At 44.9% G+C, this 230,686-nt stretch carries 227 protein-coding genes, 4 tRNA genes, 3 pseudogenes and 1 riboswitch (1 of these 235 cut by a window edge); of the genes and pseudogenes, 62 read left to right on the top strand and 172 right to left on the bottom strand.

What is annotated here, in order from left to right:
• The 18 genes from AR335_RS17720 to AR335_RS17640 all read right to left on the bottom strand — a co-directional run.
• Positions 1-647 carry the 5' portion of a M23 family metallopeptidase gene (locus AR335_RS17720; RefSeq protein WP_062238355.1) on the bottom strand. The gene continues 205 nt to the left of window position 1, outside the view, so 647 of the gene's 852 nt are visible here — the first part of the coding sequence; it begins with the start codon at positions 645-647; its stop codon lies off the left edge, out of view.
• A gap of 193 nt (positions 648-840) precedes the next feature.
• Positions 841-1,863, bottom strand: a complete 1,023-nt coding sequence (spoIID, locus tag AR335_RS17715) for a stage II sporulation protein D (protein ID WP_062238353.1) — start codon at positions 1,861-1,863, stop codon at positions 841-843.
• A gap of 144 nt (positions 1,864-2,007) precedes the next feature.
• On the bottom strand, positions 2,008-3,669 hold the full coding sequence (locus AR335_RS17710) for a M4 family metallopeptidase (protein WP_062238351.1): 1,662 nt from the start codon (positions 3,667-3,669) through the stop codon (positions 2,008-2,010).
• Positions 3,670-3,914: 245 nt separating this feature from the next.
• Positions 3,915-5,234, bottom strand: coding sequence for a UDP-N-acetylglucosamine 1-carboxyvinyltransferase (murA, locus tag AR335_RS17705; RefSeq protein ID WP_062238349.1), 1,320 nt, complete (start codon positions 5,232-5,234; stop codon positions 3,915-3,917).
• A gap of 30 nt (positions 5,235-5,264) precedes the next feature.
• On the bottom strand, positions 5,265-6,008 hold the full coding sequence (locus AR335_RS17700) for a YwmB family TATA-box binding protein (RefSeq protein WP_062238347.1): 744 nt from the start codon (positions 6,006-6,008) through the stop codon (positions 5,265-5,267).
• A 168-nt stretch (positions 6,009-6,176) separates the two neighbouring features.
• Positions 6,177-6,410: a DUF1146 family protein gene (locus AR335_RS17695; protein WP_062238345.1), complete on the bottom strand. Its 234-nt coding sequence runs from the start codon at positions 6,408-6,410 to the stop codon at positions 6,177-6,179.
• Between the two features lie 156 nt (positions 6,411-6,566).
• On the bottom strand, positions 6,567-6,815 hold the full coding sequence (locus AR335_RS24360; RefSeq protein WP_156419072.1) for a hypothetical protein: 249 nt from the start codon (positions 6,813-6,815) through the stop codon (positions 6,567-6,569).
• A 28-nt stretch (positions 6,816-6,843) separates the two neighbouring features.
• On the bottom strand, positions 6,844-8,361 hold the full coding sequence (nuoN, locus tag AR335_RS17690) for an NADH-quinone oxidoreductase subunit NuoN (RefSeq protein ID WP_062238343.1): 1,518 nt from the start codon (positions 8,359-8,361) through the stop codon (positions 6,844-6,846).
• A gap of 4 nt (positions 8,362-8,365) precedes the next feature.
• Positions 8,366-9,871 (bottom strand): complex I subunit 4 family protein, encoded by a 1,506-nt coding sequence (locus AR335_RS17685; RefSeq protein WP_062238341.1) that lies wholly within the window; start codon positions 9,869-9,871, stop codon positions 8,366-8,368.
• Complete coding sequence (nuoL, locus tag AR335_RS17680) at positions 9,868-11,736, bottom strand: NADH-quinone oxidoreductase subunit L (protein ID WP_062238339.1); 1,869 nt, start codon at positions 11,734-11,736, stop codon at positions 9,868-9,870. The genes AR335_RS17685 and nuoL overlap by 4 nt, the downstream gene beginning before the upstream one ends.
• 16 nt (positions 11,737-11,752) lie before the next feature.
• Positions 11,753-12,067 carry an NADH-quinone oxidoreductase subunit NuoK gene (gene nuoK, locus AR335_RS17675; protein ID WP_053356491.1) on the bottom strand — a complete coding sequence of 105 codons (315 nt, stop codon included), beginning with the start codon at positions 12,065-12,067 and terminating at the stop codon, positions 11,753-11,755.
• Entirely contained in the window at positions 12,064-12,576 is a 513-nt protein-coding gene (locus AR335_RS17670; RefSeq protein ID WP_062238337.1) for an NADH-quinone oxidoreductase subunit J, read from the bottom strand. Before AR335_RS17670 ends, nuoK begins: the two co-directional genes overlap by 4 nt.
• Positions 12,573-12,992, bottom strand: coding sequence for an NADH-quinone oxidoreductase subunit NuoI (gene nuoI, locus AR335_RS17665; RefSeq protein ID WP_062238335.1), 420 nt, complete (start codon positions 12,990-12,992; stop codon positions 12,573-12,575). Before nuoI ends, AR335_RS17670 begins: the two co-directional genes overlap by 4 nt.
• A gap of 71 nt (positions 12,993-13,063) precedes the next feature.
• Entirely contained in the window at positions 13,064-14,068 is a 1,005-nt protein-coding gene (gene nuoH, locus AR335_RS17660; RefSeq protein ID WP_053356488.1) for an NADH-quinone oxidoreductase subunit NuoH, read from the bottom strand.
• On the bottom strand, positions 14,068-15,168 hold the full coding sequence (locus AR335_RS17655; RefSeq protein WP_053356487.1) for an NADH-quinone oxidoreductase subunit D: 1,101 nt from the start codon (positions 15,166-15,168) through the stop codon (positions 14,068-14,070). The genes nuoH and AR335_RS17655 overlap by 1 nt, the downstream gene beginning before the upstream one ends.
• Before the next feature lie 3 nt (positions 15,169-15,171).
• On the bottom strand, positions 15,172-16,296 hold the full coding sequence (locus tag AR335_RS17650) for an NADH-quinone oxidoreductase subunit C (protein ID WP_062238332.1): 1,125 nt from the start codon (positions 16,294-16,296) through the stop codon (positions 15,172-15,174).
• Between the two features lie 3 nt (positions 16,297-16,299).
• The gene (locus tag AR335_RS17645) at positions 16,300-16,812 is read right to left on the bottom strand and encodes a NuoB/complex I 20 kDa subunit family protein (RefSeq protein WP_053356485.1); all 513 of its coding nucleotides are present in this window, start codon (positions 16,810-16,812) and stop codon (positions 16,300-16,302) included.
• Positions 16,803-17,177, bottom strand: a complete 375-nt coding sequence (locus tag AR335_RS17640; RefSeq protein WP_053356484.1) for an NADH-quinone oxidoreductase subunit A — start codon at positions 17,175-17,177, stop codon at positions 16,803-16,805. The genes AR335_RS17645 and AR335_RS17640 overlap by 10 nt, the downstream gene beginning before the upstream one ends.
• Before the next feature lie 319 nt (positions 17,178-17,496).
• Here AR335_RS17640 and AR335_RS17635 point away from each other — a divergent pair, with 319 nt between their 5' ends.
• On the top strand, positions 17,497-17,718 hold the full coding sequence (locus AR335_RS17635; protein WP_062238330.1) for a hypothetical protein: 222 nt from the start codon (positions 17,497-17,499) through the stop codon (positions 17,716-17,718).
• A 245-nt stretch (positions 17,719-17,963) separates the two neighbouring features.
• Here AR335_RS17635 and AR335_RS17630 read toward each other — a convergent pair whose 3' ends face one another.
• The 14 genes from AR335_RS17630 to AR335_RS17560 form a co-directional block, all read right to left on the bottom strand.
• Positions 17,964-19,628 carry a glycerol-3-phosphate dehydrogenase/oxidase gene (locus AR335_RS17630; protein WP_082683590.1) on the bottom strand — a complete coding sequence of 555 codons (1,665 nt, stop codon included), beginning with the start codon at positions 19,626-19,628 and terminating at the stop codon, positions 17,964-17,966.
• 461 nt (positions 19,629-20,089) lie between these two features.
• Entirely contained in the window at positions 20,090-21,583 is a 1,494-nt protein-coding gene (gene glpK, locus AR335_RS17620) for a glycerol kinase GlpK (RefSeq protein ID WP_062238326.1), read from the bottom strand.
• A gap of 61 nt (positions 21,584-21,644) precedes the next feature.
• Positions 21,645-22,472: an MIP/aquaporin family protein gene (locus tag AR335_RS17615; RefSeq protein ID WP_062238325.1), complete on the bottom strand. Its 828-nt coding sequence runs from the start codon at positions 22,470-22,472 to the stop codon at positions 21,645-21,647.
• Between the two features lie 227 nt (positions 22,473-22,699).
• Positions 22,700-23,242, bottom strand: coding sequence for a glycerol-3-phosphate responsive antiterminator (locus tag AR335_RS17610; protein ID WP_062238323.1), 543 nt, complete (start codon positions 23,240-23,242; stop codon positions 22,700-22,702).
• Positions 23,243-23,429: 187 nt separating this feature from the next.
• The gene (locus AR335_RS17605; protein WP_053356478.1) at positions 23,430-23,834 is read right to left on the bottom strand and encodes a F0F1 ATP synthase subunit epsilon; all 405 of its coding nucleotides are present in this window, start codon (positions 23,832-23,834) and stop codon (positions 23,430-23,432) included.
• 22 nt (positions 23,835-23,856) lie between these two features.
• Positions 23,857-25,245, bottom strand: a complete 1,389-nt coding sequence (gene atpD / locus AR335_RS17600) for a F0F1 ATP synthase subunit beta (protein WP_053356477.1) — start codon at positions 25,243-25,245, stop codon at positions 23,857-23,859.
• A 64-nt stretch (positions 25,246-25,309) separates the two neighbouring features.
• Entirely contained in the window at positions 25,310-26,173 is an 864-nt protein-coding gene (gene atpG / locus AR335_RS17595; RefSeq protein WP_156419071.1) for an ATP synthase F1 subunit gamma, read from the bottom strand.
• Positions 26,174-26,369: 196 nt separating this feature from the next.
• Positions 26,370-27,869 carry a F0F1 ATP synthase subunit alpha gene (atpA, locus tag AR335_RS17590; protein ID WP_062238321.1) on the bottom strand — a complete coding sequence of 500 codons (1,500 nt, stop codon included), beginning with the start codon at positions 27,867-27,869 and terminating at the stop codon, positions 26,370-26,372.
• 19 nt (positions 27,870-27,888) lie between these two features.
• Positions 27,889-28,440 (bottom strand): F0F1 ATP synthase subunit delta, encoded by a 552-nt coding sequence (locus tag AR335_RS17585; RefSeq protein ID WP_062238319.1) that lies wholly within the window; start codon positions 28,438-28,440, stop codon positions 27,889-27,891.
• The gene (atpF, locus tag AR335_RS17580; protein ID WP_062238493.1) at positions 28,437-28,982 is read right to left on the bottom strand and encodes a F0F1 ATP synthase subunit B; all 546 of its coding nucleotides are present in this window, start codon (positions 28,980-28,982) and stop codon (positions 28,437-28,439) included. Before atpF ends, AR335_RS17585 begins: the two co-directional genes overlap by 4 nt.
• A gap of 75 nt (positions 28,983-29,057) precedes the next feature.
• Positions 29,058-29,270 carry a F0F1 ATP synthase subunit C gene (gene atpE / locus AR335_RS17575; protein WP_061973519.1) on the bottom strand — a complete coding sequence of 71 codons (213 nt, stop codon included), beginning with the start codon at positions 29,268-29,270 and terminating at the stop codon, positions 29,058-29,060.
• A gap of 82 nt (positions 29,271-29,352) precedes the next feature.
• Entirely contained in the window at positions 29,353-30,063 is a 711-nt protein-coding gene (atpB, locus tag AR335_RS17570; protein ID WP_062238317.1) for a F0F1 ATP synthase subunit A, read from the bottom strand.
• A gap of 6 nt (positions 30,064-30,069) precedes the next feature.
• Positions 30,070-30,453, bottom strand: coding sequence for an ATP synthase subunit I (locus AR335_RS17565; protein WP_062238316.1), 384 nt, complete (start codon positions 30,451-30,453; stop codon positions 30,070-30,072).
• Positions 30,450-30,674, bottom strand: a complete 225-nt coding sequence (locus AR335_RS17560; protein WP_053356471.1) for an AtpZ/AtpI family protein — start codon at positions 30,672-30,674, stop codon at positions 30,450-30,452. The genes AR335_RS17565 and AR335_RS17560 overlap by 4 nt, the downstream gene beginning before the upstream one ends.
• A gap of 320 nt (positions 30,675-30,994) precedes the next feature.
• On the opposite strand from AR335_RS17560, the gene AR335_RS17555 reads away from it, so the two are divergent.
• Entirely contained in the window at positions 30,995-31,399 is a 405-nt protein-coding gene (locus AR335_RS17555) for a DUF3889 domain-containing protein (protein WP_062238314.1), read from the top strand.
• A gap of 455 nt (positions 31,400-31,854) precedes the next feature.
• Here the strand turns inward: AR335_RS17555 and upp are convergent, their stop codons facing one another.
• Entirely contained in the window at positions 31,855-32,484 is a 630-nt protein-coding gene (upp, locus tag AR335_RS17550) for a uracil phosphoribosyltransferase (protein ID WP_053356468.1), read from the bottom strand.
• 142 nt (positions 32,485-32,626) lie between these two features.
• On the opposite strand from upp, the gene AR335_RS24355 reads away from it, so the two are divergent.
• The gene (locus AR335_RS24355) at positions 32,627-32,872 is read left to right on the top strand and encodes a hypothetical protein (protein WP_156419070.1); all 246 of its coding nucleotides are present in this window, start codon (positions 32,627-32,629) and stop codon (positions 32,870-32,872) included.
• A gap of 28 nt (positions 32,873-32,900) precedes the next feature.
• Here AR335_RS24355 and AR335_RS17545 read toward each other — a convergent pair whose 3' ends face one another.
• From AR335_RS17545 to glyA, 3 genes are all read right to left on the bottom strand, one after another.
• Entirely contained in the window at positions 32,901-33,302 is a 402-nt protein-coding gene (locus AR335_RS17545) for a disulfide oxidoreductase (protein WP_062238312.1), read from the bottom strand.
• A gap of 1 nt (position 33,303) precedes the next feature.
• Positions 33,304-34,050, bottom strand: a complete 747-nt coding sequence (locus AR335_RS17540; RefSeq protein WP_062238309.1) for a DsbA family protein — start codon at positions 34,048-34,050, stop codon at positions 33,304-33,306.
• Positions 34,051-34,560: 510 nt separating this feature from the next.
• Positions 34,561-35,796 carry a serine hydroxymethyltransferase gene (gene glyA / locus AR335_RS17535; RefSeq protein WP_062238307.1) on the bottom strand — a complete coding sequence of 412 codons (1,236 nt, stop codon included), beginning with the start codon at positions 35,794-35,796 and terminating at the stop codon, positions 34,561-34,563.
• Between the two features lie 163 nt (positions 35,797-35,959).
• On the opposite strand from glyA, the gene AR335_RS24350 reads away from it, so the two are divergent.
• Positions 35,960-36,160, top strand: coding sequence for a hypothetical protein (locus AR335_RS24350; protein ID WP_156419069.1), 201 nt, complete (start codon positions 35,960-35,962; stop codon positions 36,158-36,160).
• Between the two features lie 25 nt (positions 36,161-36,185).
• On the opposite strand, the gene gntK is transcribed toward AR335_RS24350, so the two are convergent.
• Entirely contained in the window at positions 36,186-37,733 is a 1,548-nt protein-coding gene (gene gntK / locus AR335_RS17530; RefSeq protein WP_062238305.1) for a gluconokinase, read from the bottom strand.
• Between the two features lie 315 nt (positions 37,734-38,048).
• On the bottom strand, positions 38,049-38,945 hold the full coding sequence (gnd, locus tag AR335_RS17525) for a phosphogluconate dehydrogenase (NAD(+)-dependent, decarboxylating) (RefSeq protein ID WP_062238303.1): 897 nt from the start codon (positions 38,943-38,945) through the stop codon (positions 38,049-38,051).
• Between the two features lie 155 nt (positions 38,946-39,100).
• Between gnd and AR335_RS17520 the strand changes: the two genes are divergently transcribed.
• Positions 39,101-39,949 carry a MurR/RpiR family transcriptional regulator gene (locus AR335_RS17520; protein ID WP_062238301.1) on the top strand — a complete coding sequence of 283 codons (849 nt, stop codon included), beginning with the start codon at positions 39,101-39,103 and terminating at the stop codon, positions 39,947-39,949.
• Positions 39,950-40,167: 218 nt separating this feature from the next.
• Here the strand turns inward: AR335_RS17520 and AR335_RS17515 are convergent, their stop codons facing one another.
• The 4 genes from AR335_RS17515 to AR335_RS17500 form a co-directional block, all read right to left on the bottom strand.
• The gene (locus tag AR335_RS17515) at positions 40,168-40,740 is read right to left on the bottom strand and encodes a TIGR01440 family protein (RefSeq protein ID WP_053356460.1); all 573 of its coding nucleotides are present in this window, start codon (positions 40,738-40,740) and stop codon (positions 40,168-40,170) included.
• Positions 40,741-40,818: 78 nt separating this feature from the next.
• Positions 40,819-41,268, bottom strand: coding sequence for a ribose 5-phosphate isomerase B (gene rpiB / locus AR335_RS17510; protein WP_053356459.1), 450 nt, complete (start codon positions 41,266-41,268; stop codon positions 40,819-40,821).
• A 108-nt stretch (positions 41,269-41,376) separates the two neighbouring features.
• Positions 41,377-41,994 carry a low molecular weight protein arginine phosphatase gene (locus tag AR335_RS17505; RefSeq protein WP_062238300.1) on the bottom strand — a complete coding sequence of 206 codons (618 nt, stop codon included), beginning with the start codon at positions 41,992-41,994 and terminating at the stop codon, positions 41,377-41,379.
• An 87-nt stretch (positions 41,995-42,081) separates the two neighbouring features.
• Entirely contained in the window at positions 42,082-42,639 is a 558-nt protein-coding gene (locus tag AR335_RS17500) for a manganese efflux pump MntP family protein (RefSeq protein WP_062238298.1), read from the bottom strand.
• 180 nt (positions 42,640-42,819) lie between these two features.
• Between AR335_RS17500 and AR335_RS17495 the strand changes: the two genes are divergently transcribed.
• Entirely contained in the window at positions 42,820-45,057 is a 2,238-nt protein-coding gene (locus tag AR335_RS17495; RefSeq protein ID WP_062238295.1) for a PAS domain S-box protein, read from the top strand.
• 33 nt (positions 45,058-45,090) lie between these two features.
• Here the strand turns inward: AR335_RS17495 and AR335_RS17490 are convergent, their stop codons facing one another.
• From AR335_RS17490 to AR335_RS17450, 9 genes are all read right to left on the bottom strand, one after another.
• Positions 45,091-46,140, bottom strand: coding sequence for an L-threonylcarbamoyladenylate synthase (locus AR335_RS17490; RefSeq protein ID WP_062238491.1), 1,050 nt, complete (start codon positions 46,138-46,140; stop codon positions 45,091-45,093).
• Positions 46,141-46,246: 106 nt separating this feature from the next.
• Positions 46,247-46,690 (bottom strand): GNAT family N-acetyltransferase, encoded by a 444-nt coding sequence (locus AR335_RS17485; RefSeq protein WP_062238293.1) that lies wholly within the window; start codon positions 46,688-46,690, stop codon positions 46,247-46,249.
• A 66-nt stretch (positions 46,691-46,756) separates the two neighbouring features.
• Positions 46,757-47,431: a stage II sporulation protein R gene (gene spoIIR / locus AR335_RS17480; RefSeq protein WP_062238291.1), complete on the bottom strand. Its 675-nt coding sequence runs from the start codon at positions 47,429-47,431 to the stop codon at positions 46,757-46,759.
• Positions 47,432-47,708: 277 nt separating this feature from the next.
• A complete protein-coding gene (locus AR335_RS17475; protein ID WP_062238289.1) occupies positions 47,709-48,662 on the bottom strand; it encodes an ATP-grasp domain-containing protein in 954 nt (317 codons plus the stop codon).
• Positions 48,663-48,673: 11 nt separating this feature from the next.
• A complete protein-coding gene (locus AR335_RS17470; protein ID WP_062238287.1) occupies positions 48,674-49,723 on the bottom strand; it encodes an LLM class flavin-dependent oxidoreductase in 1,050 nt (349 codons plus the stop codon).
• Positions 49,724-49,885: 162 nt separating this feature from the next.
• Positions 49,886-49,984, bottom strand: a riboswitch (SAM riboswitch).
• 266 nt (positions 49,985-50,250) lie between these two features.
• Complete coding sequence (gene prmC, locus AR335_RS17465) at positions 50,251-51,111, bottom strand: peptide chain release factor N(5)-glutamine methyltransferase (protein WP_062238488.1); 861 nt, start codon at positions 51,109-51,111, stop codon at positions 50,251-50,253.
• A 10-nt stretch (positions 51,112-51,121) separates the two neighbouring features.
• Positions 51,122-52,195, bottom strand: a complete 1,074-nt coding sequence (gene prfA / locus AR335_RS17460) for a peptide chain release factor 1 (protein WP_053356451.1) — start codon at positions 52,193-52,195, stop codon at positions 51,122-51,124.
• A 115-nt stretch (positions 52,196-52,310) separates the two neighbouring features.
• Positions 52,311-52,970 (bottom strand): MOSC domain-containing protein, encoded by a 660-nt coding sequence (locus tag AR335_RS17455; protein ID WP_062238284.1) that lies wholly within the window; start codon positions 52,968-52,970, stop codon positions 52,311-52,313.
• A 59-nt stretch (positions 52,971-53,029) separates the two neighbouring features.
• Positions 53,030-53,359: a hypothetical protein gene (locus AR335_RS17450; RefSeq protein ID WP_053356449.1), complete on the bottom strand. Its 330-nt coding sequence runs from the start codon at positions 53,357-53,359 to the stop codon at positions 53,030-53,032.
• Between the two features lie 169 nt (positions 53,360-53,528).
• Here AR335_RS17450 and AR335_RS17445 point away from each other — a divergent pair, with 169 nt between their 5' ends.
• Entirely contained in the window at positions 53,529-54,863 is a 1,335-nt protein-coding gene (locus AR335_RS17445; protein WP_062238282.1) for an FAD-dependent oxidoreductase, read from the top strand.
• A gap of 44 nt (positions 54,864-54,907) precedes the next feature.
• On the opposite strand, the gene AR335_RS17440 is transcribed toward AR335_RS17445, so the two are convergent.
• The 6 genes from AR335_RS17440 to AR335_RS17415 form a co-directional block, all read right to left on the bottom strand.
• A complete protein-coding gene (locus AR335_RS17440) occupies positions 54,908-55,366 on the bottom strand; it encodes a hypothetical protein (protein WP_062238280.1) in 459 nt (152 codons plus the stop codon).
• Between the two features lie 111 nt (positions 55,367-55,477).
• A complete protein-coding gene (locus AR335_RS17435; protein ID WP_053356446.1) occupies positions 55,478-56,095 on the bottom strand; it encodes a thymidine kinase in 618 nt (205 codons plus the stop codon).
• A gap of 148 nt (positions 56,096-56,243) precedes the next feature.
• Positions 56,244-56,489: a type B 50S ribosomal protein L31 gene (locus AR335_RS17430; RefSeq protein ID WP_053356445.1), complete on the bottom strand. Its 246-nt coding sequence runs from the start codon at positions 56,487-56,489 to the stop codon at positions 56,244-56,246.
• A 113-nt stretch (positions 56,490-56,602) separates the two neighbouring features.
• Positions 56,603-57,892, bottom strand: coding sequence for a transcription termination factor Rho (gene rho, locus AR335_RS17425; RefSeq protein ID WP_053356444.1), 1,290 nt, complete (start codon positions 57,890-57,892; stop codon positions 56,603-56,605).
• Between the two features lie 289 nt (positions 57,893-58,181).
• Positions 58,182-59,150, bottom strand: coding sequence for a class II fructose-bisphosphatase (gene glpX / locus AR335_RS17420; protein WP_053356443.1), 969 nt, complete (start codon positions 59,148-59,150; stop codon positions 58,182-58,184).
• A gap of 224 nt (positions 59,151-59,374) precedes the next feature.
• Complete coding sequence (locus AR335_RS17415) at positions 59,375-60,667, bottom strand: UDP-N-acetylglucosamine 1-carboxyvinyltransferase (protein WP_053356442.1); 1,293 nt, start codon at positions 60,665-60,667, stop codon at positions 59,375-59,377.
• A gap of 136 nt (positions 60,668-60,803) precedes the next feature.
• On the opposite strand from AR335_RS17415, the gene AR335_RS24345 reads away from it, so the two are divergent.
• Positions 60,804-60,998 (top strand): hypothetical protein, encoded by a 195-nt coding sequence (locus AR335_RS24345; protein WP_156419068.1) that lies wholly within the window; start codon positions 60,804-60,806, stop codon positions 60,996-60,998.
• Positions 60,999-61,132: 134 nt separating this feature from the next.
• Here the strand turns inward: AR335_RS24345 and fsa are convergent, their stop codons facing one another.
• The 3 genes from fsa to AR335_RS17400 all read right to left on the bottom strand — a co-directional run bounded on the left by fsa (position 61,133) and on the right by AR335_RS17400 (position 63,430).
• The gene (fsa, locus tag AR335_RS17410) at positions 61,133-61,783 is read right to left on the bottom strand and encodes a fructose-6-phosphate aldolase (RefSeq protein WP_053356441.1); all 651 of its coding nucleotides are present in this window, start codon (positions 61,781-61,783) and stop codon (positions 61,133-61,135) included.
• Between the two features lie 204 nt (positions 61,784-61,987).
• Positions 61,988-62,851 carry a class II fructose-1,6-bisphosphate aldolase gene (gene fba / locus AR335_RS17405; protein WP_062238278.1) on the bottom strand — a complete coding sequence of 288 codons (864 nt, stop codon included), beginning with the start codon at positions 62,849-62,851 and terminating at the stop codon, positions 61,988-61,990.
• A 210-nt stretch (positions 62,852-63,061) separates the two neighbouring features.
• Positions 63,062-63,430, bottom strand: a complete 369-nt coding sequence (locus tag AR335_RS17400; RefSeq protein ID WP_369795851.1) for a response regulator — start codon at positions 63,428-63,430, stop codon at positions 63,062-63,064.
• Between the two features lie 145 nt (positions 63,431-63,575).
• Between AR335_RS17400 and AR335_RS17395 the strand changes: the two genes are divergently transcribed.
• Complete coding sequence (locus tag AR335_RS17395; protein ID WP_062238276.1) at positions 63,576-64,106, top strand: DUF2529 family protein; 531 nt, start codon at positions 63,576-63,578, stop codon at positions 64,104-64,106.
• Between the two features lie 521 nt (positions 64,107-64,627).
• Here the strand turns inward: AR335_RS17395 and AR335_RS17390 are convergent.
• The 9 genes from AR335_RS17390 to AR335_RS17350 form a co-directional block, all read right to left on the bottom strand.
• Positions 64,628-66,229, bottom strand: coding sequence for a CTP synthase (locus AR335_RS17390; protein WP_062238274.1), 1,602 nt, complete (start codon positions 66,227-66,229; stop codon positions 64,628-64,630).
• Positions 66,230-66,722: 493 nt separating this feature from the next.
• A complete protein-coding gene (gene rpoE, locus AR335_RS17385; RefSeq protein ID WP_062238271.1) occupies positions 66,723-67,298 on the bottom strand; it encodes a DNA-directed RNA polymerase subunit delta in 576 nt (191 codons plus the stop codon).
• Between the two features lie 430 nt (positions 67,299-67,728).
• Positions 67,729-70,989 carry a fused isobutyryl-CoA mutase/GTPase IcmF gene (gene icmF, locus AR335_RS17380; protein WP_062238269.1) on the bottom strand — a complete coding sequence of 1,087 codons (3,261 nt, stop codon included), beginning with the start codon at positions 70,987-70,989 and terminating at the stop codon, positions 67,729-67,731.
• 27 nt (positions 70,990-71,016) lie between these two features.
• A complete protein-coding gene (locus AR335_RS17375) occupies positions 71,017-71,661 on the bottom strand; it encodes a TetR/AcrR family transcriptional regulator (protein ID WP_062238486.1) in 645 nt (214 codons plus the stop codon).
• A 5-nt stretch (positions 71,662-71,666) separates the two neighbouring features.
• Positions 71,667-72,620 (bottom strand): methylmalonyl Co-A mutase-associated GTPase MeaB, encoded by a 954-nt coding sequence (gene meaB, locus AR335_RS17370; protein WP_062238268.1) that lies wholly within the window; start codon positions 72,618-72,620, stop codon positions 71,667-71,669.
• Positions 72,621-72,630: 10 nt separating this feature from the next.
• Positions 72,631-73,773, bottom strand: a complete 1,143-nt coding sequence (locus AR335_RS17365; protein WP_062238266.1) for an acyl-CoA dehydrogenase — start codon at positions 73,771-73,773, stop codon at positions 72,631-72,633.
• A gap of 18 nt (positions 73,774-73,791) precedes the next feature.
• Positions 73,792-74,934 carry an acyl-CoA dehydrogenase gene (locus AR335_RS17360; protein WP_062238264.1) on the bottom strand — a complete coding sequence of 381 codons (1,143 nt, stop codon included), beginning with the start codon at positions 74,932-74,934 and terminating at the stop codon, positions 73,792-73,794.
• Positions 74,935-74,965: 31 nt separating this feature from the next.
• Entirely contained in the window at positions 74,966-75,817 is an 852-nt protein-coding gene (locus AR335_RS17355; RefSeq protein ID WP_062238262.1) for a 3-hydroxybutyryl-CoA dehydrogenase, read from the bottom strand.
• Positions 75,818-75,834: 17 nt separating this feature from the next.
• Positions 75,835-77,016, bottom strand: a complete 1,182-nt coding sequence (locus tag AR335_RS17350; RefSeq protein WP_062238260.1) for an acetyl-CoA C-acetyltransferase — start codon at positions 77,014-77,016, stop codon at positions 75,835-75,837.
• Between the two features lie 146 nt (positions 77,017-77,162).
• Between AR335_RS17350 and AR335_RS24340 the strand changes: the two genes are divergently transcribed.
• Positions 77,163-77,423 carry a hypothetical protein gene (locus AR335_RS24340; protein ID WP_156419067.1) on the top strand — a complete coding sequence of 87 codons (261 nt, stop codon included), beginning with the start codon at positions 77,163-77,165 and terminating at the stop codon, positions 77,421-77,423.
• Here the strand turns inward: AR335_RS24340 and AR335_RS17345 are convergent.
• On the bottom strand, positions 77,400-79,544 hold the full coding sequence (locus AR335_RS17345; RefSeq protein ID WP_062238258.1) for a heterodisulfide reductase-related iron-sulfur binding cluster: 2,145 nt from the start codon (positions 79,542-79,544) through the stop codon (positions 77,400-77,402). The genes AR335_RS24340 and AR335_RS17345 overlap by 24 nt on opposite strands.
• Before the next feature lie 232 nt (positions 79,545-79,776).
• On the opposite strand from AR335_RS17345, the gene cls reads away from it, so the two are divergent.
• Complete coding sequence (gene cls, locus AR335_RS17340) at positions 79,777-80,979, top strand: cardiolipin synthase (protein ID WP_062238256.1); 1,203 nt, start codon at positions 79,777-79,779, stop codon at positions 80,977-80,979.
• 67 nt (positions 80,980-81,046) lie between these two features.
• Positions 81,047-82,000 carry a UV DNA damage repair endonuclease UvsE gene (gene uvsE / locus AR335_RS17335; protein ID WP_062238254.1) on the top strand — a complete coding sequence of 318 codons (954 nt, stop codon included), beginning with the start codon at positions 81,047-81,049 and terminating at the stop codon, positions 81,998-82,000.
• Here the strand turns inward: uvsE and AR335_RS17330 are convergent.
• The 10 genes from AR335_RS17330 to AR335_RS24335 all read right to left on the bottom strand — a co-directional run bounded on the left by AR335_RS17330 (position 81,993) and on the right by AR335_RS24335 (position 92,647).
• Positions 81,993-82,751, bottom strand: a complete 759-nt coding sequence (locus tag AR335_RS17330) for an alpha/beta fold hydrolase (RefSeq protein ID WP_062238252.1) — start codon at positions 82,749-82,751, stop codon at positions 81,993-81,995. The two genes, uvsE and AR335_RS17330, sit on opposite strands and share 8 nt — an antisense overlap.
• Before the next feature lie 19 nt (positions 82,752-82,770).
• Positions 82,771-82,944 (bottom strand): XapX domain-containing protein, encoded by a 174-nt coding sequence (locus AR335_RS17325; protein WP_062238484.1) that lies wholly within the window; start codon positions 82,942-82,944, stop codon positions 82,771-82,773.
• A 407-nt stretch (positions 82,945-83,351) separates the two neighbouring features.
• Entirely contained in the window at positions 83,352-85,022 is a 1,671-nt protein-coding gene (argS, locus tag AR335_RS17320) for an arginine--tRNA ligase (RefSeq protein WP_062238250.1), read from the bottom strand.
• The gene (locus AR335_RS17315) at positions 85,019-85,462 is read right to left on the bottom strand and encodes a DUF1934 domain-containing protein (protein WP_053356423.1); all 444 of its coding nucleotides are present in this window, start codon (positions 85,460-85,462) and stop codon (positions 85,019-85,021) included. Before AR335_RS17315 ends, argS begins: the two co-directional genes overlap by 4 nt.
• A gap of 172 nt (positions 85,463-85,634) precedes the next feature.
• Positions 85,635-87,407: a PAS domain S-box protein gene (locus AR335_RS17310; RefSeq protein WP_062238247.1), complete on the bottom strand. Its 1,773-nt coding sequence runs from the start codon at positions 87,405-87,407 to the stop codon at positions 85,635-85,637.
• 130 nt (positions 87,408-87,537) lie between these two features.
• Complete coding sequence (gene speB / locus AR335_RS17305) at positions 87,538-88,416, bottom strand: agmatinase (RefSeq protein ID WP_062238245.1); 879 nt, start codon at positions 88,414-88,416, stop codon at positions 87,538-87,540.
• Positions 88,417-88,638: 222 nt separating this feature from the next.
• Positions 88,639-89,466, bottom strand: a complete 828-nt coding sequence (speE, locus tag AR335_RS17300) for a polyamine aminopropyltransferase (RefSeq protein WP_053356421.1) — start codon at positions 89,464-89,466, stop codon at positions 88,639-88,641.
• 128 nt (positions 89,467-89,594) lie between these two features.
• Complete coding sequence (locus tag AR335_RS17295; protein WP_369795850.1) at positions 89,595-90,626, bottom strand: ketopantoate reductase family protein; 1,032 nt, start codon at positions 90,624-90,626, stop codon at positions 89,595-89,597.
• A 423-nt stretch (positions 90,627-91,049) separates the two neighbouring features.
• On the bottom strand, positions 91,050-92,345 hold the full coding sequence (locus AR335_RS17290; RefSeq protein WP_062238481.1) for an amidohydrolase: 1,296 nt from the start codon (positions 92,343-92,345) through the stop codon (positions 91,050-91,052).
• Between the two features lie 128 nt (positions 92,346-92,473).
• Positions 92,474-92,647: a hypothetical protein gene (locus tag AR335_RS24335; protein ID WP_156419066.1), complete on the bottom strand. Its 174-nt coding sequence runs from the start codon at positions 92,645-92,647 to the stop codon at positions 92,474-92,476.
• Positions 92,648-92,710: 63 nt separating this feature from the next.
• Here AR335_RS24335 and AR335_RS17285 point away from each other — a divergent pair, with 63 nt between their 5' ends.
• Positions 92,711-94,777, top strand: a complete 2,067-nt coding sequence (locus AR335_RS17285; protein ID WP_062238243.1) for a transglycosylase domain-containing protein — start codon at positions 92,711-92,713, stop codon at positions 94,775-94,777.
• 195 nt (positions 94,778-94,972) lie between these two features.
• Here AR335_RS17285 and AR335_RS24330 read toward each other — a convergent pair whose 3' ends face one another.
• Both AR335_RS24330 and AR335_RS17280 read right to left on the bottom strand, forming a co-directional pair.
• Complete coding sequence (locus AR335_RS24330) at positions 94,973-95,269, bottom strand: hypothetical protein (protein ID WP_156419065.1); 297 nt, start codon at positions 95,267-95,269, stop codon at positions 94,973-94,975.
• Between the two features lie 202 nt (positions 95,270-95,471).
• Complete coding sequence (locus AR335_RS17280; RefSeq protein ID WP_053356420.1) at positions 95,472-95,999, bottom strand: YwhD family protein; 528 nt, start codon at positions 95,997-95,999, stop codon at positions 95,472-95,474.
• A gap of 212 nt (positions 96,000-96,211) precedes the next feature.
• On the opposite strand from AR335_RS17280, the gene AR335_RS17275 reads away from it, so the two are divergent.
• Positions 96,212-97,525, top strand: coding sequence for an NCS2 family permease (locus AR335_RS17275; RefSeq protein WP_062238241.1), 1,314 nt, complete (start codon positions 96,212-96,214; stop codon positions 97,523-97,525).
• Positions 97,526-97,643: 118 nt separating this feature from the next.
• On the opposite strand, the gene AR335_RS17270 is transcribed toward AR335_RS17275, so the two are convergent.
• From AR335_RS17270 to AR335_RS17250, 5 genes are all read right to left on the bottom strand, one after another.
• A complete protein-coding gene (locus AR335_RS17270) occupies positions 97,644-102,008 on the bottom strand; it encodes a S8 family peptidase (RefSeq protein ID WP_062238238.1) in 4,365 nt (1,454 codons plus the stop codon).
• 495 nt (positions 102,009-102,503) lie between these two features.
• Positions 102,504-103,397, bottom strand: a complete 894-nt coding sequence (locus tag AR335_RS17265) for an STAS domain-containing protein (RefSeq protein ID WP_062238236.1) — start codon at positions 103,395-103,397, stop codon at positions 102,504-102,506.
• 118 nt (positions 103,398-103,515) lie between these two features.
• Complete coding sequence (locus tag AR335_RS17260; RefSeq protein WP_053356416.1) at positions 103,516-104,022, bottom strand: YwgA family protein; 507 nt, start codon at positions 104,020-104,022, stop codon at positions 103,516-103,518.
• A 27-nt stretch (positions 104,023-104,049) separates the two neighbouring features.
• On the bottom strand, positions 104,050-105,336 hold the full coding sequence (locus tag AR335_RS17255; protein WP_062238234.1) for an HD domain-containing protein: 1,287 nt from the start codon (positions 105,334-105,336) through the stop codon (positions 104,050-104,052).
• Between the two features lie 279 nt (positions 105,337-105,615).
• The gene (locus tag AR335_RS17250; protein WP_234293340.1) at positions 105,616-105,942 is read right to left on the bottom strand and encodes a hypothetical protein; all 327 of its coding nucleotides are present in this window, start codon (positions 105,940-105,942) and stop codon (positions 105,616-105,618) included.
• 153 nt (positions 105,943-106,095) lie between these two features.
• On the opposite strand from AR335_RS17250, the gene AR335_RS17245 reads away from it, so the two are divergent.
• Both AR335_RS17245 and AR335_RS17240 read left to right on the top strand, forming a co-directional pair.
• Entirely contained in the window at positions 106,096-106,899 is an 804-nt protein-coding gene (locus tag AR335_RS17245; protein WP_062238230.1) for a class I SAM-dependent methyltransferase, read from the top strand.
• Positions 106,895-107,734, top strand: a complete 840-nt coding sequence (locus AR335_RS17240) for a lipoate--protein ligase family protein (RefSeq protein ID WP_062238479.1) — start codon at positions 106,895-106,897, stop codon at positions 107,732-107,734. The genes AR335_RS17245 and AR335_RS17240 overlap by 5 nt, the downstream gene beginning before the upstream one ends.
• A gap of 46 nt (positions 107,735-107,780) precedes the next feature.
• Here the strand turns inward: AR335_RS17240 and pta are convergent, their stop codons facing one another.
• Positions 107,781-108,752 (bottom strand): phosphate acetyltransferase, encoded by a 972-nt coding sequence (gene pta / locus AR335_RS17235; protein WP_062238229.1) that lies wholly within the window; start codon positions 108,750-108,752, stop codon positions 107,781-107,783.
• A gap of 211 nt (positions 108,753-108,963) precedes the next feature.
• Between pta and AR335_RS17230 the strand changes: the two genes are divergently transcribed.
• The 3 genes and pseudogenes from AR335_RS17230 to gerQ all read left to right on the top strand — a co-directional run.
• On the top strand, positions 108,964-109,737 hold the full coding sequence (locus AR335_RS17230; RefSeq protein WP_062238226.1) for a sporulation protein: 774 nt from the start codon (positions 108,964-108,966) through the stop codon (positions 109,735-109,737).
• Positions 109,738-109,854: 117 nt separating this feature from the next.
• Positions 109,855-110,601: a hydrogen peroxide-dependent heme synthase gene (gene hemQ, locus AR335_RS17225; RefSeq protein WP_062238225.1), complete on the top strand. Its 747-nt coding sequence runs from the start codon at positions 109,855-109,857 to the stop codon at positions 110,599-110,601.
• Positions 110,602-110,796: 195 nt separating this feature from the next.
• Positions 110,797-111,279, top strand: a pseudogene (gene gerQ / locus AR335_RS17220) (spore coat protein GerQ); the annotation flags it as partial.
• Between the two features lie 365 nt (positions 111,280-111,644).
• Here the strand turns inward: gerQ and AR335_RS17215 are convergent.
• Both AR335_RS17215 and AR335_RS17210 read right to left on the bottom strand, forming a co-directional pair.
• Positions 111,645-112,016: a DUF423 domain-containing protein gene (locus AR335_RS17215; protein WP_062238223.1), complete on the bottom strand. Its 372-nt coding sequence runs from the start codon at positions 112,014-112,016 to the stop codon at positions 111,645-111,647.
• A gap of 51 nt (positions 112,017-112,067) precedes the next feature.
• On the bottom strand, positions 112,068-112,304 hold the full coding sequence (locus AR335_RS17210) for a YvrJ family protein (RefSeq protein ID WP_062238221.1): 237 nt from the start codon (positions 112,302-112,304) through the stop codon (positions 112,068-112,070).
• A gap of 252 nt (positions 112,305-112,556) precedes the next feature.
• Between AR335_RS17210 and AR335_RS17205 the strand changes: the two genes are divergently transcribed.
• Together AR335_RS17205 and AR335_RS17200 are read left to right on the top strand one after the other, a co-directional pair.
• Positions 112,557-112,931, top strand: coding sequence for a hypothetical protein (locus AR335_RS17205; RefSeq protein ID WP_156419064.1), 375 nt, complete (start codon positions 112,557-112,559; stop codon positions 112,929-112,931).
• A 5-nt stretch (positions 112,932-112,936) separates the two neighbouring features.
• Positions 112,937-114,556: a glycoside hydrolase family 13 protein gene (locus AR335_RS17200; RefSeq protein WP_062238477.1), complete on the top strand. Its 1,620-nt coding sequence runs from the start codon at positions 112,937-112,939 to the stop codon at positions 114,554-114,556.
• A 46-nt stretch (positions 114,557-114,602) separates the two neighbouring features.
• Here the strand turns inward: AR335_RS17200 and AR335_RS17195 are convergent, their stop codons facing one another.
• Both AR335_RS17195 and AR335_RS17190 read right to left on the bottom strand, forming a co-directional pair.
• Positions 114,603-114,881, bottom strand: coding sequence for a YwdI family protein (locus AR335_RS17195; RefSeq protein ID WP_156419063.1), 279 nt, complete (start codon positions 114,879-114,881; stop codon positions 114,603-114,605).
• A gap of 311 nt (positions 114,882-115,192) precedes the next feature.
• Entirely contained in the window at positions 115,193-115,429 is a 237-nt protein-coding gene (locus tag AR335_RS17190; RefSeq protein ID WP_062238214.1) for a hypothetical protein, read from the bottom strand.
• Positions 115,430-115,804: 375 nt separating this feature from the next.
• Between AR335_RS17190 and AR335_RS17185 the strand changes: the two genes are divergently transcribed.
• Complete coding sequence (locus AR335_RS17185; RefSeq protein WP_062238213.1) at positions 115,805-116,368, top strand: beta-class carbonic anhydrase; 564 nt, start codon at positions 115,805-115,807, stop codon at positions 116,366-116,368.
• A 73-nt stretch (positions 116,369-116,441) separates the two neighbouring features.
• On the opposite strand, the gene AR335_RS17180 is transcribed toward AR335_RS17185, so the two are convergent.
• The 4 genes from AR335_RS17180 to AR335_RS24325 all read right to left on the bottom strand — a co-directional run bounded on the left by AR335_RS17180 (position 116,442) and on the right by AR335_RS24325 (position 122,947).
• The gene (locus AR335_RS17180; protein ID WP_062238211.1) at positions 116,442-118,034 is read right to left on the bottom strand and encodes an ATP-binding protein; all 1,593 of its coding nucleotides are present in this window, start codon (positions 118,032-118,034) and stop codon (positions 116,442-116,444) included.
• A 134-nt stretch (positions 118,035-118,168) separates the two neighbouring features.
• Complete coding sequence (locus AR335_RS17175) at positions 118,169-121,666, bottom strand: bifunctional 2',3'-cyclic-nucleotide 2'-phosphodiesterase/3'-nucleotidase (RefSeq protein ID WP_062238209.1); 3,498 nt, start codon at positions 121,664-121,666, stop codon at positions 118,169-118,171.
• Positions 121,667-121,904: 238 nt separating this feature from the next.
• Entirely contained in the window at positions 121,905-122,609 is a 705-nt protein-coding gene (locus AR335_RS17170; protein WP_062238207.1) for a polysaccharide deacetylase family protein, read from the bottom strand.
• Between the two features lie 191 nt (positions 122,610-122,800).
• Positions 122,801-122,947: a lmo0937 family membrane protein gene (locus AR335_RS24325; RefSeq protein ID WP_139223432.1), complete on the bottom strand. Its 147-nt coding sequence runs from the start codon at positions 122,945-122,947 to the stop codon at positions 122,801-122,803.
• Positions 122,948-123,095: 148 nt separating this feature from the next.
• Between AR335_RS24325 and AR335_RS17160 the strand changes: the two genes are divergently transcribed.
• The gene (locus AR335_RS17160) at positions 123,096-123,449 is read left to right on the top strand and encodes a general stress protein (protein WP_062238203.1); all 354 of its coding nucleotides are present in this window, start codon (positions 123,096-123,098) and stop codon (positions 123,447-123,449) included.
• Positions 123,450-123,671: 222 nt separating this feature from the next.
• A complete protein-coding gene (locus tag AR335_RS24320; RefSeq protein ID WP_156419062.1) occupies positions 123,672-123,866 on the top strand; it encodes a hypothetical protein in 195 nt (64 codons plus the stop codon).
• A gap of 76 nt (positions 123,867-123,942) precedes the next feature.
• On the opposite strand, the gene AR335_RS17155 is transcribed toward AR335_RS24320, so the two are convergent.
• Positions 123,943-124,740 (bottom strand): alpha/beta fold hydrolase, encoded by a 798-nt coding sequence (locus tag AR335_RS17155; protein ID WP_062238201.1) that lies wholly within the window; start codon positions 124,738-124,740, stop codon positions 123,943-123,945.
• A 166-nt stretch (positions 124,741-124,906) separates the two neighbouring features.
• Between AR335_RS17155 and AR335_RS17150 the strand changes: the two genes are divergently transcribed.
• On the top strand, positions 124,907-125,404 hold the full coding sequence (locus AR335_RS17150; protein WP_053356398.1) for a YajQ family cyclic di-GMP-binding protein: 498 nt from the start codon (positions 124,907-124,909) through the stop codon (positions 125,402-125,404).
• A gap of 505 nt (positions 125,405-125,909) precedes the next feature.
• On the opposite strand, the gene AR335_RS17145 is transcribed toward AR335_RS17150, so the two are convergent.
• The 3 genes from AR335_RS17145 to AR335_RS17135 all read right to left on the bottom strand — a co-directional run bounded on the left by AR335_RS17145 (position 125,910) and on the right by AR335_RS17135 (position 127,692).
• The gene (locus AR335_RS17145; RefSeq protein WP_062238199.1) at positions 125,910-126,284 is read right to left on the bottom strand and encodes an SLAP domain-containing protein; all 375 of its coding nucleotides are present in this window, start codon (positions 126,282-126,284) and stop codon (positions 125,910-125,912) included.
• Positions 126,285-126,388: 104 nt separating this feature from the next.
• On the bottom strand, positions 126,389-126,754 hold the full coding sequence (locus AR335_RS17140; RefSeq protein ID WP_062238198.1) for a cytochrome-c oxidase: 366 nt from the start codon (positions 126,752-126,754) through the stop codon (positions 126,389-126,391).
• Between the two features lie 65 nt (positions 126,755-126,819).
• Entirely contained in the window at positions 126,820-127,692 is an 873-nt protein-coding gene (locus AR335_RS17135) for an NAD(P)-dependent oxidoreductase (protein ID WP_062238195.1), read from the bottom strand.
• 137 nt (positions 127,693-127,829) lie between these two features.
• Here AR335_RS17135 and AR335_RS17130 point away from each other — a divergent pair, with 137 nt between their 5' ends.
• On the top strand, positions 127,830-128,450 hold the full coding sequence (locus AR335_RS17130; protein WP_062238193.1) for an NAD(P)-dependent oxidoreductase: 621 nt from the start codon (positions 127,830-127,832) through the stop codon (positions 128,448-128,450).
• A gap of 438 nt (positions 128,451-128,888) precedes the next feature.
• On the opposite strand, the gene AR335_RS17125 is transcribed toward AR335_RS17130, so the two are convergent.
• The 3 genes from AR335_RS17125 to AR335_RS17115 form a co-directional block, all read right to left on the bottom strand.
• Positions 128,889-129,128, bottom strand: a complete 240-nt coding sequence (locus AR335_RS17125) for a hypothetical protein (protein WP_062238191.1) — start codon at positions 129,126-129,128, stop codon at positions 128,889-128,891.
• Positions 129,129-129,230: 102 nt separating this feature from the next.
• Entirely contained in the window at positions 129,231-129,776 is a 546-nt protein-coding gene (locus tag AR335_RS17120) for a DUF420 domain-containing protein (RefSeq protein ID WP_062238189.1), read from the bottom strand.
• Between the two features lie 176 nt (positions 129,777-129,952).
• Positions 129,953-131,659, bottom strand: coding sequence for a M3 family oligoendopeptidase (locus tag AR335_RS17115; protein WP_062238187.1), 1,707 nt, complete (start codon positions 131,657-131,659; stop codon positions 129,953-129,955).
• A gap of 134 nt (positions 131,660-131,793) precedes the next feature.
• On the opposite strand from AR335_RS17115, the gene AR335_RS17110 reads away from it, so the two are divergent.
• The 3 genes from AR335_RS17110 (at position 131,794) to AR335_RS17100 (ending at position 135,212) form a co-directional block, all read left to right on the top strand.
• Positions 131,794-133,035 (top strand): PucR family transcriptional regulator, encoded by a 1,242-nt coding sequence (locus AR335_RS17110; RefSeq protein WP_062238185.1) that lies wholly within the window; start codon positions 131,794-131,796, stop codon positions 133,033-133,035.
• A 138-nt stretch (positions 133,036-133,173) separates the two neighbouring features.
• Positions 133,174-134,307, top strand: coding sequence for an alanine dehydrogenase (gene ald / locus AR335_RS17105; RefSeq protein WP_062238183.1), 1,134 nt, complete (start codon positions 133,174-133,176; stop codon positions 134,305-134,307).
• A gap of 236 nt (positions 134,308-134,543) precedes the next feature.
• Positions 134,544-135,212, top strand: coding sequence for a queuosine precursor transporter (locus AR335_RS17100; protein WP_062238181.1), 669 nt, complete (start codon positions 134,544-134,546; stop codon positions 135,210-135,212).
• A gap of 338 nt (positions 135,213-135,550) precedes the next feature.
• Here the strand turns inward: AR335_RS17100 and AR335_RS17095 are convergent, their stop codons facing one another.
• The 5 genes from AR335_RS17095 to AR335_RS17075 form a co-directional block, all read right to left on the bottom strand.
• Positions 135,551-136,054 carry a hypothetical protein gene (locus AR335_RS17095; protein ID WP_062238179.1) on the bottom strand — a complete coding sequence of 168 codons (504 nt, stop codon included), beginning with the start codon at positions 136,052-136,054 and terminating at the stop codon, positions 135,551-135,553.
• 101 nt (positions 136,055-136,155) lie between these two features.
• On the bottom strand, positions 136,156-136,650 hold the full coding sequence (locus AR335_RS17090; protein ID WP_062238176.1) for a Crp/Fnr family transcriptional regulator: 495 nt from the start codon (positions 136,648-136,650) through the stop codon (positions 136,156-136,158).
• 78 nt (positions 136,651-136,728) lie between these two features.
• Positions 136,729-137,691 carry a YbgA family protein gene (locus tag AR335_RS17085; protein ID WP_062238174.1) on the bottom strand — a complete coding sequence of 321 codons (963 nt, stop codon included), beginning with the start codon at positions 137,689-137,691 and terminating at the stop codon, positions 136,729-136,731.
• Positions 137,692-137,783: 92 nt separating this feature from the next.
• Positions 137,784-138,227: a GNAT family N-acetyltransferase gene (locus tag AR335_RS17080; protein WP_053356384.1), complete on the bottom strand. Its 444-nt coding sequence runs from the start codon at positions 138,225-138,227 to the stop codon at positions 137,784-137,786.
• 14 nt (positions 138,228-138,241) lie between these two features.
• The gene (locus AR335_RS17075; RefSeq protein ID WP_062238172.1) at positions 138,242-139,099 is read right to left on the bottom strand and encodes a GNAT family N-acetyltransferase; all 858 of its coding nucleotides are present in this window, start codon (positions 139,097-139,099) and stop codon (positions 138,242-138,244) included.
• Between the two features lie 184 nt (positions 139,100-139,283).
• Here AR335_RS17075 and AR335_RS17070 point away from each other — a divergent pair, with 184 nt between their 5' ends.
• From AR335_RS17070 to AR335_RS17060, 3 genes are all read left to right on the top strand, one after another.
• Positions 139,284-140,306, top strand: a complete 1,023-nt coding sequence (locus tag AR335_RS17070; protein ID WP_062238170.1) for an NADP-dependent oxidoreductase — start codon at positions 139,284-139,286, stop codon at positions 140,304-140,306.
• Positions 140,307-140,563: 257 nt separating this feature from the next.
• The gene (locus tag AR335_RS17065; RefSeq protein ID WP_062238168.1) at positions 140,564-141,013 is read left to right on the top strand and encodes a staygreen family protein; all 450 of its coding nucleotides are present in this window, start codon (positions 140,564-140,566) and stop codon (positions 141,011-141,013) included.
• An 18-nt stretch (positions 141,014-141,031) separates the two neighbouring features.
• Positions 141,032-141,634: a DUF3298 and DUF4163 domain-containing protein gene (locus AR335_RS17060; RefSeq protein WP_062238166.1), complete on the top strand. Its 603-nt coding sequence runs from the start codon at positions 141,032-141,034 to the stop codon at positions 141,632-141,634.
• Here the strand turns inward: AR335_RS17060 and fni are convergent.
• Both fni and msrB read right to left on the bottom strand, forming a co-directional pair.
• Entirely contained in the window at positions 141,624-142,667 is a 1,044-nt protein-coding gene (fni, locus tag AR335_RS17055) for a type 2 isopentenyl-diphosphate Delta-isomerase (protein WP_156419060.1), read from the bottom strand. The two genes, AR335_RS17060 and fni, sit on opposite strands and share 11 nt — an antisense overlap.
• Before the next feature lie 124 nt (positions 142,668-142,791).
• Positions 142,792-143,760: a peptide-methionine (R)-S-oxide reductase MsrB gene (msrB, locus tag AR335_RS17050; RefSeq protein ID WP_255357596.1), complete on the bottom strand. Its 969-nt coding sequence runs from the start codon at positions 143,758-143,760 to the stop codon at positions 142,792-142,794.
• 380 nt (positions 143,761-144,140) lie between these two features.
• On the opposite strand from msrB, the gene AR335_RS17045 reads away from it, so the two are divergent.
• Positions 144,141-144,419 (top strand): alpha/beta-type small acid-soluble spore protein, encoded by a 279-nt coding sequence (locus tag AR335_RS17045; protein ID WP_062238162.1) that lies wholly within the window; start codon positions 144,141-144,143, stop codon positions 144,417-144,419.
• Positions 144,420-144,473: 54 nt separating this feature from the next.
• On the opposite strand, the gene AR335_RS17040 is transcribed toward AR335_RS17045, so the two are convergent.
• Positions 144,474-146,018: a phosphodiester glycosidase family protein gene (locus AR335_RS17040; RefSeq protein WP_062238160.1), complete on the bottom strand. Its 1,545-nt coding sequence runs from the start codon at positions 146,016-146,018 to the stop codon at positions 144,474-144,476.
• Between the two features lie 277 nt (positions 146,019-146,295).
• Here AR335_RS17040 and AR335_RS17035 point away from each other — a divergent pair, with 277 nt between their 5' ends.
• From AR335_RS17035 to AR335_RS17015, 5 genes are all read left to right on the top strand, one after another.
• Complete coding sequence (locus AR335_RS17035) at positions 146,296-146,745, top strand: MarR family winged helix-turn-helix transcriptional regulator (RefSeq protein ID WP_062238158.1); 450 nt, start codon at positions 146,296-146,298, stop codon at positions 146,743-146,745.
• A complete protein-coding gene (locus AR335_RS17030; protein ID WP_062238156.1) occupies positions 146,742-147,419 on the top strand; it encodes an HlyD family secretion protein in 678 nt (225 codons plus the stop codon). The genes AR335_RS17035 and AR335_RS17030 overlap by 4 nt, the downstream gene beginning before the upstream one ends.
• 8 nt (positions 147,420-147,427) lie before the next feature.
• Entirely contained in the window at positions 147,428-149,221 is a 1,794-nt protein-coding gene (locus AR335_RS17025) for a DHA2 family efflux MFS transporter permease subunit (protein ID WP_062238155.1), read from the top strand.
• Positions 149,222-149,559: 338 nt separating this feature from the next.
• The gene (proB, locus tag AR335_RS17020) at positions 149,560-150,705 is read left to right on the top strand and encodes a glutamate 5-kinase (RefSeq protein ID WP_053356373.1); all 1,146 of its coding nucleotides are present in this window, start codon (positions 149,560-149,562) and stop codon (positions 150,703-150,705) included.
• A gap of 11 nt (positions 150,706-150,716) precedes the next feature.
• On the top strand, positions 150,717-151,991 hold the full coding sequence (locus AR335_RS17015) for a glutamate-5-semialdehyde dehydrogenase (protein ID WP_062238153.1): 1,275 nt from the start codon (positions 150,717-150,719) through the stop codon (positions 151,989-151,991).
• An 89-nt stretch (positions 151,992-152,080) separates the two neighbouring features.
• Here the strand turns inward: AR335_RS17015 and AR335_RS24310 are convergent, their stop codons facing one another.
• Positions 152,081-152,308: a hypothetical protein gene (locus AR335_RS24310; RefSeq protein WP_156419059.1), complete on the bottom strand. Its 228-nt coding sequence runs from the start codon at positions 152,306-152,308 to the stop codon at positions 152,081-152,083.
• Between the two features lie 391 nt (positions 152,309-152,699).
• Here AR335_RS24310 and AR335_RS17010 point away from each other — a divergent pair, with 391 nt between their 5' ends.
• Entirely contained in the window at positions 152,700-152,984 is a 285-nt protein-coding gene (locus AR335_RS17010; protein ID WP_053356371.1) for a spore morphogenesis/germination protein YwcE, read from the top strand.
• A gap of 66 nt (positions 152,985-153,050) precedes the next feature.
• Here AR335_RS17010 and qoxD read toward each other — a convergent pair whose 3' ends face one another.
• The 18 genes from qoxD to AR335_RS16925 all read right to left on the bottom strand — a co-directional run bounded on the left by qoxD (position 153,051) and on the right by AR335_RS16925 (position 169,527).
• Positions 153,051-153,479 (bottom strand): cytochrome aa3 quinol oxidase subunit IV, encoded by a 429-nt coding sequence (gene qoxD, locus AR335_RS17005; RefSeq protein ID WP_082316082.1) that lies wholly within the window; start codon positions 153,477-153,479, stop codon positions 153,051-153,053.
• Positions 153,472-154,092 (bottom strand): cytochrome aa3 quinol oxidase subunit III, encoded by a 621-nt coding sequence (gene qoxC / locus AR335_RS17000; protein ID WP_053356370.1) that lies wholly within the window; start codon positions 154,090-154,092, stop codon positions 153,472-153,474. The genes qoxD and qoxC overlap by 8 nt, the downstream gene beginning before the upstream one ends.
• A gap of 14 nt (positions 154,093-154,106) precedes the next feature.
• The gene (gene qoxB, locus AR335_RS16995) at positions 154,107-156,050 is read right to left on the bottom strand and encodes a cytochrome aa3 quinol oxidase subunit I (RefSeq protein ID WP_062238151.1); all 1,944 of its coding nucleotides are present in this window, start codon (positions 156,048-156,050) and stop codon (positions 154,107-154,109) included.
• A gap of 18 nt (positions 156,051-156,068) precedes the next feature.
• Positions 156,069-157,019, bottom strand: coding sequence for a cytochrome aa3 quinol oxidase subunit II (gene qoxA / locus AR335_RS16990; RefSeq protein ID WP_062238149.1), 951 nt, complete (start codon positions 157,017-157,019; stop codon positions 156,069-156,071).
• Positions 157,020-157,377: 358 nt separating this feature from the next.
• On the bottom strand, positions 157,378-157,824 hold the full coding sequence (locus tag AR335_RS16985; protein ID WP_062238147.1) for a DUF2231 domain-containing protein: 447 nt from the start codon (positions 157,822-157,824) through the stop codon (positions 157,378-157,380).
• Between the two features lie 87 nt (positions 157,825-157,911).
• The gene (locus AR335_RS16980; protein ID WP_062238145.1) at positions 157,912-159,159 is read right to left on the bottom strand and encodes a sensor histidine kinase; all 1,248 of its coding nucleotides are present in this window, start codon (positions 159,157-159,159) and stop codon (positions 157,912-157,914) included.
• Positions 159,159-159,833: a response regulator transcription factor gene (locus tag AR335_RS16975; protein ID WP_062238143.1), complete on the bottom strand. Its 675-nt coding sequence runs from the start codon at positions 159,831-159,833 to the stop codon at positions 159,159-159,161. The genes AR335_RS16980 and AR335_RS16975 overlap by 1 nt, the downstream gene beginning before the upstream one ends.
• Before the next feature lie 23 nt (positions 159,834-159,856).
• Complete coding sequence (locus AR335_RS16970; RefSeq protein ID WP_053356364.1) at positions 159,857-161,083, bottom strand: DEAD/DEAH box helicase; 1,227 nt, start codon at positions 161,081-161,083, stop codon at positions 159,857-159,859.
• A gap of 172 nt (positions 161,084-161,255) precedes the next feature.
• On the bottom strand, positions 161,256-162,218 hold the full coding sequence (locus AR335_RS16965) for an L-threonine 3-dehydrogenase (RefSeq protein ID WP_062238141.1): 963 nt from the start codon (positions 162,216-162,218) through the stop codon (positions 161,256-161,258).
• 34 nt (positions 162,219-162,252) lie between these two features.
• Positions 162,253-163,446, bottom strand: coding sequence for a glycine C-acetyltransferase (locus AR335_RS16960; RefSeq protein WP_062238139.1), 1,194 nt, complete (start codon positions 163,444-163,446; stop codon positions 162,253-162,255).
• A gap of 140 nt (positions 163,447-163,586) precedes the next feature.
• The gene (locus AR335_RS24305) at positions 163,587-163,850 is read right to left on the bottom strand and encodes a hypothetical protein (protein ID WP_156419058.1); all 264 of its coding nucleotides are present in this window, start codon (positions 163,848-163,850) and stop codon (positions 163,587-163,589) included.
• A 91-nt stretch (positions 163,851-163,941) separates the two neighbouring features.
• Positions 163,942-164,574, bottom strand: coding sequence for a response regulator transcription factor (locus AR335_RS16955; RefSeq protein WP_062238137.1), 633 nt, complete (start codon positions 164,572-164,574; stop codon positions 163,942-163,944).
• Positions 164,567-165,613 carry a sensor histidine kinase gene (locus AR335_RS16950; RefSeq protein ID WP_062238135.1) on the bottom strand — a complete coding sequence of 349 codons (1,047 nt, stop codon included), beginning with the start codon at positions 165,611-165,613 and terminating at the stop codon, positions 164,567-164,569. The genes AR335_RS16955 and AR335_RS16950 overlap by 8 nt, the downstream gene beginning before the upstream one ends.
• Positions 165,610-166,344, bottom strand: a complete 735-nt coding sequence (liaF, locus tag AR335_RS16945) for a cell wall-active antibiotics response protein LiaF (protein WP_062238133.1) — start codon at positions 166,342-166,344, stop codon at positions 165,610-165,612. The genes AR335_RS16950 and liaF overlap by 4 nt, the downstream gene beginning before the upstream one ends.
• A 100-nt stretch (positions 166,345-166,444) precedes the next feature.
• Positions 166,445-167,089, bottom strand: coding sequence for a PspA/IM30 family protein (locus tag AR335_RS16940; RefSeq protein ID WP_062238130.1), 645 nt, complete (start codon positions 167,087-167,089; stop codon positions 166,445-166,447).
• Between the two features lie 18 nt (positions 167,090-167,107).
• A complete protein-coding gene (locus tag AR335_RS16935; protein WP_062238128.1) occupies positions 167,108-167,452 on the bottom strand; it encodes a hypothetical protein in 345 nt (114 codons plus the stop codon).
• Positions 167,453-167,983: 531 nt separating this feature from the next.
• Positions 167,984-168,298 (bottom strand): hypothetical protein, encoded by a 315-nt coding sequence (locus tag AR335_RS16930; protein WP_062238126.1) that lies wholly within the window; start codon positions 168,296-168,298, stop codon positions 167,984-167,986.
• A 32-nt stretch (positions 168,299-168,330) separates the two neighbouring features.
• Entirely contained in the window at positions 168,331-169,527 is a 1,197-nt protein-coding gene (locus tag AR335_RS16925) for a ParM/StbA family protein (protein ID WP_062238125.1), read from the bottom strand.
• A 699-nt stretch (positions 169,528-170,226) separates the two neighbouring features.
• On the opposite strand from AR335_RS16925, the gene AR335_RS16920 reads away from it, so the two are divergent.
• The 3 genes from AR335_RS16920 (at position 170,227) to AR335_RS16910 (ending at position 174,220) form a co-directional block, all read left to right on the top strand.
• Positions 170,227-170,406, top strand: a complete 180-nt coding sequence (locus AR335_RS16920; RefSeq protein ID WP_062238123.1) for a small acid-soluble spore protein H — start codon at positions 170,227-170,229, stop codon at positions 170,404-170,406.
• Positions 170,407-170,525: 119 nt separating this feature from the next.
• On the top strand, positions 170,526-172,178 hold the full coding sequence (locus AR335_RS16915; protein ID WP_062238120.1) for a glycosyl hydrolase family 28-related protein: 1,653 nt from the start codon (positions 170,526-170,528) through the stop codon (positions 172,176-172,178).
• Positions 172,179-172,324: 146 nt separating this feature from the next.
• Positions 172,325-174,220: a PhoX family protein gene (locus AR335_RS16910; RefSeq protein ID WP_062238118.1), complete on the top strand. Its 1,896-nt coding sequence runs from the start codon at positions 172,325-172,327 to the stop codon at positions 174,218-174,220.
• A gap of 50 nt (positions 174,221-174,270) precedes the next feature.
• On the opposite strand, the gene AR335_RS16905 is transcribed toward AR335_RS16910, so the two are convergent.
• The gene (locus tag AR335_RS16905; RefSeq protein ID WP_062238116.1) at positions 174,271-174,753 is read right to left on the bottom strand and encodes a hypothetical protein; all 483 of its coding nucleotides are present in this window, start codon (positions 174,751-174,753) and stop codon (positions 174,271-174,273) included.
• 165 nt (positions 174,754-174,918) lie between these two features.
• Positions 174,919-175,986 carry a 23S rRNA (adenine(2503)-C(2))-methyltransferase RlmN gene (rlmN, locus tag AR335_RS16900; protein WP_062238114.1) on the bottom strand — a complete coding sequence of 356 codons (1,068 nt, stop codon included), beginning with the start codon at positions 175,984-175,986 and terminating at the stop codon, positions 174,919-174,921.
• A 229-nt stretch (positions 175,987-176,215) separates the two neighbouring features.
• Here rlmN and AR335_RS16895 point away from each other — a divergent pair, with 229 nt between their 5' ends.
• The 4 genes from AR335_RS16895 (at position 176,216) to AR335_RS24300 (ending at position 178,651) form a co-directional block, all read left to right on the top strand.
• On the top strand, positions 176,216-177,064 hold the full coding sequence (locus AR335_RS16895; protein WP_156419057.1) for a helix-turn-helix domain-containing protein: 849 nt from the start codon (positions 176,216-176,218) through the stop codon (positions 177,062-177,064).
• Positions 177,065-177,117: 53 nt separating this feature from the next.
• Positions 177,118-177,495 carry a VOC family protein gene (locus tag AR335_RS16890; protein WP_062238110.1) on the top strand — a complete coding sequence of 126 codons (378 nt, stop codon included), beginning with the start codon at positions 177,118-177,120 and terminating at the stop codon, positions 177,493-177,495.
• Positions 177,496-177,556: 61 nt separating this feature from the next.
• Positions 177,557-178,465, top strand: a complete 909-nt coding sequence (locus tag AR335_RS16885; protein WP_062238108.1) for a Gfo/Idh/MocA family protein — start codon at positions 177,557-177,559, stop codon at positions 178,463-178,465.
• A gap of 39 nt (positions 178,466-178,504) precedes the next feature.
• A complete protein-coding gene (locus tag AR335_RS24300) occupies positions 178,505-178,651 on the top strand; it encodes a hypothetical protein (protein WP_156418804.1) in 147 nt (48 codons plus the stop codon).
• Positions 178,652-178,735: 84 nt separating this feature from the next.
• On the opposite strand, the pseudogene AR335_RS16880 reads toward AR335_RS24300, so the two are convergent.
• The 3 genes and pseudogenes from AR335_RS16880 to AR335_RS16875 all read right to left on the bottom strand — a co-directional run.
• A pseudogene (locus tag AR335_RS16880) lies at positions 178,736-179,268 on the bottom strand (3-hydroxybutyrate dehydrogenase); the annotation flags it as partial.
• 32 nt (positions 179,269-179,300) lie between these two features.
• Positions 179,301-179,442 (bottom strand): annotated as a pseudogene (locus tag AR335_RS24295) (PhnA domain-containing protein).
• Between the two features lie 61 nt (positions 179,443-179,503).
• The gene (locus AR335_RS16875; protein WP_062238105.1) at positions 179,504-181,210 is read right to left on the bottom strand and encodes a sigma 54-interacting transcriptional regulator; all 1,707 of its coding nucleotides are present in this window, start codon (positions 181,208-181,210) and stop codon (positions 179,504-179,506) included.
• Between the two features lie 211 nt (positions 181,211-181,421).
• Between AR335_RS16875 and AR335_RS16870 the strand changes: the two genes are divergently transcribed.
• From AR335_RS16870 to AR335_RS16855, 4 genes are all read left to right on the top strand, one after another.
• Positions 181,422-182,849, top strand: a complete 1,428-nt coding sequence (locus AR335_RS16870) for an aldehyde dehydrogenase family protein (protein ID WP_062238103.1) — start codon at positions 181,422-181,424, stop codon at positions 182,847-182,849.
• 14 nt (positions 182,850-182,863) lie between these two features.
• Positions 182,864-183,712, top strand: coding sequence for an AhlS family quorum-quenching N-acyl homoserine lactonase (gene ahlS / locus AR335_RS16865; protein WP_062238101.1), 849 nt, complete (start codon positions 182,864-182,866; stop codon positions 183,710-183,712).
• An 18-nt stretch (positions 183,713-183,730) separates the two neighbouring features.
• The gene (locus tag AR335_RS16860) at positions 183,731-184,912 is read left to right on the top strand and encodes an iron-containing alcohol dehydrogenase (protein ID WP_062238099.1); all 1,182 of its coding nucleotides are present in this window, start codon (positions 183,731-183,733) and stop codon (positions 184,910-184,912) included.
• A gap of 614 nt (positions 184,913-185,526) precedes the next feature.
• The gene (locus AR335_RS16855) at positions 185,527-186,720 is read left to right on the top strand and encodes an MFS transporter (protein WP_062238097.1); all 1,194 of its coding nucleotides are present in this window, start codon (positions 185,527-185,529) and stop codon (positions 186,718-186,720) included.
• Positions 186,721-186,843: 123 nt separating this feature from the next.
• Here the strand turns inward: AR335_RS16855 and rlmH are convergent, their stop codons facing one another.
• From rlmH to AR335_RS16765, 19 genes are all read right to left on the bottom strand, one after another.
• On the bottom strand, positions 186,844-187,323 hold the full coding sequence (gene rlmH, locus AR335_RS16850) for a 23S rRNA (pseudouridine(1915)-N(3))-methyltransferase RlmH (RefSeq protein WP_062238094.1): 480 nt from the start codon (positions 187,321-187,323) through the stop codon (positions 186,844-186,846).
• Positions 187,324-187,404: 81 nt separating this feature from the next.
• On the bottom strand, positions 187,405-187,569 hold the full coding sequence (locus AR335_RS23275; RefSeq protein ID WP_082316078.1) for a CxxH/CxxC protein: 165 nt from the start codon (positions 187,567-187,569) through the stop codon (positions 187,405-187,407).
• 3 nt (positions 187,570-187,572) lie between these two features.
• Complete coding sequence (locus AR335_RS16845; protein ID WP_156419055.1) at positions 187,573-187,884, bottom strand: hypothetical protein; 312 nt, start codon at positions 187,882-187,884, stop codon at positions 187,573-187,575.
• Positions 187,885-187,923: 39 nt separating this feature from the next.
• Entirely contained in the window at positions 187,924-189,132 is a 1,209-nt protein-coding gene (locus AR335_RS16840; RefSeq protein WP_062238090.1) for a S1C family serine protease, read from the bottom strand.
• Between the two features lie 161 nt (positions 189,133-189,293).
• Entirely contained in the window at positions 189,294-190,091 is a 798-nt protein-coding gene (locus AR335_RS16835; protein WP_053356340.1) for an MBL fold metallo-hydrolase, read from the bottom strand.
• 13 nt (positions 190,092-190,104) lie between these two features.
• A complete protein-coding gene (locus AR335_RS16830) occupies positions 190,105-190,905 on the bottom strand; it encodes a two-component system regulatory protein YycI (protein WP_062238088.1) in 801 nt (266 codons plus the stop codon).
• Complete coding sequence (locus tag AR335_RS16825) at positions 190,905-192,299, bottom strand: YycH family regulatory protein (protein WP_062238086.1); 1,395 nt, start codon at positions 192,297-192,299, stop codon at positions 190,905-190,907. Before AR335_RS16825 ends, AR335_RS16830 begins: the two co-directional genes overlap by 1 nt.
• Before the next feature lie 3 nt (positions 192,300-192,302).
• Positions 192,303-194,147, bottom strand: coding sequence for a cell wall metabolism sensor histidine kinase WalK (gene walK / locus AR335_RS16820; RefSeq protein WP_062238085.1), 1,845 nt, complete (start codon positions 194,145-194,147; stop codon positions 192,303-192,305).
• A gap of 4 nt (positions 194,148-194,151) precedes the next feature.
• Positions 194,152-194,856 carry a response regulator YycF gene (yycF, locus tag AR335_RS16815; RefSeq protein WP_053356336.1) on the bottom strand — a complete coding sequence of 235 codons (705 nt, stop codon included), beginning with the start codon at positions 194,854-194,856 and terminating at the stop codon, positions 194,152-194,154.
• Between the two features lie 246 nt (positions 194,857-195,102).
• Positions 195,103-195,684 (bottom strand): glycerol-3-phosphate acyltransferase, encoded by a 582-nt coding sequence (locus tag AR335_RS16810; protein WP_062238083.1) that lies wholly within the window; start codon positions 195,682-195,684, stop codon positions 195,103-195,105.
• 160 nt (positions 195,685-195,844) lie between these two features.
• Positions 195,845-195,920 (bottom strand) — tRNA-Phe (locus AR335_RS16805).
• A 161-nt stretch (positions 195,921-196,081) separates the two neighbouring features.
• A tRNA-Asp gene (locus AR335_RS16800) sits at positions 196,082-196,157 on the bottom strand.
• A gap of 49 nt (positions 196,158-196,206) precedes the next feature.
• Positions 196,207-196,281: transfer RNA gene (locus AR335_RS16795), tRNA-Glu, on the bottom strand.
• A gap of 16 nt (positions 196,282-196,297) precedes the next feature.
• Positions 196,298-196,373, bottom strand: a tRNA-Lys gene (locus tag AR335_RS16790).
• Between the two features lie 292 nt (positions 196,374-196,665).
• Positions 196,666-197,952, bottom strand: coding sequence for an adenylosuccinate synthase (locus AR335_RS16785; RefSeq protein WP_062238081.1), 1,287 nt, complete (start codon positions 197,950-197,952; stop codon positions 196,666-196,668).
• 347 nt (positions 197,953-198,299) lie between these two features.
• Positions 198,300-199,664: a replicative DNA helicase gene (dnaB, locus tag AR335_RS16780; RefSeq protein ID WP_053356333.1), complete on the bottom strand. Its 1,365-nt coding sequence runs from the start codon at positions 199,662-199,664 to the stop codon at positions 198,300-198,302.
• 96 nt (positions 199,665-199,760) lie between these two features.
• The gene (gene rplI, locus AR335_RS16775; RefSeq protein ID WP_062238079.1) at positions 199,761-200,204 is read right to left on the bottom strand and encodes a 50S ribosomal protein L9; all 444 of its coding nucleotides are present in this window, start codon (positions 200,202-200,204) and stop codon (positions 199,761-199,763) included.
• Positions 200,201-202,174 carry a DHH family phosphoesterase gene (locus AR335_RS16770; protein WP_062238076.1) on the bottom strand — a complete coding sequence of 658 codons (1,974 nt, stop codon included), beginning with the start codon at positions 202,172-202,174 and terminating at the stop codon, positions 200,201-200,203. The genes rplI and AR335_RS16770 overlap by 4 nt, the downstream gene beginning before the upstream one ends.
• Positions 202,175-202,191: 17 nt before the next feature.
• Positions 202,192-203,130, bottom strand: a complete 939-nt coding sequence (locus AR335_RS16765; RefSeq protein ID WP_053356330.1) for a YybS family protein — start codon at positions 203,128-203,130, stop codon at positions 202,192-202,194.
• Positions 203,131-203,338: 208 nt separating this feature from the next.
• Here AR335_RS16765 and AR335_RS16760 point away from each other — a divergent pair, with 208 nt between their 5' ends.
• Together AR335_RS16760 and AR335_RS16755 are read left to right on the top strand one after the other, a co-directional pair.
• Positions 203,339-203,782 carry a YtoQ family protein gene (locus AR335_RS16760; RefSeq protein WP_053356329.1) on the top strand — a complete coding sequence of 148 codons (444 nt, stop codon included), beginning with the start codon at positions 203,339-203,341 and terminating at the stop codon, positions 203,780-203,782.
• The gene (locus AR335_RS16755) at positions 203,772-204,083 is read left to right on the top strand and encodes a hypothetical protein (protein ID WP_062238074.1); all 312 of its coding nucleotides are present in this window, start codon (positions 203,772-203,774) and stop codon (positions 204,081-204,083) included. The genes AR335_RS16760 and AR335_RS16755 overlap by 11 nt, the downstream gene beginning before the upstream one ends.
• A gap of 26 nt (positions 204,084-204,109) precedes the next feature.
• On the opposite strand, the gene rpsR is transcribed toward AR335_RS16755, so the two are convergent.
• From rpsR to AR335_RS16725, 6 genes are all read right to left on the bottom strand, one after another.
• Positions 204,110-204,343, bottom strand: a complete 234-nt coding sequence (gene rpsR / locus AR335_RS16750) for a 30S ribosomal protein S18 (RefSeq protein WP_053356327.1) — start codon at positions 204,341-204,343, stop codon at positions 204,110-204,112.
• Between the two features lie 57 nt (positions 204,344-204,400).
• Complete coding sequence (ssb, locus tag AR335_RS16745; protein ID WP_053356326.1) at positions 204,401-204,910, bottom strand: single-stranded DNA-binding protein; 510 nt, start codon at positions 204,908-204,910, stop codon at positions 204,401-204,403.
• A gap of 25 nt (positions 204,911-204,935) precedes the next feature.
• Positions 204,936-205,223 (bottom strand): 30S ribosomal protein S6, encoded by a 288-nt coding sequence (gene rpsF / locus AR335_RS16740; RefSeq protein ID WP_062238071.1) that lies wholly within the window; start codon positions 205,221-205,223, stop codon positions 204,936-204,938.
• Between the two features lie 183 nt (positions 205,224-205,406).
• On the bottom strand, positions 205,407-206,504 hold the full coding sequence (ychF, locus tag AR335_RS16735) for a redox-regulated ATPase YchF (RefSeq protein ID WP_062238068.1): 1,098 nt from the start codon (positions 206,502-206,504) through the stop codon (positions 205,407-205,409).
• A gap of 245 nt (positions 206,505-206,749) precedes the next feature.
• Positions 206,750-206,947: a DUF951 domain-containing protein gene (locus AR335_RS16730; RefSeq protein WP_053356323.1), complete on the bottom strand. Its 198-nt coding sequence runs from the start codon at positions 206,945-206,947 to the stop codon at positions 206,750-206,752.
• Between the two features lie 75 nt (positions 206,948-207,022).
• Positions 207,023-207,820, bottom strand: a complete 798-nt coding sequence (locus AR335_RS16725) for a mechanosensitive ion channel family protein (protein ID WP_082316278.1) — start codon at positions 207,818-207,820, stop codon at positions 207,023-207,025.
• A 403-nt stretch (positions 207,821-208,223) separates the two neighbouring features.
• On the opposite strand from AR335_RS16725, the gene yyaC reads away from it, so the two are divergent.
• Positions 208,224-208,847, top strand: coding sequence for a spore protease YyaC (gene yyaC, locus AR335_RS16720; protein ID WP_053356322.1), 624 nt, complete (start codon positions 208,224-208,226; stop codon positions 208,845-208,847).
• Between the two features lie 33 nt (positions 208,848-208,880).
• On the opposite strand, the gene AR335_RS16715 is transcribed toward yyaC, so the two are convergent.
• On the bottom strand, positions 208,881-209,615 hold the full coding sequence (locus AR335_RS16715) for a DUF554 domain-containing protein (protein WP_053356321.1): 735 nt from the start codon (positions 209,613-209,615) through the stop codon (positions 208,881-208,883).
• Positions 209,616-209,703: 88 nt separating this feature from the next.
• Here AR335_RS16715 and AR335_RS24280 point away from each other — a divergent pair, with 88 nt between their 5' ends.
• Complete coding sequence (locus AR335_RS24280; RefSeq protein WP_156419053.1) at positions 209,704-209,907, top strand: hypothetical protein; 204 nt, start codon at positions 209,704-209,706, stop codon at positions 209,905-209,907.
• Between the two features lie 86 nt (positions 209,908-209,993).
• Here the strand turns inward: AR335_RS24280 and AR335_RS16710 are convergent, their stop codons facing one another.
• The 11 genes from AR335_RS16710 to rpmH all read right to left on the bottom strand — a co-directional run bounded on the left by AR335_RS16710 (position 209,994) and on the right by rpmH (position 219,349).
• Entirely contained in the window at positions 209,994-210,839 is an 846-nt protein-coding gene (locus tag AR335_RS16710) for a ParB/RepB/Spo0J family partition protein (RefSeq protein WP_062238066.1), read from the bottom strand.
• Entirely contained in the window at positions 210,820-211,593 is a 774-nt protein-coding gene (locus AR335_RS16705) for a ParA family protein (RefSeq protein ID WP_053356319.1), read from the bottom strand. Before AR335_RS16705 ends, AR335_RS16710 begins: the two co-directional genes overlap by 20 nt.
• 163 nt (positions 211,594-211,756) lie before the next feature.
• Positions 211,757-212,611, bottom strand: a complete 855-nt coding sequence (gene noc, locus AR335_RS16700; protein WP_062238064.1) for a nucleoid occlusion protein — start codon at positions 212,609-212,611, stop codon at positions 211,757-211,759.
• 136 nt (positions 212,612-212,747) lie between these two features.
• Positions 212,748-213,464, bottom strand: a complete 717-nt coding sequence (gene rsmG, locus AR335_RS16695) for a 16S rRNA (guanine(527)-N(7))-methyltransferase RsmG (protein WP_062238062.1) — start codon at positions 213,462-213,464, stop codon at positions 212,748-212,750.
• A gap of 16 nt (positions 213,465-213,480) precedes the next feature.
• Positions 213,481-215,367, bottom strand: a complete 1,887-nt coding sequence (gene mnmG, locus AR335_RS16690) for a tRNA uridine-5-carboxymethylaminomethyl(34) synthesis enzyme MnmG (protein ID WP_062238060.1) — start codon at positions 215,365-215,367, stop codon at positions 213,481-213,483.
• A gap of 13 nt (positions 215,368-215,380) precedes the next feature.
• On the bottom strand, positions 215,381-216,757 hold the full coding sequence (gene mnmE, locus AR335_RS16685; RefSeq protein ID WP_062238058.1) for a tRNA uridine-5-carboxymethylaminomethyl(34) synthesis GTPase MnmE: 1,377 nt from the start codon (positions 216,755-216,757) through the stop codon (positions 215,381-215,383).
• 316 nt (positions 216,758-217,073) lie between these two features.
• A complete protein-coding gene (gene jag, locus AR335_RS16680) occupies positions 217,074-217,694 on the bottom strand; it encodes an RNA-binding cell elongation regulator Jag/EloR (protein ID WP_053356314.1) in 621 nt (206 codons plus the stop codon).
• Positions 217,691-218,464, bottom strand: a complete 774-nt coding sequence (gene spoIIIJ / locus AR335_RS16675) for a YidC family membrane integrase SpoIIIJ (protein ID WP_053356313.1) — start codon at positions 218,462-218,464, stop codon at positions 217,691-217,693. Before spoIIIJ ends, jag begins: the two co-directional genes overlap by 4 nt.
• Before the next feature lie 28 nt (positions 218,465-218,492).
• On the bottom strand, positions 218,493-218,723 hold the full coding sequence (gene yidD, locus AR335_RS16670; RefSeq protein ID WP_062238056.1) for a membrane protein insertion efficiency factor YidD: 231 nt from the start codon (positions 218,721-218,723) through the stop codon (positions 218,493-218,495).
• Positions 218,720-219,079: a ribonuclease P protein component gene (rnpA, locus tag AR335_RS16665; RefSeq protein ID WP_062238055.1), complete on the bottom strand. Its 360-nt coding sequence runs from the start codon at positions 219,077-219,079 to the stop codon at positions 218,720-218,722. Before rnpA ends, yidD begins: the two co-directional genes overlap by 4 nt.
• 135 nt (positions 219,080-219,214) lie before the next feature.
• Entirely contained in the window at positions 219,215-219,349 is a 135-nt protein-coding gene (rpmH, locus tag AR335_RS16660; protein WP_007201576.1) for a 50S ribosomal protein L34, read from the bottom strand.
• A gap of 761 nt (positions 219,350-220,110) precedes the next feature.
• On the opposite strand from rpmH, the gene dnaA reads away from it, so the two are divergent.
• The 8 genes from dnaA (at position 220,111) to AR335_RS16620 (ending at position 230,357) form a co-directional block, all read left to right on the top strand.
• Positions 220,111-221,463, top strand: coding sequence for a chromosomal replication initiator protein DnaA (gene dnaA / locus AR335_RS16655; RefSeq protein ID WP_062238053.1), 1,353 nt, complete (start codon positions 220,111-220,113; stop codon positions 221,461-221,463).
• 214 nt (positions 221,464-221,677) lie between these two features.
• Complete coding sequence (gene dnaN, locus AR335_RS16650) at positions 221,678-222,820, top strand: DNA polymerase III subunit beta (protein ID WP_062238051.1); 1,143 nt, start codon at positions 221,678-221,680, stop codon at positions 222,818-222,820.
• A 105-nt stretch (positions 222,821-222,925) separates the two neighbouring features.
• A complete protein-coding gene (gene yaaA, locus AR335_RS16645; RefSeq protein ID WP_053356308.1) occupies positions 222,926-223,138 on the top strand; it encodes a S4 domain-containing protein YaaA in 213 nt (70 codons plus the stop codon).
• Between the two features lie 14 nt (positions 223,139-223,152).
• On the top strand, positions 223,153-224,274 hold the full coding sequence (gene recF, locus AR335_RS16640; protein ID WP_062238049.1) for a DNA replication/repair protein RecF: 1,122 nt from the start codon (positions 223,153-223,155) through the stop codon (positions 224,272-224,274).
• Positions 224,275-224,282: 8 nt separating this feature from the next.
• On the top strand, positions 224,283-224,552 hold the full coding sequence (remB, locus tag AR335_RS16635) for an extracellular matrix regulator RemB (protein ID WP_053356306.1): 270 nt from the start codon (positions 224,283-224,285) through the stop codon (positions 224,550-224,552).
• Between the two features lie 51 nt (positions 224,553-224,603).
• Entirely contained in the window at positions 224,604-226,526 is a 1,923-nt protein-coding gene (gene gyrB, locus AR335_RS16630) for a DNA topoisomerase (ATP-hydrolyzing) subunit B (RefSeq protein WP_062238047.1), read from the top strand.
• A gap of 124 nt (positions 226,527-226,650) precedes the next feature.
• Positions 226,651-229,176, top strand: a complete 2,526-nt coding sequence (gene gyrA / locus AR335_RS16625) for a DNA gyrase subunit A (RefSeq protein ID WP_062238045.1) — start codon at positions 226,651-226,653, stop codon at positions 229,174-229,176.
• 92 nt (positions 229,177-229,268) lie between these two features.
• On the top strand, positions 229,269-230,357 hold the full coding sequence (locus AR335_RS16620; protein ID WP_062238043.1) for an HD-GYP domain-containing protein: 1,089 nt from the start codon (positions 229,269-229,271) through the stop codon (positions 230,355-230,357).
• Positions 230,358-230,686: the final 329 nt, after the last annotated feature.

The raw sequence follows: 230,686 nt of genomic DNA, 5'->3' as shown, positions 1-230,686 counted from the left end.
ACAGGATCTACAGCGATTCCATCTTTGCGGATTTCAAAGTGAGCATGAATTTTTGCGTCCTTGTCATACAGGTTTTGGCCGGCTGTACCGACAACTTCACCTTGGTTTACTCTGTCGCCTTCTTTCACTTTTACAGAGGCTAAAGAAGAGTAGTGTGTAACAAGGCCGTTCGTATGCTCAACTTCAACAACGTAGCCAAGCTCTGGATCTTTTACTGATTTTGTAACATTACCACTCATGGCAGCAGTGACATCAAATGTTTTTCCGCTCTCAGCAGCAAGGTCAATTCCTTTATTTTGGTAGTAGATATTATTATAAAATACGAGAGCAGCTTCTTGTTCTTTAGCAGATGCATCAGGATCAAAGAATTCTTTTTTAATCGCTACGCTGTTTGGATCCTTTGCCGGCATCTTGAATACTTCTTTAGAAACACTTACCGGAACGGCTTTATTATGGTTGTCAAAAGCACTGTTCGGTGTATCCTTAGAGTTAGAAGCATCGTTTTGATACCACAAGACGGAAGCTAGTACTACTGCGGCAAAAGCGAGATAGACTGCCGGATATACCCAGCGTTTTTTCATAAACCTGCCCACTTTCCTGCTTTTTAGCGGAACTGTTTTTTGGGATTGTTTTTCTTCATCTTTCATTTTTATCATCACCTCAGCAATCATTCTGAACAGGATTCAGAAAATATATACTTTGGTATGAAAAAAATTAGGATATTATTTTTCGACAAAGACTTGAATACTATGCATGATTCCCAAAACTTTATTTTTCTCCGCAGGATTAGGAAGGGTGTTAAACACAAAAGACCCGGCTTTTTCGCCGGGTCTGGAAGGGTTACCGCTTTGCGGTGGAACGGCCAGGATCAGGCTTGTATTCTGAAATGGCCACTCCTTTGTAATAGTATTTTACAATTTGCTTGTAGTTCTTGCCGGCCTTCGCCATGCCGTTTGCTCCATACTGGCTCATCCCCACTCCATGGCCGAAGCCTTTCGTCACTGCAATCACTTCTTGTTTCTTTTTCGTCAGCGTAAAATCGGCTGAGCGAAGACCCAGTTTCTCACGGATCTCTTTGCCCTTAAAGCTTTTTCCGTCAATGGTCATACGAGCGATCCGGTTTCCTGCGGTTTTCTTTGTTACCGTGCCCACTTCTCCGTCCTTTTGAATTACGACCCCCAGCCTTCTCTCAACATCCAGCAAAGAGATCTCCTGTTTCTGGACGAATTTAGGAGTGTTTTGATCCCACGGGCTTTTTACGCTTTTTAGATAAGGATATTTCGTTCCCCAATAGTCCTCGCTGTTTTCGGTATAACCATTGCTTGTTGAAAAGAAACTCGCAAAGATCGGTTTCCCGTCGTACGTTAAAATCTTTCCTTTCGTCTCTGCTACCGCTTTGGTGATCTTCTTCATCTTTTCTGGATATTCGTCTCCCCACAGCTTCTTCAATTCATCATCACTTTTGTAGACCTGATGAAGAATGGAATCCGTCACAGCCGCCCCGCCTGGAAGGTTTCCCCCTTGAGCGCTGTCCAAAAGCCTGGCGATGTACGTTCTGGCTGTTAACGCTTGAGCCTTTAACGCCTCAAGTTTAAAGTCAGCGGGCATTTCAGAAGCGACCACTCCTTTGACGTACTCCTCGAGCGCGACCTTTTCCACCTTTTTCTCAGCTGTCCGGTAGACGGGTACAGCAAGTGTCGATGCTAGACTCGGTATGGCAGCTCGTTTGATTTCCTTCGGCTTTGTCTCTAGCAAAAAGGATGATTTGGAAGAGTAGGGAAGCACGAGCAAAGCCGGAAGAAGGACGGTGACCACAACAAAGACAGAGACGAAGAAGGTAATCGGCTTCATTTTCATGAACATTCGGCCTGGCCTCCACTGAATTGATTAGTCTTTACAATTTATGGAGGGAGACAAACTATTAGAACTTGTTTTTCCTTTCAATCTCAGTTCTACTTTTCAATCTCATAGAAAAAACCCTGCTATCACTAGCAGGGTTTTGCTTTTTTAATAGATGCCAACTGCATCAAACGACTTGTTGACCGAGTTGACTTCCGCAGAGCCTGATCCATACAGATCAGCTGCCGCTTGAACGAGCGCAGCTCTCGCTTGGCTGAACGTGGCGTTCGACGTGAGATAAACCGTGTTGGCGCGGTAATAAATCGCTCCAAGCTTGCTGTTGCCGATGCCAGTAACCGTTACGCCGTAATGGGTTCCTCCAACTGCAAGCAGATAAGCCTGCTTATTGATGATGCCGCTGTTCGTATGGACACCCCCATTGTCACTCGTTCCAGTATAACGTTTGGAATAGTGGTCTGGATCGCCATATTTCGCAGGATCGCTCATCGAACGAAGAGCATCATTCGGTGTATTCGGTGTGTAGATGTCTTCTCCGATTTCATAATCCGGATTACGGTTGTCATAATACTCGACAAGCGTTCCAAAGATATCAGAAATAGCTTCGTTTAATGCACCTGATTCATTTTGGTACACCAGATTGGAGCTGCGTTCCGTAACCGCGTGGGTTAATTCATGCCCTATTACATCCAGCCCGCCGGATAACGGAATAAAAGTAGTTCCGTCACCATCTCCGTAAACCATTTGCGTCCCGTTCCAGAAGGCGTTGTTATAGCTGCGGCTGTAATGGACAGTCGATTTTAGTGCTCCGCCTTTATTATCAAAGGAGTTGCGTCCAAATACGTTTTTGTAGTAATCATACGTCACTCCGGCATAGTAATGAGCGTCTACCGCTGCACCGTCGTATGCGGCATTATATGTGTTATCAGCATCAGCCCATAATGAACCTGGAAGGAATTGGCGGTTCTTTCCGTCATATGTAAAGATCCCGCTTCCTCTCGTATTATCCTGTAAGTAGTAGGTTGAACCGGATAACAAGGTTCTCAACGTTTTTGAGTCACCAAGCACACCTTTTCCTGTCCCGGTTGCATTGGTTCCGGTTAAGGTTCCTCCTGGTTTGGAAGCAGCCTGCCCACCATTTGCTTCGTCAAGGTTATTATACTTGTTCACAATCTTTCCTGTAGCTGCTTCAACAAAATAGTTATAATTCCCCGGCTTTGGAGACAGGAAATTTAAATTTACAAGATAGGCATAAACAGCTTTTTCACCTGATGTGTAGACAACAAGATCGGCTGTCGGTGCCTTTTCATAATCGGGGGTATATCCAAGATCTTTAACTGCCTTGGCGATTGCCTTCTTAGCAGAGATTTTCTTAGTATTTTTCAAGCTGCTCTTTTGATCAAGGTTCGGTACAGTTGAACCTGAAACCACTGTCAAAACTCCGTCTTTGTCAACATGAGCTACCTGAGTAGAACCCCAGACAGGAACCCCCTTATATACTTGCTGCAAGCGCAAAACAGTGGAACCTAGCTTGTCCTTTTGCTGAGATTGAACAGCAAAAGAATCTTCCGCTTTTTGTGACCCAAAATTATATGCACTCTTATGCTGGTTTAAGTAACCAAGAACAACAGCTTCGGCATTATGTCCAGAGGCTTTCGTCAACTTTCCAGAAACAAATTCAGGCGTACCTTTTTGTTCGCTTATCTTGTAATTGGACAGCACATTTTTTGGTGCTGCTAAAGAACTTGCCGGTGTAAGAGCCGATGCCGCCAAACCAAATGATAATCCCAATGCCAGAGCCTTTTTCTTCATCGATCATATCCCCTTTGTCATGTATAGAATGGCCTTGCTTGATTTAATAGTACACGAATTATATTTAATTTCAAACTATTCTCAAAATTTTGAATATATACTCCCAGTCTTTCTTCACTTTCTATATCAACTAGGTCATTTCCATTACTTTTTAATAGCGGAATTCTTATGCTCTTCTTACTATCCTTTCAACCCGCAATAAAAAAAGCTCCCTGCAATCTGCAGGAAGCTTTCTAAACTATAAATTAAGCAAGATTAGATTTTAATGATACCGATGATTTCTCTTCTGCTGGAGCGGCTGTTGATTCTTCGTTAACACGCTCGATGTCAGCTCCAAGATCATGAAGTTTTTCAGTAAATTTCACATAGCCGCGGTCGATATGTTTAAGCTCAGTTACACGCGTATAACCGTCAGCTACAAGGCCGGCAAGGACCAGTGCTGCTCCCGCTCGCAAATCAGTTGCTGCAACCTCGGCTCCCTGTAATGATACAGGTCCGTTGATTACGGCAGAGCGGCCTTCGATTTTAATATCTCCGTTCATGCGGCGGAATTCCTCAACATGCATAAAACGGTTTTCAAACACAGTTTCTGTAATGACACTTGTACCGTTTGCCCGAAGAAGCAATGCCATCATCTGAGACTGCAAATCTGTTGGGAAGCCCGGATGCGGCATAGTTTTAATATCAACTGGTTTTAATTCTTTCGGACCAATGACACGAAGACCAGTTTCCTCATCTTTAACGGTAACACCCATTTCTTCCATTTTTGCGATTAATGGGCGAAGGTGCTCGGCAATCGCGCCTTCAACAAAAACGTCTCCGCCAGTAATAGCTGCAGCAACCATGTACGTACCTGCTTCAATGCGGTCAGGAACCACAGCGTGCTCCGAACCTGAAAGCTCTTCAACACCTTCGATACGGATTGTACCTGTACCTGCGCCTACTACTTTTCCTCCCATGGAGTTGATGTAGTTTGCAAGGCAAACAATCTCAGGCTCTTTAGCTGCATTTTCAATAATGGTTGTTCCTTCAGCAAGGGCAGCAGCCGTAATAATGTTTTCTGTTGCTCCTACACTTGGGAAGTCCAAATAAATTTTTGCACCTTTTAGGCGGCCATCTATGCTGGCTTCAATAAATCCATTCCCGATTTTAACAGTGGCACCCATGGCTTCAAAGCCTTTTAAGTGCTGATCGATCGGACGTGATCCAATTGCACAACCGCCAGGAAGTGCGATTCTCGCTAATCCTACGCGTGCAAGCAAAGGTCCCATTACCAAGAAGGATGCACGCATTTTACGAACATATTCAAATGGCGCTTCTGTTTTTAAAGCTCCTGAAGCATCCACTTGGATCTCGCCATTCTCAAATTTAACTTCAATATTTAAATAACGCAGTACCTCGTTAATCGTATATACATCAGCAAGGGTCGGCACATCTTTAATCGTGCTTGTGCCTTTACTGGCTAAAATGGATGCTGCGATGACAGGCAGTACAGCATTCTTTGCTCCTTCAACTTTAACAGAGCCTTCTAACCGCCTACCACCACGGACAATGATTTTTTCCAACGAAATTCCCCTCCGCGTCCAATTTCTATATTAATATTCAGACGTAATTATTGGTGTTCCAATTGTGACGGCTGTTTGGCCGCCCATTCCTTGATTTCTAATTGCAATCTGCAGATTCATAGCTTTGTGAGCTGTATTAATTTTCTCATCCCAATGCTTAGTATATGCCGAGATTGATACAAACGTCTCTTCCTTCAGTTCTTCGACAGGAACAGCGGAGAACGTTGTCATGAGCTCAAGTGCTTGTTTATACAAACCGACGTCCATTGTACCACTATGTACCCCTGTGATACAAGGGAAAGTTGAAGTTTTTCCTTCAAAATAGGTAGCGACCCTACTCTGGAACGATCGTGCAAAATGCTGAAATTGATTTTTATTCCAGCCCTTTCCTTCGACCGCATAAACAAGATACGTTGCAAGCTTTTCTTTTTGGGGGTATCCCACCAGCGTAAGGCGCTCTTTTATGCTCCCTGCTTGAGAATATCGCACCCCAGTAATCTTTAAATGTTCTTGCATATTCATATTGTTCCATTTATAACCTTTAGCTGCATTCTTTAATAATGCCGCTTTTTGTCGATACCCATTTAGATCGGAAGTAAAACCTACACTTCCTTTAGTATAAAGCGACCATTTTTTCACAATAATACCGTGCTCGTCCATCGCTTGCTTCATATCCGAAATTTTGCTTATATTTGCTGCTTCTCTTGCCAGCACACTCTCATAAGAATGAACCAATAATATAATAGCAAAAAATAAAACAATACTCTTTTTCATTTTATTCCACCCGTCCTCTCCTCTATTCTCATTCTTGCCAGAGGACGGTCCATTATTCATGGAAGTTGCAGTCATATTCCGACAGAAACTTCACCCTATTTACTTTGTTCAACAGTGAACAATCTTTTGCTGCATTTTGAGCTGAGACGGTTAGTAGGTTTGTGTTAATTAAAATAAATATTTAAGCTGTGTGGAATAATTCAAATACGTGAGAAAGAAGCTGCTTACGAGGCTGGCAACAGCGATCGTTACTAAGACGAATAAAACGCGTGCTTGGATCACTTTGCCCTTTTTGATGTACGAGTCAAATTTTATTGCCTGCATGGCCCACCATGTGATGACGAGAAAAAGCAGGTGAACGAGGATATGAAGCAGCGCTTGCTGCCCGGCTTGTTCAAACAACTGGGTTCCTCCTTGCCGCAAGGCCTTATCGGCCAAGTGCTTACTTAACACCATCATGATAACATACACCAATAGAAAGTAGCATAAACTGAATTTTACCATAAAGGAACAGACAAAAGGCCTATTTTCAATCATGTTCCCAATTTTGACATATCTTTAAAATCCAAGGGATTTCCCAAATAAAAAAAGGGGCTGTCCTGAAAGTCGAAAATTGACCTTCAGGCAGCTCCTTTGACGTGAAAAATCTTCAATGAAAAGTTGATTGGAGTGCAAGGTGCGAGACTCCTGCGGGACTAGCGTGACAGGTGAGACTCCCGCAGGCGCTTGCGCCAAAAAGTAGGCGTTCACGCCGGTAAGGCTCACCGCACGCCCCGCGGAAAGCGAGCAGCCTGGAGCGGAGATCAACAGCTACCAGACTTCTTGGACAGCCCCCTTATTTTTGTCCTAATGTCTGGAAAAAATCTGTGAGATGAAATTCATTATAAAAGAAATGGAGGGCGGTTCCCGGGAAGATACCGAAGAACACGGTTGCCGCTGCACATAAAGCGGTTACAAACAGGAGGCCCTTCTTATGCTGGATCGCCCGCTCTTCCTGCCCTGAGCGAAAAAACATCTGGCCAATAATGTTGAAATAATAGAAGTAAGAGACAACCGTGGCGGCCATTAGAATCCCTGCCAATATGTAATGTCCAGGGTTGGTTCCAAGGGCATTCATAAAGATTCCGAATTTCCCCGCAAAGCCTGCTGTAGCCGGAATGCCCGCCAATGACAGAATAAAGATGGTCATGGCGAAAGCTAGCCAGGGAGAACGCTTATATAAGCCGGCAAAGCCCGATATATCATTCGTCCCGCTCGCTGCTGTTACTTCCTGAATGACAGCAAAAGCACCAATATTCATAAACAGATAGGCAAGAAGATAAAACCATGTTGTTTCAAACAGCAAAGCCGAGACGGAAACGAACGGAACGAGAATATAACCAGCCTGCGCAACCGACGAATAGGCGAAAAGCCGTTTAATGTTCCGCTGCCGGAGGGCGATCACATTGCCGGCAATCATGGTCGCTCCAGCGAGAACAGCGAGATACGGCTGAACTTGAAGAAGCAGCGGATCTCCTTTAATGCCGGGCGCTGAACTAAAGCACATGAGAAAAAACCGCAGGATGATGGCAAATCCGGCTGTTTTCGAGACCACGCTTAAAAAGGCGGTAACAGGAAGCGGTGAGCCTTGATACACATCGGGTGCCCACATATGAAACGGAGCAGAGGCGATTTTGAAAGTTAACCCTGCAAATGTGATAAAAAAAGCAAATACGAGTAAAAACTGATTCTGAAGGATGCTCGTATCTCTCAATGCTGCACCTACTGCATACAGGTTTGTTTCCCCAGTCAACCCAAATACATAGCTCATCCCAAACATTGTGATGGCTGTTGAAATCCCGCCTGTTACTACATATTTAAAAGCAGCCTCATTCGACTCCAACTTTCTTTTTCTCATACCTGCCATAACATAGGAGGAAAGAGAAAGGAGCTCCAGGCCTATAAACAGGGTGATCATGTCCCCGCTCGAAGCCATAAACATGGCCCCAAGGAGAGCAGTGAGCAGCAGATAGTAGAATTCCCCACGGTACTCTTCTTCTTCACCCATCCGGTAGTCATAAGCTAAAACTAAAATCAGCCCTGTTCCCAAAAGAAGGATCAGCTTAAACGCCTTCGAGAAGGAGTCAAGCCGGTACATATCATGAAAAAGTGATGCTCCTTCATGTCCAAATTGCAGATATAAAAAAATGAAAGCCGCTGCTATTCCTGCAATGGCCAATATCCCCAGAGGACGGCGGCTTTGCGTTCGTGGCATAAACAAGTCCAGCAAAGACAGGATAATAGCTGTTCCCAAGATGGCAAATTCAGGCGCCATGATTCCCCAGTTCATTGAAGTTAACGTGTGAAGATCCATCTGGCTACCCCCTTAAGCCTAACAAGATTGTGTCTAAAACCGTGCGTAATGATTCACTCAGCATTCCTGGATAGATTCCAATAAAGAGCACCAAAGCCAAAAGAACAAAAGCCGGCACCCTCTCTCGGAGCGTCAAATCATAAAAGCCGCTATGGGCGTCCTTTGGGGGCCCGAAGGTTACAGAAAGAACAGCCCGCAAAATATAAACCGCAGTTAATACGATACCGAGAGCCCCCACTGCAGCGATAACCGGCATGACCTTGAAGAGTCCGAGAAAGGCCAGAAACTCACTGATAAATCCGGACATGCCAGGAAGTCCCAGCGACGCAAGCCCTCCGGCAAGCAGGATGCCTGCAGTGACCGGCATGGCGCCTGCAAGACCACTGTAGTCCTTAAGGTGTGAAGAACCGGTCCGTTCATACAGCACCCCGATCAAGAAGAACAGCAGGGCAGAGATCAATCCGTGGGAAATTAGCTGAAAGACCGCTCCCTTTACTCCTGCTTCATTCAGTGCCGAAAAACCGATCAATACGATCCCCATGTGGGAGACGGAAGAATAGGCCAGTACTTTTTTCAAATCCGTCTGTACGATGGCAAGAAAGGCACCATACAGAAGGTTGATGACACCCAATACTGCTATCCATACTGCCATCCGTTTGAATTCAGACGGGAAAAATCCGATACCGAACGTGAAGAGTCCGTATGCTCCGATCTTTAAAAGAATTCCCGAGTGGATCATAACAACGGAAGGCGGTGCCTGTACGTGCACACGCAGCATCCACGTGTGAAGAGGAACAATCGGCAGTTTGATTCCAAAAGCCACAAACAGAGCAATCAGGATGGACATACGGAACGTGCCGCCGAGAGCAGGATCGGTATGTCCGCCGAGTATTTTCGCCAGTTCTCCATAGTTTAGCGTTCCTGTTCTCATAAAGAGTGCAACGAATACAATGAGCAGAATGGCAGAACCGATTCCGTTATAGATCAAGAAACTGTAAGCAGCCTTTTCCCTGTCTGCATAACCCCAGCGGCCGATCAGGAAAAACATCGGGATAAGCGTCAACTCAAAGAAAATAAAGAAGAGAAAGAGATTTTGAGAAGCGAATACCCCAAGCATACCGAGCTCTAATATCAAAAAGAAGATGAAATAGCTTTTCCAGTCCTTCTTGATCGTCCAGGAACCAATAGCAGCCAGTACAGAAATAACAGCGGTTAACAGCAGGAGAACAAGAGACAGGCCGTTGACGCCTACTTCATAGTCGATAGCAAAAGATAAGCCTGCTCCAACCTGATCCATTTTATAAGAGATCCAGTTACCTTGTTCAGCAAGCTGGATCCCTGAAGCTGAGCGATCAAAGGTAACTGCAGCAATGATGGCAAGAAGCAGGGGCAGCAGCGTGCCCAACAGGCCTGCAAGTTTTAAGGCCTTTTCATTTTTGGATGGCATTACACTCAAAACAGCAATACCGGCCAGCGGTGAAAACAATAGGATGGATATCAGATGGCTCATGAGAAATACCCCCCTGCAACAGCAAAGAATAATAGGATGATAACGAGTCCCGCAACAGCGACGGCACCAAATCTCTGAACCTGGCCATCGTGCATGGAGGAACCTCTTTTACCGAGCCATTGAACGAGGCCTGCCGTTCCGTTCACAGCTGTTTCAACGAGATACCGGTCAACATAGCTCCAAAAATAACTGAACAGCGTTGTGCCTTTAACGACTGTAGCATCATAAGCTTCATCCACGTAATACTTGCGGTAAATAAGCGTGCTGAGAGACGGAAGAGAACGAGACAGCCAGTTTCTTGACAGTGTTTTTTTACCGTACATAAGGTATGCCAGAAAGATTCCCGCCAAGGATACGATCGTGGCAAGGATCGGAATCCATACCGGTCCATGTTCTCCTTCTGCAGCAATGCGGACAGGGCCGTTGCTTAAATAATGAGCTAAAAACGCACCAAACCAGGGGGTATTTAAATAGCCTGCCACGACAGCCAGAAAACCTAGAACCAGCATGGGAAAAAGCATGGATACATCGGATTCTTTCACCTTTTCATGCGCTTGGCCTGAATTCCCTGCGAACACCATAAAAAACAGGCGGAACATATAAAAAGCGGTAAAAAAAGCAGCGAGGAGAGCGAGGATAAACAATCCGTAGCGGCCGTCCCCGTAAGTGGCCATTAAAATCTCATCTTTACTGAAGAAACCGGATAAGAGCGGAAATCCGGAAATGGACAGTGCTCCTATTAAAAATAAAGGAGCCGTAAATTTCAGCTTCCTCCAAAGGCCGCCCATCTCTTCAATATTTTGAGTATGTACGGCATGAATAACACTGCCTGCGGCCAGGAACAGCAGTGCTTTAAAGAAAGCATGTGTCATCAGATGGAAAATCCCTGCTGTATAGCCGCCTGAGCCAAGGGCTAGCATCATGTAGCCAAGCTGGCTCACGGTGGAATACGCCAATACCCGTTTGATATCTTTCTGCATCAGGCCGACGGATGCGGCGAATATTGCAGTAATTCCGCCGACAACGGCTACAGTTGTCATGGCTGCGGACGATGCTTCAAAGAGCGGGTACATGGAAGCCACAAGATAAACACCTGCTGCGACCATCGTTGCCGCATGGATAAGGGCGGAGACTGGCGTCGGGCCCTCCATAGCATCTGGGAGCCACGTATGAAGCGGGAGCTGCCCGGATTTCCCGACGGCACCCGCAAAGATCAGAATGGCCGTCAGTGTTATCATTTCTGAGGAAATATGGTGACTGGCAGCTGCTTTGAAGATTTCATCGTATTCAAAGCTCCCCGTCTGCCAGTATAAAAGAATAATCCCGATGAAGAGCCCAACGTCCCCGATACGCGTCATGATGAAGGCCTTCTTCGCAGCCGCCTTGGCTTCGGGTTTAAAATAATAGTATCCGATGAGGAGAAACGATCCTAAGCCGACCAGTTCCCAGAAGATATACACCTGAAGCAGGTTAGGAGACAAGACGAGCCCCAGCATCGCAAACGTAAACAAACCAAGATAGGCATAAAAGACAGGAAAACGGCCATCCCCATGCATATAGCTCTTCGAATACACATGCACGAGAAAGCTTACAAGCGTTACGATGACGAGCATCAACGCATTCAGCGGATTGATTTCATATCCCATCGTTACAGCATGTTTGCCGATATACAGCCATACTCCTTCTGCCTTGTATGACTCCCCTCCCCATTGGCTGGCCATGACAATCACTGCCATGATCAATGAAATGAAGGTGCATCCAATACCGGCGTAGGCAGAAGCTTCTTTTAGTTTTTTTCCAAAAAGTAAAAGAAGGATGAAGGATAGCAGCGGTAACAGTGGTATCAGCCAGGCATTCTGCATCATCTTTTCCAACCCCTTTTTAGCGCTTCATAATATCCATTTCATCCACATTGACGGTCTTGCGGTTTCGGTATAGTGCCATAAGAATGGCGAGCCCAACCGCCGCTTCAGCAGCCGCAACGGTGATGGTAAAGAGAGAGAAGATCTGTCCGGTCAGGCCGGGCTTCGCTCCGTATTTCGCAAATGCAACAAGGTTAATATTCACTGCGTTCAGCATCAGTTCGATGGAAATAAGAACAATAACAGCGTTTCTTTTTGTCAGCGCTCCAAACAGCCCGATGCAAAACAGGATGAGGGCCAGTACGAGATAAACAGACAAAGGAATGCTGCTCATTTTTTAGCCTCCTCTTCTCCGTCCCTTTTTGCCAGCACGATCGCCCCGATTAATGCCACCAATAGAAGGACAGAAGTCAGCTCAAACGGAATGATGTATTTCGAGTAAAGTTCTACACCAATTTTTTTCGTATTTTCAATGTGAAGGCCAGCAGCCGGTGCCCCCAGGCTCAGGCGGTTGATTCCAAAAAACATGATCAGGAAAAAGACAGCAACCCCTGCTCCTGACAATAGAACGGTCAATTTCGGCATTTTTGTTTCCGTGTCCTTTTCGTGGCGTGTCAGCATGATTCCGAACAGCATGATGATTGTGATGGCGCCCGAGTAGATAAGTACCTGAACAGCAGCCACAAACTCAGCAGACAGCGTGATGTAGATTCCTGCTATAGCAAGGAATGTAAAGACAAGCGCAACGACCATATGAACGACATTCGGCAGGTTGATCATCAGCACCCCGCCCCCAATGGCCGTTAAGGCAAGGACAAAAAAAGCAATCATCTCTCCCGTCATGCTTTATTCTCCTTCCTCACATTGTTGTCGTTCTCATCGAGCCAAGCCAGATCCTTAAACAGTTCATCACGGCTGTACTCCGCCAGTTCGAAATTGCTGGTCATGACGATCGCTTCTGTCGGGCAGACCTCTGTACACAGGTCACATAGAATACAGATTTCAAAATTAATGTCGTACGTGTCAATGATCTTTCCCTTTTTCCCCGGATCGGGATGGGGCTTTCCTGTCAGCTGAATGCAGTCTGTCGGGCAGATGTTCGCACACTGGTTGCAGACAATGCACTTTTCAGGGTAGAATTTCTGGATTCCGCGAAAACGGTCAGGCATCTGAAGGGGAACGTCCGGATATTGGGTCGTAACATTCTGCTTCGTCAAATTGCTGAGCGTATATTTCAAGCCTTTCGCAAGACCTTTCACCTCACACCACTCCTTTTTTGCAGTCTAGTAAACTCGCATTGCGGGCAAGAGCGAAAACAAGTCCGCTGCACTTATCTTAAAAATATTTCTTTTACGACGGCACTGACAAAAATGTTGAGTAAAGCAACCGGCAAAAGAACCTTCCAGGCAAACTCCATGAGCTGATCAGCCCTTAAGCGCGGCATTGTTCCCCGGATCCAGATCATAAAGAAGACGATCAGGCTGAACTTCAAAGCAAACCAGATGATGCCCGGAATGAAGCCTAAAAACGGAATGGGTTTCCATCCGCCAAGGAACAGCACAGTCGTTAGTGACGCCATTGCAAATAGATACACATATTCCGTAAGCATGAAGAAGGCCCAGCGAAATCCTGAATACTCTACGTGATAGCCGGCAACCAATTCGGATTCTGCTTCCGGCAAGTCAAACGGTGTACGGTTCAGTTCCGCTATAGAGGAAATCAAAAATACAATAAAGCCAAGCGGCGATAAAAAAATATAAGCTACTTTTTCCTGGCCTTCTACAATGTCTGTCAGGTTAAGGCTTCCGCTGAATAAGATGACACCGATCACGGAGATGACTAGCGGAATCTCATACGATATCATCTGTGCCGCAGATCTCATCCCCCCAAGGAGCGAGTATTTATTGTTGGAAGCCCAGCCGGCCATCAAGATCCCAACCGTAGTAATACCTGATATTGCTATGTAATACAATAGGCCGATGCTAAGGTCGGAAAACTTCAGATGATCAGAAAAAGGGATGGCCGCTAACACCATGAAAGCTGGAGCAAAAGCGAGAACCGGCGCCAAAATAAAAAGCGGTTTATCGGCCAGCTTTGGAATGGTGTCTTCCTTGAGCAATAGCTTCAGTACGTCGGCAACGGTCTGCAGAAGGCCAAAGCGTCCACCGACCCGGTTCGGCCCTGGACGGAGCTGCATGAATCCGAGCACTTTTCGTTCCGCCAATATGGCATACGTTACAAATCCGAGAACAATAACCAGCAGGCAGGCTCCTAAACCAAAAAAGACAGCCGCGTGGATCCAGCCTGGAGGCGAGGATAACAAATGATTGATCATCAGCCGTCCACCTCCCCTAAGACAATGTCGATTCCGCCGAGTATGGTAATCAGGTTTGAGATGTTTTCACCGACAAGAAGTTTGGGCAAGATCTGCAGATTGTAAAAGGAAGGTCTTCTGAATTTTAAACGGTAAGGCTCCTTTTTCCCCTCCGAAGCGATGTAGCAGCCGATCTCCCCGCGCGGCGACTCAATCCGAACGAAGGCTTCTCCTTTTGGCGGCTTGATGATCTTCGGCACCTTCGCCATGATCTCTCCGTTTTCAGGAAACTGTTCCACCGCCTGCTCGACGATCTTTAAGGATTCTTCGATTTCCGCCATCCGGCACTGATAGCGGGCCCAGGCATCTCCGCTGTCGTATGCGGGGACATCAAACGTGAACCGGTCATAGATGGAGTAAGGTTCATCTTTTCTCAAATCCCAGCTGATCCCCGTACAGCGCAGGTTGGCGCCGCTTAACGAGTAATCAAGAGCCTCCTCCTTCGTATAAAAACCAACGCCTTTTACACGATTCAAAAAGATTTCATTTCCGGTTACAAGATCGTGATATCCTGAAAGCTGCTCCCGCATGTAAGGAACAAACTCTCTAATCTTCTGGATCCAGCCTTCTGGAGCATCCCACTTCACTCCTCCGATCCTCATATAATTGAAAGTCAGGCGTGCCCCTGATATTTCGTTTAACATTCCGATAATAGCTTCTCTCTCCCTGAAGGCATAGAGAAACGGGCTCATTGCTCCTATATCCAGGAGGTACGTTCCAAACCAGACTAAATGGCTCGCGATCCGTCCAAGCTCCATCACGAGAATACGGAGATATTCCGCCCGTTCAGGAATTTCAATGTTCATCATCGTTTCAACTGCATGGCAGATGACATAATTGTTCGTCATTGCAGCAAGATAATCCATACGGTCTGTGTACGGAATGATCTGTGTGTATTGAAGGTTTTCAGCGAGCTTTTCAGTCCCGCGATGCAGATATCCAATGACCGGCTGGGCTTCGATAATGGTTTCTCCGTCAATTTTCAGCACGATCCGGAACACCCCATGTGTACTCGGATGCTGAGGACCGACATTCAGCAGCATTTCTTCGGTGCGGATCACCGGCTACACCTCCACATCATACGGTTCATAATCTTTGCGGAGCGGATGGCCCACCCAATCATCAGGCATCATAATCCTCGTTAAGTTCGGATGCCCGGTAAAGGTGATTCCCAGCAGGTCGAAGGCTTCTCTTTCCGGCCAGTCAGCCCCCGCCCAAAGGGGAGCTAATGAGTCAATGACTGCTTCTTCTCTATTGATTCTTACTTTTAATGCAACTGGACTGCGATGTGTGTAGGAATAAAAATGATTGTAGACCTCTAGGTGAGTTTCAAAATCTGTGGCGTGAAGTTCTGACAAATAATCAAAACGAAGTTCATCGTGGTGTTTAAGAAGTTCGGCAATTTTAAAATATGTATCCGGTTTGGCAACAAGGGTCGGAGCATCCTTGGAAAGCGGATTGATGTAGCTGTCTTCAAGCACATCTTCCCCCAATGTCTTCTTGATCACGCTGACATAACGGTCAAGAAGCGGTTGTAACGGAGATGGCTTTTGTTCTTCAGCTGGCACCTCTGTCTTGGCTGTGGCAGCTTTGGCTCTTGCAGCGGCGGCAGCGGCGGCTTTCGCTTTAGCAGCAGCAATAGCCTTTGCTTTTTCGTCGGAAGGATGGGATGTGTCTGCTGCTCCCTCTCTGGCTGCTCTTGCTTTGGCAGCAGCGGCTGCTTTGGCCTTTGCGGCTGCAGCGGCTTTTGCTTTAGCAGCTGCCTTTGCTTTTTCGTCGTCCGCTCGGTTAGATGAGTCTGCTGTTCCATCTCTGGCTGCTCTTGCTTTGGCGGCTGCGGCAGCTTTTGCCTTTGCGGCTGCAGCGGCTTTTGCTTTAGCAGCTGCCTTTGCTTTTTCATCAGCCAAAGGATCCTCCGGAGTGCTTGATGTTTCTTCTTTTTGTCTTAAAGCTTTTTGCTTTGCTAGTTCAGCAGCTTTCGCTTTAGCTTCTGCGACAGCTTTTTTCTTTTGTTCCTCAATGCTTAGTTCCTGGGCGGGACCACCGCTCTCCTCTTTTTTCTCGAGAGCTCTTTGTCTGGCAAGCTCCAGGGCTTTCGCTTTTGCTTCAGCAGCTGCCTGTTTTTTTAGTTCTTCCTTTGATAACGGCTCGCTGGATTCAGGGGATTTTCCATCATTTTCGTTTGGCATGTCTTACATCACCTTCTTCCCAGTCTTCGCTTCGTAACGGATCTTCTCCTGCAATTTATTGATTCCATAAATGAGTGCTGCAGGATTTGGCGGACATCCGGGAATATAAACATCAACGGGAACGATCTGATCCACTCCCTTAACGACGGCATAAGACTTGATATAGGGTCCACCGGCTGTTGCGCAGGAACCCATGGCAATGACCCATTTGGGCTCAGGCATTTGTTCGTACAGCCGTTTAAGGACTGGAGCCATCTTTTTCGTCACCGTCCCGGATACGATCATGACATCGGATTGCCGTGGCGAGGTCCGAAATATACTGCCAAAACGGTCAAGGTCATAGTGGGATGACCCTGTTCCCATCATTTCGATGGCACAGCAGGCAAGGCCGAATGTAAGCGGCCAGAGCGAATTGCTCCTTGCCCACGCTTTAATCTGTTCTAAAGTGGTTAAAAAGATATTGCGTTCAAGCTCTGCTTTTTCTTCAGGTGAAATATCCGACAGCTTCAGATCCATTTCAGCACCTTCTTCTTCCAAGCGTATAAGAGGCCAAGAGCGAGCATTACAATAAATATCCCCATCTCAATGAGGGCAAAGGCCCCAAGATGGTCATAGGCGACAGCCCATGGATATAAAAACACAGTTTCAACATCAAAGATGACAAACATGAGGGCGAACAAATAGTATCTTACGTTAAATTGGATCCAGCTTTGATGAAAGGGTTCAATTCCGCTCTCATATGTGGTCGATTTCTCTTTAGTCGGTTTATATGGGCGGAGCAGGCGTCCTGCCGTTAATGCCCCAACCGGCAAAAGAATTCCCAATGCGAGAAAGACGGTTACAACAAGGTAATTGTTTTGGTAAACATGTGTTAAATCCATCCATTACCTCCCTAATCATCAGAATTTTTTAAACATTATGTAATCGTATTCATTATAGCAAATTCCAAAATTTGTGTCGACATTCGGGGGGAGGAGCTGCGGGCTCATTGCTATACTCCTATTATATGAGCTTGTTCGGGGGATAGAAGGAGGATGTTTGTTAGAAAAGAGACTTGGAATGGGCTTTGCCCATTCCAAGTCTCTGCGCTGATGGGATTGACTTTAGAGGGACTCTTTTAGCAGCAGTATGCATTTGAATCAGCAGGCTTTGCCTGGCTGACTTATTTCTTTACAATTAGTAAAAAAGAGGAGGGTGTTTATGAGTGCCCGAAAGGAAGCTGAGCTGGAGTGGGCGAAACAAAAATATGATGTGATGGCGAAGGGCTACCAGCATTACAGCAGGATTAGAGATTCGTTTCGCGAGGCAAAAGGGGAAGAAGATTATACTGCCATTCTCGATGAATTGGGAGAGATGGAGAAGCTTGCTTATTCCAGGAAGGCTTTTCTGAATACGGCCGAGCACGTTTGGGGGCTATTTTAAAAAAGCAGCGATACAGGATGAAAAGCAGCAATTCTTTGAACTGCTTGAGAATTGCAGTTCACTGCCGGATGAATTCTTGCTTTCTCGGTCTGAATCGGCAAAGCTATTGAGCTATATTAAACAAACCTTGCTTGTTTCTTGTCCTAACCCTTATTCAGAGCAATCCTCGTTATTGAAAAAGGTGCCAGGCACCGCTCTTTGACATATGTCAAAAGAGGGTGCCTGGCACCTAAGATATAAAGTAGTTAGATCGCTTCTGTGCTGTAGCTCATTTGGCGTTCGAGTTCTTCAGTGTGCTGCTGAGTTTGTTCTGGTGTCCAGTTTAAGTGTTTCGCCATCAAGGCAATTCCTTTTTCTTTCCATTGGCGTACGTAAGCAATGTCAAAGTACATCGCGCTTGTACGGCGGATAAAGTAGTCAGCTGGTGTTGTTGCCATCTCTTCGTCCATAGCGTAGATCAATGTTGCATAGACTTGGATCGGCAGTTTATTAAGGTCGGCTTCTTTCTGGCCGTCCCGGATGATTTCAAACAGACGGTCCACGTTGGAACCGTATTTTTTCACAAGCTGTTCTGCATCGTCCTTGCTTAATCCAAGGTTGAGGCCCTCAGAAACTTTTTGACGGATATATTCAGGGTAGTGGCTGCTTCCGCCTACGTTACCGCCAGATAATACAAGGTGTTTCGTATTGCTGGTGTCGTACTTGATTCCCACTTCTTTCTCAAGCTGGCCAGCAACGATGTCCGCCACTTTTTCCGCCATTTTACGATATCCGGTTAATTTACCGCCGGCAATCGTAATCAATCCTGAAGGCGAGAAGAACACTTCGTCTTTTCTGGAAATCTCAGAAGGATCTTTTCCATCTTCATGAATCAATGGACGCAATCCGGCCCAGGAAGATTCAATGTCTTTTTCTGTGATCTTCACATCAGGGAACATGAAATTGATCGCTTTTACTACATAATCAACATCATCATGTGTAATTCTTGGGTTCTTCAAATCACCTTTGTAATCGGTGTCTGTTGTACCGACATACGCTTTTCCTTCACGCGGAATCGCAAACACCATTCTTCCGTCCGGTGTGTCAAAATAAACCGCTTGGCGGAGCGGGAAACGTTCCCCATCGATTACAAGGTGGATCCCTTTTGTATGGTGAATTCTTTTTCCTTTTTTGGACTTATCAATATCGCGCAGTTCATCAACCCAAGGTCCGGCTGCGTTAACAATTTTCTTGGCAAAGATTTCATGCACTTTTCCAGAAAGTGTGTCTTCCGCTTTTACACCAAGAAGTTTGCCGTCCTTATCGTAGATGAAGTCTATCACTTTAATATAATTGACAGCCTTGCCTCCGCGATAGACCGCTTCTTTCATAATTTCAAGAGTTAGACGAGCATCATCTGTTTTATATTCCACATAATAACCGCCGCCTAGAATGTCTTTCTTTTTCAATAATGGCTCACGGTTCAATGTTTCTTCTTTGCTTAGCATGGATCGGCGTTCTTTTCGTTTTACACCTGCCAAAAAGTCATAAACCTTAAGACCGATGGAAGTAGAAAATTTGCCGAATGTCCCTTTTTTGTACATTGGAAGAAGCATCCACTCCGGTGTCGTTACATGGGGTGCATTCTCATAAACGATTGCACGCTCTTTACCTACTTCTGCAACCAGGCCGACTTCGAACTGTTTTAAGTAGCGAAGTCCGCCATGGACAAGCTTAGTAGAACGGCTGGATGTACCTCCTGCGAAGTCCTGCATTTCCAAAACGCCTGCTTTCATCCCGCGAGTCGTGGCATCAAGTAGAATTCCTGCTCCTGTCACTCCGCCCCCGATCACTAATAAATCCAGGGAAGCAGTTTTCATATCCTCTATATATTGTTCTCTTTTATTGCTTGAAAATTGATTATTATCCATATCACGCCGCTCCTTCTTTTATCCCTCAATGTTATTCTTTTCCTAAAGCACTCAAATTAAAGCGTATATTTTTGTCGAGAGAACAAAAAAGAGACCACAATACCCCTGAACCTATCTCAGGGTATTGTGGTCTCTCCGTAGCTCCGACCGTTATTAACTTAATGCTATCATAACAAGTTATGATGAAGTTTGCAAATGGTGCGCTCGAATTTTTTTTAGGCTGTATTCGTAACTTTTGTTGCTCTTGATAGTAGTTGATTTCCGTTCCAGGATGCTCGCTTTTACCGGCGTAAACGCCTACTTTCGCGGGGCGTGCGCTGAACCCCTCGGCGCAAGCGCCTGCGGGTTTCACCTGTCACGCTTGTCCCGCAGGAGTCTCGCACCTTGCACTACAATCAACTTGTCAAAGAAGGCACTTTACAAAAATGTTCCCAAAGCAACAATCTTTTAGAAACCACCCCTTATTTAAAAACTCTTGCAGCTTCAACGGCTTTTTTCCAGCCTTTGTATAGATCTTCGCGTTCTTTTTCTTCCATGGCGTTGTCAAAATCTTTTTCTACTTTCCATTTATCTGCAATGGCTTCACGGCCGCTCCAGAATCCTGTAGCAAGGCCCGCGAGATAAGCCGCACCTAAAGCCGTAGTTTCATTGATTTCCGGACGCTCCACCGGAACTCCAAGAATATCGGACTGGAATTGCATGAGGAAGTTGTTTTTCACCGCGCCGCCGTCCACGCGAAGCTTTTTCAGTTCAATGCCAGAATCAGCTTCCATGGCTGTCAAAACATCACGAGTCTGGTAAGCAAGGGACTCCAGCGTAGCACGCACAAAGTGTTCTTTTTTCGTTCCTCGCGTCAAGCCGAACACAGCTCCTCGTGCTTCACTGTCCCAATATGGCGTTCCGAGCCCAACGAAAGCCGGTACAACATACACTCCATCAGATGACGTAACACGCTCTGCAAGTTCTTCACTTTCAGGAGAAGTACGGATTAGCTGCAGGCCGTCTCGAAGCCATTGAACTGCTGAACCCGCTACAAAAATACTGCCTTCAAGCGCGTACTGTACTTTTCCGTCAATTCCCCAAGCAAGTGTAGTTAATAGCCCATGCTCAGATCTGACGGCCTTTTCTCCAGTATTCATGAGCATAAAGCAGCCGGTGCCGTACGTATTCTTCGCCATGCCTGTTTCAAAGCATGCTTGGCCGAAAAGTGCAGCCTGCTGGTCGCCGGCAATCCCTGCGATTGGAATGCTTTCACCGAAGAAGTGATAATCGATCGTTTGGCCGTAGACTTCTGAAGATGATTTTACTTCAGGAAGCATGGATCCCGGAACGTCAAGGATATCAAGCAGTTCTTCATCCCATTTCAAATCGTAGATGTTATACATCAAGGTTCTTGAAGCGTTCGAGTAATCGGTAACGTGTGCTTGTCCGCCAGTCATTTTCCACAATAACCACGTATCAATCGTTCCGAAAAGAAGGTCGCCCTTTTCTGCCTTTTCACGTGCACCTTCCACGTTATCCAAGATCCATTTTACTTTTGTACCTGAAAAATACGCATCGATCAGCAGGCCTGTCCTGTCTCTGAATAGATCGTTGTGTCCCTGCGCCTTTAGTTCTTCACAGATATCTGCCGTCTGTCTTGATTGCCAAACAATCGCATTGTAAACAGGCTTCCCGGTATTTTTGTCCCATACTACAGCTGTTTCACGCTGATTTGTAATCCCGATCGCCGCTATTTCTTTTGGAGAAGTGTTCGTTCCTTCCAGTACTTGGGCAACAACAGCAAGTATGCTTCCCCAGATTTCCTGGGCGTTATGTTCAACCCAGCCCGGCTTGGGGAAATGCTGTGTGAATTCCTTTTGTGCAACAGATACAACTTCGCCTTCTTTGTTAAAAAGAATAGCGCGTGAACTTGTTGTTCCTTGATCAAGTGCTAAAACATATTTCTTATCCATAGAAATAGCTCTCCTTTACAAATGAACTGGTTTTTATGCATTCTAATTTGTTTTTTGTGTGTTAATTCTTTATTCTCTCACCGTGTCTGAGTCCTTGTGTACCGCTCTTGCCGGCAAGATGAGCCGCTGCAAATATCATTGCCGATAATACGGTCCAGCTCCAAAAGAAAGCGGTTACCTTGCCTTCAAACAATGCTTGATAAAGAAGTGCGCCAAATACTCCGCCTAAAATCGGGCCGACAACAGGAATCCAGGCATACTTCCAGTTAGATCCTCCCTTGCCGCTGATCGGCAAAAAGAAATGTGCCAGTCTCGGCCCAAGGTCACGTGCCGGGTTAATCGCATATCCGGTAGGTCCTCCGAGAGATAATCCAATCGCTACAATCAGGAAACCGACGATCAAAGGATTTAATCCTTCTGTAAATTTATTCGCTCCAATAGACAAAAGTCCTACCAGTAAAACAGCTGTTCCAATAAACTCACTTAAAAGATTCGATAATGTATGTGGAATTGCAGGGTCCGTAGAAAAAACGCCAAGTTTCACAGCTGGATCCTCTGTCTGTTCCCAGTGAGGCAGAAATTGAAAATAAACAATAATTCCGCCCAGGAAACCACCAAGCATCTGTGCAGCAATATACCCTGGAACCTGTGACCAGCTAAAGTCTCCAATTGCAGCCAATCCTAACGTAACCGCTGGATTTAAATGTGCACCGCTGAACTTACCGACAGCGTATACAGCCATCGATACAGCAAGACCCCAGCCAAGGGCCACAACAATCCACCCTCCGCCTTCTGCCTTGGATTTCTTTAAGCTAACATTGGCAACAACGCCGCCACCAAAAATAATTAAGATCATCGTTCCGATAATTTCTCCGAGTATCGGTGACATCCTTCTACACTCCTTTCCAAATTAGACAAGAGAATGGAAAATTTCTCTTAGCCTGCCCCATTAATGACATTTGGTGAAAAAAAAGACCAGCAAAAATATCCCTTAAGTTATTGTAAGGGCTTTCGCTGATCTCCGATTCTCCATCAAATTATTAACTTGTCTAATATTTAATCACATCCTGAAAACGCTGTCAATGGGTAAGGATATGGAAAATTCATGCATCAGCTTTACCAGAGTTCCTTATCGGAAGTGGTCACCGCCACTGCCCCTCCTTGGATCGCCAGATCGATCTCTTCTTTTGTCCGGATCAATCCGCCTGCAAACACAGGAATACACGTTTTTTCATGAACTTCTTTGATGATGTTCGGCATCAATCCAGGCAAGACTTCGATAAAATCAGGCTGTGTCTTCCCGATAATTTTATAGCTTGTTTCCAGTGCGATGGAATCAAGCAAAAATAACCGCTGTATGGCGGTTACACCTTTCTTTTTTGCCGTCGCAATGACATTTGAACGTGTTGAAATGATGCCAGCCGGCTTGATTTCCTGGCAGATAAATTCCGCAGCATATTCATCTGCTTTTAAACCATTGATCAAATCCGCATGGACAAATAGCTTTTTATTGGCCTGGCCGGCAATTTTCACCATACTTTTCAACTGAGCAATGTGGCTGTCGAGAATGACGATGTATGTATACTCGCTGTTCAGTAACTGCTCAAGTTCCTTCCATTTGCGAACAGCCGGTAATATGGTTTGGTTTCTAAAGCTCATTTGTTTTTCCTCCAACATGCGGGTTTCCCTTATTATATACTTTTTCGTAAAAAAAAAGAAAAAGACTTGGTAAGTCGCCCGGAAACTTCACGATGCTGCCAGGATTCTTCCTATAGTCACCCGAAATATCCCTTCTTGTGCAAAAAAAAGCCTCCCTGGCCAAAGCCAGGGAGGCTTCTTACTTTATTTATCTGCGGCTGGCGAGCTCAATACGGTTGACCGCACGCCGAAGAGCAAGCTCTGCTCTTTTATGGTCGATATCATCTTGATTTGTTGCTGCCAGACGGCGCTCAGCACGCTCTTTAGCCGCTTGAGCACGTTCCATTTCAATCTCGCTTGCTAGTTCTGCAGATTGAGCAAGAACCGTTACTTTTTCAGGCCGGACTTCGATAAATCCACCGCTAACGGCCACATAAAGTGTTTTTCCATCCTGGTGCACACGAACTGCACTGATGGTTAAAGGAGCAACCAACGGAATATGTCCAGGCAAGACACCAAGCTCTCCGCTTTTTGCTTTTGCACTGACCATTTCTGCCGTTCCTTCAAACACGGGACCATCAGGGGTGACTACACTTACTTCTAACGTTTTCATTTCGTCTTACCCCCTTATAGGTTTAGACCATTGTCTTTGCTTTTTCAATAACATCTTCAATAGAACCTACAAGACGGAATGCATCTTCCGGAAGGTCGTCGTGCTTGCCTTCAAGGATCTCTTTGAATCCTTTGATGGTTTCTTTAACAGGAACATAAGATCCTTTTTGTCCGGTAAACTGCTCAGCAACGTGGAAGTTTTGAGATAAGAAGAATTGGATACGGCGTGCACGCTGTACAATCAATTTATCTTCTTCAGATAACTCGTCCATACCAAGGATCGCGATAATATCTTGTAATTCTTTATAGCGCTGCAATGTTTGCTGAACTTGGCGTGCTACATTGTAGTGTTCTTCTCCAACAACTTCAGGAGTAAGCCCGCGTGAAGTAGAGGCCAATGGATCTACCGCAGGGTAGATACCCATGGCAGTCAATTTACGCTCAAGGTTAGTTGTTGCATCCAAGTGGGCAAACGCGGTTGCCGGAGCCGGGTCAGTATAGTCATCCGCAGGTACGTAGATCGCCTGGATGGATGTTACGGAACCTTTTTTCGTGGATGTAATACGCTCTTGCAATTGGCCCATTTCTGTTGCAAGTGTAGGCTGGTAACCTACCGCTGATGGCATACGGCCAAGAAGGGCAGATACTTCAGAACCTGCTTGCGTGAAACGGAAAATGTTGTCAACGAAGAACAGTACATCCTGGCCTTCTTCGTCACGGAAATATTCAGCCATAGTCAACCCGGAAAGTGCTACACGCGCACGTGCTCCAGGAGGCTCATTCATCTGGCCGAATACCATTGCTGTTTTCTTGATAACACCAGAATCGGTCATTTCGTGGAAAAGGTCATTTCCTTCACGAGTACGTTCACCAACACCAGCAAATACGGAAAGACCGCCATGCTCTTGAGCGATGTTGTTGATCAATTCCTGGATAAGTACGGTTTTACCTACACCCGCACCTCCGAAAAGACCGATCTTACCACCCTTAACATAAGGGGCGATAAGGTCAACGACTTTAATACCAGTTTCAAGGATTTCAGTGCGTGTTGTAAGGTTTTCGAAAGTAGGTGCTCCGCGGTGAATCGGATCACGGCGAACATCAGCAGGAACCGGCTCTCCAAGGTCAATGTGGTCGCCAAGCACGTTAAATACGCGGCCAAGTGTCACGTTTCCTACAGGAACGGAGATCGGTTTGCCTGTATCATTGATTGCCATTCCACGTACAAGACCGTCAGTAGAATCCATCGCGATTGTACGGACGGTGTTGTCGCCAAGATGAAGGGCTACTTCTAGAGTTAATTGAACGCCTTCAGCGTCAACAGTTAATGCATTCAAAAGTTCCGGAAGACTGCTGTCGAACTTTACATCAACAACAGGTCCGAGAATCTGAGTTATATAACCTTTATTCATCGTTTCCCCTCCTAACTTCTAGCACAAGTTTGTGCCGTGCATGCCTGAATGAGGCATAAAAAATCTATTCGAGTGCCGCAACCCCGCCGACAATCTCGGTAATTTCCTGAGTGATGGCCGCCTGGCGCTCACGGTTGTACGTAAGCGTAAACTGGCCGATCAATTCGTTCGCATTGTCAGTTGCATTTCTCATTGCTGTCATACGAGAAGCATGCTCTGCTGCTTTAGCGTCCAATAACGCTCCGTAGATCAAGCTTTCAGCATACTGTGGAAGCAAGACTTCAAGAATTTCTTCTTCAGAAGGCTCGTACTCGTAGGAAGCAGTTGATGTGCTCGCTCCATCAAAGTCAGTCAGCGGAAGGACTTTCTTTTCCGTTAGTTCTGACTGGATGGCACTGACGAAATGATTATAGTACATGTAAAGCTCGTCGAATGTTTCGTTAGCATACAGATTGACTGCTTTGCTCGCGATCGCTTTAATGTCTGCAAAAGATGGCTGGTCAGCCAGACCGGTAATGCTGTCCAAGACCGGCATGCTGCGGCTCTTAAAGAAGTTAAGGCCTACTTTACCCACAACAATGATCGCATATTCATCAGGAGACTGATGGCGCTCTTTAATCGTACGGAAAACGTGACGAAGAACGTTGGAGTTATAGGCACCTGCCAAACCGCGGTCTGCTGTGATGACAAAATATCCCGTCTTTTTCACAGGGCGGCTCAAAAGCATAGGATGGCGTGCACTCTTGCTTCCTGAAGCAATGCTGGAAACGACCTCCTGGATTTTATCCATATAAGGAACAAATCGTTTGGCGTTTTGCTCAGCACGGTTCAAGGCAGCAGCGGATACCATCTCCATTGCTTTTGTAATCTGCATTGTCTTTTTTGTTGCATCGATTCTAGCTTTAATATCTCGTAATGCCACTCGTATTCACCACCTTTTATTTAAGCTGGTTGCAGGATGCATGGGTGCATCCTGCGCAGTTATCTATTGAAAAACATATCGTTACTGTTAGCACTGGATCTAGCTTCAGTGCTCAGGCCCTCGAGGTCGCTTCACTCTCACACAGCAACACTGTGTGAGAGTTCCAGCGCTTGTCGGGCCTAAGCGAGCACTTCAGCTTTTCTTATGCAAATACTTTTTTAAACGCTTTGATCGCGTTGTCCAGATCGTCGCCTTCTGGAAGTTTTCCAGTCGTTTTGATTTGGTCAAGAACGTCTTTAGTGTTTGTTTCCATGTATGCATGAAGCTCTTCTTCAAAGCGAGTTACATCCTCAACAGCTACATCGTCAAGATATCCTCTTGTTAATGCAAAAAGGCTGGCAACTTGAAGTTCTACGCGAAGCGGTTTGTGAAGTCCTTGTTTAAGTACTTCTACTGTACGCGCACCACGGTTAAGTTTCGCTTGAGTCGCTTTGTCCAGATCCGAACCGAACTGAGCAAATGCTTCAAGCTCACGGAAAGATGCAAGGTCAAGACGAAGGGTACCGGATACTTTGCTCATCGCTTTAATTTGAGCTGATCCCCCTACACGGGATACAGAGATACCTGCGTTAATCGCCGGGCGTACACCAGAGAAGAACAGGTCAGACTGCAAGAAGATCTGTCCGTCTGTAATGGAGATAACGTTTGTCGGGATATAAGCAGATACGTCACTCGCTTGTGTTTCGATGAAAGGAAGTGCGGTAATAGAACCTCCGCCTAATTCATCGTTTAATTTCGCAGCACGCTCTAAAAGGCGTGAGTGAAGGTAGAAAACATCCCCTGGATAAGCTTCGCGGCCTGGAGGACGGCGAAGAAGCAAGGAAAGCTCACGGTATGCTGCTGCCTGTTTTGAAAGGTCATCATAAACGATCAATACGTGTTTTCCTTCCCACATGAACTCTTCAGCCATGGATACACCGGCATACGGCGCCAAGAAAAGAAGAGGTGCAGGCTGGGAAGCACCAGCAGAAACAACGATCGTGTAATCGAGAGCACCATGTTCGCGAAGAGTTTCAACAACACCAGCAACGGTGGACTCCTTTTGTCCGATCGCAACATAGATACAAATCATGTCCTGATCTTTTTGGTTGATGATCGTATCGATGGCTACAGCTGTTTTACCCGTTTGGCGGTCACCGATGATCAGCTCACGCTGTCCGCGTCCGATTGGAACGAGGGCATCGATCGCTTTGATTCCTGTTTGAAGCGGCTCATGTACAGACTTACGAGCCATTACTCCAGGAGCTTTTTGCTCGATCGGGCGTGTTTTCACTGTTTCTACCGGCCCTTTACCATCAATAGGAAGGCCAAGCGGGTTAACAACACGTCCTAAAAGCTCCGGTCCTACAGGAACTTCCATGATGCGTCCTGTACGTTTAACCTCGTCTCCTTCACGGATCTCCTGGTAAGGCCCAAGGATGATGATACCGACGTTGTTTTCTTCAAGGTTCTGGGCCATACCCATAACACCGTTAGAAAATTCAACAAGCTCACCAGCCATAACATTATCCAATCCATGCGCACGGGCAATACCGTCACCGACTTGAATAACTGTACCGACATCGTTAACTTCGATTTCAGACTGATAGTTTTCAATCTGTTTTTTTATTAAAGCACTGATTTCTTCAGCTTTAATGCTCATGAATTTCACCCCTATCTTTTTAGCCTTGCGTAGCGGCTAATTGACGTTCAATACGCTCTAGTTTCCCGCGGACACTTCCGTCAAAAATACGGTTGCCGATGCGGATTCTTACGCCCCCCACGAGGCTTTGGTCAATAATATTTTCAATGCGCAGCCGCTGCTTGCCTACTCGTTTCGCGAACGTTTCCTCAAGCTGGCGTTTTTCATCTTCAGATAACAAGCGGACAGAGTAAACAGTTGCATCAGCAATGCCGCGCGATTCATTTGCTAATCCAATGAATTGGCTGGCCATCTCAGTGATCAAACCTTGGCGGTTACGGTCGATGAGCAAGAATACTGTGTTCAGGACCGGTGCTGAAATGTCCGTGCCAATGCTGTCTTTTACGATTTGTTTTTTCTGATGTACAGAAATTTTCGGGTGGTTTAAAATCTTTTCGATATCATGGTTTTGTTCCATGATGCTTTTTACGAGCCGAAGCTCAGCTTCTGCCTTATCAAGATTTTCTTGCCCTACTACTTCAAAAAGCGCTGATGCGTAACGTTTTGCAATTACAGTAAGATCTTTGCTCATCTAGCTTCGCCTGCCTCTTGAAGATAATCCTGGATTAACTTCTCCTGGCTGCGCTCATCTAGTTCTTTCGCAATGACTTTAGAAGCAATCATAACGGATAGAGAAGCGACTTCATTACGGAGAGTAGCCACAGCTTTTTCTCTTTCACTGGCAATGTCAGCAAGTGCTTCTTCTTTCACACGGTTGGCTTCGCCGCGGGCAGCCTGAATGATGGCTTCTCCTTGGACTTCACCTTGTTTTTTCGAATTTTCAATGATAGCTCTTGCTTCCTCACGCGCTTGTTTTAATTCTTGAATTTGTGCAGCGAGATGCTGTTCCGCTTCTTTGCGGTTTGTTTCTGCTGCTTCGATTTCATTTGTTATATAAGATTGACGCTCTTTCATGATGCCCATTAACGGACCCCATGCATACTTGCGTAACAAGAGCATTAAGATTATGAATGCTAGTAACTGGAAGAGAATATCTCCGCCGTTAACACCACCGGTTGCAGCACCTAAAATTAAGGATTGCACGGTATTTCCTCCCTTCAATAGGTCATACATAAGGAATGGCGAAGAAAAGTTCCAGTTTTGAAACATGCTTCGCCATTATTGAGATCTTTTTAAATCTTGCTGTTATTACTTCCCAAGAACGATAAATGCAATAACAACACCGATGATAGGAAGTGCTTCAACTAACGCAACCCCGATAAACATTGTTGTTTGAAGCGTACCGCGTAGTTCTGGTTGACGAGCAACCCCCTCAACTGTACGTCCTACGATAAGACCGTTACCAATACCTGCACCTAGTGCTGCTAGACCGATTGCAATTGCTGCTGCAATAAGATTCATTTTTGTATTACTCCCTTCTATTCCCCTGTAAATTTTATTTTTTTGTTCCCGGCTATTTGGCCGGAAACGGAAATTATATTAATTAATGGTCATCAGCCACTTTATGGGCTAAATAAACCATTGTTAACATGGTAAAGATAAATGCCTGGATAGCACCTACGAATACCGAGAACCCTTGCCATACAATCAATGGGAAGATTCCCAGAATACCAGCAAAGATACCTTGGTGTGAGAGACCCACGAGAAGGCCGAGAAGAATTTCACCGGCATAGATGTTACCGTAAAGCCGAAGACCCAGCGTAAGTGTGTTTGCGAATTCTTCAATCAGCTTTAATGGGAAGAAAAGCTTGAATGGTTTGAAGAACTCTGAACCATATGCTTTAGCACCCTTTAACTTCACTCCATAATAATGGCTTAAAACCACTACCATAACAGCGAGTGTCAATGTGATCGTCGGGTCTGCTGTCGGGGACTTCCACCATAATTCATGGCCAAAGGCTACCGCAAACGGCAGTCCCAGCATATTGGAGACAAAAATATACATAAGCAGCGTGAGCCCTAAAGTAAGAAAGCGTCCGCCGGTATGCCAATCCATAGTGCTATTAATGATTCCTTTTACAAAGTCCACTACCCATTCGAGGAAGTTTTGCATTCCGCCCGGTCTCATGGACAAGGCACGGGTAGCCAGTACAGCAATCAGGAAAACAATAAGTGATGAAACTGTAATCATCAATACGTTAGAGAGGTTAAATTGCAAACCCATAAACGTATGTATCGGAGCTTCGTGTTCCACCTGTGTTCACCTCTTTTCCTTTGGAGTACGTATGGTTTTAGTTAGTGAATCTATTAACATGATAATATAGACCGTCATCAATCCAATTACCACACTTAACAAATTGAAGAATTGCGGGAATCTAATGGCAATTAGCGCCGCGAGACCTCCCATGAGAAGTCTTGATAATGAGCCCATTGTCCTGACTTTCTGCTGGTTAATGACTGCTTGTCCGAGCCGCTCGATACTGGAGTACATACTCCAGAGATTAAATAGACTGAACAGGGTGCCGAATGATAAACCGAGGAAGATGGATTTGCAGGACGTTACTCCGTATCCGAGGACAAAAAAAGAGAGCATAAAGAGTGTATACTTTATGTATCTTCTGTAGGTCATGGTGTACTCGGTCATTTGCGTTCTTCTCCTGATTGGTTGGATAATAAACGGATCATGCCATAAACGCCGGCTCCAAGCCCTAGAAACAAGCCAATGATGAGGAACAAAGGACCTGTTCCCGTGAAGCGATCCAGCCACATACCGCCGAAAAGTCCAAGCAATATACCTCCAACTAGTGTTGACAATATACCTGACATTAATGCCATTGCTTTATAAGGCCGTTTCCCGGTGCTCATCGCATGGACTCCTTCCGAAATATAAGCAAGAGTTCAAAATATTAGGAAACGCGCTAGTCTCCTAGTATGAAAACCTTACCATATTCCCTTTGTAAGGATACAATAGCGGTCCCCCGGTGTCAACGCAATTAGGGGTTAAATATCATATAAATTGTGGAAAATCTGTCACAATTCCTATATGTTTATTCAAATGCTCTATAATATTGCTTTTCCCTAGGAAAACCCCCGTATATTACACAATATTAAATGTTCATTTATGTATAAAATTCAGGTTTTTGCAGACACTTTTGAGTGATATCGAATCACGAGGAGGCTATCACTTGAAACTTACTAAAACAGGATTTTTATTTGCTTTCTTTTTGATGATTTTAGGGGCATGCATGAACAATGCAAACGACCGGAAAAATAATGTGGAACCCCATCAGACCGGTTACTACGAAGACCAGAACCGGAACAACAGGGTCAACATATCAACCGAGCCCATGCGGCAGGATTACGCAAAGTGGGGGAAAATCGCTCTTGAACGGACAAAAGAGAAGTATCCGAACAGCGCGATCAGCGACTATCAGTACGATACTCGCCGCGTCAATGCTGACGGAACCGTCATTGATTTCTTTGACTTCATCGTAACCGAGAACAATGTTGAAAAAGACATTAAAGTAAAAGTTCTCCATAACCCGGACAACGGAAAGCTTATTTCCGTAGCGTTTGAGGAGATTAGTTGATTGGATTTTAGTAAGGAACGCTCCGTTTCTGTTCATTCCGGGATGCCCGGGGTGAGCGGAGGGGCGTTTTTAATTTTTGCGGGCAAGTTGATGGACTTATTAGGGGATTTTCTTTAAAAAGCAGGCAAAAGGAGTTTAGTTGCTGTATTTTTAGCTCGAATTGCATGAAGGAACTCTATAAGGGGGGAGAAATCCAGCTTCAAATAAAAAAATCAGTCAAAATAGAGGAAAGCTAGGGTGACCTGGATTTTTATTATCGAATTCCTGATTTTATTATCGAAAATCTCTTTTTATTATTGAAAACGTTGATATATTATCGAAACGTCCACATTTTTTATCGAACCGTTTATCCACGACACATTCGACGCGATTCGCTACATTTATACCCCCTTCCATCATTTCGCCCACAAAAAAAGAAGCATCGGAGACTTCCGCCGGTGCTTCTTCAACTTCGCTTATTTTGTTCCGAAAAGACGATCCCCTGCATCACCAAGACCAGGAACGATATAGCCGTGGTCATTGAGTTTCTCATCAAGGGCTGCCAAATAGATGTCCACTTCAGGATGGTCCTTGTGGATCAATTCGATTCCTTCAGGAGCAGCAACGAGACACATCAACTTAATGTTTTTCGCACCGCGGTTCTTCAGGGAAGTAATAGCTGCAGCAGCTGAACCGCCAGTTGCCAGCATCGGATCGATCACAATAAAGTCGCGCTCTTCCACATCGGATGGAAGCTTAACGTAGTATTCAACTGGCAAAAGTGTTTCCGGGTCGCGATATAGACCTACATGTCCAACTTTCGCTGCTGGAATCAATTTTAAGATGCCATCTACCATTCCAAGACCAGCACGGAGAATCGGTACAAGTCCCAGCTTTTTCCCTGCAATTACTTTCATTTGCGCTTCAGCTACAGGAGTTTGAATGGTTACCTCCTCAAGCGGAAGATCCCGCGTGATTTCAAAAGCCATCAATCCCGCTACTTCATCCACAAGCTCACGAAATTCCTTTGTTCCTGTTTCAACGTCACGAATATGTGTTAATTTATGCTGTATCAATGGATGATCCAGAACAAAAACATTACCCATCCTGCTACCTCTCCTTTTTCACAACGGGCTTGTCCACCCGAGCTTTTTCTTTGCACATAACCTCTTCCGCATTTTACAGAAAAAAAGGAGCCACTTCAAGGTCTAAAAAGCTTCCAATTCGAAAAACATGAGGCTGTCCAATATGGCTATAACACTAAAAGGTGCTGTCTATCTGGAAGTAGTGGATCTCCGTTCCAGGCTGCTCGTTTTCCGCGGGGCGTGCGCTGAACCCCTCGTCGCAAGCGCCTGCGGGTTTCACCTGTCACGCGCATCCCGCTGGAGTCTCACACCTTACACTCCAATCAACTTGTCAATGGAGATTGTTTTGCAAGTAATGACTCCACAATCAAAATTTTTTAAAAGGAGCTGCCAGAAGGTCAGTTTATGACTTTCTGGCAGCTCCTGCGGCAAGACGGTTATCCTTTTCTGCTCAATATGATCATGCTCACTGTAATGATCACAAAGGCTGTGAAGGCGAGCATCGGGATCGTAATAAAGCCCAGCCAGTTGATATAATCCTGCGAACAAGGCACACCTGATGTGCATACTTCAAATTCCTGCAATGCCGGAATCTTTTGCAGTGCGATGTGATAGCCTGACACAAATATACCTAAAACAGAGAGAGGCAGCACATAACGGGCAATTCTGCTGTCCTGATGGTAGAAAGCCACACCGAGAAATACGGCGAGCGGGTACATCAGGATCCTCTGGTACCAGCAAAACGTACACGGAACGTAATGCATGACCTCACTGAAGTAAAGTGAGCCGATGACCGCGATGATGGCCGTCAGCCAGCTCAGCAACAAAGGCTTGTTCATCTTACTTCTTCCCTTTCGCTGCTTCTTCTACTTGTTTCTTAAAGTCTCCGTACGTGCTTCCTGTAAACCTTTTGCCGTTTACAAAGAGTGTCGGAGTAGAGTCCACGTTTAGCTTGCTTACGAGTGCCTCATCCTTCTTTACGTCCTCATCATGATTCGAGCTGCTGAAAGCCTTTTTCACTTTGGCCGCATCTTTTTCAGACGTCGCTTCTGCCAGCGTCTTCACCAGGAAGTCCTCTTTAAAGATATCCCGGTGTTCGTCTTTTGGGTCTGCGGGCTGCTTTTTATATAAGAGCTCGTGGAACTTCCAAAAGCTGTCGTTGCCTAGTTCCGCATACACGGTTTCCGCAAACTGTGCCGATCGCCTTGAATCTACGTTGATGAACGGGTAGTTGATAAAATAAAACTTTATTTTTCCTGTTTTAATCAGGTCTTTATCAACTTCAGGGAAAAATGACATGTTGAAATTTTTGCAGATCGGGCATTTATAATCCCCAAATTCAATAACCTTCACATCAGCAGATTGATCACCTAAGTAAGGCTGCCCTTTATAATCAATCGAGACATTTTGATTCGAGTCTTTCCCCTTGTCCCCAGGATTGCCCACAAACAAGACGACAATGATACCTAACGCAATAATACCGATCATCCAGAAAATCCAGCTTGATGATTTCTGGTTCTTGTTTCGAACATAGTTCTTCGTCTGAGACTTTGCCTTGCTCTTTCCTTTTGGTTTTTGTTTAGCCATCTTTTCACCTCTACTACCTTAAATTTATATACTAACTATTCAATCACAGATCAATTCTCCTTAAGAGTATACAAGTTTTCTGCAATTTACAAATGAACATTCTCTTAACTTTACGGAATTTAAGCGAGGTGTGATTGAACCGCCAGCTATCACCTCCCGCCTTTGAGGTAAAAGACTTGGGGGCTATTCTAAAAGATTGTTGCTTTGGGAACATTTAGTTGATTCGAGTGCAAGGTGCGAGACTCCTCGAAAATGAATTTCACATTTTCTTCGTGCGATATAACGCTGCCGAAGCCTTCCTTGTCCTGCGGGGGTAGCGTGACAGGTAAGACCCAAAGGCGCTTGCGCCGTGGGGCTTAACGCACGCCCCGCGAAAGTAGGCGTTTACGCCGGTAAAAGCGAGCATCCTGAAACGGAAATCAACCACTCCTAAGGAGCAACAAAGGTTACGAAACAGCCAGCTACAAAAAAAGACGCCTTTAAGGGCGCCTTTTTCTTTCATCTCTTTTCTTACTCGTACAGCTTATACTTCCCGGCAAGAGCAGCTACACGCTCGCTTGCTTCCTTCAATGCTTCTTCACCTTCAGGATTTTTAACAACAAGCGCGATCAGGGATGCAATTTCATCCATGTCTTCAAGTCCGAAGCCACGGGATGTAACAGCAGCAGTACCGATACGGATTCCGCTTGTTACAAACGGGCTTTCAGTATCGAATGGAATCGTGTTTTTGTTTACGGTAATACCGACATCATCCAATGCTTTTTCAGCAATCTTGCCCGTAATGCCGAGCTTGCTTACGTCAATCAGGATCAAATGATTGTCTGTGCCATCGGACACAAGCGTGATTCCTTCTTTTTTAAGAGAATCAGCCAGCCTTTTTGCGTTATCAATGATTTGTCCGGCATACGTTTTAAAGTCTTCGCTTAATGCTTCGCCAAATGCGACAGCTTTAGCTGCAATGACATGCATAAGGGGTCCACCCTGGATTCCAGGGAAAATGGATTTATCAATTTTCTTGGCAAACTCTTCTTTACAGAAAATCATTCCGCCGCGAGGGCCGCGCAATGTTTTATGCGTAGTTGTTGTTACAAAATCAGCGTAAGGAACCGGATTCTCATGAAGCCCCGCTGCCACAAGCCCAGCGATATGCGCCATGTCTACCATGAGATACGCTCCTGCTTCATCGGCAATCTCACGGAACTTTTTGAAATCAATAGCTCTTGGATAGGCACTCGCACCAGCCACAATCACTTTCGGCTTATGCTCAAGTGCCTTTTGGCGGACATCCTCATAGTTGATGAGATGAGTTTCTTTGTCCACCCCGTACTCAACAAAATTGTACAAAACGCCGGAAAAGTTAACTGGGCTTCCGTGAGTCAAATGCCCTCCGTGTGATAGATTCATTCCGAGGACAGTGTCACCTGGCTCCAATACGGTAAAATACACAGCCATATTCGCCTGTGCACCGGAATGAGGCTGAACGTTGACATGTTCCGCTCCAAAGATTTTCTTGGCACGGTCTCTTGCTAAATCCTCAGCTACGTCAACATATTCGCATCCTCCGTAATAACGGCGTCCAGGATATCCTTCCGCGTACTTGTTGGTCAGTACGGATCCTTGAGCCTCCATTACCGCCTGACTTACAAAGTTTTCTGATGCAATAAGCTCAATCTTATTCCGCTGACGGCCTAGTTCGTCCTGTATAGCAGCAAAAACTTCTTGATCTTGAACAGCTAGCTTTTCCAAGTGTGCGCATCCCCTTCGTGTAAAAGTCCTTAATTCAAACCCATTGTAACATAGCCTTCCGGGGATTTGTTACGTCTCTTTTAATTTAAAAAAGAGTAGCCGCTTCCATTTTTTCAGGTAAGTAGGAGCTGTCCAATAAGCCGTTAGCAAGCATAGAAACAGGATGTCTATCTGGCAGCAGTTAATTTCCGTTCCAGGCAGCTCGCTTTCCGCGGGGCGTGCGCTGAACCCCTCGGCGCTTGCGCCTGCGGGTTTCACCTGTCACGCTCATCCCGCGGGAGTCTCGCACCTTCCACTCCAATCAACTAATCAAAGAAGATGCCTTTCTAAACAAAGGAGCTGCCAGAAGGTCAGTTTACTATGACTTTCTGAACAGCTCCTCCTTACGGTTATTGTTCCAGCCTTTTTCTTTGGAAATCGGCAATCTGTTTATACTCATCCTCCAGGCTCCGTGAGACGGATAGGAAGATGGACATCAGCTCCTGATACGTATCGACGTTTTCAGGGTTTGGCTTGTGCTGATACGTGCTGCCGACCATCTCGGATACGATGGAGAAATCATCAATTTCTTCTAATGCATACAATCCAAGGATGACCGCCCCGAGACAAGAGCTTTCGAAACTCTCAGGAATCGTCACATCTTGATTGAAGATGTCAGCCATCATCTGCCGCCAAAGAGCAGAACGGGCAAACCCGCCAGTCGCCTGCACCCCTTTTGGAATCCCGATTAATTCCTGAAGAGCGAGCAAGACACTGTAAAGGTTGAAAATAACTCCTTCGAGCACCGCCCGGATCATATGCTCTTTTTTATGGTAGAGAGCAAGCCCAAAGAATGAGCCGCGCGCATTGGCGTTCCAGAGCGGCGCTCGTTCTCCTGCCATGTACGGGTGAAATAAAAGCCCGTCGGCTCCGGGAGAGACCTTTTTTGCGATCTCAGTCAGCATCTCGTAAGGATCGACTCCAAGGCGCTTTGCTGTTTCTGCTTCAGCGGCACCGAACTGGTCTCTGACCCACCGGAACGTCATGCCGCCGTTGTTTACAGGTCCCCCGATCACCCAATGTTTATCTGTCAGCGCATAACAGAACGTCCGGCCTTTCTGGTCGGTGATCGGCCTGTCACTGACCGTACGGATGGCACCGCTTGTCCCGATCGTAACCGCAACAACACCCGGTTCAATCGCGTTAACACCAAGGTTGGAAAGCACGCCGTCACTGGCTCCAATAATAAACGGAGTTTCCGTGCGTAAGCCCAGTTTCTCGGCAAGTTCAGGCGCAAGCCCTTTTACAACTTGGGTAGTCGGAACAAGCGTGGAAAGTTTTTCACTCGTAATGCCGGCAATGCTCAATGCTTCCTCATCCCATTCCAGCTTTTCAAGGTTCATCATTCCTGTTGATGATGCGATGGAGTAGTCGATAAGAAACTCTCCGAAAAGCTTGTAAAACACATACTCTTTGATCCCGATGAACTTATGTGCAAGCGTATAGGCTTCATTCAGTTCATGCTTCATCCAGAGAAGCTTTGACAGCGGCGACATCGGGTGGATCGGTGTACCTGTTCTTAAGTAAACTTCATGGCCGTTCAGTTCTTCCTTAATTTTTTCGGCATAGGAAGCACTTCTGTTATCCGCCCACGTGATACTCTTCGTCAGTGCATTCCCCTTGGCATCCACTGCAATGACACTATGCATCGCTGAACTGAATGAGATCAGCTCCAGATCATCCGGAGAAACGAGACTCTCTGCCATATTTTGTTTAATACAGGTAAATACGGCTCTCAAAATTTCTTCCGGCTCCTGCTCTGCTGTAGACGGCGTTGGACTTAACAGCGGATAGCCCACTGTATGCTGAGAAATGACAGCTCCTTTTCGGTCAAATATCACTGCTTTCGTACTCGTTGTCCCGATGTCCACACCCATCAAGTACTTTTTTGAATCCATACCTACCATCCTTTCCGATCTTACACTTGCCTGTCTATAGCTTAGTATGTAACGAAGTCCGTTTGAAATTACATGATAAAAAGAAAAGCGCAAGCGCCCTGCTAAGGTTCGACAAGCGCTGGAACTCTTATACAGCAACACGCTTTTTGTGTTGAGGGGTAAGAGTGAAGCGACCAATGATGAAAAGAAGATCATACTTTTCATCTATCGAGAACCTATGCTGAAAACAAGAACATGTTTTCATCCTGGGCGCTGAGCTAGACATCAAAAAGAGAGGGTGACACTATTACAATAAGTCACCCCCTTTGCTTGAAATTATTTTTTTACCACTGCGTGCCCGCCGAATTCATTGCGAAGAGCAGCTACTACCTTGCCTGTGAACGTATCGTCCTCAAGTGAACGGTAGCGCATCATGAGGGAAAGAGCGATAACCGGTGCTGGAACTTGAAGGTCCAGGGCAGCTTCCACTGTCCATTTTCCTTCTCCAGAAGAGTTCATCACACCTTTAATGCCTTCAAGCTTAGGATCTTTGGAGAATGCGCTCTGAGTCAGCTCCATGAGCCAAGAGCGGACAACTGAACCGTGGTTCCACATTTTCGCAACCGCTTCATAGTCATAATCAAACTGGCTTTTCTCAAGAACTTCGAATCCTTCAGCGATCGCCTGCATCATACCGTACTCGATGCCGTTATGAACCATTTTCAAGAAATGTCCGCTTCCGACTTTTCCTGTATAGAGGTAGCCGTTTTCCACGGAAAGATCTTTGAAAATCGGTTCGATGATTTCAAATACTTCAGGCTCTGCACCGATCATTGTACAAGCACCGTTTCGTGCTCCGTCAGTGCCTCCGCTTGTCCCTACATCGACAAAGTGAAGCTCTTTTTCTTTTAACTCTTCTGCACGCCGCAGTGTATCTTTATAGTTGGAGTTTCCGCCGTCGATCACAATATCTCCAGGCTCCAATACGTTTTTCAGTTCAGCAAGAACATCTTCCGTTATGTTTCCCGCAGGTACCATCATCCAAACCACACGCGGTGTGCTTAGTCCGCTGACTAGTTCTTTGATCGATTCAACGCCTGTTGCTCCATCGTTCGTAATATTTTTCACCTGTTCTTTGTTCACGTCTGTCGCTACTACCTCATGGTTGTGGTCGAGCAGATTAAGAACAAGATTGTAACCCATTTTACCTAGGCCGATCATTCCGATTTGCATTTATAAATGCCCCTTTCAAACAAACCATGATTACGGTTTGTGAAAATTTTTTTCTTCCATCGCTATTATATACTAAAATTTTTTCCGTTTACAAGAAAATAAATTTCATATTATGATAGAGCCAAACGTCACGGTACAAGAAAGGAAGAACGAACATGGCAGCTTCAAACTGTTTATCCAAAATTCGCTCTTCTTATGGCATATTAAGCGAAAAAGAAAAAAAGATTGCTGACTTTATATTGGAGGATCCTCAAAATATCATCCACTCGAGCATTAATGAAGTGGCTGATCACTTGGAGGTAGCGGATGCGACGGTCTTCCGGTTTTGTAAAAGGCTGGGCTTCAAGGGATTTCAAGCATTAAAAATTGCACTTGCCTCTGATATTGTCGGCCCGCTTCAGGATATCCATGAGACCATATTAGAAAGCGACACACCTGCCCAGATCGCCGAAAAAGTATTTCAATCTAACATCGGCACACTCGAAGATACCCGGCAGATGCTGGATGAAAAAAGTTTTCAGGCGGCTGTCGATTGCCTGCTCGCCGCTCAAAAGATCGAATTCTACGGAAACGGCGGATCAGGCATCATCGCTATGGACGCTCATCATAAATTTATCCGTACCGGCAAACCAAGCATCGCTTATACCGATACGCACTTTCAGCTGATGTCTGCCTCCCAGCTGACGAAGCGGGATGTGGCTCTCTTTATCTCCCATTCCGGAACAAATAAGGATTTGCTGCACGTCATGAGGGTGGCGAAAGAGAACGGCTGCCGCACCATCTCGCTTACCGATTATGCAAAGTCTCCGCTCAGTGAGAAGGCTGATATCTCCCTGCATACGATCTCGAGGGAGACTGAATTCCGGTCTGAAGCACTCTCTTCCCGGATTGCACAGCTCAGTATTATCGATGCACTCTATGTGAATGTGATGATGGCTGGCAAGGAAGAAGCAAAAAAATCGCTGCAGCGCATGCGGTCGGCGATTTCGGAGAAGAAGTTCTAACAAGAAACTGCAGATGGGAAGAATTACTTGCGGAATTGATACTTTTACTTGCGGTTCGACATGGTTTACTTGCGGAAACTCTGCGTTTACTTGCGAAAACCGCCCACTTACTTGCAAAAATGCTTCAAATACTTGCAAAACCCATCATTTTCATAAAAAACCACCCGCTCCAGTACAAAAAAAACCGCCCTTCTACAGGCGGTTTTTTTCTTTATCTATTAAAAGCAGCGGATGTCTTCCTTGGATGGATATACAGCACGCTCTCCGCCAATCAGCTTTGGCCTTGTTTTGGCGAGGGTAACGTGGGCTTCCCCGATGCTTTTTACTTCCGTTCTTACGGGTACAGCAACATGCTTCAGATGCATGCCGATAAAGGTATCCCCGATATCAATTCCGGCATCTGCTTTAATGTATTCGACGACGACTGGATCATTTAGATGATGGAAGGCATAGGTGGCGAGTGCGCCGCCTGCCGAACGCGCAGGCACAACCCGGACTTCTTCATATCGAAGCCTGTCAGCGATCTCACGCTCCATCACAAGTGCTCTGTTCAAATGCTCACAGCATTGAAAGGCAAGAGCGACCTGACTTTCTTCCTGAAAGGTTTTTACCCCGTTATAAAGAGCTTGAGCCGCTTCCATCGTTCCGGAAGTGCCAATTTTCCCTCCGGTTACTTCACTCGTACTGGCCCCTACGACCAGCAGCTGTCCCGGCTTTAACTGGGCTTGTTTTTGCAAATCAGATAGTGCATGAAAGACCTGCTTCTCAACAGTTTGCAGCTGGTCACTCATTGGTTGAATCGTCCCTTCTTTTGAGGTGAGAATCAGCGTCCAGCCTCTTCTGTCACCCTTTCGTTGCGGTACTTCCGCCTATTTTGCACCCTGCGCTTCATAATCAGAAATTTTTCCGACTCGTTTGCTGTGGCGGCCGCCTTCATATTCTGTCGTCAGCCATACCTTTGCAATTTCCAAAGCCAGTCCAGGTCCGATGACCCGTTCACCCATCGCCAGCACGTTGCTGTCATTGTGCAGGCGTGTCGCTTTGGCGCTGAACAAATCGTGCACAAGGGCACAGCGGATTCCTTTTACTTTGTTTGCCGCTATACTCATACCTATTCCCGTACCGCAGATTAATATGCCCCGATCAGCCTCTCCGCTTGCCACCATTTCCGCTACGGGAATGGCGTAATCCGGATAATCTACCGAGGTGCTGCATTCACAGCCCATATCTTTTACATCCATGCCCATCTCCTGCATCATGCTCACAATTTCCTGACGAAGCTCTACTCCTGCATGGTCTGAACCAATCGCTACTCTCATCTGATCCTCCTGTATATTTCCGTATTCTACTTCAATTTTAAATTGAATTTTACATTGTTTCAACCGATTAAACCGGTGATAACGGAAATATGAAGAGGCCATCTCTGTTTAAATCTTTTTTATGAGTTTTTCAATGAGGCTTTCAAGCTCGGCTCTCGTCTCGCGATAAAGATCGATACTTCCGCCAAACGGGTCAATGATGTCCAGGGAAGGCAAGCTGTTTTCCAGCGAGATAATTTTTTTTTTGAAAGGCTGAATATCAGCTTCAAATTTCTCCTGAACCGCTTGCTTGTCATTAGTATCGGCCTGATCCCATTTATTTTTATAGAAAGCTCTTATTGTTTCAATTTCAGCATACGCCTGATGAAGCTCTGAAAGCTGCTTTTCATAGTCATCGTTTTGATAGATGTATTCTTTAAGTGTGTATGCTTTCTCCACAGCCTCCGGATATTGATGGCAAACCGTATGTTTATGGCTTTCTGTCATCGTCAGGACAAGGTCGGCCCAACGGACAAGTGTTTCAGTTAAGGGTTTGGATTCATGTTTGAATGGGATGCCTTTTTCCGACATCGCCGTCACCGCATGGGTGCTCGCCCCTGCCCCCTCTGCGGCAAAGACGCCAGCTGACCTTACTTCAACTTTTCCTTTTCCCAGGTATTTAAGCAATGCAGCCGCCATCGGACTTCGGCACGTATTTCCTGTACAGACAAATAAGATCTTTTTCATGATTTCCCACCCTCAGCTTCAATGTCTTTATTTACAAGTATAAAAAAAGATTGGCTCAATGCCAATCGTTCATTTATTGTTTCAGCATTATAAGGGAAGCAGGAGCTTGATCCCAAAAGCAAGCAGAATCAATCCGCCGAGCGCTTCACTGTAGGATCCGAGCCACTTTTGAACTTTTCTACCCATCATCAGACCTCCCCATGTCAGCAGCATGCTCATGATTCCGAACATGAATATGGTGAGAAACGTACGGGCTCCGTAAATTCCCAGACTTAGTCCAACAGAGAAACTATCCAGGCTGGCGCTCACAGCAAAAAGCAGCAGACCAAACCCGACAGGATTCACAAACGGCTCATTCTCAGGCTTGAATGAAGAATGGATCATCTGCAAACCAAGAAGGAGCAGCAAACAACCGCCGATGATGACTGCAATGCCCCCAAAGTGAGAAGAAATCTGCTTGCCAAGCAATAGTCCTGCAAGAGGCATCCCAATATGAAACAGTCCGATGACTACTCCTATTTTCACAATCTGCCTCAGCCTTAATTGCAGCATTCCCATGCCGATCCCAATAGAAAAAGCATCCATACCAAGAGCAAAAGACATGAGCCACAGCGTCAGCCATTCACCGATTGTTACGACGTCCATTTACTTTCCCCCTAACTCCGCTAGTACAACCTTATGCACGTCCGCCATTGATTAGAATCGACGTTTCCGTTCTTCGAAAAAACCAAATATAAAGCAATTTTCGACATTAGCAGGGATATAGTTTTTTTTACCGTAAATAAAGGTTATAGAAAAACGGGAAGAATCGGAGGGGAAATTTTCATGGCTGAAAACGGGAAATCGATTCATCCGGCAGTTGCTGAATCAAAAAAGAAAGCACACCGAATGGAGATTACAAAACAGCAGAGCATGACGTTCAAGTTTATTAAATCAGGCGAAACTTTCGTGATGACCGAGTGCAGCGGTGAACTCTCTGACTCATTGGGCTATACAGAAGAATGGGTGATCGGAAAGACGCCTGAAGAAATTTTTCCGAAAGAGCTCGCCGCCTTTAAAATGGATTGTTACGAACAGGCCTGGAAGGGAGAGCATATTACATATGAAGCCCAACTGAACAATGTCCCATTCCTCGTATCGTTAAATCCAGTCTTTGAAAATGGAAAAGTCGTCGAGGTACGGGGCTTAAGCATCGATCTGATCCATAGGGTTATGATGGAGAGGCAGCTGGAAGAAAGTGAGCAAAGGTTCCGCTCGCTGATCGAGCATAACATCGATGCACTATTTTCCCTTGATTCCCAAGGGAAGTTTACGACCGTCAATCCGGCTGCAGAACTTCTTACCGGCTACACGGGGAAAGAACTGCTCAGCATGACCTTTCATCCCCTGCTGATGGAAGAACATCTGGAAAAATCAGTCCAAGATTTTGAGGAGGCCCTTAAAGGCACTCCCAAAACATACGATATGAAGATGAAAAGAAAAGACGGAGAAATTCGGTTTGTAAATCTGACCATCACACCGATTATCGTAAGCGATGACGTACTGGGACTGTATTGTATCGGAAAGGATATTACGGAAAAGAAGAAGCAGGAAGCCGAACTGAGGGAAACAAAAGAAAAACTGGAGTCGCTGTTTACTCATTCCGCAGACATGATCGCCATCTATGATTTCGATAAACAAACGATCAAGCTGAACCCCGCTTTTGAAAAAACGTTCGGGTGGACAGAGGAAGAATTAAGGGACTGCAGAAGCCCGATTTTCCCTATTGTCCTTGATCAATATTTACAGGAATCACTGCAGATGATCCAGACGGTGAAAAAGGGAATTCCCATTATAGGCCACGAGATGGTTTGTCAGCGCAAAGATGGATCCCTGCTAAACTCGAGTGTCACGCTGTTTCCCATATTTGATCAAAACGGCCGAGTACACGCATACTCGGGTATTTCGCGTGATATCACTGAAAAAAAACGACAGGAAAAAGCCTTGCGTGAGAGCGAAGAAAAATACCGCATCATTGCCGAAAATACGATGGATTTAATCGCAACATCCGACAGGCAGGGGAAGGTCACATACTCCTCACCTTCCAACAAGATGATTTTAGGTGTGGATCCTGCAGATCATCTAGGAAAAAATGCCATTGATTTCCTGCATGAAGATGACAAAAAACGGGTAACTCTCCTCATGCGCCGCATGGTCCAATCGAGACAGCCTGTAAAATATGAAGCTCGCTGGAAACATAACGATGGTTCCTATGTTGTATTGGAAACAAACGCAACACCAGTCATCAATGAAAAAGGCCATGTGGAAAGCGTCGTGGTTGTATCCAGAGATCTCACCGAGCGGAAAAAAACAGAAGAAATGCTTAGAAAATCCGATAAGCTTTCTGTTCTGGGCCAGCTGGCTGCTGGTGTCGCCCATGAGATCCGCAACCCTTTAACCTCTATAAAAGGGTTCTTGCAGCTGCTTGAATCGAAAGCAGAGAATGACTATGAGTACTATGAAATCATGCTCTCTGAAATTGACAGGATCAATTCCATTGTCAGCGAATTTATGGTCTTGGCCAAGCCGCAGGTTATGAATCTCGTGCCGACCAACATCACTGAACTGATGCGCCATGTCATCTCACTGATTGAAACACAGGCCATATTGATGAACGTGCAGATTTATTTTAAAGCAGAGGATGATCTGCCTGTAATCTCCAGTGTGGACAACCAGCTTAAACAGGTATTTATCAATCTGCTGAAAAATGCGATAGAAGCGATGCCGGATGGCGGAAACGTGTTTATTTCCATTGAACGGAAAGAGAACGATCTGGTGGTGTCGTTTGCGGATGAAGGGTGCGGAATTCCTTCTGATAAGCTCCCTTCACTCGGTGAACCCTTTTATACAACAAAAGAGAAAGGGACAGGGCTCGGCCTTATGGTCTGCTATAAGATTATTGAGGACCATGGCGGGAGGATCCACGTGAAGAGCGAGCTGGGACAAGGCAGCACCTTTAAAGTGGTGCTTCCCATGCTCTCGATCGATCAGGAGGGCGCCTCTTTATTGTCTGACCATAAATAAACAGGACAGTCAGCTGTCCTGTTCTTCTTTGCTCTATTCTTTAATGATCTGTCCGCCTGCCGATTTCTCAAGCCTGTTCATAATGGCTGCACCTACGCCCTTTTTCGGGAACACTTCTCCATAAATGATATCCACATCACTCTCGTTAAACGCCCGCAAAGCGTCGTACAGATGATGTGCGACACTTTCCAGCTTTTCACGTGACCCGCACGGAATAATCGTATCTGCCTGATAAAAGGATGCATTTTCTTCTGAAGTGAGAACTCCGATTTTTCGCCCTGCTTCTTTTTGCTTGTCCACAAGCTCCTGCAAAAACGCAGGAGAGCCATCCACAAGATAAAGTGGAGCATCCGGCGCATAATGCGTGTATTTCATGCCCGGAGATTTGGGTGCTTCCTTCTCATTGAGGAGTCCAGGATCCATGGATGTTTCACCCGCCGCCTCTTCAAGCTGCTCTTTTGTGACTCCTCCCGGGCGAAGGATGACAAGTGTTTCGGCCGTGCAGTCGACCACTGTGGATTCCACACCGACCCCTGTTGCCCCTCCGTCCAGAATACCAGGGATTCTACCTTTTAAATCCTCATAAACATGCTGGGCAGTCGTTGGAGAAGGCCTTCCAGAGACATTGGCGCTGGGAGCCGCCAGCGGAAGGCCGCATTCCTTGATCAGTTTCATGGCAACGGGATGATCAGGCATACGAACACCCACTGTGGATAACCCCGCTGTCACCCGGCCGGCCACATCCTCTCCCTTGGGCAGAACCAGTGTCAGGGGACCCGGCCAGAACGCATCCATCAGTTTTTTTGCACGTTCCGGGATGGAAGCAACAATCCCCTCAAGCTGTTCAGTACTTGCGATATGAACAATCAGCGGATTATCACTCGGTCTTCCCTTTGCCCGGAAAATTTTCTCGATGGCTTCATCACTGAGCGCGTTTCCTCCAAGTCCATATACTGTTTCTGTAGGGAACGCCACCACTTCATTTTTCTTTATCCACAAGGAAGCTTGCGTAATTTGTGGATATTCTTTTTCTTCATCCATTTTTTTATCCACAGACCATACTTCGGTTTTATACTCTATCATGTGAAAAATCCTTTCAAACCGCCCAATCTGTGTTCTGACGCTCATTTCGAACATCATCCACAAGTTATACACAAACGCTCCAGAAATGTGCATAACTTGTGGATAATCATTTGTCATTCAAGGTGCAGTACAGGAGTACAACATCTTTTTCAGCTGTTTTCTTGTAGTGGGCGGTATTCTCAATATGGGAAGGAGTTCCTTTTTCGGCTACCGGCTGAAACGATAAAGGCTCAAAAAGGTGAACAGCTTTCGTAAGCAGATACAGGGTTTCCACTCCTTTTTCCTTACAGTATAGCAAAATTCTTTGAATCAATCGCAGAAATAGTTGTTCATTCGAATATTCTTTCTTGATGACGAAGGAACGCAGCAGCCCGTCCTGGCCAACTCTTTCCAGGCCCACTGTTCCGATCGTATCTCCTTCATCATTTTCCACAACCAGATAGTTCTCGATTCCCTCTCTGATCCCGTCCGTTCCGAGACCTGCCTGCTTTACCAGGTCACCGAGACTTCCTGCTTCATGCGGCATAGCCGCCCGTAAACGAATTGTCATGGTGTTCACCCCTCTAGCATTTTTTATAAAAGTCTATGAAACAACCATGAAAGTTATGCAGGGCTTTTAAGAGAAAAGACTCCCGATCTTATCTGCGATGGTGGTAAAGAAGTCTGCCAGAAAGAATTTAACTTCTATTTTTTCTTCCTCAGGCTTTTGAACAACGGGTACGTCCTGAGCAGTTCCTGAGGCTACTTCCTTTACACCCTTCTGATCTGCTTTAACCGCGTCTCCGTTTTCAAAATCAAGGAAACATAGAGGCGGAAACAATACACACCACCAATTGGCTCCTTTACCTTTACCAAGTGTAATGAGGACCGCTTCATACTTTCCGGCAGGGTAGATATTATTTCCGTACATTTTTGTCGGGAAGGCGACATGATTGTTGAATTGAACTTTGTAGGGAATGTTGAGCCCGGCATCTTTCAAGTAGGACTTTACCACGTTTTCAACTTCAGGCAAATGTTTTCGGATCACTTTTTCAGCCTGATCATGTGAATCCAGGCCACCCACCCAGGTTGTGATCTGTTCGTTCACTTTATCCCGGATTCTCCTTTTCAGTGCCTGATCTTTTTCCGCGTCACTGTTTGCCAGAATCCGTAGCCTGATGGCATCACTTGGAATTTTAGCAGAGGCATTCATGGTGGCATCGGCCACCTTCGTTTGGGTTTCAAAAAACAGCAGCATCGCGATCAGCGATAGGAATAGTATAGTCATTAGCGATTTTTTTGATCTTTTCATGTTTAAAACTCCCCTTTCCTTTTCTATCCTCATTGTGGCCACGGAAAGGAGAAATCATACTATGAATCTAGTAAACAAATACCGGAAAAATATGACAGAAACCGGCTGTGAAACAACGGACTTTGTCACAAATTTATTAAACATATCAAAAAGGTCACATATTTCCTCTGTAGTGTAGGAGGTCTGCTATAGTAAGGACATCCCTATCACCCCCTTTTTCATGTAGATAATGAAAAAACAAAGAGCCTCCCGCTACTGGCGGGAGGCTCTTTTTGTCTTATTGCACGGTTGCTGCATTCAATGAATCAAGCTGCTGCTGCAAAAATTTCGCAAGCTCCAGCATGCCATATTTTCCGGCAGCCGCTTCAGCATCAGAGTTGTAATTGGTGTTCGTATTGATATCATACGTATAGATCGTGCCGTCTTTATCTTTTATAAATTCGATCCCGGCAACATGAATCTTGTTGTCTGCCAGAACCCTCATATAGTTTTCAATGATTGACTCATTGAAGTTCTCCTGAATTTGAAACTTCGGCTTGGCTGGCGTTTCCTCTCCTGCAGGACAAAACAGGTCACCGATCTGGCAGGCGTCTGCCGGACAGAGTTCAAAGCCTTCTGAGGTATCCACCCGAACCGCATAAACAAACTTGCCGCCGACAAATTCGCATCGTGTAATATAAGATTCCGGCGATTCAATATATTCCTGTATCAATGTGATGCCATCCACCGGCTCTTCGAAATCAGGTCCGAGCACATACTCTTTCAATCCATGATATGAATGGAAAAGCTGAACACCAAGGCCTTTTCCCGCACGGTTATGCTTTGTAATAAACGGTTTGCCGCTGAACTGCTCAGCTGCCTGCAGAATTTGGTCCTTGCCAACAGCCGCAATGGTTTTGGGCGTCTTCACCCCATGCGCCTCAAGCTCTAAATATTGAACGACCTTGCTCACCTCAAGCTGAAGGGCGCGGCTGCCATTCAGCACTTTTCGGCCATGTGCTTCCAGCCAGGCAATGACACCGGCAGCAAGTTCCGGTGCATAACGGTGTCCTCTTGTATGTGAGGAAGCACTCATGCGGCTGTAAAAAATGCCCTCGGGCGGGGCTTCTGCCAGATTAACTGTTCCCTGATCGAGATGCCATGCCTCATAAGGCACTTGCAGCTCATCCAGTCTCTTTGTGAGATGATCTGTCCATTCATCGTTCTCATGTATGATATATACTTTTTTCATGGTCATCCTCCTTATTTCGCATGTTCTTTCCGATAGCTCTTTACCAAAGGCATCACCTGTTTTGAGAAACGTTCCATCTCTTCTAACTGAGGGGAGAATTGCAGTAAAAGGAGTCCAAGGCCGGCTTCTTCATATGCTGCAATCCGCTCCGCAATCTGTTCAGGTGTGCCGATCAGATTCGGCCTCAGCCCCCGGTTGGAAACAGAGTAGTCGTACAGCTGAATCTGCTGTTCAAGCTGCGACTTGCTCGTAAAATCTTTAAACCCAGCATATGCGCTGGACTCTTTTACATCTGTAATCCTCTGCAGTTCCGCTTGGGCTTCTTCTTCAGTATCCCGGCAGATCACATAGGCCGCCATGCCGAACGAAGATAAAGGTTCTTTCCCTGTTAGCCCGCGGCGGTTCTTCATGTCATTAATCTTAACGGCGATCTCTTCGACAGTGCCGCCATGCATGACGTAAGCGTCACAGGAGGAAGAGATAACCTGTTTACCCCTTTCACTTTCTCCGCCAGCATACAAAATGGGATTTGGCCGCTGAACAGGTTTAGGGAAAAGTTTCGTATCGCTAAACTGATAAAACTTGCCGGAATAATTGAAGGTTTCTTCTGTCCACAGCCCCTTTAGAACATCAAGAAACTCTTGCGTACGCTCATATCTTTCGTCGTGGGCAGTAAAAATGCCGCCATACTGCTTCGCTTCCTCTTCCCACCAGGCGGAGACGACATTAAGTGTAAACCTCCCGCCGCTCATTTGGTCTATGTTCGCCGTCATTTTCGCCGTTACAGCAGGATTATGGAATCCCGGCCTTACCGCTGTCATAATTTCTATTTTCTCCGTTACGGCCGCGAGACCCGCTGCCGTTGTCCAAGCCTCAAGAGAGTCCTGCTCCGGCCCTTTTATATCATTCAAATACAGTTCCGCGATCAGCGTCGTGTCAAACCCCCATTTTTCCGCGGACTGAATAACCTTCTTCGCATAATCAAACGTCGGCGGCATGTTCTCATCTTCCACATTTCTCAGCCATCCACCAAAGATCGGCAACCAAAATCCAAATCTCATCTACCTTTTTCTCCCCTCTGCCTTTTAAAAACATTCTGCCACTAAAAGAGACCCTGAAAGTCCATCCCTTCAGTGCGGAGGAGCGGTCAGGACAACGGCCTGACCCTCCGACTATCTAAAAAAAACTTCCCCTTTAGATAAGGGGAAGTTTTTGACCGCTCCATCTTATCTTCCAGGATCTACTCCTGCTGGATTTAGCACCTTCTAAAAATAGGTTGCCGGGTTTCATAGGGCCAGTCCCTCCACCGCTCTGGATAAGATTTATTTAATTAATAGTAATCCTACAATAGAAGTAGGTATTTCGTCAATTTTTAGGATGTGAGAATAGATGATATTGAGTTGCGTTTGACTGGAGAATAAGTCTGAAGATTCAGTTCGGATCAATTATTGCTTGTTTCGCTCAATTATTTTAAATTGCGCTCAATTATTCTCCGTTCGGCTCAATTCAGCGCCAGTTTCGTTCAATTCCGTTCTTCCGGCCACAAAAAAGAAGCCCCCAGCACAGCTGAGAGCCCTCTCCACTCTTCTTAAAAGCCAATCTCCGCGATAACCATCCGTTCTTTTTGGCTGATATCCTTTACTACCGAAACAACCGACCCAGGGAACGTGACCCTGAGCATTTCAGCCACCGTCTGGCCCTGATCATGGCCGACTTCAAAGGCAACAATGCTTTGTGCGTTCAGAACGAGGGGCAGCTCTTCCATAAACCTTCTGTAAAATACGTAGCCGTCCTCACCGCCGCTAAGTGCACGGAAAGGCTCTTGATCCTTAACGATCGTCTCAAGCTCCATTATTTCACGATCAGGAATGTAAGGAGGATTCGACACAACGATATCTGCTTTTTCTCCGCCCTCGATCAGAGGCTGAAGGAGGTCTCCATGAATAAAACGAACAGATGCCTCAAGGTCTTCAGCATTTTTCTTTGCGACTTCCAGGGATCCCTCAGCAATATCGATCGTGGTTACCGAAAAACGAGAATTTTCCAGTGCCAGTGTAATGGCAATGGCACCGCTCCCCGTCCCGACATCGACTGTCTGGATCTTTTCTATGCCAGGGAACCTCATCATGGAGCGCTGAAGCACTTCATATACGAGCTCTTCTGTTTCCGGCCGAGGAATGAGCACCTCTTTATTCACCGAAAAGCGTCTTCCGTAAAACTCTTCAAAACCAATAATGTATTGGACAGGCACTCCATCGCCATGCTTTTGTACAGCTGCTTCAAATGCCTCTTGCTGCTTTGGAAGAAGCTCTTCATCCAAACCAAGAAGCAGCTCCGTCCGGCTCAGATCGCCAAGTACATGACGAAGCAGAAGCTCCCCAGCTTGAGGTTCCCGTCTCTTTTTCGTTAAAAAAGATGAAGCCCAGTTCAGGGCTTCATGCCGTTTCATCGCTTTCATCTTATGCTTCCGTCTGGGCCTTCATTTTGCTTGTCTGGTCTTCTGTAATTAATGCTTCAATGAATTCGTCCAGCTTGCCGAGCAAAATTTGATCCAGTTTTTGAAGAGTCAGGCCTATGCGATGGTCCGTTACACGGTTTTGCGGGAAGTTGTACGTACGGATCCGTTCTGAACGGTCACCGGTACCCACTGCAGATTTACGGTTTTCATCGTATTCTTTTTGTTTTTCCTGCTGAATTTTATCATAAACACGTGCGCGAAGAACCTTCATCGCTTTTTCCTTGTTTTTGATCTGTGATTTTTCATCCTGACAGGAAACAACTGTTCCAGTTGGAATATGCGTCAGACGAACAGCGGATTGAGTCGTGTTAACCGATTGTCCGCCCGGTCCGCTTGACGTAAACGTGTCTACACGGACGTCCTTATCATGAATTTCAACTTCCACTTCTTCTGCTTCAGGAAGGATCGCTACTGTCGCTGTAGACGTATGGATACGGCCGCCGGACTCTGTAGCAGGAACACGCTGTACGCGGTGTGCTCCGTTTTCATACTTCAGCTTGGAGTATGCCCCGTTGCCGTTGATCAAGAAGATGATCTCTTTGTAGCCGCCAAGCTCGGTGTAGCTTGCTTCGATTACTTCTGTTTTCCAGCCTTGCACCTCGGCATAGCGGCTGTACATTTTGTAAAGGTCGCCTGCAAATAGGGCGGCTTCGTCACCGCCTGCTGCTCCGCGTACCTCGACGATTACGTTCTTATCATCGTTCGGGTCTTTTGGAAGAAGCAAGATTTTCAGCTGCTGAATGTACTCTTCAATCTTATCTTCAAGCTCGGAAACTTCCTCTTTCACCATGGCGGTCATCTCGGCATCAAGCTTTTCTTCGAGCATTGCTTTTGCTTCGTCGAGCCCTTCTTTTGCTTCTTTATACTCGCGGTAAACCGCTACTGTATCTTGAAGAGAAGACTGTTCTTTGGAGTATTCCCTTAATTTATTCGTATCGCTAATGACTTCTGGGTCACTTAATAGATCATTTAATTTATTGTATCGGGCTTCTATCGTTTCTAAACGTTCTAACACGCTTTTCACCTCATTTTAATGGCATAACATTCTAATTATAATACAGGGGAGGTCACCCGTCAAAAGCCTTCAGACTGTGTTTTGACGGTTTGAAGGCAAAAAGAAATCCCCGGAGCTACAGGTACTGCCCGAGGAGAGAGTCTAATCTCTTTTTCATAGCTGAGCGCCAGCCTTCTGCCAGTTCATTCAGACCGGCAAGCATGGTAAGCCCTTCTCTGTTTTCCTTGTCTATGTATGTCATTCTGTTAACAAATTCGACAGAGATCCCGGCTCGATGTTTTTCTTCAATAACAAGCTTATCTCCCGGGCTGACAGTGCCTTCTTCCAGTACGCGCAAGTAATAGCCGGAGAAACTGGTATCCTGAATATATTTGACCATCAACGGCTGTTTGAGTTTGGCAGCCACCTTAAAACAAGGCTGGCGCGGCTGGCTCACTTGGACCAGTGCCTCCCCAAGCCGGAAGATGTCACCGATAAAGACCTCTTTTTCGGTAAGGCCTTCAACGGTAAGATTCTCACCGAAAGATGGTACGTCCAGAGAGATTCCCAGCCCTTTCTCCCAATACGCATAATGATCATGAGAATAGACACAGACTGCTTTATCCGGACCGCCATGGTGCACGGTGTCCGCCTGTATATCTCCTTCAAATTGAAGATTTGACAAGAATAATGGACCACGGGACGGCTTTTTATTGATCGCCGAGCTTATGTCTTTTCCCTGCCACGAAAGAACATCTGCCTTTCCAGTATTCAAAGCTATAATGGATCCTTCCACAACTGCACCCCCGCTCTTTCTTTTATCGTACTCTATAGGGATGCGCTGGGCAAAGGTTTTTAATACATGGATGTATGGTTTTTCAGCGCTTCGTAATCCAGTCGCTGCTGATTCATGCGGATGGCCTTTGTCAGTTCTTCAATCACGACTTTTTCATCGGTTATAATATTGAAAACAAAGGGAATGGTTGCAAAGTGGCCAAAAAATTGGGTACACCCTTTGTGCCGTATGTCGTGCTGCGTATCAGTAACCGGATTGACTTTCACAATAAAATTTCCCATGGATTCATAGATAGGATCCAGCGGCTTCTCTTTCAACTTTTTGATAAGTGTGGTGATCGGAACAGGATGGTCGTTCCAGTCCGTTCCGTTCGATAAGATATCCAGCATTTTCTACACCTCTCTATTATGATTGTTCGACAGCGCCGGCAGGTTCTTGTTGGTACAGATAGTGTTGAAAGAAAAAAAGGATACGGTGCAAGAATAGCGAACACCCATTTAACGATGACTAAAAGAAAACGAAGGGGAATACTATAGAAGAACAGAAAGGGGATAGATTATGAACTATTGTATTATCGGCGGAGATGCGGCCGGGATGAGTGCTGCGATGCAAATCGTCCGCAACGATCCGGAGGCCAGCATCACCATTTTTGAAAAAGGGGGCATCTATTCTTACGGCCAATGCGGACTCCCCTATGTAGTGAGCGGACTCATTCCATCTTCTGAAGAACTTATTGCCCGCGATGTAACTTCCTTCAGGGAGAAGTATGGAATGGACGCCAGAACCTATCATGAAGTGACCCGGGTTGATCCAGGGGAAAAGACCATTTACGGCATACATACAAAAACGAATGAGGAATTTGTTTTTTCATATGACAAGCTTCTGATTGCAACGGGGGTCAGCCCTGTCATGCCGCAATGGGAAGGAAGGCACCTGCCAGGCATCCATGTTGTGAAAACGATTCCTGACGTTGAGAAAATCAAGAAGGACCTTGATCCTTCCATCCAGGACGTCACCATTATCGGCGGAGGCTATATCGGGCTTGAGATGGCAGAAAATCTTAGGCTTTTAGGGAAAAGGGTAAGGATTATCCAAAGAGGGCCCCAGCTAGGCGCCATCTTTGATTCCGATATGGCAGAACTGATCCATGAAGAAGCCCAAAAACATGACATAGAGGTTTGTTTGAATGAAGAAGTTCAGCGGTTTAAGGGAGATGACCGGGTTCAATTCGTAAAGACGAACAAACGGGACTATCCAACGGACATGGTCATCGTGTCTGTTGGTGTAAAGCCAAATACATCATTGATCGAAGATACGGAGATCCGGCTTCACGAGAGCGGAGCCATCCTTGTCAACCGGTACATGGGGACCAATGTGAAAGATGTCTATGCTGCTGGAGATTGCGCGAGCCATTACCACCTGATCAAAGAAATGGATGATCATATTCCTCTTGGCACAACAGCGAACAAGCAAGGCCGGATTGCAGGCCTGAACATGTCAGGAAAGAGGCAGACGTTCAAAGGAATTGTCGGCTCCTCAATCATTAAGTTCATGGACCTTTCTCTTGGAAAAACAGGAATATCCGAGAAAGAAGCGGAAAGGCTCCATTTCCCGGTTGAAACAGTAATGACGCGTGCAAAAGACATTGCCGGCTATTTTCCTGGAGTTGAACCGCTGCACGTCAAAATCATATTTGACGCCAACAACCAGCGCATTCTGGGCGGGCAGTTTATCGGCAAGCATGGGGTGGACAAAAGAGTGGATGTTTTGGCCACAGCCATGTTTCACAAAATGGACCTGCACGAACTCGAGGATTTGGATCTTTGCTATGCTCCTCCATATAACGGGGTATGGGATCCGATTCAGCAGGCTGCGAGAAGAGCCAAAAAATAAAACGGCATTTGTCTGTGCGGGAAGCACGGACATTTGCCGTTTTTTCACCTTCTGCTGTCCACTTTAACTGAAAACTTATAGCGTGGAACGGCCTGCTCTGCTGCTGATTTAATATCTCGGCGCATCTTCTCTTTTTTACGGTCAGATACACTTGAAGGCACGTTTAAATGAATATGTGCATAGTTTCCATTGATGGTCACCATCTGAGGGTTGATGCCCGTCTGGCTGACGACCGCCTCACGAATTTTGTCCTGATCATCAGAGATATCAAATCGGGCTGTATTCAATTTCTGATAGTCATTGGGATTCTTATTCGTTTCAGAACTATAGTTGAACTTTGGGTTATTTTTTGTCACATGGTAATTAATAATCCCATGTCCCAACATGTTGTCTTTCATATTCTTGGCTGATTCATTCGCCGTCGGTTCAAAATGATCTTTAGACGTCGGAGAACATGCCGTCAGCAGTAAAGCAAGGATAAGGAAAACTCCTGTATTTTTCACAGAAAACACCTCCCGTAATCTTAGGGTTTGTGTTAAGCCTAAAAAAATACAGACAAAAAAAGGATGAATCTCCATGAGGTGCCTGGCACCTTAAAGAGAATCATCCTTCATTTATTCTGATTGTTCTGCTAAGCTTGCGAGCAGATTATTCGGCTTTCCCGGCACTTCATGACAATGGCGGCAGCGTGGTTCATATGATTCTGATGCACCTACCAAAATAATGGGATCATCATAAGAAGCCGGTTTTCCGTTGATCAGCCTTTGTGTACGGCTGGCCGGTGATCCGCATACCATGCAGATCGCGTGCAGCTTCGTTACACTTTCAGCAAGCGCCATAAGCTTTGGCATCGGGCCAAATGGTTCGCCTCTGAAATCCTGGTCAAGTCCTGCAACTATTACCCGAATTCCATGGTCGGCTAATTCCTGAACGACAGAAATGACATCCTCATCAAAGAACTGAATTTCATCTATGGCTACCACTTCAGTGTCAGGAGAAACACTTTTCAGGATATCAACTGATTTTTCGACCGGTCGGGCAATGACTGCGGTACCGTTATGAGAAACCACTGACTCTTCACTGTAACGGTTGTCGATCAGTGGTTTAAAGACTTGAACTTCAAGCTTTCCATATTTCGCCCGGCGCACCCTGCGTATCAATTCTTCTGATTTTCCTGAAAACATGCTTCCACAAATGACTTCTACCCAGCCATTCTGCTTCATTACGTACATGTTTCTGTTCCCCTTCCCATGCATGGTATTTACATATATTATGTACTCATCTATTTAGCTGAACGCCTTATAACGAGGCGGCAAATTTCTCTTTATTTACAAAAAAAAGGAGCAAGAAGTTCTCTTGCCCCTTACAACTTGCAGCATATTACTTAAGATTGTATTTCTTTTTGAAACGGTCAACACGTCCGCCGACATCTGTAAACTTCTGACGCCCAGTATAGAAAGGGTGTGTATCGGAACTAACATCCACTTTGATGACAGGATAAGTATTTCCATCTTCCCATTCAATGGTTTCGCTAGAAGACATTGTAGAGCCGGATAAGAACTTATAACCGCTGCTCGCATCAACAAATACAACTTTATTATAAGTCGGATGTAAATTTGGTTTCATTTCGTTCTCAACTCCTTCTGCCCTGAATCCTGAGGACCCAGAGTTAAAATAAGCACATAGCAGTAGTATAACAGGGTGCTGTTCATTTTGCAACAGCATTCCCTTTATATTCCTCAGGAATTCGACAATGATTTTACGCGCTTGTTCGTGCCTGACTTCTCAGCCTCAAACATCGCGAAGAAATCCTCATTGTTGGTTGTTTTTCGTAAACGCTTCATGAACGTATCTACGAAATCGTACGAATCATCCATTGTTTTTCGGATCGCCCATAACGATTCAAGGTGATCCTTCTGGATAAGCATTTCTTCTTTTCTCGTACCTGATCGGCGAATATCGATTGCAGGGAAGATTCGTCGTTCAGCAAGCTTACGGTCAAGGTGCAGCTCCATGTTGCCTGTCCCTTTAAACTCTTCATAGATCACATCATCCATCCGAGAGCCCGTCTCAACCAAAGCCGTTGCCAAAATCGTTAAGCTCCCGCCTTCTTCAATGTTTCGGGCAGCCCCGAAAAAGCGCTTCGGACGATGGAAAGCAGCCGGGTCAATCCCCCCGGATAATGTACGTCCGCTTGGAGGAATGACAAGGTTGTACGCACGGGCAAGACGTGTAATGCTATCCAACAGGATAACAACATCTTTTTTATGTTCCACAAGGCGCATTGCACGTTCTAATACGAGCTCTGCAACTTTAATGTGGTTTTCCGGTACCTCGTCAAACGTAGAGCTGACGACATCGCCTTTAACGGACCGCTCAATATCTGTTACTTCTTCCGGACGCTCGTCGATCAGCAGGACAATCAGTTCAGTATCAGGATGGTTAGTCGAAATGCTGTGTGCGACCTCTTTTAAAAGACTGGTCTTACCAGCTTTAGGAGGCGCGACAATCAATCCGCGCTGACCGAAGCCAACCGGTGCAATCATGTCCATGATACGGGTTGAAAGGTTCGTGCGCTCGGTTTCAAGCACCATTTTCTTTTCAGGATAAAGAGCCGTTAATGCAGGGAAGTGAACACGTTCTTTTGCTGTGTCTGGATCCTCGCCGTTTACCGCTTCAACCTGAAGCAATCCATAATAACGTTCATTTTCCTTTGGAGGACGGACTTTACCGGAAACCTTGTCCCCGTTTCTTAGATCAAACCTGCGGATCTGCGAGGCTGAAATATAAATATCCTGGGAACTTGGAGAGTAGTTGATCGGACGCAAAAATCCAAAGCCTTCATTCGGAATAACTTCGAGAATCCCTTCCATAAATGAATATCCATCCTGTTCAGCCTGTGCTTTAAGAATGGAAAACATCAATTCTCTTTTCGTTAATTTCCCATAATAAGGAACTCTATATTGTCTTGCAAGTTCATATAATTCTTTTAATTTTTTTGTTTCTAATTCAGATAATACTAAGCCCATAATGACACCACACTTTATTCTATTTTCTAAACACTGTGTTTTCTGTTTTAATCGTTTTTTATGAAAGAACAGGGCAACAGAAATGAAGGGTTGGAAGGATACTATTGAAGTAAGTAAACCAGAAGTGGACATTTCATATTATAAATAAACAGTACTTCATATTTTAACCACAAATGGTGGGTTTAATCAAGTCATAGATAAAGACAGGATGAAAAAAGTAAAAATCCGGACACTTCCTCTTCCGAACAAATGATGCAGAAGAGATAGGCGCCGGACTATATAAAAAGAACTATGGTCTAATGACAAGATCAGGTTTCTTTTTCAGACTGTGGCGCCCATCGATAAATCGAACGGTACCTGACTTTGCACGCATGACGACAGAGTGCGTCGTACCGATCGTCCCTTTAAACTGGACACCTTTTAAGAGTTCTCCGTCTGTTACACCTGTTGCAGCAAAAATCGCATCATCGCCTTTGACGAGATCTTCCATACGGAGGACTTTATTAATGTCGGTGATCCCCATTCTGCGGCAGCGTTCTAATTCTGAGTCATTTTGAGGAAGCAACTTACCTTGTATTTCTCCACCAAGGCACTTTAAAGCTACTGCGGCAATGACACCTTCAGGAGCTCCTCCTGATCCAAATAAGATATCCACGCCTGTTCCTTCAAATGCTGTATTAATGGCTGCAGCCACATCACCATCTGAAATCAGCTTAATTCTTGCACCAGCTTCTCTGATCTCCTGGATGACTTTCTCATGTCTTGGGCGGTTAAGGACGATGGCAACAAGGTCCTCAATGTCCTTATTACGTGCTTTGGCAACGGCTCTTAGGTTGTCGATGGTTGGTGCATCGATGTCGATCTGGCCTACCGCTTCTGGACCTACGGCAATTTTATCCATATACATATCCGGTGCATGCAGAAGGTTTCCGTGGTCCGCCACAGCCAAAACAGCTAAAGCATTCCAAGTTCCGGAAGCCACAATGTTCGTTCCTTCGAGAGGATCTACCGCTACATCTACACGCGGGCCATAGCCTGTTCCCAGCTTTTCACCAATATAAAGCATAGGAGCCTCATCCATTTCTCCCTCGCCAATGACGACCGTTCCCTTCATCGGGACAGTATCAAAAACATCGCGCATGGCAGTTGTTGCTGCATCATCTGCTTCATCCTTTACGCCCCGGCCCATCCAACGGGCTGAAGCAAGTGCTGCGGCTTCTGTAACACGTACTAGTTCCATTGATAAACTACGTTCCATTGAAATAACTTCCCCCTTCTAGAAAAACGCTTACAAAAATTAGAAATGCTGAAGTGGCCGTTATGGTCCGACTAGCACTGGAGGTCTTGAGCATAAAACGTTCTTTGTTTTCTGCTCAAGAACGAAGTGGCCAAGGATGAAAAGAGATGTTCCTTTTCATCCATCGAGGACCAGGACACTGAAGCTGAATCATATTGAAAAGCTGAGACGCCTGTCGAAAGCGCCTATTTCTCGATCTCTTCCATTTCCTCGACATCAAGGTTTTCACGCCAGATTTTCGCGCCAAGCCCCAACAGTTTATCAACAAGTGATTCGTAGCCGCGATCAATATGTTCAAGACCTGAAACTTCTGTGATACCTTCTGACATAAGACCGGCAACCACAAGAGCCGCTCCTGCACGGAGATCACTGGCTTTTACTTTGGCACCCTCAAGGCGGGCCTGTCCATTAATTATGGCAGATCGGCCTTCTACCTTCACGTTGGCACCCATTCTTCTCAACTCATCAATATGCTTAAATCGTGCAGAATAAATGGTATCCGTTACGATACTCGTTCCTTCCGCTTTCGTGAGCAATGAAGTGAACGGCTGCTGAAGATCCGTAGGAAAACCAGGATAAACCAGAGTCTTAATATCTACACTTTTTAACGGATTTCCGCTGTTATGAATAAGGACTTGATCATCTTTTGTTTCTATATGAACGCCCATTTCCCGGAGCTTGGCAATCAATGACTCTAAATGAAGCGGAATAACATTATCTATTAATACTTGCTGGCCAACCGCTGCTGCCAATATCATGTAGGTACCTGCTTCGATTCGGTCCGGAATGATAGAGTGCCGGCATCCGTGAAGATGGTCAACTCCATCGATTCGGATCACATCTGTACCTGCACCTTTAATTTTTGCTCCCATACTCGTAAGAAGAGTGGCAACATCAATAATTTCAGGCTCTTTTGCCGCGTTTTCAATGATGGTTTGGCCCTTGGCTCTAACCGCAGCAAGCATAATGTTAATTGTCGCGCCGACACTCACTACGTCTAAATAGATTCGTGCGCCGATGAGCTCATCTGCACGTAGGTAGATGGCTCCTTGCTCATTGGTAACTTTTGCACCTAATGCCTCAAATCCTTTAATATGCTGATCAATAGGCCTTGGGCCAAGATTACAGCCTCCCGGAAGACCGATGACAGCTTTTTTGAAACGGCCAAGCATAGCACCCATGAGGTAATAAGAGGCTCTAAGTTTCTTAACCTTTCCGTTGGGAAGCGGCATAGCAATCATTTTTTCCGGATTAACAGTCAATGAATTATTTTCATCCAATTCGGCTTCTCCGCCGATTTCTTCCAACAAATCTCTTAACAAACGTACATCTGATATATTAGGCAGCTGATCTATGATGACTTGGGATTCTGCAAGAATGGTAGCAGGGATTAATGCAACCGCACTGTTCTTGGCTCCGCTAATATGAACGGTTCCTTCAAGGGGATAACCCCCTTCAATCATAAGCTTCTGTTCCATGGTTTGCTCCCTTCTGCATCAAGCGGTTAACTCCAGTCGTTGTTGCTTGTAGTATTCTCAACAACTGGAATATCATGCTAATATTTTGGTTTTTTATGGTAATCTATTTCGTAACCTTTGTTGCTCTTGAGAGTGGTTGATTTCCGCTTCAGGATGCTCGCTTTCCGCGGGGCGTGCGCTGAGCCCCTCGGCGCAAGCGTCTGCGTGTCTCACCTGTCACGCTTCCCCCGCAGGACAAGGAAGGCTTCGGCAGCGTTATATCGCACGAAGAAAATGTGAAATTCATTTTCGAGGAGTCTCGCACCTTGCACTCCAATCAACTTGTCATTGAAGCCTCTTTGCAAGAAGGTTCCAAAGCAACAATCTTTTAGAAAAGAACCTTTGATAAGAAAACTGTGTTTGTTATGGTAAAAAACCAAAAACAAGCACCACGGGAGGTGGTGCTTGGATAGGTTATAGTATCTTCTAGCCGCGGTTTTTAACAGCTTCCCAATCGCTTAAGAAACGCTCAATCCCTTGGTCAGTTAATGGGTGGCTCACGAGGCCCTTGATGACCTTGAGCGGAATCGTTGCAATGTGTGCTCCACGAAGGGCTGCTTCTGTTACGTGCACCGGATGGCGGACAGAAGCTGCGATGATTTGGGCAGGAAGTTCGTGGATCGCAAAGATTTCAGCGATTTGTGAAATCAATCCTAAACCATCTTGTCCGATGTCATCGAGTCTTCCAAGGAATGGTGATACATAAGTAGCACCCGCTCTTGCAGCCAATAACGCCTGGTTGGCATTAAAGATCAATGTAACATTGGTTTTAATGTTCATTTCACTAAACGCCTTTACTGCTTTCAAGCCTTCTGTAGTCATCGGAACTTTAACCGTAATGTTCGGTGCGATAGCAGCAAGCACTTTTCCTTCTTCAATCATTTCTTCCGCTTTTAATGAAATAACTTCGGCACTAACAGAGCCAGGAACAAGAGCAGCGATCTCACGAATGCGGTCATGAAAATCAACGCCTTCTTTCGCCACTAAAGTTGGGTTTGTTGTAACCCCTGATAAGATGCCAAGCTCATGTGCTTCGCGGATTTCGTCAATATTTGCAGTATCAATAAAAAATTTCATTATTCATTCACTCCTATATTAAAGTGGTTGTACAGACACGATGTCTAAATTCCCTTTTAGTCTTTTCCACACAACAACTTTCATACCCGAAATTAGTAACCCTTTTTTTACATCTTCATTGTAAATGAAACCGCCTATAATGTATAGGCGGTTTCATGCAGAGAAATAAAAACGGCACGAGCCGTTTTTATTTTCATATCATTCTTACGCCTTGTTTGAAGAACCGAACTCGCGCATTTTACCTTGAACTGTTTCCTGGATTGCATCACGGGCAGCAGTAAGGTATTTACGTGGATCGTATTTATCTGGGTTGGCAGCAATAAATTCTTTTACTGCATTGAAAGACGCAATTTGGTTTTCAGTGTTTACGTTGATTTTAGCTGTACCTAGAGAGATTGCTTTTTGGATATCGTGTGTAGGGATTCCTGTTCCGCCATGAAGTACAAGAGGAACACCAGTTAATTCATTTACTTCTTTCATGCGGCCGAAGCCAAGGTTCGGCTCACCTTTGTAAGGTCCGTGCACGCTTCCTAATGCAGGAGCAAAGCAATCTACACCTGTTTCGCGTACAAGCTGATCACATTCAGAAGGAATAGCGTATGCTGCTTCAGCATCATCAACTACAAGATCATCTTCCTGTCCGCCGATACGGCCTAGTTCAGCTTCAACTGACACACCGTGGAAGTGAGCAAGTTCTACAACTTTTTTCGTTAATGCAATGTTTTCCTCAAGCGGGAAATGAGATCCGTCAATCATAACGGAAGTGAAACCGGCATGGATTGCTTCAGCACATTTTTGGTAGCTGGAGCCATGATCCAAGTGGATCGCAACCGGTACAGTTACTTTATATTCTTCGATTAGTTCTTTAACCATGCTGACGACAAGTTTAAAACCACCCATGTAACGAGCAGCGCCTTCTGAAACGCCAAGAATTACCGGAGATTTTTCTTCCTGAGCAGCTTTGAGAATCGCTTGGGTAAATTCAAGGTTATTAATGTTGAATTGACCGACAGCATATCCTTCCGCTTTTCCTTTTTCGAGCATTTCTTTCATTGACACTAAAGGCATGTTTCATGTCCTCCCTTTACTATTGGCACAAAAAAACGAAAAAAGAATCATCTTCAATCTTTTTCCGAAAATGCCATATGTTAAACATTAGTTAGTCTTTTTTCAAACCTATTATAGCATACCAATAGCGCTTGAAAACCGCAATAAATCAGGCTTTTTGCGTGCAAGCGCTACCAATGCCGATATGTCAATGATTTGTAGAATTTTTTCTTATCCTGCGCTAATTGGTAATTCTTTCCTCACCGCTGCGCGAATTTCGTCAATGTCGAACGGTTTCGCAAAATGGGTGATGGCCCCGAGCTTTATCGCTTCATGGATCATATCCAATTCGCCATAAGCGGTCATGATGATGACTTGAATGGAGGAATTCATTTTTTTGACATGGCGTAAAATTTCCAGTCCGTCCATCCCTGGAATTTTCATATCCAAAATCACAAGATCCGGTGTTTCCTCTTCAACGATCGAAAGAGCCTGCACGCCGTTTGCAGCCTGAAACGTCTGATACCCCTCTTTTTGAAAAATCTCATTTAAAAGAATCCGAATTCCGTATTGGTCATCCACAATCAATATTTTACTCAACCTGCTCACCTCTGACATAATTTTTTCGATCAATTCCATATTCTAACTAATTCTGTGAATCCTGTCGTTTTCCTGCTGCTTCGAGTGAAATAAAAAAAACAATGCGTTATACTAAACCAAACTACCGAAATGAAGAGGAGATCTTATGTTAAAGATATTTTCCACCCAGCTTAATGGGATTTTTTCTAAAATCCAGCAGGATAATGAATTTGCCTTTGAAGACGCAGCCAGGCTCTTAGCGCAGACTGTTCTATCGCATGGCACTGTCTATTTTACAGGAAAAGATGAGATGGAGGCAGTAAATGCGGAAGGGCTGTATGGCCAAGAGGCTTTTTCAAATGCGAAGCCGCTGAACACAAAAGAGATCAGCCAGTTAACGAGGGTAGATACCGTGCTTGCCTCCGCCCGTTTTCATGACGATGAGCCTGTCCTCAGCCTGCTTCAGGAAATCAAACAAAACACAGATGCGAGCATCATTTTTCTTGCCTCACGCAAGGAAAAAGGGGAAGAAGCGGCTCCACATTGCGATGCATTTATTGATTTAATGGTGAAAAAAGGCCTTGTTCCGGCTGAAAATGGAGAACGAATCGGCATTCCTTCGGCCATGGCAGGGTTATTCGCCTATTATGCCTTGTTTTTAACGGCAAAAGAGATCCTGGAAGAGTACGAAGATTGATTTACTGGCGGGGATGCAGGATTTACTGTCCAAAAAGCGTAAAATACGAGCCAAAATTTAAATTTACTGTCCAAAATCGCATATTTACTGTCCAAACCGCCATTATGTAAACTAATTACCTTACCAAAAAAATTTAAAAACAATGAAGGAATATGTCAATATTTGCCGAATTCTCTGTAATAAGGAGGGAGGAACGTCCTAATCCTTATCCAGCCCCTTAATAACCTCAACCTTCCTTCGAGCAAGCAAAAGCCTCCTTCATAAGCCCCTTCTTACAAAGTGCTTACAGCCAAGGTCAGCAGCAAGTCAGAGCGCATTCAGCAAAGCATGGCCCTATATTCGTCCACTGTCCTGCGGTCGCCCCCCTCTCAAACCGTACGCGGAGAACTAATTAGGGCCGGTAATGCTGAGTTTCAACCGGCAAAATTAATCTTAAAATCATAAAAAACCCGGCTGAAATCAGCCGGGTTTTCTGTTTGCTATGTCCAGTTTCAGCGCAAAGTGCGCTTACGCTTTTCTTATTAGTTTTTCATTTGCAGAGCAGCTCCGATAAATTCACGGAATAGAGGCTGCGGACGGGTCGGGCGCGAGATAAACTCTGGATGGAATTGAGAAGCGACAAACCAAGGGTGATCTTTAAGTTCGATAATTTCGACTAAACGGCCATCAGGGCTGGTTCCCGAAAATAGAAAACCTTCCTTCTCCATTTGCTCACGATATTCGTTATTGAACTCATAACGGTGGCGGTGGCGCTCATAAACCACTTCATCCTGATAAGCATCATATGCTTTGGATCCTTCGTTAAGCTTACATGGATAAAGCCCTAGACGAAGTGTACCGCCAAGGTCTTCCACATCTTTTTGCTCAGGAAGCAAATCGATAATCGGATACTCGGTGGACGGAAGAAGTTCTGTGGAATGTGCACCATCCATGCCCAGCACATTTCGCGCAAATTCAACAGACGCCAGCTGCATGCCAAGGCAGATTCCGAGGTAAGGAACTTTGTTCTCGCGGGCATACTGGATCGTGAGGATTTTCCCTTCCACACCACGGTCTCCGAAACCGCCGGGAACAAGGATTCCATCTACATCCTTCAGTGTTTCAGCCACATTTTCTTTTGTTACATCTTCAGAGTTGATCCATTGGATATCAATATCCGCATCATGGTGATATCCTGCATGGCGCAAGGATTCAACCACTGAAATGTAGGCATCCTGAAGTGCTACGTATTTTCCGACCAATGCGATTTTTGCTTTTCCTGACAAGTTCAGTACGCGGTCGATCAAGCCTTTCCATTCACCCATGTCAGCTTCCTTGCAGTCCAATTTTAAGTGGTCGCAAACGATCTGATCCATATTTTGTTCTTGAAGGTCGATCGGAACACGGTACAGAGTATCTGCGTCACGTGCTTCAATGACCGCTTTTGGATCAATATCACAGAAGAGGCCGATTTTTTCTTTCATATCGTCAGAGACTGGCATTTCCGTTCGAACGACGATGATGTTTGGCTGAATTCCAAGGCTTCGAAGTTCTTTTACGCTGTGCTGTGTCGGTTTTGTTTTCAACTCACCGGCAGCTTTAATGTAAGGAATAAGAGTACAGTGGATATACATCACATTTTCCGAACCAACATCACTCTTGATCTGGCGAATGGCTTCAAGAAATGGCAAACTTTCAATATCCCCTACCGTTCCCCCGATTTCAGTGATGACTACATCAGCGTTAGTCTCACGGCCTGCGCGGAATACACGCTCTTTAATTTCATTGGTGACGTGAGGAATAACCTGTACTGTGCCACCCAAATACTCTCCTCTTCTTTCTTTGCGGAGAACAGTAGAGTAGATCTTACCCGTTGTAACAGAACTGAATTTATTTAGGTTAATATCAATGAAACGCTCATAGTGTCCAAGGTCAAGGTCTGTTTCAGCGCCGTCATCTGTTACGAAAACTTCGCCGTGCTGATAAGGACTCATCGTTCCCGGATCCACGTTAATATAAGGATCGAACTTTTGGGTAGTTACCTTAACGCCTCTGTTTTTTAACAATCGGCCCAAGGAAGCTGCAGTAATCCCTTTTCCAAGAGACGAAACCACTCCCCCTGTTACAAAAATATACTTTGCCATTCTTTATTCCCCCTCTGGATTTCACAATTAAGTATACCCCTCTGCTTCTGTTTCAAGCAGAAAGGACAATATAGTATAAGAAGCTTAAAATAAAAAAAAACAAAAGTGACTCCTCCCCAATAAAGGGGGCACTTTTGTTTTTATCCGCAAAAAATTATTTATATATACGTTTAGCCCAAAAATGATTTTATCGGCTTTCCAATCGAATGTCAAGGACTAGAAAGAAATTTGCAAAAGTAAGAAATAACAGGAAAAGCGGATGCGTCCTGCTAAAGTCCGACAAGTGCTGGAACTTTTACACAACAACACGCTCTTTGTGTTAAGGAGTAAGAGTGAAGCGACCAAAGACGAAATTATATTTTAAATTTCGTCCTGCGAGGACTTATGACGAAATGGTGTTTCATATTTCGTCCTGGACGCTGAGCTAGACATTATAAAAAAAACCCGGCGGGCGCTGTTTTCAGGCTCCACCGGGCAGAATATCTCATATGTGTTACTTGTCTTCTTTATCTTCGTTTTCAACCTCGTATAATTCCTCTTCAGCTGCCTCGTCTTCTTCGTCTTCGATATCTTCATCCAGCTCTTCTTCGCTGTCTTCAAATTCGTCGAAGTCCTCGTCCAATTCCTCTTCGTCCTCTTCGTCATCCTCGTCGTCACTGCTGCTCGCTTTCGCAAACTCATCTTCAACGTCGAGAGCATCGAAGTCTTCTTCATCAAAGTCTTCTTCGAACTCGTCAAATTCTTCATCTTCAGCGACAACCTTTTTGCGTTTCGTTGGCTTGTTCGTGTTCCCAAGCTCTTCTTCACTGCTCTCAATCGGATACCAAGCTTTAAGACCCCACTTGTTGTCACCGAGAGAAACAAAACGGCCGTCGATGTTCATGTCTGTATAAAAATGTGATAGACGGCGTTCGACTGCAGCATCAGATAATCCCTTCATATCTTTAATACGCTGAACTAGCTCATAAAAAGGAACTGTTTGTTTTTCTTCTTTTAAAATTTCAAAAGCGATCTCAACCATGGCCATTTCCACGATGTCATCTTTTGAATAAGATTTGACTAAACTCAAGTTGGCACTTCCTTTCAAATCAATAAATCTATTTATGTCATAGATGCACAAGTTTTGTTCTAGAAGAATTATACTCTTCATTATAAACAAATCTTCCAAGGATATGCTAGATGAATGACATCTTTTTTTTAAAATCACATCACTGCACGGGTGCCTGGCACCATCAATTAACTCAAAAGGTGCCTGGCACCCCCTAAATAGACTAATTGCTACGTAGCATGAAACTTTGGTTCTCTAGCCAAATTCGGCTGGAATCGCAATGTTTTTATTCATCGAAGCAATTAGTTTTGTTTATTTGGGTGTCAGGCACCTTTGGGTTAACTTCGGGTGCCTGACACCCGTTCGATGATGCCTTTAGTGATGTTTTTGCAACATTGAGTAAGCTAAAAATAGAAAAAGAGGGTTAACCCTCTTTTTCTATTTTTTGTTTTTACATATTTCTACGGTATTTGCCGCCCACTTCATATAAAGCAGATGTGATTTGGCCAAGGCTTGCTACTCTGACGGTCTTCATCAGTTCTTCAAAAATGTTCCCGCCGTTCAAGGCTGTTTCCTGAAGTTTGCGCAGTGCTTGAACCGATTGTTCAACATGCCTGTTTTTGAAATCATTGAGGCTGGCGATCTGCTGTTCCTTCTCTTCCTTCGTTGCCCGTGCCAGCTGCATGTTAAATTCTTCATCTTTTGGAGGGTTGGGATTCAGGTACGTATTGACACCGATGATCGGCAGCTCTCCATTATGCTTTTTCATCTCATAATACATGGACTCTTCCTGTATCTTTCCTCGCTGATACTGTGTTTCCATCGAGCCTAAGACACCGCCCCTTGCATTCAGCCTTTCAAATTCCTGAAGGACTGCTTCTTCTACAAGGTCAGTCAGCTCCTCAATAATAAAGGATCCTTGAAGTGAATTTTCATTGCGGGCGAGACCCATTTCCTTCGTAATAATAAGCTGGATGGCCATCGCTCGGCGAACAGATTCCTCTGTCGGTGTCGTGATTGCTTCATCATAGGAATTGGTATGCAAAGAATTACAGTTATCATAAAGTGCCATCAACGCTTGCAGGGTCGTACGGATGTCGTTAAAATCGATCTCTTGCGCATGAAGCGATCTTCCAGACGTTTGAACATGATACTTCAGCTTCTGGCTTCGCTCATTTGCACCATATTTATTTTTCATTACTGTTGCCCAGATTCTTCGTGCGACCCGGCCTATCACCGCGTATTCCGGATCTAAACCGTTACTGAAAAAGAACGATAGATTTGGTGCGAAATCGTCAATGTTCATACCTCGGCTTAAGTAATATTCCACATAGGTGAACCCATTCGCCAACGTAAACGCCAGCTGTGTGATCGGGTTAGCGCCGGCTTCTGCAATGTGATAGCCGGAGATCGAAACAGAATAGTAGTTACGTACATTATGGTCGATAAAGTATTGCTGGATATCGCCCATCATGCGAAGAGCGAATTCAGTTGAGAAGATACATGTATTCTGCCCTTGATCTTCCTTCAATATGTCTGCCTGAACCGTTCCGCGTACACTAGCCAGTGTCTTGGCGGCAATTTCCTTGTACTCGTCTTCATTCGGACGGCGGCCATTTTCCTGCTCAAATTGTTGAAGCTGCTGATCAATCGCTGTGTTCATGAACATGGCGAGAATGATTGGCGCTGGACCGTTAATCGTCATTGAAACAGAGGTGCTTGGCGCAATCAGATCGAAGCCGTCATAAAGCTTTTTCATATCTTCCAGCGTACAGATGCTGACTCCGCTTTCTCCGACTTTTCCATAAATATCCGGACGATAATCAGGATCCTCGCCGTACAGGGTAACGGAGTCAAAGGCTGTGCTTAAGCGCTTGGCATCATCGTCTTTTGAAAGATAGTGGAAGCGTCGGTTCGTTCGTTCCGGCGTTCCTTCTCCTGCAAACTGGCGCTTCGGATCTTCACCCTTTCGCTTAAACGGGAAAACTCCCGCCGTATAAGGGAAAGCGCCCGGCACATTTTCCTTCATCACCCATTTTAGGATCTCTCCCCAGTCTTCAAACTTCGGAAGTGACACTTTGGGTATGTTTAAACCTGAAAGACTTTTGGTTGTAAGCTCTGTGACAATCTCTTTGTCTCTGATTTTTGTCACAAACTCCATGCCGCTGTACTGCTCTCTCAGCTTCGGCCAGTTGTCGAGTGTTTTCTTGGAGTACGGAAGAAGCTTCTCCTCTACTAGATCCCTTGCTTCTTCTAAGGTGGAAACAACTTCACCATTGGCGTTGATCTCTTGGATGGTTTCGATCGAACCTTTGAGCTGATAGCTTTTTCTTGCGTACTTCACTTGTTCATTCATGGTCTTGTAGTAATCTCTCATTGTATAGACAAGGTCATTCAAATACTGGCTTCGCTCGCCCGGGATGATCACATTCTTTTTTGCAACTGTTTCTTCAGCCAGAGGCTTGAGCTGCCAGACTAATGAACATTTATCATTTAAGGTATGGATCAATGCGCGGAACAGGGTATTCGTTCCTTCGTCATTAAACTGGCTTGCAATGGTTCCATATACGGGCATACCATCCAATTCTTTTTCAAACCATTGGCGTGAGCGCTGATATTGCTTCCTTACGTCCCTTAGAGCATCTTCTGAACCTTTACGCTCGTATTTATTGATCGCGATAAGGTCAGCATAGTCGATCATGTCAATCTTCTCCAGCTGTGAAGGTGCGCCAAACTCGCTCGTCATGACATACATGGAGACATCAGAAATATCTACAATTCCAGCATCTCCCTGGCCAATCCCGCTCGTCTCGACGATGACCAGATCATATCCTGCTGCCTTTACAACTGAAAGAGCATCACGAATAGCCGCAGAAAGCTCTGACCGTGAACCGCGTGTTGCGAGACTGCGCATGTATACGCGAGGATTGTAAATGGAATTCATACGGATGCGGTCGCCAAGCAAGGCTCCGCCTGTTTTTTGCTTTGTAGGGTCGATGGAAAGGATGGCTACCGTCTTATCTTCAAATTCATTCACGTAACGGCGCACAAGCTCATCGGTTAAGGAGCTTTTCCCTGCTCCGCCCGTTCCCGTAATACCCAGTACAGGCACGTTTTGCTGCGAGCTTTTCACCTGTTGAAGCACCTGCTCAGCAGTGGCTGCCGTTTCCTTTGGAGCGAACTCCCCGTTCTCGGCTACAGTGATCAGGCGGGCGACCGCACGGCTTTCCTTTTCAGGAAGCTTCTCAAGTTCGTCTGTCAGTTCTGTAACGGTCTGAAAATCGCACTCCTGCAGCATAAAATTGATCATACCCTGCAGTCCGTTGATCCTGCCGTCTTCAGGAGAGAAGAGGCGGGTTACGCCGTAGCTGTGCAGTTCTTTTATTTCCGGCGGAATAATAACGCCTCCGCCTCCGCCAAATACTTTAATATGGCTTGCTCCCCGTTCCTTTAACAAGTCGATCATGTACTTGAAGTATTCAACATGGCCGCCTTGATAGGAAGATATAGCGATCCCCTGAGCATCTTCCTGAATGGCTGCACTCACAACCTCGTCTACTGAACGGTTATGCCCAAGATGGATGACCTCAGCGCCGCTTGACTGCAAAATACGCCTCATAATGTTAATAGACGCATCATGTCCGTCAAATAGACTGGAAGCGGTTACAAAACGAATATGGTTCTTCGGCTGGTACACTTTCGGATTACTCATTTTCCCTTCTCCTCTCAAACAACATAATTACCTGGCTCCGCCTGTAAGGCTGCGGTTCAAGACTCCATATAAAAGCAGATAGGTCTGCATGTTCGTATACTCTTCTAATGTATATTCTTTTCTGAGGCTCCAGCGGCGGAAGGTCCACATTTGGCCGTGAACTAAAATGTTATGGGCCAGAAGCTTAACTTCTTCCTCATTCAGATCCAGTTCACCCTGTTCCACCGTCCGTTTCAGGAGCTCCTCAAAAATGGCTGTCATCTCCAGCTCTTTTTTCAGCACATACGGCAAGGCTTCCCGTGACAGTGATTTGGCTTCCTGATACATGACAAGCACTTCATCCTGCATTTCATCGACTACATTAAAATAAACCGCAATCGCTTTTTTTACATGGTCAATGCTGCCCTCTGTCAGGGAGATCTGTTCATGGAGCTTTTCTTTTACCCCTTCATAAATACTGTCACAGACCAGGTATAAGATGTCTTCCTTTGAACGGATATACTCGTACAGCGTTCCGATGCTGAACCCGGAGGCCTTTGCGATTTCCCGGGTTGTTGTTCGGTGAAAGCCGTTTTCCTTAAACAGGTTAACCGCTGCCTTTACCATTTCTCCGCGCCTTTTCTGGATAAGCTTTTCATCTTTTACAAGCGAGGGTACTTCCTTTCTTCCCAAAGCAATCACTCTTTTCTGTCCTGGTTTTTCTCCCAATCCTCGAGGATTTTCCCTGCAGCCGAATACGGATCAAGCTGCCCTTTCTGCACATCGGGAAGCCATGAATACCCGTTGCTTTCCTCTCTCATAAGAAGGGTTCTCATCAGCTCGTAGTGCACGACTTCTATGACTTCCTGTTTCAGGCTGCGGACCCGCCGCTCTTCTCCCTCACCACTTTCATCAAGGTATTGGCGGTGGGCACTCAGCTGATCCCATACCTCCTGGAGCCCTTTGTTCTGAACAGAGATCGTCTGAACGATCGGCGGACGGTATGGTGCATCATGTTTCACAAGATCAAGCATTGCTTCAATTTCAGACAAAAGCTTTGGCACACCGGGAAGATCGGCTTTATTGACGATGAACAAGTCGGCAATCTCCATGATCCCTGCTTTGAAAACTTGAACCACATCACCGCTTCCCGGATTTAGTACAACGGCAATGCTGTCGGCAATTTTCATAATATCAAGCTCCGACTGGCCAACCCCCACCGTTTCGATGAGGATCACGTCAAAACCATAAGCATCCATCAGCCGAACGGTTTCCTTTGTTGTCCTGGCAAGACCGCCAAGGCTTCCCCTTGTTCCCATGCTGCGGATGAAAACATCTGGATCTGTAAAGTGTTCACTCATTCTCACCCGGTCACCAAGAATAGCGCCGCCGCTAAACGGGCTGGTCGGATCAACCGCCACCACACCAATCGTCATGCCCTTGCTGCGCAAAAAGGTGATCAGCCGGTTGACGAGGGAGCTCTTGCCTGCACCAGGGGAACCGGTAAGGCCCACATAATGAGCCTTTTTCTGAAGAGAATGAATGTCCTTTAACAGTTCAAGCTTTTCGGGGTGATCGTTCTCAACATAGGAAATGGCTCTCGCAAGCGCTCGTTCATCTTTGTTTTTGATGCGTTCGGCCAAAGGGTGCATTTTGTCCTCCTTAATCTTTCAGAAGCATTTTGGAAATGACCAGTCGCTGTATTTCCTGTGTTCCTTCATAGATTTGAGTGATTTTCGCATCGCGCATATACCGTTCAACAGGATACTCTTTTGTATACCCGTATCCGCCGAATACCTGCACGGCATCCGTCGTTACTTCCATGGCGATGTCACCGGCAAACAGTTTGGACATCGCGGATTCTTTTCCATATGGGAGGCCTTCGCTTTCACGCCACGCTGCTTGATAGGTTAGCAGTCTTGCAGCCTCTACTTTTGTGGCCATATCGGCTAATTTAAACCCGATTCCCTGATTTTGTCCGATGGATTTTCCAAACTGTTTTCTTTCTTTGGCATAGGTTACAGCAGCATCCAACGCACCTTGCGCGATTCCGACAGCCTGCGCCGCGATTCCGTTCCGTCCGCCGTCAAGTGTCATCATGGCGATCTTAAAGCCTTCTCCCTCTTTGCCGAGCATGTTCTCTGCAGGAACCCTGCAGTCTTCCATAATGAGCTCCAATGTCGGTGATGAACGGATCCCGAGTTTTTTCTCTTTCTTACCGAAGGAGAAGCCCGGTGTTCCTTTTTCGATGATGAATGCGGAAATGCCGCGGTGTGCTGCAGATTGGTCTGTCATCGCAAACACCACATAAATTTCAGCTTCGCCAGCATTTGTGATAAAGATTTTAGAACCATTGATAATGTAATCATCGCCGTCTTTTCTGGCTGTTGTTTTCATATTGGAGGCGTCAGATCCTGAGCCTGGTTCTGTCAGGCCATAGGCTCCCATTTTTTGCCCTTCTGCCATCGGACGAAGGAACTTCTGTTTTTGCTCTTCTGAACCAAATTTAAAGATCGGCCAGCCGGCAAGTGAAGTATGCGCTGATAGTGTTACCCCAGTTGAAGCACAGACACGGGAAAGCTCTTCAACCGCAATGACATACCCAAGATAGTCCCCGCCGATTCCGCCGTATTCTTCCGGCCAAGGAATCCCTGCCAGGCCAAGCTCTGCCATCTTGTCGAAAAGGGCACGGTCAAACCGCTCTTCTTCATCCCTCTCTGCAGCTGTCGGCTCTACTTCCTTTTTTGCAAAATCACGCACCATTTTGCGGATCATTTCGTGTTCTTCAGATAGTTGAAATTGCATGTTCTTTTGCCTCCCAGTTTAATCTTGTAATAAGTGCTTGCTCAGCACGATACGTTGAATTTCACTCGTTCCTTCATAGATCTCACAAACTTTGGCATCCCTGAACAGACGCTCTACCGGGTACTCTTTCGTATAGCCGTATCCCCCGTGTACCTGAATAGCGTCGATCGCCACCTTCATGGCCGTCTGTGAAGCGATCAGCTTTGCCATCGAAGCCTCTTTTTTGCACGGAATGCCCAGGGTACGAAGATTAGCAGCACGGTAGGTCAGAAGTTTGGCCGCCTCTACTTTTGTTGCCATGTCCGCAAGCATGAACGCAAGTCCTTGCTGGGCACCGATCGGCTTTCCGAATTGCTTGCGGCCTTTAGCGTATTCCAGGGAATGCTGAAGACCTGCTTCGGCAATCCCGAGTGATTGTGCTGCAATGCCAATTCTGCCGGCTTCAAGGTTGCTTAATGCGATTTTGAAGCCTTCTCCTTCAGTCCCGAGCAGGTTTTCTTCTGGAATTTCCGCCTGGTCGAAGATAATCTCGCACGTATTCGAACCGTTCAGCCCCATCTTCTTCTCTTTTTTTCCGATCGAAAAGCCTGGTGAGCCTTTCTCTACGATAAAAGCTGAAATTCCCTTTGTTCCCGCTTCAGGGTTTGTCGAAGCAAAAACGATATACGTATCTGCCGCACCCGCATTGGTGATAAAGATTTTAGATCCGTTCAGAATGTACTTATCGCCCTTTTTTACGGCTTTTGTTTTGAGGGCTGCTGCATCAGAACCCGCGCCCGGTTCCGTTAAAGCGAAAGCACCTAAATATTCACCGCTTGCGAGCTTTGGAATAAACCGCTGCTTTTGCTCTTCATTTCCAAAATGATAAATCGGATTGGTTCCAACGCTTGTATGAACAGAAAGAATGACACCAACCGTTGCACTCACCTTTGACAATTCATGAATGGCAATAATATACGAGGTGTAGTCCATCCCTGCACCGCCGTATTCCTCGGGTATGGGAATCCCCATAAGGCCCAGTCCAGCCATCTTTTTTACAACTTCTGTTGGAAACTGATCATTTTCATCCATCATATCCACGATGGGTTCAATTTCTTTCTGTGCAAAATCGCGCACCATTTTTTGCATCATGAGCTGTTCTTCTGTAAACGTGAGATTCACGTTTTATTCCCCCTGTCCAAGCATTCCTGCATCAGCTGTAGGTGTAGAACCCTTTACCTGATTTCTTTCCGAGCCAGCCAGCTTTCACATATTTGCGAAGAAGCGGGCAAGGCCGGTATTTGTCATCTCCAAAGCCTTCCTGGAGTGTTTCCATAATGTATAGACATGTATCAAGACCGATAAAATCTGCCAAGGTCAGCGGCCCCATCGGATGATTCATTCCCAGTTTCATAATTTCATCGATAGCTTCCGGTTCAGCCACTCCTTCATAGAGTGCAAAAATAGCCTCATTGATCATCGGCATCAGGATCCTGTTGGAAATAAAGCCAGGAAAATCATTAACCTCAACAGGCACCTTGCCTACCTGTTTCGTCACGGTCTCAATGACGTTATATACCTCGTCACTTGTTTGCAGTCCGCGGATGATTTCAACGAGTTTCATCACCGGGACAGGATTCATAAAATGCATGCCGATCACACGTTCCGGCCTTTTCGTTACAGCTGCAATCTCAGTAATAGGAAGGGAAGAGGTGTTACTCGCCAAAATGGCATGTTCCGGTGCCATCTCATCAAGCATCTTAAACATCTGGGTTTTGACATCCATATTTTCTACCACTGCTTCAATGACCAGGTCTGCATCTGCTGCGTTTTGAATGCTCCTTGAAGGGTGGAGGCGTTCTAAAACAGCCTCTCTTTCTTCGGCTGCCATTCTTCCCTTTTCCACCTGGCGAGAGAGTTGCCGTGAAATAGAATCCAGCCCTTTTTGTACAAATTCTTCTTTGAGATCGTGGAGAAAAACCTTGTAATTTGCCATTGCACATACTTGAGCGATACCTGAGCCCATTTGTCCGGCTCCAATTACCATGATGGTCTTGACGTTCATTCTGATTCCCCCTTTGTTTATTTCACTTCAATAAGAACTGCATCACCCTGGCCGCCGCCTGAGCAGATGGATGCGATTCCCAGTCCTCCGCCGCGTCTTTTCAGTTCATGAATCAATGAAACAATGATTCTCGCTCCGCTTGCTCCGATCGGATGCCCTAAGGCTACCGCTCCGCCGTTTACGTTTACTTTTTCCAGATCAAGGTTCGCAAGCTCTGCACTTGCCAGCGCCACTGCTGCAAAAGCTTCGTTAATTTCAAAAAGGTCGATTTCTTCGAGCGTTTTTCCTGTTTTTTTCAACAGTTCGTTAATGACAAGGCCCGGTGTTTTTGGGAAATCCTTTGCGTCAAGAGCGATTGCCGCAGCCCCGAGAATGGCAGCCATCACTTCTTTTCCTTCTTTTTGCGCCCGTTCTTCTGACATAAGAACAAGAGCTGCTGCACCGTCGTTAACTCCAGGAGCGTTCCCGGCTGTAATGGTTCCTTCCTGAGAAAAGACCAGCCCAAGTTTAGCCAAACGCTCAGCAGTCGTATCTTTTCTTGGTGCTTCATCTGCTGTTACAGAAACAGGCTCTCCTTTTCGCTGTGGCACCTCTACAGAGACAATCTCTTCAGCAAATGTTCCATTCTCGGTTGCAGAAACGGCTCTTTGATGGCTCCTGAATGCCCACTCATCCTGTTTCTCACGCGAAATTTCAAGCTCTTGCGCCACTTGGTTTCCGTACGTCCCCATGTGAACGCCAGTAAAAGAACACGTAAGCCCGTCATGTGTCATCAAGTCCTTCACCTGGCCGTCTCCCATACGGTAGCCCCAGCGAGCTTTTGGAAGAATGTAAGGTGTATTGCTCATTGATTCCATACCGCCAGCTACAATGACCTCTTCATCACCAGCACGGATAATCTGATCCGCCAAGGTTACGCTCCTCATTCCGGAAGCACACACTTTATTGATGGTCTCGGTCTTAACTTCCCAAGGCAATCCCGCTTTCTTGGCAGCCTGGCGAGAAGGGATCTGTCCCTGTCCGCCCTGCAGCACACAGCCCATGATCAGTTCATCTACTTGGTCTGCTCTGACATCCGCTCTTTGCAGCGCTTCCTTAATCGCTGCTGCACCTAGATCAGATGCAGATAATGTGCTTAATGATCCGCCAAACTTACCGATCGGTGTACGTACACCGCTGACAATGACTGTTTTACCCATGAGAATCCTCTCCTTTTGTAAAATTAAAACGCTTTCAAGATGTACCGAGCGAACGCTCGGTCAACGAAGATCCATGGGTTAACCTGCTGCCAGTGGACAGCAGGTTAACCTTGGCTGCTCTTAGGAGTAGTTGATTTCCGTTTCAGATGCTCGCTTTCCGCGGGGCGGGCGGTGAGTCTTACCGGCGCAAGCGCCTACCTCCTCGGCGCAGGCGCCTGTGGGTCTCACCTGTCCCGCATTTCCCGCAGGAGAAGGAAGGTTTCGGCAGCGTTATATCGCACGAAGAAAATGTGAAATTCATTTTCGAGGAGTCTCGCACCTTGCACTCCAATCAACTTGTCAATGAAGTATCTTTACAAAAAGGTTCCTATAGCAGCCATCTTTTAGGAAAGAGCCTTTTCTTTTGATGAACCAAACAACGATCTTTCAAGAATTTCGACTACGTCCAATGTCTGGACTTGGTCTTCTACTTCCTTCGCTTTTGTTCCATCGCTCAGCATCGTTAAGCAATATGGACATCCGCTTCCGATCATCGTTGGATTCACTTCAAGCGCCTGCTCCGTTCTCGCAACGTTGACGCGCTGACCGGCTTTTTCTTCCATCCACATCATCCCGCCGCCGGCACCGCAGCACATGCCGTTTTGGCGATTGCGGTTCATCTCAACAAGCTTCACCCCAGGGATCGCTTTTAAAATCTCACGAGGCGGTTCATAAACCTCGTTATAACGTCCCAGATAGCAAGAATCGTGGTAAGTGATGACTTCATCCACTTCAAATTTCGGTGTGATGCGTCCTTCCTTGATCCAATCTGCCAGCAGCTCTGTATGGTGATAGACCTCACCTTCATAGCCAAACTCCGGATACTCGTTTTTAAAGGAATTATAGGCATGCGGGTCAATCGTAATAATCTTCTTCACATTATGTTTTTCAAATAACGCGATATTGCTGTTGCAAATTTCCTGGAACAGGAACTCGTTTCCGATTCGTCGAGGCGTATCTCCGGAGTTCTTTTCCTTGTTTCCAAGGATGGCAAACTTGACGCCAGCCTCATTCATGATTTTTGCAAAAGCAAGTGCGATTTTCTGGCTTCGGTTGTCATAAGCGCCCATCGAGCTGACCCAGAACAAGTATTCAAATTCTTCTCCGGCTTTCTCCATTTCTTTTACTGTAGGAACCGAAACGTCTTCGCGAAGCTCTCGCCAGTTTTCTCTTTCTTTCTTGGAAATTCCCCAAGGGTTTCCTTGCTTCTCGATATTTTGGATGGCCCGTTTGGAATCTGCGTCCATCTTTCCTTCTGTAAGGACAAGATAGCGGCGCATGTCGATGATTTTATCCACGTGCTCATTCATGACCGGACATTGATCCTCACAGTTTCGGCAAGTGGTACATGCCCAGATCTCTTCTTCCGTCATGACTTCGCCGATCAGTTCAATATTATATTCAAACTTTAACGCGGAGCTTCCGTCTGTCGCAGCAGCCATTTCTTTGGCGCCCTGTCCTTTTCCTGCGGCTTCAAAAGCAATCTGGTTGCCTTTTGTATTCGCGAAAGCAAAGGAAGGCATCCAAGGCGTGCGTGAAGTAACCGCCGCTCCTTTTTCAGTGAGGTGATCCCTTATTTTAATTATCATATCCATCGGTGAAAGCATTTTGCCTGTACCTGTGGCCGGACAAACATTTGTACAGCGTCCGCATTCTACACAAGCATACAGATCGACAAGCTGCTTTTGGTTGAAGTCTTCCACTTTACCGACGCCGAAAACTTCTTGTGTCTCATCTTCAAAATTGATGGAAGAAAGTTTTCCTACTTTATCCTTCCTTCCCAGCCAAACATTCAGCGGGCCCGCGATCAAATGAGCATGCTTGGACTGCGGCACATAGACAAGGAACGTGAGAAGGAACAGCAGATGAAGCCACCATGCGATAAAGAATATGGTGACGACCGCAGCTTCCGGCAGCCCGCCCAGGATATAAGCGAGGCCTGAAGCAATCGGTGCCGTCCATTCAAGTTCCTGGTTATGCCAAAGGATTTCCATGGCGTTGCCAAGAAGGACGGAAAGCATTAATCCGCCAATGAACAGTAATACAAGTCCTGCTTTAAATCCCCGTTTAAGGCGTACCAACTTTTCGACATATCTGCGGTAAAACGCCCAAACGACAGCCACAAGTATGAGGAAAGTTACGATTTCCTGAAAAAATGTGAACCCGGGATAAAGCGGCCCGAGCGGGAGGTGAGACCCAGGGGCAAGCCCTTTCCATATAAAATCAATCGCACCAAATTGGACAAGAAGGAATCCATAGAAAAACAACACATGAATGATCCCGCTCTTTTTATCTTTTAAAAGCTTCTTCTGACCGAATACATTGACAAGCACAGCTTTAATCCGTTCCTGCACGGTATGGTCAAATTCGACTTTTTTACCCATTTTGATGAATTCATACCGCGTTTTTACCACATATGCAAACAAATAGATGGCGTAAGCGGTTACAAGAATAAAGGCAATCCAGTTCAAAATCAGTAAACCGTTCATCAATTATGCTCCCTTCATCTTTGTCTGTTGCTTTCCCTTTTCCTATATATACCTTAAATAACTATTCAAAAAGGGGAGAATTTTCTGAAACCATTATAACATAAAAAATATAACTGAATGAGCATTCAGTCAATATTATTCAAAAAATTTTTTTCGGGTGCCTGACACCGATGATTCTCTTGATTCTTGGAGATACTAATCAGACCTATTTCCACAAGAAAGGAGTACCGCCATGGCCATCGTATACAGTATTTTGATCCTCCTGCTTGCAGCCGTTATAATAGCAGTGTTTATTTGGCTCGATTTTCAATTAGGCAAGAAAAATGTTGCGAAAAAGGAGCTGGAAGATCCTGCTGTCTGTACGGGGGAAGCGGTTCTCATCACGACCGGTACGGATTTTTTCGATACGTTGTTTGAGGAAATAGAACAAGCCAAACATCATTTACATATTCAATTTTATATTTTCAATGAGGACTGCATCGGCAAGGAGATGACATCTCTTCTGAAAAGAAAGGCGAGAGAAGGAGTAGCTGTCCGTTTGCTCGTCGATTATATGGGCAGTTTTTTCCTAAAAAAGAAAGCCATACATGAAATGAAGCTGGCAGGGGTTCAATTTGCCTATAGCTTTAAGCCCGAATTTCCTTACTTCTTTTATAAACTGAACCGTAGAAACCATCGGAAAATAACGATTATTGACGGAAAAAAAGGATTTACCGGGGGATTCAATGTAGGAGACGAATATTTAGGAAGGGATCCGAAGCTTGGGGATTGGCGCGATTATCATTTACAGCTGGATGGCCCTGTAATCCATTCCCTGCAGCACCAATTTCTTCTCGATTGGGAGGAGGCTTCGTGTGAAAAGTTAAGCGGGAATTCTTATTTTCCGGAACTTGAAGAGGGGCCTCAGACTTTTACGGCCCTTTTCTCATCCAAACAGATCTATTCGTTCTTCTTGCAGCAAATTGAACAGGCCAAAACCCGAATCTTTATCGGCTCACCCTATTTTATACCGGATGCCAGCCTGCAGAGAGCTCTCCTTCATGCACTGAAACGCGGTGTGGAGGTAATCTTGCTTGTCCCGATGAAGTCCGATCATCCGCTGGTAAAAGAAGCTTCCTATCCGTACCTGAGGGAACTGTTAAAAGCCGGATGCCGTGTCGACCAGTATTATGAAGGTTTTTTCCATGCGAAAGTTTTTATGGTCGATGAAAAAATCTGCGATATTGGCACAACAAATTTCGATCTGCGAAGCATGTTTACCAATTCAGAAGTAAACTGCATTTTCCATGATCCGGAATTGATTAAAGTGACGCTGAAGGCCCTTGAAGTAGACTTAGCCCGTTCCGAAACCCTGCAAGTCACGGCTTTGGACAGGCTGTCGCTCTGGACAAAAACAAAAATTCAGATCTCACGGGTTCTTTTACCTTTTTTATAAGTTTTGTTTAAGTTATGCTTAAACGGTGAATGTACGAGTATGACTTGACTTCAAAGGGGCTGCTGCAATGATTGTATCTTTTGGTTTTGTTTCCACCGCTCTTACCCTTTTCGATTCATCACCGTCAAAAACGATGACTTTTGCCACTTGGTCAAAGCTTGAAAAAGAGGAACGGGAACAGCGACTAATTTCCATTACAAAATCAAATTTAAAAAATGCACTGCGAATCATTCACTACAACATCGCTTCTCAATTTCCTTTATATCGGATGTCTTCCTCGATCGTTCCGCTGGCGACTCACCCTGACGTCGAATGGGAGTATTTAAAGCATACTGCTGAGGAGTTTCGTGCGGTTGGGGACCTTGTGAAAGCCCACGGCCTCCGTGTGAGTCTGCACCCAAACCAGTTTACCCTGTTTACAAGCGCCAAGGAGCATATTACGGATAATGCTGTGAAAGACATGGAATACCATTACGCCATGCTCCAGGCGATGGGTCTTGAAAAGGAAGCACGGATCAACATCCATGTTGGCGGAACTTATGGGGATAAAGAATCTTCCGTAGCACGATTCCATGAAAATATAAAAAAACTGCCTGCTCCCGTTAAACAGGCCATGACACTTGAAAATGACGATAAAACCTATACGACTGAAGAAACGCTGGACATATGTGAAGCTGAAGGGATACCCATGATGTTTGATTACCATCATCACCTGGCCAACCCCAGTTCCGTTCCGCTGGAAGTACTTCTTCCCCGTTTTATTGCGACATGGCAAGGCACCGGGCGGCCGCCTAAAGTCCATCTATCTTCACCAAAAACAGAAAAGGCCTACCGAAGCCATCATGACTTCGTAAGCCTCGACTATGTGATGCCTTTCTTTAAAATGATCAAGCCATTTACGGATGAGCTGGATGTGATGATCGAAGCAAAACAGAAGGATATCGCCCTCATTCGATTGATTGGTGAACTCGCCAAGGTAAGGGGAATCAAACGGATGAGCGGAGGCACCTTGATCATCTGACGGACTCGGCCCAATGGGTCAGTGCGTGGTTAAAGAATCTGTACTGTTTAACCGGGATCTGATGGAATGCTCCCGGAACGATGATGGTATCGGTATGCGGTACGAGTCTTTGATAAATCTCCTGATAGGGTAAAAAATAAAAGGACCGGGAACCGTAGAACAATAACAGCGGTACTTGGATCTCAGGCAAGGATTCCGTGCAGCTATACTTCATACTTTCCTCATAAAAACGGCGCCAGATCATCTGGCTGCCTTTTTTGCATTCCTCTGCAATTTCTTGCCTGTCTTCTCCATCCACTTTATGGGACCAAGCCAAACCGTTTATTAAAAAGAGAGGATAATGTGCTGCAAGATGGATCCCGAGCCTGAATTCTTTTTCTAAAAACCAGGACGCCACTTGCGGAAAACCTCCGCTTAACACGAGAGCCCGCACCCTCTCAGGGTAGCGCAGAACAAAATCCTGAGCCACCGTACCTCCCGCAGAATAACCGCATAGGATAGCCTTCTCGATTTCCAGTTTATCCAGCAAAGCAAGCAGGTCATCACTCAGTGTTCCAATCGTGAACGAGTCCTCCCTGCACAGCGTGTTGCCATGTCCCCGCATATCGTATGTAATCACTTTGAAATTCTGGTTTAGCCCTTCATGCTGATACTTAAAAATACGGGAAGTCAGTGCTGGAGGGTGGATAAAAACAAGAGGAAGACCTGACCCCGATTCTCTGTAAGATGTATGCACATCTCTTGCTGCCATACAAACCACCCCTCTTTATTCATGGCTTCATAAAAAGCGAAAATGCCCAAAGATAGATCTTGTATCCCAGGTAAATCCCAACGATTCCGGCAATGCCCGATAAGGCTGGCGGAGCAGGAATCGGCAGCTTAAGCATGGCAAAAACAATGCCTACAGCTGCACCTGTAATCAGTGCCAAAATAACCAGCTTCATTCTGCATTCCTCCCTCCGTTTATGGTCTCCAGTGATACGCTGTTTATCCCCCAGAAAAGCGCAAGCGCCTGTCCGCTTGCGCTGGACATAAAAAAAAGGGGCTGTCCAGAAAGTCGAAAATTGACCTTCAGGCAGCCCCTTTTTGGCTTGAAAAATCTTCAATGAAAAGTTAATTGAAGTGAAAGATGCGAGACTCCTCGAAAATGAACTTCACATTTTCTTCGTGCGATAAAAAGCTGCCGGAGCCTTCCTTGTCCTGCGGGACTAGCGTGACAGGTGAGACTNNNCTTGCACCAAAAAGTAGGCGTTCACGCCGGTAAGGCTCACCGCACGCCCCGTGGAAAGCGAGCAGCCTGGAACGGAAATCAACAGCTTACAGACTTCTTGGACAGCCCCTTTTCCTCTATTTACATTCGTTCAGGTGCGGAAACACCCACAACCTTCAATGCGTTTTCAATCGTGATTTGAGTGGCCTTCATCAACGCGTAGCGAGCGGTTGATTTTTCTTTATTTTCAGCATCGAGCACTCGCTCAGCATTGTAGAAGCTGTGCAGTGCAGATGCCAGTTCAAATACATAGTTCGTGATGCGGTGAGTGAGCATCTTATCAGCAGCTTCATCAATCGCAGCCGGGAATTCGCCGAGCTTTTTCAGCAGCTCAACCTCTTTTTCAGAGGAGACGTGAGAAAGGTCAAGCTCTCCGTCGCAGGACAAGCCCATCTCCGCACCCTGGCGCAGCATGCTGCATACACGGGCATGTGCGTACTGCACATAGAATACCGGATTCTCGTTTGATTTTGAAACCGCTAAGTCCATATCAAAATCAAGATGGGTGTCAGAGCTTCTCATCGCGAAGAAGTAGCGAGTTGCATCTATGCCTACTTCTTCCATTAGATCTTTCAGGGTTACAGCTTTTCCCGTACGTTTGCTCATCTTTACTTTTTCCCCGTTTTGGAACAAGGAAACAAGCTGGATAATTAAAACATCGAGCTGTTCACGGTCATAGCCAAGCGCCTGGATGGCCGCCTTCATTCGGGGAATATAACCATGGTGATCTGCTCCCCAAATGTTGATCAGCTTCTCAAATCCTCGGTCAAGCTTATCCTGGTGATAAGAGATATCCGGTGTCAGATACGTATACGACCCGTCATTCTTAATCAGAACACGGTCTTTATCATCGCCAAAGTCCGTTGTCCGGAACCAAGTCGCGCCTTCTTCTTCATAGACAACCCCTGCATCTTTCAGTTTCGAGAGGGCCTTGTCGATCTTTCCGGATTCGTAAAGGGACGTTTCAGAATACCATACATCAAAATTAACCCGGAATTCAGCCAGATCGATTTTGATTTTCTCAAGTTCCTTCCCAAGGCCGTATTGTCGGAAGAAGTTGAAACGCTCTTTTTCATCAGCTGCAGCCCATTTGTCTCCGTACTCTTCAGCGAGGTCTTTTCCGAATTCAATAATATCTTTACCGAAGTATCCGTCCTGCGGCATTTCCTTTTCTTGCCCAAGTGCCTGAAAATATCGTGCTTCAATGGAATAAGCAAGGTTATTAATCTGGTTTCCCGCATCATTAATATAATATTCACGGGAGACTTCATATCCTGCACGATCAAGGATGTTGCAAAGAGAATCACCAACAGCTGCTCCGCGCGCATGTCCAAGGTGAAGATTTCCTGTCGGGTTCGCTGATACAAACTCAACCTGAACCTTCTTTCCACCGCCAAATTCTGTTCTTCCGTAATCTTCTCCTGCTTTAAGAATAGCTGGAATTAAGTCTGTTAAATACGCATTATCCATGTAAAAGTTTATGAATCCCGGACCTGCAATTTCAAGCTTGCTGATGGATGCCTTACTTTTATCAAAATGATTCAGAATTTCTTCTGCAATCACTTTTGGTGCTTTCTTGGCAATACGAGCGAGCTGCATCGCCATATTGGTCGCGTAGTCCCCGTGCGACTTATCCTTTGGAATTTCAAGAACCACTTCTGGAAGCTGTTCTCTTTCTGCCAATCCTGCCTTAATTACCGCTTCTTCAACCTCTTGTTTTAAATGTAGCTTTACCTGGTCTACAACGTTCATGACTTTGCCTCCTGAAAATTGATCTTTATCGAATAATTGCCTGTGTCTTCTCCCTGCAGTACAAGTCCATACTTCAAGAGCAAATCGCCTTCTTTGCTCTGCTGGTTCCAGCGGAAATTCATTTGATGTGTAGTTGTTTCCATCCATAGCTGGCCATATGGGGTATCGTACATCCCCTGTGTTGTCTGCCCGATCAAAAACTTCTGGCGCATGGCCACACTGCCGCTCCTTAAGATGACTATGCCCTCATGGTTCATTTTAATTACATTGTTGACTGAACCGGCGCCCTCTATAACTTCCGTATATTTGAGAAACGTACTATCCCCTTTGCGGTAAAGAGTTCCTTCCGCTTCGCCTTTATGTACATCTTTTTCCTTTGCATGCTGAATGACGGTTTCCATTATTAAATTGACCGAAATTACAGCGTCTTGTCCTTCCATGTCGGATCCGTCCTTTTTATCATTTCTATTAAAATACAGAAGCACTGATCTGTTCTGTATGCCAATCTCATATGATTATTGATTATAACTCAACTATTATAAAGGATTCTTCCCTATTTCTTCAACCTTACCCTCAAACAAAGAAAAACGCACTTCTCCTTCTGGAAGTGCGTCATGCGATTGGAAGGATGATTTTAACAGCTGTACCTCTGCCGGAATCGCTTTCTATATTGATTTGACCGAAATGCTCCTGGATGATTTTATAGCTCGTCATTAATCCGAGCCCCGTTCCCTTCTCTTTTGTCGAATAGAACGGTTCACCCAGTTTCATTAGGCTTTCAGGTGGGATTCCGCATCCCTGATCCTGAATTATAATTTCAATGTTTCTGCCTTTGCGCTCACTGTCGATGTGGATGATTCCTCCATCCGGCATCGCTTCAATCGCATTTTTCACTAAGTTAATAAACACCTGCTTCAGTTCATTTTCCACACAGTTAATAAGAGGAAGGTTTTCCTCCAAATCACAAACGATATGGACATTGTGAACAAGAGCCTGGCGGTCAAGCAGGTCCACGACGTAATGAATGAGCTCTTTGATGCCCTTCTTTTCGACCATCTTGGATTGAGGTTTGGCAAGAATCAGCAGTTCCGTGATGATTTGCTCAATCCGGTTCAGCTCATCCAGTATAATGCCATAATATTTCTCGCAGTCCACGATTCCTTTAGATTGAAAAAGCTGAATAAAACCCTTCAGTGCGGTAAGCGGATTCCGGATTTCGTGAGCTACCGAAGCCGCAAGCTGGCCTACAATCGAAAGTTTTTCAGACTTGCGAAGCAGTTCTTCCGCCTCCAGCCGTTCGGATATATCCCGTGTAACAGCGATAATTTCAATGACTTCACCGGTTAATTCATCCTTAATTCCCCGGCAGGTCGCTTCAACACAGTGGTATTCGCCTTTTTTGCTCTTCAGCCTGAATTGGAAGTTGCTGATTTCGCTTCCCTTTAACAGTTGTTCATGTACCTTCAGCGATCGCCTAATATCACTTGGATGAAAGAGATCAAAGGCTTTTTTGGACAGCAATTCCTGAGGTGTATATCCGAGCAGCTGTTCGCATGCAGGTGAAACGTAGAGCATTTCTCCCTCCACATTATGAGTGGAGATTATATCTGTAGAGTTTTCGGCCAATAGCCTGTATCTCGATTCGCTTTCCTGCAGTTTTTCATGGGACAAAACCTGGTCTGTGATTTCCCGCCCGAAAACGAGCAAGTTTTTCCGAACGCCTTCCTCATCAAAGACTGGAATCTTGTATACATCAAAAATCCTGGCGCCTGAGGACGTCGGAATCTTTTCTACACAACGCTGAAGTTTGCCTTCTTGCCAAACCCCTTCATCGGTTTCAATACAATAATCAAAAACCGGTTTGAAATAAGGAACTAACTGAGCAAGATCAGCATCGGTTTTTCCGATAAAACCTGTATGCGGGTAACCAAATATATCACCCGAAAATTTATTGGCGTAAACAAATTTCCCATATCCGTCCTTAATCCCGATAAAGTCAGGCACAATATTAGTTAGGGTAACCAATAGATCTTCCTGAAAATTTTCAATAGCTCCTGAGTTAACTTCCTCAACATCTGTGTTTACAGGCTTGAGAATACAGACTTGATATGCTTCATCTGTTCCCAGATCATCTATACTCACATCCACAATCATCGAATCATGCATATCTCCAGACAATACAGCCTGCTGTTTGTTTCGTTTTATATTCAAGTCTGGAAGGAGGCTTGAGATGGGTAGGCCTTTCAGCTCCGCCTGTGCCCGGCCTGTCATTTTTTCTGCGGCTGAATTGATCTCCTGTATAGAAAAATCCTTGGTTAGAAGTATGATGGCATCCGACAGCTGATGCATAAAAGGCATCGTAGACCTTGTAAGCTTATTTCCCATTCCCCTCGCTCCTTTCTGCTTTTGCATTCATTTACCTTAATAACTATATCAAAATAGACACAATTTTGTAACTTTTTTCGACACAAAAAGACTAAAACCTACAAAAGGCTTTAGTCCTTTGTTTACACTATTATTTTTTGTTGACCCAGCCGAGGAGAATTTCCCGAAGGAATTTACTCGCAGCGATCTGCGTCTGTTCAGAAGGGTCATAGATCGGAGCTACTTCAACCAGGTCAGCACCAATCACGTTGATGTCAGACTCGGAGATTAAGTGAATCGCTTCCAGCAATTCTTTGGATGTGATTCCACCTGCTTCCGCTGTTCCCGTACCCGGTGCATGAGCAGGATCAAGAACGTCAATGTCAATCGTTACGTAGACATTGCGGCCGGCAAGCGCAGGAAGTACCTTTTTCAAAGGCTCAGCCACATCGAACTTATGCATATGCATGCCGGATTCTTTGGCAAATTGGAATTCCTCTCTCATTCCGGAACGAATACCGAAAGAGTAGACGTTTTCCGCTCCGATCAAACCGCACGCCTTGCGAATAGGAGTGGAGTGGGAAAGCGGCTCTCCCTCATACTGCTCCCGAAGATCAGCATGGGCATCGATATGGATGATGGCAAAATCATCATACTTGTTCTTCAATGCCTTAAAAATCGGCCAAGATACGAGATGCTCTCCGCCCATGCCAAGTGGAAACTTGCCGGCGTCAAGCAATGTTGCAACATATTCTTCGATAAGATCAAGGCTGCGCTGCGGATTTCCGAACGGAAGCGGAATGTCACCTGCGTCAAAATAATTTACTTCTTCAAGATGCTTGTCCGCGTATGGGCTGTATTCCTCAAGCCCCAAAGACACTTCACGGATTCTTGCAGGGCCGAATCGTGAACCCGGGCGGAACGATACCGTCCAGTCCATCGGCATTCCGTAGAGGACCGCATCTGCATTATCATAATCCTGTTTGCTTAAAATAAATACATTTCCAGAATAGGCTTCGTCAAATCGCATGACTTTTGTTGCCCCTTTCTCTTTCTGTGTGGCTTCAGCTCCGGCTTTCAGACCATTTTGGCAATTTACTTGCGAGAATGATGGGTTTACTTGCGAAACTGCCGGCTTTACTTGCAAAACTGGTAAGTTTACTTGCAGAAATCGGTCTTTTACTTGCGAAAAAATGAGACTTTACTTGCGAAACGCCTCATTTTTCATAATCGCTGAAGCTCGGCTTCAGCCTTACTTGATCAGATCTCCTACAAACTTCGGCAATGCGAAGGCTGCTTTTTGAAGATCTTTTGTCCAGTATTTCGTTTCGATGTCATGGAAACGCTCTTCGTTCACTTCCAATGGATCGTATTGTTTTGAACCGATCGTGAATGTCCAGAGCCCGCTTGGGTACGTCGGGATGTTCGCCGTATAAAGTCGGGTGATCGGGAAGATTTCGCTCACGTCTTTAAATACTTTTGAGATCAATTCAGGTGTAAACCAAGGGTTGTCTGTTTGAGCAACGAAAATACCGTCCTCTTTCAGCGCTTTTGAGATACCTTCATAGAAACCTTTTTCAAATAATTTCGCAGCAGGCCCTACAGGCTCAGTAGAGTCAACCATGATCACATCATACTTGTTCTCGCTTGTTGCGATGTGCATGAAGCCGTCATCCACTTTTACTTCCACGCGCGGGTTATCAAGCTCACCTGCGATTTCAGGAAGGTATTGCTTTGAATACTCGATAACCTTGCCATCGATTTCAACCAATGTTGCTTTTTCTACGGAAGGGTGCTTCAGTACTTCACGGATGACACCGCCGTCTCCTCCGCCGACAACAAGAACTTGCGTTGGGTTCGGGTGAGTAAACAAAGGCACGTGTGCTACCATTTCATGATAAACAAACTCGTCCTTTTGCGTGGTCATGACCATACCGTCAAGCACAAGCATGTTTCCGAATTCTTCTGTTTCTACCATATCAAGCTTTTGGAATTCTGTTTGCTCCGTCACATATGTGCGTTTAATTTTCGCAGTAATCCCAAAGTTTTTCGTCTGTTTTTCCGTGAACCATAATTCCACGTTCATCACTCCTCTATTTGAAATGCCAGGCATCGTTGTTCTTTTAACAAACATAACGATTATAGCATTTACCCTTTTGTTATTCCACACGCAATTTCGGTTAAACCTTACACCAGAGAGCTGACGATCTACGGTTTTGCTGAAACTGAGACAACACCGCTTTCAAACGGCTTGATTAAAGCGTACAAAGTTGCGGTATACGGCAGCTCCAGCATGCTTTGTTCCGCCAGCCTTAGTGCGCCTCCCTGCAAATGATCGACCTCAAGAAACAGGCTCTTGCGTCTGTCCTGATGCATGGAAGAAGTAGCTTCGTAAGGAAGGCCTTCAATTCGTTCCATTGTCTCCTCAATGTCCTGTTCTTCCAGTCCGACTTGAAAAGTATTGGCAAGGTTCTTCATTTCCGTCAGCACGGAACGGAACAGCTGAAGTGTCTCCTCTTGTTCTCGTATTCTTCCGATTGGCAGGTTGGCTGCCGTTGTTACTCCTGAGAAAGCCGTAATGAACATATATTTTTGCCAGAGACTTTTAATAATGTCAGGACTCAGTGCAGCATTCATCCTGCTTTTTTCCATCATTTGATAAAGGGATTCACACATTTCCTGCTGTGAAGAAACTAGCGCACCAAAAACAATGTCATGCTGCCCGCTCGTATGTATCACATGCCCTTTCTCGTCCAGGGTGGCAATGATAAAAGCCAAGCCGCCGAGCACAGCATCCTCTCCAAGCTCGTCCTGAAGCTTATAAATATGTTCGATCCCATTCAGCAGAGGAAGGACTCGAGCTCCCTGTCCAACAAGAAGTTTCAGGAAAGGAAGCGCCTGTTCAAGATGATAGCCTTTTAAAGATAGCAAAACAAGATCACAGGAGCCCGCCTCATCCGGATGAAGAATCAGCTTTGGTTCATCCAGCTCGTAATCTCCTGCCACACTATGGATAAACAGGCCCTGCTCCTCGATCTCTCTCTTTCTTCTTTCCCGTACTAAAAAGGAGACCTCGTGGCCCGCCTCAAGCCACCTTCCCCCAAAATAGACTCCTAAGGCGCCTGCACCAAACACAACAACCTTCATCTTCTCACCTTGCCTTCTATTATATTCGGAAATTTCTCTCTTTTTATAGTACCGCAAAGTAAATGGATACCCAAATGAAAAAACGGTTTCCATAGCCGCCTTTTTTCCTATCTTTTTTAACATTGAATGTTATCTCGCGGCAGATGGTATAATGAGAAGACAATAGTATAGGTTCCTTAGGGTGGTCGGCGCACTCCTATAAGCTAAAAGCTCAACCAATCGTGTAAAGGCTTTACGCGAAAGGGGGTGATGCCTCTGACGATATTTGAAGCGCTTATGTTTGCGGTCGCTTTTGCGTCCCTTATCGTTTCTGTTTTATCGCATAAAAAATAGACCGCCCTTCAGCCCCAACTCAAGGAAACGGTCTATTTTTCTGACTTTGCTTTGAATCATAGCCGATCCCCCTGGGGAGAGCCGACTATTGACAGCCGCTGGCCAGCATGCCAGCGGTCTTATTTTATTACGTTTCTGCCTTTATCATACCATCATTATAAAAATTTGTCAGTGAAAGCCTCATTAAAGCCGCTTCAAAAGATTTTCTGCACTTTGCTTCGCTTCAAACATCACTTTTTCTTCATCCATCGTCAGCAGTTCCCGATTTTTCATAACAATCTTCCCATCGATCATAACGGAATCTACATCCTGTCCGGCAGCGGCATACACAAGCAGAGAGGCATCATGATGTGCCGGCAGCAGATGCGGCTGGTTCATGTTAAGAAACAGCAGATCCGCTTTTTTGCCAGGTTCAATACTTCCTGTTTCCTGGCCGATCCCAAGAATTTCAGCACCGTTCTGCGTTGCCATGGTCAATACTTCATGAGCGGATAGGGAAGAAGCATCCTCATGAAGCAATTTTTGCATCCAGGCTGCTGCCTTCATTTCCATAAACATGTCCAGCGTGCTCGCACTTCCCGGACCGTCTGTTCCCAGCCCAACCTTCATGCCTCTCTTGGCAAGCTCGACCACATTGCTTGTTCCGCACCCGAGCTTGGCGTTGCTCACCGGATTGTGAATAATGCCGCCCTTAACCGATTCCAGAATGGAAAGGTCTTCTTCCGTAAAGTGAACGCCGTGCGCAAGAACAACCCTTGTATCTTCAAAAAATCCAGCCGCCTGCAAGTATTGCACCGGGTTCATGCCGTGCCGTTCCTGAATCATCACCCGCTCATCCGAGGTCTCTGCAAGGTGGGTGTGCAGCGGCACATCCAGTTCTTTTGCCAGCTTTACAGCGTCACTTAAGAAATCTGGCGGGCACATGTATGGTGAATGCGGGGCAACCATTGCAGTGATCCGACCTTCAGCGCTTCCGTGCCAGCGCTCCACAAGCTGGCGTGATTCCTCGATACGGTCACTGTAGTTGGAGTCCATCGCGATCATCCCTCTTGCCAACGAGGCACGTATTCCGGTCTCCTGCACCGCTTTTGCAATCGTGTCCATATCTATGTACATATCGGCATAAGCCGTCGTACCGCTTTTGATCATTTCCGCCATGGACAGCATGGCTCCCCAGTAGCGGTCTTCACTCGTCATCTTCATCTCTGCCGGAAGCATCTTTTTATTGAGCCAATCCATTAATGGCAGATCATCACTGTAGCAGCGCAGCAAGGACATCGGTGTATGCTGGTGCCCGTTGATGAGGCCTGGCATGATAAGAAAGTTCTTCACATCCCACACTTCATGATCGTTGTACAGGTGCTCCAGGCTCCCTATCTCTTTGATCGTATTTCCTTCTATTAATATATCATCCTGCTTCGCCGTCCAGGTTCCATTCATTTCATTAAGATATCGTGCATTTTTTAAAATCAACGCCATAACCCTCCCGTTTCGTCCTTCTGTATGGGACAAGTATAACATTTCCCTCTCTTCCTACGTTTAGAAGATGCCTTATCCTCCCATACTAGTTAATGAAAAGCTTTTTTTAAAAATATTGAGCATGGTCACTATTGGCACAGAGCTTCTTTGACAAATTGATTGGAGTGCAAGGTGCGAGACTCCTGCGGGATGAGCGTGACAGTTGAGACTCCCGCAGGCGCTTGCGCCAAAAAGTAGGCGTTCACGCCGGTAAGGCTCAACGCACGCCCCGCGGAAAGCGAGCAGCCTGAAACGGAAATCAACCGCTCCAAAGTGCATCAATGGTTATGCAAACATTTAATGAAAAAATGAAGGAGGGTATAGGCATGTCCTGGATCAAGCGCTGGAAGGGGTACACTGCATTACAAAAAGTAAAAGCAATCGGCAAACTGGCCGCCTTTATGAGCGGAGGAATGGCTGTATGCCTTCTCGGCGTGCTGCTGCTGGCCAAACTGATGGGCCCTCCTCCTTTGCTCGTTCCGCAGACGACTGTCATCCATGCCCTGGATGGAGAAGAGATCGGCGAAATCAATAATTCCGGTGAGAAGCGTTTTTGGGTTCCATTGGACAAAATGAGCCCTGCCCTTATACAGGCGACTATCGCCATAGAAGATAAGAATTTCTATCATCATCACGGTTTCGATCTAAAACGAATCGCCGCCGCTCTGCTGGCAGACATCAGGGCCGGAGCAAAGGTTCAGGGAGCGAGCACCATCTCCCAGCAGTTTGCGAGGAATCTCTTTTTAACTCATGATAAAACGTGGTTTCGAAAAGCGATGGAAGCCTTTTACACGATAAGGCTGGAGATGAATTATTCAAAAAATGATATTCTCGAAGGTTATTTAAATACCATCTATTACGGCCACGGAACATATGGCATACAATCCGCTTCTGCTTATTATTTCGGCAAAGATTCAAGCCATCTCAACGTTTCCGAAGCCTCCATGCTGGCAGGCATACCAAAAGGGCCAGCCTATTATTCTCCTCTCTATCATGAAGAACGGGCAAAAGAGCGGCAGTCCATCATCTTAAGAGCAATGGAGAAAAACCAGTTCTTGTCCAAGAAGGAAGCAGCGGCTGCAGCTGCAGCTCCGCTTACGATCGTGAGCGAAAAAGAAGAACAAAAGCCAAAAATCGCGCCTTACTTTCAGGCTGAGGTTATGAAGACACTGAAGAACAAGCTAAAAATCGACCCGAAGCTGGTAGAGCTTGGCGGACTTCACATCTACACGACCCTGGATGTTTCCATGCAGAAAGCCGCCGAAAAGGAGATTGAGGAACGAATCGATCAAAATTCCTCCATTCAGACCGCTCTTGTCTCCATGGATCCGAGGAACGGAGACGTTAAAGCACTCGTCGGAGGCCGGAGTTTTGCAGAAAGTCCATTTGACAGGGCCGTCCAGGCAAAACGTGCTCCAGGTTCAACCTTTAAGCCGTTCTTGTACTATACAGCGTTAAAAAACGGCTATACGCCATCCACTGCCATTAAGAGTGAACCGACCTCGTTTGCGATGGGGGACGGGCAAAAGGATTATGAGCCAAAGAACTACAACAACCTGTATGCCTATGATTTCATCACTCTCTCTGAAGCTCTGGCGCTATCCGATAATATTTATGCGGTCAAGACCAACCTTTATCTCGGGCCGAAAAAACTTGTCAAAGCAGCGCGCCAGTTCGGGATCAAGAGCCCTTTATCCAGTGTTCCTTCCTTAGCTCTCGGAACAAAAGGGGTAAGCGTCATGGAGATGACGAACGCCTATAACCTATTCGCGAACGGAGGCAAAAGGGTCGAACCGGTTTTCATTAAGAAAATCACCGACAGCAAAGGGAACGTTATTTATGAGCATCAATATAAGAAGAAACAGGTTCTCGACAAACGGGCGGCTTTCGTTATGACCGACTTGATGAAAGGGATGTTTGATGAAAAGCTGAACGACTACACGAAGGTCACCGGCTCAAGCATTGATCAGTACTTGACCCGTCCGGCTGCTGGAAAATCCGGCTCCACACCGACCGACAGCTGGATGGTCGGCTTTACACCGCAGCTCACAACAGGCGTCTGGATCGGCTATGACCAGGGAAAAGAGATCAACCGGATCAACGATGGGAGCTATTCCAAAAAAATCTGGGTCCATTACATGGAAGACGCCTTAAAAAATGAGCCAGCAACTGCCTTTAAGAAGCCAAAAGGCGTCGTCAGTATGATGGTCAATCCAAAAAACGGAAAACTTGCTACGGAAAATTGCCCAGTGAAGCGGCGTACGTATTATATAGAAGGAACAGAGCCAACAGAATACTGCCACGAGCATGCGGGGGACCGCCCGCTGGATGACAGCGGACTCGATCAGAAGAGAAAAGGGTGGTTTCAGAAGGTCTTTCCTTGGTGGCATTAATTTAATGAGGATAAAAGGATCCGCTCTCAGGTGTTTTAGGGCGGATCATTTGGTTTACTTGCGGAATTGATGCTATTACTTGCGATTCGACAAAGATTACTTGCGACTTTCCGTGCGTTACTTGCGAAAATGCCCGAATTACTTGCGATTCGACACATTTTACTTGCAAAACGCATCATTTTCAAAGGCTCTTTTCTAATAGATTGTTGCTTTGGAACATTTTTGTAAAGAGTCTTCATTGACAAGTTGATTGGAGTGCAAGGTGCGAGACTCCTCGAAAATGAATTTCACATTTTCTTCGTGCGATATAACGCTGCCGAAGCCTTCCTTGTCCTGCGGGACTAGCGGGACAGGTGAGACCCGCAGGCGCCTGCGCCGAGAAAGTAGGCGCTTGCGCCGGTAAGGCTCATCGCACGCCCCGCGAAAGTAGGTGTTTACGCCGGTAAAAGCGAGCAGCCTGAAACGGAAATCAACCACTCCCAAGAGCAACAAAGGTTACGAAAACAGCCTTTTCAAAAAAGCGCTCGAACAAAAACCTCGACAAAATAAACAGCCCGGGTGCTCGAAAGCTCCCGGGCTGTTTATTGTCCTAGCAACATTGTGTGTGCAATGCTAGTTTCAGTTTACTGTATTCCACGGAATTGTCACAAGTTTTTTAGAAAATGTTCAAAAAAGGTTCATAACTCTTCCAATTTTATGGCAATAATTTCCTTACTCCTTCTGGAGAACGGTTAAATGTGCCTTCATCATGGTTTTTCAAAAACTCTCCCAGCAGCACTTTTGATTTTTCATCCATGTCGTCGATGATAACATGGCCTTTTAATGATTTATCCATTCGGTTCACGTGCTCAGGCAGGCTTTTATAGCCTCGCCGTGCTTCTGCATCAATCTGCATTTCACATGCAGTCACACCGTAATAGAAAGGCCCTTCTTCATTTCTGTTAATCGTTACCCAGACGAGCCAGTACAACCTTGGATTTGGAGTATTGGCTCGGTCAGGCGTAAATTTAATACGCTTTTCTATATCACTGCGGGCATGCATCGCACCCATGTCCACATAGGCATCACCATCAACAGGGTCTACGATGACAGGCGTCATATGGTCAAGGCTTAACGCTCCTACTCCGTAACCGCCATGGCCGTCTGTAGAGTCACCGCTTAAAATCGTGAATCCCATGCCTTTTTTGTTTTTATTCTGATCTGATCCGAAAATATCCTTCATGATAAACCTCCCGACATCACTTCAATTCTATCTCTATTTTACCACAACTCTCAGCGATTTAAGACTGCAATGCCTTTTACCCTCGTATCATATGAAGATAAAGAGGTAACAATACAAAGGGAAAACGTGTTTAAATAGATTGCATTACATCCTAAAAACGAATATTATAATTAAGTATTCAAAAAACGTTCGTATTTATTGGAGGTACTCCCATGTTTTCATCATTCTTTAGACTAAAAGAACGCGGAACTAACGTAAGAACCGAAGTCATTTCAGGGATTACAACCTTTTTAACGATGGTCTACATCGTTGTCGTCAACCCTATTGTTCTTCACTCTGCCGGGGTTCCTTTTAATACAGTTTTCATAGCAACCATTATCGCTACGGTTGTTGGAACGCTCTGGATGGCACTGTTCGCCAACTTGCCAATCGCCATCGCGCCGGGAATGGGGCTCAATGCCTATTTCGCTTTTTCAGTCGTCGGCAACCATACCAATATCTCGTATCAAACCGCTTTTGGCGCTGTGTTCGTAGCTGGTATTATCTTTGTCATTCTATCATTGACACCTTTTCGCGAAAAATTAATCGAGGCGATTCCCGCCAACTTAAAATACGGCATCACCGCTGGAATTGGATTGTTTATCGCCTTTATCGGAATGCGCATGACGGGGATCATCACCGCTCATAAAGAAAATTTGGTCGCTTTGGGAAACCTCCATTCTCATTCCGTTATGCTTGCGCTCGCCGGATTGGCTATTACGCTCATCTTAATGGCTTTGAATGTGAACGGTGCGCTATTCTTTGGAATGATTATTACCGGAATTATTGCGTACTTTACCGGCCAATTAAAATTCAACGGCATCGTTTCCGTTCCGGAGATGCCAAAATCTTTATTCATTTTCGGAGATCCGATGAACGCTTTCGCTGACGTCTTTCATTACGGACTATTCGCCGTTGTCTTCTCCTTCCTGCTCGTAACCATTTTCGACACAACTGGAACAATGGTCGGTGTCGCCGAGCAAGCCGGTTTAATGAAAAATAATAAAATGCCAAAGGCCCGTGAAGCTCTGCTTGCAGATTCTGTAGCCACTACAGTAGGTGCAGCTCTTGGAACAAGCCCGACAAGCGCTTATATTGAATCTTCTTCTGGTGTAGCAGCGGGAGGACGTACAGGCCTTACATCTGTTACAGTTGCAGCTCTTTTTATCATATCTGCCTTTTTCTCGCCGCTGGTGGGGGCCATATCCGGCCTTTCAGCGATAACAGCTCCGACGTTGATCATTGTCGGCAGCCTGATGCTTGGCGCTTTAGGAAAGATCAAATGGGATGAGCTGGACGAAGCGTTCCCTGCTTTTATTATCATTTTGACCATGCCGCTGACATCAAGCATCGCAACAGGGATTGCTTTCGGGTTCATCTCCTACCCGCTATTAAAAATTGCCCGCGGCAAATGGCGTGAAGTACCTTTTCTCGTGTATTTGTTTGCAGTATTGTTTTTCTATCAGCTCGCCTTCTTGCCTCATTAAAAAAAAAGTTCTTTAAAGCATATTGCAACATGGAGTTTTCTCCAAAATGATATTAAAAAAGGGAAAGAAGCCAGCTGATCACCATTCAGCTGGCTTCTTTCAGTATATATAGATTTATTTAATTGATATTCAGTTTTCCTTGTGCGGTTTGACTTGCGCTATTGCCGTATTCATCTTTTACTTTGACTTCCACGGCTGCTCCTCTGACTTTTATGTTAGAGGTTGCCGTGTAGTATCCTTCATAATGTCCAGGCGTTGTCTCTTGCATAGGAAGCTCTGTTGCGTTGGTTACTGCTGCAATGGCATTCGTGAGCGGCATATGAATAACAAACGAGGCATCCAGATCCTCAGAGCTGTCGAATTCAATCTTGACCGTCTGGCCGGACTTCAGGTTTTTATCGCTGTCCGGCTTGAGGTTCTCGATGACAAGGTCCTCATACTGGGCATACACGGTTACTTTTTTAGATACGGCATTGCCAGCCTTATCGGTTGCCGCAACTTTAATCACGTTTTTCCCTAACTCGAGCATCTTTCTGTAAGAGTAGCTGCCGTCCGCTTTGACGGTCACATCCTTTCCGTTTACCGTAACAGATTTAAGGTGGTCTTCTGTTACTTTTCCTTTAACGGTTACGGTCTCTTTGTTCGTTTTCAACCCGTCTGTCGGGCTGTCGATGACCAGCTTCGGCTTCTTCTGATCCAGTGTCACTTTCACAGGAGCTGATGCATCTGTGCTTCCTCTGTCGGTAACCACCTTGGCGGTCAGGATGTTTTCGCCGTTGGAAAGTGTGACATCTGCTGCAAACTTCCCATCTTTATCCGCTGTAGCTTCTGCCGTTTTTTCTCCATCTTTTAACACATGCACTTTAACGTTAGGAGCGGTTTGCCCTTCCACAGTCACCGTCTCTTTATTGGTAAAACTTCCGTCTGCAGGAGACGTAATAACAGGAGCCGTTACTTCATAATCCACAAGCGCGCGGATCATGTAGTTCCCTTCATCCGCTGGTGATGGTGACCAGGCACCCCCGACATACTGCCAGCTTCGGCCCGCATTCGTTCCGTCTTCATCTGTAGCAAGTCCTGGCGCATTCGGATTCGCCTTAACTTGGAAATACACCATGTAGAAATCACCTGATACTTGAATGCCATAGCTGGAGAGGTCGATTTTCGTCCATTCTCCGTTTCGAAGAGCCGTAGCATCAATAGGCCCGGCTATTTTCTTGCCAGGTGCTCCATCCGGTCCGCTCGCATCATAAACCGCAACTTTCATTTCCGTACCGCCTGGAACCGGCCATTCCGTATCCCAGAAACGGAACATTCCGCCCGTTACCAATCCTTGCTCTTTTCCTGCTGGCAGGGACATTTTAACACCCCAGCCGTTGCCTGCATCGTAGAAGGCATGGGCATTTTCAGCTGTTCCGTCATCATAGCCGATCTCTCCGCCCGGTGCGGAAATAAACGGCTTAAGCGCTGCATCCTTATCGGTTGTTTCATTTCCATTGACCACAGCCTGCATGTCTTTGCCATAGTACCCGGAAGCCATGACCTTGAGGGTATACGTGCCTTCATAGACATTAAGGCTGTAGTTCCCGTTCTCATCTGTTTTTACTGGCTGGACCGCAGCATCCTCTGCCACATAAACGACAGCATCCTTGATCGGAGCTCCGGTTTGCTCATTGGATACCGTTCCTGAGATTGTTCCCTTTGGAATCTCTTCCAGCACAAAGTTCTTTTCCGTTTCACCGTCTGCTGAGATATGGACACTCTGCTGCTGTGAACGATAGCCATAAGATTCTGCAACGAGTGTGTAGTCTCCAGCTGCATTCGTCAGAGAGTAAGTTCCGTTTGCAGGGTTGGTTTTCGTGGAACGCCCTGTTTCCAGCACACTCACCTCGGCATTGATCGGAAGGCCGTTTGGAGCTGCCGCTTTTTTGCTTTCATCGGTACTCTTGAACTCAAGTTGGTTCACTGGCTGGATTTTTTCTGGATTCACTGCTTTTTTCGCAGCGTCCTTTACATCGCCTGCTGTTTTAGCTTGAAGCTTTTTGCCAGCCTTTGTTGTTCCAGCAGGAGCAGCGGATAATTTTACATCATCCAAATACCAGCCTGGCTTCACGACGCTTCCGTCCGTTTTTAAGTTAAACGCAATATAGATCCGCTGGTTGGCATAGGCAGAAAGATCAACCTGTGCATCCAGCCATCCATTGCTCTTGTTCGTAAATCGGGCTTTTTCTACCCAGTTCTGCTGATCGGCAGAAACAAAGATCTGCGCATAATCATAGTTGTTCTCGATTTCATACCAATGCTTCAGCTGCAGGTAGGCAGGGCCGTCACCCAGATCTACAGGCGGCATCATCAAGGCCATGTTTGCACTGTTGTCATAATTTCCTTCAAGATTGGTTGCATACACTTTTGTGCCTGATGCTGCGTTACCTGGCCCTGAAGTCGGGGTACCCCATTCCCACGTATTTTTATCTCCCCAAGAGGTCCAACCAGCAGGCTGAGTTTCAAAATCGGTGGAGTAGCCTGTACTGATGCCAGGATGAACGTCCACGCTGTACGTATCAGTGGTTACGTCGTTCTGTCCGTAATCTGCGATCTTCCAGCGGTAAGATACCGTTGGGACAGCAACCGCATTTCCCGGGAGAACCGCGGAATATGTTCCTTCACTGTAGTTTCCGCTCGTTCGTTCCGCATCAACAGACTGCCAGTTTCCTTCGCGGTCCTGATACTGAAGAGTCACTGAAGAAACACTGACGTTATCCTTGACTGTGATCGATAACCGAAGGCCCATGCCCGCATACGTATCAGCTGGTGCTTCATGCGTATAGGTTGGTGCTTCTGAATCTTCTCCTTCTTTCATGACAGCACCCTTCACTTTACCTAACCCGCTGATGATGGAGGATACGGCATCAAACGCATTTACCAGTCCATATCCATATCCATTGTTCGGGCTTTCGGAGTACTCACTGTCCGTTAGAGGAGTGGCTGTGGTTTTAAGAATTTCTTCAATATCGGATACAGTTAGAGAAGAATTGACCTGTCGCAGAAGAGCCACAACAGCAGATACATGGGGACCTGCCATAGAGGTTCCGTTCCATCCTCCCTCATAGTTGTTGCCAGGAATGGAAGAACGGATGTTGACGCCTGGAGCTGAGATCTCGGGCTTCATAATGCCGCCATACGGAGATGGTCCCCGCAAGGAGAAAGAAGCAAGTTTGTTGTTGATGTCTGTGGCCCCGGTTGCAAAAGACTCCGGGTAATTAGCCGGGTTGGCGACTGATCCAGGTCCGCCCGGATTCGTTAACGTAGTGTTACCTGCGGAAAATTCGGGGAAGATTTCGGCTGCACGCCAGTTTTGTACCATTTGACGGTACCAGTCATCGATGCCGGGTCCGCCCCCCCATGAGTTGTTCACCACATCGGGTGCTTTTTCGGGATGGGGGTTCCCGGAAGCATCTGTCGGAGCGATGATCCATTGTCCTGCCTCAAGCAGATCCGCATCACTTCCTCCAGAAGGAGTAAAAGCCTTAACAGCGATCCATTTTGCTCCAGGTGCTACACCGATCTGGTTGTTTCCGTTCGGTTCGCCTCCTACCATGGTGCCCATTGTATGCGTTCCATGGTTATTATCATCATACGGCGCTGCTCGTCCAGCGGTCGCGTCAAACCAGTTGAATTCATGGTTTACTGAACCGTTGGATGCATTATAGCCGCGGTATTTTTCTTTTAATGCCGGATGGTCCCACTGTACTCCGGTATCGATATTGGCTACGACTGTCCCTGAGCCATCGATTCCCATGTTCCAAGCTTGCGGCGCACCGACTCGGTCGATGTTCCACTCCACGGATGCTGTTTCTGCTTTCGTTTCTTTTCCAGCTTTAGCGGCCTTATCTGCCGCTTTAGCTGCTTTTTTCGTAGGAATAGCTTTTCCTTTTGCTTCCTGTACAGGCTGGATATGCCTGATTTCATTAGGAAGAACCTTATCGACTTCAGGAAAAGAAGCCACTTTTTCCATAACAATCTTTGTGGCTGTAACCGCCATCCCGTTCACGATAAAGTAGGAACGGATATCCTTTGCGTTCCCTTCCTTTTCTTGCTGACTTAAATATTGTTTTACACCAGTTTGTGTTTCCAGCGCGGTTGCGCGCAGTTCGGAAACGACGGCGGATCGTTTGTTCAATTCTGTTTTATAGGCGCTGAGCTTCTGTTTCTTAGCCATTTGGGCAGCTTCTTTTGACGCCTTTGCTGAATTGGCCTGTTCCTTGAACTTAATGAGGAAGGTGACCAGATCCTTATCGTCAAATTGCTTTTGAAGCTTGCTGCTGATTTTGGCGCCGCCTGTCGCGTTGGCTTTTTTCATGGATACGAAGGCTTGAGTTTTTGCAGTTTTTGCAGATACCGCTGCACCTTTCGGGAGCAGTAAAGGAAGCAGTAAACACAAGCACATCACTAGACTGAATAAGCGAAGATGTTTTGCTCTCATTCGTTCATCGTCCTCCCTTCATTTTTCACCGCTGAACCGACAGAAATAACTAAACAACCCTCCTTCTGTTGAATTTGGTGTAAAAACTATGTAAGATCCCTGGAAGATAGTTTAATCATAAGGGATGAAAAATGAGGAAGTCACCAGAAAATTCCGAATTTTGTAAAAATGAATCGATGGTATTTGTAAAAGAATGGGTATTACTGCGTGGTATTCCTAATGTAAAAAGGGTGAATTGCCTTTAATAGTTTACAAAATACTAAATCATTTAAAGGATTTATTTGTTTTATTTGGAAAAAATTTCATTATAGTCGAAAAGACTCAGCCCCTCAATCTTTTAGATGCAGCTAAACTATTTTACCGGCTATTTAGTCATTCACACACGTACCAAACCATAACAGCGACAATTATCACAGTTCCATTCTCCTGTTTTATCCCACATAAAAAAGCTGATCTGCCGCCGTTCATATTTCAGGCATAATCAGCTTTTGGGACTTAAAATATAGAGTTTCCTGAGGAAGCAGGCTTTTCATTTTTTCGTTCAAATCCCACCATTGTGATGGCTTGCTGCAGGCTTCCGCATACAGAAACTCCCTCAAAACTAACACCTAAAGAGACAACAGTCTGAGCAATTTCAGGGCGAATCCCTGTTAACACTACTTTAACTCCAAGCAGTTTCAATGAGTTGATGACTTGAAACAAATTATGAGCAACCATGGTATCGATGATCGCTACTCCTGAGAGATCAATCATCAATTGTTCCACTTGAAGTTCTGTGCAGCGGGTCAGCGTTTGCTCCATGATCATCTGGGACCGGTGTGTGTCAATCTCCCCAATAATCGGAAGCACGGCAATTCCCTTCGCCAGAGGTACGACCGGAACCGAAAGTTCAAGGATCGCAAGCTGGGCGACCTCCATCTTTTTACGGTTATGCCGGACGAAGGCGATGCTATAGCTATAGATGCACCGGTCTAGCAACGTGTCAATAATGGATGTAATTTGTATGAACTCTTTCCTCGAAAGATCAACTTTATCGGCTTCCTCATCAATGATATGCAGCATAGCCTGGCGAAAAAAACGAAGGCCATCCAGCGATTCATCCAACGGAATATCCTCCAGAACAGCAATTTCTCCTGCTTTTTCTCCCCATTTCGTAATTTTTTGAAAGGAAGTATCATAGTCAGATACCAGCGCTTCTCCCAAATAGAAAAGAAACTGTTCATATAATTGCTTACTTTCTTCTTCTGTAATCGTCCTCAGCTTCCGATCCATCATTTTCTTGATGGATTCGGGGTTCTCCTTCATCTGAAGATAGGCTGATCTCTCGGTTATCTTTTGGATCTGCTCTACAATTCTCTCACTGATGAGCTGAATCTTCCTTTTGTTCATATGTTCTCCCAGTAACCATTAGAATACTTTTATTTTACAAGAATCTATTATATTTACAAACAGTATTTTACATAGGCATAGAGAATAAACATTAATCAGAGCGCCCGAAGAGGTATACTTACTGAACAATGCAGTTTTCAAGCTGGCTGATAAACGTATAACCCTCCTGAATTTCTGCATCGCTGTATTTTTGTTTTGCCTTTAATGTCTGAATCTTGACTTTAACTTCGTCTGCCGGCAAATGCGAAAAAAATAAAATGGTAGAAACAAGTTCGAGAAATCGTGAGGACTGTTCGTTCATGGACCTTACGCATTCCCCAAGTTTCGGTATCTTCTTTCCATAGCTAGTCAAAAAGTCTTCTCCCTCATTATTTAGAGAATAGCGGTATTGGGAATAGCCGCTGACTTTTTCTTTGATTTCATGCACATAGCCCAGGTTGCACAGTTCTTCGACGCGCAGCGTTAATTCTTCTGAATAAGGGCCGTAAAAGTGAAACTCATATTTTTCCTGAAAAGGGAAGTTCAGCTTTTTAGCGATATAAATCATCTTCTGCAGCTTTTTTCGACCGATGACTTCCCCGGCCTCCTTAATGACCGTTATGACCTTTAAATGATCATCAAACACAGTATTTCCCCCTTAGCATAAAACCTGTTAATCCTTTTTCAGTATGTGTTTTATCTTTTGTTTCAGCTTATTGTCATCTATCTTTTCAATCAGATCAGCTGGATAGTAGAGCTTATGGTCTGTTCTTCTTTTCCCTGAAATCGCTTCTACTACATCTGATTCTCTCGAAAGTTCACGGATTTCGCCATTCGCTTTTAAAAGGTTGATAGGCAGCCTTTCCTCTTTTTCCCCTGGTCTGTAAAAGTCGTACGGCAAATCAGAGGAGGAGTCAATAACAAGATAGTATTTCGGGTCGATGCCCGCTTCCTCAAAATAACCTGACAGGCGCAGAACCTCTGAAACAGAAACCATCTCCGTGTATTTAAAAAGCTTCCGGTCCAAAAAGCGGCGGCAGAGGTCACGCAAGATTCGGTCTTCCTCGTCCATCCAAATTTGGAAATAATACTGCATGACTCCCTCATCCAGCTTTATGTAGTCCTCTAATGTAATTTCCCCGTCGAACAGTGAGCGGAAATGCGTTAAATCCTGCTTAAATTGATAGCCCCCCTGATAGAGGTCCTTTGCCCGGTGAAGGATTTTGCTCAAAATCACTTCGGCGCTTCTCGTTACCGGGTGAAAATACACCTGCCAATACATCTGGTATCGGCTCATAATATAATCTTCAACAGCATGCATGCCGCTTGCTTTAATAACGGCTCCGTCTTCCATCGGGCGCATGACCCGGAGGATTCGCTCGAGATCGAAGTTTCCGTAGCTTACGCCTGTGAAATAGGCATCGCGGAGGAGATAATCCATCCGATCAGCATCTATCTGGCTGGAGATCAAACTGACGACCAGCTTGTCATGATAGGTCTTTTCGATGACTTCTGCTACTTTTCTGGGGAATTCTTCTCCTTGCAAGCGGAGAACCTCATTCACTTCCGTATCGCCTAAAAGAATATCCCTTGTATAATCTTCATGATCCACACCGAACACTTTCTCGAATGAGTGGGAAAAAGGTCCATGTCCAATGTCATGCAGCAGTGCAGCACAAAGAACCAGCATCCGTTCGTCTTCGTTCCAGTGCGGCCTGTTTTGAAAAATTTCAACGATCCGTCTTGTAATCTCGTATACGCCGAGAGAGTGGCTGAAACGGCTGTGTTCAGCTCCATGAAACGTCAAATAGGTAGTACCCAGCTGGCGAATCCGTCGAAGGCGCTGAAATTCACGCGTGCCTATCAGCCGCCAGATCAGCTCGTCCCTTACATGGATGTAACGGTGAACCGGATCTTTAAACACCTTTTCTTCATTCAACTGACCCATTTCTTTCGCCATATCGTAATAAATGCTCCTTCAGCCGCAATTAGTTTATGTTTATAGTTCTGCTAAAAAAAGAAAATCCCTTCTCATGCTTGTGTTCGCCAGAAGGATTGTCCTATTTGCTGTATGATTATTTTCATTGTGAAGTATACCCTATTTTACGCGGTTTTGAATCATGAAACAACAAACAAAAAAAGCGGTTTTCGACAGCTGTATATCTTCTTTCGCAGCCATGCTTTCTTTTTCTTGTGCTATCAAAAAAAGAAAGGAGACCCATGGGGCGCTCCTCTCTTTTTATTGCGTATCAACGACCTGGCTGTCTTTGTCCTCCTGCCGGTAGGCGTCGACCAATAATAAAATGGCAGAAATAATATGCATGATCATGCCGACAAACGGGATCCATGCGATGCAGGAAGTCACGATGCCGAGAATGCTTCCGTGCCTTGCTGTCCCTTCTTTCGCTGAAAAGACGAGAGTAGCAATATGGAGGGCAAGCGCAATAGCAAGCGGGGTCCACAGAAAGGAAACCACGATGGTTCCTCCTACAAAAGGAATGCCCAGGAGCGCTTCAAATCCTCCTGAAACCCACTTTAACGTCCTGGATAGGTTCTTCTTATTCAACAGATCTCCTCCTTTTGTCCTTTTCTCTTCCATTCACTATACCTATGCTTACGTAAATACATTCCAAAAAGTTGCAATTATTTTTCCGGCATGGAAGCTCTGCGGCCTGTTGCGTTATACTAGTAAAGAATGATAGAAGCAGGAGGTTGACTCGTGGATCACACACAACAAAACCAGAACAGTCAGGCTTGGAATGAAAAGTCTTACGAAGCCTGGACCCATCGATTTGGCGAGCCGGCGAAAGCCGCTGCTAAAATAAAAAAAGACCCGGTAAAGCGGCTGAGTCCGCTTGAAACCTATATAGGCGATGTGAAAGGAAAAAAAGTCTGCAATCTTCTTGGATCCCATGGCAGCAAAGCGGTTGCTTTGGCACTGCTTGGTGCAGAAGCAACCGTCATCGACCTTTCGGAACCGAACGAACGCTACGCTAAAGAGCTTGCCCGTGCGGCCGGCGTCCCGCTTCGCTATATCAAGAGCGATGTTCTTGAGCTGCCGGAGGAAGAACTTTCAGGAGAATATGATCTTGTTTTTACAGAGAACGGAATTCTTCATTATTTTACAGAACTGGTGCCTTTCTTTACGTCGGTATACCGCTTGCTTAAACAGGGTGGAAGGTTCGTCCTGCAAGATTTCCATCCGATCTCAACCAAGCTGATTGCCTCACAGGGAAAAAGCCAGTCTGCCAGAAAACACAAGGTGAGCGGAGACTATTTCAGTACGGCTCTGGAAACGGTGGATGTATCGTATTCCAAGTTTCTTCCTGAGCTCCAATATGCGACGGAAGAGGAAAGAAAGCCATTTCAAGTATCCATCCGCAAGTGGACACTTGGTGAAATCATTACTGCGATCGGAGCGTCCGGCCTGTTTATTACAGGGCTGAAAGAAGAGCCGCATCCTGGTGATTTTGACCAGGGTATTCCTAAATCCTTCATCATTGAAGCGGAGAAGCGTGATTAGTATGAACGCTTCATTGTTATTTCAGCCAAAATGGCGCATCATCGACCAGTCAAGCCTCGGTCCGTCTTTTGATGCCCTGCAGTCTTTTGCAATGGATGATACGCTCTGCACATCGATTGGAGCTGGAGAGTCTTCTCCTACCGTCCGTACTTGGGTGCATCATGACACCATTGTCCTCGGCATCCAGGATACACGTCTTCCGCATCTGAACGAAGGCATACAGTATTTAAAATCAAGGGGATACCGGGTGATCGTCCGCAATTCGGGCGGTCTTGCTGTGGTGCTTGATGAAGGCGTATTGAATATTTCCATCATCCTTCCCGAAAAGGACAGCAGTATCGAGATCAACAAGGGATATGACACGATGGTCGAACTCATCCAAAAAATGCTGAGCCCGTATGGTGTTGATTTCGAAGCAAGAGAGATCACCGGCTCGTATTGTCCGGGAAGCTATGATTTAAGCGTGGATGGAAAGAAGTTTGCAGGCATCTCACAGCGGCGGATCCGCAATGGGGCGGCCGTGCAGATCTACTTATGTGTCAACGGGAGCGGTTCCGGGAGAGCAGAAGCAATCCGGGAGTTTTACCGTCATGGTCTTCAGGGAGAACACACGAAATTCAGCTATCCCGAAATACGGCCAGACGTGATGGCCTCACTGTCAGAGTTGACCGGAACAGAGCTGTCTGTCAGCGATTTGATGACTAGACTCCTCTTTGTATTAAAAGAAGAAAGCAGCCACCTCGTTTCATCCCCTCTGTCCGTAAGTGAGATTCAATTACACGATTACAACTATCAGCGGGTATGGGAACGAAATGAAAAAGCACTGGAGATTTAATCTCTCAGTGCTTTTTTCCATACAGCAGGGCGCTTACGCTTTTCTTTTATAGCGCCTGCATGGCCGTAATGAGGGCAAGCTTGTAAACATCTTCCTCGTTGCATCCGCGGGAAAGATCGTTCACCGGCATGTTAAGACCTTGCAGGATCGGTCCGATCGCTTCATAGCCGCCGAGGCGCTGAACCATCTTGTATCCGATATTTCCTGTTTCAAGGCCTGGGAAGATAAAGACGTTCGCTTCACCTTTCAAAGGAGAATTTGGTGCTTTTTTCTGTGCAACCGATGAAACAAACGCTGCATCGAACTGAAGTTCACCGTCAAAAGGGAAATCAGGGTTCATTCCGCTCAAAAGCTCAGTCGCGTCTACTACTTTTTCAGTTTCAGCTGATTTAGCTGATCCTTTTGTTGAAAAGCTTAAAAGCGCCACTTTTGGGTCAATGCCGAAAACTCTTGCTGTATGTGCGCTCACTAATGCAGACTCAGCAAGGTCAGCGCTAGATGGTGCGATATTGATGGCACAATCAGCAAAAACATATTTTTCTTCGTCTTTTACCATGATAAAAGCGCCGGATGTCTTTTTAATACCTTCCTGTGTTTTGATGATCTGCAGGGCAGGGCGAACAGTATCAGCTGTGGAATGAGCAGCTCCGCTCACAAGTCCATGGGCTTTTCCTGTATAGACCAGCATGGTGCCGAAGTAGTTTTCATCCAAAAGAATTTGGCGTGCCTGTTCTTCTGTAGCTTTGCCTTTGCGGCGTTCTACGAAAGAAGCAACAAGGCTGTCGAATTCAGGATAATGCTTAGGATCGATTAACTCGATGTCGCCAAGGCTGACTCCAATTTCCTTTGCTCTTGAAGTGATCTCTTCTTTATTTCCAACCAAAATCGGTTTAAGGACGTTTTCTTCAGCCAATCTGGCTGCTGCAGTAAGAATGCGTTCGTCGGTGCCTTCGGGGAACACAATCTTGGGATTCTGCTGTTGCACTTTTTCTGTTAAATCTTTAAATAAATCGCTCATGCGAGATCCTCCTCTTCGGGTTCATTCCATACTAGGGTACTCTTTTTTGCGCCTGTTTTAAACCTATTCCCTGAATTGAAAGCGCCTGTGCCAAGAAGTTGTTATTTTTAGAAAAATGGAAAATATAAAAAGGATAATTATGTAATCTGTTTGAATCTTTTTAAAAGACAATACGTATATCTTATTATCAATTTCAAGGAGGATGTCCAATATGTCTTTTATGAACAAAATGCTGGCCAGTGTTGGAATAGGAGGAGCGACCATTGATACGATTTTAACCAAAAACAGGTTCATTCCCGGAGAGGAAGTAAGCGGCACCGTGCAGATTACTGGCGGAAAAGCAGCACAGCCGATCGACTCGATTTCGATTTTCCTGATGACCGAATACATAAGAGAATCCGATGATAAGAAATACAGGGAACAATCAGCTGTAGCCCGCCACCGTGTATCTGATTCCTTAATCATACAGCCCGGGGAAATGAAAAAGATTCCTTTCTCGTTTCGTATTCCCTTTGATGTTCCGCTGAGCATCGGACATACACCGGTGTGGCTGAAGACCGGGGCTGATATTAAAAATGCAGTTGACCCGTCAGACAAAGATTACATTACCGTAAATCCAGGGCCTCTTGTCAGAAGAGCGATGGAAGCAATTGAAGGACTGGACTTTGTGCTGCGTCAAACGACTTGTGAAGCTGCTTCACGCTATATAAGCGGCCGCCTGCCGTTTATTCAGGAATTTGAATATGTGCCAACCGGCATGTTCAGGGGTAAACTGGATGAACTTGAAGCGGTATTCCTGAGTGACGGCAGTTCCTTGGAGATCATATTGGAAATAGATAAAAAAGCAAGAGGGCTGTTCGGCATGCTTGAGGAAGTGATGGATATGGATGAAAAGCATGTCCGGCTGGCCTTTACAGAAAGAGAGCTTCAGGACACATCTATTCTTAGCAGTAAAATCACCGCTGCCATTCAGCGTTTTGCGTGATCTCTACTTAATGCTCTCCCTGTCTGTCCCGAACAGCGGGGATTTTTTTTTATTCAAGCGGATGTGGTATATTGGATAAGAGTGAAATTATCATTATATTCCAAGGAGTGACTATACATGAGTGAAGCTGCACAAACCCTGGAAGGCTGGTACTGCCTCCATGATTTCCGCAAGATGGATTGGGTATCCTGGAAAGCGATTTCAAGTAATGAACGCGAAGCTGCGATCAAAGAATTTATGACGTTTTTGGAAAAATGGGAAGGGGCCGAGGCCCGCAAAGAAGGCAGCCATGCCCTTTATTCGATCGTTGGCCAAAAAGCAGATTTCATGCTGATGCTGCTGCGCCCTACAATGGAAGATCTCAATGAAATCGAAAATGCGTTCAACAAAACAGCATTTGCTCAATATACGATCCCTGCTTATTCCTATGTATCTGTTGTTGAGCTAAGCAACTATAATCCTTCCAACGATGTAGATCCTGAAACAGACCCAATGATTCAAGGCCGCTTAAAGCCGGAACTTCCGAAATGGAAATATGTCTGCTTCTATCCAATGGACAAGCGCCGTGAAGGAAACGACAACTGGTACATGGTGCCGATGGAAGAACGCAAGAAGATGATGTACAGCCACGGCATGATCGGCCGCAGCTATGCAGGCAAGGTCAAACAAATCATTACCGGTTCTGTCGGATTCGATGACTGGGAGTGGGGAGTTACACTCTTTGCCAATGACGTTCTTCAATTCAAAAAACTCGTCTATGAAATGAGATTCGATGAAGTAAGTGCACGCTATGGTGAATTCGGTTCTTTCTATGTCGGTAACCAACTGATAAAAGAAGCCGTACCTGGATTTCTGCACGTATAATTGTTGAAATTTATGAAAGCTGGTTCTCATGCCGCGCACACGCGTGACATGAGAACCAGCTTTTTTTGGTCTAACTGGCGGCATGTTTACATATGATGAAATGTAGTTTTCCGGGCTTCTTCAAATTCTATTAAACGTTATAGAACTTATACCGGTCCGCGTGTTTAAAAACCTTTTTACAAGGGGGATGCAAGTATGACAAATTACAGGCAAACACAAGGCCAGCAAACAGGTGGAGGCATGCCGCCCTACTATGGCAGTATGCCTCAATCAGGCCAGATGGGAATGGGTCAGATGGGCCAGATGCCGCAGGGACAGCAAGGACAGGGAGGTTATACAGGACCTGGGATGATGCCAGAGATGGGGATGCCGCCTCAAGGGCTCGGCGCAGCCTACGGACAGCACCCTACTGATATTGCCGCACCCGGACAGCTGCCTCTTGAGCAATCTTATATTGAAAATATCCTGCGGTTAAACAAAGGAAAAGTAGCGACAGTTTATCAAACATTTGAAGGCAGTGATAAGTGGAATTCAAAAGTATTCAGGGGAGTTATCGAAGCTGCAGGCCGTGACCATATTATCCTGAGTGATCCTCAAACTGGAAAACGCTTTCTCCTTCTAATGGTCTTCGTCAATTATGTTACGTTTGATGAAGAAATCGAATACACCTATCCTTTTGGCGGTTCCCAGGGAAGCCAGCAGCAACAGCAGAGCCAGGCCCAGGGACAGAGCCAGAGCCCTGGACAGGGGCAAGGGCAATCACAGTCCCAAGGTCAGCCGATGTCAACCTACAGCCCGAGGTAAACCAATACAAAAAGAGCTTTGTCTAAGCAAAGCTCTTTTTCTTTGGCTCTTTTCTAAAAAATTGTTGCTTTGGGAAAATTTTTGTGAAAAACCTTCATTGATCAGTTGATTGGAGTGCAAGGTGAAAGACTGAGGCTAGGACTAACGGAACGGGTGAGACACGCGGAAAGCGAGCAACCTGGAACGGAAATCAGCCACTCCCAAGGAGCAACAAAGGTTACGAAAACAGCCTTTTCTTTTTACAGCCCTTTTACGGCTGCCATAATGAATAGCACCCAGCCTGCAATAAATGCCACTCCGCCAAACGGGGTGATGATGCCGAGCTTTGAAATACCGGTTGTGCTTAATGCGTACAAGCTGCCGGAGAACAGGATAATTCCAATGAACATAAGCCAGCCTGACCAATGCAGCGCTCCTGAGTTTGTCAGTTTTCCCGCGAGAAGCCCGACGATTAAGAGTCCGATGGCGTGATACATATGATACTGAACACCCGTTTTATAGACTTCGATCATACGCTCTGATAGTTTTCCTTCCAGACCATGGGCACCGAAAGCTCCCAGCATGACCGCCAGTGCAGCATTCACGGCACCCAAGATTAAAAACAGCTTCATTTCCAATTCACTCCTCTAGTTTTCTTTTATCATACCAGAAAGTAAAGGAGGTTATGAAACATCCGATTTTTTCAGTTCCTCTTTTTCTTTTAGACTTTGACCGTATTGCTCCAGCTTTTTTTCAAGCTCCTCTTTATCAACCAGTTCATCCCGCAGATCTTTTATTACAGCTTCCAAGCTTTGTATCCTTTTTTCAAACTGCAGCATCAAATAGCCAGCCAGTAAAACCGGAAAGCCCACATTCCCAAGGAGATTTACTAGCCCTAGCCAATCATTAGCTGTATTCATTCAAGATCTCCCTCACTTTTACTGTATATTTTTACGAACGTTTGTTCGTAAAAATAGTATAAACCCGAACAGTAAAATTTACCATCATACATTCTACCGTTTTTAAAAACATGCCATAAGACCTAGTAAATAAAAAAATAAAAGGCTTCTGGGAAGTTCTGCTTCCCAAAAGCCTTAAGCTTGTTAATTATGCATTCGTTGTCTTTGCCTGATCGTCAGCCACGTCTTTTACAAAGGCTGTTTTCGTAAGCCTTGTTGCTTTTGGGAGTGGTTGATTTCCGTTTCAGGATGCTCGCTTTTACCGGCGTAAACGCCTACTTTCGCGGGGCGTGCGGTGAGCCTTACCGGCGCCAGCGCCTACTTTCTCGGCGCATGCGCCTGTGGGTCTCACCTGTCCCGCTGCTCCCGCAGGACAAGGAAGGCTTCGGCAGCGTTATATCGCACGAAGAAAATGTGAAATTCATTTTCGAGGAGTCTCGCACCTTACACTCCAATCAACTTATCAATGAAGCTTCTTTACAGGAAGGTTTGGAGAAATTAAATCCAGAAGACATCCGCCGTTCACCAAATGGCTTTCCAGGCGGCGAGACTTCCTTCATAATAAAGAAAAAGGAGAGGAAAGGGTGAGCGTTTTGAAAAGAACATGGTGGAAAGAAGCTATCGTCTATCAGGTCTACTGGCGCAGTTTTTTCGATACAGACGGAGATGGCTACGGCGATCTGGAAGGCGTCATTCAAAAAATGGACTATATTAAAAAACTTGGGGCAGATGTAATCTGGCTTAATCCAATCTATGAATCTCCTGATTTGGACAACGGCTATGACATCTCAGACTACCGATCAGTCATGAAGAAAGCAGGAACGATGGAGACGTGGGAGAGATTGCTTAACGAAGCTCACAGCAGAGGACTGAAACTCATCATGGACCTTGTTGTGAACCATACCTCCGATCAGCATCCATGGTTCATCGAGTCGCGTTCATCAAAGGATAACCCGAAGAGAGACTGGTACATCTGGAAGGATGCGGTAAACGGCCGGGAACCGAACAATTGGCGCTCTTATTTTTCTCCTTCTGTATGGGAACTTGATGAAAAAACAGATCAATATTATATGCACTCTTTTGCCGTTCAGCAGCCGGATTTGAATTGGGAAAACCCTGAAGTAAGAGAAGAGATCTACAGCATGATGAAATTTTGGCTTGATAAAGGAATAGATGGATTCCGTATGGACGTAATCAACCTTCTGGCAAAGCAAAAAGGTTTTCCGGATTCTGACCATCCTGAGAACATTGATTACCTAGGAAATAACTCTGGCATTCATGACTTTCTGCAAGAAATGAATGAAAAAGTACTGCGCCACTATGATGCAATGACGGTCGGAGAGATTCCGTTCGTTACACCTGAAGATGGCTTAAAGTATGTTGGCGAAGACCGGCATGAGCTGAACACATTGTTTCACTTTCAAGTAGCTGACGACATGCCCTCCTGGGACATGCTCCGCTACAAGGAAATTCAGCAAACATGGTACGATGGCCTGCATGGGAAAGGGTGGAACTCTCAATTCCTGAACAATCATGATCATACCCGGCAAGTGACACGCTACGGAAACGACAAAGAATACCGAATCGAATCAGCTAAATTACTTGCCGCCATGGTTCATACACTGCCGGGAATGCCTTATATATTTCAAGGTGAAGAAATCGGTATGACCGGTTTAAGGTTTGATACGATCGGTGAATATCATGATATCGCGATGAAAAATAAATATGAGGAAGAAACGAGCAAAGGCAGGGATCCTCAGGAAGTGCTGCATGAGCTTCAGCCGTTAAGCCGCGATAATTCCAGGACTCCTATGCAATGGAACTCATCAGAGAATGCCGGCTTTAGTGAAGGAAAACCCTGGCTTAATATGAACCCTAATTATAAAGAGATCAATGTTGAAAACGCTCTGAATGATCCCAATTCCGTTTTTTATTTCTATCAGAAGCTGATTTCTTTGCGAAAAGAACACGATGTGATGGTTTATGGCGACTATAAGGATTTGTCAGAGGGTGATGCAAACCTGTACATCTACAGCAGAAGCCTTAACGGTGTGACATGGCTGATCATGCTGAATCACAGCGATGAGCCCAGCTCATTCTCTCTTCCAGCATCCCTAACTGTGAACGAAGATAATCTGATTCTCGGAAACTATACGGCGATCAGCGGCCAAAACGTTCTGCAGCCTCATGAAGCAAGAATATATCAACTATAAAAAAAACAGGCTTCATCCGTTAAGGATAAGCCTGTTTTTCTGTTGTCTAGAAATCAAAAATGGAATCGCCGTTGCCCTCTTCATCATCGTCCATCTTCTTATTCTGTTTAGGCAGTGTGCCTGTAAATCCAGGTGGAGCAGAAATAGGGGAGGGCGGCACCCACTGGCTGTCTTCTCTGGTGCTGTCAGAATCCAGCATGAGATCGCAGAGTGTCTTAATGGCGGCCGCGTTCTCCTTTATTTTTGGCGAACTCTCCGGGAGCTGCTTTAGTTCTGTCATATGCTTTTCCATCAACGTAATGATATGGCGAACGGAAATACTCATGATTTGCTCTCCTTCCGATAAACCTTCTTTGCTGTACTTATAGTAACACATTTTTTCTCCACGAAAAAAAGACAGTCTTAAAGAGACTGCCCGACATACTCCGCACATTTATTATTGAAATTCACAATGATTCACGGTGATCCAGGCCGAGAAACCCTATGAATTATCCGTTTTAATAGACTTTTGGATCTGCCAGCAGAATACCTTTCCCGTTCATCGATCTCTTTAAGTATTACTAAGTAGTATTTTGCCATCCTTAATAATATCATTTACCCTCTCCCCTCGATTTAAATTTTCTAATACCGAATTGGTTAAGAAGTATCTATCCACTTCACTTTACGGCGTTCTTGTTTATAGTTGTTGATTGGTTTGAAGAGCGGACGTTCTTTCTTTTTCACCGCTTTAGCCAGCAGGTTCGCAACCCGGTATTTCTGCTCTTTCGCAAGAACGGCTTGCTCCACCCTGGTGATCATCAAGGAAACCGCCTTCTGAAACATCACATTCACCGTAAATAGAATAATGGCTATTAAATACACAGATTGTTCCATATCCGTACATCCCCCTTTTTAATAGTAAATCTATTTTAATGGATTGCCAGCCTTGCTTTGAGCCTGTCCCCCTTTCTTCCTGACATGATGCTTTAACAACTTACTATCATATGTTCTTGATAGCTTGATTATACGGAGTGGAAAAGGAAATGTTTGTCACAATGTGCTTCGTTTGCTTGTTTTTTTCCTACATATCTTTGCGTTGTCCAACAAAAAACGAACCATTCCTGAAAGAGTTATCCCTTCTGACAATATTTCAGCCTGTTTTTTTATCGATAACACGCTTGTTTCGTCTAATTAAAACTTTTGAAATTTGATTTATGAAGATATTTCGATAAAATAGTAAAAAAGAGTTTTTTTGAAAGGAAGATAAACATGGCAATTTTGAATGAAATTTTAGAGTACAATGAACAATTCGTGGAAAACAAAGAATACAAAAAGTACCAGGCGACGAAGTTTCCAGAAAAAAGACTTGTTATTATTTCCTGCATGGATACAAGGCTGACGGAATTGCTTCCACAGGCCATGAATATAAAAAATGGAGACGTTAAGATCATCAAAACCGCTGGTGCTATTATTGCGCATCCTTTTGGCAGTGTCATGCGAAGCATCCTTGTCGCCATCTATGCCCTGAAGGCATCAGAAGTCTGTGTCATCGGCCATCACGATTGCGGAATGAGTGCCCTTGATCCCGCTGATTTTATTGGAAAAATGAAAGACCAGGGAATAAAAGAAGAAACACTCAACACCCTAAAATACTCCGGCATGGATTTCAATCAATGGCTGAGAGGGTTCGATAACGTAGAAGATGCTGTAAAAGGCAGCGTAAGCATGGTGAAGCACCACCCGCTGCTTCCTGAGACAGTCAGCGTCCACGGCCTCGTCATTGATCCGGAAACCGGAAAGCTCGATGTTGTCGTTGATGGGTATGAGCAATAAATACACTAGGGTTAGGTACGAAAAATCTGGATAGTATACCCTTCTTTGCATTAAAAAGCTCCTGGCTGTACAGTCAGGAGCTTTTTCTTGAAAGTTCCGGCAGTTTAACCGAAAAGATTGTCCCTTTATTCGGTTCACTTGTTACAGTTACCTCTCCGTTATGCTGTTCTATAATTTTAAAACTTACCATCAGCCCGAGCCCGGTTCCCATATCTTTTGTTGTAAAGAATGGTTCCCCCAGCTTTTTCAGCTGATCCTTTTCGAGGCCATGTCCTTCATCTTTTACTTCAATAATTGCGTAGCCTTCACTTGTCCGTTTGACCGAAACTTCAACCTGGCTTCCATGTGCGGATGCTTCCACTGCGTTTTTAATCAGATTGATGAAAACTTGTTTCAAGGAGTTGGAATCACCTCTGATCAGGCAGCCCACATCTTGAATCCCGCAAATTATAGAAATATTAGAGAGGCTGGCATATGCCTCCATCAGCAGCAAGGTTTCTTTTACAAGCCCAGACAAATCGACTTCCTCAAACGTAAACTGCTTCACTTTCGCCAGCTGCATGTATTCCTCTAAAATCTGGTTCATCCTATTAATCTCCGCCAGCATGATATTCGTGTACTCATCGGAGATATGCTCCTCCCTCATAAACTGAACAAACCCTGACAGAATAGCCAGCGGATTACGGATTTCATGGGCTACACCTGCAGCCAGCTGACCGATGACGGAAAGCTTTTCGGATTGGACGATCAGTTCTTCTGTCCGCTTCGTTTCCGTAATATCACGGTAAATTCCGGCTATGGCTTTAATCGTGCCATCAGGGTTGCGTATCGGAGAAAAGGTGACAGAGACCGGAAACAGTTCTTCTGTTTTCTTTTGATTGACTATTTCATAGCCAGAAACTGCATCTCCTTTAATAATTCTTTCAAACACTTCCCCTATCAGCTGCTTTTGCGTAGCTGGAAAATGCTGAAAAGGCTTTTTCAGCACCTCTTCTTCCTTCCATCCGTAAAGCTCAATGAACGCCCGGTTCACTGCCAGTGCATCACCTTCCAGGTTTTGAACGAGGATGGCATCAGCTGTCTGTGAAAAGATGGAATGAAAATATTCTTTCGATTCAAGCAGCTGGCTGGCTGTATGCCTTTCCCTGTTCTCTGCTTTCATCCGAAGCTTTTCCGTAAACTGAGTGGACAGTACAAAGAAAACCGTTAAGAAAACGAGCAACAACAGGATAAAGACCAAATCAAAGTCTTCAACCGAGGAAAAAAGCGCCCGATCCGTAAAAAAGAAATAAGTAGACATGGCTACTGACAAAACACCAGAATAAATAATGACTTTATATTGGCTGTAAAACGTGCTCAGCAAAAGGCAAAACCAGATGTAAAGATAGTTGACCAAAACAGGCTGCACGGATATTAAGCAGAACAAAAAAGCAAAAATACCCGTAACGGTGAGATACATTGAAAAAACAGGCATGCGGTTCCATACAGCAAAAAAGGTAATAAAGCCTCCAATGCCAAAGCCTAACGGAAACATGACCGAAACAATGTCGCGGTCGAAAATATAATCAAAGAGAACATCAATAACAAAGAATCCCCATAGCAATTTGTAAAGGAGCGTATTTCTTTTTTTAATTAAACTTAATGGATCTTCTGTAAAACCATTCACTATTCCGGCTCCTTTGTTCTAGTAATCACTCCAACAACTGGATTATATCACAAATAAAGGAATAGACTGCGGAACAAAAAAACAGCTTAATCCCTCCCCATGAGAAGGCTTAAGCTGGTCTGGCTTGATACTGTTTACTTGTTCAGTTTTGTGATTCTGCCCTCAACTTTAGGGTCCACTGTACCTTTGGCTTTAATGTATTTCACAAGTGCTTCAAGATCGACGATATCAATCGCTAAGTTTTTGCCGTTCTTTAAGGTTGTGTATCCGTCTCCGCCGCCTGCCATAAAGTTATTAACTGTGACAGAATAGGTTTTTGCCGGATCAATGGAAGTTCCATCAGGAAGAGTGATGCTCACGATACGATCTCCTGCCGCTTTTGAATCATCATAGGTAAACTTAAGCCCTGAAATCTGAAGGATCTTTGCACGTGTCGGATCTGCCCACTGCTCTTCCAAAAGGCTTTTTACTTGTACACCTGTCAGATCCATTTTCACAAGATCATTTCCGAAAGGCTGAGCGGTAAACGCTTCTTTCCACGTAATTTTTCCTGCGTCAATATCTGCACGCACTCCGCCTGGATTCATGAAGGCGAAATCTGTTTTCGTCTGTTCTTTCATGGAATCCGCGATGAGGTTCCCCATTGCCGATTCGCCGTCTGCATTAGCATCTTTGCTGATGTAGTTAGGTGTGTCTCCGATCTCTTCATTCAAAATTGGAGCAACATCTGCTACATAATTATCAACAAATGCTTTGATTTCAGGATCCGGAGCAATTTTGCCGCGGTCAACAGTTACGACTTCAGCGCTCTTTTTCACGATATCCTGTGTTTTAGGATCGATGACAAGATCCACATCAGAGAACGCGGTTCCAGAAGAATAGGATTGTACGAGAAGCTTGTTGTCGACTACTGCATTCGTAAGCGCATGGTTGTGCCCGCCGAACATAACATCAACTTCATCGTCAACTTTGTTCGCCATATCCACGAGTTCGCCTGTTGCATTCTGTCCGTCAGCTGTAGAGTTCGCCGGATTGTGGGCAAGCACGACGATGGACTTAATTCCTTTTGCTTCGAGTTCTTTTGCATATTTGTTGATGGCTTCTGTCTCATCGGTAAATTCAACACCTTCTACGCCGCTTGGGATAACGATGCTAGGCGTGTCAGAGAGAACAACACCGATGATGCCAATTTTTGCTCCGCCCACTTCTTTGATCACATAAGGATCAAGAAGCGGTTTGTTTGTGCTCTTGTCAATCACATTGGCTGCCACATAAGGGAAGCTCGCCCCTTCAAACTTGCCGTACTTTGCTTCTGTTTTCGGATGGCTTCCACCGTGGATCAGACGCAGCATTTCTTTTACGCCCTCATCAAACTCATGATTTCCAATCGTTGCAGCATCAAAGCCCAGTTTGTTCAAAAAGCGGATCGTAGGCTCGTCCTGAAGCAAAGCTGATACCGGAGAACTTGCTCCTACTGCATCACCCGCATGAAGCAAAAGCGTATTCGGGTTCGTTGCTTCACGCTGTTTTAAGTAGGCTGCAAGATATTCAGCACCGCCTGCGTTGATCTTCGAGTTGTACGTATCAAGCTGGCCGTGGAAATCATTGATGCCTAAAAGCTGCACATTAATGTTCTCAAGCTTTTTAAGTTTATACGAATATTTCGCAAAGCCTTCTGCTGCAGGGCCGACATATTTAATGGCTCCATCTGCCGGTATTGCCTTTTGAGCGTCAGGTGTAGATTCAAAGGTTACATTCGGTTCACCTGCTACAGAAGCAAACTTCCAGTTTTGATCTGCAGAAGGATCAATCGTGCCGCGTTCACGAATATAGTCGATGATGACTTGACGGTTTTCATCCGGATACAGGTTGACTGCCGTTTTATTTTTCACACCCGGGAACAGTCCGTTTGCACGGTAATTATTCGTCGCAACGATAAATTCCTGGTTATTGTCGATTGGCTTGCCGTTGTATTGAAGATTTTTAATCCGGCTGGAATCAGCATTGATCACATTTCCGTCTTTATCATATTTCGCCGGCTGTGTCACATCGACGTCATAGGTAACGCCATCGATCACATCAAAGTTATACGTCGGGAAATCATTGTTCACAAGCGCCTGCTCTTCTTTTTTGGACGGATCAATCTTGTTGAACTGCCCAGCTGACATCTCGAGCCATTCTTTTACATCAGAGCCTTTCACTTTAACAGTCGCTACAGTGTTCGGATACAGATAAAGGTCAGAGACGTTCTTAATCGCGATGGTGCCTTTCGGAATATTGGTGTAGTAGTTCGCACCGTTTCTTCCCCCTGCTTTAAATGGAGCCCCTGCAGATAATACTGGCAGACCTTCATCCTTCGTGCCTTTTAATTGCTTTTCAACGTACCATTTTTGTGCGTTCGTAACGATTTGAATGGATGGGTCATCTTGGACAATTGCGAAGTAGCTGTTGATATCAGCACTTGTTTGTCCTACCGGCTGGCGGACATAGGCAATGGTGCCTTGATGGTCTTTTTTGATCGCCTTAATGATGCTTTCGTCAGTTTTGGCGAGACTTTTCTTGTTTACTTTGTCATAAACCGCTCTTAATTGAGTCTTTGCCTTGTCGATAGACCATTTTCCTTTGACTTTCACAAGGCCAAGGTCCATTACGCCAAGCTGGTTGCCCCAGTTTCCTGGCATGATGACCGGCTTCCCGTTAATCGTTCCGTTCTTTTCATCAACACCCGGAAGGTTTGCGAAATCGCCAGGGAATGTTTTGTGATTGTGTCCGGAAATAATCGCATCGATGCCTTTGACTTTTGTCAGGTCGTAGGCGGCATCCTCTTCCATCTGTTTGCGGTCTGCATCACCGATTCCGGAGTGCGCCAGAGCAACAATGATGTCAGCCCCATCTTTTTTCATTCTAGGAATATAGGATTTTACCGTATCGACGATATCCTTTGTGATGACTTTTCCATCAAGGTTGGATTTATCCCACATTGTAATTTGAGGAGTAACGGCGCCGATTACACCGACTTTAATGACTTGTTTATGTCCTTTTGCATCAATGACTTTCTTTTTAATAATTTTATAAGGTTTGAAATAGTTCTTGTCGTTGTAAGGGTTTCTATCATGATCATCTTTAAAGACATTGGAATTCACGTACGGGAAAGGAGCATCATCCAATACCTCCTGAAGGTAATCCAGGCCATAGTTGAATTCATGGTTTCCTACAGTTGCGGCATCGTATTTTAATAGTTTCATCGCTTTGAAGACCGGATGCATTTCTCCGTTTTCAAGCTTGTCCACTTTCGCTTTGTAATCACCGAGCGGGTTACCTTGAATCAAGTCCCCGTTATCAAAAAGAAGGGTGTTCTTAGATTCGCTTCTCGCTTTTTTAATGAGGGTTGCCGTTTTTGCCAAACCGAACTCATCTGTTTCCGCGTCTTTATAATAATCATAATTTGCGATATGAGTGTGGATATCAGTAGTGCCCAGAATCCTAAGCTGAACGGATTCTGTTTTGCTCTGCTTCTGCGGTTTAGCTGCCGCTTTTACTGAATCCATAGTGATTGGTGAAGCAAGTACGGTTAATGCCATTGTTGATGCCAGTAAAGAACGTCCCATTGAAGTAAAGGACTTTTTCCCCATACGTATCCCCCTAAAATCATTCAGTTATTTTATTGCCAATCTAATTATATATTTTGAAAATAAAAATAAAAGCCTTTATTCGTAAAATAAAGGTAAATTTATTAAATTCATGGAAAATCGCTAAAAAAGACCTATTATATTTGATTCTTTAAGTCTATAAAACACTTTTTCATTCAGCTTTTAAACATGGAAAAAGAACGAAAAAAAGCTGCCGGATGTTGTCCGGCAGCGGGTTTTTTTATTGGAATACGACAGGTTTTTGATTTTCATTAATAGGTAAAAACTCATAGCCTTCTTTTTGCAGGGCGTGAAGAAGTGCCGGCAGCTCACGGGCGGTCTTTGCTTTATCATGCATCACAATTACTGGGTCTTGCTGATTTTTTTCGACTTTTTCCACTTGCTGCATCGTTTTAGTGATCCAGCTGTCATCCTGGCTTCCCCAGTCAACGCTGTCCACATTCCAATCCCACATGATAAATCCATCACGTTTTAACGCCTCTATGTATGCCTGCTTCATATCCGGTACACTTCCATAGGGAACACGAACAAGATTGGATCGTTCACCACTGATGTTTTCCAGTGTTTGACGGCATGTCTTCATTTCCCCCGTAACAGTTGAAGAACTGTGGTAGAACGCCTCCTTGTCATGAGTCACGCCATGGCATCCGACCGCATTTTGGCTATAAGCCAATTGCACGGTTTCCATCGGATATTGCTTCATATGCGGAGAAAGCATAAAAAAAGTCGCCGAAGCGTGATAGTCATTTAAGACCTTAATGAGCTGGCCGGTCGTTTCCGTGGGCCCGTCATCAAATGTTAAATACACTTTCTTTTGTTCGGTTTGCTGCACTTCTGCTTGTACTTTGTTTTCACCAAAAGGAAACGCCATGATTACCAAATTAAGCAGCATTAACGGTCCTAACATCTTAAGAAATATTTTCAAAATCAATCCCTCCAAACGGTTTGCTTTTACTTACAAGCTATTCGGAGGAAATGACTCCTTTACCGGGTTATAAATGCCTTTCAGATAAAATTGCTCCTATTGAAGCGTGCCAAATGATACCGGCTTTTAAAAATATTTGGAAATGCTTCATAAAAAAAGGGGATGCTTCAAAAATGAAGCATCCTCTTTTTTCACGATGAGCGCCTTCCTTTAATTAGCTTAAAGACAAGAATGACAATGGCTACAATCAGAAGAATATGAATGATACCGCCAGCAATCTTAAAAATAAGCCCCAATAGCCATAGTACGATTAATATACCGATAATTGTCCAGATCATTTGGGTATCTTCCTTTCTTTTTTCATTACGCTTTATTTTCCCCAAAAGTAATCGGTATAAAACGCTCAGGTTCATTTTTCCATGTTTACAAAATACAAAAAGCGTGTACATAACAAGTGTATTCAATTCGAGAGGGAGGAATTTGATCATGGCTGTTAAACCATTAGTACGAGAATTTTCTACGGAACAAGAAGTAATTTCTGCGGTCAACGAGCTTGAAACACGGGGAATTGACCACGATGACATCTACGTCCTCGCACACGAAAGAGACGACACGCGTTACATCGCAGATGCAGCAGATGCCAACACCATTGGGACGCCAGAAGAAGGACTAGGAACTGCCATTAAAAATCTCTTCCAAAAACGCGGTGATGAACTCCGCAATAAACTTGAAGAAGTCGGGTTAAGTCCCATTGAAGCGGAGCAGTACGAAAGAAAACTCGATGAAGGTAAAGTCCTTGTACTTGTTAAAGGCGATAACGACCTAGACACTTGGTTGTAAAGTTAAAATATAGGAAAAGGGACAGGGCTCACTCGTCGTGAAGCCTGTCCCTTTTTTTGCATTCCTTGCGGCGGAGATTGGAAACGAATGCGTCGAATCGTGTCATTTAATGTCGAGTATAAACCGATTGAACATAAAAATTTTCGAACCTGATTTTTCAGTACTTCCATATGATTGGCTCATTATTTGCAAAAAGGGGCTGTCCAAGAAGTCTGTAAGCTGTTGATTTCCGTTCCAGGCTGCTCGCTTTCCGCGGGGCGTGCGGTGAGCCTTACCGGCGTGAACGCCTACTTTTTGGTGCAAGTCTCACCTGTCACGCTAGTCCCGCAGGACAAGGAAGGCTCCGGCAGCTTTTTATCGCACGAAGAAAATGTGAAGTTCATTTTCGAGGAGTCTCGCATCTTCCACTTCAATTAACTTTTCATTGAAGATTTTTCAAGCCAAAAAAGGGCTGCCTGAAGGTCAATTTTCGACTTTCTGGACAGCCCCTTTCTTATGACACTGAAGAACTGATGGTCAGATGCTTTTTTATAAACGTTATTGCTGTTTGATTAAAAATATCAGGCTGATCGACGTTGCAAACGTGGCCGCAATCCTTTATGGCCACAAGGCTTGAGTACTTTTTCTGTCCGATGAATGCCCGAATGGCTGGCAGAAACATATAGTCTTCCTCCCCCATGATATAAAGGGTAGGAATGGGCAGCTCCCTTTCCCTCATCGTCCGCAGGAAGGGGTTCACCCTCTGTGTCAGCTGAAACCACCGTTTGAATTCCTTTTGGCACAATTTTTTCGCTTCCCGGATGAATAGAGACCTTGACGTTTCATGCCGCTTGTTCGGCATGATCACCCATGCAAAGAGCCCATACAGCCACATGAAGGGGATAAAGGCTTTGACAGCATTCCCCAATGTGATCAGAAGGCGGGAGCGGAAATTAAGTCTCATCACTGCCCCGCCGAGCGTCATCGAACGGACACGGCAAGGCGCCATCTCGGCGATCGTCTGGATCAGGATCGTTCCGAGCGATATTCCCACAAAATGAGCGCACGGAATGTCCAGATGATCCATCACTTCAAGTACATCCTTACTGATATCCTCAAACGAATAGTTGCGAAGAAGAAAGCGGTCGGACTTGGAGCGTCCGTGCCCTCTTAAGTCGACTAGAAGAACGTTGAATTCCTGCTTGAATTCCCGGATTTGTTTATACCAGATAGAAGAGCTTCCGCCGGCACCATGAACGAAGATTACCCATTCATAGCCGCTGCCCTTTTCATACGTTTTATAATGAAGCAAGCGATATTCCTCCATAGGTTGTGGCTGCTGTTTTAAGTTAAGCTCATTGTAGCACAGGCATTGCCGCAGTTGGCCCGTTATAATTTTACAGAGTTTTGTCAAAACTGAAAACAGCGATATAATGTTAGTATAATAGAGTGATAGATACATAAAGGAGGCTGAAAAAATGAGTAAAGAAAGCTCATTTGACATCGTTTCTAAGGTAGATTTGTCAGAAGTGGATAACGCGATCAATATCGCCATGAAGGAAATTAAAAACCGCTATGACTTTAAAGGCAGCAAAAGTGACATTTCATTGGATAAAGGCAATGAGGAGCTTACGCTGATCTCTGATGATGAATACAAAATGGAGCAGCTGAAGGACGTCTTGATCAGCAAATTGATTAAACGGGATGTCCCGATTAAAAACCTGGATTATTCTAAAATTGAGCAGGCATCAGGCGGTACAGTTCGCCAGCGTGCCAAGCTCGTCCAGGGCATCGACAAAGAAAACGCAAAAAAAATCAACACCATCATTAAAAATTCAGGCGTGAAAGTGAAAAGCCAGGTGCAGGATGATCAAGTTCGCGTGTCCGGCAAAAACCGTGATGATCTTCAGCAGATTATCGCTGCCATCCGCCAGGCCGACTTGCCGATTGAAGTACAATTTATCAATTACCGATAAAAGTTGAGAGATAAAAGCATGCGCCTGTCCCGATGATCCGGGGCAGGCGTTTTTGTTTGGGGTTGGGGTGGTTTCGCGGATAATCCCTGAAATGAATGCGTCGAATCCGGTCGATTGGTGTCGAGTATAAACCGTTCGATAAAAAAAGACTGCTTTTCAATAATAAATTGGTATTTTCAATAATAAAAAAAAGATTTTCGATAATATATCGGCGTTTTCGATAATAAAATCCCTCTGAGTACATCTACAGAGAAAATAAGCTCCATCCGGCGGCCAAAAAGGGCTGATGAAACGGCAGAAAGCTGGAAAACTCACTGCTTGACACCCTATTAAAGCCTTTTTACTCAAAAACTTTCTCAATTCAACCTGAAATCTTCTTTTTTAGCGAAATGTCTATTTATCATGGAACACACGCATTCCCGGGTTTTTCTACGCTTGTTTTAAGCATCAGTATGCGAGGCCCCTTATGATAGAAAATCAACATTATGCTTTAAAAAAGCCTAGATTAAAAAAACAGCTGGCCGCCAGCCAGAATCGGTTTGTTTATTATGCTTTCCACCGGAAAAATGAAGGTCCAGGGCATGCTGGTTTCAGCTTCCAGCACGATTTGCGGGATGGTAAAGACCGATTCTGCAATGGTCCTTCCCTCCTCTTTATAGGTAAGTTGTTTTTTTTCAACAGTAAATCTATCTTGTTTAAAATTATGAAGAACACCGGTAACGAGCAGCTCTCCTTTATAATTCAAAGCCGTTCGGATCATGGAAAAAGAAATCTCCTGTCTTGCAGGGATGGATGTTTCTCTAAAGACTTTTTCTATCGTTTCCCGATCCTGATCGGCGACCGCTTTATCCCATGAGTTTTCGTACACTAAACGCTGCATGATAACACATCCTTTTTGATGTTGCTTTCCGTATCATATCATATTTTTTTCCTGTAAACCGCCAACCCCAGCTTAAAAAAACGCCCGGGGCAGCCCCCAGGCGTCTAAGCTTTCACGTTTCTCCAGATGTTTACCGCAAACAGCACGATACCCAATGCAGTGATGGTCGCGCCGATCGCGATAAACGTCTCTGCCTGTTCATGGCCGTACACATAAAAGGACAGCGACAGCAGCATGACCGGCAAGCCGATGTTATGCAGCCAAAAATGAATCTTCCCAAGCCTGCTTGCAGCGGCTTCAGGAAACAAATGATAGATGATGCCGGCGAGTGTGAGCGCAGTCCAGCCAAGCAGGTTAACGTGAGCATGCACACTCTTCAGTTGAAAACCGTGGGAGATCGACATAAACATCCCCAGTCCGACTCCCAGTACAAAATACAGTGCAGAAATCTTAATTAATCGTATTCCCATTGCACACCTCCCTTACTAAAAGAGTATGTACCCAGGAAAATAGTCATGACATTCTTCCTTGAAAATTATTGCTTCAATCGTTTGTAAAGCGCGTGAGTGCCGCTGTTTTCCTCGCCCATCTCAGCAAGTTCCTCGTATAAATCTTTAGCCAGCTTCAACCCTGGAGTCAAAAGGCCCATTTCCTCCGCTGATTCGAGGGCAATCTTCATATCTTTTATAAAATGCTTCACATAGAAGCCTGGTTCAAAGTTTCCTTTGATGATGCGCGGCGCCAAATTTGAAAGCGACCAGCTGCCCGCTGCACCTGATTCAATGCTTTTCAATACAGTAGACGGATCCAGTCCGGCTTTTTCAGCGTAAATAATCGCTTCGCACACACCGATCATACCTGAAGCGATCGCGATCTGATTGCACATTTTAGTATGCTGTCCGGCCCCGGCTTTTCCTTGATAGACAATGTTTTGGCCCATCAGCTGCAGAATGGGAAGAACAGCTTCGAAGTCTTCCTTCTCTCCACCGGCCATAATGGACAGCCTTGCTTCACGCGCTCCCACGTCTCCGCCAGATACTGGTGCATCAAGTGCATGAAGTCCAAGCTCTTTTGCTGTACTGGAAATTTTTTCAGCCAGCCGCGGGCTCGAGGTCGTCATATCCATCACATACGAACCTTTTGCTGCATTTTCCAGGATACCGTTTTCTCCAAAATAGACCTCTTCCACATCCGACGGATAGCCGACCATCGTGACCACCACTTGTGAAGCCTGTGCCACTTCAGCAACCGTGCTCTTCCATTCAGCCCCTTGACTCAGCAGCTCTTCTGCCTTCTCTCGTGTTCTCGTATAAATATGTACGGAATGCCCTGCTTTTAATAGATGAGCAGCCATGCTTTTTCCCATTACGCCGGTTCCAATAAATCCAATTGACTTCTTTTCACTCATGATTGTGTCCTCCTTCTTTATCTTTGTTTCTCATTATAGAGAAATCAAAAGTAACATACTAATGATTTTATTTTTGCTGTGGAGGTTCTCTATCAGGTAAGGTAGATTTAGATATGAAAACGAAGGCGGGATGAACCATGAAACTATTGTTGTTAGGATCTACCGGAAGGGTGGGCAGCGGTGTCTTGGAAAAGGCGTTAAACGATGGCCATAAAGTGCACGTACTCGCAAGACATCCAGAAAAACTCGCGGTGTACCATGAGAACCTAACGATTCATACGGGAGATGCCACCGTAAACGCGGACCTTGAAAAAGCGATGGAAGGCTGCGAGTCTGTCATCAGTGCGTTAGGAACGGATGGAGGTACCGTGCTGACGGATTCCATTCCAATTGTTATACAGGCGATGATGGACCGGGGAATCAAGCGGCTGATCACGGTCGGAACGGCTGGTATTCTTGAAAGCCGTACAGAGCCTGGATTACTTCGCTATCAATCAAGCGAATCGAGACGGAGGCTGACAAGGGCAGCTGAAGAACATCACCGCGCTTACCTTGCCATGAAGCAATCACCTCTTCAGTGGACGGTCGTTTGTCCGACCTATTTGCCTGACGGGCCAGAGACAGGAAACTACCGGGTGGAAAAGGATTACCTCCCTATGGACGGAACACAAATCAGCACAGGAGACACGGCTGACTTTGTATACAAGCAGCTGTCCTCCAACGACTTTTCCCAAAGCCGTGTGGGGATTGCTTATTAGAAAGAATGCGGAAGCGCCCTGCCAAGGTCCGATAAAGAAGACACGGGGCTGTCCAAGAAGTCTGTAAGCTGTTGATTTCCGTTCCAGGCTGCTCGCTTTCCGCGGGGCGTGCGGTGAGCCTTACCGGCGTGAACGCCTACTTTTTGGTGCTAGNAGTCTCACCTGTCACGCTAGTCCCGCAGGACAAGGAAGGCTCCGGCAGCTTTTTATCGCACGAAGAAAATGTGAAGTTCATTTTCGAGGAGTCTCGCATCTTCCACTTCAATTAACTTTTCATTGAAGATTTTTCAAGCCAAAAAGGGGCTGCCTGAAGGTCAATTTTCGACTTTCTGGACAGCCCCAATGTCACACTTATGCCCTGTGGGTACAAGCGCTGGAGTTAGACATTACATCAAAAAAGCAGCCCCTCAGATAAACTGAACGGGCTGTAATTTATGCTTATTCTTCTGTTTCCTCATAATACTGAAGTTCCTTTTCCAGGATGGTATCGACCTCGAGCTCTGTCAGGTTTGTTTTTCTTGCGAGATGGTCAATGAGCTCGTCCATATCCACATCTGCATTCTGCATTTCAAAGTAACGCCCTTCCTCTTTTAAAACGAGACGGATCTTTTCTTCCTCGTAGGATGTCTTTTCTTTGATATACTGCACTACATTCTCAATTTTTTGTTCAATGCTCAAGCTGTTTTCCTCCTTTTATGGTCATTTCTTATTACTACCCGTTTGCGGAAAAGCTATTCGGTTCTTTTTATGTATAGAAGAAAGCAGGAGAGTTCCTGCTTTTTAATAATACGGTGAAATCATTAAGTAAACAATAACACCCGTCAAACTGACATACAGCCATATAGGCATTGTCCAGCGGGCAATCTTTTTATGCTTTTTCACCTGCATGTTCAATCCGCGGGCAAGTGTGAACAGCGCGAGAGGAACAATAAGCGCGGCCAAAATAATATGTGTGATCAAAATAAAGAAATAGATGTACTTTAACGGGCCGTCTCCGCCATATTTAGTAGATTCGGCAAGATAGTGATACGTAACATAAGAAAGCAAGAACAGAGCAGTCGTCGTAAATGCTGCAAAGATAAAACGCTTGTGCAGCTTGATGTTTTTTCTAAGGATAAAAAATAGCGCCGCCAAAAGGAACACAAAGGTAAAGCTGTTAAAAATCGCGTTCAGACGGGGGAGAAGATGAACATCAAACGACACCTTGCCATTGTAAGCCGGTAAGAAAAACAAAATGACAACAAGAACATTGATCGCTATCGAAAGCCCAATGACAACAGGCGTATAATTTCTCTGCTTGACGGTAGAGTTTGATTGATCGCTCATGGACTGGTCTCCTTCATAATCTTCTTTTTTCGTTTCCTATTCTACCATTGTAGACAACAAACCTGAAGCTAACTCCCCCTGGAAATCACCAATTACAGCCATCTGTCAAAAAAACTACAAATTTAAGCGCAGTTAAAAACCCCCTGAAATCATCAGGGGGCAGGAAGTCTTATGATCTATGCTTTTTGCAAAAACTTTGTGTCATCGATCTGCGCTTCCCATTTTCTCACTTCATCCATCACGGATTTTACGCAGCCCTCTTCAAACGGCGAAACAAGACCGGCGATGTTCACCAGCTCAGTAAATGGAAGACTTCCTCCACGGCCGCACAGTTCAAGGTAATTCTGCCATGCTGCCTTATGATTCTCCCGTGAACGTTTCCAGAACTGAAGCGCGCAAACTTGAGCGAGTGTGTAGTCAATGTAATAGAACGGCGTGCGGTAGATGTGGGTCTGCATCTGCCAGAAGCCTCCTTCTTCTAAGAACTCAATGCCGTCAAAATCACGGTGCGGCAAATATTTCTCCTCCAGTAGGCGCCACTCTTGTTTTCTCTCATTCGGTGACGCATCAGGATTCTCGTACACAAAATGCTGAAACTCATCGACAGCCACACCGTAAGGGATAAATTTAACTGCTGCGGCCAAATGGTCATAAAGATAGCGCTCTGTATCTTCCCCGAAGAACTGCTCCATCCAAGGATACGTAATCAGCTCCATGCTCATGGAGTGAATCTCGCAAGCTTCCAAGGTTGGAAATTGGTATTCAGGCACTTCATAGCCTCTGCTCGTATACACCTGGAAGGCATGTCCCGCTTCATGAAGCAGTACCCGGATATCGCCCTGTGAGCCGTTAAAGTTTGCGAAAATGAATGGTGACTGGTACTCACTGATATACGTACAGTAGCCCCCAGGCGCCTTGCCTTCCTTCGCGAGCAGGTCAAGCAGCTCATTTTCAACCATAAAGGTGTAAAACTCATCCGTTTCCGGTGACAGCTCTTTGAAAATTTTGGCTCCCTGCTCAACAATCCAATCCGCATCACCTTTTGGTTTTGGATTTCCCTGCGGAAAACTGAAGGATTCATCATAGAATTTAAGGCTGTCCACCCCAATGCGCGCCTTTTGTTTCTCCCTCAGAGACGTGCAGAACGGAACGATATGCTCTTTGACTTGATCACGGAATTTTTTTACCATGTTCTTGTCATAATCCGTTCGGTTCAGACGGTTGTAAGCGAGCTCTACAAAGCTTGGGAAGCCGAGTTTTTTAGCGATCGAAGTACGGAGCTTCACCAGCTCATCATATTGTCTGTCCAGTTCTTCCTTATGGTCATTAAAGAAGCCGAACTGCGCTTCCACGGCTTGTTTTCGGATGGCGCGATCCGGTGATTGGGTAAACGGAATGAGCTGTGCCAGTGTTCTTTTTTCACCTTGGAAATCAATTTTTGCGGAAGACAGCAGCTTTACATACTGGCTTTTCAGTTTGTTTTCCAGTTTAAGGTCTTCGACGACTTCCGGTGAATACGTTTTTAGCTCTGCATCCGCAAGGTTAAACAGATGCTTTCCCCACTTGCTTTCCAGTTCTTTTCTATACTTGGAATGGACGATCGCTTGGAAGAACTCGCTTACCATCCCTTGATAGACTGGAGTGTTTTCATCCATAAAATCGTGCTCTTCTTTATAAAAAGGGTCTTCTGTATTTGATGTATACCTGATATGTACAATATTTTGCATCGTTTCGAAATGGTTTCGGATGGATACAAGCTCTGCCATTACCTCGTCTTGCTCATTGAAAGAAGCTGCGTGCTCAAAGCTTTCCAATTTTTGTTTAAACTCTTCTTGAAGCTGTTCCATATTGGGACGTTTATACGTAAACTCACTGAATTTCATGTGATCTTCTCCTCTCTTTCACCTGCTGTATTCTACACAGCCGCTTCTTTTCCTTTTTTGAATGAAAAGACTAGGGTTTTGGCCAAAATGTGTTTTATTATAGAGATAACAGTCAACTAACAGGAGCGTATCGTATGAATTCTAATCCTTATTCAAATAATCCGTTTAAAGGCACGTTCGGCAGCCTTGAAAACCTTGCAGATACGATCAGCGAAGTCCTTCATTGCCCTGTAACGATCGAAGACGCCAATCATCGGCTTCTGGCCTACAGCACCCATGAAAACAGCACGGATCCTGCACGCATTGCAACCATTATCGGCCGCCGTGTGCCTGAGAAAGTCATTAACAGCCTTTGGAAAGATGGGGTTATCCCAGGACTTCAGGCCAGTGATGAACCTCTTCGTGTATCCTCCATCTCCAAAGTCGGCTTGGGTGACCGTGTCGCCGTTTCCATTCGAAAAAATGAAGAGATCCTCGGCTACATCTGGGTTCTTGAAGTGGACCGACATCTGTCTGATGAGGATTTGGAGCTTTTGAAGAAGGCCGCACAGGCGGCCAAGAACCAGCTGCTTCAGCTCTATACCGGTTCGAGAAGAAAGCAGGAAAGCCTTCAGGAATTTTTCTGGAAGCTGCTGACCGGCCACAGCAGTAATGAGGAAGCCATTCAGGATAGCCTGCGGGACCTTGGAATCTTGCCCAGTTCTTCTGTCTCCGTACTGATCTTTCAGTTCCCTGAGGAGATTTATGCGGGGTTCGAGAAAAATGTAAGCTACATCACTTCTGTCAATCAGAGCGTTAAAGCCCAACTAACAGCAGTAGATGAAAATCAAATGATCATGCTCGTCACCTCTGCACTTAAAGAACCGCTTAGTGAAATCCTACAAGAGTTTATTCTTTCTTTTACTCAGCAAATGAAGGAGCGTTTTGGAGTAGATGGCATTACAGCGGGTTTTGGCGGGGTCTACAGCTCCTACCATCTTACAGAAAAAAGCTACATGGAAGCACTGCAGGTCCTTAAAATAAAAAACCGCTTTAAAGAAGGGGCATCCGATCTTTTTGGCTATGAAAATTTAGGTGTTTATCAGTTCCTTGATGTCATTCACCAGAAGCAGTCCGCGAGCCGCTACAGAAATCCAGCGCTTGATAAATTGCTGGAGTACGACCGGCTCCATAAGACCGATCTGTACAACACGTTGGATACGTACCTGTCTGCCGGTTCCAATACACATCTTACAGCCAGTCTGCTCCATATTCATCTCAACACACTGACCTATCGGCTGAAACGAATTGCCGAAATCGGGCAGATCGACTTTAGGAATACGAACCAGAAAACGATGCTTTATCTGGATTTGAAAATTCAGCAGCTTTTTTATTGAAGAGCATTTGTGAAATTTCACAAATGCTCTTCTTTTTTTTCTCTTTTCCTCACAAAGAAATTTAAAGTGGAAAGGATTATACTGTAGGCACAGTAATAATGAAAACGCCATCATTTATGGCACCAGGAGGTTTTTACAATGATTATTGGTGTACCTACAGAGATTAAAAACAACGAGAACCGTGTAGCTTTAACGCCGGCGGGTGTAGTTACTTTAATAAAAGCTGGACATGAAGTATTAGTGGAAAAAAACGCGGGAGAAGGAAGCGGATTCCCTAACGAAGAATACGCTGCAGCTGGCGCAAACATGTTCGACAGCGCTGCGGACGTTTGGACTAAAGCAGACATGATCATGAAGGTTAAAGAACCTCTTGCTTCTGAATATAATTACTTCCGTCCTGGATTGATTCTTTTCACATACCTTCACCTTGCAGCTGAGCCGGAGTTAACGGCAGTTCTTACAGAGAAAGGTGTAACAGCGATCGCTTATGAAACTGTTGAGCAAAACCGTACGCTTCCATTGTTGACTCCAATGAGTGAAGTAGCAGGACGCATGTCTGCACAAATCGGTGCTCAATTCCTTGAAAAACCAAAAGGCGGAAAAGGTATCCTTCTAGGTGGTGTACCAGGAGTTAAGCGCGGAAAAGTAACCGTAATCGGCGGCGGTGTTGTTGGAACAAACGCTGCAAAAGTAGCAGCAGGACTTGGTGCTGACGTGACCATCATCGACTTAAGCCCAGACCGTCTTCGCCAATTGGAAGACATCTTCGGAAAAAGCGTACAAACGCTGATGTCCAGCCCAATGAACATCGCGGACGCAGTAGCAGAATCTGACCTTGTAATCGGTGCTGTTCTTATTCCTGGTGCTAAAGCACCAAAGCTAGTTACAGAAGAAATGGTTAAATCCATGACTCCTGGATCTGTTATCGTAGACGTAGCGATCGACCAAGGCGGTATTTTCGAAACGGTTGACCACATTACAACACATGACAACCCAACTTACGAAAAACACGGCGTTGTTCACTATGCAGTAGCTAACATGCCTGGTGCGGTTCCTCGTACATCTACTATCGCATTGACGAACGCAACCGTTCCTTTCGCTCTTCAAATTGCAAACAAAGGTGTAACAGAAGCCGTATTGTCCAACCCTGCATTGAAATTGGGCCTTAACGCAGCCGGCGGACATATCACTTACGAAGCAGTTGCTAAAGATCTCGGGCTTGAGTATGTTCCTGCAGAATCTGCACTTGAAAAAGCTTTTCAAGCCATCTAATTTATAAAAGCTATTAGCACTTTCCTCTCTTCTTTAAGAGGGGAGGGTGCTTTTTTTATGTCTACTCAATGGAGAGATACTTCCGCTTTTCTTTATTTCCCGGTAAATAATTTGTCGAACGAGCACCAATGTACATTGCTTTCTTTTCCACTTTCTCCTATAATTTCACTTTATAAAAAACTAAATACACCGCGGTTCGAGAACTCCCGCTGTAACAAAACTAGGAGGTTATTGGCGTGTTTAACGTTTATTACGGTATTTTATTTGCTGCCGTGAACTTTATATTCTTCTTAATCTGTTACCGTCTGTTTGACCGTAATGGTTTATATGTATGGGTTGGAGCAGCTACCGTCCTGGCGAACATCCAAGTGGTAAAAACGATTGAGATGTTCGGTCTAGTGATGACACTTGGTAATACTATGTATTCCGCAATATACCTTTCTACCGACTTATTAAATGAAAATACGGTCACCAAAGAAGCGAAGAAAGCCGTTTGGTTTGGCTTTTTCACGCTCATCATGACAACTGTAATCATGCAGATGGTCTTGTTGTTTGAACCCGCTCAAAGCGATATTGCCCAAAAGCCGATGGAAGCACTGTTCGGATTAATGCCTAGACTAGCTGCTGCCAGTCTTGCTGCCTATCTGATCAGCCAGTTTATTGATGTAAAGCTGTATACCATGCTGAAAAAAGCTTTTCCGGGATACGGACAGCTTTGGATCCGAAACAATGGAAGCACACTTCTCAGCCAGATGATAGATTCCTTAGTGTTTTGCACGATCGCTTTTGCAGGGGTCTATGAATGGAACGTATGGTTTGAGATTTTCATTACGACCTACCTGCTAAAATTTATCGTTTCTGCCGCATCCACACCTGTTATTTATCTTGCAAGAAGCTTTAAATAAGGAAGAAACTAAAAGGGGCTGTCCAGAAAGTCGAAAATTGACTTTCAGGCAGCCCCTTTTTGGCTTGAAAAATCTTCAATGAAAAGTTGATTGAAGTGGAAGATGCGAGACTCCTCGAAAATGAACTTCACATTTTCTTCGTGCGATTAAACGCTGCCGGAGTCTTCCTTGTCCTGCGGGACTAGCGTGACAGGTGAGACTTCCGCAGGCGCTTGCACCAAAAAGTAGGCGTTCACGCCGGTAAGGCTCACCGCACGCCCCGCGGAAAGCGAGCAGCCTGGAACGGAAATCCACAGCTTACAGACTTCTTGGACAGCCCCTTTTTTAGTGGCTGCTGCTTATTTTTTCATTTCTTTAATCATGGAATCCAACACTGCATTTCTTTCGGCAAGCTTTTGATTGACCTGCTTCTGAATGAGCAGCATTTGATCAAAATGGGTTTCAATTTTTGCTTTGTCTTTCGCTTTGATTGCTGCCTTAAGATTTTTCTTTTCCGTCTTGGCCTTATCGCGGAGAGCCTTCATCTCGTGACAGATCTTTTTCATTGCCTGATGGTTCTGATTTTGGTGCCAGGCACCGGGCTTTTCATTCCCCGTATGCAGTCTGAGGATCGTATCCTTTTTTAACAGCGCTTCCTGCTTAAGTTCGTAATACTGGATTTTCAATCGGTTTTTCTCGTGAAGCTTGTCTTTGTAAGGGGCAAGCTCTTTCCACATATGGTCTCTATGCATGTGGTGTTTTGGCTGTTTTCCACTGTTTCCTTCTGCGTTTGCATGTACCAGTCCTGTGAAAAGCCCGATGCTTAAACAGAGTACTGTGGCTAAAATCATCACACGTTTCATGATGTTCATTCCTCCTTTGATTGGTGATACATCATTAGTGTGAGCAGCTTACAAGAAAATATAGGAAAAACATTATGTAATTTTTTTCATAAGTGATAGTCCTATAGATGGCGCAGCACACGATTGACCGTTTCACGGCGCAGGCCGACAAACTGGCCGATCTCCTCCTGTGTCAGCACATCTTTTACCGACATATCCGGAAAATATTGCTGAAACCAGTTTTGCAGCAAATCCACCCGTTCTTTTGTGGCGACAGCGGTCAGTTGGTCGATGCGCTGCTGCATCATTCGAAGCTTTGTTTGCAGCAGCAATGCCACTTCCCGGTACTTTTCCGGGTTCTCCGAGAGCTCCCTGTACCACTCTTTTTCAGGAATCACTTCCACTTCGGCCGGAAGAAGAGCCATAGCCGTCCCATGATAATCTTTTTCGCTGATTAGCGAGTGGTGCGGGATTACTTCTCCAGGCACGATCAAATTCAGCAGTGAAGCGGTTCCATCTTCATGTACACGGACCACTTTAAGGAGCCCGCTTTTCAGTTCAAAGAGCGGACCGCTTTCTCCCTGACGAAACAATATTTCCCCTTTATGTAAAAACACGACGTGTTCCACCTCTTTGCATAAGTCTCATTCAACTATAACATGCAGACAAAGGCGGAAAAAGGAGATCCTATAAGTTTAATAATCTCTTCCTTTTCCGGAATCGGATATTTCAAGCAGGTCACCGGGATAGGGCTCAAACCAGCTTTGGCGGAGTATTTCTTCGTCTTCAAAACGGTATGCCCATGATTTGAGCAGTGCCATCACGCTCGAAAACGGCTCTTTTTTCTCCGCTACTTTATCTGTAAGCTCCAGAAAGTATGATTTTTCTTTGTCGTTTAAGAAACGGTCAAATGCTTTTGCCATTTCCTTTGCAGCATTTATGCTGGAATCATAGCGTGCCGTCCTCAAAAAAAGGCGGCGCAGCCCCTTTTCATACAATGAAAACAATTCCTCTGGCTGTTCTTTATTTTTCAAGATGCGCGACAGAACCTTTTGTGTCGGGCGGCTGTAGGCAAGAAACAAATACTTGTTTACTTCATGAAAGTCCATCAGCCTTTGTAGAGACTCTTCTTTTTTCAGTTCCCTGTAGGCAGCCAGCAAGAATATTTTTGTGAAAAAACGTTCCCTGATCAGGAAGTTATTGAGGCGCCCCTCGTCTTCTACGGCTAAATGGGGATACAGCTCAAGCACTTTGCCGCCAAAAAGGCCGCTGCTTGAGCCGATGGCCGGACCTTTCTCTGTTGAGGTATACAGTTTTACTTCTTTCAATCCACAGGAAGGCGAACGGCTTTTTAAAATAAAACCATCGATATGATGAAGAGACTGGAGGTAAGCATCTGAAAACTTTTCCATATCGGCAGTAACGTCTTTGTCCGTTTTAGGCTGCATGAGGCGCTGTTCCCCATTTTGAAGAACGATTCTGATCGTCTCTCTCGGTGTTCCGAGTCCGATTTCAACTTCGGGACATACCGGCAGAAAGTCAACATGCCTCATTAGTTTGCGGATGGTTGGATGATGGATTACGTCACCGTTATAACGGCAATGATCAAATTCTAAACACTGGCTGACAACAAGCTTTGGCTTTGCGAACACTCCCATTGCAATTCTCCTTTTTACAAATCTCATAAGAGCATTGTTTCCCAATCAAAAAAACCTCATTCTAAAAGTAGAATGAGGTTCCTTCAGCACCGTTAGATCGAATAGGTTAGGAAGTTTCCTTGTTTCCCGCCCATTTTTTCGTAAAAACGCTGTGCTCTTTTGTTGTCATCTGCCGTTTCCCACAGCATGGAAGCATAGCCGTTCTTTACTGAATACTCTTTGCAGGCATTGAACAATCCTTCAGCTACAGCTGTTCCCCTGCTGTCCTCGGCCACATACAGATCGTTCATAACCGTGATTTCTGCCGCCCGGGTCGTGCTGTATGTAAAATAAAGCGTCGCAAAGCCTTTAAGCTCTCCGCCATGTTCTGCGACAAACTGAATGCCTCTCGCTCTTTTTAAAAGCACACTGATCAGCGCATTCAGCTTTTCATCTTCCGGATGAGGGCTATTGTAGAAATCTACAATATATTCAAGCATGAGCGACCGCAGCTGTGCAGTATCTTCTTGCTGTGCGGTTCGAATACGTACTGACATTTTCATTCCCCTTTTCATTTCTGATTAAAAGCGAGCTCCGTATACCTGCCGATCTCTTCATAGCCGATATCACTGTAAATTTTGCTGGAAGAAGGGTTGGTCTCATCGGTATAAATCGTACAGAACTTCCTGCCGGATTGAAGGAGTTCCCTGCTAAGACCTGCAATACATGATTTGGCAAAGCCTTTTCTCCGATGCTCTGGAGGGGTGTACACCATATTGACCGTCATCCCGTTCTTTGTAGGCCTCGTAATTGCCGCCATACTGACAGGCTGATCAGAGTCCCAAATATAGACTCTCTTTTCCTGAATCTTTTGGCGGGCTGTTTGCATCGCCTCCTGCTCTGTCAACAGCGATCGGGTCTCACTTCCCATTTCATACAGCCATTTTCCTGCGAGCTCGCTGTCTTTCAGGCTGGCCTGCCGCATTCTTCCCAGAGTAGGTGTGAAGGCTGTTAACCGCTCAAGCCGGTACAGCATCATTCTCATGGAAATTCGGTGGCTGTTCCCCGTTTCTCTCAGCCACATTTCTGCAAAAGCACGCGCAGGTTTTGCAGGTGCCGTAAGCTTCGATATTCCCCAGTCTTGCATGGCTAGCTTCTTGATCAAGAGGGGAAGTGCTTCTTCTTTGCCGAAAATAAGCAAAGGACGAGGAGGGTTCATAAAGGCAGTAAGCAGGATATCACCGCCTTCTCTTATACAGCATAAAAAAGGGGGATTGCTGCTTGATGCCTTAACCTCCATATGAGCAAGACAGCTGGACGTTATCAATTCCGCTGCTGCCTCATGCTTCATCAAAAATGATTCAGCGCTTTTATAAAAGTCTTTGATCTCACTGAATTGCTCCAGCTCCATATTCTCACCGCCATACATTCATTTTGCCAATCTCCTTTATTAAGTTTCTATGAACACGAGGGGTAAACCTGCTTTTGTACAACGATCACCCGTTTCTGATTTATTAAAGAAAACCTAAAATGCATATTCATTGGCATCCTATGAAAATCCCTTTATCATGACTAACAGGCATGACAATTAATATGAGAGGTTTGGTGAAAAAATGGCAGCAGAAAAAAATCAGCACATCTTATTAAAGAGCCGTCCGAAAGGGATGCCGACGATGGACAACTTCAAATTTGAAGACATTGCGATCCCTGAACCGAAGAATGGACAAGTATTGCTTAAAACGCTCTATCTTTCCGTGGATCCTTACATGCGAGGCAGAATGAATGATACAAAATCCTATGTTCCTCCTTTTGAATTGAACAAGGCGATCAGCGGAGGAGTTGTGGCGGAGGTTGTTCAATCCCGTTCCAGCGAATTGGAAGAAGGAGACCTTGTTATCGGAAATCTTGACTGGGCACTCTATTCAGTCGCGGAGGATGCACAAGTCAGAAAGATTGATCCTGATCTAGCTCCAATCACTACTAACCTTGGTATTCTTGGAATGCCTGGCCTCACTGCCTACTTCGGATTACTGGATATCGGCAATCCTCAGCAAGGGGAAACTGTTGTCGTATCAGGTGCAGCCGGTGCAGTAGGAAGTGCCGTCGGCCAAATCGCTAAAATTAAAGGTGCCCGTGTAGTAGGAATTGCAGGTTCTGAAGAAAAGATAAGCTATCTCAAAAATGAACTTGGTTTTGATGCCGTGGTAAACTACCGTGAAGCAGGCAATATCCGAAAAGCTCTTAAAGAAGCTTGCCCGGACGGTGTCGATGTATATTTTGATAATGTGGGAGGAGAAATTTCGGACGCGGCATTGAGCCTGCTCAACCAGAATGCCCGCATTCCGCTTTGCGGCCAAATTTCCCTGTATAATCTTGAAAAAGCCGATCATGGCCCCCGTATTCAAGGACAGCTGCTCATCAACAGCGCCTTGATGAAAGGATTCATCGTCAGCAACTATGCTTCTCACTTTGAAGAAGGAGCGAAACAGCTTGGACAATGGCTCCAAGAAGGAAAACTGAAATACGAAGAGAATATCGTAGAAGGCTTTGACAACACGATAGATGCGTTCTTAGGATTGTTTAAAGGAGAAAACCTCGGCAAGCAGCTCGTTAAAGTATCCGAGCTAAGCCGGTAATTGCTATAAAATAACCCCAGACCTGACAAAGGTCCGGGGTTTTTATTATGCCGGGCTAAACAGCCGCTTCAGCTTTTCTTGATCCAGCTTCAGCGCCTAGAGACTCGGACGCTTCACTCCTTCAATACAACACAAAAACCTGTGTTGCTATTCAGGAGCTCCACCGTTTTTCGTCTCTAAACAGCCGCCTCAGCTTTTCTATTCACCTTTAGCCCTGAGATTGTATACATTGAACAAAAAGGAATTGAGGAACTTTCATGAAGATGCTTGATCCCAAGAAGCTGTATGTCCAGTATCGCCCCAATGCAAATCCTGCGGATCCAAAATATCCAAGGCGGTATACACTTACTCACTCTGATACTACGGCACAGCTGTTCCTCGTGGCAGGGCCTGAATTTGCTTATGATACGACCAACGAGATGAGAGATGAAGTTTTTGCCGAATGGAAAACATTTAACCGTGAAAAAATTCTGTACGGCTATGTATTGATTGCGGACGAAAACACAAGTAAAAGCCAGGCCAAAACAAGAAATGAGATTTTCATGAGCGAATTGCCGCGGGTACTGGAAGCTTTTTTCTATGGAGACCGCTTCTTTTTCCAGGCACACCCGGAATATAAGGATGCTCCTGTCTATATTCAATTTGAATCAGTCTATCCTGAGTATCGCCAGGTAAAGTCTTATGGGCCGATCTCTAAATACCAATAAGTAAGAGGTGAGTTCCTTTTGTATGAAGCCCGCTCCTATACCAATCTGCTGATCCAGCAATATCAAAATAACAAAGCGACGGTTCAATATCCCCAAATCATTGGGCTGCCCAGTACCGAGACGCAGATTAAGCTGAACAAGGCGATAAAGGATAAGGTATTCAGCCTGATGGATGAAAACGGAATCAAGCGCAAGGATTTAGAAGAAATGAGAGGCTTATTTGAAGTAAAACTCAATCAGGGAGACTGGCTGAGCATCGTGTTCACAAATTACGCCTATTGGAAAAATGCTGCCCACGGCCTTACACTCCAGGGATCGATTACGATGAATGTAAAAACCGGCACCATTTATGAGCTGCGTGATCTTTTTAAGGAAGGAAGCTATTATAAAACAAGGCTCACCGCCCTCATCAAAAAGCAGTTCAAAGAATTTCAATTCCCGCTCATTCAGCCCTATCAGAGCGTGAAAGACACGGATGACTTTTATTTAACAAAATCAGGCCTCGTCATCTATTACCAAAGCTATGAATACACGCCTTACTATGTCGGAATTCCTGAATTTACGATTCCTTATAATAAAATTGCTTCTATACTCAAACCAGAAGTGAAAATCAGCTCTTAAGCTTTTTCAGCCGTTTTGTTGATTTTAGTTCGTCAACAGAAACAGCCCCAATCCCAAACATGGCCGTCCGCAGTTCAAATTCAATTTGATCAAGCTTTGAAATGATGGCATGTTCATTTTCAATAGCAGCCGGCAAAAGGGTACGGCCATAGCCGGCAAGGTTTGCACCAAGTGCCAGTGCCTTTGCAGCGTCCACACCGTTATTCAGCCCGCCGCTTGCAATGACAGGAACCTCTGCCGAACATCCTTTCACTTCATTAAGAACCTCCGCAGTCGAATTTCCCCACTCCAAGAAAGCTTCTGCCGCTTGTTCTCGCATTTGGTCTTTAGATCGGTATTTTTCTACTTGAATCCAAGAGGTTCCGCCCGCTCCTGCTACATCAATAAACTGCACTCCTGCGTCGATCAATTTTTGGGCAGTCTCCCTATCGATACCCATTCCCACTTCTTTCACACCGACCGGAGCAGGCAGGTTTTTCGCCGCCTCTTCAATTTTTTTCAGTAGATTAGAGAAGTTGACGTCTCCTTCCGGCTGGAAAATTTCCTGCATGCCGTTAAGATGCAGGACAAGCCCGTCTGCTTCGGCAACCTCAACAGCTTTCATGCACTCACGCAGCCCATACCCATAATTCAACTGCACCGCCCCCAGGTTAGCGATGACTGGTACAGAAGGAGCATAATTCCTGATTTGAAACGTGTAGGCTGTCTGCCCGTTCTCGATGGCCGCCCGCATGGATCCTAATCCAACCGCCCATCCTTGTTTTTCCGCAGCCAAAGCGAGAGCCTTATTGATCTGATACGCTTTTTCTGTGCCGCCTGTCATTGAACTGATCAAGAAAGGGGTTCTCATCGTTTTTCCGAGAAAAGAAGAAGACAAATCGATTTCGCTGAAGTTGATTTCAGGGAGCGCGTTGTGCTTGAACCTGTAGTTTTCAAATCCTGTTGTCATCTTTTTCCCAGTCACATCTTGGTTTAGTGCAATTTCGATATGCTCGTTTTTTCGTTTTTCTGTATAGGAATTTTGCTCATCCACATCGATCTTCTCCTTTCCGGAACTTCTGTATCTTTCTAGACTTCCCCAAATCACATCCTGTTTAACGGCGTAAACGAATAAAAGCAGACAGTTGCACACTGCCTGCTTTTAAAAAATATGGATTTTATTCGAAAATCGAGCGGTACTCGCCATAGCCTTCTTTTTCAAGGTCCTCTCTCGGGATAAACCTCAATGCCGCAGAATTGATGCAGTAGCGCAGTCCCCCTGCTTCCCTCGGACCATCGTTAAACACATGGCCAAGATGAGAATTTGCTTCTTTGCTCCTTACTTCAGTACGAATCATGAAGTGGCTGAAATCCTTCTTCTCCTTTACATCCGTTTGGCGCATAGGCTTCGTAAAGCTTGGCCAGCCGCAGTTGGAGTCAAATTTATCAAGAGAACTGAACAGCGGTTCTCCAGAAACAATATCAACATAGATGCCTTCTTCTTTATGATCCCAATACGGATTTTGGAAAGGAGGCTCTGTTGCGTCATTTTGAGTGACTTCGTACTGAATCGGTGTTAATTTTTTCTTCAGTTCATTTTTGTCCGGCTTGGACTGCCAATGGCTTTTAATAAAGTCTTCACGCCCAGAACCCGTACGATAGCGCTTATAATGAGTCGGATTTTTCTTATGATAACCCTGATGGTACTCTTCGGCTGGGTAAAAAACAGAGGCTGGCAAAATTTCAGTCACGATCGGCTTCTGGAAGCGGCCGCTTTTAGCAAGTTCTTGCTTAGAGGCCTCTGCCAATTCCTTTTGCTCTTCATTATGATAGAAAATCGCAGTGCGGTACGAATCGCCCCGGTCATAAAATTGTCCGCCAGGATCGGTCGGATCGATCTGCTGCCAGAAGAGCTGCAGCAGCTTTTTATACGGAAACAATTCGGGATCAAACGTAATTTGTACCGCTTCATAGTGGCCCGTTGTATCGGAACAGACTTCCTGGTATGTCGGATTTTCCGTGTGGCCGCCTGTATAGCCTGACACGATACTGATGATGCCCGGCATTTCCTCAAACGGAGAAACCATGCACCAGAAACATCCACCCGCAAAAGTCGCAAGCTGCTGATTGTTATACTGAGTATTCAAAGACCTCACTCCCATTCTTTTGAAAGTCTTATTGTTCTATTGTTCCTATCATAAAACAAGTATGGCACATAATAAAAAAATAATGCCTAGTTGAAAGTGCTGAAGTGTTCGGTTAGGCCCGAAAAGCACTGGACTTTGGCATTAAACGTTATTATGAAAATGACGTGCTATGCAAGTAAATGGAGCAAAGTCGCAAGTAAAGTCTATATTCTCGCAAGTAAAGATTGGAAAGTCGCAAGTAATCCTTGTCGAACCGCAAGTAACGAGCCATTTTTCGCAAGTAAGCAACCCCGATCAGTCGTCCGCAATCCCTTCCAGCGGTTTATCTTCCTATAAACGGGCAAACTAACAGTAAGAACGACGAAACTGGAGGGAAAATCATGGCTAGAAGAAGTCGAAGGCCGCTTGTTCCTGAAGCAAGAGAAGCATTGGATCAATTAAAAGCCCAGGTGATGAGGGATGTTGGCTATCAAGTCGATCCGTCACAGCCTGACAGCGTTAAGTTTGAAGTGGCTAAAGATGTTAATGTTCCTCTTCAAAAGGATTATAATGGCCAGCTTACCGCGAAACAGGCGGGAACTGTTGGCGGACAGATTGGCGGCCGTATGGTCAGCGAGCTGATCCGGCAGGCGAAGCAGCATCTTAACAAACAGCATTAAAAAGGCTGGCGCACGGCATTCAAACAAACTGCCAAGCGTCCAGCCTTTTTTATATTAAGGAACAAGCAAAATTCCATCCCCTATCGGACGTTCACCCGCTGCATCGGATGGATCGGTAACGAGCCGGCTGTTCATGACCATGCCCGTAGAACCACCGCCGTCCAAGTTGACTGCATCGACAGCGCCCAGTGATTTCATCAGGTGGGCTTCTTCGTCAAAATTCATGCCGATGCTGTATCCAGGACTTCGCCCATCAACCGTAACGAGGAGGATATTACCGTTTGGCTTAATGCCCGCAATGGTTCTTGGATTTCGCCGCTCACCGAAACGATAAAAGAATTCCGGATCATCGGGCTGATGAAACCCTTCTTTAGTGGCATCAATAAAAACCTTTCCGTTTTTCAGCAATCGAGGGCCTCCATTGATAATGCCCATTTTTTTAGACGCGGGGACAGGTTTGTTATCTGCAAAGACCATTTTTCCAACGTGAAGTTTTTTACCGATGACAGCATGTTCCTGAAGCCAAGCCGCAGATTGACCCGTTCCTGCAACAACAGAGCCTCCAAACGGAATATCAGCTCCCCGTGACTTATGGACAGCCACCACTCTTCCCGTACTGTCCATAACTGCTTCAGCTCCCGGACCTTCTGGAGCTCTTTTTCCGAAAACAGAATTGTATTGAATCAGTTCGTCCTCATCTGTACACGTAAAATCGTGTTTAGGAAGTGTAGTTTCAAGATCACCCACGCCGCCGCATCCACGGATACGTCCGGGATCCCTGTTTAAACCATCCAGTTCAGCCGGCATGCCTTTTGTACCTTTAACCGTTAACTTAGTACGGACCGAGGAAATTTCAGACGTATTGTCTTTGCCGATAAGCAGGCTCGTTCTTCCCTTAACCGCCTCACTGATCAGCTCGCCGTTAATGACAGAAACTCCAGCTAAATCGCCTTCAGTTCCATCCTGCGATCCCATCACAAAGTATCCTCCATTAATGCCGGCAATAGCCTTCTTTTTGGCAGCCATATCCGTCAGCTTTTCCCTGCCTGGCACAATGCCGCTCGCCAGGGATGGCTGCAGCTTCCCTTTCCACTTTTCAAGAGATACCTCAAGGACACTGACTGTCCATGGCCCGGAAGCCTCTTCGCCATCTTCGGGTATGTAGACGACCTTTGATTGGTTATAGCCTGCAGAAACCAGCTTCTTTTGTTCAGATTTTGCGTCCGTTTCCTTTTGAAAAGGCCCGGTCCGTACAAGATAACCGAGCGGCGTCCCGCGCAACGGATCATCCTGCGCCCGCTCGGCCACCGTTTTTACTGATGCAGCATAACCCTTGCCCGCAAGTTCATTCTGAAGCTCATCGGCTTCTTTTTTTGTTTCGGTAAAGGCTGCATCCACCATATATTCAGCATTGGGGTTATTTTCCCCATAAACAGCATGGGTGTAAGCCAGACCCTTCTGAAGCTGTTCGGTATGCTTGGTTTTTGGCTGGGAAAAATGTTCTTCTGCATGAACCGTGTGTCCAGGGATCATCGTGCTCAACATCGACACAGCCACGAATGCCTGGAAACAGGAAGATAAAATCGTTTTGTGTTTCAAAAGCCATACCTCCAATTTTTATTGATTCAACGCAACAATAACTCAACTATATGTTGAAGGAGTTACAGCCATTTATAGAAGTTGTAAATGATTAGGTAAATGAAGGCAGAAGAGTATTAAGTCTAATCGAATGGCAAAATAAATTTTGTAATGGCAGTTTTATATTGACAAAATTAATCTTGTGCATTTATTATAATCTTTGTGCATAAATAGTTTGTATGCGAACTATTTACAATGCAAACTGTTAACATTATTAGAAAGAGGGGACGATAGTGGAATGAATCTGCTCAATAATGAGCTGCTGGATTCCTTTATACAAATACAAAAAGCACTCTATTCGTTAATGAAGGAAGATGCCGACCGGGCTGGCTTGACCGTTGTACAGCTCAAAGCGTTGTACAAGATCCGTCTTACACCTGAATTAGGTTTGAGAGAGCTTGCAGGCGGCTTAAAGCTGACCAACAGCACGATGAGCGGAGTGGTAGACCGCCTTGTCGCTCATGAACTATTAGAAAGACATACTTCTTCTGCCGATCGAAGGGCCATCACACTTAAGCTCACGAAAAAAGGGGAAGAAAAGCTTCAGGAAGCAACTGGAAATAATTCTTTTTTTACCAAAAAAATTATGGAATTGACGGATATGCCGCAAGAAGATAAGGACCATTTACTCAGGATTCATCATCAAGTACTGGACGTATTGACAACCAAGGAGGAAAATCAGGAATGAACATGAAACGTTTAGCTGTACTAAACGTAATAATTTTATTGATTTTAGTTGGGGGCGGAATTGCAGCTTATTATTACTACAATCAATCCGTTTCTTATATCAAAACAGATAATGCCCAAATCGCAGGAGAACAGGTCACGATTGCAGCACCAGCTAATGGAAAACTAACCGATTGGAAAGGCTCCCTCGGAAAAGAATTTAATAAAGGCGAAGAAATCGGTACAATCTCTGCTGCACCTTCAGCCGGAGCTGGAGCAACCCCTGCAGCTGCAGGAATGTCAAAGGTCAAAATCACTCTTCCAAAGGATGGAACAGTCGTACAGCAATCCGCAGTTGAAGATTCTTTTGTTGCAGCCGGAACACCGCTGGCGCATGTTTATGATTTAAGCAGCCTTTGGGTAACAGCAAATGTGAAAGAAACGGACATTAATGATGTTAAGGTTGGCCAGGAGGTAGATGTGTACGTGGATTCTTATCCGGACAATACACTTTCTGGAGAAGTGAAAAAAATCGGCCTGGCTACTGCCAATACATTTTCTTTATTGCCAAACTCAAACAACACAGCGAACTATACAAAAGTAACTCAAGTTATCCCAGTTAAAATCTCATTAGACAGCTACCAAGGACTGGATATTGTACCTGGAATGAATGTAACCGTACGGATTCACAAGTAGGTGATATGATGTCAATCTATTTAACAGGCTACGCCATCCTATGCGTTATACTTTTGCTGACCGTTAACTATATGGCCATCCGCTCAAAACGCAAAAAACTGGGCGAAGAGACCGAACTGATCTCGGAAAGGGCTACGGGCCATCCGGATGAGTCCAACGTCCTCATTGATGAAACACTTGAGGATACAGCCGTTTCCGAGCCTGCACTTGAGTATGTAACATCTGCTGCAGAAAAGCATACAGAAGAGCGCTCGCTTCAGCGGACGGGAAGCGGTAAAAAAGATGAGCCGATTCACGTTGGCAAGATACTTACGGTTCTTATGCTCGGTGCCTTCATCGCTATCTTGAACCAAACCTTGCTGAATGTAGCCATTCCCCACATCATGAACGACTTGAACGTCTCTGCCAACACGGTGCAGTGGATTTCAACAGGCTATATGCTCGTTAACGGTGTATGTATACCGATTACCGCTTATCTTATTGAAAAGTTTGGGACACGGACGCTATTTATTACCGCTATGTTCCTTTTTACAGCCGGAGCGGTCATCTGCTCGCTTTCCGCCACCTTTGGCATGCTGATGGCGGGAAGGGTTGTTCAGGCTGCAGGAGCTGGAATCATCATGCCGTTGATGATGACCGTATTCCTTACTGTTTTCCCGATTGAAAAACGCGGCCAGGCGATGGGAACCATGGGGATTGCCATGCTGTTTGCACCAGCCATCGGCCCTACGCTCTCCGGGTATATCGTTGAAAATTATTCCTGGAGACTTTTATTTGATATCATTATTCCTTTTGGTGTGATCGACCTTATTATTGCTTTTGCATGGATGAAGGACGTTATCAAGAAATCAAGCCCTAAGTTCGATTTCCCGGGGTTCCTTTTCTCCACGCTCGGTTTCGGATTCTTGCTCTACGGATTCAGTGAAGCAGGAAACAAAGGCTGGACCAGCACCATCGTCCTTTCGAGCATTATCATCGGTATCGTTTCACTTGTCGCTTTCACGTATAGAGAGCTGACGACTGACAAACCGATGCTCGACCTGAGAGTTTTTAAATATGATGTATTTGCCTTAACGACCGTCATCAGCATGATCATCAACATGGCCATGTTCGCCGCCATGATCCTGCTTCCCATTTACCTGCAGAACATCAGAGGATTCACGCCTTTTGAATCCGGGCTCTTACTTCTTCCTGGAGCGATCATCATGGGCATCATGTCTCCAATATCCGGCGCGATCTTTGACCGTATTGGAGCAAGGCCGCTGGCGATTGTCGGATTAACCATTACCGTTATCACCACTTGGGGTTTCAGCCATCTATCGACCGATACCACGTATGGACATATTCTGTTCCTTTATGTATCCCGTATGTTCGGTATGTCCTTCTTGATGATGACCGTCATGACAGCAGGAATGAACCAGCTGCCGCGGTACTTAAACAGCCACGGAACAGCCACTTCCAATACGATGCGCCAGGTTGCGGGGTCACTCGGTACAGCTTTTCTCGTTACCGTGTTCTCCAACCGCCAGGAGTATCACATGGCGGACTATTCCAATGTAGTGACGAGCGCAAATCCATACATCGCTGATAAGCTTTCAGCGCTCGGGCAAGGACTTGCTCAGATTGCAGGGTTACCTGGAGGAGCAGGAAGTTCGCTTGGCATTCAAGTGATCTATGGAACTGCAGCCAAACAAGCAGCCATCGACGGGATCAATGATTCGTTTATGGTCGCGACCGGTATAGCTGTTGTCGCCCTGATTCTTTCTTTCTTTATCAAACGGGTCATCCCGCCAACAAAATAAATGACTGAAGGCAAGCTCACCCATTGAGCTTGTTTTTTTATGAAAACGAATGAAAACCCTTACATGCCAAAGGTTTCGCTTGCCTGCTTCTTTTAAAAATCACCCAGATTCTTGCATCTTCCGCAAGATTTATTCTTCCATAATTCTCCCTCTGCCATTCCCTCATACCCTGTCACATCCTTTGGTCCGATTAAAGCATGCATCCTCCGTTTTTCTCTCTTTCTGGGCCGTATCCGCACTATCTCGGCATGAGCGGTTGTATCGATTTTGAAGCTTCGTTATACTCGTAACCGTTGCTTATTGAACGGGAAAAAACGAGGAAATGAGGAGTGAAAGAGTTGAATTTATCTACTACTAAAAATAAACGAATTGTGGTAAAAATCGGTTCAAGTTCACTGACAAGCAGGCATGGAGAAATCAGCCGCAGAAAATTGGAACGTTTGGTCGACGAGATTGTCATGCTTAAAGATGAAGGACATGAAGTACTGCTTGTTTCTTCTGGCGCTGTGGCTGCCGGCTACAGAAAGCTCGGCTGCCTTGCGAGACCAACTTCTCTTCCAGAAAAACAAGCTGCAGCATCGATCGGCCAAGGGCTGTTAATGGAAGCTTATTCTGAACGATTCCTATCCCATGGCTATACAGCTTCACAAATCTTGATTACAAGAAGTGATTTTTCTGACCGAAAACGATACAACAACGCGCGCAATACGATAAACGTATTATTGGATCGCGGTATCGTTCCTATAATTAATGAAAATGACACGATTACCGTTGAACGTCTGAAGTTCGGTGATAACGACACCCTTTCAGCAAAAGTATCAGGGCTTGTAAATGCCGATCAGCTGCTGATCTTATCAGACATCGACGGGTTATATACAGATGATCCAAGAAGCAATCCAGACGCAAAACTTTTAGAAGAAGTATATGAGATCACACCAGAAATTGAAGCTTCAGCCGGTGAGTCCGGAAGTGAGGTCGGAACCGGCGGCATGCGTTCCAAGATAGATGCTGTCAAGATTGCGATGGCATCGGGCATTCCTTCATTTTTAGGGGATGCAGCAGTACCCCACATTATTTATAATGCGGTTCAGGAAACAGCCAAAGGAACGTACTTTACACCAAAAGACGACTCAGAAAACCTGGATGTCAGAAGACAGTGGATTGCTTTTCATTCCGGTCCTGAAGGAGAAATTATTGTATCGAATGAGGCAAAAGACGAGATTGCAGAACACAAAAGCCTGTATCCTGACGGCATTGAATATGTAGAAGGCTATTTTAAAAAAGGTGCCGTTGTGCGAATTAAAGATTTGGACGGCTTACAGATCGGCCTAGGTGTCAGCAATTATTCTTCAAGACAGCTGATCAAGATTAAAGGGCATTCCAATGACGAGATCGCGGACATTATCGATGTTGATCCGCAAGAAGCCATTCATAATGCTGATCTTGTGTGCCACACCCAGTTAGCTGTACCACTATTATCTTAAGGAGGCGTTGGATGAGTATTTTAGAATCTGAAGTGAAAAATAAAACCAATGTAAAAGAACAGGCGAAGGCAGCGCAAAAGGCCTCAAAAGAAATTGCCATACTGAGTGAAAAGGATAAGAACGAGGCGCTCTTCATATTAGCTGATGAGCTTGAAGATCAGGCTTCCTTTATATTAAATGAAAATGAAAAAGACTTGCAGATCGGCAGGGAGAAGGACTTCAGCCAAGCCTTTATGGACAGACTCTCTCTTACAAAGGAAAGAATTGCAGATTTTGCCGAAGGACTCAGACAAGTAGCTGGCCAGGATGACCCTGTCGGTGAGACTGTCAGTGAATGGACCCTCGACAACGGAATGAGGGTTGAACAAAGACGTGTACCGCTCGGAGTGATTGGCATGATTTATGAAGCACGGCCAAACGTCACTGTGGATGCTACCGGCTTAGCTTTAAAGTCAGGTAATGCAATTGTCTTAAAAGGCGGTTCAAGCGCCATTCATTCCAATAAGGCCATTATCCAGGTCATTCAGCAGGGGCTGGCTAAAACCAGTATTCCTGCTGATGCCGCTCAATTGATTGCAACAACAGATAGAAAAGCCTCAAGTGAGCTGTTTACGATGAAAGAACATATTGACGTACTGATTCCACGCGGAGGCGGTTCTTTAATCAATACGGTTGTGAACGAAGCGACGGTTCCTGTTCTTGAAACAGGCGTTGGAAACTGCCATATTTACGTTGATAAAGTGGCTGATTTGGAGAAAGCCCTCAATATACTCATTAATGCGAAAACCGACCGTCCTGCGGTGTGCAACGCAGCAGAGACCTTGATCGTTCATAAAGACTGGCTCAATGAGTATCAATCTGTGCTGGAGAACGTGCTGAAGGAACATGGAATTTCCGTTCATGGCGACGAGTTTGTTGTTTCTGCCTTCGCCGATGCTGTTCCAGCTTCCGATAAGGATTGGGCAGAAGAATTCCTTGGCCTTTCTATCGCGATCAAAACCGTAGAGAGCACGGAAGAAGCGATTGAACACATCGACCGCTACGGTACAAAGCATTCAGAAGCCATCGTCACAGAAGATGCTGGCACAGCTGAAGTCTTTATGAGCCGCATCGATGCAGCTGCCGTGTACCATAACGCGTCTACACGCTTCACTGACGGGTCTGCGCTAGGCTTTGGGGCTGAAATCGGCATCTCTACCCAAAAGCTTCATGCACGCGGCCCTATGGGCTTACCCGCGCTCACGACGACAAAATACTGCATGACCGGTGACGGACAGATCAGATAATCGGTAGTGCTATAAAAGGGGCTGTCCAGAAAGTCGAAAATTGACCTTCAGGCAGCCCTTTTTTGGCTTGAAAAATCTTCAATGAAAAGTTAATTGAAGTGGAAGATGCGAGACTCCTCGAAAATGAACTTCACATTTTCTTCGTGCGATAAAAAGCTGCCGGAGCCTTCCTTGTCCTGCGGGACTAGCGTGACAGGTGAGACTCCCGCCGGTGCTTGCACCAAAAAGTAGGCGTTCACGCCGGTAAGGCTCACCGCACGCCCCGCGAAAGTAGGAGCTCGCGCCGGTAAAAGCGAGCGGCCTGGAACGGAAATCAACAGCTTACAGACTTCTTGGACAGCCCCTTTTTTATAAGGAAAAGCGTCTCTTTTGCCGTTTTTGAACCAAATGAGAGAATAATTGAACGAAGGAAGGAGATAATTGTACCAAAAGGACCAGTAATTGATTCTAACTCAAAATAATTGATTCTAACTAAGTATTCAGATTTCTTCTCAACCCTAAAAACCCGAAACATTTATGCCACACGGCATCAAAGCTTACAAGCTAACTGTATAACTGGAATTTTTTATAGAAAATAGTCCTATTTTCTAAATTTTCTGTAGTATATTTTAGAAAACGTGGTATACTAAATGTAACAAAATGTTCACAAAACAGACCTAACTTCGTCACAATTGCAAACGCTGTCATCTACTTAAGGAGTTGATTGTAATGGATGTGTATGTTGTATATCTATTCGTGGCCACGGCTACTCCGCTATTCCTATGGCACGATCATAGAAAGCTTGCTTTATGGCAGATTCCGTTTATCGCGATCATGTGGCTCTATGTCGCGCTTTTCTTGGCAGGAGATTTGAATCCGCTGGCTCATCTGCTGTTCAATATCGTGTTTGTAGCCAACGTGGTATTTGCTCATGTTGCAGCTTTCAAAATCTATGCGATCCCGTTTATCCGTCGTGAAAGAGAACGACGTAAAATTTACCGTGAATCTAAATAAGTAACCATAAAAAAGCTCCTTGCAGGAATTCTGCAAGGAGCTTTCTTTGTGCTTCTATAGGAAGATTTAGTGATCCATACCTTCCATGTCTTTATCCATCTTATGGCCATCCATCTCCGTCTTGCCATGATCCATTTCCATTTTATGATGGTCATGCTTAGCATGGCCCGCCCACATAACCCATACAGTACCTGCAACGATAACGATCGCGATGAATGCAGCAAACAAGATGTTTCCTGTCTGGGTTTTGCCGGTAAGCGAGCTGCTCTTTTCGGAGCTCTCTGTCATATGCATGAACATGAGAAGCTGAAGAGCCGCTTGCAAGAACGCAAAGATAAAGATGATAATAAGAATGGTTTGTTTAGAAAAGCCTGTTTTAAATGTTACCCATAGAGCTAATGCAGTAAGAACGATGGACAGGATATAACCAACCACGTGTTTCCAAGGTATGCCGCCATGTTCGTTTGATACAGCTTGATTTTGTGGATTAGCCATTGTGCAACACCATCCCTGTCAAATACACGGCAGTGAAGATAAAGATCCACACAACATCAAGAAAGTGCCAATATAAACTTGAGATAAAGACTTTCGCTGACGTCTGAGGCGTTAATCCTCGTCTTGCCACCTGTATCAAGATTAAGGTAATCCATGCAATACCCATTGTTACGTGAAGTCCGTGTGTTCCTACGATAACGAAGAACGCAGACCAGAACGCGCTTGTTCCTAATGCAGCACCTTCATGTACGTAAGTGACGAACTCGTAGATTTCATAGCCCAGGAATCCAGCCCCAAGTGCGAGCGTGATGATCATCCAGACAAATAGTCCTTTTCTGTTGCGTTTACGCATTTCATGAATCGCAATACCGCATGTAAAACTACTGGTCAACAGCAGGAATGTTTCAATCAATACACCTTTGAGTTCAAAGAGCTCATGTGGTGTAGGTCCATCTCCAGTTCTGTACATCAGAGTGAGATAGGTTGCAAACAACGTAGAGAACAACGCAATTTCCGCCCCAAGGAATATCCAGAAACCGAGAATATTCAAGCGCCCGGTTTCTGATTGATATTCTAAAGGCGTGTTATGATCGTGTACTTCTGCATGTGCCATTGTTCACGCCTCCTTTAAACGGTAATCCGTTCAGTTTCTTTTATTTCTTCAACACTTACATAGTAACCTTCATTTTTATCAAATGAGCGGATGATTAGGGTAATGAATACGCCGATCAATCCGACAATCCCCATCCAGTACCATTCGAACACTAATCCGAAACCTGCAACGAAGAAGCAGGACGCCATAGCAAATGGTACTCCTGAGTTATCAGGCATATGAATCGGTTTAATATCAGCGAGTTTTGGTGTTACATCATGGTTTTCATGTCGCATAGTCTCAACCGGATCCAAACCTTTTACAGTTGGAGTAACCGCAAAGTTATAGTGTGGCGGTACAGCTGACGTTGTTGCCCACTCAAGTGTACGTCCAAGACCCCAAGAGTCACCAGCGTTTTCACGCTCTGAGTAACGGAAGCTGTAGTAGATGTTATAAACAAGGGCAAGGAATCCGATACCCATCACGAACGCTCCTACAGTAGAGACCATATTAAGATCTCCCCAGCCTGATGCTGCGCTGTACGTGTAAACACGGCGAGGCATTCCATCAAGGCCCAGGAAATACTGCGGGAAGAAACATACGTTAAATCCGATCATGAACAACCAGAATACCCATTTACCAATACGTTCATTCAGCTTGTAGCCGAACATTTTCGGATACCAGAATACAAGTCCTGCGAAACACCCAAAGACTGTTCCGGCGATCAATACATAGTGGAAGTGAGATACAAGGAAGTACGTGTTATGGTACTGGTAGTCAGCTGCAGCCATCGCAAGCATGACACCCGTTACTCCACCGACAACAAAGTTTACGATAAATCCTAGTGCCCAAAGCATTGGTGTCGTAAATGAAATCCTACCTTTGTACATCGTAAACAACCAGTTAAAGATCTTAATACCGGTCGGAATACCAATCAGCATGGTACTGATCGAGAATGCAGTGTTAACTGCTGCTCCTGAGCCCATTGTGAAGAAGTGATGGACCCAAACCAGGAAGCTGTATGCTGCGATAAGGACCATCGCCCATACCATCGCTTTGTAACCGAAAAGCACCTTGCGGGCAAATGTACTGATAATCTCTGAGAACAAACCGAATGCAGGAAGGATAACGATGTATACTTCCGGGTGGCCCCAAAGCCAGAACAAGTTCGCCCATAGCATATCCATCCCCGCTCCTTGAAGCGTGAAGAAATGAGCTCCGAATAAACGGTCAAATGTCATAAGTGCAAGCGCTACTGTAAGAATAGGGAACGCGAACACGATGATGACCATAGTAATGAGTGCAGACCAAGTGAACATTGGCATTCTGAACAATGTCATGCCTGGCGCTCGCATTTTTAAAATCGTTACCAGGAAGTTAATACCCGTTAACAGGGTACCAATCCCGGAGATCTGAAGACCGAGCAAGTAGTAGTTCTGCCCTGGTCCAGGACTTAACTCATTACCGGCAAGCGGCATGTAGCTTGTCCAGCCGGCAGATGGTGATCCACCGATAACGAACGAGATGTTAAAGAGCATTGCTCCGATAAAGAACGTCCAGAAACTTACGGCATTCAAATAAGGGAATGCAACGTCACGTGCTCCAATTTGAAGCGGGATAACTACGTTGATCAAACCAATCAAGAACGGCATCGCCATGAAGATGATCATGATCGTACCGTGTGTTGTAAAGATTTCGTTATAGTGCTGGGCATCAAGGAATTTTGCATCCGGTACAGCAAGCTGTGCACGCATGAGCAATGCATCGACACCACCGCGGAATAGCATAAGAACCGCAGAAGCGATGTACATGATTCCTAACTTTTTATGGTCAACGGTAGTGAGCCATTCTTTCCAAAGCCACTGCCATTTTTTAAAATATGTCAGATAAAATAGAAGTCCGATTACTGTTAAACCGATGGAAACGTCCGCACCGTAAATCAGCGGGTCACCGGTAACAAAAAATTCATCCCATTTCATAATTTAGTGCCTCCTCTATTAATGAGAATGAGATTCCCCATGAGAGTCTTGTTCCGGCTTGTTCGCATCTTTCGCTTTTGAACCGTGCGGGTTTTGCGGAACTACTCCTAAGCGTTCACGGGTCTTCACTGCATAGTCTCTATCTTTAGCGTGATCTACCCATTTTAAATGTGTAGATGAGAATGTCATCTTCTTGGCTTCGCCTTGAAGCATTAACTGATCATACTGCTTTTTAGACAACTCAGGCGCCTTGCTCTTCGTATCTTTTGCCCATTTGTCAAAATCAGTCTGTGAAACAGAATTCACATCAAAAATCTGGTGGGTGAATCCTTCACCATTATAGTTTGCATTTCGACCTGCAAATTTGCCTTTATGATCCGCCTGCAGATAAAGCGTTGTTTCCATACCTGGCATCGCGTACTTTTGACCCCCAAGTGCAGGAACCCAGAATGACGACATGGAATCTGCTGAAGTCAGCTTGAATTCCACCGTCCGGTCTTCCGGGATATTAATGTAGTTGACGGTTTCAATGCCTTGCTCCGGATAAGAGAAAATCCATTTCCAGTCAACTGCCGTCGCCGTAATGACGATCGGTTCTTGGTGCGCAGAAGCCTGTGGCGGTTTCTCAAGATCATAAATGGTCTTAATCGTCGGAATAGACAAAGCGATTGTAATAAGAATCGGGATAACCGTCCAGAGTATTTCTAATTTCTTGCTTCCCTCTTGTTCAGGTTCCCAGTTGGACATATCTTTTCTGTTTTCACGGTATTTAACAACAATCACCGTGAGCAGGATATACACTACAAGTAGAATAAGTGCCATGAATCCTATAGAATAAAGAATAAGATCCTTCTGCTGAGCCGCAACAGGTCCTTTCGGATCTAGAACTATATAATTGCTGCAACCGCCTAAGAAAAATACGGACAGCATAAGTCCTAACGCAAAAAACGGTCTTAACCGCTTAAACACTAGGCCCACCTTCCTTCCTGTAAACATATATGTGAGATTTCTCACTGTTAACTTACTAAGTTTGTGCTTTCGTTCACATAATAACAAATTTCCCCCAAAAATAGACCATCTTTTATGAACTGTCATAAGTTCTTCATGTAAATTTCACTAGTTTATCACATATTTATCAAAGAATGTTCATATTTTTGGAATTTACTTCTTGCTCTTCCATTTCACGATTTATCCCTGTACGAAATGAAAAAGCCGCCTGTTCGGCGACTTTTTTACCGTTCTAAATTCTTTATTTCCTTTAAAAGGACAGCTTAAACAAAGTTTAAAGATTAAATTAAAATCATGACAAATGTTTCACATGGAACGTTTATTCTTCATGGTTCGACGTTGTTTTTATCGATTCCGGATGATAGACCATCTTTCCTCCATAATGGCCTGTAATCGAAAGCGTTACTGCTCCTGCAAGAGAGAGAATAAGCACGATCGGCATTAGTGGCGGAATCAGGCGAAAGCGATGGAGCAATTTAAGCAGTATAACTGCCCCAAATATGAAAAGGGTGATGAGCGCATACGTCTCATGCGGTTGAACGCCACTCTCGATGCTGTGACCGACCTGTTTTCTTAGGAAGTGTTCAGCTCCGTCACCGGAAATGTAGGCTACAATTCCCATAACAAAACCTGAAGAAAACAAGTACAGCGCCATTTGATCAAAAAATGGTTTCTTCCATATCGCAATAATCTGCGCCAAAACTCCAATGATCAGCAGCGCAATCGGAAAATGTACAAGCACAGGATGAAGCGGTGTAGATAACATACTGGTCAGCTCCTTTTAGTATTCGTAAACTAATGATAAAAGTAGAAACTGAATTTTAGCTGAAAAAACGGAAGTTCCTCAAAAGTTTTACGATAAAATAGGCAGCTTCACTGTAAATGCCGTACCTTTTCCCAGCTCGCTTTCAGCCCCAATCGTCCCATGATGAAGGTCTGTAATCACCTTTGCAATGGACAATCCAAGACCCGCACCCCCAGCCTGCCGGGAACGCCCTTTCTCCACCCGGTAAAAACGGTCAAAAAGATAAGGAATTTCTTCTATTGGAATTCCTGCTCCTTTATCTTCAACCGTAAAGCTCAGGGTTCTTCCTTCTTCCTTCTCAACCGTCATGTATATAGAAGACCCTGGATCTGAATATTTGGAGGCATTATCAAGGAGGATATGAAGCAGTTCTTTTATTCTTACCCGGTCAGCCTCTACCAGGATTTTGTCATCAGGCATATTTAAGACAAACAGCCTTTTACCCTCATGCAGCCGCTCATACTGATGGATGACCTTTTCAGCCAGCTCTGCAAACGAAAAGGACGCCTTGTTCATCTTAGTTTGCCCTGCATCCTCTTTGGCCAGTGTAAGTAGATTGGCGACAAGCCCGTTCATTTGGCGGATCTCATCCTTCAATTCATTCAACGTTTCCTGAGAAAAAGGTGAAAGTTTATCTTTTTCTTCCTGTTCCAAAACCTCAAGAGCGGCAGAAAATATACTGATAGGCGTTCGAAGTTCATGGGAAGCGTCAGCAAAAAACTTTTTTTTCCCTTCAATATTCTGAATGATCGGCTTCATCGCTTTTCTTGCCAGCCGATCTCCCATAATAACGGAAATAATTAATGCGGCCAGCCCGATTAAGGCAAGGGAAAAGAACCAATGCTCAATTTTTTCATGAATGCTGCTAATATTCTTTCCTACAAAAAGCATGGTATTTTTGTCGATGCGAGCACTGGCATAAATGATGTGCATCTCGTCCCTCGAATGCATGCTTAAGCTCTCTAACTGCCCTTCTGAGCGGCAGCACTTCTGACCTCGGACAAATGCGCGAAAAGCTTGGGCTTCCTTCCCTTTTGGCTGTACGGCTGCTCTATGAGGAAACTTTTGCACGGTTTCAGTAAAATACAGCGATCGCGAGGTCTCTTTTCCAAGAGTATCGTCCTGATCTTTGTATTTCGCCAGTTCATAGTGCAGGATGTCCTGAATGTCTTCATTTGCTGTCTCAAACAGCATGCTTTTTACCAATAAATAAAGAACGGCCAAGACGATAAGGAGAGTTACAAAAAACCAGCTGCTGTAGTTCCATGTGAGTTTCTTTCTAAGATGATTCAGCATTATTCTTTCTCCATTCGATACCCGATGCCTCGGACGGTCTGAATGTATTTTTTCTCTCCAGATGGATCCAGCTTTTTCCTCAGCAGTTTAATGAAGGCTTCAAGCGTGTTCATCGTCACATCGCTGTCTGCTCCCCACACATGCTGAAGGATGCTTTCCCTTGTCAGCACCTGATTCTTATGGCGGGCAAACAGGACGAGCAGCTGAAATTCTTTTGGCGTCAGCTGAATTTCTTCATCGCCCCGTTTAAGCATATGGTGCTGTACATCAAGCTGCAGGTCACCGATCATCACCCAGTTATCTTCATATAAAAAGCTTCTTCTTCGCCCTAAAGCCGTAATCCGAGCAAAAAGCTCTTTGAATTCAAACGGCTTGGAAAGGTAATCATCGACCCCCGCATCAAATCCTTGAACAAGGTCATCCACTTGATCCCTTGCCGTCAGCATCAAAATAGCCCCCTGATAGCCTTCTTTCCGGAGCTCCCTGCTGACAGAGACACCTTCTTTTTTTGGCAGCATCCAATCCAGGATTATGATATCAAACGGTTCCTCAAGCGCACGATCAAATGCCGTGTCACCATCTTCACACAGAACCAGCCTGTACCCTTCGTTTTCCAGCATCCTCATGATTAACCGTGCGAGACGGCGATCGTCTTCAACCAGTAAAATTTTCATGCGATCCTTCTCCTGTACGGTTGTCAGCGCCTCCGTGGCTTTCTGCTGCTTTTCTGATACTGCTGTCTTGCACCCGCACGGCGGCTCTGCATCTTGTCATTCGTTTCAGAGCGGCTTCCTTCCTTCTTTTTTTCCGGTTTTTCCAGCCGCTGTTTTTGTATCTTCTGCTTAATTCCTTTTTCGATCAACTCTAAATAATTGCGGTCTTTTGCCGCAACCATCGTCACGGCAAGCCCCTTGCTGCCGGCTCGTCCTGTTCGTCCTATACGGTGGATATAACTTTCTGTATCTTGAGGAATATCGTAATTGATGACATGGGTCACACCTTCAACATCCAGGCCCCTTGCCGCAACATCTGTAGCGATCAGGTAGCGGATTTCTCCCTGCCGGAAGGCATGCATCACCGCTTCCCGTTTAGCCTGGGTAAGATCGCCATGCAGTTCGTCTGCCTGGTATCCCGCTTCCTTCAAAGCTTCATTCAGCTTGCTTACCCGCCGCTTCGTCCGGCAAAAAATAATAGCAAGGTACGGACGGTGCAGCTCCAGAAGCAGCTTCAAGTCATCCTGCTTTGAGCGGTCTGTCGTCTCAATAACACGTTGTCTGATTTCCTTTAAGGTGATTTGTGTCTTCTTCACCGTAATCTCTGCTGGATCTTTCATATACGTTCCTGCAAGGTTTACAATTTCAGAAGGCATCGTTGCGGAAAAAAGCATCATCTGCCGGTTCTCTTCTGGTGTCTGATCAATAATTTCTTCAACATCCTGCAAAAATCCGATATGAAGCATCTGATCCGCCTCATCTAAAACCAGCATGGAGACGTGTGACAGATCAATGGTTCCTCGTCTTACATGGTCCAGCAAACGCCCTGGTGTGGCGATGACAACCTGCACCTTACCGCCGAGTTTATGCATTTGCTGAATAACATCTTGTCCCCCATAAACGGACAGGACATCAATTCCCATTGAACTGCTCAGCTTTTTTACTTCTTCCGCCACCTGGATAGCAAGTTCTCTTGTCGGCGTCACGATCAGTGCTTGGATAGCTTCATTCTCCTGGTCAATCCGCTGCAGCATCGGTACGGCAAAAGCCATCGTTTTCCCGGTTCCTGTCTGGGATTTTGCAATCACATCTTTTCCTTCTAACAGCAGCGGGATCGCCTGCTCCTGGATCATTGTCGGCTGGGCAATACCATAGTCAGCTAACGTTTTCCGGAGCAGAGGATTCACCTGTAAAGCTTCAAAACCACCCATAAGCAAGTCTCCTTCCTTTTCTTAAATTACTTGGTTAGAGCAATATTATTAATGCTCTTTCTTGTTGAACTTCGCATACTGATGCTGAAAGAGGACTCAAGTCTATTACCCCTATAGTAAGCATGTACCTTTTAAAAAAGAGAGCCATATTAAGGCTCCCTTTTTCTTCGTATTAATTTGCTACTTTGTTATTCAGCTTGTCGTTCAGCTTCAACAGCATATCTGCTGTCATTTTATCCAAGTCATAGTCCGCTTTAAAGCCCCATTCCGCTATAGCTGCTGAAGAATCGATGACATTCGGCCAGCTATCGGCAATCGCCTGTCGAACAGGGTCTACATCATAATCCATCGTAAAGGATGGCATCTGCTTTTTGATGGCAGCAGCGATTTGTTCCGGCTCAAAGCTCATCGCAGAAACGTTAAATGAGTTTCGGTGAACCAGTTTCGCCGGATCAGCTTCCATCAAGTTAATAATTGCATTTAACGCATCAGGCATATACATCATATCCATGTATGTGCCCGCATCAATAAATGAAGTATATCTTCCTTTTCGGACCGCTTCGTAATAAATTTCAACCGCATAGTCCGTTGTGCCGCCTCCAGGAGGTGCCACATTGGAGATCAATCCAGGGAAACGCAGTCCGCGGGTATCTACGCCAAATTTGTGATAGTAATAATCACAAAGAAGCTCGCCGGACACTTTGTTTACTCCATACATCGTTGTCGGACGCTGGATCGTGTCCTGCGGAGTCTGGTCTTTCGGTGTAGAAGGACCGAATGCTCCGATTGAACTTGGTGTGAAGAATTGGCAGTTCAATTCTCTCGCGACCTCAAGTGCGTTCACCAGGCCTCCCATGTTCAAGTTCCAAGCAAGCAGCGGCTTCGCTTCTGCAGTAGCAGAAAGAAGAGCAGCAAGGTGGACCACCGTATCCGCATTGTATTTTTTAGCGATGCCGGCCATCGCCTGTGCATCGGTTACATCAAGAATCTCGAACGGTCCGGATTGAACGACCGGGCTGTCTGTCTTACGGATATCTGTCGCAATAACATTATCCGCGCCATATATATCACGGGCTTTCATGACCAGCTCTGAACCGATCTGCCCGAGTGCTCCAGTAATCAATATCTTCTTCATGTTACATCCTCCAAATCTATTACCGGTTCCTGTATTAAGAGATGATTCCCATTTCCTTGCCGACTTTTTCGTAGATGGCAAGTGCCTGATCAAGCATTTCCTTCGTATGGGCAGCCGTTGGCATGTTTCTTACACGGCCAGTGCCTCTTGGTACGGTTGGGAAGACGATGGATTTTGCATAAACGCCTTCTTCATTCAGCTTTTTGCTGAACTCCTGAGTTTTTACTTCATCACCTACAATAACTGGTGTGATTGGTGTTTCACTGTTTCCGATATCATAGCCCAGCTTCTCAAGGCCTTGTTTCAAATACTTGCTGTTGTCCCACAGTTTTTCTTGCAGCTCTGTGCTTGATGTTAAAATTTCAATGGCTTTTGTACAAGCCGCTACATCTCCTGGAGTCAGTGAAGTAGAGAACAAGAATGGACGGCTTCTTACTTTCAGCCAGTCGATCAAGTCCTTTTTACCGGCTACATAACCGCCGACAACACCGATTGCTTTAGAAAGCGTACCGATTTGGAAATCCACTTTATCAGATAATCCAAAATGCTTCACCGTACCTGCACCGTTGCCTAGTACGCCAGAGCCGTGTGCATCATCTACGTAAGTAATTAGGTCGAACTCTTCAGCGATTTCTACGATCTCCGGAAGCTTGGCAACGTCTCCGTCCATGGAGAACACACCGTCTGTGATGACCATAATCTTGTTATAAAGTCCGGATTCTTTCGCTTCCTTCGCTTTTGTACGAAGGTCTTCCATGTCAGAGTGGTTGACACGGATAATTTTTGCTCTGGAAAGTCTGCAGCCGTCAATGATGGACGCATGGTTCAGTTCATCTGATAGAATCGCGTCATTTTTATCCATGACTGCTGAGATGGCAGCCATATTGCAGTTAAAACCGGATTGGTAAGCAATCGCTGCTTCTGTATGTTTGAACTCTGCCAATTTTTCTTCAAGTTTTACATGCAGTTCAAGCGTTCCATTAATGGTACGCACAGCCCCCGCACCAACACCATATTCGTCAATTGCCTGTTTGGCAGCTTGCTTAAGACGCTCATCTGTTGCTAAACCAAGATAATTGTTTGAAGAAAGGTTGATCAGTTCTTTACCATTCACTTTGATCTTCGGACCGTTCGCGCTTTGCAGCGGATCAATCACGTTATAAAGCCCTTTTTCTTTTAAATCACCTAAATTTTCTTGCAGGAAGCGATCCAATACATTACTTGACATACAAACTCTCCTTTCAAATTTTAAAAATGTTATGTGAGTCTGAACAAATGTACACGTGAGAAAAACACAAAAATTCAGAAATAATTCAATGTTATTAAGTATCTATCACTAAAAAATATTTTATCATATTTTAAGTTTGTTTACATCATATGGACAAAATTCATACTTCTCTGTCTAGTATTTCTTTCCCGTTTCGGAAGTATTTCATTCCAAAACAAGGCTCTTTTATAAAGGATTGTTGCTTTGGAAACATTTTTGTAAAGAGCCTTCATTGACAAGTTGATTGGAGTGCAAGGTGCGAGACTCCTGCGGGACAGGCGGGACAGGTGAGACCCGCAGGCACATGCGCCGAGGAGGCTCACCGCACGCCCCGCGGAAAGCGAGCATCCTGAAACGGAAATCAACCACTCCTAAGGGCAACAAAGGTTACGAAAACAGCCTAAAACAAAAAAAGCCGCCTGTTTTGAGACGGCGGCGTATACTATGATAAAAAATTTACTTAACAAGCGAATGCTTAAACGCATAGATGACGGCTTGGGTCCTGTCCTGTACATCGAGCTTGTTTAAAATGTTGCTCACATGTACTTTAACGGTCTTTTGTGCGATGAATAACTGGTCTGCAATTTCCTGATTGGATTTTCCTTCTGTCATTAAGAGGAGTACCTCAAGCTCACGGCTCGTGAGCTCTTCATGTGGCTGTTGATGATTTTTTTGGCGCATACGGTTCATCATCTTGCCTGTAACCTCGGGTTCCAAGACAGACTGGCCGTGATAAGTGGCTCTTACCGCTTCGGCGATCTCACTCGCTTTTGAGGTCTTAAGCATATAGCTTACCGCTCCTGCTTCTATCGCCGGGTAAACTTTTTCATCATCCAAGAAGCTGGTCACAATGATAATCTTCGCTTCCGGCCATTGCTCAATGATTTTTTTCGTCGCTTCAATCCCGTCCATCTCATTCATGACCAAGTCCATTAAAATGACATCAGGGCGCAGCTCCAGTGCCAGTTCAACGGCTTTCTTCCCATTCTCGGCCTCACCAACCACCGTAAGATCTGACTGGGCAGAAAGATAGGATGAAACACCGATTCTTACCATTTCATGATCGTCCGCAAACAATACTTTAATCATTTTTATCATCCTCCACCGAAATCACTGGTACTTTTACTTCCAGCCGCGTCCCTTTGTCGGGCAGACTTACCACTTTCATCGTGCCGCCGATTTCCAGCGCTCGTTCCTGCATGTTTTGAAGCCCGTAGGATCCGGCTTTATCCTCGTCCATAGCAAAGCCGACACCATTATCAGCTACACGAAGAATGATTAATTCTTCCCGTTCGATCAGCAGAATTTCAAGAGAGGTAGCTTTGGCATGCCTCAGTGTGTTTGAGACGGATTCCTGCAGAATCCTGAACAGGTGGTCCTCAACACCCTTGTCGAGCGGCATTTCTTCTATTTTTGCATGAATCTCAATCGGCACTTTTTGAACGAGCTCCGCTAACAGTTCTTTAATTCCTTCCTGCAAGGACTTTCCTTTTAGAGCTGCAGGACGGAGGTGAAGCAGCAGCGCTCTCATCTCAAGCTGCGACTGGTGAATCATTTGTTCCACCAGTTTCAGCTGCCTGTTTTCAGGAGCTTCTTCAGCTTCCCTTGACTCATTGATGGCTGACATCAGCATGGAGGCGGCAAAAAGCTGCTGGCTCACTGAATCATGCAGCTCACGTGCTAAACGATGCCGTTCTCTCGAGATCATCTCTTGAATGATTTTCTCTTGATCTTCTGCTTTTTCGTTCGCCAGCTTTTGTGAGGCCCTGGCCTGATCCGTAACCTGGCGCTGTACATTTTTCATTCTTTTCCACAGGGCATCCATCTCTGTTCCCTGTGCTTGTAAAGGAGGATAGATGGATCTGCCGTTCTCCATCTCACGCAGGCCTTCTTCCACTTGTTTGAGCTGTCTTCGGACAGCAAACCCATGCAGCAAACCAAAAAACACACCAAGAACCAAACTGGCAGCCGGCACAACCAATATAAATGGCAGGCCGAACAGCTGCCGTTCCCATAGTGTAGCCAGGCCTGGGAAAGGGTTCACCATGAACACAGCAATGAAAACCAGAATAGCGGTCAATAGAGATACGGCGATGGATAGGAGGACACTTCGCAGCACAATACTCATGTCCGCTTCACCTCTAGATCCCCGACCACCATGGATGTAACGATCTTAATTCTTTGCTGGGCCTCCTGGTAGTTCTCTGTTTGAAAATGAAAAAGCTGATTGAATATTTTCGATTCATGAAGCTGAAAAATTGTTGTGTTTCCAGCCAGCACAGAATGATGAACACTAACCGCCGCTTCATACGGCACAAGAATTTTAATGTTTCCGGCAAGATTCCGTATGGCAATGACTGATTCGCCATCCGGCAAAACGGTGTTGCTCAAATCGATGACACTGTCCCCTATCCCGCACTGGATGTTAATGTCACTCCATTCATACACATGGTCAGGGGTCTGCTGCCGGCCGTACAGTATATTTTTAAACAGCGGCTGTTTCGTAAAAAGTGACTCGGACAGCCGGGAATCCTCTTCGTTTTGGACGACCGGCTCAATGACTGACGGTTTTTTTTTAGATTGATAGAACTGGATGACCAGATAAACAAGGACCGCAATCATGACAAACTTAAAGGCCATCATGTTCAGCAGGGTGATGATCAATCCAAACCATCCGCCCCAATACAGCACTTTCCCGATTGTCCGAGGCATTTTTTTTCTTCCGATATAGATGCAGCCAGCCATGAGGGCAAAAATAAAAATCAATTCCCCTCCGCGAAATGAAAGTTCAAGAATAAGAAGCAGTACACCAATCAAAAGAAGCCAGCTGATCAAATCTGTTTTTTTTCCGTTAAACATGGTGCACCCCCTCTATCTCTCTCGTTTTTCCTCTTTATTGTTAATGGTGCACGTCCTAAAAGGCGCAGTACCCTACGCCTTTTAGAATACCATTTTTAAATTATGAAATCGTAGTTTTTTCTTCTTTTTTCCATTGTTTTTCAAGCTGTGCAAACCGCTCATCGATCGTATTGAAGTGATAATCCGTATTCACCTGATGCTCCAGCCGCTCTAGATAGCGTTCCATTTCGTCGAATCTCAGGCCTGGCTTCGAACCTGCTCCGGCATCCAGAACTTTATTCATTCCTCGATGGGCTCGGGCGATGTTTTCGCGGCCCATCAGCTCCATTCGCTTCACATACATATCTTTCAGCTTATGCTTCATCTGTTCAAACTTTTGCTCCAGCGCTTCCAGTTCGCGCTTCGCCTCTAATTTAGCATCATTCAGGCGGGCTGCACGCTCATCATACCGCTGCTGTTCGTTGACTGCGAACTCATGCAAATCGCTTTCTCCAGCCTGAAGAGCTAAATCCGCCTGCTTCTTTCGTTTTTCAGCATGTGACTTTGCTTCTCTGTACTCTTTTGTAAATTCTTCAGTAAGTATAAATTGACGTTCGACCAGTTTTCGCACACGGTCCGTTTCTTGTTCACATTGACGCAAATATTGGTTCAGCAGTGAGATCGGATTCTTCTGCTCCTTCTGATCGAGCATCTCGTGAAAATCAGCTGCTATGGAATTTTTGATTCTTGTAAAAAGTGTACTCATGTTCATTCTCTCCTTTTATTAGTTTCTGTTCATTTCTGCCCATTGTTTTTCAAAGTTTACGAACGGATCATCAGCTGAGCCTGTTTCGCTTTTCTTGCCGTTCCATCCTTTATACACCAGGTACAGCACATAGAGGGCAAGGACACCTAAAAGTGCCGGCACATTGGAGATGGCTGCACATGCTGCAATCACGCCGGCAGCACCCCACAAGATTTTCTTAGATGTTGTTTCTGCCTTCATGAAACCCTTAACGGCAAAATATAAAATGATTAACCCGATCGCGAGTCCAATCATGTGGCCGATGTTCGCCAGCAGGGTGATCGCTGCAATTCCTCCGAGTACAAACAAACCAAATTTCTTCATTTGTTGTTACCTCCTTTCATAGTTCTAGCTTACCTGCGTTCCGGGTTTTCTATAATGTACCCCGGCTATATTTTCAGGTACGACTTGAGGCGTATTTTCATAGAATCCATAGGCTTATTAATAAAAGGAGGGGGGTTAATTAGGCTGTTTTCGTAACCGTTGCTGCTCTTGAGTGTGGCTGATTTCCGTTTCAGGCTGCTCGCTTTTACCGGCATAAACGCCTACTTTCGCGGGGCGTGTGGTGAGCCTTACCGGCGTCAGCGCCTACTTTCTCGGCGCCTGGCGCCTGCTTGAGTCTCACCTGTCCCGCTAGTCCCGCAGGACAAGGAAGGCTTTGGCAGCGTTATATCGCACGAAAAATGTGAAATTCATTTTCGAGGAGTCTCGCACCTTACACTCCAATCAACTTGTCAATGAAGATTCTTTACAAAAATGTTCCCAAAGCAACAATTTTTAGAAAAGAGTCTTTTAAAAAAAACCGGCTCGAGAGTAATCCTCTCAAACCGGCTTTCTTGACTAACCTATTATCTTTTACGTCCAGGATTCGATGTCATCCTCATCGATCTCTTCTTCGTCGATCACATCTTCATACTCCGGAGAATGCTTCGGCTCTTCCTGATAGCCGTGTCCATGCAGTCCTGCCGCAACCTCGTTCGAGAATCCGCGGTCTGCGGGGACATGCTGCTGCAGATTACGGACTCCGTTCGCTTTGATCTCATTCTCGACCAAAAAACGGATCGAGTCCATCAAGTTCGTTTGCGAGTTGATCCAGTCAATAATGGCGGGGGCTTCATTCTTCTTCGTCTTTAACGAAATATTGTCGCCTGGCTTTTTTTGTTTCTTCATCTTTACACCCCCTTACCATTTAAATTAGAGACTTATACCGGCTGTTTCGCACGATCCTTGATCGCACCGTAGATTTTTCCGCGTACGAATGCATCCAGTCCATTTGCATTCATTGTCACTGCATATTTTGCAGGAATGTAAAGAAGCTGAATTTCACGCTCATCACAAAGTTCCTTAAGCATTGGAGAAAGAATCGGATTCATCAAGATGCTTCCGCCTCCATAAACGCAGATCAAATCGATTTCGTTTCTCGCTTTAGTAAGCTGCTTGCGGATGTTGTTGATGATTTGGCGAGCTTGTCCTTCAAGCGGTCTTTTTAATGTTTTCATCGCACGCGCATGATATTTATGGTTCGGGTTCTTGATCACGTCACTGAAAAATTGACGCGGGCTGTCGGGAAGGTGGATCAAACGGTTGAACTCACTGAGTGCTTCCTCGATCGCATACCCTGCACCATGGTTGGTGCCATGCACGAACTGGCGCAAAAATTTGTTTCCTTCTGTGATCGGATACTCTGTAGAACCATCACCGATATCTGTGTGAAGGATTTTTTTGTTTTTAAAGAAGCTGCCGTTGAAGTTCTTCGGCATATCGTACGCTTCAATAAATTGGTCAAAAATATCGCCTTTTCTCCAGTTGCCGTCTTCATCTTTTTGAAGAGAGAAGGTTACTGGTGTAGCTTCCGGAATAACTTTTACAAACTCAAATTCTACTTTAACTGTAACGCGCTGCTTTCCAACATGAACCGTCACATGGTGAGGGCCGTTCATGAAACGCTTCTCAAATTTAGCTGCTGATTCATCAGAGTGCTGTGTGATCGGCAGCGCAGTCGCCATATCAACCGTTACATCAATGGATGCAGGAAGCTTTTTCTCTTCTGCAAATCCTTTTTGTACCGCTACTGCTGCGATTTGAGCGAGTGTGTTGACGATTGGCAGGTCAATCTCGTACTTGTAATCTACGCCGACCTGAATGTTTTCGATCAGCTCACCGCTTTCAAGCGCGAACTTTCCTACATAATACATACCCGCACGTGCTGCCGGGGAATCAATCGTTACGATTAAGTTCTCCTGAAGGTTGCGTACAATCGTTTCAGGGGCCTGTTCTTCACTCCATGGCAGCTGGTCCACGGCACAGTTTACGTTCGGCTGCTGAAACAAACGGCCATCGATATAAATGTCATGCTCACTGTTTCCATTATCGTTACCTACTAAAAATTGAAATTGCATAGTATCTATTCCTCCTATTATTTTATCTAAAACTACCTGGTGACACAAGGTGTTACTCAGCCATATACTGCTTTATGTATCGATATTTCCTGAAAAATAGAGGCACTGGAATATAGATGGCTGAAGTTCTACTATATAGAACTTCGAACGTTTTGGATAGATTCCGACACTCTTATGCTTAATAATATTTGACAATTTTAGAATAACACCTCTATTTTTTAAGAATTTCTCCAGACTGAACCTTCTGAATCTTTCCTGCAGCCTCTTGGGCGTTCATATCGTAAGCTATATCGCCCTGCGCTACGGCATTGTCCAGCTTATCCGGCCAAGAAGGAAAGATGTGTGGGACTCATCCCTTCGTTTACATGTTTACGGTTGTATCGGGTGCCGATCTGCGGTGTTTTTTTCATGTTAATGCTAAAAAATGATAAAAGCAGCCTCGAATTTGAGTATTGCTCTCTTGTTTGATTGATGCAGCCTCTTTCTTCTGTTTTGATGGACAATTGATGCCTGTCATTCATCCATGTAAAAAGTGTCTAAATCATTCCCAGGAGGATGATCCAAACTTTTATTATCGAACCGGATAAGCTCGACTAATTAAGACCGATTTTGACACAATCATTTTTCAAGGCACGCTAGCTAAAAGTATAAATTCTGCTCTTCCCGCCCATAGTAAAGACGAAAAGGAGGGATCGTACGATGAACAAACAGCGTGCACAAGAGATTGCCTCATCCCCGGTAATGGCAAACGTTACATGTGATGGTGTACCAATTTACATCCAGCATGTTGACGAGCAAGGAGAAACGGCCAGAATCTACCCGCTCGGACAGCCGGAAAATGAAAAGCAGGTTTCTCTCAGCAGTTTAATGGAACAGTAAATGCCCCTTTTACAGGGGTATTTTCTTTGTTTGGAAGAAGAATGATTAAGCTTGGAATAAGAGCGGGAATAGTACATAATGTTGAAAATAACAGCTGATTATTCTGAGGTGATCCCGAAATGCTTCATTTAGATAAAAATCATAACCCGCAAGAAAACAAAGAACTCATTGCTTCTTTTTCTGAGAATAAAGAAGATCTAAAAAGCCTGTTGAACCAGACAGACAACCTATTTCAGGAGCTGAATCCCCTGCCAGAACCAACGCATTTTCCATCCTTCTCTTTTAAAAACCTGCTGCATGGTCTTCCGAAGATCTTGCTTTCCACAGCATGGCATAAAAACAAAGAACCGCTCCCGCAAATTGTAACAGATCAAGAGGGAGGCATCTATCCGGACTGGAAAAAGAAGCTCGATCAGGCATTTATTCAGCTGCAAAGGGAGATCGAACAAGAGAAAAATGTCCGGGATTACGGCGCAGCTGGCGACGGTATCACTGATGACACAGAAGCGTTCAAAAAAGCCATCGGAAACGGCAATGTAAAAGTTGTTGTTCCCGCAGGTGTATATGTCACTCGGGGAATCCGGCTCCCTTCCTATACAATGCTGATCGGTGAGGGTAAGGGAGCGACCACCATCAAGCTTCATGATAAGGCGCCCAGAAGCCGTCAGCTGTTGACCAACTCCAGCCACTGGAAAGGCAACCATCATATTTATGTCCAGGGGATGAGCCTGGACTGGAATGTGGAACGTTTGAATCCGAACAAAAAGACAGCTTCAGGCAATAACCAGTCTAGCTGCCTCACGTTTGCTCATGTATCATTTGGCTGGGTAAAAGAGGTGGAAGGCATCAATCCCGGTCTGCATTGTTTTGATGTATCATCTGCCGTGTATACCTATTTCGGAGATGCTACACGGGCCCGCAGAAGCAGCCGCTATATTTGGCTCGATCAGCTGAACGGCTATGGTTTTGGTGATGATGGGATCACAACTCATCACAGCGATAATATCCTCATTTCCAATTGCCATTTGTGTGACCCAAGCGGAAGAGCCCACAAAGAAGGATTCTCGAACTCCAACGGGATTGAAGTGGACGATGGCTCTCGAAATGTCATGCTTCTTAACAATTCGACCACACGATGCTTCGGCGGTGTGGAAATCAAGGCACACCATAATTCTGCAGCCGCGAGCAACACACAGATCATCGGGCATATCTCAATCAATGACAACCGTTCTTATAATTTCCGCCATATCGGCCACCACGTTGAAACGGATCCTGAATCGAAGACGGCGTTTAATATTAAAGCCAGCCATATCGTGGCGGTTGCTCCAATTCGGACTCCTCTCTACAGGGACTCAACACCCCGGGCAATGGTGATCTCTGCTTACAAAAACGTGGCCATCAACCATTTTACCGTCATCGGAGATTCTGAATATGATTACCGGGGAGAGCCGGTCATTGCGGTCCAGTACCGATCAAGGAACATTATCCTTCATCATCTGAACATCCGGGATTTTAAAACGGCAGGGGCCGATATTAAAGTATTCGGCGGTCCTCATGGGGCAGACTCGGTAGAAATTCGAAAGGTGAAAATACAAAACTCTGCCCCAACTGCCGTTTACATCGGATCTAATATACAGTCCATTAGAATCGGTGATGTTCAAGCTGTTTGCGAAAAGGGAAATAAGGGTCTCGTCGTTGATCATTCCAACGCAAAAATTGAAGATTTCCACTCACTCGGCTACAAAACTCCCATTTCAATCGTTAATACGTAGCAGGCTTTATAGGAATAATGGGACAAGTTCCTCAGACTTGTAACCGTTTCTTAACCTTTTTCCAATATTTTTCCCCTTTTTCTTCATATCTCCTTAACAATAAAGTGGTTTAATGAGTCTGAACACTCAATAAGGGGGAAACAATATTGAAGAAAAAAGTTTCAATCGGATTATCCTTGGCGATCATGGCCTCAAGCGCCATTCCAGCCTTTGCTTCAACTGACCAGCACCATCGCTTTTCCCATAACCAGATCAAGAGCATAGAATTCGAATCAATGAAAGCACCAAGCACCATTGAAAACATGGTAAAAACGTATACAGAGGCAAAAGTAAAAATCACGTACAAAGACGGTACGGTAAAAGAAACTCCGTTAAATTATAATCAGCTATTCTTATCCAAAGATAAAATTGTAGACAACAAAGGCGAAAAGATTCCTGCAGGTACACCTATTGATGCAAAAGGCAATCCTATCGTTGATCGAAGCGTGCCTGACAAGCCTTCATATTATATTTCTGACGCACCCGATTCCAATAGTTTTATTACGATTGCCGGAAAAGATTATATTATCTCTCATTATGAGTATGATTCCATGGATAATGCCGGAAACGAAATTAAAGGACTTCCTGCATCCATGACACTGACTCAAGTTGACCGCGATAAGAAAACAGGCAAGCTTACCGTTAATCATGCGAAGAAAATTGACTTTTCTAACGTGAACGGCCTATGGACACCTTGTAACGGTTCCACAACAGATTGGGGAACTCACCTTGGATCTGAAGAATATGAACCGGATGCCCGTGCGTTCGAAGATTCTTCTTCTGATTCCTATCGTGATGTCACCAATTTTGCACAGCACTACTTTGGAGACAAATCAAAAGCCAATCCTTATTTCTATGGATGGATTCCAGAGATCTCTATTCACCCCAATGGCAATACCAGCGTGGTAAAACATTACAGCACAGGACGCTTTTCCCATGAAATCATGCAGGTGATGCCTGATCAAAAAACAGCATTGTTTGGAGATGACGGCGGTAATACGATGATGTTTATGTATGTCGCCGATCAGAAGAGAGACTTCTCTGCAGGGACTCTATATGCGGCAAAATTCAAGCAAACGTCTTCAGATAACGGCGGCGCAGGAGACTTGCAGTGGATCAAGCTTGGCCACTCAACAGACAAAGAAGTAAAGAAAATAATCGATAAAGGCACGAAATTCAGCGATATCTTTGAAACTTCGGCGCAACCTGCTCCTGGCTTTAAAGCGATAAAAACAGCTGCAAGCAAGAAGGTAGAGTATCTTAAAGTTAAGCCAGGCATGGAAAAGGCTGCAGCATTCCTAGAATCACGACGATATGGCGCATTGCTTGGTGCAACTTCTGAGTTCAATAAAATGGAGGGAATTGCCGTTAATAAGGCTGGCCATAAAGCCTATATCGCCATTTCATATGAAAACGGAAGTATGAAAAAAGAGGATATCAGCGGCGTGCAGGATGACATCCAAATGCCGGTTCTTGACTCTGGAACAACCTTTGAACTAGATTTGAATGCCGATCAAAAAGATCATAGCAGCCACAACATCAATAGCCGCTATGCGCCTTCAAAAATGAAGGGTCTCCTTGTCGGTGAGGATCTTCCAAAATCTGATGCATACGGCAATACTGCCAATCCGGATAAAATAGCGAATCCAGATAATCTTACCTTCTCCAACGACATGGACACGCTATTTATCGGTGAAGACAGCTCGCATCACACCAACAACTTTGTTTGGGCCTATAATGTTAAAACGAAAAAACTTTCAAGAATACTTTCTGTTCCAGCAGGGGCTGAAGCAACGGGCTTGCGAGCGGTTGATCAGCTGAAGAATTCCCGCTATTTGCTTAGCAACTTCCAGCACCCGGGTGAAGATCTGGATGGAAAACAAATTACAGCAGTAGATAAGGAAAAGCTCGAAGATGCCATGAAAAAAGGCATAGGAATCCAGGAAACTGGCGGAGTCGGCTACCTCTCAGGACTTCCATCAGGAGATTTGAAAACAAAATAAGCTTTATGATAAAAGCCCTACCCCGTATGCGGGATAGGGCTTTCTTTGTATTATTGTGCTGGCATCTGTTGTTCTTCTATCATCTTTTTACAGACTTGATAGCACTCCTCAATATGAGAATTACCGAGATATTTCATCGCAGCAAAACTGATACCGGCCGCTACCGCCTGTCCTACAAAAGGTACGAACTTCGTGACCTGTTTGACCGCTATGCGTTTACCTGCCTTTTTTAATAAAAGAGAAATCATCTGTTTCGTTACGACTCTGCCAGCAAACTGGCTGCCCGCTGACGTAATGAGTACAATGATTTTCCCTTTCAATGTTGCATCCATCTTCTCAATCTGGCCGGGCGCCAAGCCGAACTTCTCATTAATGGCCGGGAGTAATTCCATCATGATCGTGATGTCCGCACCCACATCTACTCCGGGAATCGGGATAACAGCGGCCGCCGCAGAAGCTGACGCTCGTTTATTAACCAGCACTCTACATTCCGTTCGGATGGCTTCTAGTTCTTCTATCGTTTTAGGAATCATGGTTATCTCCTTTTATGTAAAGCTTTGCTTTAGATTATACCCAAAACTATATGATGAATAACTAGTATTGTGCACTATTCGACCTATCAACCGCTCACTAATCACTGCAGAAAAGTAATCCAAATAAAAAGAAAACCCGACAAAAGTCTGGTCTTCTTTACAGCGTTATTGCGCTTTTTCTTTTTTAATCTGTTTGCTTCTCAACTGTCCGCATGCAGCGTCAATATCAGTACCGTGCTCCTGGCGGATTTTGCAGTTGATGCCCCGTTTTTTCAGTGTATCGTAAAACGTCAGCACAGACTTCTCCTCGCTTCGCTGATATTGGCTGTGTTCGTCTACTGGATTGTACGGAATAAGGTTGACGTAGACCTTTTGCTTTTTATCCTGGAGCAAATCAGCGAGTTGTTCTGCTTCTTCCTTATGATCATTAACATCTCTTAATAAAATGTACTCAATCGTAATTCTCTTGTTTGTTTTTTCTAAATAATAATCCAAGGATTCCATTAATTTTTCAATAGGAATCGCACGGTTTATTTTCATGATGCGTGTCCGTAATTCATTATTCGGTGCATGAAGGGAAATCGCCAAATTCACGGGTAGCTGAGAGTCAGCAAATTCATAAATCCTGTTGGCGAGTCCACTTGTAGAAACCGTGATATGACGCGCGCCAATCGCGAGTCCTTTATGATTAATCACCACTTTTATGAAATCAATCATATTTTCAAAGTTATCAAATGGCTCTCCAATTCCCATGACAACGATATGGCTCACTTTTTCATCCTGATTTCTTTGATCAAGATGAAGCTGGACGTTCATGATCTGCTCGACGATCTCACCGCTCGATAAGTCGCGGCTTTTGGCCAATAAACCGCTCGCACAGAAACTGCAGCCAATGTTGCAGCCGACCTGGGTCGTCACACAAACAGACAAGCCGTATTTGTGCTTCATTAATACCGTTTCGATCAAGTTACCGTCCCGCAGCTTGAACAAAAACTTGATCGTGCCATCCTCTGATTCCTGCCTCACATGCTGCTGCATCGTCTGGAACTCGAAGCTTTCTGAAAGCATTTCGATGCATTCCTTTTTTACATCGCTCATTTCAGAAAAGGAAGTGACTCGTTTTCTATATAGATATTCCCAAACCAGGGATGCTTGATATGGTTTATGGCCCCGTTCTAATAGCCAGGCAGCCAGCTGTTCAAATGTTAATCCATAGATGGATTCCTTTACCATTTTTTACCCTCTTTTCAAAACATATAATGAACTGTCCCAAAAGACAGCATACTTTTTCGTAACCACCTGTTATCTTACCATAAAAAGTCTGGGTATTCAGTGGCGCTGTTTTGTCTTCTTTGGAACATTCTGACCATCCTTTATCCTTCTTAATCTTGAAAAGCAATGAAAGACATTTGTTTCCAATTTTATGTATAATTGCATTAGGAACTTGCTTAGGGGGGATAGGATGGAATCCCAAAATTACGTGCTGCATGACAAAAGCAATGAATTTTATTGGGAAGGTGATGGACAGCTTTCAATTAAAACGTTTAGGTATGGCCGGGCCCTTTACAAAACGAACCGGGGTTTCTTTGCGGTGGAAGAAGGCCGATATCTTCTTTTAAATGAAGGTGCCTATACGATTGCTATTGAAGAAGAAACTGAGGTGGAGTCTTTCTGTTTATTCTTCAGAAAAGGGCTTGCCGAGGAAGTGCTGAGGACGTTGAAAGCTGATTCCGGCAATCTTTTGGCCGATCCTTTTAAACCGCTAAATTCTGTCAATTTTTTTGAAAAAACCTATCCCTTTTCTTCAGCTCTCTCCACACAAATCGACTATTTCCGGGGAAATATGACTACAAAAAGCGATCCTCTTTGGAAGGAAGAACAGTTTCAGCAATTGATGGAAACGATTGTGAGGGAACAGTTTCATGCAGTTATGGAGACAGAGGCACTGCCTTCGTTAAAAATGGGAACACGGGAGGAACTGTACAGAAGAATCAGTACCGCACATGAATATATTCGCGCCTTTTATCAACAGCCGGTAACCTTGCAGCAGATTTCCCAAGCTGCTTCCCTATCGACGAATCATCTCCTAAGGAACTATTCGGCCATCTATGGATGCACACCTCACCAGCACGTCACAGCGCTTCGAATCGAAAAAGCTAAACAACTATTAATGAAAACAGAAAAGACGATGACCGATATAGCCTTTAACCTGGGATTTGAGACCCCCGCTTCTTTCAGCAAAATGTTCAAACAGCATGCCGGGATCTCTCCGCTACAGTTTCGAAAAAAAGTGATTTTGGATAAGAAATAGCAGCAACAACCATTTATGATGAAGAAGAAAGAACAAAAGAGGAGAGATGGTTAATGGAAGCAACAGCGATACATAAAATTGGACAGATTGGAGTTCCTGTAAAAGACCTGGAAAGAGCCGTTGATTTTTATCAAAACGACTTAGGGCTTCAACTCCTTTTTCAAAACAAAAACATGGCATTCTTTGAGTGCAGCGGCCTTCGTTTAATGCTCAGCCTGCCTGAGAATGAAACATTTGCCCATCCCAGTTCCGTCATCTATTTCCAAGTGACTCATATTAAGAGTGCTTATGAAGATATGCTTAAAAAAGGTGCTGCGTTTGTAAGCGAACCTCACCTGATTGCTAAAATGGGACAAACCGAAACATGGATGGCTTTCTTTAACGATAAAGAAGGAAATACACATGCCTTGATGAGTGAGGCAGAGGTTTAAAAAAGGAGAAGAAAGGATACCTGAAATAAGGTAACTTCAGTAATAGGGATGAGGTGAAGGGATGAAGATTGGAATTATTGGGTTGGGTGACATTGCAGCAAAGGCCTACTTGCCTGTTCTTTCTGAAAAAGAAGGGATAGAGCTGGTGCTTTGTACAAGGAATATCGAAACTCTCAATAGATTGTCCGAAAAATATCGAATTCAGGAAAAGGTACCGACAGTTGATGAGCTCATAACAAAGGGCATTAATGCAGCGTTTGTGAGTACAGCGACAGAGGCACATTTTGAAATCGCTGAAAAACTGCTAAAAAGCGGAATCCATACTTACATAGATAAACCTATATCCATGAGCCTTCAGGAAACCGAGAGCATTGTAAAGCTCGCAAAAGAAAGCGGCAGTATCGCCATGGCTGGTTTCAACAGAAGGTTTATACCAAAGGTGAATGAGCTTATAGAACACGGGAAAGCAAGCTTAATCCTCATGCAAAAAAACAGATATTCGTCTCCGGATTTTATACGAAGATTTGTTGTTGAAGATTTTATCCATGTGGTAGATACACTTCGATTTTTAATGGATACTGAGGTGTTGGATGTAAAGATACAGTTTTTAAGGAATGGGGAAATGCTTGATCACTTGATCATTCAGCTTATTGGTGATGGATGTATTGCTATGGGAATCATGAACAGAAATGGCGGGGTGACAGAGGAAATCATTGAATACCATACTCGCAGCGATAAATATGTCGTTAACAGTCTGGTGGAAACCACACATTATCATAATAAAGAGATCAGCATGTCTAAATTTGGTGACTGGGAGCCCACGCTGTATAAACGAGGCTTCTATCAAATTGTCGATCATTTTATCGAATGCATTCAAAATAATAAGTTACCTGATCCATCGATTGATGATTCGCTTTTAACGCATGAGATCTGTGAGAGAATCGTAAAAGCTATAGATTCAAAAGTTTAATAGAACTAAAAAGGGGCTGTCCAAGAAGTCTGTAAGCTGTTGATTTCCGTTCCAGGCTGCTCGCTTTCCGCGGGGCGTGCGGTGAGCCTTACCGGCGTGAACGCCTACTTTTTGGTGCAAGCACCGGCGGGAGTCTCACCTGTCACGCTAGTCCCGCAGGAGTCTCGCATCTTCCACTTCAATTAACTTTTCATTGAAGATTTTTCAAGCCAAAAAGGGGCTGCCTGAAGGTCAATTTTCGACTTTCTGGACAGCCCCTTACAATACAAATTATTGTGCAGTATAGCCGCCCATCCATAACGATGGCTTGTCCTGTAATACTTTTTGCTTTGTCGCTTGAAAGGAACATTGCGTAGTCAGCGATCTCACTTACTTCCAATAAAACGTTTTTGCGGAACTAACGGGTAGATGACTTCTTCAAGAACACTTTCCAAAGAAACGTTTCTTGTTTTCGCTAAATCTTCCATCTGGCCACGTACGAGAGGCGTGTCAACATATCCTGGACAAAGGGCATTTACTGTTACTCCGTGAGTAGCAGACTCTAATGCCGCAACCTTTGTTAGACCGATCACACCATGTTTTGCACTGTTGTATGCTGCTTTTCAAGCAAACCCAATAAGTCGGTTAATGGAAGCCACGTTGATAATGCGTCCGAACCCTTGCTCTTTCATGATTGGGAATGCATGTTTAATCGCGATGAATGGAGCAGACAGCATGATTTTAATCATTAGTTCGAATTTAGCAGTCGGGAACTCTTCGATAGGAGACACGTGCTGTAATCCTGCATTGTTGATGAGCACATCTACACGGCCGTATTCTTTATGAGCAGCTTCGATCATAATATCTTCATTACAAATTCAGATTTTAACTTCATGGCGCCAAAACTGTCAATTTTGCAATCAATATCGTGCAAAAAGGCTGCCATCCTCGTAGGTATACTCTGAGCTGCATTTTGGGCAGTTAGGCAATTTAGACAAGACAATCATTTCTCCATTCGTTTTTGTTCATTTTACCATATAAAATTTTTTTGAATTTGTTTCAATTGATCCCTCTGTTGATCTCCCTATCCCACTTTTTCATTTTTTTCACAAGTGTCGAGTGATCGACTCCTAAATATTCTGCTGCCTTTCTGATGGAGGGTTTCGTGTGAAGCGCATCCATTATCACTCTTTTTTCAAACTGTTCCATTCTTTGTTTGAAAGTATGAACAGACTCTGAGTTACCATGAATACTAAAGTGCGGCGGCAGATCAACCGGTTCAATAGTAAGTGATGGCACCGAAACAATCATGCTCTCAACTAAATTCCTTAATTCTCTCACATTCCCCGGCCAATGATAGCTTTGTAAAATTTGTTTGGTTTCGGGTGATACATGCTTTTCGATATTAAATAGTTTACAGAAATAGGTGAAAAAATGATCCAGCAAGACTTCAATGTCCTCAGGACGCTGGCTCAATGGAGGAATAGCTATTTCTATCACTTGCAGCCGGTAATATAAGTCTTCTCGAAATTTTCCTTTCTCCACTAACTCTTTCAAATGTTTATTTGTTGCTGAAATGATTCTAATGTCTAGTTGTTTTACTTTGCTGCTGCCTAATTTTTGAATTTGTTTCTCTTGCAGGACACGAAGCAATTTGACTTGCAGAGACAATGGAAGTTCCCCTACTTCATCCAGCAAAACTGTCCCCTTGTCCGCCAGTTCCAGCAGGCCGACTTTCCCTTCCTGCCTTGCTCCGGTAAACGCCCCTTTTTCATAACCAAAAAGCTCAGATTCCAGCAGCTGTTCAGGGATAGCCCCGCAGTTCACTTTAATAAAAGGCATATCTTTTCTGTCACTTAATTGGTGAACTAAATTAGCAATAACCTCTTTACCCGCTCCTGAAGGACCAGATAGCAATATACTTGTTGGGTATGAAGCGATTTGTTTTACTTTTTCTATAATTCCCTTCATTTGAATGCTTTGAAAGACTACTTTTTCATCATTTCCCTCCGTGGAAAAGGTATATCGATTCTGACTCATTTCAGAAAAGCTTTTTGCCTTCTTCAACTCATTTGTCAGTTCATTTAGCTGAGTAATGTCTCTGACACTGGTTACAACCATTTGAATCTCGCCTGATTCATCGAAAACGGGAGTTCCCGTGACCATGACATCTTTTTGCTGGCCGATTCGCTGAAGAATCGATCTGCGTTTTTTATCCTGCAGGACAAGGAGTGAGACAGATTGATCAAAGTAGCCGTGGTTCATCAAATCGCCCATGTGATGACCGATAAGTCTTTCCCTCTTGATTCCTGACATAGCCTCGTAAGCTGAATTCACAATGAGTGTAATTCCTTCACTATTAACGACATAAATGCCATCCGTAGAAAATTCGATGATTTTTTCCATTTGCTTGAGTAATGAACGATAATGTTCGATTTGAGAAATATCCTGAATAACACTCACAGCACCAATGAGCTGATTTTCCTTATATAAGGGAGTTTTATTCACCATACATTGCAACCCTGCTATCGTCATTTTCGCTCCGAGTGTGCTCTTGCCACTATTAAGAACTTGGTGGATTGGTGAATTAGGAACAAAATCACGAATATCTTTGCCCACTAAGTCTTGGTGTTCTTGTTTTATTAGTTTTTGTGCTGAGGAATTAATGAATAAAATCCTATTATTATGGTCCACTACAATGACCCCGTTGGGCATCGAGGAGAAAACGCTTTCTAAAATTTCTTTGTTCACAGTAAGTGGTTTCATCGGAATCTCTGCCTCCTGCAAGAAGCGGTGAAAATTATCACCAAACGGTGACGATTTTCACCGTCTTTAGTCTCTGTTACACCAACAATTCTTTTTATTATGGTGAATTTTATCACCATTATTTGCTTTAGACAATGTAAATTCTTATATAAAATAAGCATTTTTAATATTGGCATGAATCTTGCATTATAAAAAGGCAAGGAGGTTGAGAATGGAAATTAAAGAGTTATTCATTAATGGTAAATGGGAATCAAAAGAAAGAACCTATGCACTGCACTCTCCTTATAGCGGGGATGTTATTGCTAACATTAGTATGGCAGATGAGGCAGATGTAAAAAAAGCCATTGAAGGAGCAAAAACAGCCTATGAAACGATGAAAGTGATGCCTGCCTATAAGCGCTCAGAGATTTTGCTGAATGTTGTCCAACTTCTCCGTGAAAGAAAGGAAGAGTTGGCACGAATTGTTGCACTTGAGGCCGGTAAGCCCATTCGAACAGCACGTGGCGAAATAGACCGCACCATTGCTACCTATCAATTTGCAGCTGAAGAGGCAAAACGGATCTATGGAGAAACCATTCCAATGGATGCCGCTCCTGGAGGTGAGAATCGGCTAGGATTTACATGGAGAGAACCATTAGGTGTTGTCGTTGCAATCAGCCCCTTTAATTTTCCGGTTAATCTCGTCGCGCATAAACTAGGACCAGCCTTTGCTGCGGGAAATACTGTTGTATTGAAACCGGCTGAACAAACACCTTTAAGCGCGTTATTAATCGCTGAGATCTTCAAGCAAGCCGGCCTTCCGGATGGAGCTCTTCAAGTGATAACAGGCAGCGGAAGAGAGCTTAGTGACGCTCTTATTACTGATGAAAGAGTTAAAAAAGTAACCTTCACAGGGAGTGCAGAAGTAGGTAAACTGATTAAATCAAAAGCCGGGTTGAGGAAAGTAACATTAGAACTTGGTTCCAATTCAGGGTTAATTGTTGAACCGGATATCCCGCTGGAAAAAATTGTGCCCCGATGTGTAGAAGGAGCATTTTCCTTTGCAGGCCAGGTTTGTATTTCACTGCAAAGAATTTATGTTCATGATTCCATTTATGATGAATTTTGTAAGCGTTTTATTGAAGAGGCAAAAAATTTAACAGCCGGCGACCCTCTCGATGAAAAAACCGATATTAGTGCCATGATCAACCTTAAGGAAACAGAGCGAATTGAGTCATGGGTCCAGGAAGCAAATGAGCAGGGAGCTGACATTGCACTAGGTGGTAAACGCGACGGTTCTGTCTTCCCGCCAACCGTACTATTGAATGTGAAAAAAGATATGGCGGTTTCCTGCCAAGAAACATTTGCTCCCGTTGTCTCAATCGTTCCCTACCATGAGCTGGATGAAGCCATCCATATGGTCAATGATTCTTCGTATGGATTAAATGTGGCTATCTATACCCAAAACATCCTTCATGCAATACATGCGGCCAAAAAGCTGGAGTCAGGCGGAGTCATTATTAATGATATCCCAACCTTTAGGCTGGATCATATGCCTTATGGCGGAGTAAAGGACAGCGGCTATGGACGTGAAGGAATTAAATATGCCGTTGAAGAAATGACAGAATTAAAATTCGTTACCATAAAAACAGCATTTTAAGGAGGAGAAGTACTTTGGCGAATATTATTAAACCTAACCCAAAGCTTTATGTAATGGATAATGGCCGTATGAGAATGGATAAAAACTGGATGATTGCGATGCACAGTCCAGCAACAGTGGAGAATCCCAATACACCAACTGAGTTTGTCGAGTTCCCTGTCTATACTGTACTTATCGACCATCCAGCAGGTAAAATTCTTTTTGATACTGCTTGCAATCCTAGCTCAATGGGGCCAGAAGGCCGGTGGGGGAAAGCAACTCAGCAAATGTTTCCAATCAATATGGGGGAGGAATGTTATCTTCATAACCGCCTGGAGGAGCTAGATGTAAGACCCGAAGATATTAAATACGTAATAGCATCCCACCTTCACCTTGACCACGCTGGGTGCTTGGAGTTATTTACAAATGCGACAATCATCGTTCATGAAGATGAGCTGAACGGTGCCCTTCAAACGTATGCCCGCAATGAAAAAGAAGGAGCATACATCTGGGGAGATATTGATGCCTGGATAAAAAATAATCTTCAATGGAAAACCATAAAACGAAGTGAAGACAATCTTGAATTAGCAGAAGGAATTAATATCCTTAATTTTGGAAGCGGACATGCCTGGGGTATGCTTGGCCTTCAGATTAACATGCCAGAAACAGGCGGGATTATTCTCGCCTCAGATGCTATCTATACTGCTGAAAGCTTCGGACCGCCGATCAAGCCGCCTGGCATTATCTATGATTCACTGGGCTATTCAAACGCAGTTGAGAAAATACGCAGAATCGCGAAACAAACAGGTTCCCAAGTCTGGTTTGGACACGATGCTGACCAATTTAAAACATTCCGCAAATCTACTGAAGGATATTACGAATAAAATAGAGGGGGAAAAACAATGAGTGTCGCAAAGTTAGTTTTCACCCCATTAAGCTACACAGGATGGGGATCACTGAAGGAATTGCTGCCTGAAGTTGCGAAGTATGCGCCAAAGAGAATCCTTGTTATCACAGATCCAATGCTGGCCAAAATAGGAATCGCTCAACGAGTAACAGAACCGCTTGAAGAACAGGGCTATTCTGTCACTTTATACACGGACGTCGTTCCTGAACCTCCTGTAGCAACAGGAGAAAAGCTGGTTTCCTTTACCCGTGAAGGAGAATTTGACATGGTCGTCGGTGTAGGCGGCGGAAGCGCACTCGATTTGGCCAAATTAGCTTCAGTATTGGCTGTGCATGATGGTTCTGCAGCTGATTACTTAAACTTATCCGGCTCTAAAAATGTAGAAAAAAAAGGGTTGCCTAAAATCCTCATTCCGACTACATCCGGAACCGGTTCAGAAGTGACAAATATCTCTGTCCTCTCCTTAGAGACCACAAAAGACGTGGTGACACACGATTATCTTCTCGCAGATGTAGCCATTATTGATCCGGAGCTGACCGTATCGGTTCCCGCCAAAGTAACGGCAGCTACGGGAATTGATGCTTTAACCCATGCAGTGGAAGCCTATATTTCAGTGAATGCAAGCCCTGCCACTGATGGCTTAGCTCTGCAGGCGATCCGCTTAATAGGACGATCCCTTCGGAAGGCCGTTACAGACGGAAATAACCGGCAAGCAAGAATTGATATGAGCAATGGGAGTTATATCGCAGGCCTTGCATTCTTTAACGCGGGAGTAGCAGGAGTTCATGCCTTGGCTTACCCGCTGGGCGGGCAATTTCACATTTCCCACGGTGAATCGAACGCCGTCCTTCTTCCCTATGTAATGGGTTATATTCGGAAAAGCTGCACAAAGCGTATGGCGGACATCTTAAATGCCCTGGGTGGAAATTCTGCCTACTTATCCGAAGAAGAAGCTTCCTATAAATGTGTAGAAGAACTCCAGAGGCTTGTGAGTGATGTTGGAATCCCAGCTGCTTTATCTGGCTTCAATGTACCGGATTCAGCACTGGAGAGCTTAACACAGGATGGAGTAAAGCAAAAAAGAATCCTGGCCAGAAGTCCTCTTCCTTTATTAGAAGGCGATATTAGGAAAATATATCAAGCCGCCTTTAATGGTACGATCGTAGAGCCAACTTAATTAATAAAAAATGTAAAGGGGCTGTCCAAGAAGTCTGTAAGCTGTTGATTTCCGTTCCAGGCTGCTCGCTTTCCGCTGGGCGTGCGGTGAGCCTTACCGGCGTGAACGCCTACTTTTTGGTGCTAGNCACCGGCGGGAGTCTCACCTGCACGCTAGTCCCGCAGGACAAGGAAGGCTCCGGCAGCTTTTTATCGCACGAAGAAAATGTGAAGTTCATTTTCGAGGAGTCTCGCATCTTCCACTTCAATTAACTTTTCATTGAAGATTTTTCAAGCCAAAAAGGGGCTGCCTGAAGGTCAATTTTCGACTTTCTGGACAGCCCCTTTTTCATTTTCTTTTCATGTCAGCAAATTATTTTAGCTGATGAACCTACAGCAAGCCCTGATTCTAAAACAGCCCATGGAATTGTCCAACTAATAGCAAGCGAAGGAAATTCCAGTAAAATAAAATTCCAAAAAACACCTGCCACCAAATAGATGGATAGGTGCTTCTTTAATGACAAAAATAGTTTTTAATAAATTTGGGAGATCCAAGAAAATATTTTTATGGTATGATAGTTAGATTGTTTACCAGCCATGTGACACATTTACATTCATCTAAGAAAAGAGGTAGTTATGCACGCCGCAGAATTATCCAAGCGACATTGGTTACTCATCTTTACACTTACTTTATTAACATTTGTTCTCGGGACAAGCGAATTTGTTATCGTTGGAATCTTAACCGATATTTCCTCGAGTCTTCATATAACTAATGCGAAAGCAGGTACACTCGTTTCTGCATTTGCAATTACGTTTGCTATTGGCACACCAATCGTAATGTCAGCCACAAGCCATTTTCCAAAGCGTAAATGGATGTTGCTTTTGATAGGATCGTTCATTATCCTGAATGCTTTGTGCGTGTTTTCGACGAGCTACATCATACTCCTTGCACTTCGGATGATGACGGCGATTGTAACAGGAGTTTTAATCTCTCTTGCTATGATTGTTGCAAGTGAAACCATGCCGATCGCAAAACGCGGACTTGCTATATCCTTCGTTTTCGGTGGTTTTACTCTTGCAAACGTGATTGGGGTACCGATAGGCACGGTCATCGCTCAATGGTACAACTGGAATTCAACCTTCCTGTTTACGACTCTTCTGGGGGGAATTTCATTTTTGGCATCTTTCTTCATTTTGCCTAAAATGCACAGTCAAATTCGCAGTTCGATGCGTGATCAACTTTCTTTATTAACACACCCACGAATCTTAATGGCTTTTTTCATTCCATCACTTGGTTTTGGAGCGACGTATGCCATTTATACGTATCTGGTCCCGATCCTGAAAGGAATGGAAGTACCACGTAGTTCAATTAGTTTGATCTTGTTTGGCTACGGATTTATTTCGATTTTCAGCAACATACTCGCTGGTAAAATTGCCAGCTACAATGCTATTGGACGCCTTAGGTTTGTTTTCTTTTTGCAGGCCTTGGTTCTGATCAGTTTATATTGGACGACAAATCACTTTATCTTTGGATTGGTTAACATAGGCTTGATGTCATTAATGGCCATCCTTTTAACAACATCTACCCAGCTTTATTTGATAGACCTTGCCCGTATTTATCAGCCAAAAGCAACAGGACTCGCTGCTTCCCTGATGCCAGTCGCAAGCAATGTAGGTATTGCCTTTGGTTCCGCATTAGGCGGATTCGTTTACCATCAAGGAAACTTGATGAATGTGACATGGGTCGGGGGACTGGTTGCTATCTTTGCAAGTCTTCTAACTTTCCAAAGTCATCGCTTAGACCAAAAACAACAAAAGAAAGCAGCGTAACAGTTAATCTTTCAAATAAAATATAAAAAAGAAGTATCAAGAACGCAGCTTGGTTCATTGGCACTTCTTTTTTTTATATTGACTATATGCTTACCTAAAAAAAGTCATCGAACAATTGCAAAATTACTTATGGTACGGTTCACCCCGATTAATCCGAAAAGCCCGATAAATTTGTTCCACCAGCACCAATTTCATCAGCTGATGCGGATACGTAATTCGGCCAAAGGAAATTTTCTCATTCGCCCGCTTCATCACCTCATCACTGAGTCCCAGGGATCCGCCGATGACGAACGCCACTTTGCTCTTACCGTAGGTCGCCAGCTGGTCCAAGTTTTTGGCTAAATCTCCTGAAGAGATCAGCTTTCCCTCAATCGCCATGGCAACAACATGAGCATCCTGTGGGATTTTCGCCAGGATTCGCTCACCTTCTGCTTTTTTCACGATCTGCATCTCCTGATCACTCAAGGTTTCAGGCGCTTTTTCGTCCGCTACCTCGATAATTTCTATTTTGGCATATGGCCCGAGCCGCTTTACGTATTCATCAATTCCCATTTTCAAATACTTTTCTTTCAGTTTGCCAACGGTTACTACTAAGATATTCACAGGGGAAAACTCCTTTTATAAACAACTTATCCACAAAAGTTATCCACATATACACAAAATCTATCCACATTTAGTATAGGATCACTCGTTCGATACTTTATATATGGCCTTTTTTTCGCAATACGTACATGTTGTTGATAACTTTTCTGATTCTGTTAATAACTCCAGATTCGGATAGATTTCCAATTCATCAACGATCTCATCGATCCCGATATCCACATGTTCATCGCAGCAAAATTTTTTCAACAGTCATTCTCCTTTATTTATCCACATGATGATCTCTTCGTATTTTAACACAAAGAAAGCCACTCCTATTCCATATCCTGCAACATTTAAATCACCTTTACACGCTTCATCCAAGCAAACACAAAAAGGAGCTTCCAGAAAGTCATAAACTGACCTTCTGGAAGCTCTTTTGTTTAATCTACAGTGACAAGTTGATTGTAGTGGAAGGTTCGAGACTCCTGCGGGACTAGCGTGACAGATGAAACCCGCAGGCGCAAGCGCCGAGGGGTTCAGCGCACGCCCCGCGGAAAGCGAGAATCCTGGAACGGAAATCAACTGCTTCCAGATAAACAACCTGCTTTACAGCCCCTTCTCTTATGAAGACTTCTGAAGACCCAGTTTAATGGTCGTGGTTTTCTTTTTGCCTTTGCTGTAGTACGTAATTTTCATCTTATCGTCTACTTCTTTTTTCGTATACAGATATTTGCGAAGCTCCAGTGGAGAGCCGATTTTCTTGTCATCGAGTGCGACAATAACATCCATCTCTTTGATCCCCGCCCGGTCAGCTGGTGATAATGGATCAACATCCATAACCACGACACCTGATTTAACACTTGGCGGCAGCTTTAACGTCGTTTGACGGTGATAGCTGCTGACTTGTGATAATGGGATAGGGCCAACACCCAGGAATGGGCGTTTAACTTCGCCGTAACGCTCAAGGTCTGCGATAATCGGCTTAGCTGTATCAGAAGGGATGGCGAATCCAATTCCTTCTACTTCCTGCTGTGCAATTTTACTGGAGTTAATGCCGATAACCTGGCCGCCGATATTCAGAAGGGCGCCTCCGCTGTTACCAGGGTTGATCGCCGCATCCGTTTGGATAACTTCGGCTTGCCAGTCCGGATTGCCGTCCTCATCGCTGTCAACTGGCATGGTTCGGTCAGCACTGGAGACAACCCCCTCTGTTACAGAGCCTGGAAATGTTCCGAGCGGGTTACCGATTGCAATGGCAGGCTCACCCGGTTTCAGTGAGCTGGATGACCCAAATTGAGCCACTTTTTTCACCCTGCTGCCGTCGATTTCAACTACCGCCAGGTCCATCAGCGGGTCCGTACCGCGCAGTGTGCCCTTCAGCTTCGTGCCGTTACTTAGTGTAATCTCAAGGCGGCTGGCACCTTTTACGACGTGATTGTTTGTCACGATATAGGCTTTTCCACCTTCTTTTTTATAGATCACACCTGATCCTGAACCGGCAGCCTGCTGGCCTTGGTTCCAGAACTCACCTTGCTGGATGTTCAGCACTTCGACAACTGCATCCCGTGCCTTACTGACAGCATCAGTGACGTTGGTCGTGACGTTCACATTCACGTTTTTGTTGATCCCGTTTTGCTCATTAACGCCGGCATTATCTTCATTGCTTGAATAGTTATCAGGCAGAAGCCCCATGCCTCCAAGGGCAGGAATTGAAAATAATATGAGCAGGCCGCCTAATATAGCGCCTACAAGAGCGGCCAGCAAAAATCCGCCTCGGTTACCTTTTTGCTTTCTTGGACTAGATTCATAATCGTCATCATAATAGCCCATTCCCTGCTTCACCGTTCCTTTCAACAATAAAATGAATGCTGTAATGATTTTTTATTTATTATAAAAAATCAAATCCCTAACTTAAAAAATATGGGTTATTTTTCACACTTTTCCACATTTATTGTTATTTCCTTAAACGGTGTCCCTTAAACAGAGAGCAGTTAAACAAGCACCAAGTCAGTCGGCTGGGCTGCATCCGTATGATAAAGCTGCAGATCTTCACCGATCACAAACCCTTTGTTTTCAAGTGTCTGTTTTACAGCAAGGTGAGCAATATCTTTCATATTGTTGTCTTTACTCAGATGGGCGAGGTAGATTCGTTTCGTCTGGTCGCCAATCAGATCTGCAAGAGCAAACCCGCAGTCTTCATTGGAAATATGGCCGTGATCGCCAAGGATCCTTCGTTTGATGTTCCAAGGATAGCGCCCCATCATAAGCATGTTGATATCATGGTTCGATTCGATCACAAACGCATCGCTGTGCTTTGTGATTCCTTTCATCCGGTCACTGACATAGCCGGTATCCGTCATAAGCGTCAGCTTTTTTCCTTCATGATGGAACACATAAAACATCGGCTCGGCCGCATCATGGGAAACACCGAAGGACTCAACCTCCAGATCACCGAATGTGCGGACCGTTTCCATTTCGAAATCAAATTTCTGTTCCGTATCCACTTCACCGATCAGTCCGTTCATCGCTTTCCATGTTTTTGCGTTGGCATAGACCGGCAGTTTATACTTTCGTGCCAAAACGCCGAGTCCTTTTATATGATCGCTATGTTCATGGGTTACGAGAATTCCGTCCAGCTGATCCAGTTCACAGCAGCTTGCTTTTTCAAATAAGAGTTTCATCTGCTTTGCGCTAAGGCCGGCATCAACAAGCAGGCGCGCATTCCCCGTTTCCACGTAAATCGCGTTTCCGGTACTGCCGCTTGCCAGCACGCTGAATTGCAAACTCATTGTTCAATCCTCTCTATTGTTCTCTGTCAATCTCCTGAATGGAACTGTCTGTTGCGTTCACGAGAAAATGCGCATCCTCCGTTTCAATTGACCACGTTGGCGCATATACCTGCACATCCTCCACATTTGCCAGACTATAATAACCGAGAACAATCTTATTAATTTTGTCACCGCTTGAAAGATGCTGGGTATTAAACAAGCTACCTAATGCTTTCATAGGTGAAATAATTTCCTGCGGCGTACCCTGTCTGTACACAGAAATAAAAGTTTGTGTATAGCGGGTGAGATAGCCTTTTTCATTCCATTCGAACATCACCATTCCGCTCGGGCGGTTCGTATCATCATTCGTATCAAAGAAAAGTGGTTTTCCTTGATAGATTTGTGTAAACCAAATCTTATGGTTCTTCGTGTCTTTTTTATAGAATCGATATTCATCGCCCCGGTAGACGTCATCTTTCAGAAATTGAGAAACATCTTTGACAAGGTCGTTCTTATCCAGTTCCAGCGGCTTTTTTAAGTTAAAAATGAGCGTCGTATCTGTACTGCTGCTGTCCAGCTTACTCGTTTTTGATTTAATCTCGTTCGCTGAAAAAGGAGCCCGCTGACCGCTAATCAGGGTTTGATGGTCTTTATAGCTCTGCGGAAGACTATCTTTATAATCAATATTGTTGTCCGCCAGCCTTTTTTCAAGAGGCTGCTCAGACAGGTACTTGAGATTGCTCTTGTCCATTTTCTGCGAGAGCTGGTACCCGAGAAAGATATTCAGAATCAGGAACGTCAGAATAAAAATCGTCTTAGTTTTTTTCCAATCCATTAGAATTCTCCTCCAGGCCTTTGACTGTCACGGAATAATGGCTGCCAGTCATGGCTTGGTCCATAATTGACAAACCATTTCGGCTGGAGATTGTACACATTTTCCTGTCCTCTTGCATGCGTCATCTCATAGCCGACTGCCAGTTTGTTAACAAGGGACATGTCATAATCCTTAAGAGCAGCCTTAACTTCTGCTGCAGACTGAAGCTTCACTTTTTTCGGTTTGAATGAATATTCATTTTCGTCCATGACGAGCTCTACCAAGGAACGCTGATATTCATTCAATTCGTTGTTCGTCCAGCCGAGTTTCATTTCCATATCACTCTTGATCACTGGAATGCCTCTGACAAACAGCAGAAATTCGACTGAACCGCTTGTAGGGTCCAAATTGTAAAAATAATATGGATTTCCCCAGCCCGCATGGTTATTAATAAAATCAACACTGTTGAAGAGCGGGCTTCTCGTCTGCTGGGTCATATCTTCATCAGGGCCTTGTGTGAAATTAGTATATTTAATTCGATTCGTGTCGCGGTTCACGTCCAGTGCGGAGCTTTCATCAGTATAATATTCTCCGGTGTTGCCGCTCTTGACGTTGCCTGGATCACGGAACAGCGCGTTCTTGTAGCGGTCAATCGTATCACTATTAATGGAACGGGAGAGATAACTGTAGGAGTTAAGCTCAAAGCTTTGTTTTGGGAAATAGAAGCGTCTGGAAACTTCTGCCCCTTGGTCAGTATCGCGCTCCACATCATACGGCTCATATTCAAGCACACCGCTTTTCGCGTTATTGATAATGTTCTTCAAAGAATCAAACGGGAAGGTTGTGCTTGCAGTGATCATCTTCCTCTGTGTATAGGAGATGATGTGCGCCTCCACTTCATTTGTATCTTTTTTATAGAAAATGACACGGTCTGCAGATGGGATAGTAAACGTTCCGCCTGAGGATGTCAGGTTGAAGATCTGGCTGTAGATATCCGCTGTCATATCGGTCGGATAGATGACCTCGATGTACTCTTTATTCTTCAGCTTTTCATCAATGTTCGTTGAAGGCCGATTTCGGCTTTCATAAAACTTCGTGTTTTCAAGCATCTGGTTTACCCGCTCGATAAAATTATCATTGGCGGGCATTCCCCTGTATGAGTTCTTGTCATAATAGATGATCTGGCTAGGCCTGATGACATCCGTAATTTTTTTCGTATCTGTCACTTGTGCTTTTTTCAAAGTCCTTGTTTCTTCCAAATTGCTGTAGTTCGGCTTAAGCGTCCACAGACTCCATGTCATAATCAGGCTTAGCATGATCAAAAAGATCAGTAAGACCGACTTAATGACTTCAAAATTCCGATATACAGACTTTGCCACAGATTTAATAATGTTGTAAATTTTGCTCCACGTCATCTTTTACTCCCCCCTTACCTTTTTTAAAGGAAGGGTAAAATGTATAGTTGTTCCTTGGCCCCATTCACTTTCAGCCCAAATATCCCCGCCATGGGCAAGCACGATTTCTTTTGTGATCGCAAGTCCTAGACCTGTACCGCCTAAGTCCCTGGAGCGGGCACGGTCTACACGGAAAAAGCGGTCAAAGATTTTAGAGACATTGTTTTTCGGGATGCCGACACCCTGATCGGCCACGCTGACCTTAATCTTTCTGCCGTGAAGAGAAGCGGAAACGGAAATCGTTCCACCCTCCGGAGAATACTTGATCGCGTTGGAAATAATATTATCCACGACCTGCGTCATCTTGTCGGTATCGATCTGCACCATAATCGAGCGCTCAGGCAAATTCCTTACAAAATGGAGATGCTCATGCTGAAGCATTTCAAAGCGTTCAATAATGTCCTGCAGAAATTGAACAAGGTCCGTTTGAATAAAATTAAACCGGTAATCCTTGCTGTCCATTTTGGAGAGCTGCAGAAGATCGGTTACGAGACGGATCATCCGCTCGGTTTCGTTCTGCGTCACTTCCAAAAAGCGGGGTGCGATGTTTTCATCCTGCCATGCTCCTTCAGCAAGCGCCTCCAGGTAGCTTCTCATCGTCGTAAGCGGCGTACGGAGTTCATGGGAAACGTTGAATACGAACTCTCTTCGCTCATTCTCAATCTGCTCCTGCTCTGTCACATCATGCAGAACGGCGATCAATCCGTTTACCGGACCGCCTTCTTTTTGGATCACAGAGAAGTTCGCTCTAAGGACATAATGCACTTTATCTGTACTGAAATCGAGCAGCATGCTCTCATACTCGTTGTACAGCTCGTCCCACGTATACTGGTCATTGAGCCGAAGAAGCTCAAGCAGCGTGTTTCCTAGTGCATGCTGCCGGGAGATGTTCAGCATTTCTTCGGCACGGTCGTTCATTAGTATAATGCATCCGTCCCGGTCGGTGGCAATCACACCATCCGTCATATAAGTGAGGACAGAGCGCAGCTTCCTTCTCTCACTCTCAGTAATGGCGGTCGCTTCCTGTAGCTTTCTCGTCAGATCGTTGAATGTCATCGACAGCTGGCCGATCTCATCATCGCCATAAACCTGCACTTTTCGGGAAAAATCGCCCCTTGCCATAACAAGCGCCTGTTTACGCATATCCGCCATCGGCCTTGTGATTGTCCGGGCAAGAAAAATACCGAGTATCGCTGTTATTCCCAGGGCAATAACCGTACCGGTCGTCAAAATTTTATTAATATCACTGATTTGCTTGTACACACTCTCGATAGACGATTCGACATAAATCGCTCCGAGAATTTGTTTATTCTTGTCGACCTGCTTTTCTTTTCCGGCAATGATCGGTTTCGCCCAGACAATGACCCGCTGTTTTGAGTCGGGGTCATACATTTCGGTCTGAGCCTCCGTGCCGTTAAGAGCGAGCTTAATTTTACTGTTCGTGCTGACCTGGCCGATCAGATTCCGTTTATCACTGCCAAGAACGACACCGTCTTTGTTAAGGACCTGAACTTCCTTGATGTTCTGATCCTTCGTTTCGTTAATAAGCTGTGCAATGTCATCTCTCAGCGTACTGTTCTTGTCCTCTGTTGCTTCTTTCATCTGCTGGGCATCCAGGATCTTCTGCTCCGCATTAAACTCGAAGAAGTCCAAATTATTCTTCAGTGCGTTGTCATAGTTATTCCGAAGATTAGCTTCCAGGTTATTGATGAAATACACACTGATGACCTGCATGGCGATTAAAATGAGCAAAACATAGATCAATACAAATTTAACGTGTATTGATCTGAAAAAGCCTACCTTATCCATTTGTCTACTCCTGGTCAGGATTTCGTAAATAGTAGCCCACTCCGCGTCTGGTAATGATCCAGAGAGGATGGCTTGGGTTGTCTTCCACTTTCTCGCGAAGACGGCGGACAGTCACATCTACTGTACGGACGTCGCCAAAATAATCATAGCCCCATACGGTCTGCAGCAAATGCTCACGTGTCATCACCTGGCCGATATGCTTGGCCAAATAATACAGAAGTTCAAACTCCCGATGGGTGAGTTCAATCGACTCACCGCGTTTCGTTACGAGATAAGCATCTGGATGGATGGTTAAAGAGCCGATCACGATTTCGTTGTTCTCATCAACTTCACGTTCTGTTTCTTGTTGATGGCGGCGCAGATTTGCTTTAACGCGTGCGATCAGTTCCCGTGTACTGAAAGGCTTCGTGACATAATCATCGGCACCAAGCTCAAGGCCAAGGACCTTATCAATCTCTGAGTCTTTGGCTGTAAGCATAATAATCGGGGTATCGTATTTTTTCCGGACCTCACGGCATACTTCCATTCCATCTTTCATTGGAAGCATGATGTCCAAAAGAATCATGTCCGGTTTCTCGTTTTCTATTTTTTCAATTGCCGATACACCGTCATATGCGCACGTTACCTGGAACCCTTCTTTCTCCAGATTGAACTGTAAAATATCCGCAATCGGCCTCTCATCATCTACTACAAGAATCTTTTTGTCCATCCGGTAGTCGCTCCTTTTTGGAAACCGTAATTTCAAGTCTCTTTTATATAAATTGGTTGAATGAAATAGTTTGTCTATCCTTTATTTTACCACAATATCTAAATTCTCCATAACGTCAGTCTTCTCGCTCTGTAAGAAAAGCGGAAGCAACCTGTTTAGGTCCGACAGGCGCTGAATCTGGACATTACTTCTATGTAAGCTTCTTTAAATCATAAAAATAATCCTCCTTTTTAAAAAGAGGATCATTCATGATTTCCCCGTAAAGCGGAGCGCTAAATCATCTTTTTGCACATACACGACAAGCACAGAGATCAACAGGAGCAGAAGGGCAACCCTCAGCATCTGATAAAAGGCATAATGCAGAATCGGCACCGCCAGAAACGCAATGAGCCCCGCTACGGTCAAACTTCTCCTGATGGCAAAAAGGAGGAGGAACAGTACAGCTGCCGCCGCCGTGATTTTCCAATCAAAAACAAGAATTCCGCCAATAAAGGATGCTACTCCTTTGCCGCCATGAAACTTAAGCGCAACAGGCCATAGATGGCCCGCTATGACCATGAAGAAAGCGGCCAGCTGCAGGGTCGGAGGGAGGCCAAAATAGGATTTTGCCAGCTGAACAGCCAGAGCTGCCTTGAGCAGGTCTCCTGCAAGCGTCAGAATAAATCCCCAAGGCCCGATTACGCGGCCGGCATTTCGAGCCCCAATATTTCCTGTTCCCTCAGTTCTGAGATCGACTCCCTTTAACCATTTAGCAACAAGATACCCTGTCATAATGTTTCCGATAAAATAACACGCGATCAAATAGAGAACCAGCTGAATCGTGCCCATATATCTGTCTTCCTTCCAACGGCTATTCTTCCTTTGTTCTTACTATATGGGCACCGCCCGCTATTGGTGTAAAAATCAAAGAGTGTATTAAAAAGGCATGCAGAATGGTAGCTGCATGCCTTTTGTCATAATCGATCAGGTATAGTAATTGTAAGTAAAATGGTGGCTCGAGACGGAATCGAACCGCCGACACGAGGATTTTCAGTCCTCTGCTCTACCGACTGAGCTATCGAGCCAAGATTTAGTAATTTCTGTCCGTCGGTCCCTGTCTCTTCCTCTGCATGTGAATCTGACGATGGGTATCCGTCGAGACAACTCGCTGCTTAATCACATTGTGTTGCTCGTGACTGAGCTATCAAGCCAACATTTAGTAGTTCTGTAAAAATTAAGAAAAAAATGGCGGACCCGACCGGGGTCGAACCGGCGATCTCCTGCGTGACAGGCAGGCATGTTAACCACTACACCACGAGTCCAAAAAATGAAATTAATAACTGGGGTTTTTTCATTGTCATGAAAATAACTTGGTGACCCGTACGGGATTCGAACCCGTGTTACCGCCGTGAAAGGGCGGTGTCTTAACCGCTTGACCAACGGGCCACTCTATAAGAAAAAATGGTGAGCCATGAAGGACTCGAACCTTCGACCCTCTGATTAAAAGTCAGATGCTCTACCAACTGAGCTAATGGCTCTTACTGTAAAAGTCGTTTTAACACGACAAGAGTTATCATATCATCATTTTCTCTTTTTTGGCAAGCAGTTTTTTAAAAAAATTGTAGAATTAAGTATTTTCTTCGTTTAGAAGGTTAATTCAGTGCGAAAATTCAGTGTCCACTGCCCGCATTCCTCCTTTACTAGCCAAAACTCATGATTTACTGGCCAAACTGGGATTATGGTCAACTAGCGGCACCCCATGAACCAGATTTTCCTCAAAACAAAAACCGGCCCCACATACAGGGCCGGTTCACCAATTTTCTAATGATATTAAACAAACACACCGCGGACCATGTTCGTTTGGTTACGGTCAGGTCCTACAGAGAAGATCGTTAGCGGAATACCAGTCAGCTGTGATACGCGTTCTACATAGTGACGAGCGTTTTCCGGAAGCTCACTCAACGTTTTAGCTCCAGTGATGTCTTCTGTCCAGCCTGGAAGCTCTTCATAGACAGGCTCACATTCGCCTAGAATTTTAAGGCTTGCAGGGAATTCATTGATGACTTCACCTTTATGCTTGTAAGCGACACAGATTTTCAAAGTCTCAATTCCTGTAAGCACGTCGATGGAGTTCAGGGAAAGGTCGGTCAAACCGCTCACACGGCGTGCATGGCGGACAACCACTGAATCAAACCAGCCGACACGGCGCGGACGCCCTGTTGTCGTTCCATACTCACGCCCAACTTCACGAATTTGGTTTCCGATCTCATTGTTCAGCTCAGTTGGGAACGGGCCGTCACCAACACGCGTCGTATACGATTTGCAAACACCGACAACATGGTGGATTTTAGATGGTCCGACACCAGAACCGATTGTTACTCCCCCTGCGATTGGGTTGGATGAGGTAACGAACGGATAAGTACCTTGGTCGATATCAAGCATGACACCTTGTGCACCTTCAAAAAGAACACGGCGTCCTTCATCAAGCGCATCATTAAGTACAACAGAAGTATCGCATACATACTTTGCAAACTGCTGGCCATATGCGTAATATTCATCAAGGATTTCTTCTTTCGTGAATCCTTCTGATTCGTAGATTTTTTCAAACAGGCGATTCTTTTCAGCCAGGTTTCTTTCAAGCTTCTCTTCGAAAACTTCTTTGTCCAAAAGGTCTGCAATACGGATACCGATTCGTGCCGCTTTGTCCATGTATGCAGGTCCGATCCCTTTTTTCGTTGTTCCGATTTTGTTGGCTCCCTTGCTTTCCTCATCCAGGACATCAAGGCGAAGATGGTAAGGAAGGATGACATGCGCACGGTTTGAAATTCTTAGGTTTTCTGTGTGAACTCCCAGATCGTGCAAATACTTAAGCTCTTCAACAAGCGCCTTCGGATCGATAACCATACCGTTTCCAATGACACAGACTTTATCGCTATAAAAAATTCCGGATGGTATTAAATGCAGTTTGTACTTCTTTCCATTGAACACGATAGTATGTCCAGCATTGTTACCACCCTGATAACGGGCTACTACTTCTGCTTTTTCAGAAAGATAATCGGTAATTTTCCCTTTACCTTCATCTCCCCATTGTGTTCCGACAACGACTACGGATGACATTTCGCCAGCACCTCCAAGTAAACTTAAAACTCTGTTATAAATACACCATTATTTCTAGTAAATTAAAAAACCATGCTTAGTTTATCAATTATCAGGGTGAAAGTCAACAAAACACGAACATTATAAAATATTTACAGTTTTTCCGTTCGTGTTTGTGTGGGTGGGTGGAGGAGCGTAAAGGGCTTTGTCCTTTACGGCTCCTCAGCGCTGATGACTTGCTTTAGTGGGCCTCTCTCAGCGTCAGTACGACTTGCTTTTGATGTGCTCCTCTCAGCATCAGTATGACTTCTTGTCACTCATAAAAAACAGGCATCCTCATATTTGAGAATGCCTGTTTTTGATCTATTTTATGCGCCGGATGGCATACTGCTTTCGTCATGCCTCCGGTCGAGGTTCACAAATTTGTTGTATTCTTTGACGAAGGCGAGTTCGACGGTGCCGGTTGGGCCGTTACGCTGCTTGGCGATGATGATTTCGATAATGTTTTTGCTTTCTGACTCTTTGTCATAGTAATCATCACGGTATAGGAACGCTACGATATCGGCATCCTGCTCGATACTTCCTGATTCACGGATATCAGACATCATCGGGCGTTTATCCTGGCGGGATTCTACGCCACGGGAAAGCTGGGAGAGCGCGATGACAGGTACCTGAAGTTCACGGGCAAGTGCCTTCAGGGAACGTGAGATTTCAGAAACCTCCTGCTGCCTGTTTTCGCCCGCTCTGCCGTTTCCCTGGATGAGCTGCAAATAGTCAATCAGGATCATGCCAAGGCCTTTTTCCTGTTTGAGACGGCGGCATTTGGAACGGATATCTCCAATTCGTACACCTGGTGTGTCATCGATAAAGATGCCTGCTGCCGAGAGGCTTCCCATCGCCATCGTTAATTTCTGCCAGTCTTCCGGGACAAGGGAACCGGTACGGAGACGCTGTGCATCGATATTTCCTTCCGCACAAAGCATACGCATGACGAGCTGCTCGGCACCCATCTCCAGACTGAAGATCGCCACATTTTCTTCTGTTTTGGTGGCCACGTTCTGCGCGATATTCAGAGCGAAGGCCGTTTTACCTACGGAAGGACGGGCTGCGACGATGATCAGATCATTTCGCTGAAAACCTGCAGTCATGCGGTCCAAGTCAGCAAATCCGGTCGGGATCCCGGTAATGTCACCTTTACGGTTATGAAGCTGTTCAATATTGTCATAGGCCGCGACAAGCACGTCTTTGATGGAGATAAAGGCTCCCCCGTTTTTACGGTTGGCCACTTCCAGGATCGACTTTTCCGCCTCATTCAGGACAGCTTCTACTTCTTCTTCACGGGCGTAGCCGTTTGCTGCAATTTCCGAGGCTGCACGAATAAGCCTGCGGAGCAGGGATTTTTCTTCGACAATCTTACTGTAGTAATCAATATTGGCCGCGGTCGGTGAACTGTTTGCCAGGTCACTTAAATAGGAGACGCCGCCGATTTCGTCGAGCAGCTTCCGGTCAGCAAGATCGGAGGTGACCGTAATAAGGTCGACGGGCTCCCCTTTCTCTGACAGATCAAGCATCACCTGATAGATACGCTGATGTGAGGCGCGGTAAAAGTCCTCTGGGATCAAAATCTCTGAAGCGGTAACCAATGCTTCGGGCTCCAGAAAAACAGCTCCCAGGACCGCCTGTTCGGCCTCTATATTCTGTGGTGGAATGCGATCAACAAAAAGATCACTCATAATACTTCCTCCTGAAAAGATAACCTGCTGCAATCAGCAGGGAATATCCTGTTTACAGCAGATGAGACCGGTTGAACCCGGTCCCAGTCATTCTGCTTATTCTTCAACTACATGTACTTTGATCGTACCAGTTACTTCAGGGTGAAGCTTAACGGGTACATCTGTATATCCTAAAGATCGGATCGGATTTGTCAGATCGATTTTTCGTTTATCGATGGTAATGTTCATTTTCTTTAGGCCATCTGCAATTTGTTTGCTTGTGACGGATCCGAAGACACGGCCGCCCTCTCCTGACTTGGTTTTGATTTCAACCGTCATTTCATCAAGCTTTTCTTTTAACTGCTTGGCTTCTTCCAGGACGGCTGCCGCTTTTTTCTCTTCGCTTTTCTTTTGGCCTTCTACGACGGAGAGAGCTCCTTTTGTCGCTTCAGTTGCAAGGTTGTTGGGCAATAAATAGTTTCGTGCATAGCCCTCGGAAACGTTTTTTATTTCCCCTTTTTTTCCTTTACCTTTAACATCTTTAAGAAAAACTACTTTCATTCTTCTTCTCCCCCTTCAAAATACTCGTCGATAATAGCTTTAAGTTTTTTCTCGGCGCCATCCAATGTTTCGTTCTCAAGCTGGCAGGCTGCATTGGTTAAGTGTCCGCCGCCTCCCAAGCCTTCCATTATCATCTGCACGTTTACATCCCCCAGAGAACGGCCGCTTATGCTGATCTTTTGATCATGTCTTTTGGCAATAACGAAGGATGCGCTCACATCGTTCATGGAAAGCAGGATATCCGCAGCCTGTGCAATAAGCACCTGGCCGCATTCTTCGCTTGGCTCTGCTTTGGATATGACAATTCCATTTTTATAGGCTACAGCATTTTCAATCAGTTTTGAACGTTTGTTATAGGTTTCCAAATCTTCTTTTAGGAACTTCTGGACGAGTATGGTATCTGCTCCATGGGCCCTTAAGTAGGAGGCCGCATCAAACGTCCGTGAACCAGTGCGCAGTGTAAAGCTTTTCGTATCCACGATAATCCCCGCGAGCAGGGCAGTGGCTTCAAGCATACGCATTTTAAGCCGTTTAGGCTGATATTCCAGAAGCTCGGTCACCAGCTCTGCTGTAGAGGATGCATAAGGCTCCATATAGACGAGAACAGGATCTGCGATAAATTCCTCTCCGCGCCGGTGATGATCAATCACAACGACATGATCGAGCTTGGAAAGAAGACGCTCTTCCATGACCATCGATGGTTTGTGGGTATCCACGACAACCAGCAGCGTGCCGGCTGTTGAGATCTCAAGCGCTTCTTCCGGTGTGATGAAATGTTTCCAAAGTGAGTCTGTACCTTTGATCTCATTCATCAACCGCTGGACACCAGTATCAAGATCAGATGTATCGAGCACGATATAACCATCTTTACCGTTGACCTGAGCCACTTTCAATATTCCCATCGCCGATCCCATAGAATCCATGTCAGGGCTTTTGTGGCCCATGATGATTACTTTGTCGCTGTCGAGAACAAGCTCGCTCAAGGCGTGAGATATCACACGTGCACGCACTCTCGTTCTTTTTTCCACAGGATTGGTCTTTCCGCCATAGAAACGGACTTTTCCATTCTGCTGTTTAATCGCCACCTGGTCTCCTCCGCGTCCCAGTGCCAGATCAAGACTCGATTGCGCCAGCTGTCCCAGCTCGGGCAATGCAGACGGTCCTGAGGCAACACCAACACTCAAGGTAAGAGGAACGTTTTCCTTTGTGGTCGAATCCCTTACTTCATCCAGGACGGAAAAGCGGTTTTTTTCAAGCTCACTTAAGATCCGCTGGTTGAAAACGGCCAAAAAGCGCTCTGAAGACGTGCGTTTTAAGAAGATTCCATGGTCATTGGCCCACTTGTTCAAAATGGAGGTGACCTTGGAGTTAATGCTGGAACGGAACTGGTCGTCAAGTCCTTGTGTTACCTCTTCATAGTTATCAAGGTAGATGATCCCGATGCATGTCTGTTCTTCTTCATACATCCGCTCAACTTCAATTTGCTCTGTAACATCAAAGAAATAGAGGAGCCGTTCCTCTTTTTTGAAATGGACTACAAACTTCCTTGATTTTAAGATTACGATTTCTTCAAGCGCATCACTTTTTATAAACGGCACTAAATCTTCGGAAATAAGATTAAGCGAGTGGCCGATAAAAGCCTCTTCTTCAACCCATGCCCCCATAAAAGGATTCGCCCATTCAATTTTATAATCTTCGTCATACAGAATGATTCCGATCGGCATTTCCATCAGAGCTTCTTCTCCGACCTTTTTGATGCGATGGGAGAGGGTGGAGATATAATCGCCCAACTCTTCCTGGAAAGAATTTTCGGCCCGCATTACGAAATAGAAGAGCAAGCCTAATAAAAGAAAACCAACTGCTCCAATTATCCATTGATAGTACGTAATGATGCTTACAAAAAGGACCGATATGACGAACAAGGCTATCACGGGATAACCATGCCACCGTTTTAATAAAAACTTAGGCATACTTTCAGCTCCTACTATCAGGTATTTATCCGTTTCTTTAATTCGAACCCTAAGTCAATTATACCTAAGAATTTAACGACTTCCATAAGAATTGGCAGAAAGGAGGAAGTAAATATTACTAGAACAGCTAGAAAAACGGGAAGGGCTTTGGGCCATTGCTTTTTCTTGGCATAACTAAAGATAACGGTAAGCCCTTGTACAACAAGTACGAGGGACAAAATAATATATAGATTAATCGTAAGAATGTAGAGTCCAGACCCATGTTCAGGCCTTGTTAAGGTCAAGACAAGGGCTAAAATATAATACCACAAAAATGATTTTGGAAACGACCACTCCCGGAACGGCGGAAACGTCCTGTATTCCATCCTCATTCTTTTTAATACAAGTGAAGCCAGCCACTGCGTCAATAATGTAGAGAGCACGGCTCCTATAATAATAGAGATCGGCAGCATATACGGAATCATAGCCACCTGTTCACGCAAAAGGTCAAGCCGCGCCGTTTCGGGGCCGCCATCTTTATAGAACTGTGCGGCTTGATCAATAATATCGTTAAATCGCCCCTGGGTTACTTTTACGAGATTAAAATGCAATAAATACTTAGCAAAGACAAGCAGCAAAAGCAGATTGAATATGCCGGCAAGGCTTCCGCCGAGCAGTACACCAAAGGCCGATTTTTTTCGCTTGTACAGTTCACCCATCACAATACCGGCAAAGCCTGAAGGAAATGCGTAGATGATGCCGCCGGCTCCCCCTATCACTCCGGATAACACAAGAGTAACTGCCCAGACGAGCAGCCCTGGTTTCCAGCCGTGTTTGAAAACAAACAGGATAATGGGCAAAGGCAGCAAAAAGAAAGTAAATGCACCGATCAGCGGCAGATTTAGACTGATAATCATTAAAATAATGTAGACGCCGGCCATAACCGCTCCGTCTACGATTGTTGATGTTTTACGCATGGTTCACCTCTGGCTTTATTGCCTACGGTCTTTATTGTAGTAAATTATTTGCTGTAAATCCAATTATATTAATTAGCTTAACCCCATCGTGCCAAATAAAACATACACAACAGTATCTACCTTATCATGATGGCCGTTATAATGGAACCAGACAAACCGTTTACAGGCGGGCTGAATGCGGTATTCTAGATTTAGAGGAGGAGATAGCATGGAACTAACAGTTTACTTGGCAGGTCAGATTCACGATGATTGGCGGGAACAGATCAAATCTCAGGCAAAAGAAATGAACCTTCCATTAACCTTTGTTGGCCCGATGGAAGACCATGAACGGTCCGACAACATCGGAGAAGAGATCCTCGGCAAACAGCCGAACGCCATCTTTAAAGACGAAGCTGCATCAAGCATCAATAACCTGCGTACCGATATCTTGATCAACAAGGCGGATGTAGTGGTCGCTCTCTTCGGAGAAAAATACAAACAATGGAACACTGCCATGGATGCCGCCAGAGCAGCCTCGCTCCATAAGCCGCTCATTTTGATCAGGCCTGAAGCCCTTCACCATCCTTTAAAAGAACTGTCCAGCAAAGCCAGCCTTGTGGTGGAAACCCCTCAGCAGGCGATGCAGGCACTTTCCTACATCTTTGAAAGCTGACAGCAGTAATAAAAAAGCGGCTGACAATAAGCCGTTATCTTTGAAACAGGCTGTCTATCTGGAAGCAGTTGATTTCCGTTTCAGGATGCTCGCTTTCCGCGGGGCGTGCGGTAAGCCCCACGGCACAAGCGCCTACCTGGTCTTACCAGCAACGCCACCCCCGCAGGAGTCTCGCACCTTCCACTACAATCAACTTGTCACTGAAGATTCAACAAAAGGAGCTTCCAGAAGGTCAGTTTATGACTTTCCGGACAGCTCCTTTTGTTGTTTTTGTGAAACCAAAAAGCACAGCAAAGAGTAATCTTTACCGTGCTTCAAGACTGAATACTATTCAGTTACGTATGGTAATAGCGCCATGAAACGAGCACGTTTGATAGCACGAGTCAATTGACGTTGGTATTTAGCAGATGTTCCTGTCACACGACGAGGAAGAATCTTTCCGCGTTCTGATACGAAACGTTTAAGAAGATCTACATCTTTGTAGTCGATGTAAGTGATTTTGTTTACAGTGAAGAAACAAACCTTACGACGCTTTTGGCGTCCACCGCGACGTCCAGCCATGAGTATTTCCCTCCTTCTTGTTGAATTTTATATTTATTCGATCACATATGTGTTGTCTTAGAATGGCAAATCGTCATCAGAGATGTCGATTGGAGTGCCATCATTGGCAAATGGATCATCATTAAAGTTATTGCGCTTTTGGCTCTGCTGCTGTTGCTGCTGGCCATAACCGCGGTCACCTGATGGTCCGCCAAAGTTGTTCCCGCCCTGGCTTTGGTATTGCTGCTGTCCTCCGCCGGCGTTCGCATTCTTCGGCTCCAAGAATTGAACACTTTCTGCCATGACTTCGGTCACGTAAACACGCTGACCTTGGTTGTTATCATAAGAGCGTGTCTGAACGCGCCCGTCTACTCCGGCAAGTGACCCCTTTTTAAGGAAGTTAGCCACATTCTCAGCCGGCTTGCGCCAGATTACACAGTTGATGAAATCTGCTTCGCGTTCACCTTGCTGATTCGTAAATGCTCGATTTACTGCCAGTGTAAAGTTAGCAACAGCCACACCGTTTGGAGTATAGCGTAATTCCGGGTCCTTCGTTAAACGTCCAACAAGGATTACACGATTTAGCATAAGAACCTCTCCTCAAAGTTAAAAATTATCTCGCGTCTGCAATTGTCATGAAACGAAGAACATCTTCGTTGATCTTCATAAGACGGTCGAATTCATTGATCGCTTCAACAGGAGCATTTACGCTTAAAAGCGTGTAATAGCCATCACGATGGTCGTTGATTTCATAGGCTAGACGCTTTTTACCCATTTCTTTCTCGTTAGCGATTTCCGCACCATTATCAGTAAGGATAGTCTTCGCTCTTTCTTTAACAGATGTAAGAGCATCCTCTTCAAGATTTGGACGGACGATGTACATGATTTCGTACTTTTTCATTCCGGTCACCTCCTTTTGGTCTAAACGGCCCAACAATAGGGCAAGGAGTAAACTATCAACATTTCAATAAAAATCGATAATTACTCACAATAAAGAATTATAGCAAAAACTCTAGCGAAACACAAGACATGAATAAAAAAAGGAAAAAGCATTCAGCTTTTTCCCGGATTCTATCTTTATCTATTAAACATTAAAGCGGAAGTGAACGACATCTCCGTCTTTCATTTCGTATTCTTTACCTTCCAGCCTTACTTTTCCTTTTTCCTTCGCTGCTGCCATGTTTCCAGCAGCCGTCAGATCATCATATGCTACAACTTCAGCACGGATGAACCCGCGTTCAAAGTCTGTATGGATGATCCCGGCACATTGCGGAGCTTTCATGCCTTTTCGGAATGTCCATGCACGGACCTCTTGAACTCCGGCTGTAAAATACGTAGCCAGGCCAAGCAATGAGTATGAAGCACGAATCAATTGATCAAGACCCGCTTCCTTGATGCCCAGCTCTTCCAAAAATGCTTTTTTCTCGTCGCCGTCAAGCTCTGCGATCTCTTCTTCGATCTTTGCACAGATAACGATAACCTCAGCATGTTCACGGGTAGCATATTCTCTTACCTTCTCAACATGCTCGTTTCCGCCTTCCAGCAAGTCTTCTTCACTTACATTCGCAGCATAAAGAATCGGTTTCATGGTCAGCAGATGCAGTCCATAAACGATTTTCTTTTCTTCCGGCGTAAGTTCGACGCTTCTTGCAGGCAATTCATTTAAAAGCGCATCCTTAATTTTTACAAGAACACTGAATTCAGCAACGGCTTCTTTGTCCTTTGACTTGGCCAGTTTCTCAACACGGACAATCCGCTTATCCACCGTCTCCATGTCTGCAAAAATCAATTCCAGATTGATGACTTCAATATCATCGATCGGATCGACTTTTCCGGAAACGTGAGTGATGTTTTCGTCTTCAAAACAGCGGACAACTTGAAGAATAGCGTCCACCTGGCGGATATGTGACAAGAACTTGTTTCCAAGTCCCTCACCTTTGCTCGCGCCTTTTACGATTCCGGCGATATCTGTAAATTCAAAGGCTGTCGGCACTACTTTTTTAGGCTGGACCATCTCGGTCAGCTTGTGCAGACGGTCATCCGGCACCTCAACAATTCCTACGTTCGGGTCAATCGTACAAAACGGATAGTTGGCTGATTCAGCCCCGGCTTGCGTGATGGCATTAAAAAGCGTCGATTTCCCTACATTGGGAAGACCGACAATCCCAGTTGTTAAAGCCATATATTCCACTCCTCATTGATCTCATCAATTTGATTATATATTTTGTCGTTCCATACTTGTTTGCACATCTTTCATAATTATAGGGTGTCAGCAGATAAAAAACAAGTTGAACCCGCCAAAGTAAGAAGAGCGGCAAGCCCACTGATAATTTCCAGCAAGAACTGGAGCTGGTAATCACAAAAAAAACAGAACCGGAATTGCCGGTTCTGTTACTGATGTTTCACGTGGAACGCTGTGTCTGTCTCTTACTCCTGATGTGAAACGAGCACTTTTTTCAGTTTTTTAACAAAATCTTTTCTGGGGATCAAAACACTGTGCTGACATCCCATGCATTTGATTCGGATATCAGCCCCCATACGGATGATCTTCCAGCGGTTCGTACCGCATGGGTGAGGTTTTTTCATTTCTACTTCGTCGTTTAAAAAAAATTCTTTACCTTCCAAGTCGTTCACTCCCCCAGACATTCGCTTTTTTTCTATTTTATAGAGAAAATCGTCTTGAGACAACGGCTTTATATATTAAGTCTCGGATACCGTAGTTTTGTGATAGGAAACCAGCTTCTGATAAGGCAATTCGATGCCTTCTTCATCCAGTTTGATCTTAATCGCTTTCTTGAGCTCTCTTGCCACTTTAAAATGTGTCATGGGAAGCACTTCGGCTGTTACCCTGATGACAATTTCGGTCGTGCCGACAGCCTGGATGCCAAGAACTTCTGGTTCAGCGACCATTTCAGGGTATTCTGGTGTTTTCTCTCTTACCACATCTTCAATGATTGCCTGGGCTTTGTCGATGTCTTCTTCATAAGCGATACTGACATCAACGACTGCGACACTGTTATGAATGGAAAAATTGGTCACTTCCATTATGGATGAGTTCGGAAGGATATGCAGCTCTCCTGTCCATTGTTTCAATTTGGTCGTACGAAGGCCGATCTCCTCGACGGTTCCTTCAAAGTTATTGATTCTCACAAAATCCCCTACCGCAAATTGCTGTTCAAAAATGATAAAGAATCCGGTAATTACGTCTTTCACCAGGTTCTGTGCGCCAAAACCGATGGCTAGTCCAACCACACCGGCACCTGCGAGCAATGCCTTCACATCTATATTGAATTCGCTCAAAATCATTAGCATAGCGATGAAATAAATAAGATAAGCTGCTACATTGTCTAAAAGCCGAATAAGTGTGTTCTCACGCCGCTCCGACATTCTAAGCGGGCTCTTCATTCGAATTTTAAAAACATTGGATATGGCTGCACGTACAATTTTCACGACAATGACAGAGCCAAAGATTATGGCGGCAATCTTAAGCACTTTCATGCCAAGGTTAATCCATAAATCTCCATTCCCTACCTGCTTATAAATATCCTCTGCCTGATGGATCACACTGAGTAGTTCCACTCGATTCCAACCTCCATAATGTTCTTAACTATGCATTAATGTACCCAATTTCGGTTGAACTTTCAACGAATAAAACTAATTCTTCTCTCCATCTGCACTGGTTAAAAAGAGGCCGAAGGGGGTATAAAACCCTTAACCCTAAATTAAGCAGTTTAGCTGCCAGGCAAATGTCAGTGCTTGCCACAGTTATATTTTTTCAAAAAAAAACAGCTTGACCCCTTTCCTGCTTTAATAAAAAATGCATCTCGTAACCCGCTTCACAATGTATAGTATTGCCATTTAGTCCGTATACTGGTAGTAACATTTTAAAGGAGTGGATTCTATGTTCCTTAAAAGGAAGCTCGTTCCCGACAAGCTTTTTCAATATAAATTGCACCACGAGGAAAAAGATGCATGCATGGTCATTACTGAAAAAATTGGGAACCTTCTTCCTAACACGCAAACAACTCCCGTAGTGGTGGTTTGCATCGGGACAGATCGATCCACTGGCGATGCATTAGGTCCTCTTGTAGGCACTAAACTTCATGCGATAAAAGCATTTCCCTTCCATGTGTACGGAACACTGGATGAACCTGTTCACGCTGTAAACCTCTCAGACAAACTTAAAATGATTGAAAAAAATCATCCAAACGCTTATATCATCGGTATTGATGCCTGCCTTGGAAAGCTGAATCATGTCGGGATGATCTCAATTGGAGATGGACCGGTTAAACCGGGAGCAGGCGTGAATAAAGAACTTCCTCCGGTAGGAGATATGCATATGACAGGAATTGTAAATGTCAGCGGATTCATGGAATATTTCGTACTTCAGAATACCCGGTTGAGCGTCGTCATGAAAATGGCCGAACTTATTGCAGATTCCCTTTATTTCGCCTCAATGAGCCATCGGGTAAAGAAGAATATTTCAACCCTTCCAATCAAAGACGATCTTTATAACATTCAATAAAAAAAACTGTTCAGGATATCCTGAACAGCTTTTTTAAATTAAATTCCCGGCAAAACCAGAAAGCTTGTCCCAATAGTAAACGATACTAACGATGGTGATCGTAAAGAGAAGCGCAGGGAGGAGGTTGGCTACCCTTATTTTGGTTAATCCCAGGATATTCAAGCCAATGGCCAGAATCATGATCCCTCCTGTACCCGTAATTTCCACAATCATCTGCTTCATTAGATCAGCAGGGACGATTCGGTCGATCTGGGTAGCAAACAAGGCAATAATTCCTTGATACAGTATTACAGGAACGGCTGAAAATATCACACCGACTCCTAAAGCCGACGTAAAAAAGATAGCACAAAATCCATCGATCAGGGCTTTCGTATAGAGTACGGCATGGTCATGTCTTAGTCCGCTGTCCAGAGCACCTACAATGGACATTGCGCCTATGACAAAGACGAGGGTTGCTGTAACAAACGCATTTGCTATACCCCCTTTTTCTTTCCCGCCCAGCTTCTTTTCAAGCCAGTCGCCCAGTTGGCCAAGCTTTCCTTCAAGATCCAGCCGTTCGCCAAGAACGCCTCCGATGGCAAGACTGGCAATCACGATTAAAAACTGTTTGCTTTTCAGCCCCATGCCGATTCCGAGAATAATGACTGCAAGCCCCATCGCCTGCATGATCGTCACTTTTGTTTTTTCGGGTATATTCCGCCAGAACAAGCCAAGCAAGCTTCCGATTACTATTGCAAGGCCGTTTACCAAAGTCCCTAATAATGCCAATGTCTTTCCCGCCTTTTCATCTAATGTACAAGCTGCGTTTTCAAGCTTAAAATCTAAGTCTGTTTTCGTAACCTTTGTTGCCTTAGGAGTGGTTGATTTCCGTTACAGGATTCTCGCTTTCCGCGCTGAGCCTTACCGGCGACAGCGCCTGTGGGTCTCACCTGTCCCGCTTCCCCCGCAGGACAAGGAAGGCTTCGGCAGCGTTATATCGCACGAGGAAAATGTGAAATTCATTTTCGAGGAGTCTCGCACCTTCCACTCCAATCAACATAGCAATGAAGGCTATTTGTGAAAATGTTCCAAAAGCCACAATCTTTTAGAAAAGAACCTTTAGAAAAGAGCCAAATCAAAAAAAAGTAAAACCACCGTATGATGGTTTTACTGCTTTCCGATCAGATCCAAAATCCTCTCCAAATCTTCATCAGAGAAAAACTCAATTTCTATCTTGCCCTTCCGCTTCGTTCGTTTGATAGAAACAGAGGTGCCAAAATGATCACGGAGATTCGATTCTTTTTCAATCAAGAAGATGTTTTTCTCCTGATTTTTTTTCTTTGTTTCACGTGAAACATTCTGATTGACCTGCTGAATCAGCTTCTCAAGCTGGCGGACGTTCATTTTGTCGTTTAAGCACTTCTCAACAACAGCCTGCATTTTTGCTTTCTTTTTCAAACCAAGCAGTGCTCTGCCATGCCCCATAGACAATGCGCCTTTTGACAGCATGTCCTGAACGGGCTCAGGAAGCTGCAATAAGCGGACAAAATTAGCAATATGGGGTCTGCTTTTGCCTACCCGCCCTGCAAGTTCTTCCTGAGTGAGTTTGAGGTGCTCCATCAGCTTTTGATAAGCCTGAGCTTCTTCAATCGGATTAAGATCTTCACGCTGCAGGTTCTCGATGAGGGCGATCTCCATCATCTTCTGCTCTGTAAATTCACGGACGATAACAGGTATTGTTTTCAGCCCAGCTTCTTTAGCAGCTCTGAAACGCCGTTCACCTACTACAATCTCATAACCCTTGATGCTTTTTCTTGCAATAATAGGCTGCAGAACTCCGTGCTCCTTAATTGAGTCGCTTAATTCTGCAATGGCTGACTCACTGAACACTTTCCTCGGTTGATAGGGGTTGGGGCGCAATTCCTTTACGTTAATTTCAGTAACAGCATCCTCTTTTTCAAGTTCTGTACCCGGAAAGAATGCATTGATTCCTTTACCTAACCCTTTCGCCACTGCCAATCACTTCCTTTGCTAATTCTAAATAAACCTCTGCACCTCTGGATTTAGGATCGTAAATGATAATCGGTTTTCCATGGCTTGGCGCTTCAGAAAGTCGAACGTTTCTTGGAATAATGGTCGTATAGACTTTATCCTGAAAGTACTTTTTCACTTCTTCAATTACCTGAATTCCTAAATTGGTTCTGGCATCAAGCATTGTCAAAAGCACTCCGGCAATCATCAGGTCCGTATTCAAATGCTTTTGCACTAGCCTGACAGTGTTTAACAGCTGGCTCAGACCTTCCAGCGCGTAATATTCACATTGCACCGGAATGAGCACTGCATCCGCTGCGGTAAGTGAATTGATCGTCAGCAATCCCAAAGAGGGAGGACAGTCGATGATAATGAAATCATATTGGCTGCTGACCGAAGAAAGAGCTCTTTTCAGTCTAACTTCCCTGGAAATCGTCGGCACCAGCTCAATTTCTGCACCTGCCAGCTGTATCGTAGAGGGCAATATATGTAATCCTTCACAAATCGTTTCTAAAATGATGTCCTTCACTTCTGCATCGTCAACAAGGACGTTATAGATACATTGATCAATATCGCCTTTGTCAACTCCCACACCGCTAGTAGCATTCCCCTGTGGGTCTATATCAACAAGTAAAACCTTTTTGCCGAAATAAGCCAGGCATGCTCCGAGGTTTACGGATGTAGTTGTTTTTCCAACACCACCCTTTTGATTGGCAATTGCAATGGTTTTAGCCACGATGACACCTACCTCAATTCTTTACGAGAGTTCATTTCCTTTATCATATCATGAATATCTGCATTTTCTTATGGAAATCTATCAAAAAAAAACAGAAAAAGTTTTTTATAAGAGAACATAATAAAAAGCCCTTCTCACATCAAAATAAGAAGGGCTTTTTGCATTATTTTTTCGGAATTCGAATAGTGAACTGATAGAATTCTTCGTGATCTTCTTCTTCCGTGTTAATCGTCAATCCGCTCTTTAATACCATGTCGACAGATTGTCTGACCGTATTAATGGCAAGCCGAGTATCTTTACTGAAAGATTTTCTCTTTGCGACAGGCTTTTTCTCGGTATTTTCCCCTTCGATCATCCGTTTCACACGTTCTTCTGTCTGTTTTACATTCAGATGCTTCTCTAAAATTTCCTGCAGGACCGCTTCCTGTTTGTCTGGAGTTTTTAAAATGATGAGAGCTCTTGCATGCCGTTCTGTGATCTGCTTCAACAATAATGCATCCTGGATAGGCTGGGGAAGTTTCAGCAGCCGGAGCTTGTTGGCGACCGTAGATTGGCCTTTTCCAAGTTTCTGAGCAAGACTCTCTTGGGTAAGGCCGTGGATTTCAAGAAGTTTTGCATAGGCCATGGCTTCCTCAATGGCTGTCAGCTCTTCCCTCTGCAGGTTCTCGATCAGTGCAACAGAGGCTGTCTGTGAGTCATCAAATTCCTTTATAATAGCCGGAATCGTATCCCAGCCCAGTTTTTGTACTGCCCTCCACCGCCGTTCACCGGCGATGATCTCATAAGTTTGGTCTCCCGCTGACCTGACAACAATCGGCTGGATGATCCCATGAGTCTCAATCGTTTGGGATAACTCTTCAATTCTTTCATCTATAAAAACGGTACGAGGCTGGAATTGATTCGGATGGATATCTTTGACCTGGAGTTGCAGTATTTCTTCATTTTCGTTCTTCTCTTCAGCTTCAGCTGTCTGATTTTTCTCACCGATGCCGAATAAGCGTGAAAAAGGATGTTTCATATGAATGACACCACCTTTTGTTATCTATCTTAGATTTTCGCTCTGTCCATCAGTTTTCCTGCCAGATTTTGAAATTTCTTTGTTCCTCGCGGGATATGTAGACCGGATGTTTCACGTGAAACATTCGGCTTATGAATCAGGAAAGAGGATTCTTATTTGGCGTCCCAGGCTTTCTTGGGTATTTCTTTGGTGTGGTTTTTACTTTATCCACCAGAACGATGTATCTGTCACTGTTCTCAACCGGAAGCTTAAAGGAATAAACATCTTTTACGCTGCCGCCCAGCATTTGAACGGCTTTTTTGCTATCCTTCATTTCGTCCGGAAGCTGGGAGCCTTTCATAGCAAGGAAATGGCCTCCCTTTTTAACAAGGGGAAGACAAAGCTCGCTCAATACCGACATCCTGGCAACCGCGCGGGCCATGACAAGATCATAAGCCTCTCTTATATCGGGGCGGTGTCCGAACGTTTCTGCACGGTCATGATACAACGAAATATCGGTTAATTCCAGTTTTTTTGAAAGGTGTTCTAAGAAAGTGATTCTCTTCTGCAGCGAATCACAGATCGAGAGCTTAATTTGCGGGAAACAAATTTTCAGCGGAATTCCCGGAAAACCCGCTCCTGCACCTACATCACACACCGTTAACTCCTGATTAAAATCGAAATAGAAGGTTGCTGATAAAGAATCATAAAAGTGTTTTAAGTACACTTCTTCTTTATCCGTAATAGCCGTTAAGTTCATTTTCTCATTCCACTCGACCAGGATATGAAAATAGTCTTCGAACTGCTGGAGCTGGCGGGGAGAAAGGCTGATACCCTTCTCTGCCAACTTTTCTTGAAAGGTTGTAATATTCATTTTGTCCTCCAAAAACTTAACGTGCAAGCTTAGCTAGTTTCCCTTGCTCAAGGTAAACAAGCAAAATCGAAATATCCGCAGGGTTAACTCCCGACACCCGTGATGCCTGTCCTACTGATAGAGGACGGACTTCAAGCAGTTTTTGTTTAGCTTCAGTAGCCAGGCCGTTGATTGCACCGTAGTCCAGATCCACCGGAAGTTTTTTGTTTTCCATCTTTCTCATCCGGTCAACCTGTGCAAGCTGCTTATCGATATAACCTGCATATTTCACTTGAATTTCAACCTGCTCGGCAATAACTTCGTCCACAGGCGTTTCAGAAGGATGGATTTGAGCCACTACATCGTAGGTAATTTCGGGTCTCTTCAGGAGCGTCGCTGCTGTCATTGGCTCTTTAAGCGGGGAGCTTTTTGCCCCCTCAAGAATTTCCTGAACTTCAGGCGACGGTTTGACTGTCAGATGCTCCAAACGGTCGATTTCCTGTTTGATCTTTTCTTGCTTTTCAACAAAACGGTCATAACGCTCTTGAGGAATTAATCCAATTTCATATCCCTTTTCCGTCAGCCTGAGGTCTGCATTATCATGACGGAGAAGCAGACGGTATTCTGCACGAGATGTAAGAAGACGGTAGGGTTCATTTGTCCCTTTTGTAATCAGGTCATCAATCAGCACACCAATGTAGGCATCTGATCTGCTGAGAATAAGCGGTTCTTTGTTTTGAACTTTTAAAGCCGCGTTGATTCCTGCCATGACCCCTTGGCCTGCAGCCTCTTCATAGCCGCTCGTTCCGTTCAGCTGGCCGGCAGTGAAAAGCCCTTCGACGTTCTTCGTTTCAAGGGACGGCCATAGCTGTGTCGGTACGATGGCATCATATTCAATTGCATAGCCTGCACGCATTAATTCTGCTTTTTCCAATCCTGGAATAGTCGAAAGAATTTTTCGCTGAACATCTTCAGGCAAGCTCGTCGAAAGTCCTTGAACATACACTTCTTCCGTATTTCTTCCCTCAGGCTCTAAAAAGATCTGATGGCGCGGCTTGTCATTGAAACGCACGATTTTATCTTCAATAGACGGGCAATAACGCGGGCCTGTACCCTCAATCATCCCTGAATACATAGGTGAACGGTGAAGGTTTCCATTAATGAGTTCATGAGTTTCAGGACTGGTATAGGTCAGCCAGCATGGAAGCTGGTCTGTAATATACTTCGTTGTTTCATATGAAAAAGCACGGGGTACTTCATCACCTGGTTGAATTTCCGTCACGGAATAATCAATGGTTTTGCTGTTCACGCGCGGAGGAGTACCTGTTTTGAAACGGACCATCTGAAAACCAAGCTCTTGAAGATGGTATGACAAGTTAACGGATGGCTGCATGTTATTCGGTCCGCTTTCATAGGACAGCTCACCGATAATAATCTTGCCTCTTAAGTAAGTTCCCGTCGTCAGAACAACAGCTGAAGCATGATATTCCGCTCCGGTTTTCGTAACGACACCTTTACAGACGCCGTCCTCGATTAAGAGACGTTCCACCATACCTTGTCTTAAGGTAAGATGCTCCGTGTTTTCCATCGTTCTTTTCATTTCGTTCTGGTACAGAAATTTATCGGCCTGGGCACGCAAAGCACGTACAGCCGGGCCTTTACCTGTATTCAGCATTCGCATCTGAATGTGTGTTTTATCAATATTCCGGGCCATTTCTCCACCAAGAGCGTCAAGCTCCCGGACGACAATCCCTTTGGCAGGACCGCCGACCGATGGATTGCACGGCATATAGGCAATGGTATCTAAGTTAAGGGTTAAACACAGAGTTTCTGCCCCCATTCTTGCCGAAGCAAGTGCGGCTTCAACCCCTGCGTGGCCTGCTCCGACAACAATGACATCGAACCGGCCTGCATCATATCCCATTTTTCTTCCTCCTTTATTTCCCTAAGCAGAACTGGGAGAACAATTGGTCAATTAAACTCTCGGAAACCGTATCTCCAATAATCTCACCGAGAATCTCCCAAGCCCTGGTAATATCAATCTGAACCATATCGATCGGCAGGTTCAAATCTATTCCGTTTAACGCTTCATCTATATGGTGAATGGTTTGCTGCAAAAGGGCAATATGCCTTGAATTGGAAACATACGTCATATCCTGTGACTCGATGCCTCCCTGGAAGAAAAGCTGAGCGATCCCTTCTTCAAGCAAGTCCACTCCTTCTTCGTCAAGGAGAGAAGTGGTGATTACAGGATGTTGTCCTGCCAATTTTTTTACCCTGTCCATTTCTATTTCTTGTTTAAGGTCTGTTTTGTTGACGATTACGATAACATCAAGCCCTTTTACTGCTTCAAAAAGATTCTCGTCTTCTTGGGACAAAGGTTCGTTATTATTGACTACAAGTAAAATAAGATCTGATTCTTTAAGGACTTTTCGCGATTTTTCAACGCCGATTCGTTCAACGATATCTTCAGTTTCACGGATTCCTGCTGTATCAACAAGGCGAAGGGGAACTCCTCTTACATTCACGTATTCCTCAATCACATCGCGGGTCGTTCCGGCAACATCTGTTACGATGGCTTTGTTTTCATGAACGAGCGCATTCATCAGCGAGGATTTTCCGACGTTGGGGCGGCCGATAATAGCGGTAGACAGGCCTTCACGCAAAATCTTCCCTTGCTGTGCTGTAGTCAGGATCTTATCTACTTCCTGTTTAACAAACGTCAATTTCTCGTTCAAAAGGGAATGAGTCATTTCCTCTGCATCGTATTCCGGATAGTCAATGTTCACCTCGACATGTGCAATGGTCTCCAGCAGTGTCTGCCTTAGTTTTCCGACCAGCTTGGATAACCGCCCTTCCATCTGGTTAAGCGCCACGTTCATCGCCCGGTCTGTTTTAGCACGGATCAAATCCATAACCGCTTCAGCCTGGGACAGGTCAATCCTGCCGTTCAAAAAGGCGCGTTTTGTAAATTCGCCTGGTTCAGCCAGTCTTGCACCATTGTTGAGTACCAGCTGAAGTACACGGTTTACAGAAACAATACCCCCGTGGCAGTTGATCTCAACCACATCTTCCCTCGTAAACGTACGAGGGCCTTTCATGACCGAAACCATGACCTCCTCAACAGGTTCCCCCGTTTTTGGTTCAATGAGTTTGCCGTAATGAATCGTATGTGACTCCACTTCCTGAAGCATCTTTTTCCCTTTATATATGGAATCGGCAATGGCTATAGCCTCACTGCCGCTCAATCGTACAATGGCTATAGCACCTTCCCCCATCGGTGTGGAAATGGCCGTAATTGTATCGTATTCCATCCTTCTCACCTCTCTTTGAAACCCAAAACATACTGTATCTATTGTATTATTTCCTTTATTTATGTTTCTAACATATCCACAGTGGATAACTTCCCTGAAAAAAACAGACATAATTATCCACAATACCTTTTAGTTTAACCTAGCAGGGATATAAAAGGCAATGAAAAAAGCCGGGTGTTTTGTTAATTTTGGCGGGTATCTTCCTTTTCAAACCAGGATCCAGCTTCAGTGTCCAATGACGAAAAGAAACTATTCCGTCTTAGGTCGTTTCAGCTTTTCCAACTAAAAAACTCCGGGCATCAGCCCGGAGCAGATCTTACTTTTTCAAGGGGCGGATGATGACCTTGCGGAATGGCTCTGCCCCTTCAGAAGTAGTTTCTATTTTTTTATTGTTTCGCAATGCCATATGTATGGCTTTTCTTTCGTTGGAAGGCATCGGTTCGAGTGCTACTCCTTTACCAGTCGCCGAAACTTTTTGAGCTGTATGGACAGCCAGTCTTTCAAGCGATTCGCGGCGTCGTTCTCTGTAATTTTCTGCATCAATGATGATGCGGAGATAACGGCTCGAGTGATTATTGGCTACAAGATTGGTTAGGTACTGAAGGGAGTTAAGGGTCTGTCCCCTTTTTCCGATCAAAATGGCAATCTTTTCACCTGTTAATTCCAAGATGATTTCTTCCCGCGTTTCTTTCAGTGAAATGGTAACAGGCACACCCATTTTATCGGTGACTTCCTGTAAAAAAGCAACAGCCAGCTTTACCGGATCTGGTTTAAGAGAGACTTCTATTAAAGCCGGTTTTCCGCCAAAACCCAAAAACCCTCTTTTAGATTCTTCGAGTACTTTTACCTCAACCTCTTCTTTAGAAGCATGAAGCTCGGCCAATGCTGTGGAAACTGCTTCTTCTACTGTTTTTCCCGTTACCTTTATCTGTTTCACTTTTTAGCTCCCCTATCAATTTCATTTTTCTTATTCTTTTTCGGGGCTGTAATAAAATAAGTCTGTACGATCATAAATAAGTTACCAATTACCCAGTAGAGTGATAATGCTGCAGGGAAATTAATCGCAAATACAACAATCATGACCGGCATGATATAAAGAAGCATTTTCATTTGCGGGTTCGGGTTGTCCGTGCCGCCCATCATAATTTTCTGCTGAAGGAAGGTGGTAAGACCCGCAACAACAGGCAAGATATAATAAGGGTCATGCACACCTAAATCGAACCATAGGAAGCTGTGATTCTTAATTTCCTGAGTACGCATAATCGCATGGTAAAAACCAAGCAGGATCGGCATCTGAATCAGCAATGGCAGACAGCCCGCCAAAGGGTTAACCCCTTGGGATTGGAACAGCTGCATTGTTTCCTGCTGAAGCTTCTGCTGCGTTGTTGCATCTTTGGAACTGTATTTCTCACGCAGTTTTTGAAGTTCTGGCTGGATGTTTTGCATAGCTTTCGAACTTCTTGTCTGCTGAATCATGAGCGGCAGCAAAGCCAAACGAATAAGAATCGTTACAACCACAATGGACAGACCATAGTTGTTGCCCATCATTTCAGCAAACTGTGTAATAACCCATGAGAGCGGATAAACAAAATATTCATCCCAAAATCCGGTACTTTCGGGGGTAATCGGCGTTTTAGTCGAGCTGCAGCCAGATAACAGTACCATTAAACTGACTAAGGCAAACGTAATTCCTAATTTCTTTCGCACTCCTCATCCTCCTTAAAGCGTTGTTTCTTTATTTTCGGCGATTCTTTCTTTCAGGCACAGGATCAATTCCGCCTGGATGGAAAGGATGGCATTTTAATATACGTTTTAAAGTCAGCCAGGTTCCTTTGATTGCTCCAAATCGCTGAATTGCTTCAATTCCATAGGTCGAACATGTGGGATAAAACCGGCAAGCTGGCGGAGTCATTGGGGAAATAAATCGCTGGTAAAAACGGATGATCAAAATAAAGAGCCGTTTCATTTTCGCCTTCCCTTAGACTGTCTGATCGAACCGGCTCGCTGTAAAACGTGTAGAAGGCTTTTTTCCATCTCAAAAAAATCCATATCTGCTGTTGGATTTCTGGCAATAATGATGTAATCTCTTCCGGATGTGATCTCTTCTTCATGTTTCAAGAAGATTTCTTTGACCACACGCTTTATCCGGTTCCGGGTAACCGCATTTCCGACCCGCTTGCTGACTGATAATCCAAGCCGCAGATAAGGCTGATCGCTTTTTTCCAGCGCATATATTACAAATTGGCGATTGGCAGACGATTTTCCTCTTTTAAATACTTCTTGAAATTCTTCATTTTTCTTGATGCGCTTTTTCTTTTCCATCCGGCAACACTCCACCTGGATCTGATACGGCTTATTTAATCATTCAATTACTATTAACAGTATCGGTTACTTATTTTAATCTAAACTGATTTCTGCTATTCCTACATCAGAAAAAAGACCACTGATGTCAGTGGCCTATGCAGATAATACTTTTCTTCCTTTTTGGCGGCGGCGAGCAAGAACTTTACGGCCGTTCTTAGTTGCCATACGCGCACGAAAACCATGTACTTTCTTACGTTTACGGTTATTTGGTTGGAACGTTGGTTTCATTATATATTACACCTCCCTGAGGATATATCAAAAAAGACAGTCTAAGTAAGTATAAGGATGCTACCCTCGATTTGTCAAGTCTTCACAGAATTTAATTATAAAAACAGGAAAACTCCCCAGAGTAAAACTTTTGCTGATCCGTACGGCAGTTTTCGTTTTCATCCCCCCTGTGGATACTTTTTTCGACACTTTTTTCATTATCCACACCCTTTATCGACAAGTTTTACACAAAATCTAGTGCTGTGGACAACATCCGTACACAAGTTGTAGGGGTTGTGGATAAGTACGAAAAACACATTGCATTCATGGGATTTATTTGTTATGATTGTTGTGTTTTAACTCGTTGATAACTTCATGCGACCATGTTTTTATCCACAGCGTGTGGATAAAGTTGTGGACAGTTTAAAATTGATGTTTATAAGGTTGTCCACATCCTCTGTATGACTTACCTTATACTGATTTTCTACTATATTAATAGATTGTGCACTTTTGCTGTGAATAGTATATTTATTCGATTATATACATATCGCTGTACAAGGCTTGAACAACATCAAGCGTTTTGTGAAAAGTGCCTTTATAAGCCTCAAGATGAACCTTTACCCTCGACGGCTATTTTATGATTGGAACATCAAATCTGGTTTCACTCATTAAAAATTGCCCTCGACTGTCTTGAGGTTTTCTTTCGCGCTGCCTTTGAATTTAAGCTGTACGCAAGGAAGAAAAAGCCTCGTTTATATAAATATTTTTAGGAGGGACAGTTGGTGGAAAATATTAATGACCTATGGAACAAAGCACTGGCTGCCATGGAAAAGAAGGTCAGCAAGCCCAGCTTTGAGACATGGTTGAAGTCCACAGCGGCACATGCACTGCAAAATGATACGCTTATCATTACTGCACCGAACGAGTTTGCCCGTGACTGGCTGGAATCCCGTTATTCCACCCTGATCTCGGAAACCCTTCAGGATGTAACCGGTGCTGCGCTGGATGTCAAATTCATCATTCCTCAAAATCAGATGGAAGAAGAAGTTGACCTTGAAAAAGTGTTAAAGAAAACACAAAAAGTAAATGTGGAGCAGCAAGAAGAAGTGAAACAAAGCATGCTGAATCCGAAGTACACATTTGACCGGTTCGTTATCGGGTCAGGAAACCGATTCGCCCATGCTGCTTCTCTAGCGGTGGCTGAAGCTCCTGCCAAAGCTTATAATCCTTTGTTTATCTATGGAGGCGTAGGTTTGGGGAAGACCCACTTGATGCATGCGATCGGCCATTATGTGATCGACCATAAACCCAATGCCAAAGTGGCGTATTTGTCCTCTGAAAAGTTTACAAATGAGTTCATTAACTCGATCCGTGACAACAAAACTGTCGAATTTAGAAATAAATTCAGGAGTGTTGACGTTCTATTGATTGATGATATTCAGTTTTTGGCGGGAAAAGAACAGACTCAGGAAGAATTTTTCCATACGTTCAACGCTCTTCATGAAGAAAGCAAGCAGATTGTTATTTCAAGTGACCGTCCTCCAAAAGAGATTCCTACATTAGAGGACAGGCTCCGTTCCCGTTTTGAATGGGGGCTGATTACAGATATCACTCCGCCGGACCTTGAGACGAGAATTGCGATTCTGCGTAAAAAAGCGAAAGCAGAAGGATTGGACATTCCAAATGAAGTGATGCTTTACATCGCGAATCAAATCGACACCAACATCCGTGAACTGGAAGGTGCTTTGATCCGTGTTGTTGCCTATTCTTCTCTTATAAACCAGGATATGAATGCAGATCTGGCAGCAGAGGCATTGAAGGACATCATTCCTTCCTCTAAACCGCGTATGATCACAATTCTTCATATTCAAGAGATTGTCGGCAGGCATTATAATATCAAGCTTGAAGATTTCACTGCCAAGAAGAGGACAAAGTCTGTTGCCTTTCCTCGACAGATCGCCATGTATCTCGCAAGGGAGCTGACCGACAATTCACTGCCTAAGATCGGCGAAGAATTTGGGGGAAGGGACCATACGACTGTCCTGCACGCTCATGAGAAAATTTCAAACTTAATGGTTTCCGACCAGCTGCTGCAAAAGAATATCAAGGAAATTCACGATCAGTTAAAATCGTAGTGCCTCTATAAGCACCTGTTTTTGCTGTGAATACTGTGAATAACCGGTACATGCTTATACACAGCCTGTCCACATGTGGATAGGCTGTTCTTCCTTTAACTATTTGCAGTTATCCACAGATTCACAGGCCCTACTATTACTACGACTATTTTTTATTTAAAAAAAATGAATAATATAACACAATTTCAAAATGAAAATGTTCAGGGGGATGACGATGAAATTTCAAATTAACCGAAGCCAGCTAATTGAAGGTGTTCAAGATGTAATGAAGGCCGTTTCTTCACGAACAACGATACCAATTTTGACAGGGATCAAAATGGACGTACATAGTGAAGGAATGACATTAACCGGCAGTGATTCCGATATATCCATTGAACGTTTGATTCCTATGGAAGAGAACGGAACTGTCAATTTAGAAGTTCAAAAACCAGGAAGTATCGTGCTGCAAGCAAGGTATTTCTCTGAAATCGTTAAAAAACTGCCAAATGATACGGTTGAAATCGAAGTCGGAGAACGTTTTGAAACAAAGCTTCGTTCGGGAGCATCCGAATTCAGCCTGGTTGGCCTGGATCCTGAAGAATATCCTCGCCTTCCTCAGATTGAAGAACAAAATGTGTTCAGTATTCAAGGAGATCTGCTTCGCCAAATTATCAGGCAAACTGTCTTCGCGGTGTCCACGTCAGAAACACGCCCTATATTAACTGGGGTGAACATCAAGCTTGAGGATGGCGTATTAAGCTGTGTAGCAACAGACAGCCATCGCCTCGCACTGCGCACAGCAAGAATTGAGAGCAACACGGAAGAATTATCGTTCCAGAATGTTGTCATTCCAGGTAAAAGCCTGAATGAACTTTCGAAGATCGTAGAAGAATCCAGTGAACTGGTTCAAATCGTTGTGACCGATAATCAAGTACTGTTCAAAACGAAAAATACATTGTTCTTCTCCCGCCTGCTTGACGGCAATTATCCTGATACGAGCAAGCTGCTTCCCAGTGAGAGCAAAACAACACTCGGATTATCTACGAAAGATTTCCTGCAGGCGATTGACCGAGCCTCCCTTTTAGCAAGAGAGGGCAGAAATAATGTGGTCAAGCTGGCCACATTGGATAACCAGACAATCGAGATCTCTTCCAACTCACCGGAAATCGGAAAAGTTTACGAGAATGTCATCACTGAATCGATGGAGGGAGAAGAACTTAAGATTTCGTTCAACGCGAAGTATATGATTGATGCCCTTAAAGCGATGGATTGTACAGAAATTAAAGTCTTGTTTACAGGTGCTATGCGGCCGTTCCTTATCACACCTGTAGAAAATGAGACAGTTAAACAGCTCATTCTTCCTGTCAGAACGTATTAAGAACATAAATAACGCATAAAAAGCTGCTGGTCTTTATCCGGCAGCTTTTATGCCTTTTCATAAAGAGGATAAAAATGAAAATACTAGCTAAAAAGGGGTGTAACGATGGAAACTGTAAAAATAACAACCGAGTATATTACGCTGCAGCAGCTTTTAAAACAGGTAGATGCCATCTCTAGCGGAGGAATGGTAAAATGGTATTTAGCAGAGAATGAAGTGCTGGTTAACGGTGAACCTGAAAACCGCAGAGGCAGAAAGCTTTATGAAGGCGATGCGGTTTCTGTTCCCGATTTAGGTGAATTTACTGTAGCGAGATAGATGGGGGTATCCCGTTGTATATTGAAGAATTAAACATTAGGAACTACCGGAATTATTCGTCCCAGGAGATTAACTTTGAAAACAAAGTGAACGTGTTTCTTGGTGAAAACGCACAGGGTAAAACAAATGTGATGGAGGCCATCTATGTGCTTGCGATGGCTAAATCCCACAGGACTCCCCGTGATAAAGAATTAATCTATTGGGACGAAGAATATGCTAAAATAGAAGGACGGGTTCAAAAAAGGACCGGATCATTCAGTTTAAGCCTGGTCATTTCGCAAAAAGGAAAGAAAGCAAAAGTCAATGGACTTGAACAGCGGAGGCTGACTGATTATATAGGGGCATTAAATGTCGTCATGTTTGCACCTGAGGATTTGAATCTTGTAAAAGGGAGTCCGCAGGTGCGACGTCGTTTTATCGATATGGAGATCGGACAGGTCAATCCTGTATATCTCCACTACCTGACCCAATATCAAAAAGTCCTCGCTCAGCGCAACTCGCTTTTGCGGGATATGCAGCGGAACCGTTCAAAAGAAAACGGAGTCATGCTGGATATCCTGACTGAACAAATGATTCAGTCGGCTGCAAGAGTTACAGAAAAACGCATGAGCTATATGAAACTGCTTCAAAGCTGGGCCGATCCGATCCATCACGGGATCAGCCGAGGGCTTGAAAGGCTGGAAGTTTTATATAAACCGACCATTGAGGTATGTGAAGAGCAAGATTTGTCGAAAATGATAGAAGCTTATGAACAAAAGTTTGTTAAAATAAAAGATAGAGAACTAGAGCGAGGGACCACTCTTTTCGGACCGCACCGTGACGACCTGCTTTTCCACGTGAACGGAAAAGATGTGCAAACGTTCGGTTCACAGGGCCAGCAGAGAACTACTGCGCTTTCGATCAAACTTGCAGAAATCGATCTCATTCATTCAGAAGTCGGGGAATATCCACTGCTGCTGCTGGATGACGTTTTATCAGAACTTGATGATTACAGGCAGTCTCATCTGCTGAACACTATTCAAGGCAAAGTACAAACGTTTGTTACGACAACAAGTGTGGAAGGTATTCATCATGAAACGCTGGAAAAGGCGGCAACGTACCATGTCGAACAAGGTGCGATTGAACGGATAAGGTGAGGTGAACCATGTTACTTCATATTGGCGAAGAAGCGGTGATCCAGCAAAAAGATATCGTAGCTATTCTGGATTACCATGCTCTTGAAAGCTCGGAATTAATGAACGACTTTTTAAGGCAGCACAAAGAAAAGAAAAGCATGGTCAATCTATGCGACACAAATCCAAAATCCGTTATCATCACAAAGAAACAGGTTTATATCTCCCCTCTATCCTCGATCACACTGAAAAAACGGGCAGGAGAACGTATTGATTTTGCCCATAGCTGGTATTTAAAATAAAAGGCTTTATTTGAAATTGTTCCCGAAACCGAAATGTAGGTGAAGAAAAAAATGACTACTGATCAGAAATTAGAACAGCATTATGATGAAAGTGATATTCAGGTATTAGAAGGGCTCGAAGCTGTCCGCAAACGTCCCGGAATGTACATCGGTTCCACGAGCGTAAAAGGGCTGCACCACTTAGTGTGGGAAATCGTCGATAACTCGATCGATGAAGCTTTGGCTGGTTACTGTGATGAGATTACTGTCACGATCGAAAAAGATAACAGCATTACTGTTACGGACAATGGACGAGGTATTCCTGTTGGGATTCAAGAAAAAATGGGACGTCCTGCTGTAGAGGTCATCATGACCGTACTTCATGCCGGCGGTAAATTTGGCGGCGGAGGTTATAAAGTATCCGGAGGACTTCATGGTGTTGGTGCGTCCGTTGTAAATGCGCTTTCCAGTGAAATGGATGTAACCGTCCATCGTGACGGCAAGATTCATTATCAGCAGTACCACCGCGGTGTTCCAGCGGCCGACCTGGCTGTGATTGGAGAAACAGACAAACGGGGAACGATCATTCACTTTGTTCCGGATAAAGAAATCTTTACGGAAACGAGGGAATTTGACTTTGCCACACTCTCTCAAAGGATTAGAGAACTTGCCTACCTTAATCGCGGAATCAAGATTATCGCTAGGGACAAGCGCGAAGAAGAGCCAGTCGAACAGGAGTACCATTATGAAGGCGGGATCAAATCCTACGTTGAACACATCAACCGCTCACGTGAAGCCATTCATGAGCCGATCTTCATCGAAGGAGAGAAAGATGGAATCTCTCTAGAGATCGCACTTCAGTATAACGACAGCTATACGAGCAATATCTATTCTTTCGCCAACAACATTAACACGCATGAAGGCGGAACCCATGAGTCTGGGTTTAAAACCGCGTTAACACGTGTCATTAATGATTATGGACGCCGAAACAATATGTTCAAAGACAGCGATACAAACTTGTCGGGTGATGATGTGCGTGAAGGTTTGACTGCCATCATCTCCATCAAACATCCAGATCCACAGTTTGAAGGACAGACGAAAACGAAACTTGGAAACTCTGAGGCGAGAACGATTACTGAATCTCTATTCTCTGAACAGTTCTCCACCTTTATGCTGGAAAATCCAAATATCGCCAAGCGGGTACTGGAAAAAGGGATGATGGCGCTTCGTGCGCGCGTCGCTGCCAAAAAAGCCCGCGAGCTGACACGCAGAAAAAGCGCACTTGATGTTTCTTCTCTTCCAGGTAAACTGGCAGACTGTTCTTCAAAGGACGCCAGCGTATCTGAATTGTACATCGTTGAGGGTGACTCGGCAGGTGGATCAGCCAAACAAGGGCGCGACCGCCATTTTCAGGCGATTCTGCCATTGCGGGGAAAAATCATCAACGTAGAAAAAGCACGTCTTGATAAAATCTTATCAAACAATGAGATCCGAGCCATCATTACGGCACTCGGTACGGGTATCGGTGAAGATTTTGATATTTCAAAAGCGAGATACCATAAAATTATCATCATGACGGATGCTGATGTCGATGGCGCTCATATCCGTACACTGCTGCTGACGTTCTTTTACCGGTATATGAGACCGATCATCGAGAATGGATATATCTACATCGCACAGCCGCCTCTTTATAAGATTCAGCAGGGCAAGCGGATTGAATATGCTTATAACGATAAAGAAATGGATAGAATTATGAAAGAGATCCCGCAGAATCCAAAACCGGGAGTTCAGCGCTATAAAGGTCTTGGAGAAATGAATCCCACTCAGCTGTGGGAAACGACCATGGATCCAGAAACAAGAACGCTGCTGCAGGTTGAACTGAAAGATGCGATGGAAGCGGATGAAACCTTTGAGATCTTGATGGGGGATAAGGTCGAACCGCGGCGTGATTTCATTCAGGAAAATGCCCATTACGTCAAAAACTTGGATATTTAACAACAGTGGAAACAGGGCATACCCCTGTTTCTCTTACCGTTTTTATAGATATTATTTGTAAGGAAATGAGTGCACCGTAAAGAGAATTTCTTATGGATCATGCAGTAAATGGAGGTTAGAACTAATGTCTGAAGCAGATCAATCCCGGGTGAAGGAAATAAATATCAGCTCGGAAATGCGTACATCATTTATGGATTATGCGATGAGCGTTATCGTGAGCCGTGCACTTCCTGATGTCCGTGACGGCCTGAAGCCTGTTCACCGGCGGATTCTTTATGCGATGAACGACCTGGGCATGACCGCCGATAAAGCGTACAAAAAGTCCGCTCGTATCGTCGGGGAAGTTATCGGTAAGTATCACCCTCACGGCGACTCTGCCGTATATGAAACGATGGTTCGTATGGCGCAGGATTTTGCATATCGCCACATGCTGATCGACGGCCACGGCAACTTTGGTTCCGTGGATGGGGACGCCGCTGCGGCAATGCGTTATACAGAAGCAAGAATGTCAAAAATTGCGATGGAAATGGTCCGTGACATCAACAAGGACACGATTGACTATAAGGATAACTATGACGGCTCCGAACGTGAACCGATTGTTATGCCTTCCCGTTTTCCAAACCTCTTGGTCAACGGTACTTCCGGGATTGCTGTTGGGATGGCAACCAATATTCCTCCTCACCATCTCGGAGAAGTCATCGACGGTATTTTGGAACTCAGCCGAAATCCTGATATTTCTATTCCGGAACTAATGGAATTCATTCCTGGGCCGGATTTCCCGACAGCAGGTGAAATTTTAGGACGAGAAGGAATCAGGAAAGCTTACCAGACTGGAAGAGGCTCCATCATTATCCGTGCCAAAGCAGAGATTGAAGAACAGGCGAACGGCAAAAGTACGATTATCGTTAATGAAATTCCTTACCAAGTCAACAAAGCCCGCCTGATCGAAAAAATCGCAGAATTAGTCAGGGATAAAAAGATTGACGGCATCACTGATCTTCGCGACGAGTCAGACCGAAATGGAATGCGTATTGTCATTGAAGTCCGCCGTGATGCGAATGCCAATGTACTCTTAAATAACCTTTATAAACAGACGGCGCTGCAAACCAGCTTCGGCATCAATATGCTGGCATTGGTCGATGGACAGCCGAAAGTACTGAACCTTAAAGAATGTCTGTATTATTACTTGAAACATCAGCAGGTCATCATCCGCCGCAGAACAGAGTTCGATCTTCGGAAAGCAGAAGCGCGTGCTCATATTCTTGAAGGCTTAAGAATTGCGCTGGATCATCTTGATGAAGTCATCGCCCTTATCCGTTCTTCAAGAACAACAGAGATTGCGCGAGACGGCTTGATGGTGAAATTCTCTCTAAGCTATGAACAGGCTCAAGCCATCCTGGAAATGAGGCTTCAACGTTTGACAGGCCTGGAGCGGGACAAGATTGAAAATGAGTATAAAGAGCTTGTCGCTCTCATTGCAGAGCTGAAAGCCATCCTGGCAGATGAGGAAAGGATTCTCGAAATCATTCGTGAAGAACTCACTGAGATCAAAGAACGCTTCAGTGATGCGCGCCGTACGAACATTACCGTCGGCTTCGACATGATTGAAGATGAGGACCTCATTCCAAGAACAAATATCGTCATTACTTTAACGAACAAGGGATACATTAAGCGTCTTCCCATCTCTACCTACCGCTCACAGCGTCGAGGCGGCCGCGGCATCCAAGGCATGGGAACGGGTGAAGATGATTTCGTGGAACATCTCTTTACAACAAACTCTCATAATACGATCCTCTTCTTTACGAATAAAGGTAAAGTGTACCGCCTGAAAGGTTATGAGATTCCTGAAATGAGCAGAACGGCAAAAGGAATTCCGATTGTCAACATGCTTCAGGTTGAACGGGATGAAACGATTTCAGCTGTCATTCCTGTAGAAGAATTCGAGGATACGTGGTACCTCAACTTCATGACGAGACATGGGATTACGAAACGTTCTCCGCTTTCTCAGTTTGCTAATATCCGAAAAGGCGGTCTGTTTGCCATTACCTTGCGTGAAGATGACGAGCTGATGGGTGTTAAACTGACAGATGGCAGCAAGGAGATTATCGTTGGAACGAGCCAGGGAATGGCGATTCGCTATAAAGAAGATGATGTACGATCAATGGGCCGTACAGCTGCAGGAGTAAAAGCTGTAACTCTTGGCGAAGACGATTATGTTGTCGGAATGGAAGTTCTCGATGAAGCACAGGATGTATTAATCGTTACCAAAAAAGGTTACGGAAAACGTACACCAATGGAAGAATACCGTCTGCAGTCACGCGGCGGAAAAGGAATCAAAACCTGTAACATCACCGATCGAAACGGAGCGATCATCGCGCTTAAAACGGTAACGAATGATGAAGACCTCATGATTATTACCGCTGACGGCATCCTGATCCGTATGAACATGTCAGGCATCTCATCCATGGGAAGAAATACTCAGGGTGTGAAATTGATCTCCATGCACGAAGGCAACCATGTAGCCACTGTTGCGGTTGTAGAAAAAGAGCTTGATGAAGATATTGAAGACGGATTGGAAGAAGAATTGGAAGGCCACGAAGAAACACAGGCTCCAGAAGAATCTTCTAATGAAAACGATACAGAAGAATAATTGATAAAAAGAGGAAAATAATCATATATTTTCCTCTTTTTTATATGTAAAATGAAAATGAATTTCATATACATAAAAAGCGGGGAACCAAGATGATAATCCATCCTTCAGCGGCAAAAGTCGGCCAAGTTCTTGCTACCGATCATTTCGGCCGTACGAATCATCCGATTATAAAGAAGAATACTGTCCTGACAGCTGAGCACCTGGACATTTTATCGTTGTTCATGATCAGGGAAATTGAAATTGTCTCTGAAACTTCCAAAAATAAACAGACAACAAAGACTGCTCCTGAAAAAAGCAAGCCATCTCCTGTTTCTTCTATAGAGATGCCCGGTGCCTTCCTGCCTCTCTATAACGAAGCCGTAAAGCGATTTAAAGTGCTGTTCACCAACTGGAGAGCAGGTGCTCAAATCGATGTGCTTACATTAAGGAAAGCAATCGTACCTGTTGTGGAAAAAGGAATGGACCAGCCTGGGGGATTAAAGGACATGCAGCAGGCGCAAAATACAGACGATTATTTGTATCACCATGCAGTGTCTCTTTCTGTACTTAGTGCTTTCATAGCTAAAAAACTTGGATTTTCAAGAGGGGACTGTCTCCAGATTGGAGTGGCAGGCGCGCTGTGCGACTGCGGCATGTCCAAAATATCTCCAGCTATCTTAAAGAAAAAAGGGCCCTTGAACCTTCATGAGCTTAAAGAAGTGAAGCAGCATTCCATCCAAGGCTATAACATGCTTAAAAAATTGCCTGCTATAAAAGAGGGTGTTCTTCTCGGGGTCCTGCAGCATCATGAACGTCAGGATGGAAGCGGCTATCCACTCAAGGTTCATGGAAGCAAGCTTCATCCTTACAGCAGAATCCTTGCCGCAGCGGACGTCTACCTTGCGATGACTTCAGAAAGGCCCTACCGGAAAAAACTAAGTCCTTTTAAAGTCATCGAGCTAATGATGAAAGATCAATTCGGCCAGTTTGATCCAGCTATCATTCGGGCGGTGACGGACGGACTGTCTATCTTTTCAGCAGGGACGAGAGTAAGACTATCGGACGGCCAGACAGGATCTATCGTTTTTAAGGAAGACTCTCATCCTGCGAGACCGATTATCCAGCTGGATCAATCGTCCGCCATTATCTCTTTAAGGGACAACAATGATCTCTTTATTGAAGAAGTTCTCTCTGAATAACGGAAACAAGGGAGTCCCAAAGCCAGCAGGGACTCTCTTTTTTATGTTTATACAACTTTATTTAAAAAACACTTGCAATAAATCCATTATGGTGGTATATTTATTGAGCTTCTTGTTTTGCCTATTCTTTCAGGCGAACTTCTGATAAAAACTTTTTCAGAAAAACGGTTGACTTAATAGATGCTAGTATGGTAATCTAATAAAGTCGCCAAAACGAGCGGCGCAAACTTGTTCTTTGAAAACCAAACAAAAGCCAGGTAAGTCAGGGATTTTACAATCCCATCAATTTTTAAACTTTAAGAGCTATATCAAACACTTTATTGGAGAGT

Origin of the sequence: Fictibacillus sp. FJAT-27399, assembly GCF_001510655.1 — a bacterium.
Taxonomy (GTDB): domain Bacteria; phylum Bacillota; class Bacilli; order Bacillales; family Fictibacillaceae; genus Fictibacillus_C; species Fictibacillus_C marinisediminis.
This window is presented reverse-complemented; position numbering and strand designations above follow the sequence as displayed.

Bases quoted from the DNA above. Each gene is read 5' to 3' on its own strand.
- AR335_RS17700 (WP_062238347.1), bottom strand. From the start codon at position 6,008: ATGAAAAAGAGTATTGTTTTATTTTTTGCTATTATATTATTGGTTCAT.
- nuoH (WP_053356488.1), bottom strand. From the start codon at position 14,068: ATGATCAATCATTTGTTATCCTCGCCTCCAGGCTGGATCCACGCGGCT.
- AR335_RS17500 (WP_062238298.1), bottom strand. From the start codon at position 42,639: ATGGACGTCGTAACAATCGGTGAATGGCTGACGCTGTGGCTCATGTCT.
- AR335_RS17585 (WP_062238319.1), bottom strand. From the start codon at position 28,440: ATGAGCAAAGATCTTACTGTAATTGCAAAACGTTACGCATCAGCGCTT.
- AR335_RS16935 (WP_062238128.1), bottom strand. From the start codon at position 167,452: ATGAAGAAATTTGGTTTGTTTGTACTCGGAGGAATTGCAGCGATCACC.
- AR335_RS17110 (WP_062238185.1), top strand. From the start codon at position 131,794: ATGAATTCTAATCCTTATTCAAATAATCCGTTTAAAGGCACGTTCGGC.
- meaB (WP_062238268.1), bottom strand. From the start codon at position 72,620: ATGCACCCTTTGGCCGAACGCATCAAAAACAAAGATGAACGAGCGCTT.
- AR335_RS16810 (WP_062238083.1), bottom strand. From the start codon at position 195,684: ATGGGCACGATTCAGCTGGTTCTCTATTTGATCGCGTGTTATTTTATC.
- AR335_RS17070 (WP_062238170.1), top strand. From the start codon at position 139,284: ATGGCAGCAGAAAAAAATCAGCACATCTTATTAAAGAGCCGTCCGAAA.
- AR335_RS17310 (WP_062238247.1), bottom strand. From the start codon at position 87,407: ATGGGAAATAAGCTTACAAGGTCTACGATGCCTTTTATGCATCAGCTG.
- AR335_RS17635 (WP_062238330.1), top strand. From the start codon at position 17,497: ATGAGTGCCCGAAAGGAAGCTGAGCTGGAGTGGGCGAAACAAAAATAT.
- AR335_RS16955 (WP_062238137.1), bottom strand. From the start codon at position 164,574: ATGATTAAAGTATTGTTTGCGGACGATCATGAAATGGTAAGAATCGGT.
- AR335_RS17025 (WP_062238155.1), top strand. From the start codon at position 147,428: ATGTCAATCTATTTAACAGGCTACGCCATCCTATGCGTTATACTTTTG.
- rsmG (WP_062238062.1), bottom strand. From the start codon at position 213,464: ATGAATATTACAACCTTTCAAGAAAAGTTGGCAGAGAAGGGTATCAGC.
- dnaB (WP_053356333.1), bottom strand. From the start codon at position 199,664: ATGAGTGATCTTTTTGTTGATCGCATTCCACCACAGAATATAGAGGCC.
- AR335_RS16915 (WP_062238120.1), top strand. From the start codon at position 170,526: ATGCTTCATTTAGATAAAAATCATAACCCGCAAGAAAACAAAGAACTC.
- nuoL (WP_062238339.1), bottom strand. From the start codon at position 11,736: ATGATGCAGAATGCCTGGCTGATACCACTGTTACCGCTGCTATCCTTC.
- AR335_RS17365 (WP_062238266.1), bottom strand. From the start codon at position 73,773: ATGCAATTTCAACTATCTGAAGAACACGAAATGATCCGCAAAATGGTG.
- AR335_RS24350 (WP_156419069.1), top strand. From the start codon at position 35,960: ATGTCTATCTGGCAGCAGTTAATTTCCGTTCCAGGCAGCTCGCTTTCC.
- AR335_RS17140 (WP_062238198.1), bottom strand. From the start codon at position 126,754: ATGGGAATACGATTAATTAAGATTTCTGCACTGTATTTTGTACTGGGA.
- AR335_RS17505 (WP_062238300.1), bottom strand. From the start codon at position 41,994: ATGAAAAAGATCTTATTTGTCTGTACAGGAAATACGTGCCGAAGTCCG.
- AR335_RS17285 (WP_062238243.1), top strand. From the start codon at position 92,711: ATGTCCTGGATCAAGCGCTGGAAGGGGTACACTGCATTACAAAAAGTA.
- AR335_RS17130 (WP_062238193.1), top strand. From the start codon at position 127,830: ATGAAACTATTGTTGTTAGGATCTACCGGAAGGGTGGGCAGCGGTGTC.
- AR335_RS17520 (WP_062238301.1), top strand. From the start codon at position 39,101: ATGGCAGCTTCAAACTGTTTATCCAAAATTCGCTCTTCTTATGGCATA.
- AR335_RS16760 (WP_053356329.1), top strand. From the start codon at position 203,339: ATGGAACTAACAGTTTACTTGGCAGGTCAGATTCACGATGATTGGCGG.
- AR335_RS16975 (WP_062238143.1), bottom strand. From the start codon at position 159,833: ATGAAAATTTTACTGGTTGAAGACGATCGCCGTCTCGCACGGTTAATC.
- mnmG (WP_062238060.1), bottom strand. From the start codon at position 215,367: ATGGGATATGATGCAGGCCGGTTCGATGTCATTGTTGTCGGAGCAGGC.
- AR335_RS17435 (WP_053356446.1), bottom strand. From the start codon at position 56,095: ATGTACGTAATGAAGCAGAATGGCTGGGTAGAAGTCATTTGTGGAAGC.
- nuoN (WP_062238343.1), bottom strand. From the start codon at position 8,361: ATGGATCTTCACACGTTAACTTCAATGAACTGGGGAATCATGGCGCCT.
- AR335_RS17710 (WP_062238351.1), bottom strand. From the start codon at position 3,669: ATGAAGAAAAAGGCTCTGGCATTGGGATTATCATTTGGTTTGGCGGCA.
- mnmE (WP_062238058.1), bottom strand. From the start codon at position 216,757: ATGGAATACGATACAATTACGGCCATTTCCACACCGATGGGGGAAGGT.
- AR335_RS17475 (WP_062238289.1), bottom strand. From the start codon at position 48,662: ATGAAAAAAGTATATATCATACATGAGAACGATGAATGGACAGATCAT.
- AR335_RS17325 (WP_062238484.1), bottom strand. From the start codon at position 82,944: ATGAAGCTGGTTATTTTGGCACTGATTACAGGTGCAGCTGTAGGCATT.
- AR335_RS16895 (WP_156419057.1), top strand. From the start codon at position 176,216: ATGGAATCCCAAAATTACGTGCTGCATGACAAAAGCAATGAATTTTAT.
- AR335_RS17490 (WP_062238491.1), bottom strand. From the start codon at position 46,140: ATGATAGAGTATAAAACCGAAGTATGGTCTGTGGATAAAAAAATGGAT.
- AR335_RS17195 (WP_156419063.1), bottom strand. From the start codon at position 114,881: ATGAGTATTTCCGTTCGCCATATCATTACGTTGATGGAAAAGCATATG.
- fba (WP_062238278.1), bottom strand. From the start codon at position 62,851: ATGCCTTTAGTGTCAATGAAAGAAATGCTCGAAAAAGGAAAAGCGGAA.
- AR335_RS16785 (WP_062238081.1), bottom strand. From the start codon at position 197,952: ATGTCATCCGTAGTCGTTGTCGGAACACAATGGGGAGATGAAGGTAAA.
- AR335_RS16860 (WP_062238099.1), top strand. From the start codon at position 183,731: ATGAGTGTCGCAAAGTTAGTTTTCACCCCATTAAGCTACACAGGATGG.
- gyrB (WP_062238047.1), top strand. From the start codon at position 224,604: ATGACTACTGATCAGAAATTAGAACAGCATTATGATGAAAGTGATATT.
- AR335_RS17315 (WP_053356423.1), bottom strand. From the start codon at position 85,462: ATGGAAGGACAAGACGCTGTAATTTCGGTCAATTTAATAATGGAAACC.
- walK (WP_062238085.1), bottom strand. From the start codon at position 194,147: ATGGATAAGGTAGGCTTTTTCAGATCAATACACGTTAAATTTGTATTG.
- AR335_RS17290 (WP_062238481.1), bottom strand. From the start codon at position 92,345: ATGGCGTTGATTTTAAAAAATGCACGATATCTTAATGAAATGAATGGA.
- AR335_RS16870 (WP_062238103.1), top strand. From the start codon at position 181,422: ATGGAAATTAAAGAGTTATTCATTAATGGTAAATGGGAATCAAAAGAA.
- ychF (WP_062238068.1), bottom strand. From the start codon at position 206,504: ATGGCTTTAACAACTGGGATTGTCGGTCTTCCCAATGTAGGGAAATCG.
- fsa (WP_053356441.1), bottom strand. From the start codon at position 61,783: ATGAAATTTTTTATTGATACTGCAAATATTGACGAAATCCGCGAAGCA.
- spoIID (WP_062238353.1), bottom strand. From the start codon at position 1,863: ATGTTCATGAAAATGAAGCCGATTACCTTCTTCGTCTCTGTCTTTGTT.
- rplI (WP_062238079.1), bottom strand. From the start codon at position 200,204: ATGAAAGTAGTTTTTCTTAAAGATGTTAAAGGTAAAGGAAAAAAAGGG.
- AR335_RS17275 (WP_062238241.1), top strand. From the start codon at position 96,212: ATGTTTTCATCATTCTTTAGACTAAAAGAACGCGGAACTAACGTAAGA.
- AR335_RS17145 (WP_062238199.1), bottom strand. From the start codon at position 126,284: ATGCAGCGTTTAGTGTACGAAAACTCATGGGATAAAGCGGTCGCCGAT.
- AR335_RS17415 (WP_053356442.1), bottom strand. From the start codon at position 60,667: ATGGAACAGAAGCTTATGATTGAAGGGGGTTATCCCCTTGAAGGAACC.
- AR335_RS17390 (WP_062238274.1), bottom strand. From the start codon at position 66,229: ATGGCAAAGTATATTTTTGTAACAGGGGGAGTGGTTTCGTCTCTTGGA.
- noc (WP_062238064.1), bottom strand. From the start codon at position 212,611: ATGAAACATCCTTTTTCACGCTTATTCGGCATCGGTGAGAAAAATCAG.
- AR335_RS16770 (WP_062238076.1), bottom strand. From the start codon at position 202,174: ATGCCTAAGTTTTTATTAAAACGGTGGCATGGTTATCCCGTGATAGCC.
- AR335_RS17160 (WP_062238203.1), top strand. From the start codon at position 123,096: ATGGCTGTTAAACCATTAGTACGAGAATTTTCTACGGAACAAGAAGTA.
- AR335_RS16825 (WP_062238086.1), bottom strand. From the start codon at position 192,299: ATGACGTGGAGCAAAATTTACAACATTATTAAATCTGTGGCAAAGTCT.
- AR335_RS17085 (WP_062238174.1), bottom strand. From the start codon at position 137,691: ATGGGAGTGTTCGCAAAGCCAAAGCTTGTTGTCAGCCAGTGTTTAGAA.
- AR335_RS16840 (WP_062238090.1), bottom strand. From the start codon at position 189,132: ATGGGCTATTATGATGACGATTATGAATCTAGTCCAAGAAAGCAAAAA.
- AR335_RS17185 (WP_062238213.1), top strand. From the start codon at position 115,805: ATGGCAATTTTGAATGAAATTTTAGAGTACAATGAACAATTCGTGGAA.
- nuoK (WP_053356491.1), bottom strand. From the start codon at position 12,067: ATGAGCAGCATTCCTTTGTCTGTTTATCTCGTACTGGCCCTCATCCTG.
- atpF (WP_062238493.1), bottom strand. From the start codon at position 28,982: ATGTATGACCTATTGAAGGGAGGAAATACCGTGCAATCCTTAATTTTA.
- AR335_RS17395 (WP_062238276.1), top strand. From the start codon at position 63,576: ATGTTAAAGATATTTTCCACCCAGCTTAATGGGATTTTTTCTAAAATC.
- AR335_RS17630 (WP_082683590.1), bottom strand. From the start codon at position 19,628: ATGGATAATAATCAATTTTCAAGCAATAAAAGAGAACAATATATAGAG.
- AR335_RS17280 (WP_053356420.1), bottom strand. From the start codon at position 95,999: ATGAAGGATATTTTCGGATCAGATCAGAATAAAAACAAAAAAGGCATG.
- atpA (WP_062238321.1), bottom strand. From the start codon at position 27,869: ATGAGCATTAAAGCTGAAGAAATCAGTGCTTTAATAAAAAAACAGATT.
- AR335_RS17150 (WP_053356398.1), top strand. From the start codon at position 124,907: ATGAGTAAAGAAAGCTCATTTGACATCGTTTCTAAGGTAGATTTGTCA.
- AR335_RS16930 (WP_062238126.1), bottom strand. From the start codon at position 168,298: ATGAAGAAACAAAAAAAGCCAGGCGACAATATTTCGTTAAAGACGAAG.
- AR335_RS17190 (WP_062238214.1), bottom strand. From the start codon at position 115,429: ATGGAACAATCTGTGTATTTAATAGCCATTATTCTATTTACGGTGAAT.
- AR335_RS17120 (WP_062238189.1), bottom strand. From the start codon at position 129,776: ATGAGCGATCAATCAAACTCTACCGTCAAGCAGAGAAATTATACGCCT.
- AR335_RS24325 (WP_139223432.1), bottom strand. From the start codon at position 122,947: ATGATCTGGACAATTATCGGTATATTAATCGTACTATGGCTATTGGGG.
- AR335_RS17045 (WP_062238162.1), top strand. From the start codon at position 144,141: ATGGCTAGAAGAAGTCGAAGGCCGCTTGTTCCTGAAGCAAGAGAAGCA.
- AR335_RS17430 (WP_053356445.1), bottom strand. From the start codon at position 56,489: ATGAAACCAAATTTACATCCGACTTATAATAAAGTTGTATTTGTTGAT.
- yyaC (WP_053356322.1), top strand. From the start codon at position 208,224: ATGTTCCTTAAAAGGAAGCTCGTTCCCGACAAGCTTTTTCAATATAAA.
- rpiB (WP_053356459.1), bottom strand. From the start codon at position 41,268: ATGAGAGTAGCGATTGGTTCAGACCATGCAGGAGTAGAGCTTCGTCAG.
- AR335_RS17265 (WP_062238236.1), bottom strand. From the start codon at position 103,397: ATGAACAAAAGGAAGATTCAGCTCATCAGTGAGAGAATTGTAGAGCAG.
- AR335_RS17080 (WP_053356384.1), bottom strand. From the start codon at position 138,227: ATGTCAGTACGTATTCGAACCGCACAGCAAGAAGATACTGCACAGCTG.
- AR335_RS17330 (WP_062238252.1), bottom strand. From the start codon at position 82,751: ATGGCAGCAAGAGATGTGCATACATCTTACAGAGAATCGGGGTCAGGT.
- AR335_RS17175 (WP_062238209.1), bottom strand. From the start codon at position 121,666: ATGGGGAAAAAGTCCTTTACTTCAATGGGACGTTCTTTACTGGCATCA.
- hemQ (WP_062238225.1), top strand. From the start codon at position 109,855: ATGAGTGAAGCTGCACAAACCCTGGAAGGCTGGTACTGCCTCCATGAT.
- AR335_RS17615 (WP_062238325.1), bottom strand. From the start codon at position 22,472: ATGTCACCGATACTCGGAGAAATTATCGGAACGATGATCTTAATTATT.
- AR335_RS17670 (WP_062238337.1), bottom strand. From the start codon at position 12,576: ATGACGGGAGAGATGATTGCTTTTTTTGTCCTTGCCTTAACGGCCATT.
- AR335_RS16890 (WP_062238110.1), top strand. From the start codon at position 177,118: ATGGAAGCAACAGCGATACATAAAATTGGACAGATTGGAGTTCCTGTA.
- AR335_RS16905 (WP_062238116.1), bottom strand. From the start codon at position 174,753: ATGATTCCTAAAACGATAGAAGAACTAGAAGCCATCCGAACGGAATGT.
- AR335_RS17010 (WP_053356371.1), top strand. From the start codon at position 152,700: ATGGATGTGTATGTTGTATATCTATTCGTGGCCACGGCTACTCCGCTA.
- yycF (WP_053356336.1), bottom strand. From the start codon at position 194,856: ATGGACAAAAAGATTCTTGTAGTAGATGATGAGAGGCCGATTGCGGAT.
- AR335_RS16875 (WP_062238105.1), bottom strand. From the start codon at position 181,210: ATGAAACCACTTACTGTGAACAAAGAAATTTTAGAAAGCGTTTTCTCC.
- argS (WP_062238250.1), bottom strand. From the start codon at position 85,022: ATGAACGTTGTAGACCAGGTAAAGCTACATTTAAAACAAGAGGTTGAA.
- AR335_RS16620 (WP_062238043.1), top strand. From the start codon at position 229,269: ATGATAATCCATCCTTCAGCGGCAAAAGTCGGCCAAGTTCTTGCTACC.
- AR335_RS16925 (WP_062238125.1), bottom strand. From the start codon at position 169,527: ATGCAATTTCAATTTTTAGTAGGTAACGATAATGGAAACAGTGAGCAT.
- yaaA (WP_053356308.1), top strand. From the start codon at position 222,926: ATGGAAACTGTAAAAATAACAACCGAGTATATTACGCTGCAGCAGCTT.
- AR335_RS16950 (WP_062238135.1), bottom strand. From the start codon at position 165,613: ATGAGTATTGTGCTGCGAAGTGTCCTCCTATCCATCGCCGTATCTCTA.
- AR335_RS17495 (WP_062238295.1), top strand. From the start codon at position 42,820: ATGGCTGAAAACGGGAAATCGATTCATCCGGCAGTTGCTGAATCAAAA.
- upp (WP_053356468.1), bottom strand. From the start codon at position 32,484: ATGGGTAATGTTTTTGTTCTGGATCATCCATTGATACAGCATAAATTA.
- cls (WP_062238256.1), top strand. From the start codon at position 79,777: ATGGCCATCGTATACAGTATTTTGATCCTCCTGCTTGCAGCCGTTATA.
- AR335_RS16855 (WP_062238097.1), top strand. From the start codon at position 185,527: ATGCACGCCGCAGAATTATCCAAGCGACATTGGTTACTCATCTTTACA.
- gyrA (WP_062238045.1), top strand. From the start codon at position 226,651: ATGTCTGAAGCAGATCAATCCCGGGTGAAGGAAATAAATATCAGCTCG.
- AR335_RS16970 (WP_053356364.1), bottom strand. From the start codon at position 161,083: ATGGGTGGTTTTGAAGCTTTACAGGTGAATCCTCTGCTCCGGAAAACG.
- uvsE (WP_062238254.1), top strand. From the start codon at position 81,047: ATGATTGTATCTTTTGGTTTTGTTTCCACCGCTCTTACCCTTTTCGAT.
- AR335_RS24340 (WP_156419067.1), top strand. From the start codon at position 77,163: ATGCTCGCTTTCCGCGGGGCGGGCGGTGAGTCTTACCGGCGCAAGCGC.
- AR335_RS16985 (WP_062238147.1), bottom strand. From the start codon at position 157,824: ATGTTATCTACACCGCTTCATCCTGTGCTTGTACATTTTCCGATTGCG.
- AR335_RS17115 (WP_062238187.1), bottom strand. From the start codon at position 131,659: ATGAAATTCAGTGAGTTTACGTATAAACGTCCCAATATGGAACAGCTT.
- AR335_RS17485 (WP_062238293.1), bottom strand. From the start codon at position 46,690: ATGACAATTCGTTTACGGGCGGCTATGCCGCATGAAGCAGGAAGTCTC.
- AR335_RS17610 (WP_062238323.1), bottom strand. From the start codon at position 23,242: ATGAGCTTTAGAAACCAAACCATATTACCGGCTGTTCGCAAATGGAAG.
- atpE (WP_061973519.1), bottom strand. From the start codon at position 29,270: ATGAATCTTATTGCAGCAGCAATTGCAATCGGTCTAGCAGCACTAGGT.
- AR335_RS16830 (WP_062238088.1), bottom strand. From the start codon at position 190,905: ATGGATTGGAAAAAAACTAAGACGATTTTTATTCTGACGTTCCTGATT.
- AR335_RS17565 (WP_062238316.1), bottom strand. From the start codon at position 30,453: ATGACCGAGTACACCATGACCTACAGAAGATACATAAAGTATACACTC.
- speB (WP_062238245.1), bottom strand. From the start codon at position 88,416: ATGCGATTTGACGAAGCCTATTCTGGAAATGTATTTATTTTAAGCAAA.
- AR335_RS16765 (WP_053356330.1), bottom strand. From the start codon at position 203,130: ATGCGTAAAACATCAACAATCGTAGACGGAGCGGTTATGGCCGGCGTC.
- AR335_RS17650 (WP_062238332.1), bottom strand. From the start codon at position 16,296: ATGCCAAACGAAAATGATGGAAAATCCCCTGAATCCAGCGAGCCGTTA.
- AR335_RS17545 (WP_062238312.1), bottom strand. From the start codon at position 33,302: ATGAACAAGCCTTTGTTGCTGAGCTGGCTGACGGCCATCATCGCGGTC.
- AR335_RS17035 (WP_062238158.1), top strand. From the start codon at position 146,296: ATGAATCTGCTCAATAATGAGCTGCTGGATTCCTTTATACAAATACAA.
- rlmN (WP_062238114.1), bottom strand. From the start codon at position 175,986: ATGGTAAAGGAATCCATCTATGGATTAACATTTGAACAGCTGGCTGCC.
- AR335_RS17605 (WP_053356478.1), bottom strand. From the start codon at position 23,834: ATGAAAACGTTAGAAGTAAGTGTAGTCACCCCTGATGGTCCCGTGTTT.
- AR335_RS17345 (WP_062238258.1), bottom strand. From the start codon at position 79,544: ATGAACGGTTTACTGATTTTGAACTGGATTGCCTTTATTCTTGTAACC.
- AR335_RS17540 (WP_062238309.1), bottom strand. From the start codon at position 34,050: ATGGCTAAACAAAAACCAAAAGGAAAGAGCAAGGCAAAGTCTCAGACG.
- AR335_RS17215 (WP_062238223.1), bottom strand. From the start codon at position 112,016: ATGAAGCTGTTTTTAATCTTGGGTGCCGTGAATGCTGCACTGGCGGTC.
- AR335_RS16725 (WP_082316278.1), bottom strand. From the start codon at position 207,820: ATGAAAGTGCTTAAGATTGCCGCCATAATCTTTGGCTCTGTCATTGTC.
- liaF (WP_062238133.1), bottom strand. From the start codon at position 166,344: ATGTTTAACGGAAAAAAAACAGATTTGATCAGCTGGCTTCTTTTGATT.
- rnpA (WP_062238055.1), bottom strand. From the start codon at position 219,079: ATGGAAAAGAAAAAGCGCATCAAGAAAAATGAAGAATTTCAAGAAGTA.
- rpmH (WP_007201576.1), bottom strand. From the start codon at position 219,349: ATGAAACCAACGTTCCAACCAAATAACCGTAAACGTAAGAAAGTACAT.
- pta (WP_062238229.1), bottom strand. From the start codon at position 108,752: ATGAGCGATTTATTTAAAGATTTAACAGAAAAAGTGCAACAGCAGAAT.
- AR335_RS17095 (WP_062238179.1), bottom strand. From the start codon at position 136,054: ATGAAACGTGTGATGATTTTAGCCACAGTACTCTGTTTAAGCATCGGG.
- AR335_RS16940 (WP_062238130.1), bottom strand. From the start codon at position 167,089: ATGAGTACACTTTTTACAAGAATCAAAAATTCCATAGCAGCTGATTTT.
- AR335_RS17230 (WP_062238226.1), top strand. From the start codon at position 108,964: ATGTCTTTTATGAACAAAATGCTGGCCAGTGTTGGAATAGGAGGAGCG.
- AR335_RS17210 (WP_062238221.1), bottom strand. From the start codon at position 112,304: ATGAATACAGCTAATGATTGGCTAGGGCTAGTAAATCTCCTTGGGAAT.
- prmC (WP_062238488.1), bottom strand. From the start codon at position 51,111: ATGAAACGGCATGAAGCCCTGAACTGGGCTTCATCTTTTTTAACGAAA.
- ald (WP_062238183.1), top strand. From the start codon at position 133,174: ATGATTATTGGTGTACCTACAGAGATTAAAAACAACGAGAACCGTGTA.
- atpD (WP_053356477.1), bottom strand. From the start codon at position 25,245: ATGAATAAAGGTTATATAACTCAGATTCTCGGACCTGTTGTTGATGTA.
- AR335_RS24355 (WP_156419070.1), top strand. From the start codon at position 32,627: ATGGCTATAACACTAAAAGGTGCTGTCTATCTGGAAGTAGTGGATCTC.
- AR335_RS16920 (WP_062238123.1), top strand. From the start codon at position 170,227: ATGAACAAACAGCGTGCACAAGAGATTGCCTCATCCCCGGTAATGGCA.
- AR335_RS16885 (WP_062238108.1), top strand. From the start codon at position 177,557: ATGAAGATTGGAATTATTGGGTTGGGTGACATTGCAGCAAAGGCCTAC.
- remB (WP_053356306.1), top strand. From the start codon at position 224,283: ATGTTACTTCATATTGGCGAAGAAGCGGTGATCCAGCAAAAAGATATC.
- AR335_RS17355 (WP_062238262.1), bottom strand. From the start codon at position 75,817: ATGAACGTCAAGACCATCATGGTAATTGGAGCCGGACAAATGGGCTCA.
- dnaN (WP_062238051.1), top strand. From the start codon at position 221,678: ATGAAATTTCAAATTAACCGAAGCCAGCTAATTGAAGGTGTTCAAGAT.
- rpsF (WP_062238071.1), bottom strand. From the start codon at position 205,223: ATGAAAAAGTACGAAATCATGTACATCGTCCGTCCAAATCTTGAAGAG.
- gntK (WP_062238305.1), bottom strand. From the start codon at position 37,733: ATGGATTCAAAAAAGTACTTGATGGGTGTGGACATCGGGACAACGAGT.
- AR335_RS16980 (WP_062238145.1), bottom strand. From the start codon at position 159,159: ATGCTGAATCATCTTAGAAAGAAACTCACATGGAACTACAGCAGCTGG.
- spoIIR (WP_062238291.1), bottom strand. From the start codon at position 47,431: ATGAAAAGATCAAAAAAATCGCTAATGACTATACTATTCCTATCGCTG.
- AR335_RS17560 (WP_053356471.1), bottom strand. From the start codon at position 30,674: ATGAGCACCGGGAAACGGCCTTATAAAGCAATGGCATTAATGTCAGGT.
- AR335_RS17470 (WP_062238287.1), bottom strand. From the start codon at position 49,723: ATGAGATTTGGATTTTGGTTGCCGATCTTTGGTGGATGGCTGAGAAAT.
- qoxC (WP_053356370.1), bottom strand. From the start codon at position 154,092: ATGGCACATGCAGAAGTACACGATCATAACACGCCTTTAGAATATCAA.
- AR335_RS17645 (WP_053356485.1), bottom strand. From the start codon at position 16,812: ATGGATCTGAAGCTGTCGGATATTTCACCTGAAGAAAAAGCAGAGCTT.
- AR335_RS17255 (WP_062238234.1), bottom strand. From the start codon at position 105,336: ATGGCGAAAGAAATGGGTCAGTTGAATGAAGAAAAGGTGTTTAAAGAT.
- AR335_RS17075 (WP_062238172.1), bottom strand. From the start codon at position 139,099: ATGTATGGCGGTGAGAATATGGAGCTGGAGCAATTCAGTGAGATCAAA.
- AR335_RS17065 (WP_062238168.1), top strand. From the start codon at position 140,564: ATGAAGATGCTTGATCCCAAGAAGCTGTATGTCCAGTATCGCCCCAAT.
- AR335_RS17685 (WP_062238341.1), bottom strand. From the start codon at position 9,871: ATGAGCCATCTGATATCCATCCTATTGTTTTCACCGCTGGCCGGTATT.
- yidD (WP_062238056.1), bottom strand. From the start codon at position 218,723: ATGAAACGGCTCTTTATTTTGATCATCCGTTTTTACCAGCGATTTATT.
- AR335_RS17295 (WP_369795850.1), bottom strand. From the start codon at position 90,626: ATGGAAACCGTTTTTTCATTTGGGTATCCATTTACTTTGCGGTACTAT.
- AR335_RS17015 (WP_062238153.1), top strand. From the start codon at position 150,717: ATGAGTATTTTAGAATCTGAAGTGAAAAATAAAACCAATGTAAAAGAA.
- glpX (WP_053356443.1), bottom strand. From the start codon at position 59,150: ATGGAACGTAGTTTATCAATGGAACTAGTACGTGTTACAGAAGCCGCA.
- qoxD (WP_082316082.1), bottom strand. From the start codon at position 153,479: ATGGCTAATCCACAAAATCAAGCTGTATCAAACGAACATGGCGGCATA.
- ssb (WP_053356326.1), bottom strand. From the start codon at position 204,910: ATGCTAAATCGTGTAATCCTTGTTGGACGTTTAACGAAGGACCCGGAA.
- AR335_RS16835 (WP_053356340.1), bottom strand. From the start codon at position 190,091: ATGAGTTTGCAATTCAGCGTGCTGGCAAGCGGCAGTACCGGAAACGCG.
- icmF (WP_062238269.1), bottom strand. From the start codon at position 70,989: ATGAGTAATCCGAAAGTGTACCAGCCGAAGAACCATATTCGTTTTGTA.
- AR335_RS17640 (WP_053356484.1), bottom strand. From the start codon at position 17,177: ATGGATTTAACACATGTTTACCAAAACAATTACCTTGTTGTAACCGTC.
- glpK (WP_062238326.1), bottom strand. From the start codon at position 21,583: ATGGATAAGAAATATGTTTTAGCACTTGATCAAGGAACAACAAGTTCA.
- AR335_RS17445 (WP_062238282.1), top strand. From the start codon at position 53,529: ATGAACTATTGTATTATCGGCGGAGATGCGGCCGGGATGAGTGCTGCG.
- AR335_RS17270 (WP_062238238.1), bottom strand. From the start codon at position 102,008: ATGAGAGCAAAACATCTTCGCTTATTCAGTCTAGTGATGTGCTTGTGT.
- AR335_RS16960 (WP_062238139.1), bottom strand. From the start codon at position 163,446: ATGTCAAGTAATGTATTGGATCGCTTCCTGCAAGAAAATTTAGGTGAT.
- AR335_RS17350 (WP_062238260.1), bottom strand. From the start codon at position 77,016: ATGGGTAAAACAGTCATTGTCAGCGGTGTACGTACACCGATCGGTAAG.
- AR335_RS17135 (WP_062238195.1), bottom strand. From the start codon at position 127,692: ATGAGTGAAAAGAAGTCAATTGGATTTATTGGAACCGGCGTAATGGGA.
- AR335_RS16965 (WP_062238141.1), bottom strand. From the start codon at position 162,218: ATGAAGAAGATATTGATTACTGGAGCACTCGGGCAGATCGGTTCAGAG.
- qoxB (WP_062238151.1), bottom strand. From the start codon at position 156,050: ATGAAATGGGATGAATTTTTTGTTACCGGTGACCCGCTGATTTACGGT.
- rho (WP_053356444.1), bottom strand. From the start codon at position 57,892: ATGGGCTTAGTATTATCTGAATTAGAAACAAAAAAATTAAAAGAATTA.
- gnd (WP_062238303.1), bottom strand. From the start codon at position 38,945: ATGCAAATCGGAATGATCGGCCTAGGTAAAATGGGTTACAATCTTGTT.
- AR335_RS17030 (WP_062238156.1), top strand. From the start codon at position 146,742: ATGAACATGAAACGTTTAGCTGTACTAAACGTAATAATTTTATTGATT.
- rpsR (WP_053356327.1), bottom strand. From the start codon at position 204,343: ATGGCTGGACGTCGCGGTGGACGCCAAAAGCGTCGTAAGGTTTGTTTC.
- AR335_RS17450 (WP_053356449.1), bottom strand. From the start codon at position 53,359: ATGCTGGATATCTTATCGAACGGAACGGACTGGAACGACCATCCTGTT.
- AR335_RS17515 (WP_053356460.1), bottom strand. From the start codon at position 40,740: ATGAGTGACCAGCTGCAAACTGTTGAGAAGCAGGTCTTTCATGCACTA.